Genomic DNA, 229071 nt, shown 5'->3' on the forward strand with positions numbered 1-229071 from the left:
GTTCATGCTCGCGCTCGGCATCGGTGGCGCGGTCGCCACCGGCGGTTCGACCAGCCTGATCCTGTCGCTGCTGGCTGTCGCCGGTGCGGCTATCGTCGGCTTCGCAGGCCTTGCGACCATGCGTGCTATTCAGGGACCGATGCGGCAGCTCAACGACACGCTGGTCAACCTCGTGCAGGACAAGCTTGACAATCGCATCGTGATCGAGCGCGACAACGAGATCGGCGAGGCGCTGCGCAACCTTCAGACCGTGCAGACCATCGTCCGTTTCAGCCGCGACGAGGTGCAGGCGGTGCAGCGCCGCGCCGAGGCGCAGCGCAAGGCCGACATGACCAAGCTTGCCGACGGTTTCGAGGCGGCGATCGGGGAAATCGTCGAGACCGTATCGGCCGCCGCGACTGAGCTTGAGGCATCGGCCTCGACCCTGTCCTCGACCGCGGGCCGGGCGCAGGAGCTGGCCACGGTAGTTGCGTCCGGCTCGGAGGCCGCCTCCAGCAATGTCCATTCGGTGGCTTCGGCTGCCGAGGAGATGTCGTCCTCGGTGCGCGAGATCGGGCGGCAGGTGCAGGATTCCTCCCGGATCGCGAGCGAGGCGGTCAGCCAGGCGCATGCCACCACCGAGCGTGTTAGCGAGCTGTCGCGGGCTGCGGCGCGGATCGGCGATGTCGTCGAGCTCATCAATGCGATTGCCGGCCAGACCAACCTGCTGGCACTCAACGCTACCATCGAGGCGGCGCGGGCTGGCGAAGCCGGCCGCGGCTTCGCGGTGGTGGCCTCCGAGGTCAAGGCGCTCGCCGAGCAGACGGCCAAGGCCACCGGCGAGATCGGCCAGCAGGTCGGCGGCATCCAGGCGGCGACGCAGGATTCGGTCAGCGCCATCGGGGAGATCAGCGGCACCATCGCGCGTCTGTCGGAGATCGCTTCGGCCATCGCGACGGCCGTGCAGCAGCAGGGCGCAGCGACCCAGGAGATCGCCCGCAACGTGCAGCAGGCCGCCCTGGGCACCCAGCAGGTCTCGTCCAACGTCGGCGACGTGCAGCGCGGCGCCTCGGAGACGGGATCAGCGTCCACGCAGGTGCTGTCGGCGGCCCAGATGCTGTCCCGCGATTCCAACCGCCTCAAGCTCGAGGTCGGCAAGTTCCTGAACTCGGTTCGCGCCGCCTGACTCTCGACCGCGTCGGAAAAACAGGCGCCGAAGGGCTGAGATCTCGTAGGGTGGGCAAAGGCGCTCTTGCGCCGTGCCCACCATTCTTTCCGGATCACACGAAGGCCGTGGGAACGCTTCGCTTTGCCCACCCTACGAGATCACGCCACCCGCCACTCGGGCACGTTATCTTCTGCCATAGCGATTTCGCCGAGCGAGCCGACCGGGGTGCGATCCATGGCGAGCAGATGCGCCAGCGTCGCGCCGTCGCTCGCCGGGACCCGCGCCAGCGTGCGGCGATCGTCCTCTGTCCGCAGCATCACGACGCCATGCTCGATATTGCCGCCGCGGCCGTAAAGCACGGTGAAGCTCTCGACCGTGCCCTTGCCAGTGGCCTCCGCGACGAACTCCGGCACTGCGCGATTGTTGCGGTCCGCATCGGCCTGCACGCTCGTTTCCTGCACCAGCACCTCGCGCGGCGCCGTCTTCGACACCACCAGCGCGTGGTGCTTGGTGACGAAGCCGCCCTGGCCATAGAGCAGGCCGAGCTTGGCGCCGTCGCGCAGTCGCCGCACCATCGCGCAGGCCGCATGCGTCATGTAGGTGTTGAGCGGCGCGCCGAAGAAGGTGAGGCCACCGGTCACGGTCGGCTGCACGTCGGGGCCCAAGCCCAGCGTCCGCCGCGCCATCTTGGGCACGCAGGGGAAGCAGCTGTAGAGCTCGATCGCGTCGAAGGTCTTGCGGTCGCCGCCGGCGAGGTCCATCACGCTCTTGAGCACGGCATTCTGCGGGTGGCTCTCGTAAAACTGGTCGCGCATCAGATAGTCGCGCGGCTCTTCCGCCGAGGCACCGCCGAGCGGGTAGACCAGTTTGTCTTCGGCGATCCCGGCCGCGCGTGCCTTGGCGAGACTGGTGAGCAGCAGCGCACCGCCCATGTTGACGCTGGGATTGGCCACCATCAGCTTGTTGTAGGGCCAGGCGATCAGCCGGTTGTCTGCGGTCGGCGTCGTGATCTCCTCCGGCGCATAACGCCGCTTCAGCCAGGCGTATGGATTCTCCGCGGCGGCTTCCGAATAGCGCGACCACAGCGTGCCTGATTCCGCCATGGCTTCGCGCGGCGTCTGCCCCCAATGCGCCGAGGAGGCCGCCTCATAGAACGGATAGACGGTCACAGGCCGAAATACGCCGAGCTTCACTGCTAAGGGCTTCTGGAACGCCGCGCCGCGCTTGGGTTCCTCGACGTCATGGGCGAACGGCGTCCACGGCAGCTTGACGCCGGCGCGCTCCGCCTTGGTCGCGCTCGATTGCGCTTCCGCGCCGCACACCGCCGCCACGCTGCACTCGCCGCGCGCGATGCGCTTGGCCGCCTCGTGGATGTAGCGGATCGGGCTCTCGCCGCCGACTGGGCCGTAATAGCAATGCGCGGGCGAGATGCCGAGGCGCTGCGCCAGGAGCTGCTCCGGATCGCGATAGCGCCAGCTCAGGAAATTGACGACGTCGAGCGATTGCACCTCGCCGAGCAGCTTTGCGCCGGCGTCTTGTTCAGCCCGCCGCAGCGCCTGTTCGAGCAGGTCGAGCGGTTCGAGACCCTCGGCGATCTCCTTCGGGCGATCGACGATCTCGCCGATGCCGACGATGACGGGGATGCGGTCTTCGGGGATATTGGTCATTTCTTCTTGCTTCAGTTCACGATGTCAGTTGTTCGTCATTGCGAGCGCAGCGAAGAAATCCAGGATCTTTCCGCGGAGGCAGTCTGGATTGCTTCGCTGCGCTCGCAATGACAAGTGGGATCGTCACTCCGCCACCAGCGCATTCATGTGCTCGACGGCTTCGGCGAAATCCTGCTTGAACTCCTGTACCACCGCACCCGCCGATTTCACGCTGTCGATCAGGCCGACGCCCTGGCCGACGAAATAGCTGACGAGATCGCGCGCCTTGGCGTTGCCGCTTGCGGCGGCTCGGTCGATCGAATGGAAGGCGTCGCGGCTAATGATGCTTTGCAACGGCATCGGAAGCGCGCCCGGGCTATCCGGCGCGCGGTCCCAGGCGTCGGTCCAGACTGAGCGGAGCTGCCGGGCCGGCTTGCCGGTGCGGCCCTTCGAACGCACCGCATCGCGCGAGGATGCCGCGATCATCTTCTCGCGAAAGATCTCGCTTGTCTCGGACTCGACCGTGGCCAGCCACACCGAGCCGGTCCAGGCGCCGGCCGCGCCCATCGCCATGCAGGCCGCCATCTGCTGCCCCGTCATGATGCCGCCGGCCGCCAGCACCGGCACGTCGCGGATCGGCTTGATCGCCTTGATCACCTCCGGCACCAGCACCATGGTCGAAACCTCGCCGCAATGGCCGCCGGCCTCGGTGCCCTGCACCACGAGGATGTCGACGCCGGCGGCGACCTGGCGCAGCGCGTGCTCCTTGGCGCCGACCAGCGCTGCAACCGGCACCCCGTGCTTCTTGCCCATCTCGATCATCGCCTTCGGCGGCACGCCCAGCGCATTGGCGATCAGGCGGATCGGATGATTGAAGGAGACCTCGAGCAGCTGAAGCGCGGTCTTGCCGTCGAACGGCTGCGGCTGGTTGTCCGCGACCTCGGTGGTGGTCAGCTCGATGTCGTACTTCTTCAGGAGATCGCGCGTGTAGTTGCGGTGCTCCTGCGGCACGCGCGCTTCCAGGCTCTTCCAGGTGACGTCCTTCTCGCCGGCCGTCGAGATGTTTTCCGGGATCAGCACGTCGATGCCGTAGGGCTTGCCGTCGACGTGATCGTCGATCCATTTCAGCTCACGCTCGAGCGTATCCGGCGTATGCACGGTCGCGCCCAGCACGCCGAAGCCGCCGGCGCGGCTGACGGCGGCAACGACGTCGCGACAATGGCTGAAGGCGAGCAGCGGGAATTCGATCCCCAGCATGTCGCAGATCGGCGATTTCATGGCTCTCTCCCGGCGGCAGGCTTCGCATTCTCGTTGCTTTCGCGGGCAAAGCAAAGTGACGCTAGCGGATCGATGACATGCCGGATCTGGCGAGGCATCTTGTGTATAGACGTCGCTCTATCCGCGCGCCGCAGGCCCTGCGGGCACCCCGGAATGACGGAGGGGAGGGGCTGCCATGACAAAACGCAGAGTTGTCCCATCCGGCAATGCATTGCGGCGCCCTTGTCATCGGCCGTTTGCGGGCTAATTAATGCAGACGCATCTTTTTGCCCGGAGCCCCGCATGACCGATGCCCCTTACGTGCCGCCCAAAGTCTGGACCTGGAACAAGGAGAACGGCGGGCAATTCGCCAACATCAACCGACCCATTGCCGGCCCCACCCACGACAAGGAGCTGCCGGTCGGCAAGCACCCGCTTCAGCTCTACTCGCTGGCGACGCCGAACGGGGTCAAGGTCACTGTGATGCTGGAGGAGCTCCTGGCGCTCGGCCACAAGGGCGCCGAATATGACGCCTGGCTGATCAGGATCGGCAATGGCGACCAGTTCGGCAGCGGCTTCGTCGACATCAATCCCAATTCCAAGATCCCGGCGCTGATGGACCGTTCCGGCCCCGAGCCTGTCCGGGTGTTCGAGTCAGGCTCGATCCTGTTCTACCTCGCCGAGAAGTTCGGCGCCTTCCTGCCGAAGGACGTCAAGGCCCGCACCGAGGCGATGTCCTGGCTGTTCTGGCAAATGGGCAGCGCGCCCTATCTCGGCGGCGGCTTCGGCCATTTCTATGCCTATGCGCCGACCAAGATCGAATACGCCATCGACCGTTTCGCAATGGAGACCAAGCGCCAGCTCGACGTGCTCGACCGGCGTCTCGCCGACAACGAATATCTCGCGGGCAAGGACTACACCATCGCCGACATCGCGGTGTGGCCCTGGTATGGCGCGCTCGCCAAGGGGCTCGTCTATGGCGCCGGCGAATTTCTGTCGGTGCAGGACTACAAGAACGTGCAGCGCTGGACCGACCAGATTGCGCAGCGCCCCGCCGTGAAGCGCGGCCGCATGGTCAACCGGGTCTCCGGCGATCCCGCCAGCCAGCTCCACGAGCGCCACGACGCGAGCGACTTCGAGACCAAGACCCAGGACAAGCTCGTGCCCGCAACGTAGCTGACGGGTTCATCACCTCTCCCCGCAAGTGGGGAGAAGTCGAATTCGATTGCAGATCGAATTCGGGTGAGGGGGTACAGGTCCCTCGACAGTCTCGCGCGTGGAGAAAGGCCCCTCACCCCAACCCTCTCAGCGCGAGCCGAGCTCGTCGCGGCCCCGTAGGAATGGGGCGAGGGAGCGCACCGTTGCTGCGGCCTATTTCTTCATGCCCTCCGCCGCCGGAAACACCACGCGGTCATCGGTGCGGCAGTAACGGTCGGCGAACATGCGGCCGATCGGGTGATAGCGGTCCATGTGCACCCGCATCGCCTTGTCGTCCCAGAGCTCGTCGCGGATGTGGAAGTGGAGGCCTTCGCCCATGATCAGCCGGCGATCGTCGTTGACGTCGATCAGCTTCCAGAGCTTGCACTCCATCGCCCAGGGCGTGTCAGCTAGCCGTGGCACCCCGATCTTCGTCGAGGGCGCAAGCTTCAGCCCGAGATAATCGGGCTCGCTGATCTCAGGCGGAAAATCGCCGCTGCTCTCGTGCATCGCCCGCGCCAGCGGCTCGTCCGTGAGGTTGACCACGAATTCACCGGTGCGCTGGATGTTGAGAAACGTGTCCTTGTCCTCGCCGTTCGGCTTGCGGTTGGCCGCGAACATGCAGAGCGGCGGATCCTCGCAGAAGGCGTTGAAGAAGCTGAACGGGGCGGCGTTGACCACGCCGGTCGGCCCGAGCGTGGTCACCCACGCGATCGGCCGCGGCAGAATGAACGACGTCAGCACCTTGTAGCGCTCGCGTGGCGTCAGCTCGCTGGCGGCGTAGTCCATTGGGGCTCCTCGGCTTTCTTCGCCTCTCCCCGCCTGCGGGAAGAGGCCGATGCGCGGAATGCGCGGCGGGTGAGGGGGCTCTCCGCGAGTCCGACTGTCACCGTCCTCGCGGAGAATCCCCCTCACCCTCTCCCCGCAAGCGGGGAGAGGGGAAAGAGATAAGGCGCCTTACGCCATGCTCAGCTCGTGGCGGCCCACCACCATCCAGTGCACCTCGTCCGGACCGTCGGCGAAGCGCAGGTGCCGCACGTCCTGGTACATCTCGGCGAGCGGGGTCCAGTGCGAGATGCCGGTGGCGCCGTGCATCTGGATGGCCTGATCGATGATCCTGCAGGCGCGCTCGGGCACCATGGCCTTGACCATGGAGACCCAGACGCGGGCCTCCTTGTTGCCGAGCACGTCCATTGCCTTCGCCGCTTTCAGCACCATCAGCCGCATCGCCTCGATCTCGCAGCGCGCCTGCGCGATGATCTGCATGTTGCCGCCGAGATGGGCGATCTTCTTGCCAAAGGCCTCACGGGTGAGGCCACGCTGCACCATCAGGTCGAGCGCCTTCTCGGCCTTGCCGATGGTGCGCATGCAGTGATGGATGCGGCCGGGGCCGAGGCGGAGCTGCGAGATCTCGAAGCCACGGCCTTCGCCGAGCAGGATGTTCTCCTTCGGCACGCGCACATTGTTGAAGCGCATGTGCATGTGGCCGCGCGGGGCGTGGTCCTGGCCGAACACGTACATGGGACCGAGCACCTCGACGCCGGGCGTGTCGCGCGGCACCAGGATCTGCGACTGCTGCTTGCTCGGCGCCGCGTCCGGATTGGTCTTCACCATCACGATGAGGATCTTGCAGCGGGGATCGCCGAGACCCGAGATGTAGTACTTCTCGCCGTTTATCACCCATTCGTCGCCGACCAGTTTCGCGGTGGTCGAGATGTTCTTGGCGTCGGAGGAGGCGACGTTCGGCTCGGTCATGACATAGGCCGAGCGGATTTCGCCGTTGAGCAGCGGCTTCAGCCATTTCTCCTTCTGCTCCTTGGTGCCGACGCGTTCCAGCACCTCCATGTTGCCGGTGTCGGGCGCCGAGCAGTTCATGGTCTCCGAGGCCAGCGGACTCTTGCCGAGCTCGGCCGCGATATAGGCGTAGTCGAGATTCTTCAGGCCCTGGCCGGTCTCGTCATCGGGCAGGAAGAAATTCCAAAGGCCTTCCTGCTTGGCCTTGTTCTTGGCCTTCTCCAGCACCTCGAGCTGCTTCGGCGTAAAGCTCCAGCGATCTTCCTTGCCCTCGCCGGCCTTGGCGAACTCGATCGACATCGGCTCGACGGTATCGCGGATGAACTTCTTGACGTGATCGTAAAGCGGCCGGACCTGGTCCGACATCCGCAAGTCGTTGAGCTCGTCGCCGGGATTGAGCGTGTAGTTGGTGGTGCGGGGAATGTAGGTGTGTTTTGTCATTGGTCCTCCCGGGATCGCTAGAATGTGTTGTGCGCAAGAATAGTCGCAGCGTCGGCAAAGTGCGAGGGCGCATTTTCACGCGTGAGGCCATGCCATGCGATGGAATATCGCAAGGCCGTTTGAAATGTTGTTTGAATGGGCGCGGCGCACTGGGCACGCCCGCGCCACGCTCTCCGCCGTCATCGCCCGCCTTGTGCGCACTTGCGCACTGGGGCGGGCGATCCAGTACTCCGAGACGGCAGTGATTGAACAGAGTAGCTGCGGCGTACTGGATTCCCCGCCTGCCGCCTACGCTAAAGCTTCGGCGCCCCTGGACCTCAACCCTGGCGAAGCCTTGGCGTAGCCGGGTCGCGGGGAATGACAGCAGTGGATGTGGCTAGTTCGCCATCCGATGCATCGCGCAGATCTTGTTGCCATCGAGATCGCGCAGGTAGGCCAGATAGAGCTTGCCGCCCGGGCCCTGGCGAATGCCGGGCGGATCCTCGATCGATTTTGCGCCGGCTGCAACGCCCGCCGCGTGCCACGCATCGACCTGTTCCGGCGAATTGGCGGCAAAGCCGATCGTGCCGCCGTTGGCGCAGGTCGCCGGCTCGCCGTTGATCGGCTTCGATACCGAGAACACTCCGGTCTTGGTGATGTAGAAGATGCGGTGGCCGTCGACCCTGGCCGGCCGCACCTCGAGCGTGCCGAGCAGTTGGTCGTAGAACGCCTTGGCCTTGTCCAGGTCGTTGGTGCCGATCATGACGTGTGAAAACATTTGCCCGTTCCCTCAGTGTTGTAGCCCGGATGGAGCAGAGCGAAATCCGGGTCTGCTTGCTTTTGGCCGTCCCGGATTCGCTGCGCTCCATCCGGGCTACGAGAATCAAAACGCGGTATAGCCGCCGTCGATCACGAACGTATCCGCGGTGTGATACGACGACGCCTTGCTCATCAGATAAACCGCGATGCCGCCGAAATCGGAGGCTTCGCCGAAGCGCCGCATCGGAATCCGCGGCATCACGTTGGCTACGAACTTGTCGTTCGCCATGAGCCCTGCGGTCATGTCGCTCTTGATCCAGCCCGGCAGGATTGCATTGGCGGTGACGCCGTGACGTGCCAGCTCGACGCCGAGCGCGCGCACCAGCGCGTTGATGGCGGCCTTGGTCGCGGCATAATGCTCGTTGCGCGCCGTGCCGAAGATCGAGGCGAGGCTCGAGGTCGCGACCAGCCGGCCAAAGGGATCGCCGGCATTGGCGCGATCCGTCATGTGCTTGGCGGCGGCCTGGAACGCGTGGAACACGCCGTCGAGATTGGTCGCGAACATCGTGCGCCATTCCTCCTCGGTGCGCTCGATGAAGGCGCGCCGGCCACCGCCGCCGATGCCCGCATTGGCGAAGCAGCCATCGACCCGGCCGAAGGTGTCGAGCGTCGCCTTCATCGCTGAAGCGACCGAGGCCGGATCGGTGACGTCGCAGACCCGGCTGTCGACCTTGCCGGACAGGCCCTCCATGCTCGCGGCAGCGGCCTTGTTCTTGTCAGCATTGCGGCCCCAGATCGAGACGTTGCAGCCCTGGCCCGCGAGCGCCTGCGCGATACCGAGCCCGATGCCGCCATTGCCACCGGTGATCACGGCCACGCGGCCGGAAAGGTCGAAGAGGTTCATGGCGCGTTTCCTGTTTTTTGACTGCGGCGCATCAGCCGCTGCGCACAAGATTGCTTGCTATGCTCCGATCACCATGGACAAGACCGCGCCAAAAATCAAATATGCGCCCCGGCAAAACGAATTCCGGCCTGCGAAACTGGTGCGGGCCGCAACTGATGAGGAAACCATGCAGTTCAAACACGTCACGCTCGACTTCGATGGCTCGGTCGCGATCCTCAAGCTCGACCATCAGGAGGTGATGAACGCGGTCTCCGTCGACATGCTGGGCGGTCTTTCCGAGGCGCTCGATGCGATCGAGGAGAAGAAGGACGAGGTGCGCTGCGTGGTGCTGACCGGTGCGGGGCGGGCGTTCTGCACGGGCGCCAATCTGCAAGGCCGCAACAACCAGGCGAAGAAGACCAAGGCCGGCCTTACGCTGGAGACCGGCTTTCATCCCTTCCTGCGCCGCATCCGCAACCTGCACTGCCCGATCGTCACCGCGGTCAATGGCCCGGCCGCCGGCGCCGGCATGAGCTTCGCGCTGCTCGGCGACATGATCCTATGCGCGCGCTCGTCCTATTTCCTGCAGGCCTTCCGCCGCATCGGCCTCGTGCCGGATTGCGGCTCGACCTGGCTGTTGCCGCGCCTCGTCGGCCGCGCGCGCTCGATCGAATTGTCGTTGATGGGCGAGCGCCTGCCGGCCGAGAAGGCGCTGGAATGGGGCCTTGTCAACCGCGTCTATGATGACGGCGTCTTGATGGAGGAAGCGATGAAGCTGGCGCGCGATCTCGCCAGCGGGCCGACCGTGGCGCTGTCGCTGATCCGCAAGCTCTATTGGGACAGCCCGGAAAATTCCTTCGAGGATCAGCTCAATCTGGAATTCCAGTGCCAGCTCCGCGCCGGCGACACCGAGGATTTCCGCGAGGGCGTCGGCGCCTTCCTCGAGAAGCGGCCCGCGCAGTTCAAGGGCAAATGATCGAGGCGGCGCTTTCACGCAGCGTCCAGCGCTGGTGCAAAGGGGCGACCGGCGCGACCTGTGCGGCAAAGCTCTCCGGCGGCGCCAGCCAGGAAACCTGGCGCTTCGACATCTCCCATCCCGACGGGCCGATCGGCGCGATCCTGCGGCGCTCACCAAAGGGCTATGGCGCCGCGCCGACCCGCGCGGCCGGTCTTGCCGCGGAAGCGCAGTTGATGCAGCTCGCCTATGAGGCCGGCGTGCCGTCGCCCCGCGTCCTGCATGTGCTGGTGCCGGAGGACGATCTCGGCACCGGCTTCATCATGCAGCGCGTCGAGGGCGAGACCATCGCGCGCAAGATTCTTCGCGATCAAGAGTATGCGGCGGCGCGGCCGCGTCTGGCGCGGCAGATCGGCGGCATTCTCGCAGGTCTGCATCGGCTGCCGCAGGACAAATTGCCTGCGTTGCGCAGCAGGGGCGCGACCCAGGAGATCGCCGAGTTCGAGCGCGACTATCGCAGCCTGAACTGGCCCAAGCCCGTGTTCGAGCTGGCGCTGCGCTGGCTCCGCGACCACGATCCCGGCCCTTCGGCCGAGACCACGCTCGTGCACGGCGACTTCCGCAACGGCAATCTTATCATCGGCGCCGACGGCGTTCGCGCCGTGCTCGACTGGGAGCTCGCCCATCTCGGCGATCCCATGGAGGACCTCGGCTGGGTCTGCGTGAACTCCTGGCGCTTCGGCGAGATCGACAAGCCCGTCGGCGGCTTTGGCTCGCGCGAGGAATTGTTCGCCGGTTACGAGGCTTCGGGCCGCAAGGTCGACCCTGAGCGCGTCAAGTTCTGGGAAGTGATGGGCACGCTGCGCTGGGGCATCATGTGCGGCGGCATGATGCAGCGCTTTCGCGAGGGGCCCGACCATTCCATGGAGCGCGCCATGATCGGCCGCCGCGCCAGCGAGACCGAGATCGATCTGTTGCGGCTTCTGGCGCCGCGCGGGAGCTGACACATGCAGGACGAGCCGACCCCGATCGAGCTGACCAAGGCAGTCGCCGATTTCCTCCGCAGCGACATCACGCCGCTGATCTCCGGCCACCAAGCCTTCAAGCTGCGCGTCGCCATCAACATCCTCGACCTCGTCACGCGGCAGCTGACGCGGGAGGAGGGAAGCGATGCGAAGGAGGTGGAGCGCCTGCGCGCGCTGCTCGGCATCGACGGCTCGGTCATGGAGCTCAACCGTGTTCTCGCACATCGCATCGCGAGCGGGGAGATGGATCTCGCGACCCCAGGCCTCGCCGAGCACCTGTGGGCAACCACGATGGACAAGCTGGCGGTCGATCAGCCGAATTATGCCTCGTACAAGCGCGAACTAGGGCGAAGCGGGTAGGTCTCTCCCCGTCATTGCGAGGAGCCCTTGCGACGAAGCAATCCAGACTGTCTCTGCTGGGCAGCCTGGATTGCTTCGCTACGCTCGCAATGACAGTGTTGAGAGAGGGGGCGCTCCTCTCTCCGCTCATTCCGGGGCGTCGCGAAGCGACGAACCCGGAATCCATTCATCCGCACGTTCTGTCGCTCAATGGATTCCGGGCTCGCGCCTGTCGGCGCGCTCCGGAATGACGAGTGGGGAGACCCGTTTCCTACTTTCCCACCCATTTCGGCGGCCGCTTCTCGGAAAACGCCTTCGGGCCCTCGATATAATCCTGCGAGGCGACCATCGCCTGCACGGCCGGATAGTCCCGTTGCTCCGCGATCGCCTGCTCCAGCGACACGCCAAGCCCCTTCTGAATCGCCTGCTTCGAGGCCCGGATCGACATCGGCGAATTCTTGGCGATCATCTCGGCCCAGCGCAGCGCGGCCGCGAGCGCCTCGCCCTGCGGCACCACCTCGTTGACGAAACCGAGCTCGAGCCCTTCCTTGGCGCTGACATGGCGCGCGGTGAGGATCATGCCCATGGCGCGCTTCAGCCCGATCTGGCGCGGCAGCCGGTGCAAGCCGCCGGCGAGCGCGGCAAGGCCGACGCGCGGCTCGGGCAGGGCGAAGGTCGCGTTCTCCGCGGCGATGATGAGGTCGCAGGCGAGCGCGATCTCGAAGCCGCCGCCCATCGCGACGCCGTTCACCGCGGCGATGATCGGCTTGTCGCAGTCGAAGCGTGAGGTGAGGCCGGCGAAGCCGCCCTTGTCCCAGCCGCGTTTTCCCCCCGCTGCCTGCCACTTCAGATCGTTGCCGGCGCAGAACGCCTTATCGCCGCTGCCCGTGACGATCGCGATCCACTGCTCGGGATCGGCGGAGAAATCGTCAAACACCTTCTGAAGCTCGAAATGCGCATCGGTGTGCAGCGCGTTGTAGACCTCGGGCCGCGACAGCGTCACGATCGTGATCGGCCCCTTGCGTTCCACCTTTGAGAATTTCAGCTCCATCGCGCGCTCCCGGATTTTCTTTCGAAGGAATAGTGGCCCCATACTACCGTGCGGGTGCGCCAGAGCACCATCGAATTGCGCGGGCGCGCCTTGCGCTCCTCACATCTCGGCTTGCTTGACTTGCACGCGCTCTTCTCACCTTAATCGCACCAAGCAAGAATGCGCCCAGCGCCTTAACGCAAAACGATAAAATCAATCCGGGAGAGAACCTGTGGATTTCTCATTGCCTGCCGATCTCGTCGCCTATCTCGGAGAGCTCGACCGTTTCATCGAACGCGAGATCAAGCCGCTGGAACGGGCCGACGACAACATCCGCTTCTTCGACCATCGCCGCGAATGGGCGCGGACCGATTTCGAGAATGGCGGCCTGCCGCGCCACGAATGGGAGGCGCTGTTGCGCAAGGCCAAGGACCTCGCGGATGCCGCCGGGCATTTGCGCTTTCCTGTGCCGAAGCAATATGGCGGCAAGGACGGCTCCAACCTCTGGATGGCCGTGATCCGCGAGCATTTTGCCGCAAAGGGTCTCGGCCTGCACAACGACCTCCAGAACGAGCATTCGATCGTCGGCAACTTCCCCGTCGTCACCATGCTCGACCGCTACGGCCGCGACGACCAGAAGGCGATGATCGACGGCTCGATCAGGGGCAAGTACCGCATCACCTTTGGCCTGACCGAGCCGCATCACGGATCGGATGCCACCCACATGGAGACGCGCGCGGTGGCAGCCACCCGCGACAACGTCAAGGGCTGGATCATCAACGGCGAGAAGATGTGGACGACCGGCATGCACGTCGCCACGCACTGCGCGCTGTTCGCGCGCACCAGCGGCAACGATGGCGACGCCCGCGGCATCACCTGCTTCCTGGTGCCGGCGAAGACCAATGGTGTGAAGGTCGAGGAGTACATGTGGACCTTCAACATGCCGACCGATCATCCGCGCGTCAGCTTCACCGACGTGTTCGTGCCGGAGGATGCGCTGTTTGGCGAGGTCGGCCGCGGCCTGTCGCTGGCGCAATGCTTCGTGCACCAGAACCGCATTCGCCAGGCGGCAAGCTCGCTCGGCGCCGCGGTCTACTGCATCAACGAGAGTGTGAAATACGCGCGTGAGCGCAAACCGTTCGGCAAGGCGCTGGCCGAGAACCAGGCGATCCAGTTCCCGCTGGTCGAGCTTGCGACCCAAGCCGAGATGCTGCGCCTCTTGATCCGCAAGACCGCCTGGGAGATGGACCAGCTCAATGAGGAGCAAATCGAGCGCACCCTGTCCGACCGGGTCTCGATGTGCAATTATTGGGCAAACCGCCTCTGCTGCGAGGCCGCCGACCGCGCTATGCAGGTCCATGGCGGCATGGGCTATTCACGCCACAAGCCGTTCGAGCACATCTATCGCCACCACCGCCGCTACCGCATCACCGAAGGCAGTGAGGAGATCCAGATGCGGAAAGTGGCGGGGTTCCTGTTCGGGTATATGGGGCCGGGGAAGCATTAGACGCTCGCACTGCTATCGTAGGGTGGGCAAAGCGGAGCGTGCCCACCACTCCGTCGCATCGTAAGAACGGTGGGCACGGCGCGCGAAGGGCGCGCCTTTGCCCACCCTACGGAATCAATTCACCCGCCGATCCTTCCCCGCCCAATACGGCTCGCGCAGCTGCCGCCGCAGGATCTTGCCAGACGGATTCCGCGGCAGCGCAGGCAGGAATTCCACGCTCTTCGGCGTCTTGTAGCCGGCGATGCGCGTCCGGGTGAAGTTGATGATCTCGGTGGCAGTCGCCTGCTTGCCCGGCTTCATCACCACGATCGCCTTCACGGCTTCGCCCCATTTGTCGTCAGGCACGCCGATCACGGCGGCTTCCGCGACATCGGGGTGGTCGCACAGAGCGCTCTCGACCTCGGCCGGATAGATGTTCTCGCCGCCGGAGATGATCATGTCCTTGATGCGGTCATGGATGTAGAGATAGCCGTCCTCGTCCATGTAGCCGGCATCGCCGGTGCGCAGCCAGCCGTCGCTGCGCAGCGTGGATGCGGTCGCCTCCGGCAGGTTCCAGTAGCCGGCCATGTTGGAGCCCGAGCGCGTTGCGATTTCGCCGACCTGCCGCGGCGGCAGCGGCTTGCCGTCCGGATCCAGGATCGCGATCTCGACGCCCGGCAGCGCCTTGCCGGCCGAGCGCATCCGCTCCAGCCCCTCGACGTGATCCTCCGGCGGCAGCGCGACGATGGTGCCGGTGGTCTCGGTCATGCCGTAGAGCTGCACGAAGCCGCATTTGAAGACCTCGATGCATTCCTTCAGCAGCGCTGCGGGAATCGGCGAGGCGCCGTACAGCATGTATTTCAGCCGCGAGAAGTCGACCGTCCTGGCGCGTGGCTGCCGCACCACGAACTGCATCGCCGCCGGCACCATGAACAGTTTTGTGATGCCCGACTGCTCGAAGAAATCCAAAACCTTGGTCGGGTCGAACTCGCGCGCGATCACGCCGCGGGCGCCGTGATAGAGCCCCATGACGCCCCACCCCGAACCGCCGATGTGAAAGATCGGCATCGCCACCAGCGAGACATCGTCGGTCGACCACCGGTTCCACTCCGGCTTGTCCTCGGCATTGCCGGATTGCACCAGGTTGAGGAAGTTGGCATGCGACAACATCGCGCCCTTCGGCTTGCCCGTCGTGCCCGACGTGTAGAGCTGGATCGCGATGTCCGTGGTGTCGATCGGCACCTTCGGATCATCGCCGCTCTGCGCATCGCGCCATGCCGTAAAATCCGGCCATTCCGGCGCGCCGCCCTCGGTGGTGATGACGGTGCGCACGCTTGGTATCTGCTCCCGGATCTGGCGCACTTGAGTGATGAACTCCGGCCCGACGAACAGCACCGGCGCCCTGCAATCCGAGACGATGAAGGCGACCTCGGGCCCTGCCAGCCGCCAGTTCACCGGCGCCATCACGACGCCAGCCTTCATCGCACCCATCAGGAGCTCGAAATAGATGTCGCTGTTCTTGCCGAGATAGGCGATGCGGTCGCCCTTCTTCACGCCCATCGCGAGGAGCGCGTTCGCGACCTTGTTGGACTTGGCGTCGAACTCGGCGAAGCTGGTGGTGCGGCCCTCGAATTCATAGGCGATGGCGCTGCCGCGGCTCTTTGCACGCTCGCGCACCATGTCGGCGAGGTTCGCCAGTTTCTGTGTGGACATGTTTCTCCCGCAGGCGTTTGTTTTTATGCCCGGGAGTGTGGCGTCATCCGCCGGTGAAGACAAGATGGGCTCCGCTGTCGTCCCGGACAACCGCGCGCCTCAAGCGCGCGCAGATCCGGACCCATAGCCACAGGAAGTTGTTTGGCGAAGACACGCAGTTACCTGTCTCGCGCCACGACTGCTCCCTGTGGTTATGGGTCCCCGCCCTCGTGCGCTTTGCGCACTAGGCGGGGACGACAACTGGGGGCGTGGTGAAAACGTCAGCCCCTTACATGTCCGCGCATTTGCAATGCGCCGTCATCCCCGCTTCGCGCGGTCCTTCTCGTTCTGCGCCATGATGCTCTCGCGCGCGGTCTTCCAGTCGTCGTCGCTCCAGTCGCGGAGCTGGTAGAAGTTGCCGCCCATGGCGAGCGCCTGGGCGCCGTCCATGGCGATGGTCTCGCCGTTGATCCAGTCGCAGCCGCCGGAGATCAGGAACACGGCCACGTTCTGCAGTTCCTCCATGGTGCCGACGCGGCCCATCGGGTTCATCGCCTTGGTGCGCGCGCCGGCTTCGTCACCGGGCTTTATGCGCTTGCTCATGCCCTCGGTCGGGATCTCGCCCGGGGCGATGGTGTTGAGGCGGATGCCGTGTCGTCCCCATTCGGTGGCAAGCGACATCGTCATGGCGTGGATCGCCGACTTGCTCATCGCCGAGGGCACCACGTAAGGCGAGCCGTTGCGCACCCAGGTTGTGGTGATCGAGACGACGTTGCCGGGCTGCTTCAAGGCGATCCAGCGCTTGCCGACCGCATGTGTCACGTAGAACGTGCCATGCATGACGATGTTGGCGACCGCATCGAAGCCGCGCGGCGAGAGCTCCTCGGTCCGCGAGATGAAATTGCCGGCGGCATTGTTGATGAGATCGGTGAGGGGGCCATCGCGGAAGATGCTCTCGATCATCTCCTCGACTGCGAGCGCGTTGCGGATGTCGACGCCGTGGCTGGTGACGCGGCCGCCGTAGAGATCCATCAGCTCGGTTGCGGTCTCGTCGCACACGATCTTGCGCCGACCGCAAATGTGCACCTCGGCGCCGAGCTGGAGAAAACGCGCCGCCATCGATTTGCCGAGACCGGTGCCGCCGCCGGTCACGAGAATGCGCCGGCCGGCCAGAAGATTTTCCTTGAACATGGCTGTTTCCCCCGTAGGGATTGTCAGTTAATTGGTCGATTGACTAAATCCGGCCGCCGGCGTCCTGTAAAGCGGCACTGACAAGAACAGGCAGGAACTAGGGGAGAATTCGTCCATGGAAGATCGCGTCTCGATCTCGATCTCGGAAGGCGTCGCCGATGTGCGCCTGGTGCGCGCCGACAAGATGAACGCGCTGGATCAGCCCATGTTCGAGGCCCTCGTCGCCGCAACCGACCGGCTGTCGAAGGAGAAGGGCGTGCGCGCCGTCGTGCTCTCGGGCGAAGGCCGCGCCTTCTGCGCCGGGCTGGACATGGGGCGTTTTGCCGCCATGAAGGAGAAGGGTGGCAACGGAATTCCGGGTGGCGAAAATCGCGATCTCACGGTGCGCACCTATGGCAAGGCCAACTTCGCGCAACAGGCGGTGTGGGGCTGGCGCCAGCTACCGATGCCTGTGATCGCGGCCGTGCACGGCGTCGCCTTCGGTGGCGGCTTCCAGCTCTCGCTCGGCGCCGACATGCGCTTTCTCAGCTCGGATGCGCGCATGTCGATCATGGAGATCAAATGGGGCCTCGTCCCCGACATGGCGGGCACGCCGATCCTGGCCTCGCTGGTACGCGATGACATCCTGCGCGATCTCACCTACACCGGGCGCATCTTCTCCGCGCAGGAGGCGCTGGCTTACGGCCTCGCCACGCGCATCTGCGACGATCCGCGCGCTGCGGCGCTTGATGTCGCGCGCGAGATCGCAGGAAAAAGCCCCGATGCGATCCGCGCGGCCAAGCGGATGCTGAACAATCTCTCGGTCGATCCGGGCCCGGCGCTGCTCGCCGAATCCGTCGAGCAGCAGAAGCTGATTGGCAGCCCCAACCAGACCGAGGCCGTGCGCGCCAACCTGGAGAAGCGCGCGCCGAATTTTGCGGATTAGCTTTGGGTCATTCCGGGATGCGCCGTAGGCGCAGGCCCGGAATCCATCGAGCCGCATCGTTCGCTGTGAAATGGATTCCGGGTTCGATGCTGCGCATCGACCCGGAATGACGGCACAAACAACAACAAAGAAAAACAACAATGAGCCAAACGCCCCCCTTCCTCGGCATCGTCTCCGGCGAGCGCCGCCGCTCTCACGCCGAGGTCACTGAGCGCGCCGACCGCATCGCCTCCGGCCTCGCCAAGATCGGCGTCCGCCAAGGCGATTGCGTCTGCATGCTGATGCGCAACGACATCGCCTTCCTGGAAGCCGCCTACGCCGCGATGCGGCTGGGCGCCTATGGCGTGCCGATCAACTGGCACTTCAAACCGGAGGAGATCACCTACATCCTGAAGGATTCCGGCACCGCCGTCCTGATCGCTCATGCCGACATGCTGCACGGTTTGCGCGATGCGATTCCTGAGGGAGTCACCGTGCTCAGTGTGCCGACGCCGCCGGAAATCCGCTCCAACTACAAGATCGATCCGGATCATCTGAAGACGCCGGACTTCGCGATCGACTTCGAAGCCTGGCTCGCGCAACACCCGCCCTATGACGGCCCGATCGTGCCGCAGCCCATGAACATGATCTACACGTCGGGCACGACAGGCCATCCCAAGGGCGTCCGCCGCAACGCGCCGACGCCGGAACAGCAGGCTGCCGGTGAGCGCATGCGTGCGATGATCTATGGGCTCAAGCCCGGCGCCCGCGCATTGCTGCCGGGGCCGCTCTATCATTCCGCGCCGAACTCGTTCGGCATCCGCGCCGGCAAGCTCGGCGGGGTGCTGGTGCTGATGCCGCGCTTCGAGGCGGAGGAATTCCTGCAAGCGATCGAGCGCTACAAGATCGACACCATCTTCATGGTGCCGACCATGTTCATCCGCCTGATGAAGCTGCCCGAGGAGGTGCGCAGGACGTACGACGTCTCCTCGCTCCGCCACGTCATCCACGCCGCCGCGCCGTGCCCGGCCGACGTCAAGCGCGCCATGATCGAATGGTGGGGGCCGGTGATCTACGAGTTCTACGGCTCGACCGAATCCAGCGCCGTGACCTTCGCGACCTCCGAGGATGCGCTGAAGAAGCCCGGCACCGTCGGCAAGATCTCGCCGGGCGCCGAGCTGCGCTTCGTCGGCGACGACGGACGCGTGCTCGGCGTCGGCGAGATCGGCGAGATCTATTCGCGCATGGCCGAGATGGCCGATTTCACCTATCACAACAAGCCGGAGAAGCGCGCCGAGATCGACCGCGACGGCTTCATCACCTCCGGCGACGTCGGCTATATCGATGAAGACGGCTACGTCTTCATCTGCGACCGCAAGCGCGACATGGTGATATCAGGCGGCGTCAACATCTACCCGGCTGAGATCGAATCCGTGCTGCATGCGGTGCCCGGCGTGCATGATTGCGCCGTGTTCGGCATCCCCGACGCCGAGTTCGGCGAGGCGCTGATGGCGGTGGTGGAGCCGCAACCCGGGGTCACGCTCGCTGCTTCCGATGTCCGCGCCGCGCTGAAGGCGCATCTGGCCGACTACAAGGTGCCCAAGCACATCGAGATCCGCACCGGCCTGCCGCGCGAAGATTCCGGAAAAATCTTCAAGCGCCGCCTGCGCGATCCCTATTGGGAGCAGGCGGGGCGGAAGATCTAGCTACTTCGTAGCCCGGATGGAGCGAAGCGTAATCCGGGATCTCTCGCCGTGGAAAGATCATCCCGGATTACGCTTCGCTCCATCCGGGCTACGCCCTGCGCGCTGGAAGCGTCCTAGCACGGACAAATTCCGAGCCTATATGGATGGGATCATCCACCTCCGGATCATCCCATGGCCCCCGTTTCCATCCTGCTCAACATCCTCTGGATCCTCATCGGCGGCGCCTGGATGGCGTTCGGCTGGCTGATCGCGGCCGTTGTCATGGCGATCACCATCATCGGCCTGCCCTGGGCGCGGGCGGCGTTCAACATCGCCGTCTACACGCTGCTGCCGTTCGGCTCCCGGGCGGTCAACCGCTACGATGTCACCGGCGTCGAGGATATCGGCACCGGCCCGCTCGGGGTGATCGGCAATATCATCTGGTTCGTGCTCGCCGGCTGGTGGCTCGCACTCGGTCACCTCCTGACCGCGCTCGTCCTCGCCGTCACCATCATCGGTATCCCGTTCGCCTGGGCCCATCTGAAGCTCGCCGGCATCGCGCTCTGGCCGATCGGCAAGGTGATCGTGCCGGCTTAGGACGTTGCCTCAACATCGGCGCTCGGCGGCAGAGCGGAGCCGTGTGGCGCCGTCGCGGACTCAATCGCGCGGGCTACTTCTTTTTTGGTGTCAACCAGTCCTCGTCTTCCAGGGACGGTGCTTGTTTCTGCTGTTCCAGGATTTTTCTGTACTCCTCCGGGATCACCTGGCTGCGAGATGCTTCATGCAGCGTGTGCGGGAACCAGGTCGCAATGCCGGGGAAGGCAATCATCAGGCCAACGCAGATCACCTGCAGCACCATGAACTGGAACATGCCAGCGTAGATCGTTCCGAGACTCCAGCCCTTGACCACCTGCTTGAGATAGTACGCTGACATGGCGACGGGCGGCGACAGGAAGGCGGTCTGCAGCACCACCGCAACCAACGCTCCGAACCATATGAGGTCGATGCCCATGCCTTTCACGACAGGATAGAAGATCGGCAGAAACACCAGGATGATGGCCGGCCACTCAAACGGCCACCCCAGCAGGAAAATGAGAAGGAGCACGACAATCAGCATGAGGCTCGGCGGCAACTGCAGGCCGAGCATCGTCTCGGTGATCCAGTTCGCTGAGCCAAGGCGGGCGAACACCGCACCGAAAATGTTCGACGTGACCGCCAGCAGGAGGACCATGCTCGACGTCGCCATCGTCGAGATCAGCGCCCGTTGCAGTCCGCTGAGCGAGAACCTGCGATATGCGATGGCCAGGATCAGCGCGCCGACGCTGCCGATGCCGGCGGCCTCCGTCGGCGTCGCAAGCCCCCCGATGATCGAGCCAAGCGTCGCCGTGATGAGCCCGAGCAGCGGCAGCGTTCCGACGGCCACCTCGCGTGCAATGTATCCAGCGGAGTAGATCCGCTCATCCTTTGGCACTGGCGGCCCGAGCTTGGGATTGATGAAGGAGCGGCCCATCAGATAGATGATGTAGACGCCGGCCAGCAGAAAGCCCGGTCCGAAGGCTGCAGCATAGAGATCGGCGACCGAAACCCCGAGCACCGGCCCCATCACGATCAGCATGACCGACGGGGGAATGAGAATACCGAGCGTGCCGCCCGCCGTGATGGTGCCCGCTGAAAGCTTGGCATCATAGCCCGCCTTCGTCATGATCGGCGATGCCATGATGCCAAGAACGGTGACGGCTGCGCCGACGATGCCTGTCGCCATCGCGAACACGGTCGAGGTCAGGATGACGACGAGGAAGAGTGCGCCGCGCACCGGCGCAAGCAGCATGCGGAACGCCGTAAAAAGGCGCTCCATGAGTCCCGCCTGCTCGGTGATGAAGCCCATGAAGATGAACAGCGGTACGGCGGCGAGAAGTTCTTCCTTCATCATGCCGATGGTCTGGAAGTAACCAAGCTCGAAGACCGTCCCGCCCATGCCCCAGTAGCCGAACGAGAAGGCGAGAAACAGCAACGTGAACGAGATCGGCACACCGATGAAGATCGCGCCCAGCAGCACCAGCAGCATGATGAGGCCGATGAGCGCTTCTGCGGTCATATCTCGACTTTCTCCTTATGCTCCAGCTCGACGCCGGTGCGCGCCATGTAGATGCTCTTGATCAACTCGGACACGCCCTGGACCAGCAGCAGGAGGCAGGCGAGCGGCACGACGAATTTGAACGGCCACAGCACGGGCCGCCAGGGAGTCTGGTCCGAAGTCTCGTTGATCAGCCAGGCGTAGTGAAATTCGTTCCAGCTGATCAGGAACAGCATGATCAGGCTCGGGAAGAAGAAGACGACATAGGAGATCGTATCGATCCAGCCCTTCCTACGGATCGAGAACTTCTCCCAGAAGAAGTCGGTACGGATATGAGCACCCTTGTGCAGCGCGTAAGCGGCGCCAAGCATGAAGAGCGAGCCGTAGAGCATGTAGGTTGCGTCGTAGGCCCATATGGTCGGCGCGTTGAACAGGTAACGCGCCCCAACCTCATAGGCGACGGCGAGAACCAGCGGCACCGAGAGCCACGAGATGATCGTGCCGGTCCGGTCGGTGAAGCCGTCGATCATCCTGATGATAGCCAGAAGCGCCGGTGGCTGCCCGCCTGTTATCTCAGCCATGCCTCGCCCCTTTCGCCGATCATTCGTGCGGCGCAAAGCAGGCCGCCTGCGTGCGAATTGAGGGCGGTCAAATCGGCCGCCCTCGGAGGAAGTCCTATTTCTCGGTTGGGAAGTAGTAGTTCGCCATGAAGGAGTATGGCGGGAAGTAAGACCTCTTGTACGGGACCACAGCGCTGGCATACGCCTTCTGCGAGTCGTGCACCTTCTTGAAGAACGGGTTCCTGGCGCCCTCGGCGGCCGCGATCTCGTCCCACTTCTTGATGAAGGCCAGCAGGATCTCCGTCGGCGTGCGGAGAATCTGTACGCCGTGCTTCTGCTGCATCTCAATCAGCGCATCGGCGTTCTGGCGCTGCCACTTGGTCCACCAGACGAGGAATGTCTCGTTGGCCGCCGACTTGATGATCTCCTGATGTTGCGGGCTGAGCTCCTTCCACACATCGCCGTTGATGACGAGCTCGCCGACCGTCACGTTCTCATGCAAGCCGGGTGAATAGTGATACTTCCAGACGTTGTGGAAGCCGAGTTGCATGTCCTCGATGCCGCCGACCCATTCGGCGCAATCGATCACGCCGCGTTGCGCGGAGGGAATGATTTCTCCGCCCGGCATGTTGACCACCGTGAAGCCGAGCGCCTGCCACACTTCGCCGGCCATGCCGGTCTGGCGGCATTTCATGCCCTTCATGTCCTCGACCGTCTGGATCGGCTTCTTGAACCAGCCGAACGCCTGCGGCCCTGCAGGCAGGATTGGAAACACGACGAGGTTGAGCTTGAGCTCCTTCTGATAAAACTCGTTGTAAAGCTCGAGGCCGCCGCCGTGATAGAGCCAACCCATCACGTCCATGAAGTCCATGCCGAAGGTGCCGCCGGGACCGCCGGTGAACAGGATCGCGGTCTTGTTCTTGCCGGTCCAGTAGCCGGCCCACGCATGCGCTCCGTCGAGCACCTTCTTGTTGGTTGCGTCCAGCACCTCGAACGCCGGCACGACCTGGCCGGCGGGCATCGCCTCGATCTTCAGCGCGCCGGCTGACAGCTTGTTCACTCGATCGACGAAATAGGTGAAGTTGTCATAGAGCGTGAGCGACGCCGGCCATGTGGCCTGCATCTTCAACACCTTCGTCTGCGCCATGACTGTTGTGGTGGATACGACAAACGCCGAAGCGATCAGGGCAACGGCGACCAGTCCCAGAAACATGCGTTTCATGAGCCATCTCCTCCCTTGGACAACGTGACCGCGGCGAACTATTCTCTTCGTTGTTCTTGGTCGCCAAGTCTTCAAACCACGTCTGTCATCATTCTGCCACCATCGCCGCAAGTTGTCATCTTGCTTTCTGGCGGTAGCAAGCGCTGGAATTGGACATGGTCGAGACGTCAGCTCTTTGACCCTTCGGCGACGAACCTCCATTCGTTTGTTGCGCTGGCTGTCGGTGGCAAACCAGACGCCGGGGGCGCCTTTGGCTGCGGCGGGACGCGGCCAGGCGATGCGGCGCACACCATGCCTCGCGTTGCCCGACGGGCAAAACACGCCAATGCAGGTCAAGTGGCGGGAGTGCAAATATTCTGATTGACCGAATTCGCTGTTTCGGGTAAACCGCAGCACATCCCGGCTCGTCAAAGGGACGTTTCGCGATCGTCACGATACGTAGGCCAGGATACGATGGACGCGGCAGCGCCGGCGCGTGACGGGAGGGCAGGGCGGGCAAACCCGTGAGCCATCGCAATCCGCGGCACGACACGGTGTGGTCACAACGTTGCTTTTCGGCATTGGGAGCGAGCACGCGCGAGCTTCCGACAGTCCGGGAGAGACGTCCGCGGACGGCAAAAGCGTGTGGTCCTGACGCCCGGGGTCTGTGCGTCAAGGCTTGCGGTGGTGAAGCGGCCCGACCGGGTGCGCGCATCAGTGATCCGCAAGGCGACGGGGGCAATAGTGCATCGCTCCCCGGGGAGAGCGCGCCATAAGCCGTAAAACCATTGCGCAGGGAAGGCCGGGATGTTCCGGCATCACCTGTGGTCACCCCGCGTGCGTCTTGTCGCGTGCGGACCTTGGGTGCCGGCTGGCGCCCGGCCTTCCCTGCGCCCTTGCTTCTCGATGAGGGCGAAACGGAAAGCAAAACTTCGGGCGCCTGCGCCGCGAGACCGCGAAGGCATGCTTATTATACGACTAGTATTTTCTCGTGCCCCGGACGCAGCGCAGTGCGCCGCGCCTTTGCGGCGTGGTGCGCTGCAGAGCCGTGGCCCATTGCGGCGATGTGCTCTGAGGCTCCTGGGTCCCCGGTCGGCGCAGCAACGCTCGAAGGCGTTGCTGCTTGTCCGGGACACGAGGTCGTCGCACTCCGATCCACGGTGCGTCGCCCCAACTTCATCTTGCACTGCGGTAGAAAAGTATCGCACACTCCGCCGGACCGGGCCGCCAAGGGCGCGAGCAGGGGAGCGAGCCATGTCCCTCCAGACCGTACCATCCGACAGCACTGAGCAGCGCCCCAACCGCCCTGAGGATGTCCAGGCGATGGAGGCCGATGCCCGGCTGCGGGACGATATCCGCCTGCTCGGGCGCATTCTGGGCGACACCGTGCGCGACCAGGAGGGCGCCGACGTGTTCGACCTGGTCGAGCGCATCAGGCAGACCTCGATCAGGTTCCACCGCGACGAGGACCGGCTCGCCCGCCGCGAGCTCGAGCAGATCCTCGACAGCATGTCGACCTCCGAGACGGTGCGGATCGTCCGCGCCTTCAGCTATTTCTCGCACCTTGCCAACATCGCCGAGGACCAGAACAACATCCGTCAGATGCGCGCGCGCGCGGCGGCCAAGAATGGCGGCTCCGGCGTGCTGGCGGAGACACTGGCGCACGCCAAGGCGGCGGGCATTGGTCCCGACCAGCTCCGCAACTTCTTCAAGACCGCGCTGGTCAGCCCGGTGTTGACCGCGCATCCGACCGAGGTCCGCCGCAAGAGCACCATGGACCGCGAGATGGAGATCGCAGCCCTGCTCGATCGCCGCGAGCGGGTTGCACTGACCGCGGAGGAGGCGGCTGCCAGCGACGAGCAGCTCCGCCGCGAGGTGCTGACGCTGTGGCAGACCAACCTCTTGCGCCGGACCAAGCTCACCGTGCTGGATGAGGTCGCCAACGGCCTGTCGTTCTACGACTACACCTTCCTGCGCGAGGTGCCGCGGCTCATCAACGCGCTGGAGGATCGGCTGGAGGAGAGCGGCGAGCAGGCGGCCGGCGACCTCGCCTCGTTCCTGCGCATGGGCAGCTGGATCGGCGGCGACCGCGACGGCAATCCCTTCGTCACCGCCGACGTGATGCGCGGCACGCTGCGGCTGCAGTCGAGCCGGGTGATGCAGTTCTATCTGAACGAGCTGCACGTGCTCGGCGCGGAGCTGTCGATCGCAGCCCATCTCGCCGACGTCTCCGAGGAGCTGCGCACCCTGGCGGAGCGCTCCCCGGACACCTCGCCGCATCGGAGCGGCGAGCCCTATCGCCTGGCCGTCTCAGGCATCTATGCCCGCCTCACCGCGACGGCCGAAAAGCTCGAAGTCGAGATCACGCGCCGGCCTGTCGGCAAAGCGGCGCCTTACGAGAGCGTCAGGGAGCTGCTGGCCGATCTCGACGTGCTGCATCGCTCGCTGATCTCCAACAACGCCCGCGTCATCGCCCGCGGCCGGCTGCGGCTCTTGCGCCGCGCGGTGGATTGCTTCGGCTTTCACCTGGCCCGGCTCGACATTCGCCAGAACTCGGCCGTCCACGAGCGCACCATCGCCGAGTTGATCGACGCCGCCAATCCCGGCATGTCCTATCTCGCGCTTGGCGAGGACGCTCGCATCTCGCTGCTGACCAACGAATTGCGCTCGACGCGCGCGCTGGTCTCGCCCTTCGTCAAATACAGCGACGAGACGATGGGCGAGCTCAACGTGTTCCATGCCGCCGCGGAAGCGCATGCGAAATTCGGCTCGGACGCCATTCCTCAATGCATCATCTCGATGTGCAAGGGCATGTCGGACATGCTCGAGGTCGCCGTGCTCCTGAAGGAGGTCGGCCTCGTCCATCCCTCCGGCCGCAGCGCCATCAACATCGTGCCGCTGTTCGAGACCATCGAGGATTTGCAGGCTTCGAGCAGCATCATGGACCGCATGCTGTCGTTGCACGATTACCGCCGGCTCGTCGACAGCCGCGGCAGCGTGCAGGAGGTCATGCTTGGGTACTCCGACAGCAATAAGGACGGCGGCTTCGTCACCTCGGGCTGGGAGCTCTACAAGGCCGAGATCGGCCTCGTCGAAGTGTTCGAGCGGCACCACGTGCGCTTACGCCTGTTCCACGGCCGCGGCGGCTCGGTGGGGCGCGGCGGCGGGCCGAGCTATGACGCCATCATCGCGCAGCCCGGCGGCGCGGTGAACGGCCAGATCCGCATCACCGAGCAGGGCGAGATCATCTCGTCGAAATATTCCAACACCGAGGTCGGCCGCAACAATCTGGAAATCCTCGCCGCGGCGACGCTGGAGGCAAGTCTGCTGCATCCGCGCCAGAGCGCGCCGCGCCGCGAATATCTGACCGCGATGGACGAACTCTCGAACCTCGCCTTCAAGGCCTATCGCGGCCTCGTCTACGAGACCGAAGGCTTCGTCGAGTACTTCTGGTCGTCCACCGTCATCAACGAGATCGCCACGCTCAACATCGGCAGCCGTCCGGCTTCGCGCAAAAAGACCCGCGCGATCGAGGATCTGCGCGCGATTCCCTGGGTGTTCTCGTGGGCGCAATGTCGCCTGATGCTGCCGGGCTGGTACGGCTTCGGCAGCGCGGTCGAGCAGTGGATCGCGGAGCATCCAGAGCAGGGCATGCCGTTCCTGAAAGAGCTCTACCAGGAATGGCCGTTCTTCCGCATGCTGCTGTCGAACATGGACATGGTGCTAGCCAAGAGCTCGATCGCGATCGCGTCGCGCTATGCCGAGCTGGTGCCGGACGAGGCCTTGCGCGAAAAAATCTTTGGCCGCATCCGCCGCGAATGGCATTCCTGCATCGAGACGCTGCTCGACATCATGGGTCAGGACCGTCTGCTCCAGGGCAACCCGCTGCTGGAGCGCTCCGTGCGCCACCGCTTCCCCTATCTCGATCCGCTCAACCACGTGCAGGTCGAGCTCTTGAGAGAGCACCGCGCGCAGAACCCCGACGAGCAGGTGCTGCGCGGGATCCAGCTGACCATCAACGGCATCTCGGCGGGGTTGAGGAATACGGGGTAGGGCGAATTGCGAATTGCGAGTAGCGAATAGAAACCCTATTCGCCATTCGCCACCCCCTATTCGCGCAATCTCACACCGGATCCCAGGTGAAGATGTCGGCCGAACGATCGAGCTTGTAGAACGAGCCCTTCAGCGCCGGCATGCCGTGTTCCGCGATCGACTGCGGAGTCCAGCCTTCGTTCCGCTGCACCGAGCGGATCGGACGGTTCTGGCTGAACAGGAAGATCTCGTTCATGCGCACGCCAAAGATCTGGCCGGTGACGTCCTTGGCGGAATCGCCGAGCAGGTAGCCGCAGAGCGGGGCGATCTTCTCCGGGCCCATCTGCTTGATCTTCTCGACACGCGCCTTTTCGGCGTCGGTCTCGGTCGGGATGGTGCCGATCATGCGGGTCCAGGCGAACGGCGAGACGCAGTTGGAGCGGACGTTGAAGCGGCCCATGTCGAGCGCGATCGACTTCGACAGCCCGACGATGCCGAGCTTGGCCGCCGCGTAATTGGCTTGTCCGAAATTGCCGATCAGGCCGGAGGTCGAGGTGAAGTGCACGAACGAGCCCGACTCCTGCTCGCGGAAGATGCGCGCCGCGGCGTGGCTGACGTAGAACGAGCCCATCAGATGTACCTTGATGACGGCTTCGAACGCTTCCACGCTCATCTTGTGGAAGATCATGTCGCGCAGGATGCCGGCATTGTTGACGACGCCGTCGAGCCGGCCGAAATGATCGGTCGCGGTCTTCACGATCTTGCTGGCGGGAATGGCTTCCGCGACGCTCTCGAAATTGGCGACCGCCGTGCCGCCGCGCTTCTTGATCTCCTCGACCACCTCCTCGGCAGGCGCCGCGTTCGAACCCGCGCCGTCGGCGGCTCCGCCGGGATCGTTGACGACGACCTTGGCGCCCTCGGCGGCGCACAGAAGCGCAATCTCGCGCCCGATGCCACGGCCTGCGCCGGTGACGATGATGACCTTGTCTTGCAGTGATTTGCTCATGTGGGTTCTCCGCTATGCGTTCCGGCGTTTCTTACCTCGCCCCGCTTGCGGGGAGAGGTCGGATCGCATCGAAGATGCGATCCGGGTGAGGGGGTACAGGTCTCGCGGCCATCTCATCCGTGGAGAGAGGCCCCTCACCCCAACCCTCTCCCCGTAAGAACGGGGAGAAGGAGAGGCGAGCGGCGCATTACCTCTCGTTCGTAAACACGATCGTGCCACTCGCCGCGAACATGCCGCCGACGCCGTGGCACACCGAAATCTTCGCGTTCGGCACCTGGGCCGGCGCGATCCCGCGCATCTGGCGCACGCTCTCCTGCAGCGCGTACATGCCGTACATGCCCGAATGCATGTAGGACAGGCCGCCGCCATTGGTGTTGAGCGGCAGCTTGCCGCCCGGCCGCGTGTTGCCGTCGGCGATGAACTGGCCGGTCTCTTCATAGGGCATGAAGCCGAGATCGCCGAGGCCGAACAGCGGCAGATGTGCGAACGCGTCGTAGATCATGAGATGATCGACATCCCCGTGCGCGATGCCGGCCTCCTTGAACGCCAGCGGCCCGGCGGTCTTGAACGCACGCGAGGAGTTGAACGTCTCCATCTGGCTGACCATCGGCGTCTCGACGCTCTCGCCGGTGCCCATGATGTAGACCGGCTTGCGCGGAAAATCCCTGGCGCGGTCGGCCGAGGTCAGGATCAGCGCGCCGCCGCCGTCGGTGACGAGGCAGCACTGCAGAAGCCGGAACGGATAGGCGATCATGCGCGAGTTGAGGACATCGTTGACCGTGATCGGCTCCTTCATCATCGCGCGCGGATTCTTCGCCGCCCATTCCCGCTGCACCACCGCCACTGAGGCAAGCTGCTCGTGGGTGATGCCGTAGGTCTTCATGAAGCGCAGCACGGGAATCGGGAACATGCTTGGCGGGCCGTAGACGCCGTAGGGCGCCTCGAACTGGCCGTTGAGGCTGTCGGCCGGCGTCGAGCGCGGCAGTTTGCCGATCATCGACTTGCCGCTCTCGGCGTGGGTGATCAGCACCGTCTTGCACAGACCCGCCTCGATCGCCGCCGCGGCGTGGCGGACATGCAGCATGAAGGAGCAGCCGCCGACCGAGGTGCCGTCCACCCAGGTCGGCTTGATGCCGAGATAGTGGCAGACCTGCTGCGGCGTTTCGACCGCGGTGGCAAAGCCGTCGATGTCGGACAGCTTCAGCCCGGCGTCGGCAATGGCGTTGAGCGCGGCATCCGCGTGCAGCTGGAGCTGCGAGGCGTTGGGAATGACACCGAGCTCAGTGGTCTCGGCCGCGCCGACGACGGCAACCTGGTTCTTGCGCATGAGCCTTACCCCTTCGCCGGGCGGAAGACGGGGAGGGTGATCTTGTCGTCGAGCTCCTGGAACGCGACCTCGAGCTTCATGTCGAGTTCGAGCGCCTCGGGTGTCTGCGGGCAGTCGATGATGTTGCTCATCATCCGCGGGCCCTCGTCGAGCTCGACCACCGCGATGGCGTAAGGCGGCGTGAAGCCCGGCGCGGCCGGACGATGGTTGATCACGTAGCTGTAGAGAAAGCCCTTGCCGCTGGCCTTGAAGATGCTGACCTTGCGCGAGGCGCAGGAGGGGCAGAACGGGCGCGGCGGGAAGTAGACATGGGCGCAGGCATCGCAGCGCTGCAGGCGCAATTCGCCGGCCTTGGTGCCGTCCCAGAAATGCTGGGTCTCCGGCGTCGGTTTCGGTCGCGCGCGCTGCGGTTCGGCCATGTGGGCGGCTCCTCCCAAAAGCAGGCCTCGCGCCCGCCGGTTTCGAACTTGATGCGACAATCGACCATGGCGCGTCAACGGTCCAGCAATGCGCATGCATGCCATCATGCGCACAATGCTTGTGTCGAGCTGAGCCAGCGCTATAGATTGCGCGCGAAATATTCCGTGAGACAGACATGCCTGATTTTCCGACACTGGCGCAGCTTGCCGAAGACCTCGAAAGCGGCCGCACCACCTCCCGCAAATTGGTCGAGGCCTGCCTCGCCAGGATCGCCGACCCCGCGGGCGAGGGCCAGCGCGCCTTCATCCATGTCGACAAGGACGCCGCGCTCGCGGCGGCGGATGCGATGGATGGCTTGCGCAAGGCCAAGGCGGCGCCGTCGCGCTATGCGGGCATCCCGGTCTCGATCAAGGATCTGTTCGACATCAAGGGCCAGGTGACGCGCGCCGGCTCGCGCGCGCTGGATGACTCAGCCCCTGCCGAGCACGATGCCGCGACGGTGGCGCGGCTGCGCAAGGCCGGCTTCGTCGTGATTGGCCGCACCAACATGACCGAGTTCGCCTATTCCGGCATCGGCATCAATCCGCACTATGGCACTCCGAAGGGCGTCTGGAACCGGTCCGTAGGCCACGTGCCCGGCGGCTCGTCCGCCGGCGCGGCGGTGTCCGTGCTCGACGGCATGGCGCATGGCGCGCTCGGCACCGACACCGGCGGCTCCTGCCGGATTCCGGCCGCCTTCAACGGCATCGTCGGCTACAAGCCGACGCAGCGCCGCGTGCCGCTCGACGGCTCGGTGCCGCTGTCGTTCTCGCTCGACAGCATCGGGCCGCTGGCGCGATCGGTCAGCTGCTGTGCCATACTCGATGCCGTGCTCGCGGGCGAGCCGATCGTCGCCTTGAGGCCGCGGCCGATCCAGGGCATGCGCCTCGCGGTGCCCACCACGATCGCGCTCGATGACCTCGACGCCGAGGTGGCCAAGACCTTCGAGCGCGCGCTGAAGACGCTGTCCGATCACGGCGCCATCGTCGAGCGTGTCGAGATGGCGGAGTTCCATGACGTCGGTCCGATGAACGCCAAGGGCGGTTTTGCGGCCTCCGAGAGCTATGCCTGGCACCGCTATCTCATCACGGCCAAGGGCGACGTCTACGATCCCAGGGTCGCGGTGCGCATCATGCGCGGCGAGGCGCAGAGCGCGGCCGACTACATCGACCTGCTCAACGAACGCCGCTCGCTGATCGCGCGCGTCAATGCGCGCATCGCGCCCTATGATGCGCTGGTGCTGCCGACCACGCCCAACACACCGCCGAAGATCGCCGACCTCGCCGACGATCAGGCGTTCACCCGCGAGAACATCCGCGCCTTGCGCAATTGCAGCCTGATCAACCTGATCGACGGGTGCGCCATCTCGCTGCCCTGTCATCGCGAGGGCGACGTTCCCGTCGGCCTGATGCTGGCGGGCGCAGGAGGCTCGGACCGCCGTATCTTCGAGCTTGCTGCCGGCATGGAGGCCGTCATCCGTGTTTGATCTCACTTTCACCGTCGATGCCCAGGACACCACCACGCCGCTGACGCTGGCGATCGACCAGCTGGTAATCGCCGGCTGGACCGGCCGCGACACGGTCGCGCGCGACAAGCACATCGCCGAGCTGGAGGAGATGGGCATCGCCCGCCCGGCCTCGACTCCGATCTACTATCGCGCCTCGGCGCGGCGGCTGACCCAGGAGGACAGCATCGAATGCACCGGTGGCGATTCCTCCGGCGAGGTCGAGTTCGTGCTGATCGGCTGGCAGGGCCGCATCTTCGTCGGCTGCGGGTCCGATCACACCGACCGCAAGGTCGAGGCCTACAACGTCACGGTGTCCAAGCAGATGTGCGACAAGCCGATCGCCTCGACGCTCTGGGAGCTCGAGGACGTCATTGGCCATTGGGACAAGATGATCCTGCGCTCCTACGCCACCATCAAGGGCGAGCGCGTACTCTACCAGGAGGGCACGCTGGATGCGATGCTGCCGGTTACGGACCTCATCGCGCGCGGCTTTGGCGGCGGCAAGTTCCCCGACGGCTGCGCCATGTTCGGCGGCACGTTCGCCGCCAAGGGCGGCATCCGCCCGGCGGATCGGTTCGACTTCGAGCTGGAAGACCCCGTGCTGAAGCGGACGATCAGGCACGGCTACGACGTGACGACGCTACCGGTGCGGGGCTGATCTCTCTCCGCGTCATTGCGAGCGAAGCGAAGCAATCCAGGGTCTCTCCGCGGAACCAGTCTGGATTGCTTCGTCGCAAAGGGCTCCTCGCGATGACGGGGAGACGATCATCGGAAATCGGGTGGTTGTGGCGCCCGGGATCTGCGACACCCGCTCCCGTCATTCCGGGGCGCGCCCACTTGGGCGCGAGCCCGGAATCCATACTCCCGATCGTGGTTATGGATTCCGGGCTCGCGACTTCGTCGCGCCCCGGAATGACGGATGTGAATGGGATGATTGCTATGGCCATCGCGAAACGCGTTTCCGCACCAGACTCCGTTCCCAACCTCGCCGCCCATGTCGACGCCCTCGACTGGCCTCAGATCACCGCCGAGCTCGACTCCCAGGGCTGCGCTATCCTGAAGAACCTGCTGACGCCCGACCAGTGCCGCGCCATCGCCGCGCTCTACCCGGACGAGGCGCACTTCCGCAGCCGCGTCGTCATGGGCCGCCACGGCTTTGGCCGCGGCGAGTACAAGTACTTCGCCTATCCGCTGCCCGATCTGATCGCGCAGCTCCGCCCGGCGCTCTACGCGCATCTTCAAGCCGTCGCCAACCGCTGGAACGAGGCGATGGGCATCGACATCCGCTATCCCGCCGCACACGCGGCGTTCCTGAAGCGCTGCCACGATGCCGGGCAGGCGCGGCCGACGCCCCTGCTGCTGCAATATGAGGCCGGTGATTACAATTGCCTGCACCAGGACCTCTATGGCGAGCACGTGTTCCCGCTCCAGGTCGCGATCCTGCTCTCCGAGCCCGGACGCGATTTCACCGGTGGCGAGTTCGTGCTGACCGAGCAGCGCCCGCGCATGCAGTCCCGCGCCGAGGTGGTGCCGCTGGCACAGGGCGATGCGGTCGCCTTCGCTGTGCATCATCGTCCGGTGCAGGGGACACGCGGCACCTACCGCGTTAATCTCCGCCACGGCGTCAGCCGGATCAGGTCCGGCCAGCGCCATACGCTGGGTGTGATTTTTCACGATGCCAAATGAGCGGAGCCGTTGACGGCTGATTTGTTCGATAGCGTCGCAGAAGCCCAACCGTCGCGCGAAAACATCGCCGATGGGGCCGTGCTGCTGCGCGGCTTCGTCAAGCCGATCGAGAGCGGGCTGATCGACGCCGTGCGCGCCGTCGTCGCGCAATCGCCGTTCCGGCGGATGACGACGCCGGGCGGCCATCTAATGTCGGTGGCGATGACCAATTGCGGCGAGCGCGGCTGGATCACCGATCACACCGGCTATCGCTACGACCCGATCGATCCGCGCACCGGTGCGCCATGGCCGGCGATGCCGCCGCTGTTGGCCGATCTCGCCCGCCGCGCCGCGGAGCAGGGCGGCTTTGAAGGCTTTGCGCCCGATGCTTGCCTCGTCAACCGCTACGAGCCGGGCACGCGGCTGTCGCTGCATCAGGACAAGGACGAGCTGGACTATTCCGCGCCGATCGTCTCGGTCTCGCTCGGCCTGCCCGCGACCTTCCTGTTCGGCGGCCTTGCGCGCGCCGACAAGCCGCGCCGCTTCCGCCTCGTCCATGGCGACGTCGTGGTCTGGGGCGGGGCCAGCAGGCTCGTCTATCACGGCGTCGCACCGCTCGCCGACGGCGAGCATCCGCTGCTCGGCCGAAAGCGGATCAATCTGACCTTCCGCAGGACGCGCTAACGCGTTTCCTCGCCGCCTTCGCTCGTCTAAGCTTCGGGCGGGGAGGCGGCGACATGACCACCACACAGAACTCGGCCGGCATGGGCACGGCGAACCGCACTGGGCTTTATCTCGCAGGCCTGCAATTGGTGTTCACGCTGGGCTGGACGACCTATGTCGTCTACCTGCCAAAGCTGGCCGCAGAGGTCGGCATCGCGCCGTCCGCCGTGATCCTCATCCTGATGCTGGATCAGGCGATTTTCACCATTGCCGACACCGCGATGGGAGTAGCCGCCGACAGGCTCGCGCCCCATGTCGGCAGGCTCGGCCTGTTCGTCGCCCTCGTGACCGCAATCTCCTGCGGCGCCTTCGTCGCGCTGCCCTTCGTTGCCGGAGCCGGCGCGGCGGCGCAGGGCTGGTTCATCGCGCTGATCGTGATCTGGTCGATCACGTCCTCCGCGCTGCGGGCACCGCCGCTGACCTTGCTCGGCAAATACCGCGCCAAGCCGCAGGTGCCGTTCCTCGCAGCGCTCGCCATGCTCGGCTACGGTGTCGCCGGCGCGGTCTCGCCCTATCTCGGCGTGGTGCTGCGCGAGCACGATGCGCGGTTGCCGTTCGTGATCTCCAGCGTAGTGCTGCTCCTGACCGCGCTCGGGCTGTCCAGGATCGAGCATGACGTGGCGCGCGACACCGTGCCGCCCACACCGGACGAAGCGGCAAAGCCGCTCGGTCTCGTCCCAATCGCCTTCATCGTCGCGATGATCGCGCTCGCCCTCGGCTACCAGCTGCACTTTGCCATGAACAGCGCGCCGTTCTATCTGCGCTTTGCAGCTCCCGGCGACCTGCAATGGCTGATGCCGGTATTCTGGATCGGCTTCAACATCGCGATGTTTCCGGCAAGCCTCGTCGTCAAGCATCGTGGCGGCCTCGTCGTGATGGGTGCCGCGGGCTTGTTCGGTGCGGTGGCGATTGCGGCGGCCGAGTTCGCCGGCAATCTCAACATGCTGATCGCCGCGCAATTTCTCGCCGGAGCCGCGTGGGGTTGCATGCTGATGAGCGCGGTCTCGGCTGCGCTCGCGATCGGCTCGACCGGCGCTGAAGGCAAGGTCACGGGCCTCGTCTTCTCCGCGCTCGCCCTCGGCACCTTCGCGCGGATGGCGGCGGTTGCCGGCGGCCTGCAGAAGATGCCGGAATACGCGCCGCTGCTGCACTGGGCGCCGGTCGCCTGCTGGTCGGTCGCAGGCGCCGGTCTGCTGGTGATTGCAGCCGCGCGGCTACAGGGAGCGTCCGGCCTCAAGGCTTCGGCGGGTGAATGAAAGCCCACGGGCTGACTTCGGAATCCCTGGGCACCTCGACTGAAATCAGCACCGGCCCGCCGTGGCCGAGCGCCTTCTCCATCGCCGCCTTGAACTGCTCCGGCGCGGTGACGCGCGCCGCAGTCACGCCAAAGGACTCCGCGAGCTTGACGAAATCCGGATTGACGAGGTCGGACGCCACCACGCGGCCATCGAAATGCTGGCGTTGGTCGCGGCGGACATTGCCGTAGGCGTTGTTGTTGAACACCAGCGTCACCACGCCGATGTTGAACTGCACGGCGGTGGCAAGCTCCTGCACGCCGAACATGAAGCCGCCGTCCCCGGTGATGGCCACCACCGGCTTGTCGGGATTGGCGACCTTGGCGCCGAGCGCGGTCGGGAAACCCGAGCCGAGCGTGCCCTGGTAGCCCGAGGTGATGAAGGTGCGCGGCTGGTACACCGGAAAGCCGTACCAGGAGGCGAAGCCGACCTGCGATAGTTCGTCGGTGACGATCGCGTTCGCCGGCAGTACCTCGCGCAGGATGTTGAGATAGGCCATCTGCGGCTGGACCCGCTGGATCTCGGCTTGCGCGGCCGCGGTGGCCTCGCGGATCGTGCCGCGACGTCCGGAGGTCTTGCTGTAGCCGGCCTTGCCCACGGCGGCAGCGAGATCGCGGGTCGCGGCCCTGGCGTCGGCGACGATCGCAGTGTCGGACGAGAACCGCCGCATCTCGACCGGATCGATGTCGATGCGGATGCACTTCAGGCCAGCGGGCCGGTACGGCCAGCGCGACATGGTCGGCAGCTCCAGCCGCGTGCCGATGCCGATCATGAGATCGGTGTTCGGCCACAGCCTGTAGGCTGCGGCCATGGTGAGCCCGAGCTCGTGTGCATTGGAGACGATGCCGCGGCCGCTGCGGAAGGCGACCACGGGCGCATCGATCATCTCGGCGAGTTCGAGGATCTCCTCACCCGCTTCGATCGCGCCGCTGCCGACGAAGATCATCGGCGCCTTGCTGGTCCTGATGAGCGCGGCGGCCTGCTTGATCATATCAGGATCGGGCTGCGGCGCCGGCAGCGGCTCCAGCACCTGCGCAGGCACTGTTGCCGCGCGCTGCGTGAAGACGTCCCAGGGCATCTCGACCGAGGCGGGGCCGCGCCGTCCCGACATCATCTCCTGGAACGCGCGCGCGACGATCGTCGGCGAATTCCCGGGATATTCGATGCGCTCGGCCCATTTCACGTAGGTGCGCAACGTCGCGAGCTGGTCCGGCATCTCATGCAGATGGCCGCGACCCTTGCCCAGGAACGAAGTCGGCACCTGGCCGGTGACGCACAGCACCGGCTCGTTGCAGCCGAACGCGGTGAGCAGCGCCGCGCTGGCATTGAGCACGCCCGGGCCGGGTACCACGCTGAACACGCCGGGCCGGCCGCTGGAGCGCGCATAGCCGAATGCCATGTAGCCGCAGGCCTGCTCGTGCCGCGCGCCGATCACCTTGAGCTGGGCCTGGTGGAAGGCGTCGAACAGGCCGTAGACCTGCGCGCCGGGCAGGCCGAACACGGTGTCGACGCCGTGGGCGACAAGCCCGCTTACGATCGCTTCGCCGCCGGTGAGGCTGGTCATTTGGCTATTCCATTTCGCTTGTTGTTCAGGCTTCGTCGACCACGCCGTTGCGCAAGCGTCCGATCCCCTCGGCCTCGACCTCGACGATGTCGCCGGGCTTCAGATATCGCGGCGGATCGAACCGCGCACCCGCGCCGGTCGGCGTGCCCGTGACGATGATATCGCCGGGGACGAGGGTTGCGAAGGTCGAGATATAGTTCAGGAGATAGCGGAACGAAAACATCAGCCGGTTGGTGCGATCATCCTGTCTGAGCTCGCCGTTGACATGCGTGGTGAGCCTGATGTCGGCGACCTGCGATTCCCGCGTGTAGGGCACGAGCCACGGGCCGAGGCTGCCGCTGGAATCGAAGTTCTTGCCTTGCGTCACGTTGAACTTGGCGTGGCGCAGCCAGTCGCGCACCGAGCCCTCGTTGCACAGTGTCAGCGCCGCGATGTGATCGAGCGCTGTGCTTTCGGGGATATGCCGGCCTGGCTTGCCGATCACCAGCACGATCTCGCCCTCATAGTCGAGCTGCGCGGAGGCGCGCGGGCGCACCAGCGGCGTGTCGTGGCCGACGAAGGAGCGGGGCGAGCGCATGAACATGCTCGGATATTTCGGCGCCTCCTGGCCGTCCTTGTACTCGGCATTGCGGTCGGGATAGTTGACGCCGATGCAGATGATCTTCTCCGGCGCCGGGACCGGCGGCAGCCAGGTGATCTCAGTGAGCGCGTGATCCGGTTTGCGGCCGGCGGCCTCTTCGGCAAAGCTGATCAGCTTGCCCGCAGCGATCACCTCGCGCAGCGTGGGATAGTCTCTGGCGTGACGCGCGGAGAGATTGACGATGCCGCCCTCCAGGACGGCGCCATAGCTGACATCACCCTTGACGGAATAGGTGGCGAGACGAGGCAGCTTCATCAATCCGCCACCAGCACATCGGCCACGAATTTCGGCTCGCGCACGGCCTGCCCCGTGAACGGCGAGCCCTGCTCGAACCAGGAACGCGGGGCAGGGGCGCCCCACAGCGTCTGACGGCGCGGATCGCGCAGCGACCAGCGCAGCGGCTCGTGGTCGTGATCCCCGGTGAAATAGTCGCTGGTGTAGAGCTCGAGGCGGTGTCCGTCGGGATCGCGCACATAGAGGAAGAACGCGTTCGAGATACCGTGGCGTCCGGGCCCGCGTTCGATGTTCTTCACAAAACCTTGCGAGGCCATGACGTCGCAGAGATGGATGATGTTCATTGCCGTCGGCGTCCAATAGGCGAAATGGTGCAGCCGCGGGCCCTTACCGTTGGTGATCGCAAAATCGTGGACGTTGCCCTTGCGGTGCATCCAGGCTGCGGCGATGCGCCCGTTCGGCCCGTCCTCCTCGGCATATTCGGTGAGGCGAAAGCCGAGCCGGGCATAGAATTCCATCGTGTCCTGCACTTCGGCCGCGAACACGTTGAAGTGGTCTAGCCGCTGCGGGTGGCAGCCCCGATAGAGGTCGTAGCGGCGCAAGAGATGCGGCCGCCGCTCCATCGCCGCGTAAAGCTCGATTCTAAAGCCGAAGGGGTCGGTGAATTGCAGCGTGCGGCCCTGGAACGGCTGATCGATGAAGGTGTAGGACAGGCCGTTCTCGGACAGGAACGCGGCGGCCTTGTCGAGATCCCCGTCGTTGCCGACCTTGAAGCCGAGCCGGGCGCATGCCGGCACCGCGGCCTTGCGCAGCACCAGGGAGTGATGCTGGTGCTCCTCGGCCGCGCGCAGGTACACGACCTCGTCGTCCGCGTCCTCGACATGCAGGCCGACCATGCTTTCGTAGAACTCGCGGCTCAGCTTCAAATCGGTGACGTCGAGCACGACGTGGCTCGAGCGGATGATGTTGAACGGCGGCTCGAAGACGTGTTGCGGTACCGGCATGTGCGTTTCCCCTCTCTCGGCTTCGTCATTCCGGGGCGTGCGAAGCACGAACCCGGAATCCATTCATCCACCAACTCTGCTGCTCGATGGATTCCGGGTTCGGCTCTTCGAGCCGCCCCGGAATGACACCGCCGCTAAATTCCCAGCTTCTGAATCTTGTGCGTGCCCCGCGCCAGCGAGACGTGCTTGGTTTCCATGTAGAAGTCGAACGAATAATCGCCGCCGTCGCGCCCGATGCCTGAAGCCTTCATGCCGCCGAACGGCGTCGGCAGGTGGCGGACATTCTCCGAGTTCAGCCAGATCATGCCGGCCTCCAGCGCATCGGCAACGCGCAGCGCGCGTCCCATGTCATTGGTCCAGACATAGCCGGTCAGACCGTAACGGATGTCGTTGGCGATCTCGACCGCGTCCGCCTCGTCGCGGAACGGCAGCACGGTGAGGAACGGCCCGAACACCTCCTCCTGCGCCACCCGCATCTTGCCGTGCGCTCCGGTCACCAGTGTCGGCTCGACATAATGCCCGCCGCCGGGCCCGTCATAGGCCTTGCCGCCGACCGCGATCGTCGCGCCGTCCTGGCGCGCCACGTCGAAATACGAGCAGACCTTTGCCAAGTGCCGCTCGTGGATCAGCGGGCCGATCTCGGTGGCGGGATCGAGGGGATGGCCGACCTTGAGCGCCTTCACCCGCGCCGTCAGCTTCTCCACGAATTCTTTCGCGATGCTCTGCTGGATCAGCAGGCGGCTGGAAGAGGTGCAGCGCTCGCCGTTGAGCGAGTAGATCATGAACACGACGGCATCGAGCGCGCGGTCGAGATCGGCATCGTCGAACACGATCACCGGATTCTTGCCGCCGAGTTCGAAATGCACGCGTTTCAGCGTGGGCGCGCCCTGCATCATGATGGCCGAGCCGGTCGCGCTCTCGCCGACGAAGCCGATTGCCTTGATGGCGGGATGCTCGGTCAGCGCCTTGCCCGCTTCCTCGCCGAAACCGTGCACGGTGTTGAGCACGCCGTCGGGGACGCCGGCTTCCTTGACGAGCCTGGCGAGAATGGAGGCCGTCACCGGCGACCACTCGGCTGGCTTGTGCACCACGGTGCAGCCGGCCGCCAGCGCTGGCGCTATCTTCCAGGTCGAGAGCATGAATGGCGTATTCCATGGCGTGATCACGCCGACCGGGCCGATCGGCACCCGCGTCGAGACGTTCCAATGCTCGTCGCTCGGCGTGTTGAGGCCGTCGCGCGCCTCAGCGCATTTGTCGGCGAAGAAGCGGAAATTCTCGGCGGCGCGGATCGCGGCCTTGGCCATGAAGCGATAGGCCTGGCCGGTGTCGATGCATTCGAGCACGGCGATGTCGTCGGCGTTGTCCTCGATGGCGTCGGCCACCCGATGCAGCAGCTTCTTCCGCATGGCCGGACCCATGTCGCGCCAGGACTTGAAGGCGAGCGCAGCCGCAGTCGCCGCCGCGTCGATATCCTCGGCCTTGCCCCGCGCGACACTGGCGAGCACGGCACCATCGACCGGCGACCTGGTCTGGAACGTCTCGCCGGAGATCGAGGCGACGGTCTTGCCGTCGATCATGTGACCGATGCCGTCCGCGCGTAGAGTCTTCAAAAGCGGCGCGAGGCGGTCACGGTTGGCCTGGAACAGATCGGCTTTCGGCGTGGGCTTATCCATGAGCGGCCTCCGCTTTCAGGGCGTCGTGAATGTTGTTGCGCTTCCAGCTGGTGTCCTTGTCGTTGATCTGCATGTCGAACGACAGGGCGAACTTGCTGGCGGCGAAGACGGGATCGAGATGTCTCGAGAGCGCCTGGAAGACGTGCTCGCCGGCCTTCTGGCGGGTGGGCAGGTCGCGGCCCGCGCCGATGCGCAGCACCATGTCCAGGAATCCGTAGTCCTGCCGCGCGTCCGCAATCGCATAGTGCTCGCACCTGACAGCACGAACGCGGATGCCGCCGAGCGGGAAGATACCGGTCTCGCTAGCTGCCTTGCGCACGACCTCGCACACCGCGGCGATGTCGAGGCGGCCGTCGAGATTGGCCGAATATTCGATGGTGAAATGCGGCATCGCGGTTTCACTCCCTGTCTTCGTTCGTTCTACGCGAAGTAGCAGCTCACCGAGCCATAGGCGCCATAATCGGCCTGGATTGTGTCGCCCTTGCGGGTCTCGATCGGACGGATGAACGAGCCGGCGAGCACGACCTGGCCCGGCTCGAGCGCCAGCCCAAGCGGGGCGATCTTGTTGGCGAGCCAGGCGACGGCAGTCGCGGGATGGTTGAGCACGCCGGCGGCAAGGCCGGTCTCTTCCAGCTGGCCGTTCTTGAAGCACAGCGCTCCGATCCAGCGCAGGTCAGCATCCAGCGGGCGGATCGGCCGCCCCCCGAGCACGATGCCGGCGTTCGCCGCATTGTCGGCGATGGTGTCGAAGATCTTTCGCGTCGCCTTGGTCTTGGGATCGACGCGCTCGATCCGTGTATCCAAAATCTCCAGCGCCGGCACCACGAAGTCGGTGGCGTTGAGCACGTCGAATAGCGTGCAGTCGGGCCCAGAAAGGCGCTTGCTCATGACGAAGGCGAGCTCGGCCTCGACGCGCGTCGCGATGAAGCGCTCGGTCGGCACCAAACCTCCATCGGCGAAGAACATGTCGTCGAGCAGCACGCCGGAATCCGGCTCGTCGATGCCAAGCGCGCTCTGCATCGCCTTCGAGGTCAGGCCGATCTTGTGGCCTTTGACCACGCGCCCCTCGGCGATCTTGACGTCGACCCAGGCCTTCTGAATCGCGTAGGCCTCCGCGATGCTGATGTCCGGGAAGTCCTGCGAGAGCTGCCGGATCTGCGTGCGGGTCTTCTCCGCCTGGTGCAGACGCCTCGCACAAGCTTGGATATCGTCGTTGGAAAGCGCCATTTGTGATCTTACAAATCGTGGTGCCGCGAGATACTTAACATGTTAAGTGAATGCGTCAAACACAAATTCGGCTTGCTGCACTGCAAACGTTTTGCGGCTTGAAAGGGCGTCATGACCAAGAAATCCGCCGATCCCGCCAATGGTCACCCGCCGGCTGCGCGCCAGGTGCCGATGCGCGATTTCTCTCGCTCGCTGCCGATGTCGCTGCTGCGGGCCCGGGAAGCGGTGATGCGGCAGTTTCGTCCCTCGCTGCGCGAGCACGGCCTGACCGAGCAGCAATGGCGCATCCTGCGGGCGCTGGCGGCGATCGAGGCGGTCGAGGTCACGGAACTCGCGCGCACCGCGTTCCTGCTCGGGCCGAGCCTGTCGCGCATCCTGCGAGACCTCGAGGCGCGCAACCTGATCGAGCGCAAGACGGCGAAAGCCGACCAGCGCCGCAGCATGGTCTCGATCTCGAAGGAGGGGCTCAAGCTGATGGCGTCGGTCGCGCCGACGTCGGAAGCGATCTATGCCGAAATCACGCGGCGCTTCGGCGCACGCAAGCTCGCCGAATTGCAGGAGATGCTCGGCGAGCTCGAACGGAGCCTTGCGGGGCTCGGAGGCACAGATGATACCCTCGCGGAGGGATGAACCCTGATATGCGTGCGTGCGCGGCGAGAGCCATGGACATTCACGCTTTTTTTCGCTCAAAGTGCGGCCCAACCGATCCGCGGCGAAGTGAGAGCAACAGGGAAGGAAAGGCAACGTGGCCAATAAAGTCAAAGAGATCTGGAAGTCGGGCAAGGCGGTCGTCAACGCGTGGCTTGCCATTCCCTCCGGCTTCTCGGCCGAGATGATCGCGCAATGCGGCTTCGACAGCGTCACGGTCGACATGCAGCATGGCGTGCAGGACTATCTCTCGATGGTGCAGTGCTTCCAGGCCATGGACAAGCATCCGGTCACCCCGATGGTCCGCGTGCCCTGGAACGAGCCCGGCATCATCGGCAAGGTGCTCGACGGCGGCGCCTATGGCGTGATCTGCCCGATGGTCAACACGCCGCAGGAAGCCAGGAACCTGGTCTCCTATTCGAAATATCCGCCCAAGGGCGTGCGCTCCAACGGTCCGATCCGCGCCGGCATGTACGGCACCGCCGGCTCCTATCAGAAGACGGCCAACGACGAGATCGTGCTGCTGCCGATGATGGAGACGCGGACCGCGGTCGAGAACATGGAAGCGATCCTCGACGTCGAAGGCATCGACGGCGTCTATATCGGCCCGTCCGATCTCGGCTTCTCCTACGGCCTCGAGCCCAAGCTCGACCGCAGCGAGCCCGAGATCCTCGCGATCTACGAGAAGATCATCAAGGAATGCGGCAAGCGCGGCCTCAACCCGGGCATCCATTGCAGCGGCGCCGAAGGCGCAGCGCGCGCCATCAACATGGGCTTCAAGCTGGTGACGCTGTCCAATGAAGTCGGCCTGATGACGACCTACGCCAAGATGCAGGTGAACGCCACCCGCAAGGAATCGGGCGGCAAGGCCTGAGAAACTCGCGAATGGCGAATGGGGAGTAGCGAATAGGGCTACTCCCTTTTCCATTCGCCACTCGCCATTCGCTATTCGCTATTCGCCTCCGAAGGAGACTCCCATGACCATCAGCCCCGTCATCCGCCTGCATCCCGATGATGGCGTGGTGATCGCGCGCGCGAGCTTGCCGCCGGGCACATTGGTGGCCGACGGCGTGACCGCGGTCGATCGCATTCCCTCCGGCCACAAGGTCGCGATCAAGCCGATCGCCGAAGGTGAGCCGATCAGGCGCTACGGTCAGATCATCGGCTTTGCCACGCAAGCGATCGCGCCGGGCCAGCACGTGCACGTGCAGAATTGCGGCATGGGTGATTTCGCCAAGGACTATGCCTATTGCGCCGACGTCAAGCCGACGCCGAACTTCGACCTGCCGGCGACGTTCGAAGGCATCCGCCGTTCGGACGGCCGCGTCGCCACGCGCAATTATATCGGCATCCTCACCTCGGTGAATTGCAGTGCGCATGTCGCGAGCCTCGTCGCCGACGTCTTCAAGAAGAATCCCTTCACCGGCGACAATCCGCTCGCCGATTTCCCCAACGTCGACGGCGTGGTCGCGCTGACCCACAAGACCGGCTGCGGCATGACGCAGAACGAGCCGCTTGCATTGCTCCGCCGCACGCTCGGCGGCTATGCGAGGCACGTCAATTTCTCCCATGTCATCGTGCTCGGCCTCGGCTGCGAGGTGAACCAGATCGGCGGCCTGATGGAAGAGCAGAAGCTCGCCGGCCGCCTGCGCGCGATGGATATCCAAGAGGTCGGCGGCACCCGCAAGACGGTCGAAGCCGGCATCGCCTTCGTGCGCGAGGCGCTCGCCGATGCCAACAAGGTCAAGCGCGAGACGGTGCCGGCGAGCGAGCTCACCGTGGCGCTGCAATGCGGCGGCTCGGACGGCTATTCCGGGGTGTCGGCCAATCCTGCGCTCGGCGCGGCCAGCGACCTCATCGTGCGTCACGGCGGCACCGTGATCCTGTCGGAGACGCCGGAGACCTACGGTGCCGAGCATCTGTTGACGCGCCGCGCCGTCAGCCGCGAGGTCGGCGAGAAGCTGGTCGACCTGATGCGCTGGTGGGACGAGTACACCGCGCGCGAAGGCGCCGAGATGAACGCCAATCCGAGCCCCGGCAACAAGGCCGGCGGCCTCACCACCATTCTGGAGAAGTCGCTCGGTGCGATGGCGAAGGCCGGCACCACCAACCTCGTCGAGGTGCTGCGCTACGCCGAGCCCGTCACCAAGAAGGGGTTCGTGTTCATGGACACGCCCGGCTACGACCCCGTGGCCGCGACCGGGCAGGTCGCAGGAGGTGCCAACCTCGTCTGCTTCACCACGGGCCGCGGCAGTGTGTTCGGCTGCAAGCCGGCGCCGTCGATCAAGCTCGCCACCAACACGCCCATGTACAGGCGCATGGAAGAGGACATGGACGTCAATTGCGGCACCATCCTCGAAGGCGAGGAGAGCGTCGAACAATGCGGCCAGCGCATCTTCGATCTCATCCTCAAGACCGCCTCGGGCCAGCCGACCAAGAGCGAGAGCTTCGATTTCGGCGGCGCCGAGTTCGCGCCCTGGGTGCTCGGCGCGACGATGTAGTCTCGCGTCGCGCGAGAATCGCCACGCGGCGCGATCAAGAGCCGCCGGTATCCGATGATGGCAACCGGAATCGGAGCGCGTGTGGCGATCCGAAATGCAACGGCCGTTCGCTACGTAATGATACGTAGGTGAGCGCCTGCCGTAAAAAGTTCCCGGCTTACACCTGGTTAACATAGTTGCCCTAGACAGGAGTGTGATGCGGCTTCACAGCGTGGTGGGGCCGGCGTGACTTGAGGATCGAGCCGATGCAAGCGATACGTCCCACTGGGGTGGAAAATCTCCTCGGTGAGGAGGAGCTGATCGTATCGAAGACCGATCTCAAAGGCCGCATCACCTACGCCAACGACGTCTTCATCCGCATGGCGAAGTACTCGCGGAAGGAGCTGATGGGCGCGCCCCACAGCCTGATCCGCCATCCCGACATGCCGCGCGCCGTCTTCAAGCTGCTCTGGGATACGCTGCAGTCGAAGCAGGAGATCTTCGCCTACGTCGTCAACCTGGCGAAGGACGGCAGTCACTATTGGGTATTCGCCCACGTCACGCCGACATTCGACGAGCGCGGCAACATCGTCGGCTATCACTCCAACCGTCGCAAGCCGGATCCCGCGCAGATCGAGCGGATCAAGCCGATCTACAAGACGCTGTGCACTGAGGAGGCGCGGCATGCCAATGCCAAGGAGGGCATGCAGGCGAGCTTCGAGGCGATGGTCGGGCTGCTCAAGCAACAGGGTGTCGGTTACGATGAATTTGTGCTCTCTCTCTAAGGCGCAGGGAGCAACCGCGCTCGCGTGTGGTCTTGCCGTCCTTGCGTTCGTTCTCTCGCTGCTCGGCATGACCGGGATCGCGAGTGCCGCTTCTCTCGGCGCGACGATCGCGCTCTCCGGCTATGCCGTCTGGTGCCAGCACCGCACCGCGATTGCCGTCGACGAGGTCGCCGATGTGTGCCGCAAGGCGGCGCGCGGCGATCTCGAGGCTCGGATCATGAGCGCCCGGCAGGCGGGACGCATCGGTGCGATCCAGAAATCCGTCAACGACATGCTCGACATCGCCGACGCCTTCGTACGCGAGGCCTCGGCCTCGATGGACTACGCCAGCCGCGGCAAGTATTTCCGCAAGATCCTCGCGCGCGGTCTGCCCGGCTCGTTCCGCCGCTCGGCGGTCGTGATCAATGCCGGCACCGACAGCCTCGGCCGCCGCGTCGAGGAGATCGCCGGCCTCGCGCGACAGTTCGGCACGCATCTCGATGCAGTTGCAGGCGGCCTCATGGGTGCCGCGACCGATCTCGAATCCGATGCCGGCCAGATGGCGGCCGCGGCCGAGAAGACCAGCCGGCAGACCTCGGGTGTGCTCAGTGCCTCCGACCAGGCCTCGCGCAACGTCTCCACCGTCGCCAGCGCCGCGGAGCAGCTCGCATCGTCGATCGCCGAGATCACCCGCCAGGTGGCCGGCTCGACCGCGAGCACGGGACGGGCGGTGAACGAAGCCAATCGCGCCGGCAGCGAGATCCGTAACCTTGCGGACGCCGCGATGCAGATCGGCGACGTCGTCAAGCTGATCAGCGAGATCGCCTCGCAGACCAACCTGCTCGCGCTCAACGCCACGATCGAGGCGGCCCGTGCGGGCGACGCCGGCCGCGGCTTCGCCGTGGTGGCTTCCGAGGTCAAGAGCCTCGCCAACCAGACCGCGAAAGCGACCGAGGAGATCAGCGCCAAGGTCGGCGAGATGCAGCAATCGACCACCACTTCGGTCGCGGCCGTCGAGGCGATCGCGCAGACCATCGCCGAGATCGACGGCATTACGGCGAGCATTGCCGCCTCGATCGAGCAGCAGGGTGCCGCGACGCGCGAGATCGCCCGCAACGTTCAAGAAGCCTCCGCCGGCACCTCGCAGGTCTCCTCCAACGTGACGGGCATCAGCGAAGCCGCCGCCGACACCGGCCGTGTGGCTGCCCGCGTCAACAGCGCCTCCGAACGCGTCCACGGCGAAGTCGAGACGCTCCGCCGCGAAGTGACCCAATTCCTGCAAAGGCTGACCTCGGCGGCGTAGGGCTTTCAAACCCTCTCCCCTTGTGGGAGAGGGTGGCTTCGCTGAAAGCGAAGCCGGGTGAGGGGTCTCTATCCTCACGAGCGGTTTTGCGGGTTGAGAGAGACCCCTCATCCGGCGCTTCGCGCCACCTTCTCCCACAAGGGGAGAAGGGAAGAGCCTCGCCGGCGCGGCCCAATAACAACCACCATCACCCGCCCCGCACCTTACCTAGGCACCCCGTGCCCGTTGTTAGTGCTTGATCGCGTTCACCTCAGGTGTTCTGCTCAAAAAAGCTGCTGGAGCACCGCAACCCGTGTCGATCTACGTCGCGCTACACCACGTCACGCACTACAAATACGACCGTCCGATCGACCTTGGCCCGCAGACCATCCGGCTGCGGCCGGCCCCACATACACGCACGCCGATCCTGAGCTATTCGCTCAAGGTCACGCCTTCCAATCATTTCGTGAACTGGCAGCAGGACCCGCAGGGCAACTGGCTGGCGCGCTACGTCTTTCCGGAGAAGACCACCGAGCTGAAATTCGAGGTCGACTTCACGGCGCAGATGACGGTGGTCAACCCGTTCGACTTCTTCGTCGAGCCCTATGCCGACAGCTTCCCGTTCGACTATCCCAAGGATCTGAAGACGGAGCTCGCGCCTTATCTCGAGACCATCAAGCCCGACCGCTTGTTCGCCAAGTTCCTCGATTCGATCCCGCACGAGGCCCCGAACACGGTCAATTTCCTGGTCGACCTCAATCGCGAGATCCAAAAGAAGGTCCGCTACATCATCCGCATGGAGCCGGGCGTGCAGACGCCGGAGGAGACGCTTGTCTCCGGCGCGGGCTCATGCCGCGACTCCGCCTGGCTCTTGATCCAGACCTTGCGCCATCTCGGGCTCGCCGCCCGCTTCGTCTCGGGCTATCTGGTCCAGATCCGTCCCGACATCGATCCGATCGAGGGGCCACCGGAAGTCGAGAACGATTTTACCGATCTGCACGCCTGGGCCGAGGTCTATCTGCCGGGTGCAGGCTGGATCGGGTTCGACGCGACCTCGGGCATGCTCGCAGGCGAGGGGCACATCCCGGTCGCAGCCACGCCGCACTACCGTTCGGCGGCGCCGATCTCCGGCGGGGCCGGCTTTGCCGAGGTCGAGTTTTCCTTCGACATGAGCGTGAGGCGCATCCGCGAGGCGCCGCGCATCACAAAGCCGTTCTCCGACGAATCCTGGGCGCGCCTCGACGATCTCGGCGAGCAGGTCGATGGCGATCTCGCCAGCGCCGACGTGCGCCTCACCATGGGCGGCGAGCCGACCTTCGTCTCGGTCGACGATCTCGAGGCGGGCGAGTGGAATACGGAGGCCGTCGGCCCGACCAAGCGCGCGCTCGGCGACGATCTGATCCGCCGCCTGCGCACGCGCTTCGCGCCGGGCGGGCTGCTGCATTACGGCCAGGGCAAATGGTATCCGGGCGAGAGCCTGCCGCGCTGGGCCTTCGGCCTGTACTGGCGCAAGGACGGCGTGCCGATCTGGAAGAACGCCAACCTCATTGCCAGAATCGAGAAGCCCAGGAGACCGGAGGTCAAGGATGCCGAGGCCTTCATGGAAGGCACGGCGGCGCGGCTCGGCGTCGACCTCGGCTACATCATGCCGGCCTATGAGGATCCCGCCTATTGGCTGCAGAAGGAAGCGGAGCTTCCGGTCAACGTCGATCCCGCCGATTCCAAGCTGTCCGATCCCGAAGCGCGCGCACGCATGGCGCGGGTGTTCGACCAGGGCCTGAATACGCCCCGCGGCTTCGTGCTGCCGGTGCAGCGCTGGAACGCGCCGCCGCGCTGGCGTAGCGAGCGATGGCAACTCCGGCGCAATCATCTGTTCCTGACGCCGGGCGATTCGCCTCTCGGTTTGCGCCTGCCGATCGGCTCGCTCGGCTACGTCCCGCCCAACCAATATCCCTACATCGTCGAGCAGGACCCGATGGAGGCGCGGGACAAGCTGCCGGTGTTCACGCTCGCCGCGCGTCCGGAATCCCCGCCGCGGGCGGCGCCCGAGCAGCTCAACACCTCCGTTCCGGTGCGCACCGCGATGTCGGTCGAAGTCCGCGACGGCGTGATCTGCGCCTTCATGCCGCCGGTCGAGCGCATCGAGGATTATCTCGAACTGGTTGCCGCGCTCGAAGCCACCGCGGAGGAGATGCAGCTTCCGGTTCATGTCGAGGGTTATCCGCCGCCGTTCGATCCGCGGATCGAGGTGATCAAGGTGACGCCCGACCCCGGTGTCATCGAGATCAACATCCAGCCGGCCAAGAGCTGGCGCGATGCGGTCGAGATCACCACCGGCCTCTACGAGGATGCGGCCAAGGTCCGCCTCGGCGCCAACCGTTTCTTGGTCGACGGCCGTCACACCGGCACCGGGGGCGGCAATCACGTCGTGGTCGGCGGCTCCTCACCGCAGGACTCGCCGTTCCTGCGCCGGCCCGATCTTCTGAAGAGCCTGGTGCTGTATTGGCAGCGCCATCCGGCGCTGTCCTATTTCTTCTCCGGTCTTTTTATCGGCCCGACCAGCCAGGCGCCGCGCATCGACGAGGCGCGCCACGACAGCATCTACGAGCTCGAGATCGCGCTCTCGCACGTGCCGCCGCCCAGCTACCAGACGCCGCTCTGGCTGGTGGACCGGCTGTTCCGGCATCTATTGGTCGACATCACCGGCAACACCCACCGCGCCGAGATCTGCATCGACAAGCTCTATTCGCCGGAAGGAACGACGGGCCGGCTCGGCCTCGTCGAATTCCGCGCGCTCGAAATGCCGCCGGATCCACGCATGTCGCTGGCGCAGCAGCTCCTGATCCGCGCGCTGATCGCAAAGTTCTGGCGTGAGCCGCTGAGCGGCAAGTTCGTGCGCTGGGGCACCGCGCTGCACGACCGCTTCATGCTGCCGCATTTCATCTGGGAAGATTTTCTCGATGTGCTCGGCGAGCTCAAGCAATCGGGCTATCCGTTCGAGCCGGAATGGTATCTGGCCCAGCTCGAATTCCGCTTTCCCGCTTTCGGCCGCATCCACCATGGCGGCGTGACGCTGGAGCTGCGGCAGGCGCTGGAGCCCTGGCACGTGCTCGGTGAGGAGGGCTCGGCCGGCGGCACCGTGCGCTATGTCGATAGCTCGGTCGAGCGGCTCCAGGTCAAGGCCGAAGGCTTCGTCGAGGGCCGCCACGTCGTCACCTGCAACGGCCGCCGCCTGCCGATGACCCCGACCGGCCGCTCCGGCGAGGCTGTGGCTGCCGTCCGCTTCAAGGCCTGGCAGCCGGCCTCCGGCCTGCACCCGACCATCCCCGTGCACGCGCCGCTGACCTTTGACCTGATCGATACCTGGAACGGCCGCTCGCTCGGCGGCTGCGTCTACCACGTCGCCCATCCTGGCGGGCGCAACTACGACACCAAGCCGGTCAATACCTACGAGGCCGAGGCCCGGCGGCTGGCGCGCTTCCAGGACCACGGCCACACCCCGGGTCCGATGCAGCCGCCGCCTGAGGAACGCACAAATGAATTTCCGCTGACCCTCGACTTGCGGACCCCGCTCCTGCAATGAGTATGATGGTGGGGGAGGGAAAGGCCCATGGGCGAGGGCGCAGCCGAAGACAACGACCAGGCGGGCAGGGCAAATGCCCAGCAGCGGATTGCGCAGTGGGTCCGCGACTATAGCCGCCTGCCCGGCATCCCCGACGAGTTCCTGGGGCCCGACGGTGCGCCGCGCGCGGTCTGGAGCCGCTTCTTCGACGCCTTCGGCGCGCTGGCGCCCGACGAGATCGAGCGCCGCTTCGGCATGGCCGATCGCCATCTCCGCGAGGCCGGCGTCACCTACCGCGCGCCCGGCGATAGCGCCGACCGGCCCTGGTCGATCAGCCATCTGCCGCTTTTGATCGACGAGGCCGACTGGCAGCAGCTTTGCGCCGGCATCACCCAGCGCGCCGAGCTGCTCGAGCGCGTGCTGCGCGACATTTATGGCGAGGGGCGCCTCGTGGCCGAAGGCGCGCTCCCGGCCGCGGCGATCGCCGGCAGTCCCGAATATCTCCGTCCGGTCTGCGGCGTGCCGCCGCCCGGCGGACGTTATCTCTCGATCTATGCCGCCGATGTCGGCCGCGGGCCCGACGGCCGCTGGTGGGTGCTCGGCGACCGCACCCAGGCGCCATCAGGTGCGGGCTACGCGCTGGAGAACCGCCTGGTGCTGTCGCGCGCCTTCTCCGATCTCTACAAGTCGATGAACGTGCCGCGCGTCGCGCCGTTCTTCGAGGCGTTCCGCGACAGCTTGCGCGCGCGCGCCGATCGCGACGAGCCCAGGATCGGCGTGCTCACCCCCGGCAGCTTCAGCGAGACCTATTTCGAGCACGCGACGCTGGCGCGCTATCTCGGCTTCCTGCTGGTCGAGGGCGACGATCTCGCGGTCAGCGACGACCGCGTCCACATCCGCACCGTCGCCGGCCTGAAGCGGCTGGATGTGCTGTTGCGCCGGGTCGATTCCAACTCGCTCGACCCGCTCGAGCTCGATGCCTCCTCCCGGCTCGGTGTGCCCGGCCTGATCGACGTGCTGCGCAAGGACGGCGTCGTCGTCGCCAACATGCCGGGCTCGGGCGTTTTGGAGGCGCGGGCGCTGCTCGGCTTCCTGCCGGCGCTGAGCCGCCGCCTGCTCGGCGAAGACCTGAAGATGCCGCACATCGCGACCTGGTGGTGCGGCCAGCGCGTGGCGCGCGACGAGGTGCTGGCGCGGCTCGACGAGGTCGCGATCGAAGGCGCCTATCGGCGCGGCGTTCCCGGTTTCGACAGCAATGGTCCGGTGCTCGCGAGCGAGCTCGACGCCAGCGGACGGCAGCGCCTGATCGATGCGATCAGCGCGCGCGGCATGGACTATGTCGGCCAGGAGGTGGTGCGGCTCTCGACCATGCCGGTGTGGGAGCACGGGCAGCTCACGCCGCGTCCCTTCGTGCTGCGCGTGTTCGCGGCCGCCACGCCGGACGGCTGGGCCATCATGCCCGGCGGCTTCTGCCGGATCGCCGAGCAGCCGGACGCGCGCGCGGTGTCGATGGGCGACGGCGCGCGCGCCGCCGACGTCTGGGTCGTCTCCGACAAGCAGGTCGCGACCGCGACGCTGCTGCCGGCGACCGACAAGGTGCGCATCCGCCGCATCGCTGGCGTGCTGCCGAGCCGCGCCGCCGACAATCTGTTCTGGCTCGGCCGCTATCTCGAGCGCGCCGAGGCGACGCTGCGGCTGGTGCGCGCTTTGGGCTCGCCGAGCGGGCCGAACAAGGGCACGGCGGCCTCGGTGCAATCGGCCGAACGCATCCAGCGCCTCCTTGTCGCCTGGGGCGCGGTCTCGCAATCCTCGCGCACGGCCGCGGGGCGTATCGTCGCCGAAGCGCTGCAGGGCGCGGAGCGTTTCGGCTCGGCCCTGTCGCTGGTGAGGGCGGCGCAGCGCACGGCGACCTCCTTGCGCGAGCGGCTGTCGCCCGATGCCTGGCAGGTGATCACCGAGATGGCCGAGCGCCTCGCCATCGAGGTGGAGGACGACGACAGCGTGCTGAGCGCCGCCGAGCTGACCCTGCAGGAGCTGGCGAGCTTCGCAGGCCTCGCGCAGGAGAACATGAACCGCGCCGCCGGCTGGCGCTTTCTCGATATCGGCCGCCGCATCGAGCGCGCCATCAACACCACGCGCTTCACCCGCCAGTTCGCCTATGACGAGGCCGGCGACGAGGATCTCGACATCCTGCTGACGCTGGTGGATTGCCAGATCACCTACCGCTCGCGTTATCTGCTGGCGCCCATTCTGGCCCCGGTGCGCGACCTCGCGGTGCTCGACGGCTACAATCCGCGTTCGGTGGCGTTTCAGGTGACGACGCTGAACGAGCACATTGCGGCGCTGCCGAGCCTGAAGGAGCATGGCCTGATCGAGAAACCGCAGCGTCTCGCCGTGGCGATGCAGGCGATGCTCGCGACCGCCGAGGCCGAGAAGCTCGAGGTCAAGACGCTGTTCGCCCTGGAGCAGGATCTGCTCAGCCTCGGCGAGGCGATCGGGCAGCACTACTTCCCGCACGGTCCCAATGCCAGCCGGCCGGAAAAGCTGACGGGGCTGGCGTGATCTACGACATCCGTCACGTCACCACCTACGAGTACGAGAATCCCGTCAGCTTCGCCCGCTGCACGCTGCGGCTGGAGCCCAGAAGCGGCGGCGGCCAGGAACTGATCTCGCACGAGGTCGAGATCCATCCGCGCCCGGCCGAGCGCAATGTGCGGCGCGACTTCTTCGGCACGTTGACCGAGAGCGTGACGATCGAAGCCGCGCATCGCAATCTGCGCATCGACTCGCGCTCGCGTGTCTCGGTGTCGCGCAAACCGCCGGCGCGAGATGCGGTCAGCCCGCCCTGGGAGAGCGTCCGCGACACCGCGTTCGAAGCCACCAGCCTCGGGCCGTCCTCGCCGGTCGGTTATGTCTTTGCCAGCCCCCTGGTGCCGGTGCTGCGCCCGGTCAGCGCCTATGCGGGGATGAGCTTTCCGCCCGGCGCGGGCATCCTCGCCGGCGCCGTCGACCTGATGCGACGCATCCGCGGCGAATTCCGCTACGATCCGAAGGCGACCGTGATCTCGACGCCGCTCGACGAGGTCTTCGACAAGCGTCACGGCGTCTGCCAGGACTTTGCCCATGTCATGATTGCCGGGCTGCGCGGGCTCGGCCTGCCGGCGGCCTATGTCAGCGGCTATCTGCGCACCATTCCGCCGCCGGGCCAGCCGCGGCTGCAAGGTGCCGACGCCACCCATGCCTGGGTGTCGCTCTGGTGCGGGGCCGAGCTTGGCTGGATCGATCTCGATCCGACCAACGATCTCCTCATCGGCAACGATCACATCGTGCTCGCAATGGGACGCGATTTTTCCGACGTCTCGCCGGTCGACGGCATCATCGTCGGCTCGCCCAAGCAGAAGCTCGGCGTCGCCGTCGACGTGCAGCTGGTGGAGTAGGGTGGGTACGTCAGCCTCTTCGATGCAGCACAACCACATGCCCAGGAGTGGCGTATGCCACCCTCTTTACAGCGCTAAGCGGTCAGCACGTCTTCGATCCGGATCGGCAGGGTGCGGACGCGCTTGCCGGTCGCATGAAAGACGGCGTTTGCGATCGCGGGGGCGATACCGACCAGGGCGATTTCGCCGAGACCCTTGACCCCGAGTTCATTGACGTGCGGATCAGCCTCCTCGACGAAGTGCGCTTCGATCTGGGGAATGTCCAGGTTGACGGGCATCAGGTAGTCGGCCATGTGAGCGTTGACCGGCCGGCCGTCGCGCGCGTCGAGAACGGTGCGCTCCATCAGCGCCATACCGATGCCGCCGACCATGCCGCCGGTGCATTGGCTGTGGGCGAGACGCGGGTTGACGACGCGGCCGATGCCATAGGCGCCGACCGCGCGGCGAACGCGGATCGTGCCGACGTCGGGATCGACGGCGACCTCGACGAAGACGGCGCCGAACGAGTGCATCGAGAACCTGGCGGCAGCCTCGGGATCCCGTTGAGACGACGCCGTGGCTTCGATCGGCCGATCGTTCCGGCTCTTCGCGGCCTGTTCTCGCACGGCGATGCAGGCAGCGCGGATCGCGGAGCCCACCGAGGCCATGGTCCAAGAGCCGCCGTGGGATGGGGCAGGCGGATAATCGGAGCGACCAAGGCTGAAGCGCACCTTTTCGACAGGGAGCCCGAGAGTCTCGGCGGCGACCTGCGTCATCGACGTATAGGTGCCCGGACCCATGTCGCTGGCCGCGATCTCGACCTCGGCTGTCCCGTCCCGAAGCAGCCGCGCCCGCGCGGTGGCCGGCGCGTGAAAGGCCGGATAGCTTGCCGAGGCTACTCCCATCCCGATCAGCAGGCGGCCGTCGCGCATCGAGCGCGGTTCGGGCGTACGGCGCGACCAGCCGAACCGTTCGGCCCCGAGATCGTAGCATTTCATCAGCGATCGGCTGGAGAAGGGCTTGTTTTCTCCCTCGTCGATCTCCGGCTCGTTCCGGCGCCGCAGATCGATCGGATCCAGGCGGAGCTTATAAGCCAACTCGTCCATGGCGCATTCGAGCGCGAAAACGCCGCTGGCCTCGCCAGGGCCACGCATGTGGTTTGGCGTTCCGGTATCGAGCGGGACCAGACGGTAGCGCGTCCGCACGTTGGGCGAGGAGTAGAGGAACGTCGTGACCGAGGTCAGAGCTTCCATGAATTCTTCGTAGCGACTGGTCTCGCCCGTGCCTTCGTGCACCACGCTGATGAGCGTTCCGTCCGCCGTGGCGCCGAGAGCGATCCTCTGCACCGTGCGCGGCCGATGTCCGGTGGTGAAGAACATCTGCTTACGCGTCAGGACGAGCTTCACCGGGCGCCCCACGTGCCGGGCGGCCATGGCCGCGAGCGTCACATGGGGCCAGGTTCTGAGCGAGGTCCCGAAGGCCCCGCCGATGAACGGGCAGATGACCGTCACTTTTTCGGGCGACAGACCGAAGATCGCCGCGATCTCGGCCTGCTCGTTGACGACGAACTGGCTCTTGCTCCAAAGCGTCAGGCGGTCGCCGTTCCAGCTGGCGATCGTCGCATGCGGCTCCATCGGATTGTGGTTCTCGCGCGCGATGTCATAGGTCTCATCGACCTTCACCGGCGCGTCGGCCAGGGCCTTATCCGCACTTCCGCGCGCCTTGTCGGCGGGCAGCCGGGCGTCCGGCTGTTTGCCAGCCTCGGGCACGATGGGACGGGCTTCGGGACCTGCGGAATCGATGATTGGCCGCTCGGCCTTGTAGGTGAGGCGCAGCGCCGCGGCGGCGCGCTCCGCCTGCGCAATGGTTGCGGCAACGACGAGCGCCACCGGCTGTCCGTGGAAACGCACATGGTCGTCCTGCAGCACATGCAGCCGCTCGCCCGTCGCCGGATCGATGTAGCTCTTGTGCGGGCGGTACGCCAGGCGTGGCGCGTTGAGATGCGAGAGGACGGCGAGAACGCCCGGCATCTTCTCGACCGCCGCGCTGTCCACGCCGGTCACTCGTCCAAGCCCTATTGTGGCGCTGACGATCACGGCATAGGCCTGGCCGGGCTGATTAAAATCGGCCGCGTACCGCGCGGAGCCCGTGACCTTGGCACGGCCATCCACGCGGGGCAGCGGCTGTCCGATGACGCTGATGGTCATGCAATTCCTCCCGTCATTTCGAAGGCGCGGACGATCGTCCGCGGCAGGAGTTCGAGTTTGTAATGATTGCCGGACAGCGGGCGGGCCCCTTCCAACGCCGATCGGGCGGCCGCCTCAAACACCTGCCGGCCCGGTACCTTGCCGATCAGCGCCGCTTCCACCGCGCGCATGCGCCAAGGTCGGGTGCCAACCCCGCCAACCGCGAGCCGCGCGCCGCGGATCACGCCGTCCACGACGTCGAGCGCCGCTGCCGCGGAGACCAGCGCAAATTCGTAGGACGCGCGGTCGCGCACCTTGAGATAGCGCGCCCGGCGGCTATCAGGCCCCCCGGGGACCCGCACTTCAACGATGAGCTCGCCCGGCAGCAGCGTGTGTTCGAGATGGGGAGTGTCGCCGGGCAAGCGAAACAGCTCCTCGACCGGGAAAGTGCGCTCGCCCTTCGGCCCCCTGACCCGCATAGTGGCATCGAGCGCGACCAGCGCGACCGCAACGTCCGAGGGGTGCGTCGCCACGCAGTGATCGCTGGTGCCGAGAATGGCGTGACCGGCATTCAGGCCGTCGCGTGCGGCGCAACCCGAGCCAGGGCTGCGCTTGTTGCAGGATGCGTCGAGCATCCGAAAGTAGGGGCAGCGCACGCGCTGGAGCAGGTTGCCGCCGATCGAGGCCATGTTGCGCAGTTGCGGCGAGGCGCCCTCGATCAGGCTCTCGGAGATCAGCGGGTAAAGACGCTGAACATCGGAATGGGCGGCGATGTCGGCCATCCGCGCGAGCGCGCCGATGACGAGGTCGGACCGGTCGACGCGAATACCGGACAGCGGAAGCGCGTTGATGTCGACGAGCTGCTGTGGCTGCTCCACCTCGTCGCGCATGAGATCGACCAATGTCGTGCCGCCGGCGATGAGGCGGCCTCCGGAGGATGCGGCGGCGACGGCGGCCTCGATGGAGGTCACCTTCTCGATCGTGAACGGGAGCATGGTCAGATCCTCTTGGCGGCGTCGGCAACGGCGGCGACGATCCCGGGATACGCCCCGCAGCGACAGATATTGCCGCTCATCCAGAACCGAATGTCCTCCGGCGAGCCCGCATGGCCTTCGGCGATGCAGCCGACGGCCGACATGATCTGCCCGGGGGTACAGAAGCCGCACTGCAAGCCGTCGTGCTCGACGAATGCGCTCTGGAGCGGATGAAGCTCACCATTCTTCTCGAGACCCTCGATCGTCTCGACAATGGCCCCGTCATGCATCGCAGCCAGCGTCAGACACGACACGACCCGCCTGCCGTTGAGAAGGATGGTGCAAGCGCCGCAGGCGCCCTGATTGCAGCCCTTCTTCGTACCGGTGAGACCGAGATCTTCGCGCAGAAGGTCGAGCAGGGATTGCCGCGTATCCAAGTCGAGCTCCTGTCTCGTTCCGTTCACGTTCAGACGAACCCGTGCCGTCGATGCAGCGGGCTTGCTTTCGGATGCGGGTTGCGCGGTAACCTGGGGCACCACCGCCATGGCCGCTCCGCCGACAGTCAGCAGGAGCGAACGGCGCGATACTCCGCCCCGCGTGCTTTCGGTCTCAGCAGCGCCGGCGGCGAACGGTTCTTGGTTTGTCATGGTGGTCGGGATCCCCTCGGATGATCCGGCCCAGTAGGCCATGATCCCGACGGACGCACCGTTCCGATATTGCGGCGACTATCGCAATCTTGCGACGAAGTGGCGCCCGCGCCTGTGGACTCTGCTTCTCGCCCATCGCGGCCAAGGCAGCCCAGCTGTGAGTGGTAGACCGGGCGCAATGAGATCAAGCCCAACCCACGTGCCACTTGCCATCGGAGTTGTCTCGATACCGCGAAGTCAATCATGCGCACTATTTGTGCAATCAGCCAGACATTGCGACATTTCGACCGCAGCTTCCATTCCCGCCATGTCGTGAAACATGGTATGTCGATGAAGCGCCTGTCGCGGGTGCGGCCAAATATGACATAACCAAAGCGATGCCTGATCGAAATCCTTTTCAGACGATGGTCCGGCTGCTATCGGAAGCCCCGCCGCCTTTGGCACCCATCCAGTTAAACTGCGGCACACAACTTACTCATCGTTTTGTTCGCGGCACGCGTTATGGCTATGCCCCAGGCATGCCCGGACACCTTGTCGGCACCTACTATGGAGAGCCTCAGCACAGTGCGTGGACGGTTGAGCGACGGCGGCTCTCTGCCCCGCTGCGGCCGAATTCTATCACTGTGATTCCCGACCGGCATGATGGAGATTGGGAAGTTGAAGGACCGCTCCACGTGTCCCATGTCTATCTCACCAACGAACGACTGGAGCATTGCCGAACACTCATCGGTGGGCGAGGCAAGGTAGAGCTGGCGCCACGCGTCGGCAGCGAAGACGCTGTGACCTCACAGCTTCTTGCAATCCTCAGCGACCCCGACGTCATTGTCGATCCTTCGGCAAAGTTGCTGGTCGATCGCGCGGTTGACCTACTCTGCATCCAGCTATTGCGTTCGCACAGCATAGTGCAGCTGCCGCAGAGCCTCGCTTATACTCGCGGCGGGCTCGCGCGCTGGCAGCTCAGGCGTGTGACCGAATACATGCTGGCGCATCTCGACAAGCCGATCGGCCTTGACGAACTAGCGTCCCTGGTCGGCCGCAGCCGCTATCATTTTTGCTCGGCGTTCCGTCTCTCGACAGGATTGACGCCGCATGTCTGGCTAACTCGGCAACGCATGTTGCTTGCACAACGCCTGCTGAATGATCCAAATCTATCGATCAGTGAAGTTGCGCTCGCAGTCGGATATTCAACGCCGTCGGCTTTCGCCCAGACTTTCCGCAGAATTGTCGGCACGACGCCGCGAAATTTCCGCCGATCCTTGTAGCCTCACATCGGATGTCAGCTTCTGGCCCATCTCCGACCCGGGCGAGGACGCCAGCGCGCTGCTATCGAGGTGGAGCGGACTCTCCAAGGAGTGCAGCGCGGGCTTATGAATACGCGCCCCTGGAAAGGGTCGGCGCTCGCCGTCACCGCACCATGGTCTCGCGATCCCAGGCCTTGTAGTCGGGCGAACCTTGGATGCGGATCGGACCGTCGTAGCCGTATTCCACCATGTGCACGGTCACATAGTCCTCCCCGAAAAATGCGACGCCGTAGGATTGCGGCAGGTCGCAGGCGCTCAGCAGCTGCGTCTCGGAGAACAGCGGAAAGCTCGCATGGTTGGTGCCGCGCAGCGACGAGACGGGGACGCCTGCAATCGAGCCTGCGAGAGGCAAGTGGCAATGCCCGAAGAAGACGTGGCGGATCTTCGCACGATGACGGCTGACGAGATGGCGGAAAGGAGCTTCGTCGAGCAGGCCGATCTGGTCGAACGGGACGAGATGCACAGGCATCGGGTTATGGTGCATGAAAAGCAGGAACGGCCCGTCATGCTCGGTAAGCCGGGCCTCGAGCCAGCCGAGACGATCGTCGCAATAGCGGCCGGCGTGCGTTTCCGGATGGGCGGTGTCGAGGAACAGGCAGCGGCCGGCAGCCGTATCGTGGATGCCCTGGACGAAGCCGTTCTCGTCGGCGAGGTCGGGGAACACGCTCAGGAAGGCGGCGCGCCGGTCGTGGTTGCCGATGCACAGCCGCACCGGCAGCGGATATGCGTCGAGGCGCTGCTTGAGCCATTGATAATCGGCGAGATCGCCCCAATCCGAGAGGTCGCCGGTGATCACCATCAATTCGGCGTCGTGATGATCGTGCAGCGCATGCGCCAGCGCCCGCTCGAAATTGACGCGCGGATCGCGGCCGCCGATGGTCGCACCGGGCGCCGTCAGGTGAATGTCGCTCAGATGCAGCAGTTTCATCGCCAGCTCCGGTCATCGAGGCGGCACGGGGCGCCGAGGGCGTCCCGTGCCGGGGGATGTGAGGATGGTCAGCGCGCCGCGCCTGTGGTCTTCGGCAGCAGCTTCTGCACGTCAGCCGTCATGTCGGCGAGGACGGCCTCCGGCTCCTTTGCGCGGGCGCCCGAGATGATCGAATTGAGATGATCCTTGATCACGTCGGTGATCTTCAGGCCGTTGTCGCCGGGGAAGGCGTACCATTTGGTGAGCAGCGCGAGCTGGCTGACCGCGGTGTAGTTGTTGGGGTTCTTGACGTAGAAGTCCTTCAGATAGACCTCGTTGGCAACCTTGTTCGGCGGCATGTAACCGGTGGTCTCCGCCATGATCGCGGCGCCCTTGGGGCCGGTCCAGAATTTCACCGCTTCCCAGGCGGCATCGCGCTTGGCCTTGTCCTTGGCGAGGATCAGCACGACGTTGCCGCCGGCCGGCAGCCTGCCCTTGGTGGAGGCGACGTCCGGGAACGGAATCGTCTTCAGCGCGAACTTGCCGCCGGTCATCTGCGTGACCTTGTTGAGGTCCGAGGTCGAGGTGACGTGGAAGCCGGTCTTGCCGGCCGCGAACGCCGCGCGCATCGACGGCTGGTCGAGATTGGGCATGCCGGCCTCGTTGACGAGCCGCGCGATCGTATTGATGGCGAACTTGCCTTCCGCTCCGTCGAACGCGACCTTGGTCTCGTCGGCATTGAGCATGGTGCCGCCGCGCGCGAACACCGGCGCCTGCCACAGCCAGTTGCCGGTGATGTCCCAGGCATAGGTGACGCCGTTGGTGTCGTTGCCGAGCGCCTTGATCTTCTTGGCCAGCGCGATCAGCTCGTCCCAGCTCTTCGGCAGATTGTTCACGTCGCCGCCGGCCTGCTTGACCAGGTCGAGGTTGACGTAGACGATCGGCAGCGAGATCGCGAAGGGCAGGGCGTAGACCTTGCCGCTGGCGGTGCCGATGTCGAACATCGCCTGGTGGAAGCCCTGCTTGTCGAAATCCTTCTCCGCGGCGATGTAGCCGTCGAGCTCGGCCGGGATGTTCTTCTCGACTAGGACGCGGATGCGGTTCAAGCCCTGGAACGAGACGTCAGGCATCTGATTGGTCACGGCCTCGCGCAGCACCTTCTGGGTGCCGTCCTCGTAGGATTCGTAAGGCGCCCGCATCGTGACCTTGATCTCCGGGCGCACCTTGGCGAATTCCTCGGCGATGCGCTTGTGCGTCTCGGTGAACAGCTCCGGATAGGGATATTGCATCACGATCTCGGTCTTTGTCTGCGCGAGCGCAGATCCGGCCGCAAGCGACAGAGCCGCCGCGGCGATGATGGTCTTCAGCATGATAGACTCCTTGTTTGAGGTGACGTGGCTACTTGATCCCGGTGAGGGTGATGCCCTCGATGAAACGGCGCTGGGCAAAGAGGAAAGCGATGACGAGCGGCGCGATGATCACGATCGCCGCCGCCATCAGCGGGCCGTAGCTGGTGCCGGCCTCGCTGTTGCGGAAATGGGCGACCGCGAGCGGCGGCGTGCGCAAGTGCTCGCTGTTGAGCACGATCAGTGGCCAGAAATAGTCGTTCCAATGCGCGACCACGGAGAAGATGCCGAAGGCGGTCACTGCGGGAATCGCGGCCGGCAGCATCACCCGCCAGACGATGCCGAATTCGGAGATGCCGTCCATGCGCGCGGCGTCGACGAGATCGTCGGGCACCGTCTTGAAGAACTGGCGCATCAGGAAGATGCCGAACACCGAGATGGTGAAGGGCAGGACCAGCGCGGCATAGCTGTCCAGCAGCCCGGCCTTGTGCAGCAGCAGGAAGACCGGGACCGCGGTCGCCTGTGGCGGGATCAGGATCCCGAACAGCACGAGCTCGAACATCGTCTCACGGCCGAGGAAGCGAAGCTTTGCGAGCGCGTACGCCGCGGGCAGCGCCACCATCACCTGCAGCACGAAGATCGAGACCGTGACGATGATTCCGTTGAGGAGGAAGCGCAGCAGATTGGCCTTGGCGAAGGCCTCGCGCAGGTTCTCCATCAGCGCGAACCGGTAGGGGATCAGGTGCAACTCGCTGGAGAAGATCTCGGTCTGCGGCTTGGACGCGGTCGAGATCATCCAGATGAACGGCGCCAGCATCACCGCGGCGCCCGCGATCAGGAGCACGTGGCGGAGGATCGCCCGGAATGGGCTGGGATGCGCGTTGCTCATGTGTAGTGCACGCCGCGATCGGCGAGCCTCGATTTGATCAGCGTGAGCAGGAGGACGAAGACGAGGAAGACGACGGTGATGGCCGCGGCATAGCCCGAGCGGAAGAACTCGAAGCCTTCCGTGTACATCGTGTGGATCAGAACCTCGGTGGATTTCGACGGGCCGCCCTTGGTCAAGACGTGCACGGTGTCGAACACCTGGAACGAGCGGATGCCGGAGATCACGACGACAAAGGTCGTGACCGGCCCCAGCATCGGCCAGGTCACGAGGCGGAAGCGCGCCCAGCCGCTCGAGGCGCCGTCGATCTCGGCCGCCTCGTAGAGCTGCTTGGGAATGGAGACGAGGCCGGCGAGGAACAGCACCATGTTGAAGCCGACGGCCTGCCAGATGCCGATCGCGCACAGCGCATAGAGGGCGGTGCTGCGGTCCTGGAGCCATGCGAAGGCCGGCAGGCCCGCGCCGCGGAGAAGCCCGTTCACCAGGCCGAATTGCGGATGCAGCATGAATTCCCACACCACCGCCATCGCGATCAGGGTCGCCATCACGGGGAGGAAATAGATCGTCCGGTAGAGGCTGCGCAGGCTGGTGCCGCTCTGGATCAAAAGCGCGATCGCAAGGCCGGCGATCACGGCGCCGGGCACCACGATCACGACGTAAGTCAGCGTGTTGCGCAGCGCGGTCCAGAACACCTTGTCGGCGAACAGGTCCTGGTAGTTGGCGAGCCCGATCCAGGAGAAATGCGGCGCGCCGAGCTGATAGTCGGTGAAGGAGAGGGCGATCACGCCGGCGAGCGGACCGAGCAGCATGACCAGCATGAGCGCGGCGGCCGGCGTCACCAGCGCGTAGGCGGCATGGCTCCGCCTGCTGCCATGGGCCGGCAGCGTGCGCCTCGTCGTGCCCGCGGGAGCAACAGTCGCCCCGATGGTGATGGAGCCGTCAGACATGGGCGGGCTCACGGATGCGCTCGGCCTGCTCCATTCTGAGCTCGATCCGTTTCCCGGCCGGATCGAACATCCGCACCGCGTCAGGTGCGAAGCCGAAGGCGACGGAGCTTGCCATCGCCGGTAAATGCTTGACGTCCGCGAGCCGCGCGATCTGGCGCGACCCGGTGCCTTCGACCGCGAGATGCACGAAGGCCTCGGCGCCGAGATTCTCCAGATGGACGACGGTTCCGGAGAACGGCCCGGTGCCGAGCTCGATCCGCTCCGGACGGACCCCAATGCGGCAATCGCCGGCCGCCGCATTGCACGTAAGTTTCAAGGCGGTCCCCAGCACATCGACGCCGCCGTCCTTGCGGATCCGGCCGGGGAGAACGTTGATCTTGGGGCTGCCGATGAATTCGGCAACGCGGATGTCGCCGGGCTCGTTGTAGATCTCGGCCGGCGTGCCGGCCTGGATCAGCTCACCGCCCATCATGACGGCGATCCGGCTCGACATCGTCATCGCCTCGGCCTGGTCGTGCGTGACGTAGACGAACGTTGCCTTGAGGCGGCGATGCAGCTCGGCGAGCTCTGCGCGCATGTGGACGCGCAGCTTGGCGTCGAGATTGGAGAGCGGTTCGTCGAACAGGAAGGCGACCGGCTCTCGCACCATGGCGCGTCCGACCGCGACGCGTTGCCGCTGTCCGCCGGACAATTGTCCGGGCTTGCGCCGCAGCAATGGGGTGATGTCGAGCTGCTCGGCGATGCCTTCGATGTCGGCGCGAATGTGCCGTTCCTTGGCGCGCCGGCCCGGCAGCAGCGCACCCAGTAGCGGCAGTCGCTCGATCGCGGAGAGGCGCCGCATCCGCAGCGGCACCGCGATGTTGTCGAAGGCGCTCAAATGCGGATAAAGCGCATAGGATTGGAACACCATCGCGAGGTTGCGCGCGCTCGGGCGAATGCCGTCCACGGCGCGGCCGTCGATGTGGACCTCGCCGGAATTTTGCGGCTCGAGCCCGGCAATGATGCGAAGCAGGGTCGACTTGCCGCAGCCGGACGGGCCGACCAGCGAGATGAACTCGCCGTCGGCGATGCGGAAATCGATGCCTTTCAGGACGTCGGTGCCGTCAAAGGACTTGCGGATTGCGGATAGTTCGATTTGCGCCATGCGCGCTGATCCCCTGCTGGTCCGTTTGCGGCGCACGAGGAGTAGGAAGCGCGTCTGACATTCACATAACGGTCAATGGCCCGGCTTATGGTCGTCCCAAGTTTTGCTTTCAGGTCCGGAAGACGGGGAAGAACGATCTTGGGTTGCTTGTTGTGGCGTTGACGTCGTCGCGTGTCCGGGCGGTCAATGCGGTGTTCGAGACCGGCAGCTTTGCCGCTGCGGCAAGGCGGCTCGGGGTGTCGCAGCCGGCCGTTGCGCAGCTGGTGCGGGATCTGGAGGCCGAGTTCGGGGTGGCGCTGTTCGACCGACACGGCCAGACCCTGATCGCGACGTCGCTGTGCCGGCGGCTCTATGCCGCAACGAGCCGCATGCAGGCGGTCGAGGCGGATGCGCTCGCCATCCTGCAGCAGCGCGACGAGCTCACGGGGGGTGAGCTTCGCATCGGGCTCGGCAACGCCATGCCCGGCATGGCGTTGATCGCGGCGTTCCGCAATCTCTATCCGAAGATCCAGATCAACATCGAGATCGGCAGCTGGTCGGCGATCATGGCCGCGGTGGTCGACCAGCGCGTCGACGTCGCCGTACTGCCGGAGGTGCCGCAGGACAACCGCTTCCGGCGCGAGCCCTGCGTGCAGCAACGCGTCGTTGCGATCTGCCATCCCGTTCACGACCTCAGCCGCCAGTCGCGCGTGTCCATCGCCGGCCTCATGCAATATCCGCTGGTGTTCCGGACCCGGGATTCCGCGACCCAGCGCGCCGTCGACCGGGCGTTTCGCGCCCTCAACCTGCGCGCCAGTCCGGCGATCATCGTCAATACGCGCGAGGGGATGCTGGAGGCGGTGGCCAACCGGCTTGGCGTCGGCTTCGTCTGGGAGCACGGCTCGAGCCGCATCGACCGGATCGCGAAGGTGGCGATCGCGGAAATCGAGGCGGAGACGCCCGAATACATCTTCTCGCTGGCGGGCAAGCGCGGCAAGCTGGTCGAGCTGTTCTACCTGGCCCGAAGCCTTTCGCGCCCGGCCGACGGCGCCGATATCCTGGCCGCGCCCTGAGCGGCGGCCGCCTTCCCGCCGCTTTGGGTTGTGCTGAACTGTGACGGCAACCGTGATGTTGCGCAGCGGGACGGTAAGGTATTTGCGTATTTTCCGTCCCCGAAGTTTGGTTACCCGGCCCAAGATGGGCTATGCTCCCCGCTGCGTCGACGACAAGAATGAGACGTCGGGAGATGGCATGGGATACCAGCGGCGGACGGGGCTGCGTCCATGATAACCTTACCCAGATTGGCAGCTGAATCGCTGGAGCAGTTCCTCGGCAACTTCATGCGCCGCCGGTACGATGAGACTTCCGCAAGCATCGTTGCCAGCGCAACCCGTACCGCGATGGAATGCATCGGCAACAGCGATGCGCTCTACCACAATATCGAGCATACGATGCTGGTGACCCTGGCCGCCCAGGCGATCCTCCGCGGCCGAAGCCTTCATACCCATCTTTCGGCGGAAGATTACGTTCATGTCTTGATCGCCTGCCTCGCCCACGACATCGGCTATGTCCGCGGGCTGTTCGAGGAGGACGACGCCGACGGTTTCGTCATCGATGCGGCCGAAACCAAGATCTCGTTGCCGCGCGGCGCGTCGGACGCGAGCCTGATGATGTACCACGTCGACCGTTCGAAGCTGTATGTGACGCGGCGGCTCCGCCATATCCCGGGAGTCGATCCGGAGCGCGTTGCCCGCGCCATCGAGGGGACGCGCTTTCCCGCCCGTGAAGGCCAGGAATACGACGACGAAGCCTCGATCCTGCGTGCGGCCGACTTCATCGGCCAGCTCGGCGATCCCAACTATCTGCGCAAGGCCAACGCGCTCTATTACGAGTTCGAGGAGGTCGGCATCAACCGCCAGCTCGGCTACGACTCGCCCGCCGACATCGTGAACCGCTACCCGCAATTCTATTGGAACAGCGTTGCTCCGCACATCCAGACCGAGATCGGCTATCTCAACAAGACCGAGATCGGCCGGCAATGGATCGCCAACCTCTACAGCAACGTGTTCCGCGCCGAACGTGACATCTCGCTGTCCGGTCCGCAGAAATAGGCGCCTTGTAGCCTCGTAGCCCGGACGGAGCGTAAGCGAAATCCGGGATTCGCGGATACAGGCGTCCCCGCATTGCGCTTCGCTCCATGCGGGTTACAAGAGCTCTGCGCAACGAGATCATCCGTGAGCAAATCATGCAACAAAAAACCATCACCACTGATATCCTCGACATCGCTTATCGCGAATACGGTGCGCCGGACGGCTGGCCCTGCGTCATGGGGCATGGCTTTCCCTATGACGCGAACGCCTATGCCGAGACCGCGCCGATCCTCGCCGAGGCCGGCGCACGCGTGCTGGTGCCCTGGCTGCGCGGGTACGGGCCGACGCGGTTTCGCTTCGCTGAGACGCTGCGCTCCGGCGAGCAGGCGGCGTTAGGTGCCGATCTCCTGGCCTTCATGGATGCGCTCGGTATCAGGCGCGCCGTCGTCGGCGGCTACGATTGGGGCGGGCGTGCCGCCTGTGTGGTCTCGGCGCTCTATCCGGAGCGCGTGGTCGGTCTCGTCTCCGGCAATTCCTACAATATCCAGAACATCGCCCTCGCCATGGAGCCGGCTTCGCCGCCGGAGGAGGCGGCGTTCTGGTATCAATATTTATTCCACAACGAGCGCGGCCGCCGCGCGCTGCAGCGCAACCGCCGCGGCTTTGCCCGTCAGCTCTGGACGATGTGGTCGCCGAAATGGGCCTTCGACGACGCGACGTTCGAGACAAGCGCCGTGTCCTTCGACAATCCCGATTTCGTCGATGTCGTGATCCATTCCTACCGCCATCGCTACGCGCTCGTGGCCGGCGATCCCGCCTATGCGGGGATCGAGGCAAAGCTCGCCGCGCAGCCGACGATCCGCGTCCCGACGATCGCGATCGACGGCGACAGCGACGGCGTCAATTCCGGCACCGCCCACCACGCGCGCAAGTTCGAGGGATTTTTCGAGCGGCGCGTCTTCACCGATGCCGGTCACAATTTGCCGCAGGAGCGGCCCGCCGAATGGGCGCAGGCCGTGATCGACGTGCGGAAAGCGGCTGCGTCATAGGCGGCCTCGAGGCGCCCTCGGCGCACCTCATCGTGAGGGGATTGGCGGGTCGGCACTAGGCCATCCATCCGTTCCCCAAATTTCCCCGACTTTCAGGAACCTTTTCCGATTGCGGCGGTCCAAGCTGTGGGCCCGCTTCCATATGCGGGCTCGTTGCAGGGGAGAAGCTTGATGAAGTCACAAGTGCGCAAGCTGGAACGTGTCGCCGTGGCGCAGACGCCGTCCGATCGGCCTGACAGGGCGGAGGTCGAACAGGCGATCCGGACCATGATCCGCTGGGCCGGCGATGATCCCGCGCGCGACGGTTTGCGCGAGACACCTGCTCGCGTTGCACGCGCGTTCGCAGAGTATTTTTCCGGATACGCGCAGGATCCAACCGAGATCCTGCAAAAGACCTTCGAGGAGATCGAGGGCTATGACGAGATGATCGTCCTGCGCGGCGTTCGCTTCGAGAGTCATTGCGAGCACCACATGGCGCCGATCGTCGGTCGCGCCTGGGTCGCCTATATTCCGCAGGGGCGCGTCGTCGGCATCTCCAAGCTCGCACGCGTGGTGGACGTCTACGCAAAACGGCTCCAGATCCAGGAGAAGATGACCGCACAGATCGCCAACACCATCAACGACGTGCTCAAGCCCGAAGGCGTCGGCGTCATCATCAAGGCGACGCATCACTGCATGACCACGCGCGGCGCGCACAAGCCCGGGACCGATCTCGTCACCAGCCGTATGCTGGGTGTGTTCCGCGACAATGCGCTGACGCGCCAGGAACTGCTGGGGCTCGCCAGTTCGGACGATTGACCTGCGCTCGGCGCTGACCCGCCGCATTCGATCTTGATTTGCGTCAAGGTTGCGGCAGGCGAGGTCTGCTCTGCTGGGTGTTGTCTCGGTCGGGTGCGTGCTATCATGGCGTGTGCCCGGGGGCTTCGCATGCAGGAGTGGCCCATGACAACTGCGTCAGATACGTCTCATCCGTCCGGTCTCGGCTCGGGAATGGCTGCGCTACACGCCAAATGGGGCTGGATCGTCGCGCTCGGCGTCGTCTACCTGATTGCCGGCTTCGTCGCGCTCGGCAGCATGGTGATGGCAACGGTGGCGAGCGTGATCGTGGTCGGCGCAATGATGATCGTCGCCGGCGTCACCGAGGTGATCGGCGCATTCCAGATGAAGAGCTGGGGAAAGTTCCTGATCTGGGCCTTGCTCGGTGTGCTCTACATCGTTGCCGGCTTCCTCACCTTCGCGAACCCGCTCTTCGCCGCGGTTCTGCTCACGCTGTTCCTCGGCGCCTCGCTGCTGGCCTCCGGCGCGGTCAGGCTGTTTCTCGCCTTCAGCATGAAGCGCGAAAGCCCGTGGGGCTGGGTGGCGGTGTCGGCCGTCGTCACGCTGCTGCTCGGGCTGCTGATCCTGGTGCGCTGGCCGGTGAACAGCGTCTACATCCTCGGCCTGTTCCTCGGCATCGACCTGATCATGGCCGGTGCCGGATGGGTCAGCTTGGGCTTCGCCTTGAAGCGGCGCGGCTAAAGCATGATCCGGAAAAGTGCCGAAGCGGTTTTCCGGAAAGCTCATGCGTCAAGAACAACCTGACGCACGATGACGATTCATCAAAATCTCGTCGCGCTTCAGGCGATGCCATCAGCAACTCGACGCAAGACCATCTTGATGAACTCCGCTGATCTGACGCGCTGACAAGAAGCAGCGCGCCGCGCGGTCGTTTCGCCGCGGCGACAATCATTGGGGAGAAACCATGAAAGCCGCTTTGGCCCTGGCCGCAGCGCTGGCTGCCGCCTGCTTGTCCGCTCCTGTCTCCGCGCAAAAATCCTACGGTCCTGGAGTTAGCGACACCGAGATCAAGATCGGCAACACTATGCCCTATAGCGGCCCGGCATCGCCGCTCAGCATCACGGGACGGGTGATCTCCGCCTATTTCGACGAGATCAACGAGAAGGGCGGCGTTGGCGGCCGCAAGCTCAACCTGATCTCGCTCGACGATGCCTTCTCGCCGCCCAAGACCATGGAAGCCGCGCGGCGCCTCGTCGAAGGCGACGGCGTCGCCTTCATCTTCGCCACCATGGGCACGGCGCCGAGCTCGGCGATCGCAAAATATCTCAACAGCAACAAGGTGCCGCAGATCTTCCTGATCAGCTCGGCCTCGAAGTGGAACGATCCCGCCAACATGCCTTGGTCGATCGCGCTGCCCTGGGCGCCGAACTACACCAGCGAGGCTGCGATCGACGTCGCCTATGCCCGCGCCAGGAACCCGAATGCGCGCTTTGCGGTGCTCTACCAGAACGACGACGCCGGCAAGGAATATCTTCGCGGCGTCAAGGAGGCGCTCGGTGCCGACGCCGACAAGGCGATCGCGATGGCCTCGAGCTTCGAGGTCGCCGATCCCACCGTCGATTCCCAGGTCCTGACGCTCGCCAATACCAAGGCCGACGTCTTCATGATCTATTCGGTGACGCCGCGCGCCTGCGCGCAGGCGATCCGCAAGGCGCACGAGGTCGGCTGGCAGCCGACGCGCTTTCTGGCCTCCGGCTGCGCCAACAAGGCCACCGTGATGGCGCCCGCTGGCCTGGAGGCCGGCAAGGGCGTGCTGTCGCTCGGCGCGCTCAAGCCGTTCGTCGAGGCGCCGAAGGACGATCCGGCGATGACGGCCTATATCGACTTCATGAAGAAGCGCCTGCCCAATGCCGACATCAACAACGTCGCCGGCCTCTACGGCTACACCGTCGCCGAGGCGCTGGTGGCGCTGCTGAAGCAGTGCAAGGACAACCTGACGCGCGAGAACATCATGGCGCAGGCCGCGAATCTGAAGAACGTGCCGCTGTCGCTCCTGATGCCCGGCATCACCCTCAACACCACGCCGCAGGATTTCCGCCCGATCAAGGACGGCTACATGCTCCAGTTCGACGGCAACGACTGGGTGGTGGCAAGCGAGCTGTTGCGCGGGACGTGAGAGGCGGGTTCTCGCGGCGGATGCGAAATCGTAGGGTGGGCAAAGGCGCACTTGCGCCGTGCCCACGATCTATCAATGATGACCGAGAAAGAGCGTGGGCACGCTTCGCTTTGCCCACCCTACGAGACTGATGTCTCCATCACGTCATGGCCGGGCTTGTCCCGGCCATCCACGCATTTCCCCGCGGCACGAAGAACGTGGATGCCCGGGCCTTCGCCTCGCCGAAGCGGCTTCGGCCGCGCAGGCGGGATAAGCCCGGCATGACGACCTCAAATGTAGCGAACAGGAGACCACCATGGACTTTCACCACTCCGCCCGTTCGCTGGAGCTCCAGGACCGCGTTCGCCAGTTCATGCAGGCCCATGTCGAGCCGGTCGAGGAGCTCTACTACGAGCAGGTCAAGCCGGAAGCTTCACGCTACAAGACTCCGCAAATCCTTCAGGACCTGAAGCGGCTGGCGCGCGAGCAGGGGCTCTGGAACCTGTTCCTGTCCGGCGAGCACGGGCCGGGTCTGACCAACCTCGAATACGCGCCGGTGAAGGAGATCATGGGCCGCATCCTCTGGGCGCCCGAGGTCTTCAACTGCTCCGCGCCCGATGTCGGCAACATGGAGGTGCTCGCAAACTACGGCACCAAGCCGCAGCAGGAGCGCTGGCTGAAGCCGCTCCTCGAGGGGCGCATCCGCTCCGGCTTCTCGATGACGGAGCCGCAGGTCGCCTCCAGCGACGCCACCAACATCCAGTGCGAGATCCGGCGTGACGGCGACGACTACGTGATCAACGGCCGCAAATGGTTCACCTCGGGCGCGATGAACGAGGATTGCGAGATCCTGATCGTGATGGGCAAGACCGCGCCCGACCATCTCGACCGCCATCGCCAGCAATCCATGATCCTGGTGCCGAAGAATACGCGTGGGGTGCGCATCGTCCGCGACATGCTCACCTACGGCTATGACGATGCGCCGGTCGGCCATCCCGAGATCGTCTACGACAACGTCCGCGTCCCCGCGGAGAACATTTTGCTCGGCGAGGGTCGCGGCTTCGAGATCGCGCAAGGCCGGCTCGGCCCCGGCCGCATCCACCACTGCATGCGCCTGATCGGCTGCGCCCAGCGGGCGCTGGAATTGATGTGCCAGCGCGCGGTCTCGCGCGTCGCCTTCGGCAAGCCGCTCGCAGAGCAGGGCTCGGTACGCGAGGACATCGCGCACTCCTTCTGCGAGATCGCGCAGGCGCGCCTGCTCACCTTGCAAGCCGCCGACAAGATGGACCGCGAGGGCAACAAGGCCGCGCGCGACCTGATCGCCGCGGCCAAGATCGTGGTCCCCAGCATGGCCGCCCGCGTCATCGACCGCGCCATCCAGATCCACGGCGCCGCCGGCGTCTCGCAGGACACGTTTCTCGCGCGCGCTTACGTCTACGCCCGCTTCATCCGCATTGGCGACGGGCCGGACCAGGTGCATCTCGCGGCCGTCGGGAAGGAGCTGATCAGGCGCGGCGGGGTGATGGGGTAGCGCCGTGGTCCGTGGCCGGATTGCGCATCGGCGGCGCTTCGAAGCGCCGCGACGGGCAAGTCCTTTGGCCGCGATCCAGTATGGCCTCAGATCACTGTAGTACATAGTAACTACTGCTGACCGAGAGTGACCCTGCACGCCATGGCGGGTTCACCCGGGTGAAAGAGCACAGATCGCTTTCGCGCGAGAAAACGTCCGATGCCGAAGGCGAGCGCGCAAGACTGGACAGCATCATCGATGCCGAGCGGCGGCACTTGCTCGCGGACCTGCGCGCCGGTCGTCCGGATGTGATCCTCGTGGATACCCGGCTGCTCAGCGCGGTCCCGTTCGACTGGCTGGCCTGGGCAAGGTCCGATCCGGAGCTCCAGGCCGAACTAAGTCGTTACCGCGAGCTCGAGGATGCCGGCGGCCGCGTCCGGATCTTGGTCGCTCGATCGGGTTCGGAGCGGTAACCCCGTTCGGTTGCCAGCCGCGGCACAGGCGCCACGCTCGGCATGCTGACATCATGCCCCTGTTTTGCCCGACGAGTCAAAATCGGTCCGTAAAAACAGCAGGGCTTCGCGCCGGGCCGCCAAGCCATTGAAAAAGCTGACCCCCGTCTACTGTGCATGGGGTTGTTTTTCCGTTTTTGCTGGAGCGACCGTTTTCGCGGCGCCAGGCGGGCCGCTACCCCGCCTTGGCGATGCGACTGTCCGCCGACCCCGCGCGCAGATTCTGGAAGAACGTCTCCACCTCCCGCGACAGCGTCTGCGCCGTCTCGGTCAGGCTGCTGGCGGCGGTGAACACCGAAGCCGCCGCAGTATCGGTCTCGCCGATGGCATCGCGCAGCGAGGTGATGTTCGCCACCAGCGTCTCGTTGCCTTGGGCAGCGCTTTGCGCGTTGGAGGAGATCTCGCGCGTGGCCTGGTCCTGCTGACTGACGGCGCCGGCAATCGCGGACGTGACCTCGTTGATCTCGCGCACCGCCCCGCCGATCTCGCGCACGGCGTCGACGGCGTTCCGCGTCGAGGCCTGGATCATCGCGACGTTCTCGCTGATCTCGGCCGTGGCCTTGGCGGTCTGGCCCGCGAGCGCCTTCACCTCGTGGGCGACGACGGCAAAGCCGCGGCCGGCATCGCCGGCGCGCGCCGCCTCGATGGTGGCGTTCAGCGCGAGCAGGTTGGTCTGCTCGGCGATCGCCTGGATCAGGTTGAGCACGCCGTCGATGCGTTGCGTGGCTGCAGCGAGGCTCTCGATCTCGGAGATCGACTTCTCGGTGCGCTGGCCGGTCTGCTCGACCGCGCCGGCGCTCTGCCGCACCTGGCGGCCGATCTCCACCACCGAGGCCGAAAGCTCCTCGGCCGCGCCCGCCACCGCGGTGACGTTGTGCGAGGCCTGCTCGGTGGCGTTCGCCGCGGTGCCGGCGCGGCTGCTCGCATCCGCAGTGACACGCGTGATGGTCTGCGCGGTCTCGCGCATGACGGAGGCGTTGTCGCTGAGGCCGCGCATGATCGCGCCGATCGCCTCGCGAAATTGCTCGACGGACCGCTCGACGTGACGGGCGCGCTCCTCGCGCGCGGCGGCGTCTTGCGACACTTGCGAGGCGAGGTTGCGGTTGCGCCCCATCGAGTCCTGGAACACCTGGATGGCGCGGGCCAGCGCGCCTATCTCGTCGGCGCGGTCGGAGTGCGGCACCACGACGTCGTCGGCGCCGTCGGCGACCTGCTTGATGGTGGCGGTGATCGCGGCGAGCGGCCGGGCGATCGAGCGGGCAATGATGACGATGCCAGCGACGACGAGGGCCAGCGCCACGCCGCCGAGGCAGGTGAGGATGAACGACAATGTGCGGGCGGTCTCGGTCTGCTGCGCGATCTGCCTGCCGCGCTCGGCATAGACCTTGGACAGCGCCTCGAGGTCCTTGTTCAGCGCCGAGCGGACGCTGCGGTTGGCGTCGTTGTCGCCCCATTCGCGGCCCGCTGCCGCGTTGATCTCGACGCCGCGCCGCACCAGCTCCTTGCGGAACTCGACGAACTGCTCAATGCGCTTCTTGAAGGTCGCGAACTGCTCGGCATCGTCGGCCTTGACGATGGTCTCCCAGCGCTTCACGACGTCGAGGATCTGGGCGTTGAACTTGAGCAGACCGTCGCCGTATTTCCTCACCACGGCCGGCTCGGTCGACATGTAGATGCCGCGCGATTCCATCACCACCGCATAGACGAGGGAGTTGACCCGCTCGACGTTCAGCGCGGCGGCATTGGCCGTCTCAATCGCGACTGCGAGGTCCGCGCTGCGGCGGCTGTTGTAGTCGGACAAGATCGCGATCGCTGCCGTGAGCAGCGCGAACAGCGCGAAGATCGCATAGAGCTTGCTGGCAAGCGTGAAGCGGCCTGCCGGCTTGGCGGCATTCCCAGATCGGTCGGATGTCATGATGTTCAAGGAGCCCGGATTGGCCTGACCGGCCGGTGAACGGGGTCAGGCAAATTGTTGCAAAACTATGCAGAACGAAGATGGACGCCTCGTTAACGCGCGGCCTGGCCGCCTCCGTCCTTGGTCGAAGGAAAGGCAAGTCATTTCAGCGTCTTGATCCGAAGGTTTAGTTTCAGGATAGTCTTTTGGGATAGTCTTGGAGTCGGCCGTTGGCCGAGCAACCCCGGAGAGACCCTTGGTCTACCGCCACAGCATCGACGCCACGACCTACAGCTTCCCTGACCTGCGCGACCTGCTCGCCAAGGCGACACCCCCGCGCTCCGGCGACCGGCTGGCCGGCATTGCCGCTGCCAGCTCCGAGCAGATGATCGCCGCGCGGATGGCGCTCGCCGATGTGCCGCTCGGCCAGTTCCTGCAGGAAGCCGTCGTTCCCTACGAGGCCGACGAGGTCACCCGCCTCGTCATCGACAGCCATGACGCCAAGGCGTTCGCGCCGGTGGCATCGCTGACGGTCGGCGCCTTCCGCGACTGGCTGCTGTCGGACGCCGCAACGCCCGAGATCCTGCCCAAGCTGGCGCCCGGCATCACGCCGGAGATGGCGGCCGCGGTGTCGAAGCTGATGCGCAACCAGGATCTGATCCTGGCGGCGCGGAAATGCGAGGTCACCACCGCCTTTCGCAACACTATCGGCCTGAGGGGGCGGATGAGCACACGCCTGCAGCCGAACCATCCCTTCGACGATGCAAGGGGCATCACCGCCTCGATCCTCGACGGCATCCTGCTGGGGGCGGGCGATGCCTGCATCGGCATCAATCCCGCCAGCGATGACCCCGCCGTCATCGCGCAATTGCTGCGGCTGCTCGACGAGATCATCGCGCGGCTGCAGATCCCGACGCAAGGCTGCGTCCTGACCCATGTCACGACGACGCTGTCGCTGATCGGGCAGGGCGTGCCGGTCGACCTCGTCTTCCAGTCGGTCGCGGGCACCGAGGCCGCCAACCGCAGCTTCGGCATCGACCTCGCACTGTTGAAGGAGGCGCAAGAGGCCGGGCTGTCGCAGTCGCGCGGCACGGTCGGGCGGAACCTGATGTATTTCGAGACCGGCCAGGGCTCGGCGCTGTCAGCGGGCGCCCATCACGGCGTCGACCAGCAGACCTGCGAGGCGCGCGCCTATGCGGTCGCCCGCGCCTTCGCTCCGCTGCTGGTCAACAGCGTGGTCGGCTTCATCGGCCCGGAATATCTCTACGACGGCAAGGAAATCATCCGCGCCGGGCTGGAGGATCATTTCTGTGGCAAGCTGCTCGGCCTGCCGCTCGGGGTCGACATCTGCTACACCAACCACGCCGAGGCAGATCAGGACGACATGGACAATCTCCTGACGCTGCTCGCCGCCGCCGGCGTCACCTTCATCATGGGTGTTCCCGGTGCCGACGACGTCATGCTGAACTACCAGTCGACGTCTTTTCACGACGCGCTCTATGTCAGGGACGTCTTCGCGCTGCGCCGCGCGCCGGAATTCGACGACTGGCTGGCGCGCTCGGGCATTGCAGGTGCCGATTTCCGGATTGCCGGCGATGCAGGCCTGCTGCCCGATTTTGCCGCGCGGCTGATCGCATGAGGCGGAAGGTCAACTCGGTTGGGAAACCATCGGCGCCTCTCGGAATTATGCTTACGCCACAATATTGAGAAATTCCGGCGACAGCATTACGCTATGTGTCGGGCTGGCAATTTCCGCACCATCGGTTGAGTGTGGCGGGGGAGCTTTGATGCGAGCTGAAAGTAACGGAACGTCCCGGCGGATTCTCTGCGTGTTTCCGCGCTACACCTCGTCCTTCGGCACGTTCGAGCATTCCTATCCCCTGACCGATGGCGTCCGCGCCTTCATGCCGCCGCAAGGGCTGCTGCTGATCTCCGCCTATCTTCCGAAGGAATGGCAGGTCAAATTCGTCGACGAGAACCTGCGCCGCACGACGAGGGAGGAGTTCGAATGGGCGGAAGCCGTCTTCGTCAGCGGCATGCACATCCAGCGCCAGCAGATGAACGACATCTGCCGCCGCGCCCATGAGTTCGATCTGCCGGTCGCGCTCGGCGGGCCTTCTGTCAGCGCCTGTCCCGACTATTACCCGTCCTTCGATTATCTGCATGTCGGCGAGCTCGGCGATGCCACCAACCAGCTGATCGAGATCCTGTCGCGCGGCACCTCGCGGCCCGAACAGCAGGTCGTGCTCACGACCAAGGACCGCGTGCCGATGACGGAGTTTCCGATCCCGGCCTACGAGCTCGCCGACGTGAAGAAGTACTTCCTCGGCAGCATCCAATATTCCAGCGGCTGTCCCTACCAGTGCGAGTTCTGCGACATCCCCGGCCTTTACGGCCGCAATCCGCGCATCAAGACGCCGCAGCAGATCATCGCCGAGCTCGACCGCCTGCGCGAATGCGGCATGACCGACACGGTCTATTTCGTCGACGACAATTTCATCGGCAACCGCAAGGCGGCCATGGACCTGCTGCCGCACCTGATCGAGTGGCAGAAGCGGACCGGCTACGTGGTGCGGCTCGCTTGCGAGGCGACGCTCAACATCGCCAAGCGCCCCGAGATCCTCGAGAAGATGCGCGAGGCCTATTTCATCACCATCTTCTGCGGCATCGAGACGCCGGATCCCGACGCGTTGAAGGCGATGCAGAAGGACCACAACATGATGGTCCCGATCCTGGAGGGCGTGCGCACCATTAACTCCTATGGCATGGAGGTGGTCTCGGGCATCATCATGGGGCTCGACACCGACAAGCCGAACACCTCGGAGGCGCTGCTCGCCTTCGTCGAGGAGTCCCGGATTCCGCTGCTCACCATCAATCTGCTGCAGGCGCTGCCGAAGACGCCGCTATGGGACCGGCTTGAGCGCGAGGGGCGGCTGGTCGAGGACGATGGCCGCGATTCCAACGTCGACTTCCTGCTGCCCTATGACGAGGTCGTCGCGTCCTGGAAGCACGCCATGGCAGTCGCTTACGCGCCCGACAAGGTCTACGCGCGCTATCAGCACCAATGCGACCACGTCTATGTGAACCGGCTCAAGGTACCGGTGCCGGACGAGATGAAGACCTGGCGCAGCATCCGGCGCGGCCTCGTCATACTGCGCAACATCTTCTGGAAGGTCGGCGTGCTCGGCGACTATAGGCGCGTGTTCTGGAAGTTCGCGCTGGGCCGCATCAAGCGCGGCGACATCGAAGGCCTGATCGGCTGCACGCTGGTCGCGCACCATCTCATCACCTTTGCGCGCGCGGCCTCCAGCGGCAAGCAGAACGCCTCGAACTATTCGATCCGGCTGCGCGAGGCCTCCGTGCCCGCCGAATGATGCCACATGTCTGACCCGGCCCTGCCGCGCCGTCCGACCCTCGATTTGCGCTCGTTTACGCCTGCGCGCGTCGCGCTGGGGCGCAGCGGCGCGAGCCTGCCGACGAGAGCGTTGCTCGATTTCACGCTGGACCATGCCCGCGCGCGCGATGCTGTGCATGCGGCCTTCGACACGCCGCGTCTCATCGCCGATCTCGACGCACTCGGTGTTGCGGTGACCGAGGTCAGGAGCCGGGCGGTCGATCGCGGCGACTATCTGCGGCGGCCGGATCTGGGACGACAGCTCGACCCCGGCTCGGCTCAGCGTCTGGCACGAAGCATCTCGGCGCCGTGCCAGCTCGCGGTCGTGATCGGAGACGGCCTGTCCGCGGCGGCGGTCCATAGCCATGCGGCGATCGTGGCAAGGCGCCTGTTGCATTCGCTTGCACAGGGGGATGCTGTCGCGGTTCGCCATGTCGTCGTCGCCTCGGGCGCGCGCGTCGCGCTCGGCGACGAGATCGGCGCCATTCTCGGTGCGCGCATGGTCGCGATGCTGATCGGCGAGCGGCCCGGCCTGTCCGCGCCCGACAGCCTCGGCGCCTATTTGACCTTTGCGCCGAGGCCCGGCCGCACCGATGCCGAGCGCAATTGCGTCTCCAACATCCACCACGCCGGGTTGAGCCACGAGGAGGCGGCGTTCAAGATCGCCTGGCTGGTCCGCGAGGGGCTGGCCCGGGAGATCACCGGCGTGGCGCTGAAGGACGAGAGTGCGGACCGCGCGCCGCGCCAGATTGGCACATCCTCGCCGGGATGACGGTCATTCCAGGCTCGGATCGCCACTTTTCTGATCGATTCGGCCGCGCCGGGCCTGCTTGCGAAAAGACCTGTCGACCTGCTAAACCCCTGCCGGCGATTTTCCGCGCATTTTCAAAGGGCAAGCCTCCCATTGGTATGGCGTTTTCAAGCCGTTCGCGGCGCGCGATAAGCTCACAGGCCGAGCCGATTTAGGAACTGGATAAGGCATGCTCGAAAAGCACAGCGAGAGTGAGGTTCATGTCGACAAGGTCGAGCAGGGATCTACGTCCTCCATCGCCTTCGGGCTGGAGCGTCTCGGGCTGATCGCCGTTCGGGCCCCGATCGTCTCCTGCATCGTCCTGCTCGCGCTGATCGTCGGCGCGGTGTTCGGCATCTACCGGATCAAGATCGACGATTCGCTGTCGCAGCTGTTCCGCTCCGACACCCGCGAGTTTCGCCAGTACGAAGAGGTCACCAAGAAATTCCCGGCGGAGGAGTTCGACGTCCTCGTCGTGGTCGAGGGCAAGACCCTCCTGGAACGCAGCAACCTCGAGAAGCTGCGCGACTTCGTCACCGACCTGCAGCTGGTCGAAGGCACGCGCGGGCTGGTCTCGCTGTTCTCGGCGCGCCAGGCGCCGGCCCCCGGCAAGCTGCCGGCGGCCCTGTTCCCGCCCGAGCTACCGGAGGGCGCGGCCTATGACAAGTTCATCGAGACCGTCAAGAACAACGAGATCATCCGCGGCAAGCTGCTGTCGGAGGACGGCACATTGGCGCTGGTCGTGCTGTCGCTCGATCCGGAGGTGGTCGCTTCCAACAAGTTGACCAAGACCGTCGCCGACATCCGTGCGCTGATGAAGGAGACGCTCGGGGACACCGGCCTCAACGTGCAGCTCTCCGGCGTCCCGGTGATGCAGCTCGAGATCCGCAACGCGGTTGAGCGCGACGGGCTGACCTACAACATCCTCGGCATCCTCGCCGGCTGCATCATCGCCATCATCTTCTTCCGCAAGATCTCGTTCATGATCGCGGCGGCATTCCCGCCGATGATCGCTATCCTGCTGGCGCTAGGCGCGCTCGGCTGGGCCAATTTCAACCTCAACATGTTCCTGAACGTGATGACGCCGCTCATCATGGTGATCAGCTTCTCCGACTCGATGCAGCTGACCTTCGCCGCGCGCGACAGGCTGATCGCGGGCCAGGACAAGTTCACCGCGTTCAAGAACGCGGTGCTGGTGGTGGGCCCGGCCTGCGTGCTGACGCATGGCACCGCCGGCATCTCCTTCATCGCGCTGCAATTCTCCGATTCCGACCTGATCCGCAAGTTCGGCGAGGCGGGCCTTGCCGCCACCATCATCGCGCTGGTCGCGGTGCTGTCGCTGGTGCCTGTCTTCGGCGTGCTGTTCGTGCGCAACGAGAAGATCTTTGCAGTCAAGTTCCAGGGCGCTGATGCCGGCGTACAGGCGCTGCGCAATTTCTGCTACTGGATTGCGGTGCGCATGGTCGGCCGGCCCGGCCTGTTCAGCCTGCTGGCGGTGCTGTTCGTCGGCGGCCTCGGCGTCATCTATGCCAATCTGGAGCCGCGCTACCGGCTCGCCGACCAGGTGCCGGACAAGCGCCAGGCGGTTGCCGCCAGCGACCGGTTAGACGCCAAGCTGACCGGCGCCAATCCCGTCAACGTGCTGATCGTGTTCCCGAAGGGTGAATCGCTTTATTCGCCGCAGACGCTCCAGACGATCGCCGAGGTGCACGCGACAGTCGAGAAGTCCGCAGGGGTCGGTAACGTGTGGTCGCTGGAGACGCTGCGCCGCTGGCTGGCGGAGAAGGCCGGCAGTGCCGACGTCGCGACGCTGAAGGAATATGTCAGCGTCATCCCCGAGCACCTGGTGCGCCGCTTCATCGACGCCGAGCAGGACGCTGTCGTGGTAGCCGGCCGCGTGCCGGACAAGGATTCCAGCCAGCTCCTGCCGATCGTCGACAAGCTCGATTCGGAGCTCGACGCCGTTCGCAAGAAGCATCCGGGCTATGAGATCGCCGTGACGGGTCTCGCCGCCATCGCCGCGCGTAACTCGGCCAACATGATCGAGAAGCTGAACCACGGCCTCACGATCGAATTCGCGCTGGTCGCGATCTTCATCGGCCTCGCCTTCCGCTCCTGGGTGGTGACACTCGCCTGCATCCTGCCGGGCATCTTCCCGGTGGTGATGTCGGGCACGGTGCTGTGGGCCATGGGCGAGGGACTGCAATTCGCCAGCGTCGTCGCGCTGACCGTCTCGTTCGGACTTGGCCTCTCCGCCACCATCCACTTCCTCAACCGCCTGCGGCTGGAGAACAAGCCGGGTGTCGGCTCGGCGCTCGCGGTGGAGCGGGCCACCGTGCTGGTGGGACCTGCGCTGATCCTGACCACGGTGGTGCTCGCCTGCGGCCTTGTCGTCACCGTGTTCTCCGACCTGCCATCGCTGCGTCTGTTCGGCTGGCTCAGCGCCTTCTCGATGGTGATGGCATTGGTCGCTGATCTCTTCATCCTCCGGCCGACGGCGATGTGGCTAATCAATCTGCACGCCAAGCTGCATGGCGCGGACAAGCAGGCGATCTGAGGGGCCGGCGCCGGACCGCCCTCACGCGCCGATACGAACGATTCCGTAAGGATTGAACTTGAAGTCGCCCTCGGCGTAGTCCTGCTCCCGCGACAGCGCGAGCTTGCGGTCGCGCAGCGTTGCCTCGATGCCGCGCTCGGCCATTGCGTCCGCGATTTCGTCCATCAGATTCGCTGCGTTACGGTCGCTGCCGCGCGATCGCGCGACATAGATTTCCGGCAGTCCGACGAGGTGGAAGCCGACGCTTTCGTTGTAGGTGTCGCCGGCAAGCGGACGCTTGGCGAAGGCGAGGCGACAGGATCGGCCCATCGCTGGCGTGACGGTAAGGCCCTGGTTCGTGTTTGCGGCGGCCTTGCACTCGCGGGCCAGTTGCCGCCATCGCGTGAGTCCGTGGGCAACGCCCGCGCTTTCTCCTTTCACGGCCGTGGCGCCGGCCTCGATCATCTCCTCGACAATTCGCAAGGCGGCAGCTGAATAGGCGACCGTCTTGTGCTGCTCCATCGGCGGGCTCAGCACGTAGAGGACCGCTTTGTGATTGAGTACGGCCATTTCGTCCGCCTCGGACCACGCTTTCGGAAAGACGCGGTCCCAGCACACACCGAAAGAGCGCTCCATGTGCGGATCGGGTTTGGCTTGCGAATAGGTGCGGTCGATCTCGAAGCCGAAATCGGCGATCGTCTTCGCCACCGCCTTGGGCGGATGCAGCAGGCTTTCATTCTTGCCGAGGAAGCAGAGTACGTGACGCGGCTTCACGGACGAAGGCTGCATGTTCGCTCCCTGCTGATCGCTGGCGAAGGCGCGGCTGGCCACGAAGAGCCCGGCGGCCTTCAGCAGATGTCTGCGGATCGGGTCCATCTCAGCAAATCCAGCCGGTCAGTTCGTGTCAGCAAAAAGCCCCCGGCTCGCGAGAACCGGGGGCATGTTCCTCATTGCGTGCGAAAGGCCTTCAGCCCTTCGTCATCGTGATGTTGACGCCACGGATCTCGCCCTTGGACGAGATCTGCACCGTCTGCTTGGTGCCGTTGGTGCGCAGCGACAGGTTGGCGGCAAAGCCGTTGGCCTCGACGAAGACCTCGATCTGGCCGCCGCCGGCGGTGCCCTGGAGATTGCCGAAGATGTTGCGGCTGGACTCGCTCCAGTTGCCGGAGATGCGGTCGCCCTGGCTCGTCACGTCGCTGGTGAGGTTGAACTTGTAGCTGTCGGAGGCGCAGCTCAGCGCCTGCTTCAAGTTGAGGCCGCTGCCGGCGACCTTATAGTCCGCTTTGCAGCGAATGCGCTCGGTGGAGCCGTCGGACAGCGACACCGTGCCGGTTCCGGTCCACGCGCCGTCGAAGCCGGCAAACGGTCCGGACGACTGTGCGTGGCTTGCCGATGCCGAGAAGAGCAGCGCCACCCCGATGCCGGCCGCCCTGATTGCCAGTCCAGATCGCCAAAAGAATGTCATCTCGAATATCCCGCTTTGGAACGACGTTCGCTTCGATCGAGAACGTCTCGCCACATCGAAAGTTTAGTGCTCCGAGCAAGTCGCAGGTTCAAAGCCCGGCGGCCAGAGACGGCGGTTCACGCGGCCGCGCCGTGCTTCCAGGGGCCGCGATTTGCCGCGCTTCGTCATGTTTCCGGCAGCCGAGGACGGGCGAAGAGATGCAGCGCGGCAACAGGTCTGCATTAAAACGCAATGCTCCCGAATTATGATGTAGTATCAATCCCTTACATCTGTCAATGAAGGCGCGGGGAAGACCTGATTCGGCGGGGGCGGCGCCAATTTGGCCGCATTTGCCAGTGCTTGTGCCTTCCCTGAGGCCGCTACAAGCGGCGACTTGCCATCAGAACCAATCCGTTCCGGCCATCCGCCCTGCGCAGTCCGGGATCGGTGCGATTCTGCCGTCAGAATGAAGGAATACAATGCGCAATCTTCTCGTCGCTCTCACCCTGCTGTCGGCCTCCCTTTCGACGGCAGCGTTCGCCCAACAAGGGCGTGGCACGGACGCCGAGCAGAAGGCCTGCACCCGCGATGTGCAGAAGTTCTGCCGCCCGGTCATCGACCAGGGCGATTTCACCATCCTGGCCTGCCTCAAGGAGAACCGGGCCAAGATCTCGCAGGCCTGCGACCAGGTGCTGAAGAACCACAATCAATAAACTCGGCCATTGGCCTAGAAAGGCGGCCCTCGGCCGCTTTTCCGGGCCCAATTCGAAGGGGCAGCCATCGACGGACAGGATTGGTTTTGCGGCCGTATTCCCCTATATGGGGGCCGCGGCGGCGTCGCCGGCGTGAGCCCGCCCGAGCGAAAAAGCCCTTCCTGTCCAAACGATTGTAAACCAGCCCTCGATGACCTCTGCGAGCGAATTGCGATCCGGCAAGGGTGACCGCGACGAGAATTTTCCCGTCGCGTCCTGGATCATTCATCCGCGTCATCGCGCCCTGATCCTGGCCTATTACAATTTCGTCCGCACCGCGGACGACATCGCCGATCACGCCACGCTCCCCCCCGACCAGAAGCTCGCTTATCTCGATCTGCTCGAGGCGGAACTGCTCGGCAAGGGTGACACCCAGCCTGAGGCCGTCAGCTTGCGCCGCGCGCTGGCCGAGCGCGGCATGGCGCCACGTCATGCGCTCGACGTGCTGATCGCCTTCCGCATGGACGTGACCAAGCTGCGCTATGAGACCTGGGACGAGGTCATCCATTATTGCCGCTACTCGGCGATGCCGGTCGGCCGCTTCATGCTCGACGTTCACGGCGAGAGCACCTCGACATGGGCCGCCTCGGACGCGCTCTGCGCGGGCCTTCAGATCAACAATCACTTGCAGGATTGCGGCAAGGATTATCGCGAGCTCAACCGCGTCTATCTGCCGCGCGATGCGCTGGCAGCGCACGGCGCCTCCGTCGAGCAACTCGGTCTCGCGCAGTCGCCGCCGGCGATGCTGGCCTGCCTGCAGTCGCTCGCCGCACGCAACGAGGTGCTGCTCGGAGAGGGCAGGTCGCTCGCAGCCGAGATCCGGGATTTCCGTCTCGGCGTCGACGTCTCCGTCATCCAGGCCTATGCCGACCGCATCGTGCGCTTGCTCAAGGTACGCGATCCCTTGCGGGAGCGCGTGCATCTGAACAAATTCGAGCTGCTCGCCTTCAGCCTCGCCGGGATCATCGGCGAAGTTGGCCGCCGTGCGATCCGTCGCAAGGCCATTTCCAGACCGGGGACTGCCCATGACGCTTGAGGCGACCACGCCCGGCGCCAATTACGGCTCGACCGCATCCGGCAGCTCGTTCTATGCCGCGATGCGCATCCTGCCGCGTGATCAGCGCGAAGCGATGTTTCAGATCTACAGCTTCTGCCGCCAGGTCGACGACATCGCCGATTCCGACGGCCCGCGCGACGAGCGGCTCGCCGCACTTCAGGAATGGCGCAACGATATTGACGCGCTCTATCAGGGCCATCCGCCGCCGCGGCTGAAGGACTACGTCGCCTCGGTGAAGACCTTCGGGCTCAAGCGCGAGGATTTCCTCGCCATCGTCGACGGCATGGAGATGGACGTGCCGCAGGACATCCGTGCGCCCGACATGGCGACGCTGGATCTGTATTGCGACCGCGTCGCCAGCGCCGTGGGGCGGCTGTCGGTGCGCGTGTTCGGCATGCCCGAGGAAGACGGCATCCTGCTCGCGCACCACCTCGGCCGCGCGCTGCAGCTCACCAACATCCTGCGCGACATCGACGAGGACGCCGGCCTTGGCCGGCTCTATCTGCCGCGCGAGGCGCTGCTGCATGCCGGCATCACCTCTGATGATCCGAACCGCGTGATCGCCGAGCGCGCGCTGCCGAAGGTCTGCATGCCGCTGGCGCAGCGCGCCAAGGTGCACTTCGAGAAGTCGGACGAGATCATGAACCGCAACAGGCGCCGCGCCGTGCGCGCGCCGCGGATCATGTCGAAATACTACCATTCCATTCTGGACCTCCTGATCGCGCGCGGCTTCACCGCGCCGCGCGAGCCGGTCCGTGTGTCGAAGATCACGCGCATCCTGATCCTGCTCCGTTACGCTTTCATCTGATGCAAAACACAGCTCACATCATCGGCGCTGGAATTTCCGGCCTCTCCGCCGCCGTGCGGCTCGCCAATGCCGGCTTCAAGGTCGCCGTGCACGAGGCGACGCACCAGGCCGGCGGCCGCTGCCGGTCCTATTTCGACGGCGCCACCAATCTCACCATCGACAACGGCAATCATCTGCTGCTGTCGGGCAACAGCCATGCGCGCGCCTATGCGCGCGCGATCGGCACCGAGGCGGGCCTGGTCGGCCCCGAGCGGGCGCAATTTCCGTTCGTCGATGTCAAAACCGGGCAGCGCTGGCAGATCGATCTCGGCGATGGCCGGTGGCCGACCTGGGTGCTCGACGAAAGCCGCCGCGTGCCCGACACCGGCCTTTCCGATTATCTCAAGCTGGCGCCACTGATCTGGGCGTCGGAGGAGACGCTGGTCGGCAAGTCGATTCCGACCGAGGGCATCCTCTATCAGCGCCTGGTGCAGCCGCTGCTGCTGGCAGCTCTCAACGTCGATCCGCCCGAGGGCTCGGCCGGGCTCGCCGGCGCGATCGTGCGGGAGACGCTGCTTGCGGGCGGGCAGGCCTGTCGTCCGCTGATCGCGCGCGACGGTCTCAGCGCGGTTCTGATCGAACCCGCCGTGAAGTTTCTGCAGGAGCGTGGTCACAGCGTTCAGCTCGGCCACGAGCTGCGCTCGTTCGTCAGCACGGACGGCAAGGTGACCGCGCTGAATTTCGGCGGCGAGGATTTGATCCAGCTCGGTGCGGGCGATGTCGTCGTGATGGCGGTGCCGCCGCGCGCGGCCGCTAGCCTGCTCCCGGGGCTGAAGACGCCGACCGAATTCCGCGCCATTGTGAACGCGCATTTCCGCTTTGAGCCGCCGCCGGGCTCGGCGCCCATCCTCGGCGTGATCGGCGGCGTGGTGGAATGGCTGTTCGCGTTCCCGAACCGGCTCTCGGTGACCATCAGCAATGGCGACCGCCTGGTCGACATGCCGCGCGAGGAACTGGCGCAGACGATCTGGAACGAGGTCTGCGAGGCGGGCGGTGTCTCCGGTGAGCTGCCTCCTTGGCAGATCGTGCGCGAGCGCCGCGCCACATTTGCGGCGACGCCGGCCCAGAACGCCCTGCGTCCCGGGCCGGTCACTGCGCTGAAAAACCTGTTCCTCGCCGGCGACTGGACTGCTACGGGATTGCCAGCAACCATCGAGGGATCGGTCCGGTCGGGTGACCGCGCCGCCGATCTGGTTCTGGCCGCCAAAGGATCCTGAAAGGCGGCCCGACGGGCAATTCTCCCGGTCAACTTTCAATCGACTATCGGAGCAATCGAGCGACATGGATTCCGTGACCGCGACCAGCCGCGAAGCTTTGGAATCGAGCATTGCGTCGGCCACCCAGGGCCTCCTCGGCTTCCAGCAAGCCGACGGCCATTGGGTGTTCGAGCTCGAGGCCGACTGCACGATTCCGGCCGAATACGTTCTGCTGCGCCATTATCTCGCCGAGCCCGTCGACACCGTGCTCGAGGCCAAGATCGGCAACTATCTGCGCCGCATCCAGGGTACCCATGGCGGCTGGCCGCTGGTGCATGACGGCGAGTTCGACATGAGCGCCAGCGTGAAGGCGTACTTCGCGCTGAAGATGATCGGCGACTCCATCGACGCGCCGCATATGGTGCGGGCGCGCGAGGCAATCCATGCCCGCGGCGGCGCGATCAACAGCAACGTCTTCACCCGCTTCCTTCTCGCGACCTTCGGTGTCGTGACCTGGCGCGCGGTGCCGGTGCTGCCGATCGAGATCGTATTGCTGCCGTTCTGGTCGCCGTTCCACCTCAACAAGATCTCCTACTGGGCGCGCACCACGATGGTGCCGCTGATGGTGATCGCCGCGCTGAAGCCGCGCGCGAGGAATCCGAAGGGCGTCGGCATCGACGAATTGTTCCTGCAGGATCCGCGCTCGATCGGCATGACCGCCAAGGCGCCGCACCAGAGCATGGCCTGGTTTCTGTTGTTTCGTTTGCTCGATGCGATCCTGCGCGTGATCGAGCCGCTGTTTCCGAAGAGTCTGCGCAAGCGCGCGATCGACGCCGCGCTCGCCTTCACCGAGGAACGGCTCAACGGCGAGGACGGCATGGGCGCGATCTACCCGCCCATGGCCAACATCGTCATGATGTACGACGCCCTCGGCAAGGACGAGAACTTCCCGCCACGCGCGATCACGCGCCGGGGCATCGACAAGTTGCTCGTCATCAAGGACGACGAAGCTTATTGCCAGCCCTGCGTCTCTCCGGTGTGGGACACGACGCTCACCGCGCATGCGCTGCTGGAGGCCGGCGGTGACAAGGCGGTGCCGGCCGCCAAGCAGGGCCTCGACTGGCTGATCCCGAGGCAGGAGCTCGAGGTGAAGGGCGACTGGGCGGTGAAGCGGCCCGACGTGCGCCCGGGCGGCTGGGCCTTCCAATACAACAATGCCCATTACCCCGATCTCGACGACACCGCCGTCGTGGTGATGTCGATGGACCGCATGCGCCGGGAGCACGGTGCGGCCGGCTATGACGACGCGATCGCCCGCGGCCGGGAGTGGATCGAGGGCATGCAGAGCGACGACGGTGGCTGGGCCGCCTTCGACGTCAACAACCTCGAATATTACCTCAACAACATCCCGTTCTCGGACCATGGCGCGCTGCTCGATCCGCCGACTGAGGACGTCACGGCGCGATGCATCTCGATGCTGGCCCAGCTCGGTGAGACCGCCAAGACCAGCAAGCAGGTGGCCGCCGGGGTCGCCTATCTGCGGAAGACCCAGCACCCGGAGGGGTCCTGGTACGGCCGCTGGGGTATGAACTTCATCTATGGAACCTGGTCGGTGCTGTGCGCCCTCAACATGGCCGGGGTCGACCACAAGGACCCCATGATCCGCAAGGCGGCGGCCTGGCTGACCTCGATCCAGAACGACGACGGCGGCTGGGGCGAGGACGCCGTCAGCTACCGCCTCGACTACAAGGGCTGGGAGGCCGCTCCCTCGACCGCCTCGCAAACGGCATGGGCCTTGCTTGCCCTGATGGCGGCAGGCGAGGTTGATCACCCGGCCGTTGCCCGCGGGGTGGAGTACCTGATTGCAACACAAGACAAAAAAGGACTGTGGGACGAGCAGCGGTACACCGCCACAGGCTTCCCCCGCGTGTTCTATCTACGTTATCACGGTTACCCAAAGTTCTTTCCGCTGTGGGCGTTGGCGCGGTATCGGAACTTACGGAACACCAACAGCAGGGTGGTAGGGGTCGGAATGTGACTTTGGGGACGGGGGACTATGTTACCGCGGGTCAGGCCATCGACCCGCGGCCGATACTGATCGTGACCGGATTGGTTCAGGAGGCCCGCATCGCGGCTGGGCCCGGAATGGCGGTCATCTGTTCATCCAGCAGCCCGACCCAGTTGCGGGCGCTTCTGACGGTGGTGGATCCTGAGACGATTCGCGGTGTGATCTCGTTCGGCGTGGCCGGCGGGCTCGACCCGAGCTTGCGCTCCGGCGACGTCGTGCTGGCGACCGAGGTGCTCTCCGGCGACACCCGCTGGGCCGCCGGCCTGTCGCTCGGCGACGATCTGATCGATCGCCTGACGTCCGGCCGCCGCCGCGTCGTGCGCGGTAGTCTCGCCGGTGCCGAGGAAGTGGTCACGAAGCGCTCCTGCAAGGCGGCCCTGCACTCCGAGACGGGGGCCGCCGCGGTCGACATGGAAAGCCACATCGCCGCGGCCTACGCCGCCGACGCCGGGCTGCCCTTCGCCGCCGTCCGCGTCATCAGCGACCCCGCCCACCGCGCGCTGCCGGCGCTGGCCCGCGCCGCGATCAAGCCGAACGGCCAGATCGACCTCGGAGCCGTGCTGCGCGGCATCGTGCGCAATCCGGCAACGCTGCATGCCCTGGTCTCGACCGGCATCGACTTCAACCGCGCCCTGCGGTCGTTGCGCGGCTGCCGCGATTATCTGATCGGGACGGAGTTCGTCGAGAGCGAGGCCTTGGTGTCGAAGGCGGCGTGAGCGGGGGCTTCGATCTGAGAATAAAGAAAGGGCCCGGTCGCCATTGGCGTCCGGGCCTTTTTGTTTCGACGTTCGTAGCCCGGACGGAGCGAAGCGTAATCCGGGGCCTTGGAGAGACCATCCCGGATTTCGCTTGCGCTCCATCCGGGCTACGGGCTCTGCGCTTTACGCCGCCGTCGACGCCTTCTGCGCTGCTTTCGCCTGCGCAGCCGCAGCTTCGTCCTTGCGGATCTCCGAGAGCTTCTTCTGGACCTGCTCGGAGAAGATGTACTGCGCCGGGCGCTGCTTGGAGAGGTCGATCTCCGGCGCCATCGGGCCGCTCGTCCGCACGCCGCGCAGCGCCACCCACATCGCCTTCAGCGGGTTGTTGAGCGCTGCGGTCGCAGCCGTGGGCTCGTAGCCGCAATGGGCCATGCAGTCGGCACACTTCTCGTACTTGCCGGTGCCGTAGGAATCCCAGTCGGTGGTCTCCATCAGCTCCTTGAAGGTCTTCGCGTAGCCTTCACCGAGCAGGTAGCAGGGCTTCTGCCAGCCGAAGATGTTGCGCGCGGGCATGCCCCACGGGGTGCATTCGTATTCCTGGTTGCCGGCGAGGAAGTCCAGGAACAGTCCGGAATGCATGAAATTCCACTTCTTGCCCTTGCCCATCGCAAAGACGTCGCGGAATAGCTTCTTGGTCTTGGTGCGGTTGAGGAAGTGCTCCTGGTCCGGCGCGCGCTCATAGGCGTAGCCCGGGGACATCGAGACGCCGACGCCGAGCTCGGTGGTGAGGTCGAGGAATTTGGCGATCTCCTCGGCCGGGTGGCCGTCGAAGATGGTGGCGTTGACGTTGACGGTGAAGCCGCGCGCCTTGGCCGCCTTGATCGCCGACACCGCGCGGTCGAACACGCCCTTCTGCGACACGGCCTTGTCGTGGTGGTCGCGCAGGCCGTCGAGATGCACCGAGAAGAACAGATAGGGCGAGGGCTCGAACAGATCGAGCTTCTTCTCCAGCAGCAGCGCGTTGGTGCAGAGCGAGACGAACTTCTTGCGCGCGACGAGGCCGCGCACGATCTCGCCGATCTCCTTGTGGATCAGCGGCTCGCCGCCGGGAATGGCGACCATCGGCGCGCCGCACTCGTCGGCGGCGTCCCAGCACTCCTGCGCCGTCATGCGGCGGTTGAGGATCGCATCGGGATAATCGATCTTGCCGCAGCCGACGCAGGCGAGGTTGCAGCGGAACAGCGGCTCCAGCATCAGCACGAGCGGATAGCGCTTGCGGCCAAGCAGTTTCTGCTTGAGCAAATAGCCGCCGATACGCATTTCCTTGAAGAACGGGATAGCCATTACAGGTTTCTTTCTGGGCTTTTCAATTCGGGTGGGTCAGCTCGCGGCCAGTTGGGCCGGAAGCCGGAATTCGATGTTTTCCTCGCGGCCCGGCAACACCGAGACCTTTACCGGTCCGATCCGCCGCATCGCTTCGATCACGTCATCCACGAGTACCTCGGGCGCCGAAGCGCCGGCCGTGACGCCGACGGTCCTGGCATCCTTCAACCACTCCGGATTGAGCTCGCTGCCGTCGGCAATCAAATAACTCGCGACGCCGGCCTCAGTGCCGATTTCGCGGAGCCGGTTCGAGTTCGAGCTGTTGGCAGCGCCCACCACCAAGATCACGTCGACCAGCTTGCTCAAGTCCCTTACCGCAGATTGGCGGTTCTGTGTCGCATAGCAGATATCCCGGATATCCGGACCTTGAATGTCTGTAAAGCGGGCCTGAAGGGCCGCGATGATGTCCTTGGTGTCGTCGACCGACAGGGTGGTCTGGGTGATGTAGGCCACTGGCGTATCCGCCGGCAGGGTCAGCGCCTTAACCTCTTCAACGCTCTGGACAAGCTGCACCGGCCCCGGGACCTGGCCCATCGTGCCCTCGACCTCGGGATGGCCGGCGTGGCCGATCAGGATCAGGGTGCGGCCCTTGCCGATGTAGCGCTTCCCCTGATTGTGAACTTTCGTGACCAGCGGGCAGGTGGCATTGAGCACCGGAAGGTCGCGCGCGACGGCCTCTTCCTCGACGCTGCGGGCGACGCCATGCGCGCTGAACACCGTCACCGCCTTCGGCGGTACCTCGGAGAGTTCCTCGACGAAGATGGCTCCTTTGGCCTTCAGGCTCTCGACGACGTATTTGTTGTGCACGATCTCATGGCGCACGTAGACGGGCGGGCCGTACTTCTCCAGCGCCCGCTCCACGATTTCGATTGCTCGTACCACCCCCGCGCAGAAGCCGCGCGGTTGCGCCAGATAAACTTCCATTGGACGCCCATCACGCAAGTTGCACCAATCCGCTCTTTGCAGTCCCCAAGCGGCACTCCGATACTGACCAATGAGTTGCAATATCCGCACCATTGGTTCGCGCCTGCGGTAGCCACCCACCCGTGTGGACGGCTCCGGCGCATGGAGGCGCAATACTTTGTGTCAAAAAATCGGCGGTAGGGGAAGGTGGAACCGCTGAGGGAGGCGTCTGTGAGGTATTTTAGTAGGGATTGCGGTGTGCCTGCGTGCGCGACATTCCTGCATAGTCCTTCGTCACGTTCCCGCCTCAACTCCCTGCCTATACCGGCCGCCCCGCATGATTTTGCCACGGTCTCCCGCCGTTTACCTCGAACCTTCTGGCGGCGAGAACCACCCAAAACAGCAATAGGTTTCGGCCGGGAACTCCGATAAACAGCGGGCGTTTCCGGCAAGCTGTTAACCGCAGAAAGAAAAGAAGTGCTGCAAAGCGTCGTCGTTGCCATCGTCAGGGCCTGCACCCGGTTTGCCTCCCTCGTCGTCGTTCTCGGGCTCCTGCTGTCGGTAGGGGCGGGCTATTACGCTGCGCGCCACTTTGCCATCAACACCGATATCAACTCGCTGATTGCCCAGAATCTGGACTGGCGGCAGCGTGACCAGCAATTCGACAAGGCGTTCGATCAGAACGAAATGATCCTCGCTGTGGTCGAGGCCAGGACGCCGGAAATGGCGAGCGCCGCGGCAGACGCGCTCTATGCCAGGCTGAAGGACGACAGGACCAACTTCCACTCGATGCAGCAGCTCGGCAGCGGCGCGTTCTTCGAGCGGAACGGCCTGTTGTTCCTGCCGACCGAGGAGGTCGGCAAGATCACCGGCCAGTTCGAAGCCGCCGCGCCGCTGATCGAGATCATGGCCGGCGATCCCTCGATCCGCGGCCTGACCGGGGCGCTGGAGACCGGCCTTGCCGGCGTCAAGCGGGGCCAGGTCAAGCTCGACAGCACCGAGCGGCCCTTCAACCTGATCGCGCAGACAGTCGAGACCGTGCTCAACAAGGGCAACGCCAGCTTCTCCTGGCGCGAACTCGTCAGCGACGAGCCGCTCAAGGATTCCGACAAGCGCACCTTCATCGAGTTCAAGCCGATTCTCGACTACAACGCGCTGGAGCCCGGCAAGGATGCGACCGACGCGATCCGGAAAGCGGCGGCGGATCTGGATTTTACCGGCAAATACCAGGCGCGGGTGCGGCTGACCGGTCCGGTGCCGATCGCCAATGAGGAATACGCCACCGTTCAGGAGGGCGCGGTCGTCAACGCCGTCGGCACGATTCTCGTCGTGCTGGTCATCCTTTGGCTCGCACTGCATTCGTCGAAGATCATCTTCGCGGTGTTCGTCAATCTGTTCGTCGGCCTGGCGATCACGACAGCGGCCGGCCTGATGATGGTCGGATCGTTCAACCTGCTGTCGATTGCGTTCGCGGTGCTGTTCGTCGGCTTAGGGGTCGACTTCGGCATCCAGTACAGCGTCCGCTACCGCTCGGAGCGCTACAAGCACGATGATCTCGCGGGCGCGCTGGTGCTGGCAGCCAAGCGCTCGGCGGTGCCGCTGTCGCTGGCGGCGATGGCGACGGCCGCGGGCTTCCTTTGCTTCATGCCGACCGACTACAAGGGCATCGCAGAGCTCGGCCAGATCGCCGGCGTCGGCATGCTGGTGGCGTTCATCTCGTCGATCACCGTTCTGCCGGCACTGCTCAAGCTTCTGAACCCGCCCGGCGAGCCGGAGCCTGTCGGGTACGCCTTCCTGGCGCCGCTCGATCACTTCCTGGAAAAGCATCGGGTGCTGATCGTCGGCGGCACGCTGCTGCTCGCGCTCGGCGGCCTGCCGCTGCTCTACTTCATGAAGTTCGACTTCAACCCGATGAACCTGCGCAATCCGCACGCCGAGTCGATCGCCACCTTCCTCGATCTGCGCAAGGACCCCAATACTGGTGCCAATGCCATCAACGTGATGACCACTTCCGAGGAGCAGGCAAGGCAGGTCGAGGCGAAGCTGGAGAAGGTGCCCGAGGTGCTCAGGGTGATGTCGCTCGACAGCTTTGTGCCGCAGGACCAGCCGCCGAAGCTGAAGCTCATCGCGCAGGGCGCCAAGGTGTTGAATCCGGCGCTCAACCCCGATCAGATCGACGCGGCGCCGACGGACCAGGAGAATGTCGAATCGCTGAAATCGTCGGTCGACAATCTGCGCCGGACCGCGGGCGACGCGAAGGGCCCGGGCGCTGTTGCCTCGCGCCGTCTTGCCGACGCGCTCGAGAAGCTCGCCAACGGCGACGAGGCCACGCGCAACAAGGCGCAGGACGTGTTCGTCGCGCCATTGAAGATCGTGTTCGACCAGCTCAGGAACGCGATGCAGGCAGGTCCCGTCACCCTGAGCTCGCTGCCGCCCGATCTCGTCAGCGCCTGGAAGAGCAAGGACGGCATCATCCGCGTCGAGGCGCTGCCCAAGGGCGATCCCAACGACAACGATACGCTGCGCAAATTCGCGGCGGCGGTTCTCCAGGCCGAGCCGACTGCGATCGGCGGTCCGGTCTCGATCCTGAAATCCGGTGACACCGTTGTGAAGGCGTTCATCCACGCCGGCATCTATGCGCTGCTGGTGATCGGGCTGCTGCTGTGGATCACGCTGCGCCGCTTCGTCGACGTGCTGATGACGCTGGTGCCGCTGCTGGTTGCCGGCGCGGTGACGCTCGAGATCTGCGTGTTGATCGGCCTGCCGCTCAACTTCGCCAACATCGTCGCGCTTCCGCTGCTGCTCGGCGTCGGCGTCGCCTTCAAGATCTATTATGTCGTGGCCTGGCGCTCGGGCAGGACGAACCTGCTCCAGACCAGCCTGACGCGCGCGATCTTTTTCAGCGCGCTGACGACCGCGACCGCGTTCGGCAGCCTGTGGCTGTCGAGCCATCCCGGCACGTCCAGCATGGGCAAGCTGCTGGCACTGTCGCTGGTGACGACGCTCGCCGCCGTGCTGCTGTTCCAGCCGGCCCTAATGGGCAAACCCCGCAATCTCAGCGAGTAGGCAGATGTCGCCGACCGGGTCGGCGGCGCCCTTCTGACCGGGCTTGGCTGCGCCGGCGGCCTTGGGAGCTGCGGGCGCAGGCGTGGTGGTGCCGCTCCCGGCTTGGGCTGCTTGGGCCCCTTGCCCCGCTTGCCCCCCTTGGGGCTTCGGCGCAGTGCCGCTGGATTTCGCTGCGCCCTTGGCCATGGCGTTGGCAGGGCTCGAAGGGATCGGCGGGCCGACCCGGGTCCAGGTTTCGCCGCCGCAGAGGAAGCCCATGACGCAGCCCTTGATCTCGAGCTGGTCGGGACCGGCCGGCGTGATGGTCGCGCTGTAGAGCTGGCCGTCCTTGGCGTTGTAGACCTGTCCTTCCCACTGATCGACGCCGGGCTTCTTCTTCATGTCGATCAGGGTTGCCATGCCGAGCGTCGGCCTGTTCTTTTTCGAGGCGTCCGGATTGTTCTCGTCGCGTCCGCCGGGCTGTTTTTCCCAGGAAACCGCGCCCCACATGCTGCCATAGCATTGGGCGACGCGAATGTTGGCAACGCCGTCGGCGACCCGCCAGTCGCCGGTCGGATCCGCGGCGAGCGCGGGCGTCAGGCCGGCGTAACCGCCAGCCAGTATTAGTCCGGTGTAAAGGGCCAAACGCATGTGTGTTCCTTGGCAGTGCAACATGGTCTAAAGCTGTGCTTGCGAAGATGGTCCGAAAAAGGGCAAAAGGCCGCACAGACCGTTTTCAGTAACGGTCCGTTTTCAGTTGACGAGACGGCCCTCAACCGAAGTATGTAGCGGATGCACAGCCCAAATCCAGACATGTCTCAGCTATTCGCGGACCGTCAGGCCCAGCGCAGCACCCTGCATAACCGGTATCTGAACGAGCAGTTCGTCCGGGTTCTCAAGACCATCGGCTACGATGTCGGCTTTCAGAAGGGGCATGGGCAGTATCTCTACGACCGTGAGGGCGCGCGCTATCTCGACCTGTTGTCCGGCTTCGGCGTGTTTGCGATCGGGCGCAATCATCCGGTCATGCGCGAGGCGCTCAAGAGCGTGCTCGATGCCGACCTGCCCAACCTCGTCCAATTCGACGTCTCGACGCTCGCAGGTGTGCTGGCTGAGCGCCTCCTGAAATACGTTCCCTATCTCGACAAGGCGTTCTTCGCCAATTCCGGCGCCGAATGCGTCGAGGCCGCGATCAAGTTCGCGCGCGGCGCGACGGGGCGTCCCGGCATCGTCTATTGCGCGCACGGCTATCACGGACTGACCTACGGCGCGCTGTCGCTGACCGGCGATGCCAATTTCCGCACCGGCTTCGAGCCGCTGCTGCCGGGCTGCACCGCGATCCCGTTCAACGACCTGGCGGCGCTGGAAAAGGCGCTGGCCTCGCGCGAGGTCGCAGCCTTCGTGGTCGAGCCGATCCAGGGCAAGGGCGTCAACATGCCCACTGACGAGTTCCTGCCCGGCGCGGCCGCGCTCTGCAAGAAATACGGCACGCTGTTCGTCGCCGACGAGATCCAGACCGGCATGGGCCGCACCGGCCGCTTCCTCGCGGTCGAGCACTGGAACGTCGAGCCCGACATGGTGCTGCTGTCGAAGTCGCTGTCGGGCGGCCACGTGCCGGTCGGCGCCGTGCTGACGCGCAAGAGCATCTTCGACAAGATCTTCAACCAGATGGACCGCGCGGTGGTGCACGGCTCCACCTTCTCCAAGAACGACCTCGCGATGGCCGCGGGCATAGCCACGCTCGACGTCATGGAATCGGAGAAGCTGATCGATGCGGCCGCCAAGCGCGGCGCCGAGCTGCGCCTCGCGCTGACGCGCATGGTGCCAGGCTACGAGCTGCTCAAGGAAGTCCGCGGCAAGGGCTTGATGATCGGTATCGAATTCGGCCCCCCGAAGTCGCTGCGCCTGCGGGCCTCCTGGAACGTGCTGGAGACCGCCAACAAGGGCTTGTTCTGCCAGCTCATCACCGTGCCGCTGTTCAAGGATCACAAGATCCTCACGCAAGTCGCCGGCCACGGCAGCCACACCATCAAGCTCTTGCCGCCGCTCACGATCACCGAGGAAGACTGCGCCTGGATCGAGCGCGCCTTCGACGACGTCATCGCCGGCAGCCACAAGGTCCCCGGTGCGATCTGGTCGCTCGGCAAGACGCTGGTGGACAACGCGGTGCGCAGGTCGGCTTAGAGACGTTCGCTCAGGCCGCCTCGGTCCGCGGCCGAACCTTATTTGGCAAACTCGCGCACGGCTTCCACCACGTGCTCCGGCACTTCCTGCGCGACGCAGTGGCCGGCATTCTCGAAAATCCGTGTGGTCACACCCGGGATCAGCGACACAGCGCGTCGCGCCATCTCCTTGTAGATTGGACCCGACTTCGCCGCTGTCGTGACGCGCACCGGGCAGTCGATTTCGCTGAGCATCGCGAACGGATTGCCGCGGGCATCCCCAATGTAGACCTGCTCCATCGCCTCGTAGATGGGAAGCAAGATCGCGGCTTCGATTTTGGGCGTGCAGCAGAGCCGGACGCGGCCGTCATCCAGGGGCGCGAAGCCGTGGCGCACATACGTCCGTAGCGAGGTTTCGGTCCAATCCGCAAACGCCGGTGCTGCGCGGTAACGTTCGAACACTGCGTCGGGACTGTCGAACTCGGCGCGTCGGCGTAGCGTGCCCTGCACGCGGGCGAGCGATTCTTCGCTCAATCCTCCGGAGCGCGCCGCGCGCGGGTCCATGACGGTCGGCTCCATCACGAACAGGCGTGCGAAGCGACCGGGCAGGAGTTTCGCCGCGAGAAGGAGATCGGTCGCACCCGCGCTGTGGCCGATCCCGTAGATGTCGCGGAGATCGAGCGTATCGACCACCCGGCAGATGTCGTCGGCGTAATCAAGGAAGTGATAGGCGCCGGGTTTGTGGCTTGCGCCATGACCGCGTCGGTCGAGGGCATAGACGGTGTAGGTCGATGCGAGCTCGCGCGCGACCTCGTGCCAGACGTCGGCGACGAAGCCGGTGCCGTGTACGAGCAGGGCAGGCGGCTTGCCGCTGTCGCCCCATTGCAGCATGGCGATCTCTGCGTCGGCGGGACCGATTGAGAAACGGTGCGGATCGATCATGAGCGATGGGATGCTACTTCGCATCCTCCAGAATCATCGTGGCGCCCTTCTCAGCGATCATCGCGGTCGGCGTGTTGGTGTTGCCCGAGGTGATCGTCGGCATGATCGAGGCATCGACGATGCGCAGGCCGTCGAGGCCGTAGAATCGCAACCGCTCGTCCACCACCGCCATTGGATCGTTCGCCGTGCCCATCTTCGCGGTGCCGACGGGATGGAAGATGGTGGTGCCGATGTCGCCGGCGGCTTTTGCGAGGGAGGCATCGTCGTCGCCGACGGAGGGGCCGGGCAGATATTCGCTGGGGCGATATTTGGCCAGCGCTTTCTGCTGCATCAGGCGCCGCGTGGTGCGAATGGCGTCGGCGGCGACCTGGCGGTCGTCGTCGGTCGACAGGTAATTTGGCGCGATGATCGGCTTCTCGTCAGGCGTTGTCGCGCGCAACCGCACAGTGCCGCGCGAGGTCGGTTGCAGATTGCACGCGCTCACCGTGATCGCAGGGAAACGGTGCAGGGGATCGCCGAACTTGTCGAGCGAGAGCGGCTGCACGTGGAATTGGATGTTGGCGCGGGCGCGCGTCGCATCGGAGCGCGTGAAGATGCCGAGCTGCGACGGCGCCATGGTGAGCGGGCCGCGGCGGCGGACAGCGTAGTCGAGCCCCATCAGGCCGCGGCGCAACAGATTGTAATAGGTCTCGTTCAGCGTGCGCACGCCCTCGACCTTGTAGATCGCGCGCTGCTGCAGGTGATCCTGCAGATTGCGCCCGACGCCGGGCTTGTCCATGACGATGTCGATGCCGAGCGGCGACAGCCAGTCGGCCGGTCCAATGCCGGAGCGATGCAGCACCTGCACCGAGCCGATCGAGCCTGCCGAGAGCACCACCTCGCGCTTTGCGCGCGCCTCGATGATCTCGCCGTTCTGGATGAAGCGCACGCCGACGGCGCGGCCCTGCTCGATGATGAGGCGGTCGACCAGCACGTGCTTCTCGAGCCGCAGATTGGGGCGCCTCAAGGCCGGCTTGAGGAAGCCGCGCGCCGAGGACCAGCGCCGGCCGCGCTTCTGGTTGACGTGGAAATAGCTGGTGCCTTCGTTGTCGCCGGTGTTGAAATCCGGGATGCGCTTGATGCCCATCTCCTCGGCGGCGTCACCGACCGCGTCGAGAATGGCCCATGACAGCCGCGGCGCTTCGATACGCCAGCCACCGCCGGCGCCGTGATGCTCGCTGGCGCCGAGGAAGTGGTCCTCGAGGCGCTTGAACAACGGCAGCACGTCGTCATAGCCCCAGCCGGTCAGGCCAAGCTGGCGCCAATGATCGTAGTCGGCAGCCTGTCCGCGCATCGAGATCATGGCGTTGATCGCCGAGCAGCCGCCGATCACCTTGCCGCGCGGATAGGCCAGCGAGCGGCCGTTCAGGCCGGGCTCGGCCTCGGTCTTGAACATCCAGTCCGAACGCGGATTGCCGATGGCGAAGAGATAGCCGACCGGGATATGGAACCAGATCCAGTTGTCGTCGCCACCAGCTTCAAGGATGAGAACGCGGTTGCCTGGGACAGCCGACAGCCGGTTGGCGACGATGCAGCCCGCGGTGCCGGCTCCGACGACAATGTAGTCAAACTCACCTTCAAGTCGCCTCGGCATTCTGCTTCCACCCGGATGGTCTCTTTGCTTTCCGTTAATAGGCAGACGCAGCCGACCGGGACAAGCCCGGCCATGCCGGGTGAACAGGGCTAGACCCCGATTGCCGGCGGTTGGGTGGACCGACGCTTGCATGGTAGACAGACCTGCATTTCCAACAGTTCGAGACCTTCCATGCCCATCGTGAACCGCGTCGCCGACCTTCAACCCGATATCCAGGCCTGGCGGCGGGACATCCATCAGCACCCCGAGCTGTTGTACGATGTCCACCGCACCGCAGCATTCGTTGCTGACCGGTTGCGGGAGTTCGGCTGCGACGAAGTCGTGACCGGTCTCGGCCAGACCGGCGTCGTCGGCGTAATCAAGGGCAACAAGCCAACCGGCGAGGGGCTCAAGGTGATCGGCATGCGTGCCGACATGGACGCGCTGCCGGTCGAGGAGCAGACCAATCTGCCTTACGCCTCCAAGATCCCCGGCAAGATGCACGCCTGCGGCCATGACGGCCACACCGCGATGCTGCTCGGCGCGGCCCGCTATCTCGCCGAGACGCGCAATTTCGCCGGCGATGCCGTGGTGATCTTCCAGCCCGCCGAGGAGGGTGGCGCCGGCGGCGCGGCCATGGTCAAGGACGGCCTGATGGAGCGGTTCGGCATCGAACAGGTCTATGGCATGCACAACGGCCCGGGCATCCCGGTCGGCTCGTTCGCGATCAGGCCAGGCCCCATCATGGCGGCGACCGACGAGGTCGACATCATGATCGAGGGCGTCGGCGGCCACGCCGCGCGTCCACACAAATGCATCGATTCCGTGCTGGTCGGCGCGCAGGTGATCACGGCCCTGCAGTCGATCGTCTCGCGCAGCGTCGATCCCCTGGAATCGGCGGTCGTATCGATTTGCGAATTCCACGCCGGCAACGCCCGCAACGTCATTCCGCAGACCGCGACCCTGAGAGGCACTATCCGCACGCTGTCGCCTGAGGTGCGCAAGCTGGTCGAGAAGCGCGTGCATGAGGTCGTGGCGGGCATGGCGCAGATCACGGGCGCCAAGATCGACCTGCACTACAAGCGCAATTACCCGGTCGTGAACAATCATGCGGCGGAGACCGAAGTGGCACGGCGCGTCGCCACGCAAGTCGCGGGCGAGGCCCATGTCCACGAGATGGCGCCGCTGATGGGCGGCGAGGATTTCGCCTACATGCTGGAAGCGCGGCCCGGGGCCTTCATCTTCTGCGGCAACGGCGACAGCGCCGGCCTGCATCACCCCGCCTACAATTTCAACGACGAGGCGATCGTCTACGGCACGTCCTATTGGGTGAAGCTGGTCGAGGAGCAGCTCGCGGCGTCGTAGGACCGGGTCCGAAGCACAGGTGAAAGGGCCCGTGCATTCCGCGGGCCCTTGTCTATTTGAGAAATCGGATCGTCAACAACGGCGTGAGGCCATTCCCGCTGTATTCACGCAGCCCGTGCGGCCTTCTTCTGCAGGCCGGCGGCGATCTTCAGATCTTCGACGAAGCGCCGATATTCCAGAACCTTGGCTTCGGGATCAGGTAGTCGCAGCAGATAGGACGGGTGCACCGTCACCAGCGCCTTGCGCCCGTCGGGAAGCTCGATCAACCGGCCGCGGTTCTTGCCGATGGGGGTGATCTTGCCGAACACGCTCTGCGCGGCAGTGGCGCCCATTGCCACGATGAGATCGGGCTGGATTGTCGAAACTTCCCGCTCATACCATAGCCGGCACGCCCGGATCTCAGGTGTGTTCGGCTTCTGGTGCAGGCGGATCTTTCCGCGCGGCACGAATTTGAAGTGCTTCACCGCGTTGGTGACATAGACCTTCTTGCGGTCGACGCCGGCCTCCTCCAGTGCGCGATCGAGCATTTGCCCGGCCGGGCCGACGAAGGGATGGCCGGCGAGGTCTTCCTTGTCGCCGGGCTGCTCGCCGACCAGCATGATGTTGGCATTCTTCGGCCCTTCGCCGAACACGGTCTGTGTCGCGTCCTTGTAGAGATGGCAGGCGCGGCAATGCGCGGCCTCCTCGCGGAGCGTTTCGAGATCGTCGGCAGCTGACTTGCGTTTCATCGGAGCCTCCGGCCGCTTCTGAGGCTTGTGCGGATCGGTTGCGGCATTGGCGATCATGGCGCCGGTCATGCGCTCGGCGTCCTCGATCAAGGGCTTAATGATCGAAGCCTCGGGCAGGTTCCTCCAATATTTCTTCGGCATCTCGGCCTGCATCGCCTTCACCTTGAGCCGGGCCGGATTGAAGATGCTGGCATAGTAGCGCCGCCAGGTTTCCTCCAGCCGGTCTTCGCCCGGCGCCTCGCTCTTGCTGACGCCCGGCGTGAACGAGAGCGCATGGCCGTCCCAATGCGCGCAGAGGTCCGGCGTCAGGATCGACCAGGGCATGTCGGCAAAGCGCTTGGCGAAGAACGGCGCGGCGAGCTCGACGACGTGATGCTCCGGCTCGAACCAGGCGACGTAGTGCGCCTGGCGTTCCCGGCCGATCTCGCGGAAGCGCACGAAGGCATGCATCTTGTGCTCGTCGCGATAGACCGCTTTCGCCATGGCCGTGACAAGCGCGACATCGGGGTCGGTCGCGACCTCAATGAGATCGTGATTGTCCTTCAGCCGGAACAGCAGGCGATATAGGATCGCAAACCGCTCGCCGTCGCGATGCAGGATCGCCGCCTTGGCAAGCTCGACGAATTTTGCCGAGACGGTGAACGTGCCGTCGTTCACCTCGAGGATCGGAGACGGCGAGGACGGTGCGAACAGCTCGGCTTCGTGGCCCTGCACGGTCCAGGTGACCGCGCCGGGCGGCACGTGATGGAGCACGAGGCTGCGCGCGGCTTTGCGCCAGCCGTCGTAATCGGTTTCGGTGTCGAGCATGATGTACTGCATCAGAAGCCAAATCCCAGTTGCGTTGCTTTCGGCTTGAACCGTTCGATCAACCCGGCGGCATCGAGACGATGCGGTGAGGGGCGGTGATCGCTGAGGACGATGAACGGCAGCGCCTTGTTGCGGGGCACATGCAGCCGCGCGAGATCGGCGAGGCGGATCGTGGTGGTGCGCCGCGTCGCGATGATGCGTTCGACCGTCCTGGTGCCGAAGCCCGGAACGCGCAGCAGCTCCTCGCGGCTGGCGCGGTTGACGTCGAGCGGGAAGCGGTCGCGGTGGCGCAGCGCCCAGGCCAGCTTGGGATCGATGTCGAGCGGCAGCATCGCGCTGTCGTCGACGATTTCGCCAACGTCGAAGCCGTAGAACCGCATCAGCCAGTCGGCCTGGTAGAGCCGGTGCTCGCGCAGCAGCGGCGGCGCGCGCAGGGGCAGCGCGCGGCTGGCATCGGGGATCGGGCTGAAGGCGGAGTAATAGACGCGCCGCAGCCGGTAGGCGCCGTAGAGATTGGCGCTGGTGTGGAGAATGGTGTGATCGGAGGCGCTATCTGCGCCGACGATCATCTGCGTGCTTTGTCCGGCGGGCGCGAAGCGCTGCGGTTTGGCCTTCGTCTTGGCGCTGCGGCTCTCCTCGGCCTCGTCCAGCTTCAGCCGCAGCCGGCCCATGGTGCGGCGGATCGCGCGCACGTCCTTCTCCGGCGCGAATTGCTGCAGGCTCGTCTCCTCAGGCATCTCGATGTTGATCGAAAGGCGGTCGGCATATTTGCCGGCCTCGGCGATCAGCGCGTCGTCGGCCTCGGGAATGGTCTTCAGATGGATGTAGCCGCGGAAATGATGCTCCTCGCGCAGTTTTCGCGCGACGCTCACCACTTGCTCCATCGTGTAATCAGGGCTGCGGATGATGCCGGAGGAGAGAAACAGGCCCTCGATGTAATTGCGCCGGTAGAAGTCGAGCGTGAGCCTGACCAATTCGTCGATGGTGAAGCGGGCGCGTGGGACATTCGAGGAGGCGCGGTTGACGCAATAAAGGCAATCGTAATTGCAGGCGTTGGTCAGCAGCACCTTGAGCAGGGAGATGCAGCGTCCGTCCGGCGCGTAGGAATGGCAGATGCCCATGCCCGGCGCGGTCGAGCCCATGCCCTTGCCGTCGCTGGAATCCCGCTTCTCGGTACCGCTGGAGGCGCAGGATGCGTCGTATTTGGCGGCATCCGCCAGAATCTCCAGCTTGCGTTGTACGTCCATGTTTGAATCTCTTTGATTCCGCTCATGAATCTTTGGATGCGCCAATTCGATTGACTCTGCCGGCGCCGTTAGCTTTATATTAGAACATATCATGAACAAATGAGCCAGCCGCTGGTTCTTTTTTTGAGAGCCATCGGCAATCACCTCTGAGGAGCGGCGAGCATGAGCGGCGCACGTATGAGCGCGCTTGCGATCCTGCGCGGCCAGATCGAGCGCATCGAGACGGCGGAAGTCGTGCATCCGCGCGATCGCATCGCGCTCGGCCATGGCGCGGCCGACGCCGCGCTGAAGGGCGGGCTCGCGCGCGCGGCGATCCACGAGGTGTTTTGCGAGGGGCGACAGGGCGCGGCCGCGACGGGGTTCGTCATGGGCCTTGCGGGACGCGTGAGCGCGCGCCGGCCGCTATTGTGGGTGCGGCAGGATTTTTCGGAGCTCGAAACCGGCGCGCTGTCGATGAGCGGGCTATCCGAGCTCGGCCTCGATCCGCGCTGTGTGGTGATGGTGCGCGCCGCCGATGTCGAGAGCGCGCTACGCACCTCGGCCGATGCGCTTGCCTGCGATGCGCTCGGCGCCGTCGTGCTCGAGCTCTGGGGCGAGACCAGGCAGTTCGATCTGGTGGCGAGCCGCAAGCTGACGCTGGCCGCGCAAGGCTCGGGCGTGACCGGCCTCTTGCTGCGGATGGCCGCGCAGCCGCTGCCCTCGACCGCGGAGACACGATGGATGCTGCGTGCGGCGCCTTCGCCGCCGGGCTCGGTGTGGAGTGCCTGGGGCGCGCCGGTGTTCGATGCCGAGCTCTTGCGCAATCGTCATGGCCCCTGCGGCCGGTGGATCATGGAATGGAATTGTGATGAGTGCCAGTTCAGTGAACCGTCGACGTATCCTCAGCCTGTGGCTGCCGCGCCTGCCCATCGACAGGATCCAGCGGTTCCTTGGCAGCGCCGGGCTGGGTAAAACCAACCATGAGCCGAGCATTGTCGTCATCAAGGACAACAATGCGCTGGTGATCCATGCGCTGGACGAGGCCGCCGAGCGCCTCGGCCTGTATATCGGCCAACCGCTGGCCAATGCGCGGGCGATGTGCCCGGATTTGCGTGTGTTCGACGCCGATACCGTGGCCGATGCGAAGACGCTCAGCGATATCGCCGATTGGTGTGACCGCTTCACGCCGCTGGTGGCGCTCGATCCACCGCACGGGCTGTTCCTGGACATCACCGGTTGCGCGCATCTGTTCGGCGGCGAGGCCGCGCTGCTCAAGACGCTGGTCCGTGCGCTCGGCCGGCAAGGCTTTGCCGTCAGCGCGGCGATCGCGGGCACCTCGATCTGCGCCCGCACGCTGACGCGGCAGGTATCCGGCACCATCGTGGCCGATGGCGGCGAGGCGGAGGCGATCAGGTCGTTTCCAGTCTCCGCGCTCGGTGCGGGTGAAGCCATCACCACCGGCCTGCGCCGCGCCGGGCTGAAGACCATCGGCGATGTCGCTTCCCGCAGCTCCCATGAGATCACGGCGCGGTTCGGTGCGCGGTTCTCCACGCTGCTCGCCCATGCGCTGGGGCAGGGCGATGCGCCGATCAGCCCGCGCAAACCGCCGCCCGACTACATCGTGGAAAAACGCTTTGCCGAGCCGATCGCGACCGACACCATGATCGCGATGACGCTGTCGCGGCTCGCCGACACGTTGATCGCGTCCATGGAGAAGCAGGGCAAAGGCGCGCGGCGGCTTGAAGCCGCGTTCTTCCGCACCGACGGCGTGGTGCGCACGATCACGGTCGAGACCGGACGTCCCGTGACCAGAAGCGCCGTGGTCGACCGCTTGTTCCGCGAGCGGCTCGATGCACTCGCTGATCCCCTCGATCCCGGCTTCGGCTTCGACATGGTGCGGTTGTCGGCGAGCCGCACCGAAATCGTGGTGCAGGAGCAGCGCGATCTCGATGCCCATGTCCACGACAATGACGAGCTCGCGGCGCTGATCGACCGCATCGCCGCGCGGATCGGCGGCAGGCGTGTCGTCGTGCACCTGCCGCAGGATACCCACATCCCCGAAAGCGCGGTGCGGGCCGCATCGGCGCAGCATCATCTCGCTGCTGCCATGCAGGCCGAATGGCCGACGCGCGTCGCGAGCGAGCCGCCGCTGCGTCCCTTGCGGCTGTTCGACAAGCCGGAGCCGATCAAGGTGCCGTTCGCGACCGTGCCCGATGGCCCGCCGCATCAATTCACCTGGCGGCGCGCGCTGCATGCGGTGGTGCGGGTAGAGGGGCCCGAGCGCATCGCGATGGAATGGTGGCGGCAGGACGGCAAGCAGCTGACGCGGGATTATTTCCGCATCGAGGATGCCGAAGGCCTGCGCTTCTGGATCTTTCGCGACGGTCTCTATGAAGGCGAGGTGTTCGACGGTGACGGCAAGCCTGCGTCTCCCGGCTGGTATGTGCACGGTCTCTTCGCATGAATACGCTTAGCTATGCCGAGATCGGCATCACCACCAATTTCTCCTTCCTGCGCGGCGGCTCGGATCCGCGCGCCTATGTGCATCAGGCGAGCGCTTTAGGAATTCCGGTGATCGGCATTGCCGATCACAACACGCTCGCCGGCGTGGTGCGCGCCTGGAACGAGCTCGACAATGACGAGGTGCTGCACAAGCCGAAACTGTTGATCGGCGCCCGCATCGTCTTCATCGACGGCACGCCCGACATCCTGGTCTATCCACGCGATCGCGCCGCCTATGGCCGGCTGTGCCAGCTCCTCACGAGGGGCAAGCGCGGCGACGACATCACGCGGATCGAAAAGGGCGAGTGTCATCTCAGGCTTGACGATCTCCTGGAATTCTCGGAAGGCCAGCTCCTGGTGTTGACGCTGCCGCATCGTTTCGAGCTGGCGCGGGCGCTGGATGTCCTCGCAAAGCTGAAGGCGAGCCGTGCCGAGGGCGTGTGGCTGGCGGCGAGCCTGCTCTATCGCGGCGACGACAAGCGTCGCCTCTTGCGGCTCGATGATCTCGCCGCAAAGGCCAAGGTGCCGCTGCTCGCAACCAATGAGGTGCTGTATCACGATCCCCGCCGCCGTCCGCTCCAGGACGTGCTGACCTGCATCCGGGAAAAGACCACGATCGAGGCGATTGGGCGGAAATTAGAGGCCAATGCCGAGCGCTTCCTGAAGACGCCGCGCGAAATGGCGCGGCTGTTCCGCGATTTTCCCGAGGCGATTGCGCAGACCATGCGCTTTGCGGACGCAATCGAGTTCTCGCTCGATCAGCTGAAGTATCAATATCCCGACGAGCCGGTACCGCCGGGCAAGACCGCGCAGGGGCATCTGGAGGACCTGACCTGGGCGGGCGTCGACAAATATTTCGGCGGCAAGATCGACGACAAGCTGCGCGCGACCCTGAAGAAGGAGCTCGCGCTGATCGCCGAGCTGAAATACGCGCATTACTTTCTCACCGTGCACGATATCGTCCACTACGCGCGCAGCCAGAACATTTTGTGCCAGGGCCGCGGCTCGGCGGCGAACTCGGCCGTGTGCTACGTGCTCGGCATCACCTCGGTCGATCCGACCAAGGTGGACCTCTTGTTCGAGCGCTTCATCTCCAAGGAGCGGCTGGAGCCGCCCGATATCGACGTCGATTTCGAGCATTCGCGCCGTGAGGAGGTGATGCAATATGTCTATCGCCGCTACGGCCGCCACCGCGCCGCGATCATCGCCACCGTCATCCACTACCGCCCGCGCAGCGCCATCCGCGACGTCGGCAAGGCGCTCGGCCTGACCGAGGACGTCACTGCCGCGCTCGCCGACACCGTTTGGGGCAGCTGGGGCAAGGGCCTCAACGACATGCAGGTCCGGCAGGCCGGGCTCGATCCGAACAATCCCATGATCAACCTCGCGGTCGAGCTTGCGACCGAGTTGATCGAATTCCCGCGCCATCTGTCCCAGCATGTCGGCGGCTATGTGCTGACCCAGGACCGGCTCGACACCTATGTGCCGATCGGCAATGCCGCGATGGACGACCGCACCTTCATCGAATGGGACAAAGATGACGTCGATGCACTGAGCATGATGAAGGTCGACGTGCTGGCGCTGGGCATGCTGACCTGCATCAGGAAATGTTTCGATCTGATCGACCAGCACAAGGGCGAGCGTTTTATGCTGGCGAGCGTCCCGCAGGACGACCCCAGGGTTTACGACATGCTGTGCCGCGGGGAATCGCTCGGCGTGTTCCAGGTCGAGAGCCGCGCCCAGATGAACATGCTGCCGCGGCTGAAGCCGCGCACCTTCTACGATCTCGTCATCGAGGTCGCGATCGTGCGCCCCGGGCCGATCCAGGGCGACATGGTGCATCCTTATTTGCGGCGGCGGAACGGGCTGGAAAAGGTGAGCTATCCGTCTCCGTCGCCGGAGCATGGCGACAAGGACGAACTCTACAAGGTGCTGCACAAGACGCTCGGTGTCCCGCTGTTCCAGGAGCAGGCGATGCGCATTGCGATCCAGGCCGCGCATTTCACCTCCGAGGAAGCCAACGGCCTGCGCCGCTCGATGGCGACCTTCCGCAATGTCGGCACCATCGGCCAATATGAGGAGAAGCTGATCGGCAACATGGTGGCGCGCGGCTACGATCCCAACTTCGCCAAAAGCTGCTTTGACCAGATCAAGGGATTTGGATCCTACGGCTTTCCGGAGAGCCATGCCGCGAGCTTTGCACAGCTGGTCTACATTTCGTCGTGGCTGAAGCACTATCATCCCGACGCCTTCTGCTGCGGTCTGTTGAATTCGCAGCCGATGGGCTTTTATGCGCCGGCGCAGATCGTCAGCGACGCCCGCAAGAACGGCGTCGAGGTGCGCGACATCGACGTGTCCTACAGCTTTGCACAGAACACGCTGGAGGAGGGGAGCGGTCAGTATTGCGCCGTGCGCCTCGGCTTTCGCCAGATCGATGGATTCCACTGGCTGGACGAGGATGAGGAGCGCCTGAAGCGCTCTCAGTCGTCATTCCGGGGCGCGCGTAGCGCGAACCCGGAATCCATCGCGCCGCATACGCCTGGCGGAGGAATGGATTCCGGGCTCGACGCTGACGCGTCGCCCCGGAATGACGGTGTCGAGAAAGCCCAGGACTGGGCCGACCGCATCATTGCCGCGCGCAACCGCCGTCCCTTCACCTCGCTGGAGGATTTCGCCCGCGACACCGGTCTGCCCAAGCGCGCGCTGATCCTCTTGGCGGATGCCGATGCGTTCCGCTCGCTCGGGCTCGACCGCCGCGAAGCGCTGTGGCAGGTGCGGCGGCTGCCCGACGACGTGCCGCTACCGCTGTTCGAGGCGGCGACCGCGCGCGAGCAGCCGGACGAAGGCGCAAAACCGCTGCCGGCGATGCCGCGCGCCGAGCAGGTGGTCGCGGACTACCAGACCATCCGCCTGTCGCTGAAGGGCCATCCGATGGAATTCCTGCGCGAGATGTTTACGCGCGAGCGCATCGTGGCCTGCAAGGAGATCAGCCATGAGAACGAGCGGCGCCGCGTCCGTTGCGCCGGTGTGGTCCTGGTGCGGCAGCGGCCGGGCAGCGCCAGCGGCGTCGTGTTCATGACGCTGGAGGACGAAACCGGCATCGCCAATGTCGTGGTCTGGCCCAAGATCATGGAGCAGTACCGGAAAGAAGTGATGGGCGCGCGCCTCATCCTGGTCGAAGGCTACATCCAGAGCAGCCCGGAGAAGGTGACGCATCTCATCGCCCAGCGCATGATCGATCGCTCGCACGATCTGGTCGGATTGGCCAACGATGCGCTCGGCCGCAAGCATCCGCTGCCCGCAGGCGCCACCGTGGTCGAACCGCTGAACGAAGACCCTCGCGCGCTTACGGACATGCCCGCGCAAAAAATCCGTCACCCCCGCAACGTCCGTATCCTGCCGCCGTCGCGGGATTTTCATTGAGCGAGCGCGGGCTACTGCCGACGTTTGTTGCGATGATTGCGCCTCATTCTCAGTCGTCATGCCCGGGCTTGACCCGGGCATCCACGTCTTTCGGAGTGCGCAGCAGTGCGTGGATGGCCGGGTCAAGCCTGGCCATGACGGAGGAGAGAGCTCGGCAAGCTGCCCTCAAAAATTCACCCGGTTCGAGATGGCGCCATCCACGACCAGATTCGATCCCGTGGTGAACCCCGACACCGGGCTCGCCAGAAACACCGCCGCGCTCGCGATCTCCTGCGGCGTCGCCATGCGGCCGGTCGGGTTGCGCTTCATCGCGTCCTGGTACCGCTCCGGCATGTTCTTCTCGATCATCTCCCAGACGCCGCCCTTGAAATAGACGGTGCCGGGCGAGACCACGTTGATCCGGATCTTCTTCTTCGCGTATTGCCGCGCCAGTCCCTTGGCCATGTGGATCAGTGCGGCCTTGATCGGGCCGTAGGAGCTGGCCGTGTCCGCCTGCGCCGCGGAGATCGACGAGATGATCACGAAAGCCGCATCGCCGCTGCCGGCGCCGCTTGTCTCGAGGAATGGCCGGGCGGCGTCGAAGGCATGCACGGCGCCGAGCAGGTCGAGGCGGAAATTCTGCTCCCAGGACGCCGGATCGTGCCCTTGCGCCATTGCGCCGGCATTGGAGAATAGCAGGTCGATGCCGCCGAGCTCTTTTGCTGCAGCCTCGATCCAGCTTTTGAGCGCCGCGCCGTCGGTGACGTCGACCGCGCCGCCGGTGGCGCGGATGCCGCTCGCCTTCAACTCCCCGACCGTGGCCGCAACCTGATCGGCGTTGCGCGCGCACACCGCGACATTGGCACCTTCGCCGGCCAGCGTCGCCGCAATCGCCCGCCCGATGCCGCGCGTGCCGCCGAGCACGACGGCGTTCTTGCCTTTGAGACCGAGATCCATTGTTGCTCCTTTTTGTTGGTGCTGCGAGTGTAGCTGTTTCGCGAGGCGCCCAGAAGCCTCCACGTCGTCGTTGCGAGCCACCGGGTCCGCGCAAAGCGCGGCCCGATGACAGGCTCCGCGAAGCAATCCAGAAATGCATCCGCGGAAGGATCCTGGATTGCTTCGTCGCAAGGGCTCCTCGCAATGACGCGGAGAGACTTCACTCCGGCGCCGCTCCCACCGGCGGGCCGCCGGGCGGGCGGTGCAGAAAGGTCAACGAGGCATAGGCGCCGGCCCAGGAGCCGATTGCGGCAAAGGCAACGTAGAAGACGTTCTCGGTGTAGCTGATCACGGCGTAAGAGGAGAGCAGGTACCAGACCGCGCTCCAGTTCGCCGCCGGGATGCGCTTGCGCGCGATCACGGCCGAGGTGAACATGACATAGACGGCGTCGGTGGCCGCCGTCGCGATGAACACGGCACCTGCGATGAGGGGATCGATGGCGGCCATTGCAATCCTTTCTGCGATCATGACACGGTCGCGAAAAGTACAGCAAATGAGCGGGGAGAGAAGCAGCGATGCAGAGCACCGCCGACATTCTGGCTCGAATCTCGGTCGGCTCGAGGGCGGATTGAATACCCCGATGTCCCGGGACAGGCCGTACATGCTGCGTTCATAGAGCACATGCAATCTGGCTTCGGCACGTTGAAGGCGGTGCAGCATTCCGCTCGGCTGTCGAAGACGCCGGCGCATTGGAGCCGTCCGGCGATGCCGCTCGGCAGTCATTCGGCACAATGGCCAGGCCGAAGCTGACATGAAGCTGACAAGTCCCAGAATTTTAACGCAAACGGAAAGGGCCGACGCGTTTTTTAGGTTGTTTGAACTCCCAATTCGGCACTATTAGCGCGACCGATGAGGCAATCATTTGCCGAGATCGTCGCAGACACGACCGGGCCCCATGGCAGTTGAGAATACCAAGCGATTGCACGTGATTGCAAAACAACGGGTGATCGCATTCGTAGTCTTACTAGCTGTCGCCGGCGCCGGTGTCGGAGCGTACGGCTTGTTCTCTTCGGGCCCGAAGGCAAAGAAGCACTCCGACATCTCCAGCCAGTCGCGCAGAAACGCGCAGACCTTCACGCCGACACCGTCCGAATGGGCGACGTTGACGATCGAGCCGGTCGCCGCCAGGAGCTTCCGGGCCGAGTATGTCACCGAGGGTAAGGTCGCGGTCGACGAGGATCGTTCGACGCCGGTGTTCTCGCCCTATGCAGGCCGTGTCACCAAGCTGCTCGCCAAGCCCGGCGAGACGCTGAAGCAAGGTCAACCGCTGTTTACGATCGAGGCCGCCGACACCGTGCAGGCCCAGAACGATTTCATCGCGGCGATGACCTCGCAGAACAAGGCGAAGTCGGCGCTCGAGCTTTCCGACATCCAGTTCAAGCGCGCCAAGGACCTCTACGAGGGCCATGCCATTCCGCTCAAGGATTACCAGCAGGCGGAAGCGGCCCAGGTGCAGGCGCAAAACGACATGCGCTCCTCGGTGGCGGCGCTGGAAGCCGCGCGCAACAAGCTGCGCATCCTCGGCTTCACCGACGAAGCCACCAAGACGTTCCAGGAAAAGGGCGTCATCGATCGGGAGATCACGATCTACTCGCCGATCTCCGGCACGGTCGTGCAACGCAAGATCGGCCCGGGCCAATACGTCAATTCCGGCGCCAGCGATCCGGTCTTCGTGGTCGGCGACCTCTCCACGGTCTGGCTCACCGCCTTCGTGCGCGAGAGCGATGCGGCCGCGGTGTGCATCGGGCAGGACATCACCGTCAATGTGATGGCGCTGCCGGGCCGTCCGTTCAGCGCCAAGATCAACTACGTTGCTGCCGCGATCGACCCCGCCACCCGCCGCCTGCAGGTCCGCGCCACGATCGACAACAAGGACGGGCTGCTCAAGCCGGAAATGTTCGCGAACGTCACGATCTATTCGGCCGGCGACCGCGCCGCGCCGGCGGTGCCGAAGCATGCGCTGATCTACGAGGCCGACAAGGTCCGCCTCTGGGTCGCGCGCGAGGACAAGTCGGTCGAGCTGCGCCAGATCAAGATCGGTCTCATCAACGGCAACCTCGTCGAGGTCACCAGCAATCTGAAACCCGGCGAGCAGATCGTCACCAAAGGCAGTTTGTTCATCGACCGCGCGGCGTCCGGCAGCTGATCGACGACCCAAGAAAATTGAAGACCTGAATGGATCGTCTCGTTGCCCTTGCCGTCAACCGGCGTTTCCTGATGGTCGGCATGTTCGTCGCCGTGCTGATCGGCGGCTTGATCGCGTTCAACCGGCTCAACATCGAAGCCTATCCCGATCCGACTCCGCCGATGGTCGACATCGTGACGCAGAGCCCGGGCCTGTCGGCGGAAGAGATCGAGCGCTACATCACGATCTCGATCGAGACCCAGGTTGCCGGTCTGAAGAACGTCACGACCATCCGTACCATCTCGCTCTACGGCCTCTCCGACGTCAAGATCCAGTTCTCCTTCGCCTACACCTATGACGAGGCGTTGCAGCAGGTCTTGAACCGCCTGGCTCAGCTTGCGCCGCTGCCCGGCAACGTGCAGCCGCAGATCTCGCCGCTCAGCCCGATCGGCGAGATATTCCGCTACCGTCTCGTCGGGCCGCCGAACTACAGCGTGCTCGACCTCAAGACCATTCAGGACTGGATCCTGCAGCGCCGCTTCCGCGCGGTGCCCGGCGTGATCGACGTCACCGGCTGGGGCGGTAGGAGCAAGACCTACGAGATCCAGGTCGATTTCAACAAGCTGGTCGCCAACGGCCTGACGCTGCCGCAACTGCTCCAGGCGGTCGGCAATTCCAACGTCAATGTCGGCGGCAACACTGTCGATATCGGCCAGCAATCCGCCGTGGTGCGCGGCGTCGGCCTGATCCGCTCGATCGACGACCTCGCCAACACCATGGTGGCGCAGGCGGGCGGCAATCCGGTGCTGGTCAAGGACGTCGCCACCGTTACCGTCGGCCAGAAGCCGCGCCTCGGCATCGCCGGCCTCGACGATTCCGACGACATCGTGCAGGGCATCGTCCTGATGCGGCGCGGCGAGCAGAGCTCGCCGACCATCAAGCGCGTCCATGAGCTCGTTCAAGCCATCAACAATTCCAGCATCCTGCCGCCTGGCGTGCGCATCGAGCGCATCTACGACCGCGGCGACCTGATCGAGCTCACCACTCACACCGTGCTGCACAACATGGTGGTGGGCATTCTCCTGATCGTGCTATTGCAGTGGATCTTCCTTGGCGACCTCCGCAGCGCGCTGATCGTCGGCGCCACCATTCCGTTCGCGCTGTTCTTCGCCGTCATCATCCTGGTGCTGCGCGGGGAATCGGCCAACCTCCTGTCGGTCGGTGCGATCGATTTCGGTCTCATCGTCGATGCCACCGTGATCATGGTGGAGGCGATCTTCCGCCGCCTGACGCAAACGACACCGATGTCGGAATCCGAGCATATGTCGCCCGAGACGCTGTTTGGTATGAAGAGCCATGCCATCCTCAGCGCGGCGGCCGACGTCTCGCGATCGATCTTCTTTGCCGCGGCGATCATCATCGCGGCGTTCCTGCCGCTGTTCACGCTCTCTGGCGTCGAGGGCAACATCTTCGGACCGATGGCGCGGACCTATGCCTACGCACTGGCCGGCGGCCTGCTTGCCACCTTCACCGTGACTCCCGCGCTGTCCGCGATCATCCTGCCGGCGCATGTCGAGGAGACCGAGACGAAGGTGATGCTGATCCTGCACCGGCTCTACATGCCCGTGCTGAACTGGGCGGTCGCCAACCGCAACATCGTCCTCGGCGCCGCGGTCGGTCTGGTGTTGATGACGGTCGCGCTCGCCCGGCTGCTCGGCCTCGAATTCCTGCCGAAGCTGGAGGAGGGCAACCTCTGGATCCGCGCCACGCTGCCGCCGACCATCTCGCTGCAGGAAGGCAACAGCTACGTCAACGAGATGCGCAAGGTGATCCGCGCCCGGCCCGAGGTCGAATCCGTCGTGTCGCAACACGGCCGTCCCGACGACGGTACCGACGCCGCCGGCTTCTTCAACGCCGAGTTCTTCGCGCCGCTGAAGCCCGTGAGCCAGTGGCCCGGTACCCGCGACAAGGAAGAGCTGACCGCGCAGCTGCTCAAGCAGCTCGACGATCGCTTCCCCGGCGTCGAGTTCAACTTCTCGCAATATCTCCAGGACAACGTCTCCGAAGCCGTCTCCGGCGTGAAGGGCGAGAACTCGATCAAGCTGTTCGGCAGCGACCTTCAGGCGCTCACCGACACCGCCAACAAGATCAAGCAGGTGCTGTCGACCGTGCAGGGCGTCACCGACCTTGCGGTGTTCACCTCGCTGGGCCAACCGACCGTCCAGATCGACATCGACCGTGCCAAGGCTGCGCGCTACGGCCTAGCCCCTGGCGACATCAACGCGACCATCAAGGTCGCGATCGGCGGCGACAGCGCCGGAGATCTTTACGAGCCCGGCAGCGACCGCCACTTCCCGATTATCGTGCGCCTCGCGCCGGAATACCGCCGCAGCGCCGAGGCGATCCAGAATTTGCGGATCGGCGCGCCCGGGCCGAACGGCACCGTCACGCAGATCCCCTTAAGCGAGGTCGCGACCATCAGCCTCGTCTCCGGTGCGGCCTACATCTATCGCGAGCAGCAGGAGCGTTATCTGCCGATCAAGTTCTCGGTGCGCGAACGCGATCTCGGCAGCGCGATCCGCGAGGCGCAGGACAAAATCGCCGCGCAGGTGCAGCTGCCGCCGGGCTCGCACATGGAATGGGTCGGCGAGTTCGGCAACCTCCAGGACGCGATCCGGCGGCTCTCGATCGTGGTGCCGATCTCGCTGGCGCTGATCGGCGTGCTGCTCTGGTTTAATTTCGGCTCGATGACCGACACACTGCTCGCGATGAGCGTGATCCCAATGGCGATCTTCGGCGGCGTGCTCGGCCTCCTGATCTCGGGCACCGCGTTCAGCGTCTCCGCGGCGATCGGCTTCATCGCGCTGTTCGGCATCGCGGTGATGGACGGCATCATCATCCTGTCGCAGTTCAACCAGCTGATCGAAGAGGGCATGGACCGCAGGAGCGCGGTGGTACGCACCGGCGAGCTGCAGCTCCGGCCGGTGCTGATGACCTGTGTCGTCGCAGGCGTCGGCCTCCTGCCGGCAGCGCTGTCCGAAGGCATCGGCTCGCAGGTGCAGAAGCCGCTCGCGGTTGTCGTCGTCACCGGCATGATGCTGGCGCCGGTCGTGATTCTGGTGACCTTGCCGGTGCTGATCTCCTTCTTCTCCCGCCGCGCGCGCTGACCCTCAGAACCCGTAGAGCCGCGCCGGATTGTCGACCAGGATCTTCTTGCGCACCTCGGCATCCGGCGCCCACACCGGAAGCTGGTTGAGCAGGCGGCCGTCGTCGATCTGATAGAGCGGCGCGATGTCGGTGGGCTTGCGGCCCTCGACGCGGCTCGAATCCGGATGCGGCCAGTCGGTGCCCCAGACGATGCGGTCAACATTGGCCGCGATCAGCGCGCGGGCATAGGGCACCATGTCCTGATAGTCGGGCGCCAGCTTCGACGAGCGATAGGCGCCCGAGATCTTCACATAGGCCTTGCCGGACTTCACCAGCGCGACGAGGTCGGAGAAGCCCGGCTGCTCCAGCCCGAGCGAAGCGTGAAGGCCGCCGAAATGGTCGAACACGACCGGCACCGGCGCCGTCTCGACGAGGTCCTTGATCGCGGAGATCATGGCCAGCGTGGTGTAGAGCTGTACGTGCCAGCCGCGCGCCTTCATGCGCTCGACGGCGGCGGTGAAGCGCGGCCGGCCGACATTGGGGTCGTTGACGCCGCCGGTCGCCAGATTGAGGCGGATGCCGCGGAAGCCGTCCTGGTGCATCGTATCGAGCGCGCTCTCCGGCGTCTTGTCGTCGATCACGGCGACGCCGCGCGCGGTCGCGCCGCGCGCCTTCATGCCGAACAGCGTGGAGGAATTGTCGGTGCCGTAGACGCTCGGCGTCACGATCACCACGCGCTCGATATGCAGCGCCTTGTGCAGCGCCGCCATTTCTTCCGGCGAAGCCGGCTCCGGCGTATAGACGCGGCCAGTGAAGAACGGAAATTTTTCGACATCGCCGTGAATGTGGGTGTGGCAGTCACAGGCATGCGCCGGCACATCGAAATTGATCGGCGTCGCAGGCTGCGCCGCGCGGGCATGGGCTTTGCTGGTCATGGCTACTCCGGCCGCAAGGGAGGCAAGCAGGACGCTGCGTCGGCTGAGCACGATTTCTCTCCGGGTCTGTTTTTTTATCGGCGAGTGGGAGGAGAATATCACATCAGCCGGGTAACCGCTCCGCTTCGCTGCATAGCTGCTCGACAAGCTCCGCAAGCGGACGTGCGCCGTCCACGCGTACGACCGGGCAGGGCAGGCCGGCGAGCCAGGCTTCGTGCTTGGCGAGACTGCGGCCTTCGCGATCGCCGGCTTCGTAATGGGAGGCCCATTCGACGAAGTCTTCGGTCTCGCCATGGCGCCAGCCGCCCGGCGCGACGGCATCAGCGCCGAAATGGGCGGCTTCGCGGGCGCGCAATCGCTTCATACGAATCTCGCGCGGCGCGGTCACGAAGACGACCAGGTCGAAGTACGAAACGAGCTCTTCGCCCCAGCCGGTGACGGACCCGCTCAGCACCCAGTCGAGACGCGGCAAGAACATCTCGTGCATCAGGCGCAGGCGGTCGGCGGCCGGGCGGGTCGTCCGATAGGGCGGCACGGTGGGCAGCCAGAAATAGTCGTCGCTGTCGTGATGCGGCAGCGCAAGCTGCCCCGCGAGCGCACGACCGATCGTGGTCACGCCGCAGCCCGAGGCTCCCATCAGATGGATGCGGCGGCTTTTCATCGGCATCCACCAGAGAGATTTGAGGCTACTGCCCCGACGGCGTGCGCAGGCCGTGCCAAGCGTCGCGGACCTGGTGGTAGTGCACCTCGGGCAGATAATCCGGCGTGTTCAGGTTCAGCGTCTTGACGTCGAGATGGCCGATGGCGCTGAGCAGCGTGTAGGAGGCGATCACGCGGTCGCGTTGCGCGCCGATCAGGCGGGCCTTGGCCTGGATCAGGTCGGCCTGCGAGTTCAAGACGTCCACCGTCGTGCGCTGGCCGCCGGCGGCCTCGCGCTGCACGCCCTGCAGCGCGACGGTGGCCGCCTTCACCTCGGACTCCGAGGCCGAGACCGTGATCTTGGCGCCTTCGTTGGCAACCCAGGCGCTGACCGCCGCCGTACGCGCTTGATTGCGCACCTGGTCGAGCACGAGGCGGCTCTGCGCCGTGATCTCCTTGGCCTGCCGGGTCTGCGCCGCGGCCTGGCCGCCGTCGTAGATCGGCGCGGTGACGTTGGCGACGATCGAAGCCTGGTCCTCGGCGAAGGTGCCGAGCGTCGGGTCGTTGTTGCGGCTTTTGCTGGCGCTGCCCTGGATGGTCGCGCTCGGCAGCAGCGTGCCTTCGGCGATGCGGATGTTGGTGGAGGCGACATCGACGTCGAAGCTGGCGGCCATCACCGCCGGATGCTGGCGGATCGCCATCGTCATGGCGTCCTCGCGGCTCTTCGGCAGATAGCGGTCGACGGCCTCGGCAGGCCTGAGCTGCGAGGGCGCATTGCCGATCACTTGCGCATAAGTGGCCTGGCTGACCGCAAGCGCGACCTCGGCCGCGTTGAGATCGGCAAGGCCACGATTGAGGCGGGCCTCGGCCTGCGCGGTGTCGGTCGGCGTGACGTCGCCGGCGTTGAGCCGACGCTGGGTGACGGAGAGCGTCTCGCGCAGGAAGGCGACATTGGAGCGCTGCGCCTCGACCAGCGACTGGTTGGCGAGAACATTGGTGTAGGCGGTGACCGCATCGAGCAGCACGCCCTGGCCGACGTTGCGGAGCGCTTCGCGGCCCGACTGCACCTGGAGCTCGGCGGCCCGCACGCCGTTGGCGGTGCGGAAGCCGTTGAACAGGCTCTGCGTCACGGTGACGCCGATGATCCAGGGCTTCAGATTGCCGGTCTGGATGGTGTTGTCCGGCAACAGATTGCGCACCGATTGCAGGCCGGCGCTGAGGCTCGCCACGATCTGCGGCCGGTAGCCGGCCAGCGCCTGCGGCACGTTCTCATCGGTGGCGCGCTGGCGCGCACGCTCGGCATTGAGTTGCGGATTGGTCTGATAGGCTTTTGCCAATGCGTCCGGCAGGGCTTCGGCCCATGCCGCGGAGGGAAGGGCGCACGAGAACGCCAGCGTGGTCCATGTCGCAAGCGCATGACCCGCGCTCGATCGACGTCGCGTCACCCCGCGACCAGCTCTGGCGGTACGCCCAATCATGTAATCTCGCTTAACCCCGGCTGTCCGCCCCCGCCGACGATGGCCTCTTAGCTGTTTAGCCAGCCGAGGTCCCGCAGGCAAACTGCCGCGGGCAAAACTCCCATGTATTCCGTGCTTGTTGCAGGCGCGTCACAGGCTGTGCGCGGGAAAGCGCCAGAGCCTTACACCGGCCTGACCGGCTCGTGCGCTACCGGTTCTTGTTCACAGGCTTGCGCTTCTCGATGAACGCCGCCATGCCCTCCGAGCGGTCCTCGAGCGCGAAGGTCGAATGGAACAGGTTGCGTTCGACGCTCATGCCTTCGGAGAGCGTGGTCTCGAAGGCGCGGTTCACCGCTTCCTTGGCCATCGCGGCCGCAGGGCGCGACATCGCGGCGATCTTCTCGGCGGCCGCCATGACCTCGTCCATCAGCTTGTCGGCGGGTACGATACGGCTGACCAGGCCGGAGCGCTCGGCTTCGGCGGCGTCCATCATCCGGCCGGTGAGGCAGAGGTCCATGGCCTTGGACTTGCCGATCGCGCGCGTCAGCCGCTGGGTGCCGCCGATGCCGGGAATGGTGCCGAGCGTGATCTCGGGCTGGCCGAACTTCGCGGTGTCGGCGGCGATGATGAAATCGCACATCATGGCGAGCTCGCAGCCGCCGCCGAGCGCGTAGCCGGCCACCGCGGCGATGGTTGGCTTGCGACAGCGCGCGATGCGGTCGCCCCCGATCGCGGCGAAATCCTCGGAGAACATGTCGATGAAGCCCTTGGGCTGCATCTCCTTGATGTCGGCGCCGGCGGCAAAGGCCTTCTCGTTGCCGGTCACGACGATGCAGCCGATGGCGTCATCGGCCTCGAGATCGTCGACCGCAGCTGCGATCTCGCGGAAGACGCCGAACGAGAGCGCGTTGAGCATCTTCGGCCGGTTCAGCTTGACGATGCCGACCGCGCCGACGCTCTCGACGATGATGTGTTCGAACGTGCTCATGCTCCACCCACGCTTTCGATTGAGCGGGCAATGTGCCCGCTGGCGCGGATGCCTTCAAGGGGGACCGACGCGGGACGCGCGCGGGGGCGCGTCCCGGCGGAACCGGCCATCAGGCCATTAACATGCGCGCGGCGGAGGCCAGGGTCAGCAATGTGCCGACGCCGATGAAGATCTTGCCGATCAGGGAGCTCTGGTCCCAGGCCGAGCTCTGCTGGCTGCTGGCCATCACCGGCGCCGGCCGCGGCTGCGCCTCGGTTGCGGCGATCACCGCCTTCTGGGGCGGCGGGGTCTCCTGCAAGGCCCGATCGATGTCGTTGAGTTGATCGGGCGCGACGACCTGGCTTTCGGGGCTCTCGGCGCTGGTATTATCGGCGGCTGCCTGGACGTTGTCGTTGGCGCGGTTCGTCATCGCGGAGGCTGCCGCGGCAGTCGGCGTGTCGGCGGCGAGCTGCGCATTGGCGTTGGCGACCTCCGGAGCCAGCTGGCTCGAGGCCGGGACCTGACTGTCGGCCTTGTCGTTCTTGGCTTCGTCTGGCTTGGCCGCCGTGTCCTTCTTGTCGGCCTTGTCCTCGGATTTCTGCCCCGTCTTCCTGCTGTCGGTGCGGCGAGAGTCTTGGCGCCGGTGCTTGGCCGTATCGGCCCCTTTGTCGGCGCTCTCCGATTTGTTGCCTGCGGCCGAGTTCGGCGCCGCCTGTGCGAGGCCCCCGGATAGCAAGACAAGCCCGGCCAAAACGATCAGGGCCGCGCGCGCGCTGGTTTTCATCATGTCGACGATCTCCCCAATTCCGCCCGTCCCGGCAGCGAACAGAGACCCCGGGGCGTGACGACAGCGGGGCAGAAAATGGGAATCTTCGGGCTACACCGGGCAAAAACGCGGCAGACCCCTCCCGCAGCCGCCCGCCCGATGCAGGACGCACCGATCGGTGTTAAGAGCCGTCGCAGATGTTTGCGGCCGCATCGGTCGCGCGGCCCGGATCTTGATCACGAATTCGTGATATGTTTGGCGCCCGCGTAACAAATTGAAAGAGCGGCCGAATTGCATGGTGAGGGGCGCGCGTGCGCGGACGTGAGGACGAATGGACCGGCCTGATGCGGTCGGCCATGGCTGGCGATGATGCGGCGTATCATCGTCTGTTGAAGGCAGTCACGCCGGTGCTGCGGGCCGCCGCGAGGCGTGGCTTGGCGCGGGCGGGTCAGCCGCCCGACCAGGCCGAGGATATCGTGCAGGAGATTCTGTTGGCGGTACATCTGAAGCGGCATACCTGGGACAGCGAAGCCCCCTTCGCGCCCTGGCTGTTTGCGATCGGCCGCAACAAGCTGATCGATGCGCTCCGGCGGCGCGGCAGGCGCGTGTTCGTCAACATCGACCATTTCGCCGAGACGCTGCCGGGCGAGGCGCCGCAGGACACCGCTTCAGCCGGCGAGGTCGCCGCCCAGCTCGGAACCCTGCCGCAGCGTCAGCGTGACGTGCTGCAATCGATCGCGGTCGAGGCCGCCTCGATCAAGGATACGGCGGCAAGGTTGTCGATGAGCGAGGGTGCGGTCCGGGTCGCGCTGCATCGCGGACTTGCGGCGCTGACCGCCAAATTGCGGGACCATTGATCATGGACACCGATCAACTCATTCGCTCGCTCGCCGCCGACAATCCGCACCGCGCGCCCCGCGTCGGCGCCGTGCTGAGCATGGCGCTGCTGGTGGCTGCGCCGCTGTCGATCCTGATCTTTGTGACGTTCTTCGGCGTGCGCGCCGACGTCATGAGCGCCATGCGCAACCCGTTCTTCGACATGAAGTTCGCGGTGACGTTGTCGCTCGCGATCCCCGCCATCATCGTCAGCCTTCATTTGTCGCGTCCCGAAGCCCTGCTGCGCGGCTGGGGCTGGCTGCTGCTGCTTCCCGTCGCCCTGCTCGCCGTGGCGATTGGCAGCGAGGCGATGATGGCGCCGGCGATGCCGATGACGATGCGCCTGGTGGGTAAGAACTCCAGGGTCTGCATGGTCGCGATCCCCGCAATGGCGCTGCCGCTGCTTGCGGGGGCGCTGTTCGGCCTGCGCCACGGCGCGCCGTCTCGTCCCGCGCTCGCCGGAGCGCTCGCAGGGCTGGTGTCGGCGGGACTTGCGGCGACCCTCTATGCCTCGCACTGCACCGACGATTCCCCGCTGTTCGTCGCGACCTGGTACACGCTCGCGACCGCGCTGGTGACGGCGATCGGCGCGGCGGTCGGATCGAGGGTGTTGCGGTATTAAAGCATGATCCGGAAAAGTGCGAAGCGGTTTTCCGGAAAGATCATGCGCAACCAACAACCTAAAGCGCGATGACGATTCAAAATCTCATCGCGCTTTAGCGCGCACGGCTTCATGCCGCCGGCGTCGCGTGCAACTGCATGCGGTGGAAGCGCAGCACCTGTTGCGCGGTCGATGAGCGCAGCGCCTCATAGGTGTCGCGCAGCTTCAGCATGTCGGTCTGCGACCCGCCGGAGAGCTTCTCGCGCAAGGCGATGATGGCGCGCACGCTCGACCATTGCATGCCCGCGGCCTTGGCGAGGATCATCACGCCTTCGGTGCGGCTCTCGATCATCATGGTCTCCGCCGTCTCGACCGCGATCCCCGCGAGCGCGGCCAGCGCCGCGTTCGTCTCGTCGAACTTGCCCTGCTCGGCGAAGGTGGCGACCTGGAGCTCGTTGAGGCGGCCGTCCTCGTGCAGCGACTTCACCAGCGCGCGAGCCATCTCCGTCTGTTTCGTCCTGGCGACGGCGCGAACCCGTTGGGCCGCTTCCTCGACGGCCCTCGACACCTCGTCCGCGAGCTTGGGATGCGCAGCCGCGAGCTTCCTGCGCACGCTCGAGGATGCCTTGGCGACCAGCCTCAGATAGTGATGGCGCGGCAGGTCGGGCCGCAGGCCGATGCAGCCGGCGAGGTCGTCGTCGCGCTCGGCGCGGATGACGAGGTCGGCGAGACACTCCTCCGAGAACCGCGCGCCCGGATTGCCGGCCGTCGACTGCACCACGTCCTCATTGCCCCGCGCCACCAGCACGTCGGTCAGCGCTTCCGACAGCGTCCGCCGCAGCGAGATCGCCTTGAGATGCGCCTGGTCCCTGGTGCGCGCAATCTCGACCAATGTTGCCTCATCCAGCCGCTCCGACTTCGACAGCACGGGGCCGGAGACTTCGATCACCTCGTCGAGCGCGAGCGTGCGGATGATCTGCGGCGGCGCAGCCGCGATCGGCGCGAGCCGCTCGGCGAGCAGCGCCTTGGCCGACGTCTCGATCTGCTCGATCAGGCACTGGAACACGTCGTCGAACACGCGGATATGGTCGTCGGAATAGTCGACCGCGTTGCCCACGAAGAGATCGGTGACGCGGCGGAGCGTCTCCACCCGGCGCGCGACGGTGCCGTGCGAGAGGGCAGCCTGCAATTCCTCGAGCAGGCTTTCGGATGGTCGTGCGGAATTGGATCTCATTGCTCTGTCCTGGAGCGGTCGGTCCGGCAGCGGCTTCTGTCGCGCCGGAGCAAAAAGGATCGGTCAGCTCGCTGCAATGCAGTTGCGCCCTTGCGCCTTGGCGGAATAGAGCGCGCTGTCGGCGCGCGCGAGAAACGTGTCGGCAGTATCGACGTCGCGCAGCGTCACGACGCCCGCGGAAATGGTCACCCGCATGCTGGGGGAGAACGCGCCCCAGTTGAGATCGGCGACGATGCCGCGCAAGCGCTCGAGCGTGCGGAGCGCGACGTCACCCGACGTATCCGGCAGCAGCAGCAGGAATTCCTCGCCGCCGTAGCGGCCGAAACTGTCGGCCGGGCGGATGTTGGCGAAAATGGTGATCGCGAAGGTGCGCAACACCTCATCGCCAATGGGATGGCCGTAAGCGTCGTTGATGCGCTTGAACCAGTCGAGATCGATCAGCGCGATCGCGAAGGGCGTGGATGCCCGCCGCGACTTTTCGATCTCGGTGTCGAGAAGCCGCATGATGCAGCGGCGGTTGTAGGAGCCGGTGAGCTCGTCGAGCTCGGCCAGTTCCTCGATGCGCCGATAGGCGGCCTTCAATTCGATGCTGCGCTTGTACAGGATCTTGCGTAACGTGGCGCCGAACAGGCCGAGGAAGGCGCACTGCCCCATCACCAGCACGAAGCAGAGCATCGAGGCGGTCCGCTGCAGCCGGGTCGCGACCGGCAGTCCGATCGGCAGGTCCGATCCCAGGAAAACCACGGTGAGCCCGCAGGTGGCGAGGCCCCAGGTGAGCATGGCCTGGCTCGACGTCATCCGCAGCGTGCCGAACGCGAAGATCAGAAACAATACGGCAAGGAACGCGACCCCGATGGTGGGCACCGCGAGCAGGAACACCAGTTGCAGCGCCATATGCAGCGAGATCTCATAGACGGTGAGGTAATGATCGTCGAAACGGTCGCCGAAACCTGCCTCCGACAGCACCGTGAAAGTCCCGATGATCAGAAGGCCGCCGAGCCAGAACAGCGTCGGAACGGCCATGGAGACCGCGCCGTCATAGGCGTAGAGCAGCAGGACCGCGCCGCCCAGCGAGTAGCTCGCGACCTGGCCGATATACATCTGGCGACGCTGCCAGACGCGGCGCGCCCTGACCTCGGGCGCCGTCGTCTCGGGCGCAAGGACGAGATCCGCGACCTCTGCGGCATTCCTCTCTGGAAAGGACGTCGCGGCCGTACCCATGGTCCCGCCAATGGTGGATGTCAGCGTAAAAACCTACGTGGCAAGCCTTTAGGTTTGGTATCCTTTGAAATCGAATCCGAACCGTGCAGCAGGGAACAAGGCGATCATCTAGCGTGAGAATTTTACCGATGATCACGCATCGTGTGCGCTGCGGTCGAGCCGAAGCGAGGCTTGGCGCGACAAAGGTGGTGCGGGGCTGCTATGGAACCGGATGAGGCCGGGCTGCCTATGTCGGGCAGGCATTCCGCAGGGAATATCGCAGTATTATGGTACCGATTCGGATGAGCGACGCTGACCACCACGGGTGGGACAAGAAAAATGCCCGGATGTGGGGTAGCTCACACAAGCCCCCGTATGACTGCGGTAGGTTCAACAATTTTGCCCCCCACATCGAACCGGCCACCGCATCGACCCGACCAACCTTGCGAGACGGCCATTGAGCGCGACACAGGCGGCTTCAGACGAGATCCTGATCGCCAGGATCGCTCAAGGTGACCGGCTCGCCATGCAGGTGCTGTACGGGCGGCACCATGTCAGGGTTTACCGGTTCGGGCTGAGGCTCGTGCGGGACGAGCAGGCGGCGGAAGACCTCATCAGCGAGGTGTTTCTCGACGTCTGGCGTCAAGCGGGCAAATTCGAGGGCCGATCTGCCGTTTCCACCTGGCTGCTGGCAATCACCCGATTCAAGGCCCTGTCTGCGCTCCGGCGCAGGAAGGATTTCGAGCTGGACGAAGACGCCGCCAACGCGATCGAGGATACGTCCGACGATCCGGAAACGGTGGTGCAGAAGAAGGATACCAGTGAGGCGTTGCGGGAGTGTCTGACGGGCCTCTCGCCGGATCATCGGGAAATCGTCGATCTCGTCTACTACCACGAGAAATCCGTGGAAGAGGTGGCCGAAATCGTCGGGATACCGGAGAACACTGTGAAGACGCGCTTGTTCTATGCGCGCAAGAAACTGGCCGAACTGCTGAAGGCAGCCGGCGTCGAGCGAGGCTGGCCATGATGGCTTTGAGCAAGAAGATGCTGGAGCAAGAGCCCAGTGAAATTGAACTGCTGCTGCCCTGGCACGCTGCCGGCACGCTGAACGCGCGCGATGCGCGCCGTGTCGAGGAAGCGCTGGCGCGCGATCCGGACCTGGCGAAGCAATATGCGGCGATCCGCGGCGAGTACGAAGAGACCATTCATCTGAACGAGAGCCTGGGCGCTCCGTCGGCGCGCGCGATGCAGAAGCTGTTCGCCGCGATCGATGCCGAGCCGGCGAGGGCGAGCGGCTCGCTGCCGCTGTCGGCGCGTATCTCGACCTTCTTCGCGAGCTTGTCGCCGCGCACGCTGGCGTGGTCGGCGAGCCTCGGTGCCGTCGCGCTCGTGCTGCAGGCCGGCATCATCGGCGCCGTGCTGATGAAGAACCAGCCGGCGACCTTCCAGACCGCTTCGCTCTCGACCAGCGCACCGATCACGCGCGAGCTTGGTAGCGCCGCCGCGCCGGCGCGCGCGCTGGTGCGCTTCACCCCCGAGGCGCGCGTCGCCGACATCACCGCGCTGCTCGACAGCTACCAGGCTTCGATCATCGGCGATGCCAAGGGCGGCATGTTCCGCCTCCAGTTCGACAAGGCGATGAGCCAGGACGAGCTCGCTTCGCTGCTCGGCAGGATGCAGCGCGAGAAGTTCGTCAACCTCGCCGTCGCGGCGCCCTAGGCGCGCCGCCGAGCCAATGACGGGCAAATCCGAGAGCAGGGTGCGCACTGGGGCCCGCGCTTCATCCGTCGGCGTTGCGCTTCTGGTCGCCTTCTGTTTCGGCGTGGAGCTTGCGCAGGCGCAGGCGATCATGCGCACGCCGACGATCAGCGTTCCCTCGCGCACGCCGACCGTCTCTCCAAACATCACCCCGCGGGTCAGCCCGAACATCGCTGCGCGCGCGGTGAGCGTTGGCCGCGGCCCGCGGACGATGGCGAACATTCCCACGACGGCGCGCATCCGGCCGACGACGCCGGTGCTGCCCCATGCGCGTTACTCGCCGAATCTCTATCCGGCCTGCACCGCAGCCTATCGCGGTGCCGACGGCGAATGTCTGGCGCAGCCGAACGCGGGCGGCGAGGGCACCGGAAAATCCGGCAAGAAGAGCGCCGGCAAAGGGCGTGGGAACAACACGCCGGTGGTGCTCACCTCGCGCAGCTTCGCAGGCGAATTCGTCGCCGAGATCGACGGCGCGCTGTCGACGGCCGAGGCCGACGAGCTGGCGCGTCGCCACGGCCTGACCCGCCTCGCTTCCGAGAATTTCCCGCTGATCGGAGCCACGTTCGGCCTGTTCCGCATCGCCGACGGCCGGCCCTATGAGACCGTGCGGCGCGAATTCGCGGCCGACGGCAGCGTGCGCTCGCTGCAGCCGAACTTCCGCTACGTGCTCCAGGACCAGAAATCGTCGGCCGCCACCGAGGGCGACCCTGCGCAATACGCGCTGACAAAGCTGCGCCTGCCCCAGGCGCATACGTTGGCGCACGGGGCCAACGTCACGATCGCCGTAATCGATTCCGGCATCGACGCCCGGCATCCCGAGCTCGCCAATTCCGTCGCCGACAATTTCGACGCGCTCGGCAGTGCCGAAGGGCCGCACGTCCATGGCACCGGCATCGCCGGGGCGATCGCGGCCCATGCCCGTCTGATGGGAAGCGCCCCCGAGGCCCGTATCATCGCCATCCGCGCCTTCGGCGGTGCCAATGGCGGTGCGGAGAGCTCGTCCTATATCATCCTGCGTTCCCTGAATTACGCCGCCGAGCACGGCGCGCAGATCATCAATATGAGCTTTGCCGGTCCGAAGGACGCGGTGATCGAGCGCGCGATCGCGGCGACGGCCGCGCGTGGTCTCATTCTGATCGCGGCCGCCGGCAATGCCGGGGCGAAATCGCCGCCGCTCTATCCGGCGGCCAACCCCAACGTGATTGCGGTCAGCGCGACGGATCGGCAGGACAGGCTGTTCTCCGCCTCCAACCGCGGCAACTACATCGCCGTCGCGGCCCCCGGCGTCGACATCTTCCTGCCGGCACCCGACGGCAAATACCAGGTGACGTCGGGAACCTCGTTCTCGGCCGCCTATGTCTCAGGCGTCGCGGCGCTGCTGCTCGAGCGCAACCACACACTCAAGCCGGAAGCGCTGCGCATGACGCTGGTCAAGACCGCACGCGACCTCGGCTCGCCCGGGCGTGACGACCTCTTCGGTGACGGCCAGGCCGACGCGTTTGCCGCCGTCATGGCTGTTCCTGCCGACAGCGCGACGCCGGTCGCTGCTGCCCCCGGTACAACAAAACGTGAAGATGCTCCGAAGCGTCGCGACGAGCCGGGCATACGCGCGATCGAGCAGCCTTCGTTGTCGAGCGCGGAGGATAAATCCGCGGTTTCTCAGGCAGATAGGCCGGCGGCGCGATAGCGGCCGCGACAAAGCTGCGCGACGGGACGGCGTCAAAAAAGCGAACCCCCGGATTGAACGTTCAGCCCGCTGCCCCGACCAACTGATGTGGGAGCGGTCATCCCTCCCCATCAGTCATATCAGGCGCGAGCGCCCATCCACCCCAAGCGCCCATATGGCTCGACCCGTCCGGTTGTCCCCCCGGACGGGTCTCTTCTTTTCAGAGCGTTTTCGAGCGAAGCGGGTGCCGGTTCGCGTGAAGAAAACGCGTCAAGACAAGATTCTGGCGTCCGATTTTTCGAAGCTTCGCATCCGTTCAGCTTGCAGTTGAAGGTCGCCGTGGCCTCGGTCGCCGTCGCGAGCGAGTCCCGCCGCAACTCCGTCATGCTTGTGCGAAGCTTGACTCGAAAACACGGAAAATCACCGCACGACTACGGTGTTTGACGACGAATGCCGCGTCGTTGCTGGACAAGTCAAAACTTTTCCACAAAATATTCATGTCGCGTCTAAATTGATTCGTGTGCGTTGCGTCCCCCGCGTCCGTGTTTTCTCCTGACGGGCTGGTTCATGACACATCGCCAAGAATTTGCTCGCGAAGAGTTCGTTCGCGACGCGGCCGGCAGCCGCCAAATCGCGGCACGCTGGTGCGCTCTCGCCGAGCAGCGCCTGCAACATCTCTCCGAGATGTTTGAGACCGGCCGCTGGCGCCGCTATCATTCCGAGATCGCCTTCCTCGAAAACATCCAGGAAGCCAAGCGCGCCGTCCAGACTTGGCGCGCCCTTGCGACGGGGGCGGACGTCGCCGAGGCGGCTGCGAGCGTGACGCCGGCATTCGGTTGGTCGCCGGCGACGATGCCTCGCATGGCGCCGCGCGAGCAGCAGGCGCAAACGATGCAGCCCAAGGCCGTTCACATCGCTCCCGAGACCGTCATGCCGGTGAGGCTCGATCCGAAGCCCGACGTGCTCGCGGAGATCACCGAAGCCCCGATCGCGCCGCTTGCTATGCCCGTAGCTTGGCCGTCGTTCACCGCGCCTGCCGAGATGCCGCCGCTGAGGGCACCCGCTGCGAAGGCACCGTTCACTGCGCCTGCCGTGAGATCGCCGCTCGCGGAGCCGGCCGCAACACGGCCATTCGCCGCGCCGGAAGTGAGGCCGCCGGTGCCTGCCGCGAAGCCGCCGAAGACCGCGCCCGCAGCGATGGCGGCGCTCCTGCCGCAGTTCGCCCCGCCCGCCGAGGAAATCGTCGCCGCCCCCGAGCGCGTCGTCGAATTCACTTTCAGCCTCGACGGCCTGGAAGCGAAGTACCCGCTGCTGCGGAACGCCTTCTAGCGCCGCACCGCATTGCCGCCGACCACCAGCTGCGCAAAACGTTGTGCGCCGTCGGCGGATAGATCCGACGTCACCGCGCGGGCGTGATCGAGGCCGACCACGGCGCCGCGCGGCGTCTCGGAGATCATGTTGTTGTTGACGAGCGCGGTGCCGGCGCCCGGCAGCACGGAGACGCCGACGCCGGCCAGCGCCTTGCGGATCACGTTGCCCGTGATCGCGACGTCGCGCAGATATCTGCCCCAGCCGGCGACGATGCCGTAGGACGGCGCGTTCTCGATCACGTTGCCGGTCACCGAAGAATCCGCCTCGATGTAGATGCCGACGCCGGCATCATCGTCGGGCGCGGTGCCGATCGGCCGCTTCGGGATCAGGTTGCGGATGATGTTGCCCTGGACCACCGCGATGCGGCCGCCCTCGTTGAAATTGCAGACCGAGACGCCGACGGCCGCGCCGTCCACGATGTTGTTGGCGATCACCGCGGCCTCGAATGCGAACTCGGAATAGAGCGCGACCTCGCGCACGTCGCTGACGCTGTTGCCACTGATGTGGATGTTCGAAGCCGAGTTGCCGCGCACCGCCGAATAGTCGCAATTCCTGATACGGTTGCCGCGCACGATCACGTTGCTGGCGCGAAAGGCGTTGATGGCATTGCCGAACTGGCCCGAGCCGCCGGGGCCGGCCTTGATGTTCTCGATGCGGTTGTCGGCGACCAGCGTGCCGTCATCGCCGATCGCGGTGCGCAGGATCTCGATCCCGTTGTCGTTGGTGCCGAGAATCGTGTTGCGGCAGACGCTGAGGCCCCTGGCGTCGAACGACACGACCGCTGTCACCGCGATGTCGGTGAAGATATTGCCGGAGATGTCGCCCGCGACCTGCTCGAGCCAGATGCCGCTGCCGCCCGAGCTCGTGATAGCGCATTCGCTGATGCGCACGTCGCGCCCGCCGAGGACGTGGATCAGGCCGCGCCGTGTCGGCAGCGGGATGCCGCCGCCGTCGAAGGTGATGCCGGTGAGGCCGATCGCATCGGAGCCGTCGCTTTGGATCGCCGAGGCGCCGCCGGTGAAGACGAGCTTGGTCGCGCCGCGCACGCCGATCAGCTGCGCGCCGTTCGGCAGCCGCAACAGACCGGTCCGGTACACGCCGGGTGGCAAGGCGAGCGGCAGTTGCGCCCGAGCGGCCTCGTCGATGGCACGCTGCAGCGCGCGGGTCTGGTCCTCGCTGCTGCCGGGCCGCACACCATATTGCGTGGCATCGCGGCCGAGCAGCGACGTCAGCGGCGCGGCGCGCGCGGCATCGGCCGGCATGGCCAGCGCACCGGCAATGCCCGCGGTCGAAGCCCCGATGAGATGACGGCGATTGAGGTTCATGACGCGTCCTCCGGCGGACGCGGGAGGTGTCCGCAGCGGTTTCGTAGCGCAGCAGGGCGAGGACCGTGAGGATTGTTCGCGGTAGGGTTAAATGTTTACGCAAAAGACGGTGCCGTAGGGTGGGTTAGCCTTAGGCCTAACCCACCATGTCACCGCGAGTACGGAACCGTTGATGGAGATGAGGTGGATTACGCTTTGCTAATCCACCCTACGAAGCGCGCGCCCTCCGTGCCAACTGCACCATCTCCATCAGCATCGCTTCCCCCGCATCGACCAGCTCCTCCAGCGTGATGCGGGCTGCGCCCTTGCGGCGCGCACCGCCGCTGCGCGCGAGCAGGGGAATGTGGATGAACGCCGCAAGCCTGGGTCCGCCCGCCTTCACGCGCTCGATCGCGCGCCAGCTTAAGTAGTTGCAGAGATAGGCGCCGGCGTCGCGCGAGGGACGCGCGTCGATGCCGGTGAGGCGCGCGGCGCGCAGCAGCCTTGCGGTGTGCGGGCCGAACATCATCGCGTCGGCATGGCCGGCGATGCCGCGCTTGGTCGAGCGGGTGTTGGCGGCGTCGGGCCAGAGCATGGTGACGGCGTTGCGCGCCCGCGTCTCGATGCGCAGATAAGGCGTGCGGGCGGCGAGGCCGAACATCAGCAGCGCGTCGGGCTTTTGCGCGGCGAGCACGTCGGGCAGTTGGCGGTCAACCGCGGCATAGGTGACCGGAAAAATGTGGCTCGAGAGCACGACATCGTCGAGCGCGGGCCGGCGCAACTGCGCCAGCCGCGCCACCAGCGGCTGGGTCGGATTATGGGGCGCGCCGGGAAACGGACCGAAGCCGGTGAGGAGAATGCGGAGCTTGTCGCTCATTGCAGCAACTCCAGCATCTGCTCGGCGGCGAGCGCCGGCGTGAGATGGCCATCGGCGACCTCGGCCTCGATCTTTCGAACCTTGCTCCGCACCGAGGCCTCGCTGCGCAGCCGCGCCAGCATGCGCTGCTCCAGCATCGACCACATCCACTTCACCTGCTGCTCGCGCCGCCGCGCGGCGAAATCGCCGGAGGCGTTCATCGCCTTACGGTGATCCAGGATCTTTTGCCAGATCTTTGCGATGCCATCGCCGGTCAGCGCCGAATAGGTCTCTACCGGCGGATGCCAATGCTCGGACCGCGGCGCCAGAATATGCAGCGCGCCGCGATAATCGGCCGCGGTGATCTTGGCGCGCTTCAAATTGTCGCCGTCGGCCTTGTTGATCGCGATCATGTCGGCGAGCTCGACCAAGCCCTTTTTGATGCCCTGCAGCTCGTCGCCGCCGCCCGGCAGCATCAGGGCAAGGAAGAAGTCGGTCATGTCGCAGACGGCGGTCTCGGACTGACCGATGCCGACCGTTTCCACCAGCACGACGCCGAAGCCGGCGGCCTCGCACAGCAGCATCGCCTCGCGCGTCTTCGCCGCGACACCGCCGAGCGTGCCCGAGGACGGCGAGGGACGGATGAAGGCTGCATCGGAAGCTGACAGCCGCGCCATCCGCGTTTTGTCACCGAGAATCGAGCCGCCGCTGCGCGCCGAGGACGGATCGACCGCGAGCACCGCGACCTTGTGGCCCTGCTCGATGAGATACGTACCCAACGCATCGATCGTGGTGGATTTGCCGACGCCGGGCGAGCCGGTGATGCCGACGCGATATGCCTTGCCGGTGTCCGGCAGCAGCATCTGCACCAGCTCCCGGGCCAGTGCCTGATGGTCGCCGCGCCGGCTCTCCACCAGCGTGATGGCCCGCGCCAGCGCCGCGCGGCTGCCGGAGCGAAGGTCACGGGCGAGGGATCTGATGTCGGTGGATTTGGGAACAGTCATCATTGCTTATGGGCGCGCGAGTCCACGTCAACTCGACGGTCGCACGCGCCCTTCGACGAAAGATTTCAATGGAGAGAGATGATCTTGAACGATCGCCCATACAATCCCAACATCCGTTGCATGATAGGCGTGACGCAAACGATTGCCGAAATTCACCATTGCTTGCCAATCTATGCTCGACGCATCTTTCTTCATCTCGTCGGGCAACCGCCGTGCGGCCTCGCAAATGACTTCCAAATAGCGTTCAGTGGCCATACGGCTGGTCTTGTCGGCGGTGAATCGCGCGAAGTCATAGCCCGCAAGCAACGCCTCGATCTCGACAATGGCCTCGAGAATGTCTCGCAACCGGTCCTCGACGGTGGGCGGCATTCAGAAGACCTCGACCAAATCGTCGGCGATGCGTTCTGCCATGCGGGGCTTCAGTAAGTTTCGCATCGATATTTGAGTTTCGAGGCCGATGTGATCCTCGATCAGTTTTACAGCCTTGAAGTAATCGAAACGTGGCTCTTGCCCATGCGGGGTCGTCTCGACCAGAACATCGAGGTCGCTGTCGGGGCGCGCGTCTCCGCGCGCTCGGGACCCAAACAGGAACAGGCGATTGATGCCCGCAGCCCTCAAGGCGGGAGCAAGCTCTCGGAGCTTCCCGACAATCGTCTGGAGTGGAATGTCTGCGACCTCGGTCATGGCCGGACATTAGCACAGGGCGAGGGCCCGGCCCAGCGATAGCGGGCCTGCTCGGCCTGCCCCGGCGGGTCAGGCGAGGGCCGCCCGCCCGATATCACCGGGTCGTTGCCGCGGCGGTCTGCGGCTGTTTCACCTTGCGCCAGATCCACACCATGACCGGCCAGAGCAGCGCGCCGATCGCCATCGCGGCGAGGATGGCCGCGACCGGACGCTCGAAGAACGGCAAGATGCTGCCGTCCGACTTGATCAGCGAGGTGACGAAGGCCTGCTCCACCATGGTGCCCATGACGATGCCGAGCACCATGGCGGCGACGGGATAGCCGTTCGTCTCCATGACATAGCCGATCACGCCGAAGGCGGCGACGGTGACGACGCCGAACATGTTGTTGCCGATCGCGAACGAGCCAACCGCGCAGCACAGCATGATGATCGGCATGATCGCCGAGCGCGGTGCCAGCAGGATGTAGGTGGCGACGCGGATCATCGCGATGCCGAGCGGGATCATCAGGATATTCGCGATGATGAACATCAGGTAGATCGCATACATGCTCGACGCCTTCTCGGTGAACAGCGTCGGGCCGGGATTGAGGCCCTTCATGTAGAGCACGCCGATCGCGATCGCGGCGATGGTGTCGCCGGGGATGCCGAACAGCAGCGAAGGCACCCAGCCGGAGGCGATGCTGGCATTGTTGCTGGCGCCGGCCTCGACCAGGCCCTCGACATGGCCGGTGCCGAACTTTTCCGGCTCCTTGGAGAAACGCTTCGACATCGCATAGGAGACCCAGGCGGCCATGTCGGCGCCGGCGCCGGGCAGCACGCCGATGATGATGCCGACGATGTTCCCGCGCGTCATCTGCCAGCGATAGAGCTTGGTCAGCTTCCATTGGCCGGCCATGATGCTTCCGAATTTGCGCCGCGGCAGCGGCGGCGGCTCGGGCGTCAGCATCGCGCGCATCACCTGCGCCACCGCGAACACGCCAACGAGGGCCGGGATCGGCTCGATGCCGCCGAACAGGTCCGTAAGCCCAAAGGTGAAGCGCGGGACGCCGCCGGGATTCTCGATGCCGATGCAGGCGACGAGCAGGCCGATGAACATGCCGGCGATCGCCTTCACCGGGGAGGAACGCGCCACCAGGGTGGCGCACATCAGGCCGAGCAGCGCCAGCCAGAAATACTCGAAGGTCGAGAACGACAGCGCGATCTCGGCCAGCGGCGGCGCCAGGATCATCAGCGACAGCACGCCGGCGATGCCGCCGACCGCGGAGAACCAGACGCCGGCCCCTAGCGCCAGCTCGGCCTGGCCCTTGCGCGTCATGGCGTAGGCTTCATCCGCGTAAGCCGCGGAGGCGGGCGTGCCCGGGATACGCAGCAGCGCGCCGGGAATGTCGCCGGAGAAGATCGCCATCGAGGACGCCGCCACGATGGTCGCGATCGCCGCGATCGGTGACAGATAGAAGGTGACAGGGACGAGCAGGGCGGTCGCCATCGTCGCCGACAGGCCCGGCAGCGAGCCGATCACCAGCCCATACACGGAGGCTGCGAACATGGAGATGATGACCTCCCAGGTGGAGATCAGCGCGAACGCATCAATCAGGGTCTTCAACATCGATCACCAGGGCGTCGGCAGCAGGCCGACGGGCAGCGGCACGCGCAGCAGCTTGCCGAAAATGAGGTGGATGGCGAAGGGCGAGAGTGCCGCGAGCGGCAGCGCCAGCTTCCACTTCGCCCCGAGCGCGGTCGAGGTCACGTAGACCATGATCGCCGCGGTGATGATGAACCCGAGCCGGTCGGCGGCAACGACGTAGAACAGCAGCAGCGCCGGCGGCAGCAGCGCGCGCAGGCCGTAGAGCCTGCTCTGCGGTGGCGGGCTAGCTGCCTGGCCGTCCTCGAACGGGACCAGGTCTTCCTCCTCCTCGAAGGAATGGCCGATGCCGAACACGATCGCCAGCCCGCACAGCGCAAGGCCGCAGCCGATCACCAGCGGAAATACGTTGGGGCCGACCGGCTGCCCCGGCACCGGCGGCAGGATGTAGCCGCCATAGGCGGCAGCCGCGCCGAGCACGACGAGAAACGATCCCGTGACGGAGTCGGGAAGACGCATAGGAGAGTCCTACAGGAGGTGCGCTCCCTCTCCCCGCTTGCGGGGAGAGGGTTGGGGTGAGGGGGAGTCTCCGCGGAGGAGGTGAGAGATGGACTTGCGGAGAGTTCCTCGCACCCCGATCAAGGCGTCGCAGGTGCGGATCACGCCTTGCTCAGGCCCGCGGCCTTCATCGCCTCGCCCATCTGGGCGTCGCCCTTGTCCATGAAGCCCGCGAAATGGGCCGCATCGCCCCACACGGTGCCGAAGCCGCGATTGCTCATGAAGTCCTTGAACTCGGCGGAGTCGTAGACCTTCTTCAGTGCCGCAGTGAGCTTGGTTGCGATCTCCGGCGGCAGATTTTTCGGCCCCGCAATGCCGCGCCAGGCGCCGGTTGCGTAGTCGATGCCCATGGCCTCCTTCAGCGTCGGCACGTCCTTGAACACCGGATTGCGCGCGGGCGCCATGATGGCAAGGCTCCTGGCCTTGCCGGCCTCGATGATGGCGCGCGCCTCCGGCACCGAGCAGGTGGTGAGGTCGACACCGCCGGCCGCGAGATCCTGCATTGCGGGTGCCGCGCCATTCGACGGCACCCAGGCGACCTGGTTGGCAGGCAGGCCCATCGCCTGCATCCAGCCGACCAGCGCGAGATGCCAGATGCCGCCCTGGCCGGTGCCGGAAGCCTTGAACTTGCCGGGAGGCGCCGCCTTGATCGCGTCGGCGAGCTCCTTGACCGTCTTGTAGGGCGAGGAGGAGGAGACCTGGATGCCGGGCGGATCCTCGTTCATCAGCGCCAGCGGCGTGTAGCTCTTCGGCGTCAGGTCGGTGAGGCCCTGCCAGTGCATCATCGAGATTTCGACCGTGAGCATGCCGATAGTGTAGCCGTCGGGTTGCGCGGTCGCGATCGCGCTATGGCCGACCACGCCGGAGCCGCCGGTGCGGTTGACCACGTTGAAGGGCTGGCCGAGGTCCTTCTCCAGCAGCGCCGCGACGATGCGCGCGGTGGCATCGGTGCCGCCGCCGGCACCCCAGGGCACGATCACGGTGACGGGCCGCGCCGGATAGGCTTGTGCGAGCGCGGGCTTGAAGCCGAAAGCGGCGGAGGCCGCGAGAGCGGCGGTGGAAGCCGCAAAGCTGCGGCGCGAAATCTTGGACATTGAATGCCTCCCAGCGGCGCCCGTGATGCCGGGCGCTCTTGTCAACGCCGGCATTCTAGTCGGCTTTGCGCCGCCGCCGCAAGGTAGCGCTACCAACTGGAATCGCCATGTTGTGTGAAAGCAGGCGGCTCGTCGAATGGGCGGTCGGAAATCGGGTGGGTTTTGTCCGCGCGCCTAGCCAACCTCTGCGCGCAACGAAACCAAAGGCAAGCCACCGATGACCCAAGCCTATTACAGCGCCGTGCTGGACCACCCGCTCGACGACGTCTGGTCGCTGATCCGCGATTTCAACAACTACCCCGCTTATATCGACGGGGTGAGCGAGAGCGAGATCGAAGACAACAAGCGCGGCGATGAAGTCGGCGCCGTCAGGCGCTTCTGCTATCTCGGAAACTGGATCCGCCAGCGCCTGGTCGATCACTCGGACCTGCAGCACAGCCTGACCTATGCCGGTCTCGAAGCGATACCCTATCCGCAAGACGACGGTAGCCCGAGTCCGGCGCCGGCGCGATACCAAGGCACCATGCATCTGCGGCCGATCATCGAAGGCGACCGCACCTTCATCGAATGGTCGGTTGCGCTCGAAACTGAACCTGCGGACGCCGAGCGCTGGAAAGCGCTGTTTGCCTCCTGGATTCCCGATTGGACGGATTCCCTCGCGCGGACATTGGCCCGGACCCGTTTGCGATCCCGTTAGCCTCAGCTCACGGCTCGTCCGCGTCGCCCTTGGGCCGCGCGCCGCCGAAGATGCGGGCGCCCTCGGCCGTGAGGTAAGGCTTCAGCGTCTCCCACGGCACGAAAGCGACATACTCGCCCTCAGCGTAGGGGCCGACGGCATAGGGCGGATAGTGGAAGTTGAGGCCGGAACTCCTGCCGGCCTCGGTGGAGGGCGCGAGCGTCACCGCGCCGATCTTGAGGAGGCGCGGCTCCACGGACTTGAACCACTCGTCGGTCGCGGTCTCTCCGGCGCCGCGCTTCTTCTTCTCGTCCGTCAGCGAAGCGATGATGGCCTTCACCATCGCCTTCATGGTGGGGCCGCCATCGGCGGTCTCGGTGAAGAATGGACGGATCGAGATGCGCTTGTTGGCGGCCTTGTCCCACAGGATCGTGTTCACGTCCGAATTAGGATGGGCGCCGCGTGTGTTCATGTAGTCGTTGCGCAGGACGCTGACATAGCGGTCGGTAGCCACGGAGCGGATTTCATATTTGCGCTCGAACTCCCAGCCGCCCTCCTTGAAGAACTGCGGGTCCGCTTTGCGCGCGGCAGCGGCTTCCGCGGCATTCTTGTCGAGCCACTTCTTGCCCTCCGCGAGGCAGTCCGCCGCCAGCGCCGCATCCGCCTTGATCCTGTCGCCGAGGAAGACGCGCGCTTCGATGCTCTTGGTCTTGACGATCGCATCGGGTTTGGGATCGGCGGCGTGGGCGGAAAACGCACATGTTGCGCTCAGCGCCAGGGCGACGCTCAAACCGGCGATGAACTTCAAGGTTAGTGCTCCTGCGTGAGCGTCAGAATATTTCGACAATATCGTCTGCGATCCGCTCCGCAAAGCGGGGAGAGATGGAGCGGCGAACAGTTGCCTGTGCTTGCAAGCCAGTCGCATCCTCGATGATGTGCTCGACATCGATCAAGTTGAGCAGGGAAAACGAGGTGTCCGGCTCGATCTCGACGAGCACGTCGATATCGCTATCAGGCCGATAATCGTTGCCGGCTCGCGAGCCGAAGATGGCAAGCTTTGCTACGCCCTTGCCTCGGATGGCATCCGCGTTCTTGCGTATCGCAGCGACGATTTCGTCACGCGTCATGGACACACCTGGCCGTCACACGGCCAGTCTATCATCTACTCCGCCGCCTCGCTATGCCCCAGCCGGGCGTTCAGCTTGCGGATCAGCTCCTCGGCGGCGTCCGCGATCACCGTGCCGGGCGGGAAGATCGCCTCGGCGCCGGCGGCATAGAGCGCATCGTAATCCTGCGGCGGCACCACGCCGCCGACGATGATCATGATGTCGTCGCGGCCCTGCTTCTTCAGTGCGGCTTTCAGCTCCGGCACAGCGGTCAGATGGGCGGCGGCCAGCGAGGAGACGCCGAGAATGTGCACGTCATTCTCGACCGCCTGCCGCGCGGCTTCGTCGGCGGTGGCAAACAGCGGCCCGATGTCGACGTCGAAGCCGATATCGGCGAACGCCGAGGCGATCACCTTCTGGCCGCGGTCATGGCCGTCCTGGCCGATCTTGGCGACCAGGATGCGCGGGCGGCGGCCCTCGGCCTCCTCGAAGGCGTCGATCAGCGCCTGAACCTTTTCGACCTGGGTGCCCATGCTGGACGCCTCCCGCTTATAGACGCCGGTGATGGATTTGATCTCGGCGCGATGTCGGCCGAACACTTTCTCCATTGCGTCAGAAATTTCGCCAACGGTCGCCTTGGCGCGGGCCGCATCGATCGCGAGCGCCAGCAGATTGCCGTTGCCTTCGCCGGCCGAGCGCGTCAGCGCGGCGAGGGCGGCATCGACCTCCTGCTGGTTGCGCTCGGCTTTCAGTCGCTTGAGCTTGTCGATCTGAAGCCGGCGGACATTGGTATTGTCGACCTTCAGGATATCGATTTTGTCCTCGTCGGTCGGCTTGTACTTGTTGACGCCGATCACCGCCTGCTTGCCGGCGTCGATCCGCGCCTGCGTTTTGGCTGAGGCCTCCTCGATGCGCAGCTTCGGCACGCCCGCTTCGATCGCCTTCGCCATGCCGCCGAGCTCCTCGACCTCCTGGATGTGGCCCCAGGCCTTGGCGGCGAGGTCGCGCGTGAGCCGCTCCACATAATACGAGCCGCCCCAGGGATCGATGATGCGGGTGGTGCCGCTCTCCTGCTGCAGGAACAGCTGGGTGTTGCGGGCGATGCGCGCCGAGAAATCGGTCGGCAGCGCCAAGGCCTCGTCGAGCGCGTTGGTGTGGAGCGATTGGGTGTGGCCTTGGGTGGCCGCCATCGCCTCCACCGTAGTGCGCATCACGTTGTTGAAGACGTCCTGCGCGGTCAGCGACCAGCCCGAGGTCTGGCTGTGCGTGCGCAGCGACAGTGAGCGCGTGTCTTTCGGATTGAACGGCTTGAGCAGCTTCGCCCAAAGCAGGCGCGCCGCGCGCAGCTTGGCAACCTCCATGAAGAAGTTCATCCCGATCGCCCAGAAGAACGACAGCCGCGGCGCGAAGCGGTCGACGTCGAGCCCTGCGGCAAGGCCGGCGCGCAAATATTCGACGCCGTCAGCCAGCGTATAGGCGAGCTCGAGATCCTGCGTCGCACCGGCCTCCTGCATGTGATAGCCGGAGATCGAGATCGAATTGTACTTCGGCATCTTTTGAGAGGTGTAGGCGAAGATGTCCGAGATGATCCGCATCGAGGGCGCCGGCGGATAGATGTAGGTGTTGCGCACCATGAACTCTTTCAGAATGTCGTTCTGAATGGTGCCCGACAGCTTCTCCGGCGGCACGCCCTGTTCCTCGGCGGCGGCGACATAGAGCGCGAGGATCGGCAGCACCGCGCCGTTCATGGTCATGGACACGCTCATCTGGTCGAGCGGAATCCCTGCAAACAGCGTGCGCATGTCGTAGATGGAATCGATGGCAACGCCGGCCATGCCGACATCGCCGCCGACGCGCGGATGATCCGAGTCATAGCCGCGATGGGTGGCAAGATCGAATGCGACCGAGAGGCCCTTTTGCCCCGCCGCGAGATTGCGGCGATAGAACGCGTTGGAATCCTCCGCCGTGGAGAAGCCGGCATATTGCCTGACCGTCCAGGGCTGGTTGACATACATGGTCGGGTAGGGGCCGCGCAGATACGGCGCGATGCCCGGATAGGTCTCGAGGAAATCGAGCCCGGCCAGATCAGCCTCGCCATAAGCGGGCTTCACCAGGATGCCCTCCGGTGTCAACCACGGCTCGGCGCTGCCGGCAGGGGTGGCAGTTGCAGCTCGCTCGAAAGCGACCTCGGCGAAATTGGGAACGCGGGTCATTCCTTGGAATCCTCAAACCTGCGATTGCGCTCGATCAGCTTTTGCACATTCTTCTTGTAAACGGGATCGTCCAGGCGGCTCTGAGTCATGCGGCCAGTCCCGTCCCAGAGCAGCCATGCGAGCAGCTTTTCAGTCTTCCATTCTGCCAGACCGAGCAACGTTTGTCCGAGCAGCTGAAACATGGACCGCCTCAATCATGATCCGGATGCTGATGGCTGACGATGGTCGCCATCTTCTCCGGTCCGTAGTTCTGTTGCGTGGTCTGGCTCGGCAGATTGGCGATGCCGACCACCCAGCCGAGGCGGGATTCGATGCCGAACTGACGCGTCGGCACCACCCGGTCCGGGCGGTCGAAGGTGCCGGTCATGATCTCGATGCGGTCGCCGTCGATGCGGCCGAAACTCAGCGGCGTGCCGCAGGCGGCGCAAAAGCCGCGATCGGCGATCGAGGAGGAGCGGAAGAACGACGGCTCGCCCTTGGTCCAGGCGAAATCGGTCTTGTTGATGTCGGCCAAAGAGGCGAACGGCGCGCCGCTCGCCTTCTGGCACATCCGGCAGTGGCAGATCGAAATCCTGGTCGGCGCCGTCATGACCGCAAATCGCACGGCGCCGCATTGGCAGCCGCCGGTGAGAACGGGTTTGCTGGTGTCGGTCATCGCTGTTCCATCCGTCGGTAGGCGTCCTGCAATGCCGCAAGCGCATCGCCTCCGGCGAAGACAAAGCCCGTGACGCCGGCGGCTCGCAGCGCCGCCTCGGCCTCGGCCGGCCGGCCCGCCAGGTAGATATGTCGCCCGCCGGCCAATTGCAGGGCCTTTGCCGCGGCTTCGGCGTGTTCCGCATAGACCTTGTCGCTGGAACACAGACAGGCCAGCTCGGCGCCGGAGGCCTTGAAGGCCGCGGCCAGCTTGGCCGGATCGGCAAAGCCCTCGCTGTAGACGGCCTCAATGCCGCCCGCCTCGAAGAAGCTCTTCGCGAACGTCGCGCGCGCGGTGAAATCGGCGGGCGTGCCGAGATTGGCCAGGAACACCTTTGGCCGTGCGCCCCGTGCCTTCAACATCGTGTCGGATTTGTCGCGCAGCGCCTCGAACGGTTCCGCGAGACGGATCGGCGGCAGCGCCTCGAACTTGTAGGTCTGTTCGCCGTAGGGCGGAAGCGCGATCGGCGCTGCCTTCAGGACAGTGGCTTCGCTCTCGTGCAGGTTCGGAAACTCGCTGGCGCCGGTCAGTATGTCCCGGCGCTTCGCGATATTGGCCTCGCGCGCCTTGCGCGTGGCCGCGACCTTGCTTTGGAACACACCCTGCTGAAGCGCCGCGAACGCGCCACCGGCGCTCTCGCTCTCCTGGAACAAGGCCCACGCGGCATCGCACAGCTGCGCCGTCAGCGTCTCGATGCCGCCAGCCCCCGCCGCGGGATCGCTGACCTTGGCGAGGTTGCATTCTTCCAGCAGCAGAAGCTGCGTGTTGCGCGCCACGCGCCGCGCGAACGGATCGGGCAGGCCGAGCGCCAGCGTATGCGGCAGCACGTTGATGGCGTTGGCACCGGCCAGTCCCGCGGCGAACGCCGCCATCGTCGCGCGCAGCATGTTCACGTAGGGATCGCGTTGCGTCAGCATGCGCCAGGCGGTATCGGCCGCGATGAACAGCGGTTTCGGCGTCAGTCCGCAAGCGGTCTCGATGCGCGCCCATAGCAGCCGCAGGGCGCGGAACTTGGCCATGGTCAGGAATTGGTCGGCATCGGCGGCGAGCCGCGCATAGACCATGTCCTGCGCGGCTTCCAGCGGAATGCCCGCGCCTTCGATCGCGCGCAGGTAAGCGACGCCGCAGGCGAGCACGAAAGCGAGCTCCTGCACCTCCGAGCCGCCGGCATCATGGACCACGCGGCCGTCGGCGGAGGCGAACGGCCCCTTGAAGCCGAGCCCGGCGAGGCCCTTGATGGCGCCCGTAATCACGGGGGCAATTTCGTCCCAGGTATAGGGGCTGTGGCCCCACACCGCGCCCGCCGCGAGCGGATCCAGCCCGAAGCGGATGTTGCAGGTGCCGGGATCGAGGCCGTTGCTCTTCACATATTCCGCGACATGGATCGCGGCCATCCGCGATTGCGGTCCGATCTCGAGCTCGATGCCGATGCCGGCGTCGAGGTGAATGTCTTTCAGGATCTTTGCCACCGCCTCGGCCGACGGTTCCAGGCCGAAACCGCGCGCGCCATTGGCGCCGGCGAACACCAGCGCGAGCCCGGTCGCACCGTTCTCCAGATCCTGCAGTGCCTGCGCATTCGCGAGCGCCGCATCGGGATGGTCGATCCGCTGCACGACCTGCCACGGTGCGGCCGGCGGCCGACCCATCACCGGCGCAACGCCCTTCGCGCGCGGATAGAGCGGTTCGATCTTGATGCCGTCATAGGTCTTGCCGACCAGCTTCTCGAACGGCGCGCCCTTCAGCACGCCGTCGACCAGCTTGCGCCAGTCCTCAGGCGTGGCCTTGGGAAAATCCGCCGCCAGCGGCAGGTCGTCAGTCACGGAGGTCATGCGGCGCGGGGCTCCCGAAACGTCTTGTTATTCGCAGGCGAAATTGCCACGGCGGACCGTTCCTGCAAACGGTTGTTTTTGGTTAACCGGTATCCGGAAGCCGCTCAATGCCTTGCGCCGAGACGCTGGCGAGCCCGTCACGCACACGAATGCCCGAGATCACGCGGTCGGGTGCGATTTCGGCCAGCGGCACCAGCACGAAGGCGCGTTCGAACAGGCGCGGATGCGGCAGCGTCAGGTCGGGCTTCTGCAAGGAGACATCGTCATAGGCGATCATGTCGAGATCGAGCGTGCGTGGACCCCAGCGCCGCGCCTTGGTTCGCATGCGGCCGAACTTCTGCTCGACTTTCTGCAGCACGAACAATAGCGCATGCGGATCGAGGCTGGTCTCGATCTCGATGCAGGCATTGATGAAGGGATCCTGGTCCTCGTCGCCCCAGGGCGGGGTCGTATAGTCGGACGAGCGCGCGATCAGCGCCGCCTGTGCCATGCCGCAGATATGAGCGATCGCCTTCTTGAACGTCGCGCGGACATCGCCGACATTGCCGCCGAGTGCGATCAGCACGCTCGCCATGCTAGGGATGCCGCGAGCGCGTCAGCACGATGCCGACATCGTCGAAGATCGCGGCGATCGGCGCGTGCGGCTTGTGCACGGTGACCTTCACGGCGCGGATGCGCGGAAAGTGCGACAGGATGGCATCGGCCACCGCGCCGGCCGCGCGCTCCAGGAGTTTGTAATTGGTGTTCTTGAACGCCGCCGTCGTCGTCGCCACGACGTCGGCGTAGGACACCGTGTCCGCGAGCCGGTCGCTGCGCGCAGGCTCGGACAGGTCGGTATAGAGCTCGAGATCGATGACGAAACGCTGGCCGACCTCGGTTTCGTGATCCATCACGCCGTGGCGGGCATGGATCGACAGGCCGGTGACGAAGATCGTGTCGGTCATTGCTTGCTCTCGATGGCCTGCGCCACCCGCAGGGCCTGCAGGGTTTCGGCGACGTCGTGGGTCCGGATGATCTTGGCGCCGCGCTGCGCGGCGATCAGATGCGCGGCGATCGAGCCGGCGAGCCGCTCCGATGGTTCCGACGGCGACACCGAGGCGATGAAGCGTTTTCGCGAGGCGCCGACCAGGATCGGCAGGCCGAACATGTCGAGCTCGCGCAAGCGCGCCAGCGCGGTCATGCTCTGCTCGGCGGTCTTGCCGAAGCCGATCCCGGGATCGAGCACGATTTTTTCGCGCGCGATACCTGCCTTCGCGGCAATATCGAGCGAGCGCAGGAAGAATGTCTTGATGTCAGCGACGATGTCGATGGCGGGATCGACGCTGTCGCGGTTGTGCATGACGATGACGGGCACGCCCCTCGCGGCGATCAGCGGCGCCATGGCGGTGTCGTTTTGCAGGCCCCAGACGTCGTTGGCGATCCCCGCGCCCTGGTCGAGCGCGAAGGCCACCACCTCCGCCTTCATGCTGTCGATCGAGACGGGCACACCGAGCGCCACGACGTCCGAGAGCACCGGCTTCAGCCGCGCGAGCTCTTCCGCCGCCGTGACTGGCCGGGCGCCCTTGTAGGGCCGGGTGGATTCGGCGCCGATATCGATGATGTCGACGCCGGCGGCGATCATCGCCCGCGCCCGCTCCAGCGCGCGCGCTGGCGCGATGAACTCGCCGCCGTCGGAGAAGGAATCCGGGGTGATGTTGAGCACGCCCATCACCGCAGGAAGCCGCCGGCCCACGAGCGTCCGCAGTGCGCCGATCCCGGCCGAGCCGGCCGGCGGGACGGAAGGGGAGGGCGAGGCATTCATGCGCGTGGCATTGCGCTGTCGGGCAGGGGGAGTCAAGACGGGATTGGGGCCATTCGCGGCCATTCCGATGCGTGCAGACGGCCGAGAGGATGCGATGTTCTTGCTCACCCTCCGTCATTGCGAGCGCAGCGAAGCAATCCAGACTGTCACCGCGGCAAGATTCTGGATTGCTTCGCTGCGCTCGCAATGACGATCTGGGAGCAGTGGTACCCCAACCTCTCCAGCTTGGTCCGCAGCGCTAATACGTAATCTTCGGCGGCAGCTTCTTGGCCTTGGCGATGATGTCGCCGACCGACTTCTCGGAAGGCAGGACGCGGACCAGCTTCTTCTTCTCGTTGGCCTCGCGCATGCTCTGCGCCAACCTTGCCGGATTTCGATAGGCGAGCTCCCGCACCGTCGTGACGCCGGCGGCGCGGACGAGCCCGACCTTGGCCCTGCCCATGCCGGGGATGCGCATGTAGTCGGAGACGTTGGCCCATTCCAGCAATTGCTGCTCGCTGATGCCGGTCTTGGCCGAAAGCGCCTTGCGGCCCTTCACGGTGGACGCCGCCTCGAGCAGCGCGTCGGTGGTGCGGATTCCTTGCGCCTTCAACTTGTTGGCGGCAAAGGCCGGCAGGCCCTCAATCTCGGAAATCGGATATGTCATGATGCTCGATATGAAAAGCGTCGCTCAGGCGAACTGGCTGAGGCCCGGCGTCCCCGCGATGATCTTGCCCATCTGATCCGCTCCGATTTTGTCTCGCCCGTAGCGGAAAAGTTCACGGGCGACGTTTTGAATCTCGGACATGCCGAGCCCCAGGCTCATCAGGCGGGTGCCGACGGCCATCAAGCCGCCGCCCATCAGCCGCGACAGACCGCCACCGCTCTTGGAGGCTTCGATCGCAGCTTCCGCTCCGGGGATCTGGTCGATCAGGGCCTGCACACTGTCGGAAGGGCCCTCGTTGCGAAGGAAGGCCAGGATAATGCCGACGGTCTTTTCAGCGACAGCACCATCTATGCTGGCGTTTGTCGCCAGCCGTCCGATCAGCTCGTCCATAAGACCCCGCCCCTCAGCCGGTTTGCATGCCGGAATATTGCTTTCGAGAATGATCTTGAGCCGGTGTGACGTGAAATACAAGCGATGAACGCAGGCGCCGTCGCGAACGCGCGAAAAGTGTTGCCGCCGTGCAAGAGCCTAGAGCGAATCGGCGAAAAATTGCCGCTATGCGAACGCCTCGTTGCTACTTTGGGCTGATCGCGTCCGTCCGGTCCGACAATGTCGCATGCGCAGGAGCCGCTGAACCGATTTAATCGGCGCACGAGATGCGTTAAACTGCGGAGTGCATTCGGGTTTCGCGACGCGAAACTCGGCAGAAAGATCAGAGAGAATAATGACCGCACAGGACAGCAAGCTCGGCGATACCGACGACAAGATCTTCGTCGGCAAGGGAGACGAGCAGGCTTGGCTGACGCTTGCGCTGGCCAATCGCCACGGCCTCGTCACGGGTGCAACCGGAACCGGCAAGACCGTGTCGCTGCAAGTGATGGCGGAAGGATTTGCGCGCGCCGGTGTTCCGGTCTTCGCGGCCGACATCAAGGGCGACCTCTCCGGCATCTCGGAAGTCGGCGAGGCCAAAGACTTCATCCTCAAGCGCGCCGGCGAAATGGGTCTCAAGTTTCAGCCGGACCAGTTCTCGACCGTGTTCTGGGACGTGTTCGGCGAGCAGGGACATCCGGTCCGCGCCACCGTCACCGAAATGGGGCCGCTATTGCTGGCGCGGATGCTCGACCTGAACGAGGTGCAGGAAGGGGTTCTCAACGTCGCATTCCGCGTCGCGGACGAGAACGGCCTGCCATTGTTGGACATGAAGGATCTGCGATCGCTGTTGGATGCGATCGTGCCCGCCAGCGGCAAGAAGGGACCGGATGCTGAGGAAGATCCGTTAGCCGAGATCCGGAAGGCCGCGCAGAGCTTCGGCAATGTGAGCAAGGCGACGGTTGGAACCATTCAACGCCAGCTGCTGGTGCTGGAAAACCAGGGCGGAACGAAATTCTTCGGTGAGCCTGCACTGGAGCTGAAGGATTTCATGAAGACCGATAGCGACGGTCGCGGCATCGTCAACATCCTGGTTGCCGACAAGCTGATGGAGAGCCCCAGGCTTTACGCTACCTTTCTGTTGTGGTTGCTGTCGGAGTTGTTTGAGGAATTGCCGGAAGCCGGCGACCTGCCGAAGCCAAAACTGGTGTTCTTTTTCGACGAGGCGCATCTGCTGTTCAACGATGCGCCGAAGGCGTTGATGGACAAGATCGAGCAGGTGGTTCGTCTGATCCGCTCCAAGGGCGTCGGTGTCTATTTCGTCACCCAGAATCCGATCGACGTGCCGGACAAGGTGTTGGCCCAATTGGGCGGTCGCGTGCAGCATGCGCTGCGCGCCTTCACGCCGCGCGACCAGAAGGCGGTCGCCGCTGCGGCGCAGACCTTCCGGCCCAACCCGAAGCTCGACACCGCCAAGGTGATCACGGAGCTCGGCAAGGGCGAGGCGCTGGTGTCCTTCCTCGAGGGCAACGGCACGCCTTCGATGGTGGAGCGGGTGATGATCCGGCCGCCGACGGCGCGGATCGGGCCGATCACGCCCGAGGAGCGCAAGGCGATCATGAGCAGGAGCCCGGTGAAGGGCAAATACGATACCGCGGTGGATCGTGAGTCCGCCAATGAGATGCTGCAGAAGCGCGTAGCCGGCACGGCTGCGCCTGCCGACGCACAAGATGGTGGAGCCGGCGCAGGCGGCGGCGTTCTCGGCCAGATCGGCTCGATCGTCGGCACCATCTTCGGCACCAACGTCAAGCGAGGTCGTCTGTCGACCGGCCAGGTCATTGCCCGCGACGTGACGCGATCGGTCACCAACCAGGTGATCGGCGGGATGGCCGCCAATATCGGCAAGTCGCTCGGCGGCCAGCTCGGCGGCTCGATCGGCCGTACGCTGGTCCGCGGCGCGCTCGGCGGATTGCTACGGCGTTAGGCAGAGCGCCCGGTTTGAGGCAGTCGTCGTATCCGGTGAAGCTCTAGAACGTTGACCGTCGCCTGATATCTGCTCGTCCGAGCTACCACGGCGCACAAATTCAGGTGAAGGGCTCTGCAAGCCTTCGCCGGTCTGCTAGGTCCTGTGTCGTCGCCGCTCAGGACTACATCGTGACCCCGCCCGCCCCGTTGGCCAAGCCTGACGCACCCAGACGCCCGTCGCTGGTTGCGCCGCTGGATCTGCTTTTTCTGCTCTGCTGCGTCCTCCTGATCGCCGACGTGCTTGTCCCCGAGATTTTCGGCCGCGGCAAGACCAAGGACTACTCGCTCTGGTACTGGGCCGGACAGCAGGTCCTGGAGGGTGGGCCGCTGTATCCTGCCACGGCCGTCGAGCATTTCGATTTCATCTATCCACCGCTGCCGGCAATCCTGCTGGCGATCCCGAGCTGGTTCGGCAAGATCCCGCTCTATGTCGTCCTGTCGATCTTGAACGCCGTGGCGTGGTGGTACACCGCGGCGTTCTCCCAGGTCATGACCGGCTCGGACCGCGCGCCGGGTCGTTGGCTCGAGGCGCTGCCGGTCGTCGCCACCGTGACCTTCGTGTTCGACATGTTCGACCTCGGCCAGCCGAACCTCCTCCTGCTGGCGATGATGCTCTACGGCTTCTGGAGCTTGCGGCATCAGCGATCGTGGCTGGCCGGCTTCATGTTCGCGCTCGCCGCCGCCATCAAGGTGTTCCCGATCGCCGTGCTGCCCTATCTGGCCTGGCGGCGCAAATGGGCGGCCCTGGTCAGCGCGATCGTCTTCACCGGCATTCTTCTCTATGTCGTGCCGGCACCGATCCGCGGCTTCGAGCGCAACGCGGCCGAGCTGGCGACCTGGTACCAGGGCATGGTCGGGACCAGCTCGGAAAAGGGCTTTGGCCAGCGTGACGAGCAGAACTGGTCGTGGGTCAACCAGTCCCTCATTGCCGTCACGCATCGGCTGGTCCGGCCGATCAACTACAATCAGGACGATCCCAGCAAGCCGCCGCGCACCATGAATCTGATCGAGGTCAACTACAGGACGGCGAACTGGATCGTGCTCGCGCTGTCGGCGCTGCTCGGGCTCGGCTTCGTTGCGGTCATGCCGCGGCAAGCGCGGCGGACGGCGCGCTCGGATGCCGAAGAGCTCGGCATCTTGTTCTGTCTCATGACGGTCGCCTCGCCTCTGGCCCGGCAATACTATTTCATGTGGCTGTACTTCCCGGTGACGGTGTTGATGCATCGGGCCGCCTTCGACGAGCGAGCGCATGTGCGCCTGGGAACCTGGCTTGCCCTCAGTGCGGCCGGCATCCTCATGCTGTTGTCGCTGCCGTGGTTTCCGCTCGCCTTCCAGGCTTGGGGCAACAACCTCGCTGCGACCGCCATCCTCGCAGGGTGTCTCGTCTGGCACATCCGGCATCCGCCGCTTGCGGCTAGCCCTAAGGCTGCACCGGCGCTAAAACCCGGACCTCTTGAGACTTAACAATCAGGATAGCAATCATGGCCAACGCGCAGCTCCAATCCGTGCTCGACCACATCGACAAGGATTTCGATAACAGCCTGCAGCGCCTGTTCTCGTTGTTGCGGATCAAGTCGATCTCGGCCGATCCCGCCTTCGCCGATGATTGCAAGGCTGCCGCCGAGCATCTCGCCAGGGACATCGCCAGCCTCGGTGTTGCCACCGAGGTGAGGCCGACCGCGGGTCATCCCGCCGTCGTCGGCAAGACCGGCGCGGGCGGCCGGCCGCACGTGCTGTTCTACGGCCATTACGATGTGCAGCCGGTCGACCCGCTTGATCTCTGGCACCGTCCGCCGTTCGAGCCCGTCGTCACCGATCATGCCGACGGCCGCAAGATCATCGTCGCGCGCGGCGCCGAGGACGACAAAGGGCAGGTGATGACGTTCGTCGAGGCCTGCCGCGCCTGGAAGAAGGTGACGGGCTCGCTGCCGGTCGACGTCACCTTCCTGATCGAGGGCGAGGAGGAGGTCGGCTCGAAGAACTTCGTGCCCTTCATCGAGGCCAACAAGGACGAGTTCAAGGCCGATTACGTGCTGGTGTGCGACACCAGCATGTGGGACCGCAAAACGCCGGCGATCACGACCTCGCTGCGCGGCCTGCTCTATGAAGAGCTCAAGATCACCGCCGCCAATCGCGATCTGCATTCCGGCGTGTTCGGCGGCACCGCGATGAACCCGATCCGCCTGCTCACGAAGATCCTGGGTGGCCTGTTCGACGACGACAACCGCATCACCATCCCCGGCTTCTATGACGGCGTGAAGGACACGCCGCCCGATATCCTGGAGCAGTGGAAGCAGCTCGATTTCACGCCCGAGACCTTTCTCAAGCCGGTCGGGCTGTCGCTCCCGGCTGGCGAGAAGGGCAGGCTGCTGGTCGAGCAGGCCTCGACGCGCCCGACCTGCGATGTCAACGGCATCTGGGGCGGCTATATCGGCGAGGGCTCCAAGACCGTGATCCCCTCGCATGCTTCGGCCAAGGTCTCGTTCCGCCTGGTTCAGGGCCAGGACCCGCAAAAGATCCGCAAGGCCTTCCGTGATTACGTGACGGCGCGCATTCCCGGCGACTGCAAGGTCGAGTTCGGCGACCATTCCGCCGCGCCCGCAGTCGCGCTCGACTGGACCATGAAGCCGCTCGCCGCCGCCAGCAAGGCGCTCGCGGAGGAATGGGGCAAGGAGACCGTGCTGATGGGCTCGGGCGCCTCGATCCCGATCGTCGCCGACTTCAAGCGCACGCTCGGCCTCGACTCGCTGCTGGTGGGGTTTGGCCTCGACGACGACAACATCCACTCGCCGAACGAGAAATACGACCTGCAGAGCTTCCAGAAGGGCATCCGCTCCTGGGCAAGGATCCTCGCCGCGCTGGCGGAGGTGAAATAGGCACGGTGCGGTAGGGTGGATTAGCCGAAGGCGTAATCCACCAACTCTTGCGGGCTGCACCAAGAGAAGAGGTGGATTACGCTTCGCTAATCCACCCTACGAAGTTCACGAAACAAAAACGCCGCCCGGAATTGGGCGGCGTTTCATTCCAATACGTGCAGAGGTAGTTCGACGGAAACACTACCTCAATTTCGTGAATATCTCAAGACCGGTAGCCGGGATTGACGCGGTCGAGCTTGCGCAGCAAGGGCGGCCACACGAGGTTGTTTGCGCGCAGCTCGGCGCGGTCGCGGTTGGCGAGCAGCTCGGTGTTCTTCTCGATCGCGATCTCCTCGACCGGATAGACCGGCGTGCCGAGCGCGCGCGTGCGCACCTGCATCGAGCAGGCGCGCTCGAGATGGTACATGCGCTCGAACGCGGAGGCGACCGAGCGGCCGACCGTCAGCGTGCCGTGATTGCGCAGCAGCATGTGGTTGTGGTCGCCGAGATCCTTCTGCAGCCGCGGCCGCTCCTCGTGGTCGAGCGCGATGCCTTCATAGTCGTGATAGGCGAGGTCGTGGGTGACGAGCTGGGCGGTCTGGTTCAGGGGCAAGAGCCCTTCCGCGCTGCTCGACACCGCGGTTCCGTCGAGGGTGTGGAGATGCAGCACGCAGATCGCGTCCTCGCGCACCTCGTGGATCGCCGAATGGATGGTGAAGCCGGCAGGATTGATGCTGTACTCGCTCTCGGAGAGCTGATTGCCGTGCAGGTCGACCTTGACGAGGCTGGAGGCCGTGATTTCCTCGAACATCAGCCCGTAGGGATTGATCAGGAAGTGATGGTCGGGACCGGGCACGCGCGCGGAGATGTGGGTGTCGACCAGATCGTCCCAGCCGTACAGCGCGACCAGGCGATAGCATGCGGCGAGATTGACCCGTTGCTGCCACTCCGCCTCCGTCATGTTGGAGGGGACTTCCCTCAGGCGGGCTTCTGCTGGCGACATGGCTGATCTCTCCGAACCTCGTTGTTGCGGAGGAGGAGCGTAGTCGCGGGAGAGGCTTGCGGCAAGGCGCGAGGAGCGTGGCTGTCAAGCGTGGCCCGCATGGAGCGCGTAGCCCGCATGGAGCGAAGCGGAATGCGGGGCAGCTCGCACGATGCCACAGGTCCCGGATTACGCTTCGCTCCATCCGGGCTACGGATACGGAGAAATCCTACGGTGCCGGGATCGACAGCAGGCTGGAAATGCCGCGCCCCCGGATGTCGTAGACGCGGGCGAACACCACGTCGTCGCGCTTGATCTCGACCATGACCGGGGCGGTGAGGCCCTTGCAGTAGAACTCGCCGAGCGTCATGGCGAAATCGGCCGCGTTGGAATCCCAGCCGATGGTGAAGTCGGGCCCGAGCGCCACCTGGGCCGGGCGCTGCGGACCGCACACCGCCACCTTCCATTTGCGGTTGCCGGGCGGCACTTCCTGGCGCTCGACGAGCTGCTCGCGCAATCCGTCGGAGGCCTGCTTCAAGGCGAGGCCCCAATAGTCCAGCATGAAGCGGTCGTCGGCGCCGCGCACGGTGCCGGCAATGTGGTTGAAGTGCGTGTATTGATAGGGGTGCAGCCGGATCATCTCGGCGAGCGACAGCGCAAGGCCGAAGCAGAAGGTGGCGAGCACGACCGGCTGCCAGGTGCGGTGATTGGCCCGCAGGCGCTCCATGGTCCAGGCGAAGGCGACGCCGCCGAGCACCGCCATCGGCGGGATCACGAAGACGAAATGGCGGATGCCGTTGTAGAGCGCCGGGCGCTTCACCATCGCGATCGCGAGCGGCAGGGTAGCAGCCAGCGTCAGCATCAGGAGGATGGTCTTGCGGCGTGCCGGAACCTCGCGCCGCGGCAGCATGGCGAAGGTGCTGACGATCGCACCGCCCATCAGAACCAGCATCACCTCGGGCAGCTGCAGGGCGAACAGCGTCGGCAGATACGACCAGGGCATGTCGGGCACCGATACGATCGCACCGTCGAACATCTCCTTCCACGGCTTCTCGAAGAAATGCGAGAAGTAGGTCAGCGCCGCCAAGGGATTGCCTGGCTCCATGATCGACCACGGCCAGATCAGGCCCATCACGAGGTAGCCGAGCACGAGGCCTGGCAGCAACACATAGACGACATGGGCGAAGCGGCGAACGGATTCGCGCGGACCTTCGGTGCGCAATTCCTCCAGGAACAGCGGCACGAAGCCGACCACGGCGTAGACGAGCGCGAGTCCGCCGAGAACACGGCAGCCGAGCGAAAGGCCGGCCCCCAAGCCGACGATCAGGATCGTGCGCGGCGATGGCTGCGGATATTCCTCGGCGAGGCGGACGAGGCCGAGCATCAGGACGACCATGGCGACCGCGAAGGGTGCATCCTTCGGGTTCATGAACATGTGGCCGTAAAAGGTCGGGCAGAGCGCAAGCAGGAGGAGGGAAGCCAGACCGGCAAGCGGTCCGCCGATGCGGCGGCCGAGCCGCCATGTCACGGCAAGCCCGATTACGCCGACGATGGCGCCGACCAGACGGCGGGTCTCGAACAGCTCGAGCGGAATGACCTTGTGCAGCAGGGCCGCGACCATGTCGAAGCCGCCGCCATACATGTAGAGATTGGCGAAGGAGAGCGCCGCGGTGTCCTTGAAGCCGGAACCGAACATGCGCAGCAGCAGGTCGGCATATTCGGCGTGGGTGTAGTCGTCCCAGCCGAGCCCGTAGTCGCGGAAGGTCAAGCCTGCAATGACGGCGACCGCGGCCAGCACCAGCATGGCGAGATCGTCGCAAGTCCGTTCGATCGAGCGCCGCTGAGGCGTGTCGATCGCCGAAGTCGTGATGGATGTCATGGCTATCGGTGCCCCGGAATCCCCTTTTGGCCCTGCTGGCGCGCGCGGGCCTCAACCCCGGACTCCCTATAGCGCAGTTCCATTACCAAGTAATTGGGCATTATGGCTAAATTCCTGATGCGACGCAGCAATTCCGGTTGGCACCCATTCAGATGACGTTGCGAGCAGCTTTAGCAGTAGCGAGCCCCGGCTGAAGGGAATGTGAATAAGTCCCTGATTTCCTTCCCTTTAGGAACACCGCCCAGAATTGGCCGTTGGCGTGGAACAGCGTATGACGGTATCGTGGCGTAGCGGTTCTCGCGCGTGATGCGCGGCCGGGGGTGAGTTCGATGAATTTGGCATTGCTGATCGTGGGGATTTGCGCCGTGCTGGCGGGTCTCCTCGCGGTGATTTTCGGCATGACGATCAGGGAATTCAGCCTCGGTGGGACTCTCATAGTCTCCGGCACCATTGGCGTCTGCTCCGGAATGTTACTGGTCGGCCTGCATCTGGTGCTGCTCGAGCTCAGGGGCATCGCACGCCGGCTGGCCGGTGCGGTCGCGCCATCCGAGGTTCGGGTCAGGCCCGCGCTGCCGGGCCTCGCTGTGCCTGGCGTAGTCGCGCCCGAGCCGGTGCCCGCTGCGGCGGTGAGAGCCGAGCCGGCGCCGCCGCCACCGCCCGCAAGTCCGCCGCCGTGGCAGAGCGAAGCTGCAGCGCGCGAGCGGCCGCGTGCCGAGGCACCGCAGCAGGAGCCGGAAGCCCCGACACCGCCTCCCGCTCCGGAAGCGTCGCGCCGGCGCAACCTGCTGTTCGCCTCGACCTCGCGCAAGGAGCGCGAGCGCGCGGAAGCAAAATCCACTGAAACTGCCCCGCCGTCCAAGGAGCCCAGCGAGGCCCCGAACCTTTCGCCCCCTGCGAGCTTTGACGTCGCCTGGCCGAAGCCGGACCGTGCGCGCCCGCCGGAGCCGCCGGCCGCCCAACGCCGTCCGCCGCCGCCGCGCTCGCCGTCGACCTTGGCAGAGACCGCTCCTGAGCCGGCGCCCGAGCCGCCGCCGCCCGTGGAGCCCCCGCCGGTGACGGTGCTCAAGTCCGGCGTCGTCGATGGCATGGCGTATTCGCTCTATTCCGATGGCTCCATCGAGGCGCAGATGCCGGAGGGCATGATGCGCTTTGCCTCGATCGACGAGCTCCGTGCCCATCTCGACCAGCGCGGTTGAAGCGACCGCGCGCTCAAGTAGACGGGCGCTTTTCACCAGTAATCAGTGCCTCGCCGTCAGTCATCGTGTTTCAGCCGAATGTATTCTTGACAGGGAATACTTCGGTGTCGTCAATCCTGTAAGCCACAAGCGGACAAGGGAGGGCGCATGTCGGATGCGGGGGCGAAGAATTTCATCGAGCTGACCGCGAGCATCGTGTCGGCCTATCTCAGCAACAATCCGACGCCGGCGGCCGAGATTCCGAACCTGATCAGTCAGGTGCATGGCGCCTTGGTGCGGGTCTCGTCAGGCCGCACCGAGACCGCGCCGCTGGAGCCGGCCAAGCCCGCCGTCTCGCTCAAGAAGTCGATCGCGCCCGATTATCTCGTGTGCCTCGAAGACGGCAAGCGCTTCAAGTCGCTGAAGCGCCATCTGCGCACGCAGTACAACATGACGCCGGAGCAGTACCGCGAGAAGTGGGGCTTGCCGGCCGACTATCCCATGGTCGCCCCGAACTATGCGGTGGCGCGCTCGCAACTGGCCAAGCAGATGGGCCTCGGGCAGCAGCAGCGGAAGCGGAAGTAGTCGGGGTCTTGTAGGGTGGGCAAAGGCGCAAAGCGCCGTGCCCACGCGTTTACGTTGATTGCACACAGAAGGTGGGCACGCTCCGCTTTGCCCACCCTACGAGAGCATCTTACGACGCTTCCGCGAGCGCCTCTCTCGCATCGGTCTTGATGCGCTCGACCATCGAGCGCAGGCCATTGGAGCGCTGCGGCGTCAGATGATCGCGAAAGCCGAACTCGTTGAACACGGCGATCGCGTCGGTATTGAGGATCTCCCGCGGCGTGCGGCCCGAATACAGCGCGAGCACGATCGCGACCAGCCCGCGCACGATATGGGCGTCACTGTCGCCGCGATATTTCAGGACCGGCTCGCCATTGCTGCGATCGACCGTCTTCTGCAGCCAGACCTGGCTGACGCAGCCCTGCACCTTGTTCTCGGCCGAGTGTTCCGCCTCCGGCAGCGGTTCCAGAGTGCGGCCGAGCTCGATGACGTACCGGTAGCGGTCGTCCCACTCGTCCAGAAGCTCGAAATTGTCCCTGATGTCGTCAATCGTCGTCATATCGGCCCGCAGTTCCCGCCTACCGCCAATATAGAGACGCGAAGCCCTGAAATCGATAGGGCCTGGACGCTTAATTCGCCGGCCCCGGTCCGCGCCATTCGAGCGCAAGGTCGTCCTGGGTCAGGGTATCGCGCGGCGCCTCGCTCGCTGCAAAATCGCCTTCGCCGGCCAGCGCGATCGAGCCGGTATGGTCGGGCGCCTTCTTGCTGTCGGTCTTGCTGCCGTCGTTCCTGCCGCCGTCGATCTTGTCGTTGGTGATCTGCTCCTTCTTGTCGTTGATGATCTGATAGAGCTTCTTCGCGCCGTCCTGGGCGCGCTGGCCGATGATGGTCGCGGCCTGGCCGCCGACCTCGCAGGCCGCCGGCTGGCGCTTGCAGAACTGGGTCACGTCGGAAACGGCCGCGGTCGCGGCCTGCACCGCATCGGCGGCGCCGATCTGCGGCAGCTTGTCCGATTCGGGCGTCTTGTCCCGCGGCAGGAGCACCAGCACCAGCCCGAGCCAGAATGTGATGCGGAGCAGAAAGCGCATCTTATCGACCTGTCCGTTAGACTCCGCCCGCGGCGATCTCCGCGGATGTCGGACCTAGCGATCCTCGATAAATCGCAAGTGATTGCCTTGAGCTTAATTCGCGGAAAATTGACGCAAAATTCTTCCGCAGCGACGTTCCGGTAAATTTTCGATTGACGCCCGTACCCATGGTTCTGCCGGCCGCCCGCATCCACCAATTCGAAACCATGCGGAGCAGGGCGAAACCCCGCGTTCACCATTCGCAGCGAAGACGTCGCCAAATCGTCTAAAAAGCTCCGCGATAACGCGGTGTCCGGCCACACGCTGTGCCGCCTTAGCACTCGTTTAAGGTCGCTCTGACACGGTGGCTCAACGACAAGGAGGCGTTCCGGCGCGTCTTCCAAGAGACGATTGAGCCGAAGCGCGAGACCCGTGACAGTTTTGAGTATCATCCGCGATTGTCTCGATGCACTGCTGCATCCCTCCGCGCGCTACGATGCGCTGATGCGCGCGCGCCATCGCGCCTTCATGGCACCGCGGCTGCTCGGCAGCCTCGCCGCCTTCGCTGCATTTCCGGTCTATCTCGCCATGCGCGGCGCGCCGAGCGCGATCGAGGTCGCGGCCTTTGCCTGGCTGATCGCGCCGATCATGTTGTCCTGGTTCCTGTCGCGCACCGGCCGTTACGAGGGCGCACACGTGCTGTCGTCGCTGGCGCTCGCCGGCCTGATCATGGCTGTCGCGATCACGACAGGCGGCATCGAATCCTTCGCCGCGGTCTGGCTGATCGTGGTTCCGCTCGAAGCTGCGCTGTCGGCCTCGCGCCGCGTCGCGGCGTTTGCCTCGCTGCTTGCGCTGTCCTGCGCCGGAATGCTGATTCTGGTCAGCCAGCTCGGCTGGCTGCCGGTGGTTGAGCCGAGTGCCGCCGAGCGCGGCGTGCTGATGGCTTTCGGGGTCACGTCTGCCACTCTTTATGCCGCCGGCCTCGCCTTCGGCGCGGAATCGCTCGCGCGCACCAGCGTCGCGCTGTTGTCGCGCGAGGAGGAGCGTTACCGCCTGCTGGCGCGCAACATGAGCGATGTCATCTCGCGGCATCAGCGCAACGGTGCGGTGCAATTCATCTCGCCGGCGGTGGAGGCCATGCTCGGAGCGCAGGTGGCGCAACTGCTCGGCCACGGCCTGTTCGACCGTGTCCATGTCGCCGATCGGCCGGCCTATCTCACGGCACTGTCCGACGCGGCGCGCGGCGAGGTGCGCAGCGTCGAGTTCAGGCTGCGGCGCGAGCCCGCCGCCGAGCGCGGCCAGGTCGATTTCATCTGGGTCGAGATGCGCTGCCGTCCGCTCGATCAGGACAGCGGGCGTGACGTCACGTGCGAAGCCGAAGTCGTCGCGGTGATGCGCGACGTCACCGACCGCAAGCTTTTCGAGCAGGCGCTGGACCAGGCGCGCAGCGCCGCCGAGGCGGCCGATGCCGCCAAGACGCGCTTCCTCGCCACCATGAGCCACGAGCTGCGCACGCCGCTCAACGCCATCATCGGCTTCTCCGAGATGATCGCGCAGGAGCAGGCCTTGATGCTGGGTGCTGCGCAGCGCAAGGAATACGCCCAGCTGATCAACGATTCCGGCCAGCACCTGCTGTCGGTCGTCAACGGCATCCTGGACATGTCGAAGATGGAATCGGGCAATTTCGAGATCGCGTCCGAGCCGTTCGCGCCGCGCGCTTCGCTATTGCATTGCTGCAATCTGCTGGCGCTGAAGGCGCGGGAGAACGGCATCGACCTGATCACCGACGCGCCGCAGGACCTGCCCGTCATGACCGGCGATCCCAGGGCCTTCAAGCAGATCGTGCTCAACCTCGTCGCCAACGCCATCAAGTTCACAGAGCGCGGCGGTCAGGTCTGCGTATCGGCCGCGGTGTCCGGCTCGCAGCTGACGCTGCGCATCAGCGACACCGGCGTCGGCATCGCGTCCGACGATCTCAAGCGCATCGGCGCGCCGTTCTTCCAGGCCGGCACGACCTATCAGCGCCGTCACGAGGGCACCGGCCTTGGACTTTCGATCGTGAAGAGTCTCGTGGCGTTGCATCTCGGCGAATTGACGGTACAAAGCAGGTTGGGCGAGGGCACGGCGGTCACCGTCAAGCTGCCGCTCGTCTACACGCCGCCGCAAGCCAAGCCGGCCGAGCGCAAGATTGCGACGCTGACGCCTGTGCTGCGCCAAGAACTTCAAGGTCAGGATCTTCAAGACCAAGCTCACGACCAGTCTCAGGACCAACCCGCTCTGGTGAAGAAAAGTGCCTAAGAAGTCTGCCAAGGACGAAGCCGCTCCGCGCCGCCGTGGCGCCAAAGCTGCGGTTGTCGACGTCGAGACCGAGCGCAACCTCGTGATGCGCGTGCTGCTGCACAGCCCCAAGGACACGCTGGCCGGCCTCGTCGCCGTCGCCGCGATCGCCGCGATCGTTGCCAATGCGCTGTTCCTCCAGACCGGCCGGCATCCCGCGCCGATGTTCGGCACGGTGATCAATCTTCCCGCGCCGTCGTCCGTGCCGCTGTCGAATCCCATGCCGCGTCCGCGCCCCGTCGGCGCCGATACCTCGCCGCTCGAGCCGCGCGCGACCGAGTTCCGTGTCGAGCCTAAGCCTGCCGAGCCCAAGCCCGCCGAGCGTGCTGCCGAAAAGCCGGTCGAGGCGACCGCCTCGACGCGCTCGAATGATCCGATGACCAATCTGGTCAAGGCGACCACCTCGACGCCGCCCGCGGCCCTGCGTCCGCCGGCGCCGATCCCGGCGCAAAGCCCGGCCGCACGCCGCATCGCCGGCGTGCAGCGCGCGCTGTCCGAATACGGCTACGGCAATCTGAAGATCACGGGCACCATGAGCGGCGAGACCCAGGCCGCGATCCAGAAGTTCGAGCGCGAGCACAAGATGCAGGTCACCGGCCAGGTCTCGGACCGGCTGCTGCGCGAGCTCGCCGCTGCGATCGGCCGCCCGGTCGAATAGCCGCACGTCGAGTGTCGTTGACGCAGGTCAATTGCCGGCGCCGGCACGATGGACCGGATCCGATACGATTGCGATTTGAGTGGGATCAATGACGGCCGGCGGCCGCAGGAACAAGATGGCTCATCTCATCAAGGAAGAGAGGTCGTCATGTTCAAGGTCTCGATTCTCGTCTGGATCATGCTCGGCACGACGCTGGCGGGCATCAGCCTCATCGTGGTGCTGATGGTCCCGAGTTTTGCCGCCGACGCCATCAGGAACATCCCCTATGCCGTGGCGGTAGGATTTGCACTCGCTATGCCGCTGTCATACTTCATCGCAACGCAGATTCGCGGTGGTCAGGACGGCACGCGCAAGGCGTGAGACGTAAAGCTGGCGTGAGGCCTCGCGCTGGCCTATCGTCGAATTCATGCGTTTGAAATCCAATATTTGGGTGGCGGCTTACTTGCGCCGGTGCCAGACCGAGGGCGTATTCGGCGCCGTGCGGCGTCGCGGTGCCGAGGAGGCGGGCGCGGTGTTCGTCAAGGTGTCGCTGCTCGACGGCCATGCCATGCTGTATGCGCCGGCGCCGCAGACCGTCTATGACGACGGCCGGCCGGTCGACCGCTTTTTCGTCCCTGTCGCGCCGCAGCCTCTGCCGGATCACACGATCGAGGAGCGGCTGACCAAGGAAATCCGCTTCGATCCGGATGCCTGGATCGTCGAGACCGAGGATCGCGCGGGCCGGCATTTTCTGGAATTGGCCAAGGCGTAGCTTCAACCGTCATTGCTCGCAATGACGGGGTTGGAGTTCGTTGCGTGCCTCACCGCTGCCGCTCGCTGCGGCGGCGTAAGCAAATCAGCGATCCGACGGATTAGTCCCCGTCCGCACCGCCGGGCTCGAGCCGGGCTGCACGCCCGGCCGCGTCTGGCTCGCGCCGGCGCGTGCGCGCTGGCGCTCCCCGTCATGCAGCGAGGACTGATACTTCGCGCGGGTGACCGCGAGCGTCGAGCCGCGCCAGGCCGCCAGCATCACCAGCGCCGATCGCTCGGCGAGACGGTCATAGAGCCGCGACAGGCGGTACACGGCGTTCACGGACGTTCCGATCTCCGGCTTGAAGAACAAGAGAATGCGCTGGAACACCGGGCTCGGCATGTCGAGCGCGCGTGCGGCAACGGCAAGCGCCTCGCCGCCGGCATCGTCGACGATCTGGGCTGCGACGCGCGAGGGCAGGATCAGGCTGTCGCCGAGCTCGAAGGTGAAGCTTTCGATATCGCCCGCGATCGCCGCCATCTCCAGGATCTGGATCGCGCGCTTGGCGCGCACGGTCGGAATACGGGGGGCGGCTTTCAGCGGGGTCTGCGCCAGATTGTGCAGGATCAGCGCGCGCTCGGAGGCGCCGGCGCGGAAGAACATGTCGTGGATCTCGGCCGCCTCTTTCGGCTGCATCGCCAAGTTGGCGGCCATGCGTTGCTCGGCCTCGGTCGGCACGCGCGCCGGAGCAGACGCGCGCGGCGGGGCGGGGATCTCCCGGGCCAGTGGAACCCTGCGGCCTTCCTGGGTGGCGACCAGGCCGAGCTTCTGCAGGATCGGGACGGGCGTCTGCGGATAGACCGCGAGGCGGGCCTTGACGGCCGCGCGCGTCGCATCGTCGACCTGGTCGATCAGCCGCGTGGCGAGCTCGACGAATTGCCGCTGCTCGTCGTCGCTGTGGGTGCTCGTCTGGACATAGAGGTCGGTCAGCACGCGCAGCAGCGTCGGACGGACATCGACACCTTCGCGACGGGACAGGGTCATCAGCCCGTCGAATCCGGGAAACAGCGACTTGGTCATGGAGGCGTACGCAACTCGGGAAAGATACTTGGGGGCGAGCCTAGCGCAGCTTCGTTTAAAGCCTCGTTAAGGAAAACGAGGCGTGAAGCCGGCCCTGCAATTTGAGGCGTTGTCGTGCCGCAACGGGACGGCGCGGCGCGGTCCGTGCGGCTACGGTTGAAGCGGCCCGTTTACACCCCGTTAACCATGAGCTGATCTTAATGAATGCATGTTGCTGGGGCGCGTTCGGTCGCGCGGCAATTGAAGAGAGCTGACATGGGGACCATCATCGAATTTCCGGCCGGTCGCCGGGTGGGCTCGTCCGGGGATGTCGCTCCGCGCGCGGACATGGGAACGGTTCTGATCCTTCCCGTGATTCGAATCGAGCGCGAGGCGGACGAAACCAGCGGCGATCGCGGACCGGAGCAGGGCACAGCGCCGGGGCGCCGTCGTCGCCGCCGCTGACATTCGGCTTCATGCAATGCCGGACGTCATCCGCCAGATCCGGCCTGTCCTATCGGCCGTCCTGCTCACGCTGCTAGGCGCGTTGCTCGCGGCGTGTAGCGGCGGCGACTTCGGCCGCACCCGCGAGAGCATGCGCAGCGACGACATGCATCGCTGGCTCGGTGCGGAGGTCACCTCCAGCGTCGGCCTGAGACCATCGCAATTCCAGCTCACCGACGAAGAGCGCCAGCTTCGCGATCTCGCCTATCCCATGATCGAGCCGCCGCTGTCGCGCCCCGCATGGAAGAGCGTGTTCGGCGACTACAAGGCGCTGCCCTCGCCGTGGCTGCAGAAGGTCGTGTTCGACCGCACCATGTACGGGCGCACCCTGATCGACGAGCCGCACCGCTCGCATTCCTCGCGCTATGCGCAGCTGATCGAGGACGTGCGCAACGACATCACCCGCTTCGAGCCGTTCTTCGCATCCGCGATCCGCGTCATCGATCTCGACAGGAAGCGCGATGCCAGCATGGCGCGTGTCTCCGCGCTGTCGCCGAGGGAGAGGGACGACGCGGTCGCGCGCATGCAGGAGAACTCGCTGATCATCCAGTGGGTGCAGCAATGCCTGGAGCAGCGCATCTCGTCCTATCGCTGGGCGCTGGAGCGCCTGGTGATCCAGGCCCCCGACGGCATGGCCGCCGATGCCGACCGCCTGATCGGCGAGCTCGCCGCCCAGACCGCCAATCCGCCGGTCCAGGGGCAACCGCCCTATGCTCGCGCGGTGGTCTCGAAGGGCTAAGCACGGGTCCTCAGCCCTTTGAGCGCGGCCGCCCCGCGGCCGATCGGCCCGATTCCCCGGGCCGCCTGACCGGTTCCACGGGAGTGCGCCGCCTGCCGCCGCCCACCTGGTTGAGGTTCTCCGGGAACCGCATTGATGGCCCTTGTCCTTCCGCGCCGGCCGGATAGGATCGCATCGTTTCTTCGAATTCATTTTATCCAAAGGTCCTTCGAGATGAGCTTAAACGCCGCGCATCCGCGCAAGAGCCGTCTGGACATTTCCTCGGGCCGCCTGTTGGCAGTTGCCATTCTGCTCGGATCGACTGGCTCCGCGGCCGCGCTGACCAAGGAAGCAGCGCTCGAGAATTGCCGGATGAGGGTCGGCAAGCCGATCGTGCAGGCCTGCATGCGCGCCGGCGGCGGACCTGCCGGAGGCGCAAATCTCGAAGCCTGCCGGGCAAAAGCAACGCCGCAGGTCAGGGCCTGTGTCATGGCGGCGCTCAATGCCGCCAATGGCCGCGCCAATGTCGCCGTCGAGCTTCCCAAGGAAACGGCGCCCAAGCTCGAGGCAGGCACGGCACTGCCGAAGGATTTCGTCGCCCCGCCGCGCAGCATCTCCGACATCACGGCGATCCTCGACGGCGACAAGCCCAACGAGAAGATGATCGCGGAATTGAAGTCGGAGGCCGACGCCGTGCCCACGGGCAAGGAGTCCCGCCAGGACCTCGCGCAGCTCTATTTCGATCGCGCCAATGCACGCGCGCAGCTCGGCCGGCTCGCCGAAGCGATGGCTGACGCCGACAAGGCCGTGGAGGTCGGGCGCGGCGCAGTCGGCCCGAATTTGCTGGGGCGCATGTTGCAGCTCCAGTCCCTGCAACACTCGCTCGCGGGCGATCCGAAGCGCGCGCTCGAGATCATGCAGAGACTTTTGCGCGAATCGGCCAGCATGCCGGGCGCCAAGGGATTTCAGTTCGTGACAAACCGCGGGATCGCGGTCGTTCTCATCCAGATGGGCGACCTCGCACAGGCCGAAGCCTATCTCCGCCGCACCCAGACCGCGATCCAGGAGGCCCGCACCAGCGGCCATCCCAATTGGCGTGCGGCCTATGCGAAGTTCGGCCAGAGCTGGGAAGGCGAGCTGGAGCTCACTCGCGCCGCGATCTTCGAGGCACGCGGACAGTTCGCCGATGCCGAGGCCGCCTATCGCACCGCCGAGCTGCGCAAGCGCGCAAGCACGAAGGCCATCATGGCGTCGGACAGTGCGCCGGCCGAGACCCTTCTGCTGCAGGCGATCGATGGCACCGTGTTGAGCCAGGCGCGCATGAAGGCGAAGCAGGGCAAGCTGGCCGAGGCCGAGGTGGATGCGCGCCGCGCGCTGCTGTCGCGCCTGAAGGATACCGGCAAGTACAATCCGGTCACGCCGCGCTTCGTCATGGGGCTGGCGGGCATTTTGGTCGACCAGGGCCGCTACGAAGAGGCCGAGAAGCTCGGCCGTGTCGCCCTCGACATCAACAAGACGGTGGGTGTGCCCGAGGATTCGCAGGCGACGGTGCAGTTGCTGTCGCAGCTTGCGGGCATCCTGACGCTTCGCCGCCAGAACGCCGAAGCGGGCGAAATGTTTGCGAGGATAGAAAAGGCCGTCGCCGGCTGGGACCCGCAGCGCCGCCAGGTGTTCGAGCTCAATCCCTCTCGCATCCTGTCCCTCTATGATTCCGGGCAGCTGGACGCCGGCATTGCCGCCGCGGAGCAGCTCGTGAAGAGGCAGATCGCGCGGGTGGGGGAGAATCATTTCGACGCCGCCTCGGCACGCGGCACGCTGGCGGTCGGATTGATGCGCGCCCGCCGCGATGCCGACGCGATCAGGGAGTTCAAGGCCGCCATTCCGGTGATGATGGCGAGCGCCAACGATAACGCCGACGACGAGAACACGACCGTGGTGGCCGCGCGCAGCCAGCGGCTGCAGACCATCGTCGAGAGCTATCTGCTGCTGCTCGGCAGGGTGGAAGGAGGCGGCACCAATGTCGGCGAAGAGACATTCAGCCTGGCCGATGCCGTCCGCGGCCGCTCGGTGCAGCAGGCGCTGGCTGCCTCGAGTGCGCGTGCGGCGGCAAAGGATCCCGCGCTCGCCGAGCTCGTGCGGAAAGAGCAGGATCTGAGCAAGCAGGTCAACGCCCAGCTCGGTACGCTTAACAACGTGCTCGCGCTTCCCGCAGCGGAACGCGACGAGAAAGGCGTGCAGCAGATACAGGCCTCGATCGCAGCGTTGCGCGGCCAGCGCGACAAGGCGCGCCAGGAGATCAAGCAGAAATTCCCGATCTATGCCGATCTCGTCTCGCCCAGGCCGCCGAGCGTCGCCGAGATCCGCGCGACGCTGACCGACGGCGAGGCCATGCTGTCGTTCTATTTCGGCCAGAACGGCAGCTTCGTCTGGGCCGTGCCGAAGTCGGGGCCGGTGGCATTCGCCGCCGTCCAGGCCAGGATCGGCGACATCGAGAGCAAGATACGCAAGCTGCGTGAAGCGCTCGAGCCGCAGGCCGCGATGATCTCGGACATTCCGCCCTTCGATCTCAAGCTCGGCCATGAGTTGTACGAGCTGCTGCTCAAGCCGGTCGAGAGCGGCTGGAAGCCGGCCAAGAACCTGATCGTTGTCACCAACGGTGCGCTGGGCCTGCTGCCGCTCGCCTTGTTGCCGACGGCACCGGCGGAGGTGGCCGCCGACGAAGACCCGCTCTTCGTCGGTTATCGCAACGTGCCGTGGCTGGCGCGAACCCATGCCGTGTCGACGGTGCCGTCGGCGGCGGCGCTGCGCACGCTGCGGCAGTTGCCGCCCGGCAAGCCCGGCCGCGGCGACCTCGTCGCGTTCGGCGATCCCTATTTCAACAGCGATCAGCACGCCGAGGCGGAAGGCACAGGTGAGAAGATTCAGCTGGCCGATGCCGGCGGCAACATCACGCGCGGCGGGCCGCTGAAGCGGCGCAACAGTCCCAAGCTCGACGGCGTCGATAGCGCCGAACTCGGTCTGTTGCCCCGTTTGCCCGACACCGCGGACGAGTTGAAGTCGATCGCGCTGGCCTTGCAGGCGGATCCCTCGAAGGTGCTGTTCCTCGGCAAGAGCGCGACCGAGAGCGCGGTGAAGACGATGAATCTCTCCGGCTTCAGGATCCTGGCCTTTGCGACCCACGGTCTAGTCCCGGGCGAACTCAACGGGCTGACGCAGCCGGCGCTCGCTCTGTCGTCGCCGGTGGTGACGGGCGAGGGCGGCGACGGACTGCTGACGATGGAAGAGATTCTCGGTCTCAAGCTCGATGCGGACTGGGTCGTCCTGTCGGCCTGCAATACCGGCGCCGGCGCCGGCGCAGGGGCCGAGGCGGCCTCCGGGCTGGGCCGCGCGTTCTTCTACGCCGGCACGCGCGCCCTGCTGGTGACGAACTGGTCGGTGCACTCCCAGTCGGCGCGGCAATTGGTGACGGACCTGTTCAAGCGACAGGCCGACGATCCCAAGCTGTCGCGCAGCGAAGCGCTGCGCCAGGCGACGATGGCTCTTGTCGATGGTCCCGGCTATCTCAACAGCGAGGGCAAGACCGAGTTTGCCTATGCGCATCCGCTGTTCTGGGCGCCTTACACGATCATCGGCGATGGCGGCTTGCGTTGACGAATGGGAAAGGGGGCAAGGAAAATGAAGCGGAATGCTCTACTGGCTCTGGTGGCTGCAGGTCTGTTGGCCGCGGGATCCTCGCTCGCCGCGCCATTGATCACGGAAGAGGAGGCCAAGCTGCCGCCTCCCAAGGGCGCGGTCGCCGTCGATCAGCGCGGCATCATGCGCGGCCCGAAGATCGAGTTCGTCTCGCCGGGCGCTCCCGCGAATTCTCCTCTGCGGCTGGTGTTGAAATTCCAGTCCTATGGCGGGGCCAAGATCGATCCGGACTCGGTCAAGGTGATCTTCCTCCGAACGCCGAACGTCGACCTGACGCCTCGGGTCAAGCCCTTCGTGCAGCCAGATGGCATCAACATGCAAGATGCGGAGTTGCCGCCGGGCGAGTACACGATGCGTGTCGACATCAAGGACAGCGATGGCCGGCCGGGCACGACCGTCTTCACCCTGAAGGTTGCGCCCAAGTGAGCTCGCAGGTGAACTCGCAAGTGGCGTGCCTCTACTGCCGGTCGGAAAATGCCGAGGGTGCGCTGGTCTGCGCCTCGTGCGGGCGCGACATCGCCGTTCCCGCCACGTTGCTTGCCGAGCGCGACGATCTCTTGCGCAAGCGCGAGGATCTGCGCGATGAACTGAAGCGGGCCAGAGGCGAGATCGAAGCCATTATGAGGCGAGGGAAGTCGCGCTAGCGATGGAATGTCCGTTCTGCGCCGAGACGATCAAGGACGAAGCCATCGCGTGCAAGCATTGTTCGCGCGACTTGCGCGTCGTGCGACCGACGCTCCTCGAGATCGACGAGATCGTTGCCGAGCTGGACAAGCTCAGGCGGGATCTCGATCGCGTCAACGTCCGTCTCGAGCGCTACAACAATCCGCTGCGCTATTACGGAACGCATGCGGTGCTCTATGTGGTCATTCCAGCCCTGCTGCTGGTGATCGCGCACGTGCTCGTGACCATCACCTTCAACGTGTCCCCGATCCCGCTCCGGATTGCATCGATCGCCATACCGCTGCTGTTCGGCTTCGTGGCTTATCCGTTGCACCGGGTATCCGCCCTGACGGCGTTCGTGCTGGCGTTCCTGGCAGCGGCCGTCAGCGTCCTATCGATGCTGACGGTTACGGGGATCCATGACCATGTTCCGATCCTTCCGACGATCTGGATCGAATGGCGTGAAGTGTTCGAATATGGCGCGAGCATCCTGCTCGCCTTCGTCTCCGGCAACATTCTCAGCGTCGTGATCTTCCAGATCCTGCCGCGTGTGCTGACGCAGGGAGGCAAGCCGAACGCGTTCGCCTTCAGGGTGGCGCGGCTGCTCGGGCAGCATGTCGGCGAGGAACAGCTGCGCCGTCGTGCCCGCTTGATACAGGATCTCATGCAGACCGTCGGGCCGCTCGCGGGCGTTGCTGCGACCGGTATCGGCTCGATCTATGCGGGGTTGAAGGGCTTGCTGGGCTAGCTCGACTGCATCTGTCTCACGGCGCGCCTTCAGGCCTAGCGCGCTTCCACCACCTCGCCGTCCTCTTTCACGAACCGGCCAACCGGATTGTCCAGGAGATCGACCACGGCTTCCGACGGCCGGCACAAGCGCGTGCCCTTTGGCGTCACCACGATCGGCCGGTTGATGAGGATAGGGTGGGCGATCATGACATCGAGGAGCTGCTCATCGCTCCATTTGGGGTCGTCCAGGCCGAGCTCCTTGTAAGGCGTTCCCTTCTCGCGCAGCAGCGCGCGGACCGGAATGCCCATGCTCGCGATCAGTTCCTTGAGCTTGTCCCGCGAGGGTGGAGTCTTCAGATATTCGATGACATCAGGCTCAACGCCGCTCTGCCGGATCATCGCCAGCGTGTTGCGCGAGGTGCCACAGGCGGGATTGTGATAGATCGTGACGGTCATCGAACTGTCTCCGTGATTGCGACCGAGGCGGACGCGCGTGAGCGGCCGAGCAACCAGTTCATCAGCAGCATGCCCGCGAAGGCGCCGCAGAGTTCCGCGAGGATGAATCCGGGCAGGTCAGCGGGGCGAATGCCGGCGAACGTGTTCGTCAGCGACCTTGCGATGGCCACCGCAGGGTTGGCAAACGACGTGGAAGCCGTGAACCAATAGGCGGCCGTGATGTAAAGGCCGACCAGCCAGGGGATGGCCGTCCGCTGAAACCGGATGCCGGCCAGGATCGTCGCGACCAGCCCGAACGCAGCGACCGCTTCGGCGAACCATTGCGGCCCTCCGGTTCGGACCTTGGTCGAGAGGTCGAGCAGCGGCAGGCCGAACATCAGATGCGCCGCCAGCGTTCCCGCGATGCCGCCAGCGATCTGCGCGATCACGTAAAGCGCGGCCTCGTTGACCGGCAGCTCGCGCTTGCCTGTGAAGACGAGCGTCACTGCGGGATTGAAATGTGCGCCGGAGATCGGACCGAGCACCGTGATCAGGACAACCAGGATGGCCCCGGTCGGCAAGGTGTTGCAGAGCAGCGCAAGGGCGACGTCCTTGGTCAGCGTTTCCGCCATGATGCCGGAGCCGACCACGGTGGCGACGAGAATACCCGTGCCGAGCGCTTCAGCCGCGAGGCGCCGCGGGAGATCGAAACTGTCCATCAGCCGGCTCGCTCCTTTCGTTTTGGCGAGCAGCACGATTGCAAGGTCTCGACGACGGGCTCGCAAACCTCCGGCCGTCCGCCGCAGCAATCGCGCAGCAGGAAGAGCGCGACGTCGCGGAATTCGCCGAGATTGGCGCGGTAGACGATCGAGCGACTGTGCCGCTCGGAGGACACGAGGCGGGCGCGGCTCAGAATCGACAGATGCGCCGACAGCGTGTTTTGCGGGACTTCCAACAGGCGGGCGAGATCGCCGGCCGCAAGACCGTCAGGCTCGTGCCTGACCAGCGTCCGGAACGCCTCCAGACGGGTCGGTTGAGACAGCGCGGCGAGCGCCAGGACGGCTTGCTCTGTTTCCATATATCCAGATTTATGGAATTATAGGGGGCAAGTCAATCTGGAAACCTCCGGTCCATGGAGTGAGCGGTAATTTCCAATATTCTAGAAATATGGTTTGACGATTGATGCGCACGGGCGCATCATGTCGCGCATGAAGATCGACGACGCAGCAGCACGCCTGGAAGCCCTGGGGAATCGGACCCGCCTGCAGATTTATCGCGCGCTGGTCCGGGCCGGGCACGCGGGCATGCCGGTCGGCCGGTTGCAAGACAAGCTGAAGATTCCGGCGTCGACGTTGTCGCACCACATCAAGACGCTGGTCTCGGTCGGATTGGTCAGTCAGATCAGGGAATCGACGACCCTGATCTGCCGCGCCAATTTCGATGCCATGCGCGGGCTGGTCGATTTCCTGGCCGCGGAGTGCTGTGCGGAAGAAGCGGGATGCAAGGCTGCGCAGACCGCAGCCTAACTCATTTGGCCAGTTATTCCATAATTCTAGAAGGATGGAGAGTTCGGAATGGACAAGACGGTAGCCATCATCGGGGCGGGGCCGGTCGGCCTCGCGGCCGCCGCTCATGTGCGCGAACGCGGCATGTCCCCTGTCGTGCTCGAAGCCGGACCCGAGGCCGGGCATGCGGTGCGGCAATGGCAGCACGTCCAGCTCTTCTCGCCCTGGGAATACAACGTCGACAAGGCCGCGGCGCGCCTGCTTGCGCCGACGGGATGGAATTCGCCGGACCCGAGCTCCTATCCGACCGGCGGCGAACTGATCGAGCGCTATCTTGCGCCGCTGGCAACGCGAACGCCGCTGCGCGAGACGATCCGGACCTCGAGCCGAGTCACCGCGATCAGCCGCGCCGGCTTCGACAAGGCCAAGACGAAGGGGCGGGACCAGGCGCCGTTCGAAATCCGCTACCAGAACGGCAAAGGCGATGAGGTGCTGCGCGCCGATGCCGTCATCGACGTCTCCGGCACGTGGTTCTCGCCCAATCCCGCCGGCAGCAACGGTCTGCCGGCGCTCGGCGAACGCGAATGCGCCGGTCGCATCGCCTATGGCATGCCGGCGGTGCGCGGCTCCGCTCGCAGCAGATATGCGGGCAAGGCCGTGGCTGTGCTCGGTGCCGGCCATTCCGCGCTGGGCACGCTGATCGATCTCGCGCGGCTCGCCGAGGAGGCGCCCGGCACCAGGCCCGTTTGGCTGCTGCGCGGCGACGATCCGGCAAAGGCCTTTGGCGGCGGCCGCAACGACAAGCTTGCCGCGCGCGGCGAGCTGGGGTCAGCCTTCGCCGCGCTGGTGACTGCCGGAAAGATTGCGGTCGAGACCGGCTTCGCTGTCACTCACATTTCGGAGATCGAAGGCCGCCTCAGGATTTCGGCAGGCGCCGGCGTGGCTGCGCGGACTGTGGTTGCCGATGAGCTGGTGGTGTCGACCGGCTTCCGGCCCGATCTCTCGCTTCTTTCCGAGCTGCGGCTGCGGCTCGATCCGGCGATCGAGGCGCCCCTCGCGCTCGCGCCGCTCATCGACCCCAACGAGCATAGCTGCGGAACGGTGCGGCCTCACGGCGCGCGCGAGCTGGCGCATGATGAGCCGGGCTTTTATCTCGCCGGCATGAAATCCTACGGACGTGCGCCGACCTTCCTGATGATGACCGGATACGAGCAGGTCCGATCGATCGTCGCCGACATCGCCGGCGACAAGAAGGCCGCGGCACGGGTCGAGCTCGTGCTCCCGGAGACCGGCGTCTGCACACGCGCCGGCGTGGAGTCCTCCGCCGCAGCGGGATGTTGCGGCGGCCCGGCCAAGGCCGAACCTTCGGCCTGCTGTGCCGCCGATGAATCCGCCAGGAAGGCGGGCGGTGCGGGGTGCGGCTGCTCATGAGCCGAGGCACTGCGGGCCCGCTCACCGTCGTCATCGCGCTCGGCACCGCGCAGACCATCGCGTGGGCGTCGAGCTACTATCTTCCTGCGATCCTGGCCGCGCCGATCGCGAGCGATCTCGGACTAGCGCCGACTTACGTGTTCGGCGCGCTGTCGGGAGCGCTCGTCATCTCCGGCCTGCTTGGTCCGCGCGTTGGGCACGCCATCGATACGTTCGGTGGGCGCGGCCTGCTTGCCGTCTCGAACCTCGTTTTCGCGGCGGGCTTGCTGCTGCTGTCCGTGGCCTATGGCGTAGCGGTGCTTATCGCAGCCTGGATCCTGCTCGGGATCGGCATGGGCATGGGCCTCTATGAAGCCGCGTTCGCGACGCTTGCGCGCATTTACGGCGCCAATGCGCGACGAACGATCACCGGCATCACCCTGATCGCCGGTTTCGCCAGCACACTCGGCTGGCCGCTCACGACATGGCTCGCCACGGAGTACGGCTGGCGCGCGGCCTGCCAGCTTTGGGCGGTGATCCACATCGGCCTTGCCTTGCCGCTCAACCTTGCGCTGCCCCGTGCCGCTCCGTTGCATCAGGAGGCCGGACCGAGCACGGGCGCAAGCCAGCAATCCGGCCGCCAGAGCGAAACCTTTGCAATGATATTGCTGGCGTACATGTTTGCGGCCGCGAGTTTTGTCAGCTCCGGAGTCTCGGCCATTCTGCCCACCATGCTGGTCGCGTTCGGTGCCACGCCGGCACAGGCGTTGCTGGCGGGAGCACTGGTCGGACCGGCGCAGGTCGGCGCCCGCCTTCTGGAAGCAGGATGGCTTGGCCGGTTTCATCCGCTGCTGTCGGCGCGGCTCGCCATGCTCATGAATCCGATCGGGGTGCTTGCGCTGGTTGCGGGCGGCCCTTTGCTCGCACCGCTCTTCACGGTGCTGTATGGCGCGGGCAACGGCATCATCACCATTGCCCGTGGTACGCTGCCGTTGGCGCTGTTTGGGCCGGTCGGGTTCGGCAGACGGGTCGGGATGATTTCGCTGCCTTCCAGGGCAACGGGCGCCTTCGCGCCGCTTGCGCTGGGACTGATGGTGGAGCATCTCGGCAGCAGCGCGCTCTGGATCGGCGCGCTGGCCTCGGTCTCTGCGTTCTTCGCGCTTCTGCTGCTCCGTGGGGATCACACGACATGAGTCGCTGTCCGATGGGAGGGGAACATTCGTAGCTTGCGCGGCTGGCCGCTGATTGCGGTGATGTGTATCGGCCAGCTCGGCAATCTGCTGCCGCACGTGACGTTGTCCGCGAATTTGGCCCAGCATCTGATGCCGGTGTGGGGATTGTCCGCCGCCGAAGGCGGGATGATGGCGAGCGGCTACGCGTTTGGCTACATGCTGGCGGTGCCCGTGCTGACGACACTGACCGATCGCATCGACGCACGGCTCGTGCTCCTCGGCGGCTCTGTCGTCAGCGGACTTGCGACCGTCGCGTTTGGCATCTTCGCGCAAGGCTTCTGGTCGGGGACCATCATCTGGTCGCTCGCCGGCCTTGGTTTTGCCGGTGCCTACATGCCGGGGCTCAAGGCACTGACGGACCGGCTGCCCGCCGGCGACACCTCGCGGGCGGTCACGCTCTACACGTCGAGCTTCTCGGTGGGCGTCGGCCTGTCGTTCCTGATCGCCCAAGTCCTCGCCGACGGCTGGGGATGGCGGACCGCGTTCTACGTGACCGGCATCGGTCCCATCGCGATGGTGGTCGCGTGTCTCTTGATCGAGAGCCGCAGTCCCGCTCCAAGATCAGGACGCCTTTTGAACTTTGCGCCCGTCTTGGCCAACCGCAAGGCGCTCGGTTACATCTTCGGCTACGGCGCGCACTGCTTCGAGCTCTACGGCATTCGCACCTGGCTGGTCGGGTTCTGGACCTACGTCGTCGCGCATCAGGGTGCGCCCTCATGGCTGAGCCCGGTCCTGATGAGCTTCTGCTTTGCAGTGATCTCCATGCCGGCCAGCATCCTCGGCAACGAGGCCGCACTGAAATTCGGGCGACATCGGGCGATCACGGTCGTGATGATCGCCTCGGCTTGCGTTGCCCTCGTCATCGGCCTGAATGCGACGGCTCCAGCATGGGTGCTGGCGCTGCTGCTGATGATCTATGGCCTGACAGTGCCAGCGGATTCCGGTGCATTGACAGCCGGGATGTCGGCCGCGGCTGTCTCGGAGCATCGCGGGGCGACTCTCGCCCTGCATTCGACCGTCGGGTTCGGCCTATCGGCGATCGGAGCCTGGGGAACCGGGGTTGCCCTCGATGCCGCTGGCGGCCCCCAGAGTGCAGAGGGCTGGTTGCTGGCCTTCATCGTGCTCGCGGCGGGATCGCGCTCGGCCCGCTCGCCTTGCTATGGTCGCGGACGGCGCGGTCCGGCGAGCTGGTATCGAAGTCGCAATAGGCGAGGCAGGATGCGGGCGGTCGGCCTGACAGGCCTCGGAGCCTCGGTCACGAATGCTTGACTTTGATCAAAGAATGCATTCGGCCGCAGACTATGGTACTCAGGCAACGTTGCGGTTCCCAAAGGTATCCAAAAGGTTAAAAGCACGTTTCATGCGGATCGTTCGGACCATCCTGGCATTCGCCATCGCCATCTCCCTGGCGATGCTGCCGGCTGGCGCGTCCGCTTCCGGCGTCGCGATGTCGTCGGGTGACATGAAGGCGGCCATGCAGGTCGGCGGCGACGACGATATGTCGGTGCACGATTGTTGTCCCGACATGAAGGGAACGGGCTCCGACACCGGCTACCAATGCGGGATGGGCTTCTGCTGTGTCGGCGGCACCGTCGCACTGGCAGACATTCGTCCCCTGGCGTTCGAATTCCTTGCCGTCGCGGCAGCGGAAACCGCTATTCCTGCCGATCAGGTCGTCGACTCGCGCGGCGGCAGTCCTCCCTTCCGGCCTCCTCGAATCTGATCTCTCAAGACGCGCGCGGGCACGCCCCGCGCGGCGATGACTGATGTGCGCATTCAAGCGTCGCGGTCGAGATCAATTCATGAGGACAGGACAATGCTTTCCAAGTTCAGCACCGCGGCTGTTGCCGCCACCCTTTCGCTCGCCGCTTCAGTCGCCTTGGCGGGTGCCGGCGATTACGCTTTCGAGCCGGTCAATCCCGAGATGAAGAAGGGCGACGACGTCACGCTCGCCGTTCGCCTGACCAACAAGCAGACCGGCAAGCCGGTGCCCGACGCCGTCATCTTCAAGACGCGCGTCGACATGGCTCCGGACGGCATGGCCGAGATGGAATCGGCGGTCGCGCCACTGCCCTCCAAGGAGCCGGGCGTCTACGCCTTCAGGACGGACCTGCCGATGGCCGGCCGCTATCAGGTCACGCTCTCGGCGAAGGTGCAGGGCGAGCCTGAGACGGTCACCGGCAAGGTCATCGTCAAGGCGATCAAGTGAGCTTTCGGGCGCCGTCGGACGGCGCCCGAACTTCTCTTTCCCATTCACATGGACGCGCGCTCCGAGCGCGCGAAACAACCATGAAGACGTTGCGTCTCTTGACGACTCTCGCTCTCGGCAGTGGCCTCGCCCTTGGCGCGTACTGGTTCTCGAACGAGGGGCGCTGGTCGGTCCATGCCGAGGTGACCCCGGCTGCGGCGCCAGCGGACCGGACTCCGCTCTACTATCGCGATCCGAGCGGCGCGCCGCTTTGGTCCGCCGGGCCAAAGAAGGACGACCGCGGGCGGGACTATCTGCCGGTCTACGATGACGACAAGGCCGCCCAGGCAGAGCCGAAGCCACCGCAGGCGGCTTCATCGCGAAAAATCCTCTACTACCGCAATCCGATGGGGTTGCCCGACACCTCGCCGGTGCCGAAGAAGGATCCGATGGGGATGAACTATGTCCCCGTCTACGAAGGCGACGACGCCGATGACGGCACGGTGAAACTGTCGCCCGGCAAGATCCAGCGCAGCGGCGTGAAGTCCGAGCCGGTGGCGCGGCGATCGGTCCAAGTCCTGGTCAAGGCGCCCGGTACGATCCAATTGGACGAGCGCCGCGTCTCGGTGATCGCGATGCGGGCCGAGAGCTTCGTGCAGAAGATCGCGGACGTCACCACCGGCTCCCGCGTCAAGGCGGGCCAGCCGCTGATGGAGATCTACAGCTCGGCGGTCGCCTCCGCGGCGGCCGACTATCTCGCGACCATCACCTCCAAGACCGTCGGCGGGGTCGAGATCTACGGCCGCGGCTCGCGGCAACGGCTGATCAATCTCGACGTCCCCGAGCGGGTGATCGCCGAGATGGAGAGAACGCGTGTCGCGCCCGTCACCATCCATTGGTCGGCGCCGCGCGACGGGATCGTGCTCGAGCGCAACGCGATCGAAGGCATGCGCGCCAATCCCGGCGACGTGCTGTTCCGCATCGCCGACACCTCGCTGGTCTGGGCGCTGGTCGACGTCGCCGAGCGCGATCTCGGCAACATCGCGGTCGGGCAGTCCGTCGCGGTGCGCGTGCGCAGCTTCCCCGGCCGAAGCTTCACCGGCAAGATCGCGGTGATCTATCCGCAGGTGAACCGCGAAACCCGGACGGTTCGCGTCCGCATCGAGCTCGCCAATCCCGAAGCGTTGCTGCTGCCGGACATGTATGTCGATGCCGACGTCGACACGGCCGATAGCGCGCTTGTCCTGACGATCCAGGACAGCGCGGTGCTCGACACCGGCACGCGGCAGGCCGTCCTCGTCGACAAGGGGGACGGGCGCTTCGAGCCGCGGGAAGTGAAGCTCGGCCGGCGCGGCGGCGGCTTTATCGAGGTGCGCGACGGCCTTGCCGAAGGCGAAGCGGTGGTCACATCAGCCAACTTCCTGATCGATGCGGAAAGCAATTTGAAGGCCGCGCTCAAAGGCTTTGCCGAGGCTGCGCCTCAAGCCTCCGACGCCGGCCATGCGACGGGAGAGCACAAATGATCGCCCGCATCATCGCCTGGTCGGCGCGCAACCTGCTGCTGGTGCTGTTCGGCACCGGCTTTGCGGCGGCCGCCGGCTTCTACGCGCTGCTGCATCTGCCGCTGGATGCGATCCCCGACCTCTCGGACACCCAGGTCATCGTCTACACCGAATATCCTGGCCAGGCGCCGCAGGTGATCGAGGACCAGGTCACCTATCCCTTGACGACGGCGATGCTGACCGTGCCGAAATCGAAGGTGGTGCGCGGCTTCTCCTTCTTCGGCGTGTCGTTCGTCTACGTGATCTTCGAGGACGGCACCGACATCTATTGGGCGCGCTCGCGCGTGATGGAGTTCCTGAACGGCGCCACGTCGCGGCTTCCCGTCGGCGTCACCCCGACCATCGGGCCCGATGCGACCGGCGTCGGCTGGGTCTACCAATACGCCGTGATGTCGAAAGAATTGAACCTCGCCGACACGCGCACGATCCAGGACTGGAATCTGAAATTCGCGCTCGCCAAGGCCGAAGGCGTGGCCGAGGTCGCCAGCATCGGCGGCTTCGTCAAGCAGTACAACGTGGTGCTCGACCCGCAGCGCATGCGCGACCGCGGCATCAGCATGCAGAAGATCCGGGAGGCGATCCGTGCCAGCAATGCCGACGTCGGCGGCCGCACGGTCGAGCTGTCGGAGTTCGAATACGTCATTCGCGGCAAGGGCTACATCAAGAGCATCAACGATCTCAGCAACATCGTCCTGAAGACCAGCAACGGCACGCCGGTGCTGCTGCGGGACGTCGCCAATGTCGAGCTCGGACCCGACGAGCGGCGCGGCATTGCGGAGCTGAACGGCGAGGGCGAGGTCGCAAGCGGCATCGTGCTGCAGCGCTTCGGCGTCAACGCGCTCGACGTCATCGAAAACGTCAGGAAGCGTTTCAAGGATATCGCGAGCAGCCTGCCGAAATCGGTCGAGATCGTCCCGGTCTACGACCGCTCGGGCCTGATCTATTCGGCGATCGACACGCTCAAGCACACGCTGTTCGAGGAGAGTATCGTCGTCGCGCTCGTCTGCATCGTGTTCCTGCTCCATGTCCGCAGCGCGCTGGTCGCGATCTTGATGCTGCCGGTCGGCGTGCTGATGGCGTTCGGCGCCATGAAGCTGCTGGGCCTGGGATCCAACATCATGAGCCTCGGCGGTATCGCGATCGCGATCGGCGCCATGGTGGATGCCGCGATCGTCATGATCGAGAACGCGCACAAGCATCTCGAGCGCGCCGAGCCCGGTCAGTCGCGTGTCCAGATCCTGATCGACGCGGCATCCGAGGTCGGGCCGGCGCTGTTCTTCAGCCTGCTCATCATCACCGTCTCGTTCATGCCGATCTTCACGCTGGAATCGCAGGAGGGGCGGCTGTTCAGCCCGCTGGCGTTCACGAAGACCTTCGCGATGGCGGCCGCGGCCCTGTTGTCCGTCACGCTGGTGCCGGCGCTGATGGTGATCTTCGTCCGCGGCAGGATCGTGCCGGAGAGGAAAAACGTCATCAACCGCTTCCTGATCTTTATCTACCGCCCGGTCATCAAGGGCGTGCTGCGCGCCAAGACGCCGGTGATCCTGGCTTCGCTGGTCGTGCTCGCCGTTACGATCTGGCCGGCGCGGCAGCTCGGCACCGAGTTCATGCCGACGCTGAATGAGGGCACGCTGCTCTACATGCCGACGACGCTGCCTGGCATCTCCGTGACCAAGGCGGCCGAGCTGATGCAGACGCAGGACCGCATCATCAAGTCGTTCCCGGAGGTCGAATCGGTCTACGGCAAGGCGGGGCGGGCGGCGACCGCGACCGATCCGGCGCCGACCGAGATGTTCGAGACGGTGGTCAGTCTGAAGCCCAAGGAGCTTTGGCGGGAAGGCGTCACCATCGACGGCCTGATCGCGGAGATGGACAAGGCGCTGCAGTTTCCGGGCGTCTCCAACGCCTGGACCATGCCGATCAAGGCGCGCATCGACATGCTGTCCACCGGCATCCGCACCCCCGTTGGCGTCAAGGTGATGGGCACCGACCTCGTCGAGATCGACCGGCTGGCGAAGCAGGTCGAACGGGTGATCAAGACGGTGCCGGGCACCTCATCGGCCTATGCCGAGCGCGGCATCGGCGGCTACTATCTCGAGATCGTCCCGGATCGCGAGGCGCTCGCCCGCTATGGCATCCTGATCCAGGATGTTCAGGACACCATCGCGGCGGCGCTCGGCGGCCAGACCGTCACGACGACGGTGGAGGGGCGGCAGCGGTTCACGGTGAACATGCGCTATCCGCGCGACCTGCGCGACAATCCCAAGGCGATCGCCAGCGATATCCTGGTGCCGATGCCCGCAGGCGGCGCGGTGCCGCTCGGCGAGGTCGCGAAGGTCGAGCCGGCGCGGGGGCCGACCTCGATCCGGACCGAGAACGGCCAGCTCGCGACCTACGTCTACGTCGACATCCGCGATCGCGACATCGGCAGCTACGTCGCCGATGCGCAACGCGCCGTGACTGACAGCATCCAGTTCCCATCAGGATATTACGTGGTCTGGAGCGGTCAGTACGAATATCTCCAGCGCGCCGCGGCGCGCCTGAAGATCGTGGTGCCGGTGACGCTGACGATCATTTTCCTGCTGCTGTACCTGAATTTCAGGGCCATGACCGAAACCCTGATCGTGATGCTGTCGCTGCCCTTCGCGCTGGTCGGCGGCATCTGGATGATGTGGTGGCTCGGCTTCAGCATGTCGGTCGCCGTCGCCGTTGGCTTCATCGCGCTTGCCGGCGTCGCCGCCGAGACCGGCGTCGTGATGCTGATCTATCTCGAGCATGCCCTGGCCGAGATCAAGGCGACGTGCAGCGCCGAGGGCAGGGGCCTCACCCGGCAGGATCTCCACGAGGCGATCATGGTGGGCGCGGTCGAGCGCGTCCGTCCCAAGATGATGACGGTCGTCGCCATCATGGCGGGCCTGCTGCCGATCATGTGGAGCACCGGAACCGGGTCGGAGATCATGCAACGAATCGCGGTGCCGATGATTGGCGGCATGATATCGTCGACGCTGCTGACGCTGATCGTGATCCCGGCGATCTTCGGGTTGGTGAAGGGTGTCCGCCTGCCGCCCACGCGCGACGACAGAGAACAACCGGCTGAGATGCACAAGCCGATCGGCGCCAGATTGCGCGTCGTGGAGCCGGCCGGATGAGGCGAGCCGTGACGCACGATCATATGTCAGGGCGACGGAGTGACAGAAGAGGAAGCCGAAGATGAAGCAACGCGCATACCTGATGACCCGCCGGTCCCTTGTCGGGCTGATGGCCGCGGCAGCTTTTGCAAGGCCCGCCGCGGCAGCATCCGACGCAGCCGCGCTCACGGTGCACCGGGATCCGAGCTGCGGCTGCTGCGCCGGCTGGGTGCAGCATCTGCGGGACGCAGGATTTACCGCCCAGGTGGAGGAGACTCCCGACCTCGAGCCGATCCGGGCGCGTCTCGGCGTCCCCTCGAACCTGGTCGCGTGTCACACGGCAGAGGTCGCCGGTTATGTCGTCGAGGGGCACGTGCCGGCCGCGGCCGTGCGACGCCTCCTCGCGGAGCGTCCAAACGCGAAGGGAATAGCCGTGCCGGGCATGCCGGTCGGATCGCCGGGCATGGAAGGCGGCAAGCCGCAGCGTTACGAGGTCGTGCTGTTCGGTGCCGACGGTCAGAAGCCGTTCATGCGCTTCATCGGCGCGCAGGAAATTGATTGATAAAGGAGCGGACGGTGCTGCGCGATGCCTAAAGCGGAATGGCTTTAGCTGCGGGCTCGGTGCAACCTCTCCCGCTTGCGGGAGAGGTCGCGCCGAAGGCGCGGGTGAGGGCTTTCTCCTCTTGGGGACTATCCCATTGCGGAAGCACCCTCTCCCCAGCCCTCTCCCGCAAGCGGGAGAGGGGGCGCACTTACGTTGTAGCAATCAAACTACTCATTCCGCCTAGCCACCACTACGGCTGCGGCGGATAGCGCTCGAATGCCGGCAGTTCGTGCGCATGCTCCATCCAGCGCAGGCGCTCGGCGACCTGGATCTGTATCGTGGCAGGCACGGCCTCGGGATCGTCGTAGGTCGCGCTCTGGATGTCGATGATCCCCGGCAGGATGCTGGCATTGACGTAGAACAGTCCGGTTCCGCACGCGCTGCAAAAGTGCCGCCGCCCGTGTTCCCAGGAGCGGTAAACCTTCGGCTCGCCCTTCGTCACCTTAACCGCGCCCTCCGGGTACATCGTCCAGCCGACGACAGGAGCGCCGGCGTGTAGCCGGCAATCGCGGCAGTGGCAAAGCGCGTGTACGATCGGCTCGCCTTCGACCTCGTAACGGATTGCGCCACAATGACAGCCGCCGGTGATGGTGCTCATGCGTTCCTCCGATCGAAGATGACGTTTCAGATCGATAGCCCTCGCGCCTTTTGGCTTCAACAACGCAACCAAATCGGGATTGCGTCGTACTGTCGCCTGACAGCTGCTGCCATTTCCGACGAGCGCGACCAGGCTAAGTTCGCGCCAGTGTGCGCTCGGTCCGCATCAGCCGTTGCTTCACCGTCCGGGCGATCGCAGCCGGCGCCTCCTCGGGGATCGCAAAGCACGAGCTCGCGTTGATCTCGCAGAGCACGTAGGTGTCTGCGCCGGCCGCATCTTTCGGCCCGTACAGGAAGTCCGCATCCCAGATCACCGGCAATGACGACTCATCGATGCCGAGCGTTGCCATCATCTGCGGCGTCCATTCGTCCTCCATCGCTCCTCGCAGCGCCTGGAATGGCGGAGCATCAGGCCCGTGCATGATCCGCGGCCCGGGCTGCGCCTCAGGCGCCTCCGGTCCCTCCGGCGGCGGCGGGATCAGCGCCTTGATCTTCTGGTGTCCGAAGCCTGCGACTTTGGCGCCGCTCATGTAGCAGCGGATCATGCCGTCGGGCAGGCGCGGTTGAAACGCCTGGTCGATGATGCAGCCGCCCCAACCGAAATAGGGCTCGCACCGTGCGAGCAGCGCATCGATCGGCATGTCCTCCGGCGTGCTGCCGCGCTGCGCATGCAGCACGCGGACCATGTCTTGGCTGTCGGGCAGGGCCTCCACCTTCCAGACGCCCTGGCCGCCATTGCCGCGGTTCTGCTTCAGCACGCGCGGGCCGCCGGCACGAAGGCGCGCCGGAAACTGGCTGCGGAAGCTTGCGGCGGTGTCATAGCGGTGCGTGTCGGCGCCCCAGCCCAGATGCCGTGTCCGGTAGAGCACCTCCTTGACGCCCATCTTCAGAATGATGTCCGGATGCGCGCTCACCCATGGCCCTTGCGCCGCGACGTCGCGCAGCAGGCCGTCGAGCTCGGCGCGGGTCTTGCCCTGGTGGATCGGATCGACCCAGACCAGCACGCCGTCGGCTGCAAGCAATTGGTCGCGGACCACGCCCGCAAAGCTCTCGTCATAGATCACTGGGAAGGCGTCGATGCCCGCGGCGGCGAGCGCCTCGAAGACGCGGACGAAGCGGCTGTTCTGCGCCGTCGCCTCGCGCCGCGCGGCCGCGTCGCCGCGCGAGAGGATGGCGATGGTTCGGAGGGGAGAGGGGTGACGGTCGGTGTCCATGCGCAAGCTCCACGTAGTTGCGTGCTGCGCAGAGCTTGGACCTGGGTCTCACGGGGAGTCTGCATCGTCCCCACGCCGACAATGTATGTGAAACCGCCTCGTCGTTTCAAGATGGCGGCTGGCGGGTTCCTTCAAAGGGTGAACTCTTCGTGACGTGGCGCGGCCGTGCGCCGGTTGACAGTTCTGTCCTGCGGGTTTTTAGTCAGCGCGACGGGGATGTGCGATCTCCCCGTGAGGCGACATGCCCAAGCATCGCGTCCTGATCACCAAGGGCGCAGCATGTCATCACACATCGCAACTCCATTCCACGACCCTCCCGGCATCCGAACCACCATGGCATGCGCCTCCGCGGCGAGTCCGCTGTGTGTGGCGGAACAGCCAGAGCGGCCTCACATATCCGACGTCACCTGGGGCCGGGACACACCCAGAGCTCAAGGGAGCTGATCCATGCATAGGACTGTTTCGGCACTGATCGGCGTCGCTGCCTGCTTCATCACGAACGCTCACGCGCAGAGCATCGACTGGCAAAAGGTCGATGAGACGCTGGGCCGCAAGCCCACCGTTGCGGACGATGTCCATCGCTACGGCTTCCCGCGCACCGATCTCACCGTGACGTTGGATGGCGTCACGATCAAACCGGCGCTGGCGCTTGGCGGCTGGCTGGCGTTCAAGCCTGCGCATGGCGGAACGATGGTCATGGGTGACCTCGTGCTGCTTGAGACCGAGATCAATCCAGTGATGGCGAAGATGATTACGAGCGGTCTCGAGATTACTGCCGTGCACAACCATCTGCTGCGCGCAAGCCCGGCGACATTCTACATGCACGTCGCCGGACACGGCGACCCTATCAAGCTGGCGTCGGCAATCCGTGATGCGCTCGCCGAAAGCAAGACGCCCCTGACGGTCGCCGCAGCCGGGAATCCGCCCTCTATCGATCTCGACACCGCAAAGCTCGATCAGATCATCGGCGTCAAGGGGCAGGGCAATGGCGGCGTCTACCAGTTCAATGTGAAACGGCGCGACCCGATCACGGAGAACGGCATGCTGCTAACCCCCGTCGGTCCAATGGGCGTCGCGACCGCCATCAATTTCCAGCCGACCGGCGGCGGCAAGGCCGCCATCACCGGCGATTTCGTGCTGACCAGCGACGAGGTGAATCCAGTCATCGCGGCGCTGCGGACGCATGGCATCGAGGTGACGGCGCTGCACAGCCATATGCTGAACGAACAGCCGCGACTCTTCTTCATGCACTTCTGGGCCAATGACGACGCGATCAAGCTTGCTGAAGGCTTGCGCGCGGCGATCGACAAGACCGCCAGCACCAAGAGCTGATCCAAGGCACAGAAAATGCACCGTGAGGCGTTTCAATGATTGAATGTCTGACGTGTTGGGGCAGCCGACGATGCGCGCCGCTTTGGCCTTTGCGTCGCGGGCGTCGGCACGGGCCGGTCTCGTCCTGGCGCCTATGCTTGGCTGTGCTGATGGGAGGGAACGCCATGGCCGAGAGCCTGAATATTTGACGACGCTCCTGCAGGAACAGCGCCGGCAGGGTCCGAAATTTCCGGCCTTCTGTCGATGGCGGGACTCATGGAGAGCCAGCCGGCGATACAGAAGCTGCGCGCCATCCTGCCGCCGCAAGAGCCCATCGCACATGCCCGCGAGTGGGCGAAGTCGCACCGCCCGAGATATTGACCAAGGCCTGATCCGGCTTGCAGGGCGAGGACAATCTCGGTGACTGTGGACGACGTTCGAGCAGCATCAGCTTGCCGACACGGCTTCGCTTACGCCGTCCTCATTGTCCGCGAGGATCGTCTCCGATAGCAGCGCAGCGGCCTTCTGCAGGGGAGCTATGAACCGATCCAGCTCGGTGAAGCTCACCCGTGCCACGGGAACAGACACACCCAGGCACGCGATCAGCTCGCGATCCGGTGAGAGGATGGGAACGGCACAGCCGACCACGCCTCGCACATATTCTTCATTGGTCTTGGCCCAGCCGCGCTTGCGGGTCTCATCGAGCACCTTCATCAGGTGCTCGACGTCCACGATCGTGGTTTCGGTGTATCGCGTCAGCGTGAGCGCGTGGCACAGCTTCTCGCGCGCGCGTTCCGGCAGCCGGCTCATGTAGATCTTGCCGGTCGACGTGCAGTGGAGCGGGGCCGCTTCGCCGGGATTGAATTGCAGGCCTTGAGGTTGCGATACGCGGACGCTGTCGACGTAAGCAACGACGTTGTCCCGCACGACGCCGATCTCGCATTGCTCGCCGATTTCGGCGGCGACGGCGCGGAGCACCGCGTGCCGGCGGGCGGTACGGAAAGCTGCGCCGATGACGCGGGCCGACAGCGTGACCATTTGATTGCCGACCACGTACCGCTTCGTTCCCACGGCTTTCTGAAGCAGCCCGCGCTGCTCCAGATTTCCGATGAGCCGATGCGCAGTCGGCAGCGGCAGGGACAGCGCAGCGGCGATGTCCGCGACCGAGGCTGCTCTGGTCTGGCTGGCGACATAGCCAATGATCGCGAAGGCGCGGTCCAATGGCCCGTCGGTACTCGGCTGCTGCATTTCACCAGTCTCCACCCGAAGTACAAATTATCATTTTTCGGAATGAAATATACTAGAATATGAAAATTTGTATAGGAACTTTTGTGTCGTGCCCATATCGTTGGCGCTGCTCGGTGGTGAACAGGATTTGTGCAGTGCGAGCCACCGGGGAAGTGCTTCAGGAGATCGGGATGTCAGGCCATTACGACGTCGATGCCGTGCGGAGGGAGTTTCCGGCTGCCGAGCGGATCACCTATCTCGATTCCGGCTTCCAGACGCCGCTTGCGCGCCCCGTCAAAGCGGCGATCGATCGTTTTCTGAGCGAAGGTCTCGAGACCGCCGGCCCGAAGAGCGTCTGGCTCGATCGCGTCGAGCAGACGCGCGAAAAGCTGGCGCGGTTTCTCGGCGTATCGGGCGACGGGATCGCCTTCACCAAGAACACCTCGGAAAGCATGAACATCGCCGCGAATGCGCTGCCGCTGCGCGCCGGTGACAAGGTCCTGATGATCCACGGCGATCATCCGAACAACGCCTACGCGTTCCTCAATCTGCGGCGCAAGGGTGTGACCGTCGCATTCGTGCCGATGACGGAGATCGTGAACGCCGACAGTCTTCGTCCCTACATCGATGCGAGCACGAGGGCGATCTCGATCTCGCAGGTGACATTCCATGCCGGCCATCGTTTCGACATCGAAAGCATCGGCGCCCTCTGCGCGGAGAAGGGGCTCCATTTCGTCGTCGACGTGATGCAGGCGATCGGTGTTGTGCCAATCGATGCGAAAGCCATGCGCGCGACCTTCATCGGTTCGGGCAGCCATAAGGGGCTGCTCGTGCCGCAAGGACTGGGCCTGCTCTATTGGGACAAGTCGAGGGCTGAGATCGAGCCGACCTATCTTGCGGCCGCGAGCCTCGCTGAAGTCCCGGCCGATCTGATCGCCCGGCCTGACAGGCTCGATCCGGCCCCGAGCGCGCGCCGCTTCGAGCTCGGCAATTTCAATCTTCCGGCGATCCATGCCCTCGATGCCTCGCTCGACATGATCGAAGCGCTGGGCGTCGAGAACATCCAGAACCATTGTTTCGATCTCGGCGATCATCTCATCGCCCGGCTCGATGTGCTGGGCGTTCGCCTGGTCGGCCCTCGCGCGCGGCAGCATCGCGCGCCGCACATCTACGTCATTGCGCTGCCCGCGGCCGAATGGCTCGGCCATTTCGAGGAGAATAACGTCCGCGTGTCGCCGGAGCGGGACGGCATTCGCGTGTCGTTCGGGATGTTCAACACGATTGCCGACGTAGACCGCCTGATCGAGGTCATCCAGCGGCGCGGCGTGAAGCCATCATCGAGAGCCGCATAGGCTGTCCAGCAAGGAGACGTACATGACGAAGTTTGCATGTGTCTTGAGCATTCTGTCGGTCATTGGCGGCCTCGGCAGCGCCGCTTCTGCCGCCGACAGCCCCACGCTGGCCAGGATCAAGTCGAACGGCGCCATCACCATCGGTCATCGCGAGGCCTCGATCCCGTTCTCCTATCTCGGTCCCGACCAGAAGCCGATCGGGTTCTCGCTCGACCTCTGCGCGGCCATCGTCGAGCGCATCAAGGCGGAGACCGCCTTACCCAATCTCAAAGTCAATTACGTTCCGGTGAACTCGTCCAATCGCATCCCGCTGATCCAGAGCGGCACCGTCGACATCGAGTGCGGCGGCACGGCCAACGACAGGAAGCGGCAGGAGCAGGTCTCGTTTTCCGTCACCACCTTCGTCAGTCAGCCGCGCTGGCTGGTCAAAGCGGACAGCGGCCTGAAGACGGCCGGCGATCTCAAGGGCAAAACCATCGTCGTCACCCAGGGCTCGAATGCCGTCGGCTTCGCGCAAGGCGTGAATGCGAAGGAGCAGCTCGGCTTCAACATCGTCCAGGCAAAGGACCATGCCGAATCCTTCCTGATGTTGAACACCGGCCGCGCGGCCGCCTTCATGGAAGACGATATTCTGCTCGCCGGCCTCAAGGCCGCAGCTCCGAAGCCGGATGCGCTGATATTTCTCCCCGAGGGTTACGCCAAGATCTATTATGGCCTGATGTTCACGAAGGGCGATACTGGCTTCAAGGCGCTCGTCGACGACGTTCTGTCGAAGCAGATGGCGTCGGGCCAGTTCGAAAAGACCTACGCCAAATGGTTCACGAGGCCAATTCCGCCCAAGAATGAGAACCTGGCGTTTCCGCTGACGGTCGAGCTCACGGAACGGATCGCGCGTCCCAGCGACGCGGTGGACTAATTGCGACGTCGGCGGAGAGTGTCCCGCAAACCGAGCCCTGAGGTTCGCCATGTTTGCAGTGCTTTTTGAACAGACCGCAGACGGCCAGCGCTATATCGACTGGCTCGTCTCGGGCCTCGGCTGGACCCTCACGCTGGCGTTTTTCGGCTGGTGGATCGCCTTCGCGGTGGGGGTCATCGTCGGCATCGGCCGCACCGTGCAGAACCGAGCCGTCGCGGCGCTTGCCCGCCTCTATGTGGAGATCTTCCGCAACATCCCCGTGCTGGTGCAGATGTTTCTCTGGTACTTCGTCCTGCCGGAGATTCTTCCCGCCTCGCTCGGGAACGCCATCAAGCAGATTCCGCCGCCCTGGGGATCGTTCTTTCCGGCGCTGGTGTGCCTCGGTCTCTACACCGCCGCCCGGATCGCCGAACAGGTGCGTGCCGGGATCGAGGCCCTGCCGAAAGGTCAGGTCGAAGCGGCAAGCGCGCTCGGGCTCAGCGGGTATCCGACCTATCGCTACGTCATCGTGCCGCAGGCGCTGCGCCTGATCATTCCGAGCCTGACCAGCGAGGTGATGGGCATCTACAAGAACACCTCGGTCGCGCTCACGATCGGGCTGATGGAGCTGACGGCGCAGGCCCGCCAGATCAGCGAAGCGACATTCCAGACCTTCACCGCTTTCGGCGCCGCGACGCTTGTCTACCTCGCGCTGGCGCTCATCGCCTATCAGGGGATGGCGTTGATCGACAGGGCCGTGCGCATTCCGGGGACGAGCCCTGCGGACGACGCAGTCAAGCCGGGCGCGACGCACGCCATCCAACCGCTTGATTCCCTGCCTGACGCGATGGAGGTCGTGAAGTGACCAGCCTCGATTTCTCCGTTGTGCTTCAGGCGTGGCCTTACCTCTGGTCGGGCCTGCTGTTTTCCCTGGCGCTGACCGCCGTTGCTTTCGTGGTCGGCCTCGTCCTCGGCACCTGCCTGGCCCTCGTGCAGCACTTCGAAGTGCCCGTGCTCGGCAAGCTCGTGCGCGGCTATGTCGCCCTGATGCGCTCGATCCCGCTGATCCTGGTCCTGTTCTGGTTCTTCTTCCTGGTGCCGATCGTGCTCGGTCATCTCGGCGGAAGCGGGCGACCGGTCCCGATCGGCGCCACCTGGACCGCCTTCATCACCTTCGGCCTTTTCGAGGCGGCCTATTACTCGGAGATCATCCGCGTCGGATTGCGCGCCGTGAACCGGGGTCAGTTCGAGGCCTGTCAGGCCCTCGCATTGTCGACCTTCGATACCTATCGCGCCGTGATCCTGCCGCAGGTGCTTCGCGTCGCCAGCCCGATCATCCTGAGCCAGACCATCATCCTGTTCCAGGATACCTCGCTGGTCTACGTGCTCTCGCTCACCGATCTGCTTGGCGCAGCCTCGAAGCTGGCGCAGCTCAATGGCCGTCTGGTCGAGATGTATCTGGTGATTGCGGTGGTCTACCTCGCGATCAGTTCGGCGGCATCGCAATGCGTGGCGTCCTTGCGCAAGCGATATGCGATCGCGGGACTACGCCGCTAGCGCTGCGCACGGTCATCCCAGTCTTTGGAGAGGAAAAATGCTTGAGTTCGCTGAGGGGAATCGGGCGTCCATCGTCACCGTTGAAAATTTGGTGAAGCGGTTCGGCCATTTCACGGCCCTGAACGACGTCAATCTCACGGTCGCGGTCGGCGAGAAGATCGTGCTGTGCGGCCCCTCCGGCTCGGGCAAGTCGACCTTGATCCGCTGCATCAACCACATCGAAAAGCACGATGCGGGGCGCATCGTCGTCGACGGCATCGAGCTGTCGGACCGGATGACCGACGTCAACGGCATACGTCGCGAGGTCGGCATGGTGTTCCAAAGCTTCAACCTGTTTCCGCACCTCTCCGTCGTCGAGAACTGCATGCTGGCGCCGATGAAGGTGCGGGGCCTGTCCCGCACTGATGCGCATGAGCGCGCGATCGGTCTGCTCCGCAAGGTGCGCATCCACGACCAGGCGAACAAATATCCGGGGCAGCTCTCCGGCGGCCAGCAGCAGCGCGTCGCCATCGCGCGGGCGCTGTGCATGCAGCCGAAGATCATGCTGTTCGACGAGCCGACCTCGGCGCTCGACCCGGAGATGGTCAAGGAGGTGCTCGACACCATGGTGGAGCTCGCGAAAGACGGCATGACCATGGTCTGCGTCACGCACGAGATGGGCTTTGCCCGCGAGATCGCGGACCGGGTGGTGTTCATGGATCGCGGCTCGATCGTCGAGGAAGCCGATCCCGAAACCTTCTTCCGCGCGCCGAGGACGGAGCGGGCGAGGGATTTCCCTCGGCCAGATCATCCATTAAAGCGCGATGCGATTAGGATGAATCGTCATCGCGCTTTAGGTTATTGTTTGAAGCATGATCTTTTCGGAAAACCGCTTCACACTTTTCCGGATCATGCTCTAGCGATCCGTCTCGATCTGCGAACCGATCGAGGGCGCATCGCCGGTTGCGGCATTGTTTCGAACCAGCCTACTCATGCCGCCAGATTCTCACCGCCGAAATGACCAGGATCACGGCCAATCCCGGCAGAAGAATCGAATTCGGGACGACGCCGAGAAGCAGGCCGCCTATGAATGTCCCGACGACCGACCCGATGGCCATTGCAAGCATGAACTGCCAATTCGCGCGGAGCACCGAAAAGCTCTGGTCGCGACTATAGCGCGCAAATCCCACCAGCATGGTCGGCAGGCTCACCGCGAGCGAGAGGCTGCCCGCGAGCTTCACGTCCGCGCCGAACAACAAGATCAGGGTGGGGATCAGGAATTCCCCTCCGGCGACGCCGAGCAACGATGCCACGATCCCGATCGCAAAGCCCGCTGCTATGCCCGCGACGATCAGGCTCACGCCTGTCAGCGCCGGTGGGGTTGCCGCCTCGTTGCCATGTGCGAACAGAAGCATGCCGGCGATCAGGAGCAGCAGGACGGCAATGATCCTGTAGAGCGTCCCGGACTCCAGACGCGTCGCCCAGGATGCCCCCGCATAGGCGCCGACGAGGCTGCCCGCCAGCAGGTTCAGGATGATCGGCCAATGGGCATGTATCTCCGCGAACGGAACGGCGCGTGCGCGAAACGGCAGTGCGCTCGCCACCACGATCAGGCTCGTCGCCTTGTTCAGAATCACGGCCTCGAGGCCGCGAAATCCGAACAGGCTGATGAGCAGGGGCAGCCGAAATTCTGCACCGCCGAGACCGATCAAGCCGCCCAGAGTGCCGATGATTGTGCCCGAGCCGAACGCGGCAGGATTGTTTCGCATGGACACGGAAAGATGCGCCAAAGACAACACCCGCGACGGACGGCTCCGTGCGGGTGTGATCAACTCTCGATGATGCCAGTATGCCCCTGTTTTGCCCGACGAGTCAAAGGTACGCACGCGTCCCCGGCGGTATCGTTGCGGTCGGCGGAAGAGCGTAATGATTTCAACGCCCCGCTACTGTGCATGGGGTTGTTTTCGCACTTTTTGTTGGCGGCCGCGCTCACCGCCGGCTGCGCGGTGCCTCGGCCTTGGCCGGCGGCTCGGTCTGCGGGGCGCAGGTCGCAGCCTGGAGCGAGCCTTGCGCCTGCTGCATCAAGCCGGGCTCGGGCGCGAGCGCCTTCATCAGGATCAGGCCGGTCGTGGTCGGGGAATCGATGATCAGGCGGTCGGCCGCGGTGACCTCTTCGTCCTCCGGCAGCTCGCTATGCTGCGCTTCCGTCATCAGGTCGAGCTCGATCACCTTGCGGCCCGCGGAGCGGTCGTTGATGGCGTAATAGGCGATCTCGTTGCGGGTGTAGAACGACACCGAGGTGTAGGCCTGGCTCACCGGCACGGTGAGCTTGATCGGCCCGCCAGACAGATCATAACGACAGATCGCCAGCGCGAAGGCCGGATCCATGAACGGCATCGGCGAATTGTTGGGATCGGCGAGGGGAAGCTGGGTGACGGCGTTCACCCTGGTCATCGGCGTCAGCCGCGAATAGGCATCCTGTGTGGCAATCCGCGGCAGCGCCAGCACGCTGACGAGATGGACCACGAGGCCCAGCACCACGCCGGCGACGACGGTGAAGACGAGCCGGATCATGAGCAGCCCACCGTGGTGATGCTCGGCATCGGCGCATCGCGCTGGGTGCGCGTTCCAACGCCGACCGGCGTGTCGTAGAGACGCAGCATCAAGGCGTAGCGCTCGATGCCGCCGGTCGGCAGCCAATTGCCGGCGCGCGAGCGCGAGGCGATCCGGATCTCGAACGAGCCGTCGGAGGAGCGCACGATCTCCTGGCTGGTGAAGCCGTAGCGCTGCAGCGAATTGGCGACGAGATGGCCCTTGCGGTCGTAGAGCGTCAGCGTCCAGAACCGCGCCGGCGGCGTCACGCCGGAGACGACCACGTCGCAGCGGCCGTCGAGCGCCTTCTTCCTGTCGTCGGTGGTGGCGGTGAAGGCGACACCGTCGCCGGTGCCGATCGGCAGCTCACCGTTGCGGACGATGGTGGCGCGCGAATAGGGATCGACGTCGGCGGTGCCGGTGCGCGGCCGTGCCGTCCAGGGGCCGATGGTCAGCGCGCCGATCTCGGTGCCGCGCGTCGTGGTCATCCACGTCGCGCCGACGCCGACGACCGTCGCGAGAAGAAGCGCCGTCAATGTGGTCAGGATCAGCCGCACTTGCTTCCGATCAGTTCTTGCGCGGGGCAGAGGCGTTGTCTTCCGCATAGTTCTGCGGGAAGGCGAGCGCGCTCGTCGACGAGGACGGCCTGGCCGGCTTGCTGTCATTCGCCGTCGATTTGTTCGCGGCCTTGGCCGCATCATCCAGCAGCTTCTCGACCCGCACCAGGATGTCCGCGCCGCGCTTGGTCAGCACCGGCGGCGGACCGGGCTTGGTCTCCAGCACCTTCGGCGCCGCGTTGGCCTGCGCGTTGCTCACATGCTGCGGCGGCAGCTTCTGGCCCATGCCGATGCCGGGAATCTCCCGGACCTCCACGCCCTGATGCGCCACGAGCATGATGTCGTGCCAGGTCTGCGCCGGCAGCGAGCCGCCGGTCATGCGGTTGGTCGGCGAGTAATCGTCGTTGCCGTACCACACCGCGCAGGTGAAATTGCCGGTGAAGCCGACGAACCAGGCGTCGCGATAGGCATTGGTCGTGCCGGTCTTGCCCGCGGTCGGAATGCCGTCCAGCGCGGCGCGCCGTGCGGTGCCTTCGCTGACGACGTGGCTCATCATGCCGGACATGTCGGCGGCGACGGAAGCCGGGATCGCCTGCCGCGGCTTCGGGCCGTCGCGGTCCCAGCGCCAGACCAGGTCGCCCGCGCCGGTGCGCACTTCCAGCACCGCATGCGGCGTCACCGCCTTGCCGCGATTGGGGAAGGTCGCGTATGCGACCGCGTGCTCGAGCACGTTGACCTCGTCCGAGCCGATCGGCAGCGACGGCGTGTCGGGCAGCGGCGCCTTGATGCCGAAGCGGCGCGCGACCTCGACGATCTTGGCGCGGCCGACCTTGGCGGGGTTCTGCGTCTTTGGCTCGTTCTTCCGGCCGATCTCGATCGACAGCTTCACCGGCACGACGTTGATCGAACGCGTGATCGCCTGCGTCAGCGTCACCGAGCCGGAATAGGAATGGCCATAATTCTGCGGGCACCAATTGCCGATGCAGACCGGGCCGTCGACCACGATCGAGTTGGGCGTGTAGCCGTTCAGCAGCGCGGTGGTGTAGACGTAGGGCTTGAACGAGGAGCCGGGCTGGCGATAGGCGTCGGTGGCGCGGTTGAACTGGCTGGCGCCGTAGTCGCGGCCGCCGACCATGGCGCGGATGCCGCCGTCGAGATCGGCGACGACGGTCGCGGCCTGCGTCGCGTGATAGTCGCGGCCGAACTGGCGCAGCTGGTTCTCGACAGCGTCTTCGGCCGCCTTCTGCACGTTGGCATCGATGGCGGTGCGCACCACGAAGACGCGCTCGGTGTAGGACTTCGGGAAGGTATCGACCAGCTTGCGCATCTCGTCGAAGGCGTAGTCGAGATAATAGTTCGGCGAGGCCTCGTCGCGGCGGTCGACCGCGAAGGCCGGGTTGCGGCGGGCGCCGAACACCTGGCCCTCGGTCATGAAGCCGGCATCGACGAGGTTGTCCAGCACGACGTTGGCGCGCGCGCGGGCGGCGGGCAGGTTGATGTGCGGGGCGTACTTTGTCGGCGCCTTGAACAGGCCGGCGAGCATCGCCGCTTCCGCCAGCGTCACGTCGCGCGCGGACTTGTTGAAGTAGAAATGCGCCGCGCCGTCGACGCCGAAGGTGCCGCCGCCCATATAGGCGCGGTCGAGATAGAGCTTGAGGATCTCGTTCTTGGTCAGGCGCCATTCCAGCCAGATCGCGAGGAAGGCCTCGTTGACCTTGCGCTCGATGGTGCGCTCGTTGCTCAGGAACAGGTTCTTGGCGAGCTGCTGGGTGATCGAGGAGCCGCCCTGGCGCACGCCGCCCGCTTGCGCGTTGGTGACGAGCGCGCGCGCAGTGCCGGCGATGTCGATGCCGAAATGCTCGTAGAAGCGGCGGTCCTCGGTCGCCAGCGTCGCCTTGATCAGCACGTCCGGAAAGTCTTCCAGCGGAATGGAGTCGTTGTGCTTGATGCCGCGGCTGCCGATCGGGTTGCCGTAGCGGTCGAGGAAGCTCACCGCGAGGTCGGACTTCTTCAGCCAGTCCTCGTCCGCGGTCTCGCGGAAGGCCGGGATGGCGAGGGCGAGCATCACGACGAGGCCGCCGAGCCCGAGGGTTGCGGCCTCCGAGAACGGCTCGATGAACACCCAGCGCTTCCACCGCCCGACATAGAAGCGGTCCATGAAGGTCGAGTAGCGCTCGTAGAGCTCGCGGATGCCCTTGGCCGAGGAGAACAGCGAGGAGTCGATGCGCGCATCGAGATCCAGGAAGAAATTCCGGATCCTCTGCTTCCAATGCGGTGGTATGATCTGGCGCACCTAGAACCCTTGCGGCTTGCTTCGAAAGCGTTCAAGCACCCGGCCGGGGCGGCATCGAGACGTCTTGCGGGTATGTTGCGGCAAACCCAAGGCGCCCGGCCAGCATCCGAGGGACTTGCTGTTCCTTCTAGCCGAGCGGGGCTCATAAACCAATGGCCACGCTCGCTATTTTGAACAACAGGCCTAATTGACCCCCGGTTCATTACGGGCCTCAAAGGGGCCTCGCTTGCACCATTGCCGCCGCGCGCCCTAGATGGCGTTGCCGTAGCTCTTTCGAACTGTTGTTGAGGCGCATGACCGCAGCTCCCAAACGATCTCAAGGCCAGGAAGGATTCTTCTGGAAAACCAAGACGTTGGAACAGATGTCGGAGCGCGAGTGGGAAAGCCTGTGCGATGGCTGCGGCCGCTGCTGCCTGAACAAGCTCGAAGACGAGGATACCGGGCAGATCTACTTCACCCATATCGGCTGCAAGCTGCTCGACGGGACGAGCTGCGCCTGCAAGGACTATCCGAATCGTTCCGACAAGGTTCCGGACTGCGTCCGCCTGACCCCGGCCAATGTCCGCACCCTGAACTGGCTGCCGCCGAGCTGCGGCTACAAGCTCGTCGCCGAAGGGCGCGACCTCTATTGGTGGCATCCGCTGGTTTCGGGTGACCCCAACACCGTGCACGAAGCCGGCGTCTCCGTGCGCGGCCGCGTGGAGGGCAGCGAGGAGGAGGTCCCGGACGAGGAGCTCGAGGACCACATCGTGCAATGGCCGGCGACCTTGCCGAAGCGGGCGCGTCTGAAGAAGCGACCTTGAACAGCTGTGCGCAGCGGTCGCATGCAGATGCGCTTCACATTCAGGGGTTGAGGTGCTAAGCTGGTTGTAGATTCTGCTATGGCTATATTCAGGTTGTTTTGAATTGCTGAAGGTACCCTAGGATTTTTGGGGGCCCCATGATTTCCGATCCGGTTCACCCGATACCGACCGACGACGAGAACAAGCCGCTGGAACCAACCACTGCGCTCTGCCTTTCCGGCGGAGGATATCGCGCGATGGTGTTTCATGTCGGCGTCCTGTGGCGCCTATATGAAACAGGACTGCTGAAGAACGTCAGGCGCATATCGAGCGTTTCCGGCGGGTCGATCACTGCCGGCATGTTGGCGCTGGCGTGGCCGGGCCTCAGCTTCACACCCGACAGCGTCGACAGCGATTTCATTCCGAAATTCGTCGCGCCGTTGCGCGCCTTCGCCGGCATCACAATCGATGCCGAGTCGGTCATCCTGGGCGCGCTGTTACCAGGCAGCATCGGCGACCGGATTGCCGAGTCGTATGACGATCACCTGTTTCGCGGCAAGACTCTGCAGGATATGCCTGACGAGCCGCGCTTCGTGATCAATGCGACGAACGTGCAGTCAGGCGCGCTCTGGCGCTTCATGAAGCCCTATATGCGCGACTACCGCGTCGGCGAGGTGAAGAATCCAGAAATTCTGCTGGCGCAAGCCGTGGCGGCGTCCTCCGCTTTTCCTCCGGTCCTCTCTCCCTTCGAATTGCGCCTCAAGGACAGCGATTTCGTGCCCGGTACCGGGCTCGACCTGCAGCGGCCTCCATTTACAACGCGCGTCGTTCTCAGCGATGGCGGCGTCTACGACAATCTCGGCCTCGAGACCGCATGGAAGCGCCACCAGACCGTTCTGGTCAGCGACGCCGGCGGCAAGATCGAGGCTGAGGAGGAGCCGGAGACGGATTGGCCGCGGCATTCCTACCGGATCCTCAATCTGATCGACAATCAGGTGCGTTCGCTGCGCAAGCGCCAGGTCATCGACTCCTTCAAATCGGGAACGCGCAAGGGCGCCTATTGGGGCATCCGCACCGACATCGCGAATTTCGGGCTGGCCGATGCTCTGCCGTGTCCTTTCGAGCGTACATTGCAACTTGCGGAAGTGCCGACACGTCTGAAGCGGTTGGACGCGACGACGCAGGAAAGACTGATCAACTGGGGCTACGCCGTGTGTGATGCAGCCCTGCGCAAGCATCTCGCGGCGGTCGGGCCGCCGCCCACCTTTCCCTATCCGGAGTCTGGTGTCTGAGGAAGACGACAATGGCGGACGACAAGGGGCGTAAGCGGCGTGCAAAACCGCAAAGCGGCACACCCAAGAGCCGCGGGCCGACTTGGCCGGTCTCGGCCGACGGAAGACCCAAGCAGTTCTCCGTTCCGCCCGAAGTGGTCGAACATATCCTCCTGGGTCCCCGCGACGACAGGCGCGTGCTGCAGGACTCGCCGCTGCTCGGCGATGTCTGGGCGGCTTACGCTCTCGATCCGGGCATCGCCCAGGACGTTCTGATTACGCCGCACAAGAATGCGACCGCGGTGAGCGTGGCCCGTACCATCGCAGGCGCGCTGAAAGTGCCGGTCGAATCTGCGCCGCCTGGCCGGCCTCCAACAAAGGCCAAGGTCGCCTATTTGCAGGGGCTCGTCGGTGCGCGGCTCTATTTCGACCAAGTGCTGCGCATCCTGGTGCCGCGGACACAATGGTGGCGCGAGCCGAAGGTGGCCGAAAGGATCGAAGGCGTGGATGCCGGCGATAATCAGGGGACGATCAAAAAGTTGCTCCAGCAAGGGCCGAAGAGATCCAACGCGCTGCGCGAACGCACATTGGACAATGCCACGTCGCTCCAAAGGTATATCGCGCTCGCCGGATTGATTTACTGGATTTGCAAGCTGGAACGTCCCGTCGGTTGGGACGAACCACTGGAGCCACTGACCTTTGAGCAGGCATTGGAACGATACCGGGACTATGCTGACGAGATTCTCTCCGGCATGTTCGCACTTTATGAAGTAGTCAAAGCGGGCGAGAATGCTCGGCAGCAGAACGACGGCGTCGATACCAGGAGCGAGCCGGCGGAAGAGAGACCAACTTGTATTTTCCAGGTATCGCTCAACCGATCGGCCGTTCCCGCGCTCGATCGGTCGGTGCCAGCGGTCAAGGCCGACGCTGCGAGGTCGCTGTTCAACGTCCAGTGCAAGAACATCGTTTGGGCAGTTCTTGATTCCGGTATTCAAAACAATCACGACGCGTTCATGACGTCCGGCGAGAAGCCGACGTCGCGTGTCAGGAAAATCTTCGACTTCACGAATATTCGCGAGATCGTTAGCAGTGAGACGGGTGACGTCGATGCTCAAACCCGCGAAAAGCTGATCCGAACGTCCGGGCTCGCTGAAGCCGAGGTGGACGTCAATCTAGAGAAGATTGCCGAAGACTTCGAGAAGGAGCGCCCCATCAACTGGGCGACCGTCGAAAGGCTAATCACGGTCAAGAGGCCGGATCCAAACGACAAGTCTGAAAAGCTGCCCAGTTCGCACGGGACCCACGTTGCCGGAATCATCGGAGCGGACCAGAAGGACGGCAAATACGCTGGCGGCATGTGCCCGGACATCGGACTGTACGATTTCCGCGTGCTGGGTGCGAGCCTGGAGGAGACCGAGTTCGCCGTTATCGCTGCCATGCAGTACATCCGTTACGTCAACGAGCGGCACAACTACATCATGATTCACGGCGCGAATCTCAGCCTCTCAATTCCCCATAACGTGCGCAATTTTGCATGTGGGCGGACGCCGATTTGCAACGAATGCGAGCGTTTGGTCGAAAGCGGAGTGGTGGTCGTGGCCGCGGCGGGCAATCGCGGCTTTCAGAAATTCGAAACGAAGGACGGTCCGTTCGAAAATTACGCCGCCTTCAGTATTACCGATCCAGGAAACGCCGAGGGCGTCATCACGGTTGGATCGACCCACGGGAATTGGCCGCATACATACGGAATCAGCTTCTTCTCGAGCCGCGGTCCAACTGGCGATGGCCGCGCGAAGCCGGATCTCGTCGCGCCCGGTGAGCGAATTCTATCGACCGTTCCGAATGATGATTGGGCTCCGGAATCGGGCACCAGCATGGCGGCTCCCATGGTCAGTGGAGCCGCGGCCATGCTGCTCGCCCGATACGAAGAGCTGATCGGGCAGCCGCGTCGGGTCAAACGCATCCTGTGCGAGAGCGCGACGGATCTTGGCCGCGAGCGCAGCTTTCAGGGGCACGGCATGCTCGACGTGTTGCGGGCTCTTCAATCGATCTGAGGAGGAATGCGATGCATTTTAGCCTTGACGTCTTGCGTGCCCGCAAGGGCGATTGCCTGATCCTTCATTTCGGAACAGCTGACGATCCGCATCTGATGCTGATCGATGGAGGACCTGCCAAGGTCTATAAGCCACATCTGGCGCCGAGAATCGCGCAGATTCACCGTTCGCGCGAATTGGAGCCGAATGATCCCTTGCCCATAGACGTTGTGATGATCAGTCATATCGACGACGATCACATCAGGGGCATTCTCGAACTAACGGCGGATCAGCTGGGCAACAGTCCCGATCTCCGTCTCAAGGTCGCCAGCCTGTGGCACAACAGCTTTGACGATCTGCTTACGACTGCGCCTGAAGAACTGTTGTCCGGATTTGGGCCGGCGTCATTCGAGGCAGGCACTGCGCGCAGGCCGGATTTTGACGCAATCGAGCCCGACGAAGAATCTGACGAGGAAGAGGTGCATCAGACGGTGGATGTTCTCGCAGGCATTTCGCAAGGCCGTCAATTGCGTGATGATCGCGAAGTGTTGCAACGGCGCTCGCCAGCGCGTCGGCAATGGAAACTGAACCACAAATTCGACGGCGAGCTGATCGTCGCAACCGAGGATACGGAAGCGGTGACGTTGGATGGCGGTCTCAAGATGACCGTGGCAGGACCGATGCAGCCGGAATTGCTGGCCCTTCAGGAGGCCCATGACAAATGGCTGAGGGAGCAAAAGCAGGGGAAGAAAAACCCGGAAGCAATGCTGGCGGCATTCGTCGACAAGTCGGTGCCCAATCTCTCCAGCATCGTCGTTCTGGCTGAAATGGGCGGCAAGAGCATGCTGCTGACCGGCGACGCGCGCGGGGACAAGATTTTGGAAGGAATGGAGCTGGCGGGGCTCTTGGACGCGGACAAGAAGAAGGAGAACTGGAAACGGCATGTCCACGTCCTGAAAGTTCCTCACCACGGCAGCGACAACAATATGGAGACGATCTTCTTCGAACGTGTGCCTGCCGATCACTACGTCTTCTCAGGCGATGGCGAGCACGGTAACCCCGAACGAGCGACCTTGGAAATGCTGCTGAAAGCACGGGGCGTCGACGCCGAATACACGATCCACCTAACTTACCCGATTGACGAGATCGATATCGAGCGCCAAGCCGACTGGGAAAAGGAGCAGGCGAAGGAGAAGGCGCGCAAGAAAAAAAATCCGGCAACCAAGAAGCCGGTTCGAGAAAATTGGTCGCCGGAAAAGCACAGCCTCGGCGCTCTGTTCCGGACCAATCCCAAGTTCGGCAAGAAAGTGGTCATCGTTGATCCCGGCAAACCGCATCTGATCAACTTGCTGGACCCGATCGAGCTTTAGTGGGCTGGGGGCGCTCAGGCTCCAAGTAGTACCTCAATACGGCGTCGCTCCGCCTGTCGATCACGGAGCCGCGAGGATGCGTCGGTGGGATGCACCCATGCGCCGCGGTGCCTGCCCGGGAAGAAATTTCCCCTCTATGTTGGGCTGCATAGAACGAATCCTTGGCGGTGTTGCACCGCGTCACGACGTCCGATCGAGATGAACAAGTTCGACCGGCAGAGCAATTCTGCCGATACCCAGACATTGCCTGACGATATTGCCGAAGAGCTGTCCCGCCTGCCGAGCGAGGTCATCAGCGTCGACGATGCGCCCTCGATCGCCCCGCCGGCACCGCTGAGCTCGGATGAGGTCCGCACCATCGTCATCAGCCTGATGGTGACGATGTTCCTGGCCGCGCTCGACCAGACCATCGTGGCGACGGCGCTGCCGACGATCGGACGCCAGTTCCAGGACGTCTCCAATCTCTCCTGGGTGATCACCGCCTATCTGCTCGCCTCGACAGCGGTCGCGCCGGTGTTCGGCACGCTCAGCGACATCTACGGCCGCCGCGTCATGATCATCATCTCGCTCAGCCTGTTCGTCGCGGGCTCGGTGCTGTGCGCGATCGCGCCGAACATGCCGATGCTGATCCTGGCACGCGGGCTTCAGGGCCTCGGCGGCGGCGGCATCATGCCGGTGGTGCAGACCGTGATCTCCGACGTGGTGAGCCCGCGCGAGCGCGGGCAGTACCAGGCCTATTTCTCGAGCGTCTGGATGGTCGGCGGCATCCTCGGCCCGGTCATCGGCGGCGTGTTCGCCGAGCATCTGCACTGGTCGATGATCTTCTGGATCAACCTGCCGCTTGCGGCCGCAGCACTCGCATTGCTGCTGCCGAAGATGAAGAAGATCCCGGTGTTCCACCGCAAGCGCAAGGTCGACTGGCTCGGCGGCCTCTTGCTGATGGCGTCCGCCGTGGTCTTCATGCTGGTGCTGACCTGGGGCGGGACGCGCTATGCTTGGCTTTCGCCGACGGTGCTGGCGATGGTGGGCGGTGCCGTCGCGCTCGCGGTGACCTTCGTGTGGCACGCCCGGCGGGCCGACGAGCCGTTCCTGCCGCTGCCCTTGTTGACGGGATCGGTGGCGCCGTTCGCGCTGACCGCGGGCGGCTGCGGCCTCGGGGCGATCACCGGCCTGACCGTGCAGCTGCCGCTCTATTACGAGCAGGTCTATCATCTCACCGCCAGCGAGGCGGGGCTTGCGCTGATCCCGCTCGCGGCGGTCTCGACCGTCGGCGCGGCCGTCGCCGGCCGCACCATGGCTCGGGCCAAGCACTACAAGCGCGTCGCCATCATTGGCACGTCATGGGCCGCGCTGTGCGGTCTCGTTCTCACGGTCACCACCTTGCCGCTCTGGGGCCTGCTGCTGCTGATGGCCGCGTTCGCGCTGGGACTCGGCACGACTTTTCCGGTGTGCGTGGTCTCGCTGCAGAATTCGGTGGCGCGTCCGCAAGTCGGCACCATTACCGGCGCGATGAACTTCTTCCGCTCGCTGATGTCCTCGTTCACGGTGGCGGCCTTCGCCGCGATCCTGCTCATCGCGCTCGGCACCGACGTCCCGCTCGCCGGCGAGCATCACGCCGCGGGCGCCGTCGCGATACCCGCCGACGACATGCGGCACGCCTTCCGCTACGTGTTCGGCGCCGCCACCGCGCTGATGACGATCGCTGCGCTGTGCCTGATCGCGATGGAGGAGCGGCCGCTGGCCGGACCGTCGGCCAAGCAGCCCGTGGAGATGGCCGAGTAGGCTAGCCGCCTCGATCGGCGTAAGGCTCGTTTGCGACATTGCCCTCGGCGGCCTTTCGCGCCGCCGCTGCAAGATGGGTCTTGAGCTGCGCCAGCGCGTCGGGGGACCAATCATGGACATCGGTGACGGCGACCCAGGCATCGACGTAATGTTCGGGCGCATAGACATGGCCAAAGCCCATCGGCGTATTGGTCGCGACCGCCATGTCGAGGGCGAGCTGCAGCATCGTCACGACTGGATACCATCGCAGCTCCGGTGACACATCCGGCCCGCGCGGCGCCGTCATCCAGTCAGGGGCCCGATAGGCGTCGTGATAGGCGAAGAAGGTGATCGCGTCGCTCGCATATTGCAGATAGACGACGCGCATCGGACCCCAGGGTGCATCTGCCGGCACCGACGGTCCATTCTGGTTCATGAAGCGCACGAAGCGGCCGTCGCGGAATTCCGGCAGCCAGGCCGGCGTGCCCGGATTGCGGTTTGCCGTGATCGAGCGCCAGATGGGACTTTCGAACGGCGCGCCGCTCAAAAGTGCGCCCGCAATCGGATCGCCGATCATCTCAAACAGCTCTGCGGATTTTTCCGAGTTCATCGCGCCGAGGCTCAGTCCGTGCAGGTACAGCTTCGGTCGCCGGTTCTTCGGCAGCGTCGCCCAGTAGCCGTAAATTTCCGAAAACAGGGCGCGCGCCGCTTCTGCACCGGATTCGGGCTGAAACAGCAGCGTCAGCGGACTGTTGAGATAGGAATACTGCATCGCGACACTGGCGACGTCGCCATGGTGGAGATATTCGACGGTGTCCATCGCGGCAGGGTCGATCCAGCCGGTTCCGGTCGGTGTAACGACGATGAGTGTGTCGCGTTCAAACCCGTGCTGCCGCTTGAGCTCGTCGAGCGCAAGCCTGGCGCGCGCTTGTGCCGTCTCGGCGCCGCCAAGGCCGACATAGACCCGCACGGGCTCCAGCGCGGGCCTTCCTGTAACGGCGCTGATCTCCGTTGCGGTCGGCCCCGAGGCAATAAATCTGCGCCCCATGCGTCCAAGCTGCGTCCACTTCACCAGCGAGGCGGCACTTCCCGTTCGTTCGGGCGCGGTCGGCTGCGGCCGCTCGGGCTCGAGCAAGGCGTCGACTTCGCGAAAGGACACATCGAGCGCGTTGAACGCCGTGCGGATCAGGACATTGCTGGCGATTGACCAAAACAACAGGCCCGCGGCGAGCACGCCGATGACGTTCGCGATCCTCCGCGGAATGACGCGCCTCGCACGCGCGGCGATGAGGCGCACGGCAAGCGCGAACAGCCGCGCCAGCACCAGCAGCACGACGAACGTCATCACGGCGATGGCGCAGACCTTGAGCGGATGGGCGGTCTCGACTGGCGCCATCTTCATCACGGTGCGGATCGAGTTCTGCCATCCGGCCGCCTGCCACAGAAAAACAATGACGACGAGCAGGCAGGCGGCCGCCACCAGCGCGTTTGCGGTCGATCTCAGGCGCGCCGGCGGCTCGGGCAATTCCAGATAGTGCCACAGCCAGCGCCAGACGTTGCCGGCGAGATAGCCGATCCCGAAGCAGGCGCCGGCGATGGCGCCCTGCGTGAGATAGCTCCGCGGGATCAGCGTCGGCGTCAGCGCGGCTGCGAAGAACAGGGCACCGAGCATGAGGCCGACGCCGGAGAACGACAGCAATTGCCGCCGAATGAGCCACGCCAGTTTGCCGAAAGCACCCACCGCGCGATTCAACCTCAGCTATTGCCTGACAGACCACTCTTGCGCGGCAGCACGATCGTGAATTCAGTAAACTTGCCCGGCTCGGTCGCGACGTCGATCGTGCCGCCGTGCTGCTTCACGACGATGTCGTGGGTCATCGACAGCCCGAGGCCGGTGCCTTCGCCGGCTGGCTTGGTGGTGAAGAACGGATTGAACATTTTCTCCTTCACATCGTCGGCAATGCCGGTGCCGTTGTCGCGGATCGTGATCTCGACGTCATCGCCGCGATCGCGCGTCGCGGCGGTCACAATCGGCTCGTAACCGGCGGCACCGTCGGCCTTGCGCCTGATGACCGCGTGGAAGCCGTTCGAGATCAGGTTCAGGAGCACGCGGGTGATTTCCTGCGGAAACACTTCGGCCTGTCCGGCCGCTGGATCGAGCGCGCGCTTCAGCGTCACGTGGAATCCGGGCTTCTCGGCGCGTGCGCCGTGATAGGCGAGATTCAGGCTCTCCTCGACCAATGCATTGATGTCGCTCAGCCCATGCTCGCCGCCGCCTTCGCGCGAATGCAGCAGCATGTTCTTGACGATGGAATCGGCGCGGCGGCCGTGCTGCACGATCTTGCCGAGGTTGTCCTGCAGAAGCCCCGTCAGCTCGTCGACCTCGCTGCGGACATTCTCGGGGAGCGGGACCGGCGCGAGCACCCCGTTCAGCTCCTCGGTCAGCTCGGCAGACAGCGAGGCGAAATTGTTGACGAAGTTGAGCGGGTTCTTGATCTCGTGCGCGATGCCGGCCGTGAGCTGGCCTAGTGACGCCAGCTTCTCGGTCTGGATCAGGCGGTCCTGCGCGGCGCGGAGATCATCGAGCGATCTGGCGAGCTCGCTGGTGCGGTCCTGAACCTCGTTGAACAGGCGCGTGTTCTCGACCGCGATCACGGCCTGGTCGGCAAAGGTCTTGAGCAGGTTGATGGCTTTGTCCGGAAAATGACCGGGCTCCCGCCGCGTGACGGCGATGGTGCCGATCGCAAGGCCATCGCGCAGCATCGGCACCACGAGGATGCTGCGATAACCGCGTGTTCGCGCCAGCTCCTTCATGGCCTCGGTAAGATCAGGCTCGTTCTGCATGTCGCTGCGGAAGGCATACTCGCCGCTGCTCGCCACCCGGCTGTGAATGCCCGACGAGGACAGCGGCGTCGGAAACGAGCTCAGCAGATCCGCATTGCCGGCCTCATTGTCGGTCGTGAAGGCGGCCAGATGCAGCGTCCCGTCGACGACGCGGGTGACGGTGGAGGAGTGCGCTCCGATCAGCGCCTTGGCGCTGTCGGAAATGGCCTGGAACACCGGCGTGACATCGGACGGTGAAGCCGCGATCACCTTGAGAATGTCGGCAGTCGCAGTCTGACGTTCCAGTGCTTCCTTGGTCGCGTTGAACAGGCTGACATTCTTGATCGCGATCACGGCCTGGTCGGCGAAGGTCTGCAGCAGGCGCACATGATGCTCGGCGAAGTTGCCGGTCGCGCGGCGCGTCGCGATGATGATGCCGATGGCTTCGCCTTCGCTCATCAGCGGCGCGAACAGCATGCTGCGATAGCCGCGGGCCCGCGCGATGTCGCGCGCGGCCGGCTCGAGCTCGGTGTCGGGCAGTTGAGCGGCGGCACCATTGGCCACCAGCTGGTAGGGCGGAAATTGTGCGAACGGCACCGGAAAGGACGCTTGGAGCACGCGATCGCCGGCCGGATCGGTCGGCGTGAATGCCGCAAGGTGCGCGGCACCGTCGATATAGCGGAGCACCGCGGTGGAGAAGCCGCCGATCAGCCGGTTGGCGTTGGTGGCGATGGCCGCGAATACCGGCTGCACGTCGGACGGGGATGCCGCCATCACCTTCAGGATGTCGGCCGTCGCGGTCTGGCGCTCCAGCGCCTCCTTCGTCTCGTTGAACAGGCGCGCGTTCTCAATCGCGATCACGGCCTGGTCGGCGAAGGTCTGCAGCAGCTGGACGAGGTCGGGCGCGAATGATCCTGGCTCGGCGCGGGTGACGCTGATCATGCCGACCGGCGCGCCCCGGTTCATCAGCGGCATGAATAGCACACTGCGGAAGCCGCGCAGCCGCGCCAGCTCCCGGTTCAGTTCAGGGACGTCGGCCGCCTCGCTGTCGGGAAACTGGATCGTCTGGCCCTCCCGCACGAGGCCAAAAGTCGGGAAGTCCGCGATCTTGCGCGGGAACGACGCCTTGAGCCCCGCGTCCGCCTCCGGATTGGTCGGCGTGAACGCCACGAGGTGAAGCTCGTCGCCGATGAACTGAAGCACGGTGGCGGAGAAGCCGCCGAGCAGGCGCTTTGCGCTGGCGGCGACCGCCGTAAAGACCGGCCGCGCATCGGACGGCGAGGCCGCGATGGTACGCAGGATCTCGGCGCTGGCGCTCTGGCGATCCCGAGCCGTCGCAAGCTCGGCCCGCAGCTGCGCAATCTCGGCGGCGGCCGACCCCAATCGGCGCTCGAGTTCCTCGATTTCCTGCAAAACGGTCGTCATTCCCGGTCCAGCTTGATGCCGCGGCGTGCGCGGCACCGGGCCGGATTATCACAACTTCTGCGGCCGGAGCCAGCGCCTCGCAGCCGTGCCCGCACCGGCTCCGCTCACGTGCCGGGCCGCGACACCTCGGTCTCCTTGGCTGTGATGAACTCCAGCAGCACCGGCACGCCTTCCCTCGTCTTCGCGATGCCGCGCTTGATCGCGGGCACGATGTCCTCCGGCCGCGTCACCCGCTCTCCGTAGCCGCCGAAGGCGCGGGCCATCGCGGCGTAGTCGCCGGAAATGTCGGTCGAGCGATATTTTTCGGTCGAGATCGGCATCACCTTCAGCTCGATCGCCATCGAGAAATTGTTGAGCAGGATCGACATGATCGGGATGCGCTCGCGCACCGCGGTCTCGAAATCCATGCCGGTGAAGCCGATCGCAGCATCGCCCCAGACGTTGATGCAGAGCTTGTCGGGCTTTGCCAGCTTGGCGCCCATCGCAAGACCGAGGCCGTAACCAAGCTGCGTGGTTTTGCCCCAGCCGAGATAGGTGAGGGGCTCGACCGATCGCCAGAACGGCGAGAGCTGGTCGCGCGGGCTGCCGGCATCGTGGGTGATGATCGTATTCGCGATGTCCACGGTGTGCTGGAGATCCCACAGCACGCGATAGGGGCTCAAGGGCGCGTCATTGCTGGTCAGCTTCGGCATCCATTTCGCCAGCCATTCGTTGTGCGAGGCTGCGATCTCGGCCGCGACGGCGGATGCATCGCGATCCGCGGTGACCGTCTTGCCGATCTCCTCCAGCAGCGCGTCGAGCACGAGGCCGGCATCCCCGACCAGGCCGATCTTCGCTTCGACGTCCTTGTTGAGATGGTTGGGATCGAGCGTCGAATGAATGATGGTCTTCCCTTTCGGCATCGCGATGCCGAAATTGGTCTCGGTGAAGGAGCAGCCGATGCCGAAGATGACGTCGGCCTCGGCCAGAAACTTCGGCACTGCGCGCGGCACTGCGAGGCCGCCGGAGCCGAGCGACAGCGGATGCGTCTCCGGAAACGATGATTTGCCGCCCAAGCTGGTGGTGACGGGGATCGCCAGCCGCTCAGCGAGTCGTTTCAACTGCGGCCAGGCCTGGGCGTAATGCACGCCCTGGCCGGCATAGATCACCGGCCGCTTTGCATTCACGAGCAGGCTGGCGGCTTCCTTGACGTGAACGGGGTCGGCGCCGTAGCGGGTGCGCAACACCGGCGTATAGTTCAGTGGCTCCGACACCTCCTCGTTCCACATGTCCGAGGGGATCTCGACGATGACGGGTCCGCCGCGGCCGTTCTTCAGCCTGGTGAAGGCGCGGCGGAAGATGTTGACGACTTCGCTCGCGAGGATAATCGGCTCGGACGATTTCGCGAACGGCTTCATCGCCTCGCTGGAATTGAAGTTCGGCTCGATATGCGCCAGCCTGCGCTGATAGCCCATCGGCAGCACCAGCACGGGAACGGATTCGCCGAAGCACTGCGCCACGCCGCCCATCGCATTCTCCGCGCCCGGCCCGTGCTGCATGCAGAAGGCGCCGATGCTGCGCCCCGACGTCACCCGCGAGATCGCATCCGCCATGTGGATGCCGACGCGCTCCTGCCGCACCATCACGGGGCGGATCTCGGCCTTGGCTGCGTGCTCGATGAGATGGTTGACCGGATAGCCGCAGAGGATCTCGATCCCCTCGCGCCTCATGATTTCCGCAATGGCGGTGCCGAGCTTCATGGCGTCTCTCTCCCTGGCAAGGCCGGTTGATCCGGCTTGTTGGGAGGAGAGGATCAGGAATTTCCGGGAGCGTAAAGCGCGGGCAGCGAGCGCGGCGGTAGGCCAGCTATGCGTCGCGAGCGTGCACCGGCTCCATCCTGCGATGGTCGCTGCAGCCGCTCGCGGTCGGCTGCAGCAGGCGCTGGGCCGCAAGCAGATCCGGTGTCCCGAACCCCTCGGTGAACTCGTGATAGATCGGCGAGAGCAGCCGGACAGCCTTGGATCTGCGGTCGGTGGCGATCCAGTATGCCGCGAGATCGGTCGCGATCCGCAACTGGAACGTCAGCGCGCCTATCCTGCGCGCTTCCGCGAGCGCTTGCTGAAACCGCTTTTCGGCGCGCAGCGGCTCGCCGGTGTGGAGAAGGATCGCGGCGTCAACTCTCTGGAGCTCCGGACGGCACCAGCGCTCGCCTTGGCGTTCCTGATGCTCGATCGCCCGCGTGATGGCTTCTTGCGCCTCCGCGATCCGCCCTTGCCTCAGATAGGCGCGGGCGAGGACCGCGAGATAGCCGCCGATCCGCATCAAGAACCGGCATTCTGTCAGTTCGTCGATCGCGGCTCGAATATCCTCCACCGCGCGTGGATCGCCCCGCAGGTCGCGAAGGCATGCGGAGAAATAGCGCTCGACCGGAACCCAGCGTGAGATGCGCTCGCGTTCAAGGTTGCGACGCAATCGCTCAGTGTAGCTCGCGAGCGCGTCAAGATTGCCGGTTTCGAGCGCAACGGGAAGGGCGGCGAGCCCAAATGCGTTCGACTGTGACACCCAATGGCCGCTGCGGTCCGCGGCATCGATGGCGTCCTTGGCGAGCCTCGCCGCGTAGTCCGCTTGCCCTTGCATCCACGCGACGAAGGGCAGATTGAAGCGGACGGTGATGAACCGATAGACTTCGTTCGCGTCCTTGCGCGAACGCCCTTCGGCCAGCGAGTAGGTCGCTGCAAGACGGTCGAGAACAGGGCGGCTCCTGCTCAATTCGCCGGCAAAAGCGCGAGCCCAGGCCAGCGCGCGATCGGCTTCGGACGTCGCCGTCAGATCGCGATCGCGGTCGGCGAGCTCAGTGGCCTCTTCAAGATAAGATATGGCGCGCTCGACCTGGCCGATCTGCAGCAGGTAGAAGCCGAACCCGACCAGCGCCCGCTGCTGATATTCGACGTTGCCGGCCCGCTTTGCAAAGAGGATGGCATCGAGCCAGGCAATCTCGTTCTCATTCGACATCTTGCGGGCGTAGAAGAGGCTCCACCCAAGGGCGCAGGCGAGTTTTGTCTTCGACAGATCGTCGCACGGGACGGTCTTGGCCAATGCGAGCGCGTCCGCATACCGCGCCTGCGCTTCCGACAGGATCGACGTCTCCGACCACAAGGTGATCGCCGCAACCGTGAGCCTGATCCCGAGTACGGCATCGCCGTGCTCGCCGAACGCCCATGAAAGAGCGGCGCGCAAGTCGGCGATGCGGCCAAGGTAACGCTGGGTCCAATCGGCCGGCTCGCGCCAGTTCCACTCCTCCTCGGACTGCTCGAACAGCGTGAGGACACGTTGCGCATGACGGCGCAGCGCCTGGTCGCAGGCAGGATCGGCCCGGCGCCGCTCGCTCGCATAGCGGCATGTGCTGTCGAGCAGGCGATAGCGCAGGCTCGCGCCATGTGCCTGCGCGCTCAGGAGCGATTTGGCAACGAGACTGCCGAGGCCGGTGACGACGTCGACCGGCGTGAGCCCTGCCGCTTCGGCGACGAAGACCGCGTCCTCGACCTCGAATGCGTCGCTGAACACCGAGAGCAGGCCGAACAGTCTGGCTTCCCGCTGCGACAGCAGTCTGAAGCTCCAGTCGATCGTCGCCATCAGCGTTTCATGACGCGGCGGCGCGCCATCGGCGGCGGGGGCACGAAAACCCAAATTCTGGTCGAGCAACTCCACCAATTGGTGAGGATTGAACCTGCCGATCTGGGCTGCCGCCAATTCGATGGCCAGCGGGAGGCCGTCGAGCGAGTGGCAGATTGCGGCAACGGCCTCGCAATCATCATCGACGAATTGGTAGTCCGCCCATTCGGCGGCGCGGCTGACGAACAATTGCACTGCCGGAAACCTGACGGCTTGATCTGGGGTCAGGGCGTGGCCGGGTTTGGGTGAGACCAGGGAGCCGAGCCGGACGACGTGCTCGGTGGCGGTGCCGAGCGGTTCGCGGCTCGTCGCAAGCAGCTTGGACGGCGATGCCTCCGCCATGAACCTGCCGGCGAAGATCGTTGCGGCTGGCAGGACGTGCTCGCAATTGTCCAGAATGACCAGCATCTGCCGCGGTTTCAGATAGTCGATGGCCGCAGCCAGGCTGTTGTCCGGATTGCCCCTGATGCCCAATGCCGTCACCAGTGCGGCGCCGAACAGCGTCGGGTCGGAGATCGTTGCGAGATCGACGAAGCACACGCCGTCGCGGCACTGTGGCGCAAACGCCTGGGCTACAGCCAAGGCAACCGTCGTCTTGCCGATTCCTCCGGCGCCCGCCAGGGTCACGTGCCTGTTGCCGGTCAACAGACCGGTAATTTCGTCGATTTCCGCTTCACGACCAACGATGCCGCGCAGCAATGGCGGACTAGACGAGGGAAGCGGTTCGGCGAGCGCAAGATCGTCCTCGACCTCGCCGATGCTGATCTGCACCTCGGCGATGAACTTGTATCCGCGTCGCGCCACGGTCGCGATGTAGACGGGCTCGATCTGGGTATCTCCCAGCGAACGCCGCAAGCTCCACATGTTGACCTTGAGATTGCTGTCGTGGAGGAAGGTGCCGGGCCAGGCGGCCGCCATCAGGTCGTTCTTGCTGACCAGCTCGCCGCAGCGCTGCACCAGCAGCTGCAAAAGCTCGAATGCGCGTCCGCCCAGCTTGACGGGGCGCCCTTTGAGAAGGAGCAACTGGCGGCTGGGTATCAGTCGAAAGGAGCCGAAGCTGTAGGTTAGCTCCCGGCGGCCTGTGCCCCGTTGTCGTGTCTCCGTGGCAGCCCGCATTGATCATTGCCAATCGATCGAATAGATCGACTGGTATTATCATGCACTGCAATATTTTTGAAGGGAACCCTTCCGGGTCGTACGATTTGCCGCAGGACAATTGACACACGCGCGCGCCGGACGGCTCGGCTATTTTTTGGGCTTGCCAAGAACGGCCATGCGCATGACTTCGACGCCGCCGTCGGCAAGTTCCGGAAGCTTGGCGAACCAATCCTTCACATAAGGCATCGCGTTGTGTGCGTCGAAATCGGCCTGGCTGGCGAACACTTCGTAGAAGATGAAGTGGCCCGGCTTGGCGCGGTCTTCCTGAAGGAAATAGATCAGGTTCTTGGGATCGCCGCGGACCAAGTCGATCAGCGGCAAGGTGACGGCACGCAGCATGTCTTCCTTTCCAGGCTTGGCGCGCACCTGGGCCACCACGGAATATGCCCCCTCCGGGATCTCCCCATAGTGCATGCGCGGCGCCTCCTGAGCCATGGCCGGAAGCGTCGCCGGCGCCACGGAGGCGATCAGCAGGGCGGCAAGCGAGTTGCGGACGAGAGTTTGCATGGTGAAGTCCTCGACATGTGATTGGATCGCAGAGTGACCAGCCAGGACACCTGACAGCCGCCCCGCACGAGAATCTAGCGCAGGATCTTCTGTTGCCGTTTTGCCAAGGCCTCGCTGAAGCGCTTCTTGACCGGACCGAGCGCCTTGACGAATTCGAGCTGCTCGCCTTCGGGTCCTTTGCAATAGATCAACTCCCAGCCGTTCGAGGGTTCGGCGGTCACCCGGTTCGTGTTGGTGCTGCGGGGCGCGGCCTTGCGATCCGCTTCCGTCATGACGCGGATGGTGCGGTTCGCCCTCACCTGCGTCATGCCGCGGCGCGCCGATTCCGCTTCGAGATCCGCAATGAACTTGTTGAAGTCGACATCGTCGCGAACATAGAAACAGATGTGCATCATGCGCGGAAAGGCCGGGCTCATGTGCTCCAGCGGTTCGGCGAAACTCTTGGCGCTGCCCATGGGCTGATCAGCCTCGCGATATTGCAGCAGCTCCAGCACCATGTTGTCGAACTGGATGAACCGGACATCGAGCCGCTGTGCCCCGCTTCGCAAGTCGGGCACGCCAATTGTTCGCGGATTGATCCCGCGTGCGTTCGCCTCGATCTCCTGGTCGGCCAGCAGCGTATTCTGCACCCCGTCCCCCTGGAAGTCGCCGTGCCGGAACACCTCGGTGCCGCCAAGCACCTCCGTGTAGAACTGGTACGCCCGCTCCATGTTCTGGACCGTCAGCCCGAAATGCTGGACGCCCTGGAGCCGCGCGCCGAGCGGTGCCTCGTCGCGCTCCGCATCCTGTGTCGCGGCCCGTGCGTCGATTGCCGTGCCGGCTATGATGCCGGTGACGACGGCGGCGCCGGCGGTTTGAAGCAGGGCGCGGCGACCCATCTCGGTGGTGTTGTCGGTTTCATCTGTCATGTTGCTCTCCTTGGTCGTTCGGTGGATTGGTTAATCAGCGGCGGGAAGCGGAGCTGCGGGGCTGACCAGCCCCTCGGAGCGCAGCTCGCGCCAGAACTCCGCCGGGATGGCTTCCTCGAGCGCCGCGCGATCCTCGGCGATGCGGCTTGGGCGGCTCGCACCGGGAATGACGGCGGCAACCACGGGATTGGCGAGCGCGAACTGCAGGCCGGCCGCCTTCATGCTGATCCGATAGCGGTCTGCGATCGCCTTGATCCGCGCCACCTTCTTGAGGATTTCGGGAGGCGCCGGCGCATATTCGAAGTTCGGGCCGCCGACGAGCGCGCCGGAACTGTAGGGGCCGCCGACCACGATCGCGAGCTCGTGCTCGGCGGCCATCGGCATCACCCGCTGCAGCGCCCTTGCATGGTCGAGCAGCGTGTATCGGCCCGCGAGCAGGAAGCCGTCGGGGCGCGGCTCTTCGAGCGCGAGCAGCAGCTCGATCGGCTCGACCCGGTTGACACCTAGTCCCCACGCCTTGACCACGCCTTCGTCGCGCAGCCGGTCGAGCGCCCTGAAGGCGCCCTTGCGGGCGCTTTCGAACACCGAGAGCCACTCGTCGCCGTAGAAATCCTGCGCAACGTCGTGCACAAAAGCGACGTCGATGTGGGAAGTCGCGAGCCGCTTCAGGCTGTCCTCGATCGAGCGCAACGTTCCGTCCCGGGAATAATCGTTCACGATCCGGTTCGGGCGGCCGTACCTGAATACGCCGCCCTTCTCGCCGAGGTCGCGGGCATCGACGTCCTCGATCTCGTCCAGGATTAGGCGGCCCACCTTGGTGCTGAGCACGTAGTCGCTCCGCGGCCGGCCGGCGAGTGCGGCGCCGATGCGGATCTCCGCAAGCCCCGCGCCATAGAACGGCGCGGTGTCGAAATAGCGAATGCCGTCGTCCCAGGCTGCGTTCACCGTCGCGAGCGCTTCCCGCTCCGGGATGTCGCGGAACATGTTGCCGAGCGGCGCCGCGCCGAACCCTAGTCGTCCCGGCAGAATATCCTTGAGGGCCATGTTGCTAGTCCTTGTCTGCGAGGGCCAAGTCCGTCGGTGTGCGGCGCAGCCGATCTCAGTCGGTCGCTGACGTGTCTGCGCTTCTGATGAACGCCGCGACCTCGCGCGGATGCGACAGCATGACGGCGTGGCTGCTCTTCATCTCCGTCACCTTCGCGCCGGAACGCTTGGCCATGGTGCGCTGTGCCGTCGGCGGGATCATGCGATCCTCGCTCGTCACCATGTAATAGGTCGGCTTCGTCTTCCACGCCACGCGATCGACCTTGGTCTGCACCGCCTGCAATCCCCAGGGCAGCTGCGCGGCGCCCATGAAGCGGGTCGTGGCCGGGTCGACATCGGCCGCGAAAGAGGTGGGGAATTTTGCGCGGTCGACGAGCAGATAATTGCCCTCGGTGACCAGCGGAGCTTTGTGCTCGCCGGCGGGCACCGGGGCTTCCGCCAGCGTGCTGACGGACTCTCCGGCGTCAGGAGCAAAGGCAGCGAGATAGACCAGGCTGCGAACCTTGGGATTGTCGCCGGCTTCCGTGATGACCATCCCACCATAGGAATGCCCGACCAGAATGACGGGATGCCGCGCCTTGGCGATCACGCGCTCGGTCTCGGCGACATCGTCGCGAAGCGTGATCGTCGGCTGCTGAACGACGAGCACCTCATAGCCCGCCTCCGAGAGGATGCCGTAGGTGTCCTTCCAGCCCGAGCCATCGACGAAGGCGCCGTGCACGAGAACAATCGAAACATTCCTGTCGGCCGCGGCCGCGGGGGCGGCGGTTGCGATCGACAACGCGGCAAGCGCGGAGGTAAGCGGCTTCATGTCAGGCTCCTGTCCTCTATACGGCGACATCACCGTTGGTGCGCCTTCACTAGCGCACGCCCGCATTGCGATATTTCCGATTCCTGCGCGATGACGCACGCATCTTGCTGAGGTGCGAGGAGATCAAGCTTGCGAAGCCGAACACGTCTGGCGCCAAGCCTTTGCCTTGGCTGGCTTTTACCTCTTTTAACCGTGCCGCCTCTGGACTTCGCTGGCGCAGCTTGTGAGTAATTCGCGATCGGCGTGGCAGTGACCGGGGCTGCAACTCACCACCGGATGGAATGATCGCTCGCGCGATACGGGGCCGGGAATCGCCGCAACGAAGCGGAGGTCGTAATGGCGCTCGTGACGCATGGAGATCACAAGTACAAGAACAGCGAGAAGCTCGCGGGGGTCAATGATTGGCCGGGGCTGAGCATCGAGCATCGCAAGTTCGAGGCAGGCTGTCAGGCAACGCCCGTTCCCATCTGCACCGAGCTCGTCATGCTGCTGTCGGGCGGGGGCATGGTGTGCCGTGCCGGCAACGGCGAAATCCAGAAAAGTCTTGCGCGTCCGGGCATGACTTATCTCGTGCCCGTGGGGACGCAGGAGAGCCATCTCGAGCTTTCGGACCGGATGGAATGCCTTCATCTCTATCTGCCGTCGACACTGCTTGACCACAGCGCGCTTGCGGATTTCGGCATCGATCCGGCCAAGGTCGAGATCGCCTATGCTCACGGCCTGGCGGACCAGGTGCTCTTCCACATCTGCTCGCCGCTTCGCGATCTGCTCCATCGCCCGCGCCACCCGACCGACGCGCTGTTCGTGGAGGGGATCCAGGTCACCCTCGCGGCGCATCTCCTGGGCAATTACACGATCGACCGCTGGCGCGCGCCCGACAAGTCGCCGGCGCTCGACGCGCGACGCCTGCAGCGCGTGCTGGACTATATCGAGGCGTCTCTCGGCAGCGATATCAGGTTGGAGGATCTGGCGACCCAAGCCTGCCTCAGCCCCTATCATTTTTCCCGGCTGTTTCGCGAGGCGACCGGACTGTCACCGCACCGTTATGTCACCGATCGCCGCGTCCACGCCGCGCGAGAGGAGCTCGCGCGCGACCACCTGTCGCTGGTCGAGATTGCCCTGGAGTTCGGTTTCGGCTCGCAGGCCAATTTCACGCGCGTATTCCGCAAGGCCGCAAATCTCACCCCGGGGCAGTATCGCGAATTGTGCTGTGGCCAGGCCGAGGTGAAAGCCGATTGGCTCGAAAGCCATTCCGCAGGGATTGCGCATGATCCAGCAGGATTCGGAAATACGGCGCAATGGGCGTCGAGCATTGCTGTTGCAGCGACCAGGTAGGCGAGAGGACATATCGGCATGATCGAGCTCAAGGTGAACGGGATCAAGCGCCAGGTCGACGTCGTGCCCGAGATGCCCCTGTTGTGGGTGCTGCGTGACGAACTGGGCATCACCAGCGCCAAATACGGCTGCGGGGTCGCGCAATGCGGGGCCTGCACCGTTCACATCGACGGCAAGGCGGTGCGGTCCTGCCAGGCCCATATCGGCGAGGTCGCGGGCAAATCGGTCGTCACGCTCGAAGGCCTGCACAACAAGGACCAAAATCCGGTCTTGCAGGCCTGGATCGCGCATCAGGTGCCGCAATGCGGCTACTGCCAGACCGGTCAGATCATGCAGGCCATCTCGCTTCTTGCATCGATCCCAAAACCGACTGACGAGCAGATCAACCAGGTGATGTCCGGCAATCTCTGCCGCTGCGGCACCTATCCGCGCATTCGTGCGGCGATCCATGCGGCCGCCGCAAACAAGATGGCGGAGAAGTGAGATGGGCGACATGCAAACCCTTTCGCGTCGGGCTTTCGTGTTCGGCTCTGCCGCGGTCGCCGGTGGCATCGTTTTCGGTGCCTATGGTCCGGCCGAAGCGGCCGCGCCGAGTGCCGATGGCAATCCGCTGGCCGCCGGCCTCGGCCCGAATTCCGTCACCTTCAATCCATGGGTCGAGATCAGCCCCGACAAGATCACGCTGATCGCGCAACACGCCGACATCGGTCAGGGTGTCGGCTCGGTGCAGCCGATCATGATCGCCGAAGAGATGGACCTCGACCCCGGCCAGTTCGAAGTCCGCTTCGCCGGCCCGAGTCCCGCTTACTTCAACACCGGATTCAAGGAGGAACTGGCGCCGTTCCTGGCCGCGGACCAGAGCCCTGCGGCCGAAGCAGCACGTGCTGCGGCGCTGGAAAGTCTTCGCAAATCCGGCCTGCAGATGACGGGCGGCTCGAGCACGATCCCGGACACCTATGAGAAGCTGCGCGTGGCAGGGGCAGTTGCGCGCGAGACGTTGAAGGCAGCTGCGGCCAAACGTTCGGGCGTCGCAATCGCCGACATCCGCACGCAATCCGGCCACGTGATCCTGCCCGACGGAAGCAAAATTCCGTACGTCTCACTGGCGGCCGAGGCCGCAAGAATTCCGCCGGTGCTCGATGCGCAGCCGCGCGATCCCTCGACCTGGCGCATGCTGGGCAAGCCGATGACGCGCCTCGACGTGCGCGCCAAAGTTATGGGCGAATTGCAATTCGGCATCGATCAGAAGATGGAGGGCATGCTCTACGCCTCAGTCAAGCTGAACCCCGGCAAGGGCCAGCCGCTGAAATCCTACGACGCCAGCAAGGCGCGCGCGATGCCGGGCGTGAAGAAGATCCTCGAGATCAAGAACGGCGTTGCGGTGATCGCCACCAACAGCTGGTACGCCATGAAGGCGGTCGACGCGATCGCTTGCGAGTGGGCGCCGTCGGCCTATCCCGCCGAGCAGGCCGATCACTGGAAGGTGCTGGAATCCTCGTTCAAGCCCGAATTCCTCGGCAAGGAGTGGCGGACGATCGGCGACGTCGAAGCGGGCCTGAAGAGGGGCAAGCTCGTCGAAGCCGAATATCGCGCTCCTTACGTGGCACATCAGCCGCTCGAGCCCTTGAACGGGGTCGGTCTCGTCACCGACAAGGGCCTGGAAATCTGGGTTGGTCATCAGAGCCCGCAGGCGGTGCAAGCGATTGCGGCGAACGCTATCGGCCTCAAGCCGGAGCAGGTCATCTTCCACAATCAATGGACCGGCGGAAGCTTCGGCCATCGTCTCGAGTTCGAGAACGTCCGCGTGCTCGCGGAGATCGCCGACCAGATGCGCGGGACGCCGATCAAGCTCGTCTTCTCGCGCGAGGAGGATTTCCTTCAGGATATTCCGCGGCAGATTGCGATCGCGCGTCACAGGGGAAGCGTCGCCAACGGCAAGATCGTTGCGACCGACCTGCAATTGGCATCGACGGCGCCGTTCAAGGGACTGCTCGAGCGCATGGGTGCACCCTCGAAGGATCCCGATCCTCAATTGGCCGCCGGCACGTGGAACGTCTATTACGACATCCCCAACTTCCGCGCCATCAGCTACGAGGCGCAAGGGCTGTCGCCGTGCACCACGTGGCGCTCCGTGGGAGCGTCCACAGCCGGCTTCTTCACCGAAAGCTTCATTGACGAATTGATCCACGCAGCCGGCCTCGATCCCATGAAGGCGCGCATCGCGATGTGCAATGTGCCGCATTATCGCAAGCTGCTGGAGACGGTCGCGGAGATGTCGACCTGGAAGGGGCCGCTCGGCAACGGCAGGGGCCGCGGCGTCGCCTTCGTCGAGTCGTTCGGGACACCGGTTGCCGAGGTCGTCGAGGTGACGGCGACGGACCGTGGCATCCGGATCGACAAGGTCTGGGTCGCGGTCGACGTCGGCAAGGTGATCGATCCCGTCAATTTCGAGAACCAGGTCCAGGGCGGCGTCGTCTGGGGCCTAGGCCACGCGATCAATTGCGAAATCACCTACTCAAAAGGCGCGGCGCAGCAGACGAATTACAATCACCATGAGGCGATGCGGATCCACCAATGCCCGGTCATCGAAGTTCGCGGGCTCGAGAACGATCCGAAGGTGAGGGGCCTCGGAGAGCCGCCGGTGCCACCCGCCGCGCCTGCGCTTGCCAATGCGATCTTCGCGGCGACCGGAAAGCGCATCCGCGAAATGCCCTTCAACAAGTTCATCGATTTCGTGTGAGACACGCCATGCAGAGATCTCTGATCGCGTTGGTCTTGGCAGCGTCGGCCGTCGCCGCCCTGACCGGGATCGTCGCCGCGAAGGACGAGGCCGCCAAGGACCTGCTGCCGCCCGGTAGCGTCAGCCGCGCCGAGGGGCTGGAGGCGTGGAAGCGGATCGAAGCCGTCGTGACCCATCCACGGTGTGCCAACTGCCATGTCGATGCCAAGGCGATACCGATCTGGACGCCGGCCGGCGAAACCAAGCCTCGCCCGCATGGCATGAACATCCATGGCGGCGAGAGCCGCATCGGAGCGGAAGCGATCCCGTGCTCGACCTGCCACATGACCTCGACCCAGGCGAACGAGCCGGCGCCCTCGCCGCCGCGCGCCGGCATCGATTGGCAGCTCGCCCCGGTGGCTTTCATCTGGTTCGGCAAGAGCGGCGCCGAGATCTGTGCCCAGATGAAAGATCCCAAGCGCAACGGCGGTCGCGACGCCGCTGGTCTCGTCGGGCATTTGCGGCACGATGCCTCGCTGAGCGGCTTCATCCCGCGCGGCTGGGCGCCCGGAGCCGGCCGCTCAACGCCGCCCGGCACCTTCGAGGATCACGTCAAGGACATGGCGAAGTGGGGCGCGGCCGGACAGCCCTGTCCGAATTGAGGCGGTCTCCGCACCGCGGCAAGGCGATCCCAGATAGCATTATCGAAAGGAGAAAACCATGACCCAACACGTCCTCTTCATTGTCACCAACGCAGCCGTGATCGGACCGCATAGTCGCAAGACCGGCTTCTTTTTCGCCGAGGTTGCCCATCCTTTCGAGGTGCTCGACAAGGCTGGGATCGCGGTGGAGTTCGCGTCGCCGGCCGGGGGGTGGACGCCTTACGATGCATATGACGAGAAAGATCCTGCTCAGAAGGATTTCCTCGCCAGCAAAGCCTTTCGCCGCCTGAATCACAGCCGTAAATTATCCGAGGTGGATGCCGCCGACTACGACGCCATCCTGATACCCGGCGGTCTTGGTCCCATGGTGGACATCCAGCGCAATGCGGCGGTCCAAAGTGCCGTTGTGCGAGCCTGGAGCACCGGCAAGCTCGTCGCCGCTGTCTGTCACGGGCCGTGCGCGCTGCTTGGCGTCGACCTCGGCGATGGCGTCCCGTTCGTGCGCGGCAAGAAGCTGACATCCTTTTCGAAGAAGGAAGAGTACGACTATGCGCGCGATGACGTACCTTACGAGCTCGAGGATGCGTTGAGGGCAGAGGGTGCCGAGTACTCGTCCGCGGCCAATTGGCAACCTCACGTCGTCGTCGATGGCCGGCTCATCACGGGCCAGAACCCCGCCTCTGCCGGAGCGCTCGGAAAAGAGTTGCTGGCCGCCCTCAAGGATAGGAGCAGCGGCGCGAAAACCTGAAGATTCGCAAGGACGAATTCGAGCGGGATGGGCGCGGCATCTGAAGCTGTGCTTACATCCCTCTTTGCAGCAGGGCTATCGCATTTGGGAGTTTCCCCGGCGGCCATCCTTCGAGACGCCCGCTATGGGCGGGCTCCTCAGGATGAGGGCGGAGTGCGCGGCAGCCATTTCAACGAGCACTGAGTGCTGACTAGCCTCATCCTGAGGAGGCGCGTCAGCGCCGTCTCGAAGGACGAGGCGTGCGCGCAGGCCGCCGCCACAAGTCATATCCGATTGCTCTGCTATTTGCAGCTCTGGCAGATCATCAGCTTTCGCTTCAACGCCTCATCTTCTTGATCGAGACCATCCGGATTGGACCTGGCGTCCCTTGCTGCGCGTGAACGCACGGCCGGCGTCACGCGGCTCGGCGTGTCGACGTCATCGACGGTGCCGACGCTGAAGCCATCGTAGTCGGCGGCCGGATTCGGTTGAGGCCGGCCAATCACGGAAGGCTCCCTGCTGGACGTCGCTGCTGGAGTTCCGTTCGTCGTTACCCGGGCGGGCTTGGTGGCACCCGGGCGTGGCGGCGCTGCATCGGGCCGAGCAAGCGAAACCGGCGGCGCGGCCGAAGTTTGGCCTCTGGCGCTGTCGTGCGGCCAGGCGACGACAGACATGAGGCCGATCGTCAGGAGCATCACGCGTCTCATCCGCATTCTCTCGGCAGCGCTGGTTGATCGATTGACGGCATGGCTCGTCGAGCCCGTTCCGCCGGAGAATATCAGCACCCAGAGGGCCGTCAAAGCGCCGTAACCTGGATGAAGCGAGGCGCAATCCGGATTATTGTTTCCGCCAGCGCTATGCCGTTTCCTGCAGCGCCCGCCGCAGCCTTCGGATGATGACGCCGCGGGCGCGGTCGTCGGCGGCGGCTGCGACGCGATCGTTGATGTCGAGCATCAGCTCGGACATCTCGTTGTGCCAGTCGAGACGCGTCACGGCCTCCGGCGACAGTCGCCGGCGATGATCGGCGTCGAGCACGCGCGGTTCGGGTGCCGCGAGCTCGAAAGTGTCGTCCAGCATCGGCTGGTAGATCCTGGCCGCGGGAATGATGCGCTCGGCGACGCGCTCGGCCAGGCCCGCAACCGCCGCTTCCTCGCCGTGGACCAGGAACAGCCCGCGCGCGATGGGACGACGCGCCGCGATCCAGCTGGCCATGCCGGCTCCGTCGGCATGGCCCGAATATTCGTCGATCATGCGGATGCGGGCAGCGACCTTGATCTCGTCGCCCTGGATGCGGACGGCCTTGGCCCCGTTCTGAAGGAAGCGGCCGAGCGTGCCGTTGGCCTGGAAGCCGGCCAGAAGCACGGTCGCGCGCTCGTTCCACAGCCAGCGCTTCAGATGATGGCGGATCCGGCCCGCATCGCACATGCCGCTCGCGGCGATGATGATGTGAAATCCGGACAGACGCATGATCGCCTTGCTCTCGTCCGCGGTCTCGGTGAATTTCAGATGCGGCGAGTTGAGCAGGCGCGTGGCGTCAACCGACGGATCGAGGCTCTCGGAATGGCGGCGGAACACTTCGGTCGCGCGGATCGCGAGCGGTGAATCAAGGAAAATCGGCGCCGTCGGAATCTCGCGGTGCTCCATCAGGTCGACGAGATCGACGATCAGCTCCTGGGTGCGCTCGACCGCGAAGGCGGGCAGCAGCAGCGCGCCGCCGGCCGCCGCGGCATCGCGCACCTCGGCCGCGAGGTGCTTGCGGCGAAGCGCAGGTGTCGTGGCCTCGCGCACGCGGTCGCCATAGGTCGATTCCGAGATGACGTAGTCGAAATCGCTCGGCGCTTCGGGATCGGGCTGGAGCAGCTTGGCCTCCGGCCCGACGTCGCCGGAGACGAGCACGCGCAGCGGCCGCGCCGCGCCTTGCTCGGCGATTTCCAGCTCGATCGAGGCGGAGCCGAGCAAATGGCCGGCGTTCCAGTAGCGTGCGCGGACGCCGGGGATCACGTCGGTCCAGCGTTCGTAGTCGACGGCGCGGAACGATCGCAGCGATGCGATCGCATCGGCCTGCGTGTAGATCGGCTCGACCTCCTTGCGCCCGCGCGAGGCGTTGCGCCGGTTGAGCTGCTTGACCTCCGATTCCTGGATGTTGCCGGCATCGGGCAGCATGTAGGAGCAGAGGTCGATCGTGCCGCGCGTCGCCAGGATCGGCCCCTCGAAGCCCGCGCGCACGAGCTTCGGCAAGAGACCGCTATGGTCGATGTGAGCGTGCGTGAGCAGCACCGCATCGATGTCGGCGGGGCGAAACGGAAAGGCGCGATAATTGAGCTCCTTCAGCGTCTTCTGGCCCTGGAACAATCCACAATCGACCAGGAAACAGCCGCTTGCGGTCTGGAACAGATAGCTCGAGCCGGTCACGGTGCGGGTGGCACCGCAAAATCGAACGGTGATGCTCATCTGTCATTCTCCGAGAGACTTGCCGTTGATCGCATAGCCGTTGTCGGCCGCAGTCGCGCTGGCCGCCAAATCGTGCTCCGACCGGCCGAACGTGTAGACGCGATAGAGTGGCTCGCCCTGCTCGACGCGGTCGCCGATCTTCTTGAACAGGCGGATGCCTGCGCCCTTGTCGAGCGGCGCGCCGGCGGTGCGGGCGAGGCGGTTCAGACGCAGGCAGTCGATCGCGGACACGATGCCATCATGCCTCGCCTCGACGTCGAAGCTGAGCGGTCCGAGCTCGTTGCTGCATGTCGAGGGGCCCTGTGCGTCGATGATCTTCTGCATCTGCTGCAGTGCCGCGCCGCTATCCAGCAGTTCGCGCGCCCGGGCATAGCCGGCCCCGCCGCGCAGCTTGGGATCGTATTCCAAGAGATGGGCGGCGAGCCGGAGCGACTTCTCGCGCAGATCGCGCGGCGCATCCTTGTCATTGCCGAGCACCGCCATGACGTCGTTGGCCTCCAGCACCGGCCCGATGCCGTTGCCGATCGGCTGGCTGCCGTCGGTCGTGATCACCTCGACCGTCCGGCCGAAGCGGTCGCCGACGAATTCGAACAGCTTTCGCAGCCGCATGGCCTCGACGCCGCCGGTGACCTTCGCGGTCGGCCCGACCGGAATGTCGATCAGCAGATGGGTCGAGCCTGCCGCGATCTTCTTGGACATGATGGACGCGACCATCTGCTCGCGAGTATCCAGGCTCAGCGGGCGCTCGACCGAGATCAGGACGTCGTCGGCCGGCGACAGGTTCACGTGCCCGCCCCAGATCAGGCAGCCGTTGCAGGAGGAGACGATCGCCTTCATCTCCTCGACGGAGATATTCACCCGCGCCAGCACCTCCATCGTGTCGGCGGTGCCGGCCGGCGAGGTGATCGCGCGCGAGGAGGTCTTCGGGATCGGCAGGCCATGCGCGGCGACGATCGGCACCACCACCATCGAGGTGCGGTTGCCGGGGATGCCGCCGATGCAATGCTTGTCGACGACGACAGGGGTCGGCCAGACCAATTGCGTGCCGGCCTGCGCCATGGCCCCCGTGAGGGCGAGCAGCTCGTCGCTGGTGATGAAGCTCGCCGACCCGATCAGGAAGGCGGCGATCTCCATGTCGGAGTAACGATAATGGGCAAGGTCGCTGATGATCGCGCCGATCTCGGCCTGGCTCAGAGTTCGTCCGCGGATCTTCGCACGCACCGCTTCCAGGCTCTCCGGAGGCGAGGCGGGCCTGACCGTGACCTCCGTTCCGACCGCTTCGGCGAAGCGCCGGAACGCAGGCTCGGAGAGGCCGATCTCGTCGGGAGCCGCGAGCGTATCGTCGTCCGTGATCAGCAGGGTCGCCAGCAGAACCTTGCCGCCCTGACGAAGCTCGACGCGGCTGAAACCGCGGAAGATCTCCGCGCGCAGCGCCTTGGAGCGCCTCGAGACGACGACGACGTTCTCACGGCCGGTGTCGAGGCGGACGCGGCGGATCTTCAGTTGGGAATGCGGAAGGTCTGGATGCATGGACGGGCCGGCAGCAGGGAGTCGGACCTCCATGCTTAGACGTCGCCGTCCCGATGCTGTTGACCCAGATCATGGCCCGCCGCTCCGGCGGGCAGCCGCTGCGCAGGCCGTTGGCCGGCGGTTACTTCATCGCCGTGCTGACCGAGTTGAACTTGTTGTTGAGCAGCGCAGCGCCCGTGCTGTTGACGATGGTCACGATTGCCAGAGCGATCCCTGCGGCGATCAGGCCGTACTCGATTGCGGTTGCGCCATTCTCATCGGCAAGGAAGGACCTAAGCAGACGCATTGCCAACTCCTGTTCATCCGATCCGATGGATGGTCGCGTCGTTATCGGACTTGCAAATCGATCGAATAAATCTTCGAGCGCGCCAAAACGCGGCGATCGCACCTTACCTCGTACGACGGCATTCATTAAATTAGGGTTCCGTCGATCCGTTCAAATGAAGTCAAACCGACAGCCTGTTGCATTGCCCCCATTGGCTTGGCCGCTTAACCGATTGTTGAGCCTGTTCGTCAACGAATAGGCAAGGATGTCTCGATCGCGCTCATCCGCGCCGGCCGTCCGCATTCAGCGCCCGCAACATCGCGATGCGGGCGAACATCACCCAGCCGCCGCCGGTCTCGGCCGCATTGATCAAGGTCTCGATCGCGGTCTGCCAATGCGCCTCGTGCTGGGCGTCCTCGGGCAGCTCCATGATGTAGTCGGCGGCTTCTTGAAGCGTGAACAACTTGCGCTTGTTGCTCACGCGGACGGGATCGTCGAACGTCGTCGACCAGGGCATGTCAGGCCGGCCGATCGGCGAGGAGAGACATCACGGCGTGATCGCGGGGCGTGGTGCTGTCAGCCGGCCTTCTTTGCCCGCGCCGGCGCGCGCACCGGCTTGTCGGCGGCCTTCTTCGGCGTGGTCGCAGCCTTCGCCGCAGCGTCCTTGCCGCCCTTGCCTGATATCGGCAGCAGCATCTCGCGCTGGCCCTCGACGCGCTTCTTCGGCTTCTTGGCCTTGGTGTCCTTGGCGGTCTCCTTGTCCGTGTCCCTGGCGACCTTCGCCGCGGGGGCCGCGTCCTTCTCGTTCGCGATGCTCTTCTTCAGCGCGTCCATCAAGCTGATGACGTTGCCGCCGGTCTTCGGTGCGGCCTTGGCGGTGATCGGCATGCCGCTGCGCTTCTTGTTGATGAGATCGATCAGAGCGGTCTCGTAATGATCCTCGAACAGCTCGGGCTCGAACGCGCCGGACTTCTTCTCGACGATGTGCTTGGCGAGGTCGAGCATGTCCCTCGTCAGCTTCACGTCCTGGATGTCGTCGAAATATTCCTTCTCGCTGCGGACCTCGTAGGGGTAGCGCAGCAGCGTGCCCATCAGCCCGTTCTCGAGCGGCTCCAGCGCGATGATGTGCTCGCGGTTGGTCAGCACCACGCGGCCGATCGCGACCTTGTCCATGCTGCGGATGGTCTCGCGGATCACCGCATAGGCGTCGTGGCCGACCTTGCCGTCCGGCACGAGGTAGTAGGGGCGGATCAGATAGCGGTTGTCGATGTCGGCCTTGGGCACGAACTCGTCGATCTCGATCGTGTGGGTGGAATCGAGCGCGATGTCGTCCAGCTCGTCCTTGGTGACCTCGATATAAGTGTCGGTGTCGACCTTGTAGCCCTTGACGATGTCCTCGGACGTCACCTCGTCGCCGGTCTCGGCATCGACCTTGAGATACTTGATGCGGTGGCCGGTCTTGCGGTTGATCTGGTTGAACGAAACCTTCTCCGTATCCGAAGTGGCCGGATAGAGCGCGACCGGGCAGGTCACGAGCGACAGACGCAGAAAACCCTTCCAATTGGCGCGGGGGGCCATGGGCTACTCCAGACGCAACAGCGGACAAGCTTTGAGGATACCATCGCCCAGTTGCGAATCATAGCAACCGCCGGCGCGGAATCTTGCAACGGCGTTAATCGCCGCCTGCGCCGTGTTTGCTGGACCGGAACATCGCCCGAGATGACGCGTTGCCCCGGCAATTCATCGCCGAGGAGGTCGCGGCCATCCGACGCGACAGCCACAGATCGAGGTCACCATGGCAACCAGGCGAGAGCAGAACCGGATCGTCGAAACTCCGACCGAGGCACGCCAGGGCGAGCCCGGACCATCGGTGGCGGCGCTGCTCGCCATCTCGACCGGGCTTGCGATCCTGATCCTCGCCGTCGTCTGGTTCGTGTTCTTCCGGACCTGACGGCCGGATCAGCACGCCGGCACCTTCCGGCTCGCCGCGCGATGCGGCACGTTGCGCCCACCATGCCACCGGCTCCTCCGGCGGCATGGTGGGCGCAGTCGCATTTGCGCGCGCCGGGTCGTATATGACCAAAAAGTAACGTAGCCCGGTTCCCTGCGTTCATATTCAGTTCACGCCGGAATTGCTCATCTGTGGCGGTGTTCATGTCGCCTGTTCTTGCAGCCTATCCTTGGAGAGAAGCGTGCGCCTGCTCGTTGTTGAGGACGACCCCGATCTCAATCGCCAGCTCACCAAGGCGCTGACCGACGCCGGCTATGTCGTCGATCGGGCTTTCGACGGGGAGGAGGGGCACTATCTCGGCGACAACGAGCCGTATGACGCCGTGGTGCTCGATATCGGCCTGCCGAAGAAGGACGGCATCTCGGTGCTGGAAGCCTGGCGCCGCAACGGCCGCACCATGCCGGTCCTGATCCTCACTGCACGCGACCGCTGGAGCGACAAGGTGCAGGGCTTCGATGCCGGCGCCGACGACTACGTCGCAAAGCCGTTCCACCTCGAGGAGGTGCTGGCGCGCATCCGCGCCCTGCTGCGCCGCTCCACCGGCCATGCCCAGAGCGAATTGACCTGCGGCCCGGTTACGCTCGACACCCGAACCGGCCGGGTCAGCGTGTCGGGCAATCCCATCAAGATGACCTCGCACGAATATCGGCTTCTGGCCTACTTGATGCACCATTCCGGGCGGGTGGTCTCGCGCACCGAGCTGGTCGAGCATCTCTACGACCAGGATTTCGACCGCGACTCCAACACCATCGAGGTCTTCGTCGGCCGCATCCGCAAGAAGCTCGACGTCGACATCATCCAGACCGTCCGCGGCCTGGGCTATCTCCTGACCCCGCCGCCGGCCCCGGGCGCCTGAGGCGTTCCGGCCTTTGAAGTATCTTGGCTTGACGGGAGGCCGAACAGGGCCCTTGGTCCGGTCATGACGTCCGACCACCTGCCATCCTGCGCCGCCCGGGATCATTCCGATGGCCGCTAGCTCGCTTGCGAACCGACTGTTCCTGTCGGCGACCGCCTGGCTCGTGGTGATCCTGGCCATCACAGGCGTGGTGCTGTCGTCGGTCTACAAGAACGCCACCGAGCGCGCCTTCGACCGCCGGCTCAATCTCTACCTGCGCACCCTCATCGCCGAGGTCGCAACGCCCGACGAGCCGCCGGATCGCCAGTTCCAGTCGCTTGGCGAGCCCCTGTTCGACCTGCCGCTGTCCGGCTGGTACTGGCAGATCACGCGGACCGACACCGAAAAGCCGGAAGTGCGCTCCTCGCGCTCGCTTTGGGACAAGAAGCTACCGAAGCTCGAAGAGCAGGGTGCCGAGCTCACCGCCGCCGGCATCCGCCTCGGCTATGTCGACGGGCCGGAAGGGCAGAATCTGCGCATGGTGGAACGGCCGGTCGATCTCGGTGCCGACGGCAAATTTCTGGTCAGCGTCGCCGGGGACGATACCGAGATTTTCGACGAGACACGCAGCTTCGACTACTATCTCGGCGGCACCTTCACGGCGCTCGGCATCGTGCTGCTGCTGACGACCGTGTTCCAGGTCCGTTTCGGCCTTGCACCGCTCAAGCGCATCTCGGACGCGATCGCCGACATCCGCTCCGGGCGGGCGGAACGGCTCGAGGGTGAATTCCCGGTCGAGATCGCGCCGCTGGCGCGCGAGACCAACGCGCTGATCGACGCCAATCGCGAGATCGTCGAGCGGGCGCGCACCCATGTCGGCAATCTCGCTCATGCGATCAAGACGCCGCTTTCGGTCATCGTCAACGAAGCCAGCGCGCATGCCGCCGATCCGTTCGCGGAGAAGGTGATGGAGCAGGCGGATGTGATGCGTGATCAGGTCGCCCATCATCTGGAGCGCGCCCGCATCGCGGCACGGGTCTCGGTGGTCGCGACCGTGACGGAGGTGGCGCCTGCCATCGAGGGACTGCGGCGGACCATGGAGAAGATCCATCGCGACCGCGGCATCGTGGTCGAGGCCAAGGCCGATCCATCCGCCAAGTTCCGGGGCGAGCGGCAGGATCTCGAGGAGATGGTCGGCAATCTCGTTGACAATGCCTGCAAATGGGCGGCCTCGCGCGTCCTCATTGATGTCCTCGTCGAGCCGCCACAGCGGGCCGGCGCCGGCCCGCGTTTGCGGGTCATCGTCGACGACGACGGCCGTGGCCTGTCGGAAGCCGAGCGCGCCCAGGTCGCCCGGCGCGGCAAGCGCCTCGACGAGTCCAAGCCCGGGTCGGGACTGGGGCTGTCGATCGTGACCGACCTCGCGGCCCTCTATGGTGGCAGCCTTTCGCTCGGCAGCGCCCCGACTGGGGGTCTGCGCGCCGAGCTGGTTCTTCCCGGGCTATAATCCCTTGTTTCGACGACAATTTCCGGCGCAGCTGAGGCTCCTCGAGCGAAGCATGGGAGGCATTCGAGGCAGCTTCCTAAACGGCTTCTTAAGTGGGGACCCCCTATGATCACGCCGGACCCATCCCATGTCCGCCATTTTACCGTGCATTACCCGGGCGCATGAGCCAGACATCGATCGAGCGGCTGAGGGAATATCTCGCGCAGCTCCCGCCGCAGTCGCAGGCACTGCTGATGCGGGAGTTCGAGCGTGCGCTGGAGCGCGGCCAGGACACGGCGGTGGCCACCCTCGTGCTCGAGCAGCTGCGCAAGATCGTCCGCAAGAGCGAGGCCGACGAGGCTTTGCCGCCGCGCACGGACGATCTGTCGCGGCTCCTATTCCAGGTGTTGGAACCGTTCCTCATCGAAGCGGGCACTCCTGTCAGGGCCGGCCAGATTCGCCGCTCCTCGCTGCAGCCGATCTGGCAGTGGCTTGGCCGTGACGGCGCACCGGACAAGGTGAACGAATTCGAGGCGGCGCTGGCGCGCATGCCGGCGGACAGTGCTGGGCAGGTCGAAGCCCTGGCGCAGAAGCTTCAGGCGGTGGCCGCGGACGCCATCTTCGAGCTGACGGGGCCGGGCGGCGGCGACAAGTCGCGAGCGCTGGCCCGGGTCGGACCGCCCAACGTGATCGAGGATCTCTATTCGATCGGTGCGGTGCTCCAGGTCCGGGACGCCATTGCGACATTGAACGAGAAATTGCCGCGCACCTTGCGGGCCTTCGGGGATTCCCAGATCGCCTCGGTGACGTCGGCGCTCAACATTCCGGCACTTCAGACGCCGCAGATGCTGCCTTTCGCCTTGTCGATCGTCGTGCAGCGGATGACCGCGCCCTGGCAGATCATCCGCCTTGCGGTCAAGATAGCGGCGTCCGATGACGAGATCCGCGTCGCGGCGACGCCCTACGGTATGGCCGTCACGATGGCCCTGCACGATTTGTCCTGCGTCGCCGCGGTCCTGCGCATGGACATCAAGCGCGGCCATTTCGACAATGTCGCCGGCAACCTCAAGACGCTGCACGACGGCGTGCGCGGACTGCGCACCGAGCTCGACCTGCGCAACGATTCGACCTGGGGCAAGCAACTGACGTCGATCCGGGCCGACATCTCCAATGCGCTGCAGTCCGAGATCGACAGCGTTCCCGGCCGCGTCCGCCGCATCCTGCGCCAGCGCCCCGAAAAGGACATTCCGCCGGGCGCGCGGATCGACAGCACCGAAGTCGAGGAAACGGTGGCACTGATCGACTTCGTCGCGACGTGCCGCAACTATGCGAGCGAGCTTGCGATCAACGAGGTGACGCTGCGTACCTTCTCCGATCTCCAGCAATATGTGGAACGGTCGACCGAGCAGCTGGTGCAGTCGCTGCGTGCCGCCGATCACAAGGTCCGCACCTATCGGCAGCAGCAGGTGCAGGCCGCGATCCGCTTCTGCCAGGTGCTATTCGGCGACGATTACGCCTCATTGATGAGCCGGGCCGCCGAAAATGCACTCACGGGCGAGCGCAAATCGTCGCGCGCAGGCTGATCGGCGCGCATTTTTCCTGATCACAATTTTAAGTTGACGACGCCGATGGCGCACCGTACTTTCGCGGTGCAAGTCTGGAAATTTCCATCTGTAGGCGCATGAAACCGGTCATCAGCTCGATTGAAATTGAGAACCGCGTCATCGTTGCCAAGTATCAACGGCTGATGGTTGGAGCCAAGGTGGTGCTGGTCGAGAAGGCCAGCGATCGGCAGCTGCCTGAGACCGCCACCAGGGTTGCATCTCGGGTTCCGGTCGGAGCGCTGCGCATCAGATTGCCGGATGCAATCAAGCCCGGAACATACTTCCTGAAGGCCTTCGACGGGCACGGCGAGCAGGCCGCGCAAAGTATCGACTTCGAGATCGGCTAAGCCGTTGGATTTTCACCTTTTCGGCACTACATGCGGTTGCGCCGCCTTGACAATTGTCAATTGCCGCATCGTCCGGCCGTGGTGTAAAGGCACCTACAGGCGCGGTTCGGGCGCCGCCGGAAGCTTGCCAGATGACGCTATGGTTCGTGTTCGCGCTGATGACGGTCGCGGCGATTTTCGCCGTGCTATTGCCGCTTGGCCGCACCAGCCGCGCGCAGGATCAGGGCAGCGAGGTCGCGGTCTACAAGGACCAGCTGGCCGAAATTGAGCGTGATCTCGCCGCAGGGTTGATCTTGGCGCCGGAGGCGGAGGCTGCGCGCGTCGAGGTCAGCCGCAGGCTGCTCGCGGCGGCGGCCAGCGAGCCGGCAACGGCGCCGAAGTCGAACCTCAAATGGCGCCGTGCGGCGGCCGTGCTGGCGCTTGCCGGACTGCCGCTCATCGCGGCCGGCGTCTACATGCCACTCGGCTCGCCCCGGCTGCAGGACTTTCCCCTTGCGCAGCGGGAGCGCGGGGGTGGCATGGCGCAGTCGCTCGAGAACCTCGTCGTGCAGGTCGAGCAGCATCTTGAGAAGAATCCGACGGACGGGCGCGGCTGGAACGTGCTCGCGCCGGTTCTGGAGCGGCTCGGCCGCTTCGACGACGCGGTGCGCGCCTATCGCAACTCGCTCACCTACAATGGCGAAAGCGCGGAGCGCAGGTCCGATCTCGGCGAAGCGATCTCGGCTGCCGCCGGCGGCGTGGTGACCGCCGAGGCCAAGGCCGAATTCGAGCGCGCACACGCCTTGAACGCCGACGATCCCAAGGCGAATTACTTTCTGGGCCTTGCCGCCGAGCAGGACGGCCGCAAGGACGACGCGGCCAATATCTGGCGCGCGCTGCTTGCGAAAGCGCCTGCGGATGCGCCGTGGCGTGCCCTGGTGCAGTCCTCGCTGGCGCGGGTCGGTGGGGGCGGCACGCTGCCGGCGCTGTCCGACGAGACGATTGCTGCCTCCAAGGACATGGCCGAAACCGATCGCAACGCCATGGTGCGCGGCATGGTCGATCGTCTGGCGACGCGGCTGAAACAGAACGGCGACGATGTCGAGGGCTGGCTGCGTCTGGTGCGCGCCTATCTGGTGATGGGCGAGCGGGACAAGGCAATGGGCGCTTCGGCCGATGCCCGGCAGGCGGTTGCCAGCAACGCCGAGCGGCTGCGCCAGCTCAACGAA

197 protein-coding genes and 3 pseudogenes (2 of these 200 cut by a window edge) are annotated in these 229071 nt (G+C 65.1%); 104 read left to right on the forward strand and 96 right to left on the reverse strand.

Translation table 11 applies throughout. The annotated features are described in order from the left end of the window. Window positions 1-1165 carry the 3' portion of a methyl-accepting chemotaxis protein gene (locus tag I6F37_RS22300; RefSeq protein WP_036016234.1) on the forward strand. 530 nt of this gene lie to the left of the window's left edge, so only the last 1165 of its 1695 coding nucleotides appear in the window; its start codon lies off the left edge, out of view; its stop codon occupies window positions 1163-1165. Between the two features lie 140 nt (window positions 1166-1305). Here I6F37_RS22300 and I6F37_RS22305 read toward each other — a convergent pair whose 3' ends face one another. Together I6F37_RS22305 and I6F37_RS22310 are read right to left on the reverse strand one after the other, a co-directional pair. Continuing rightward, complete coding sequence (locus tag I6F37_RS22305; protein ID WP_036016236.1) at window positions 1306-2814, reverse strand: acetyl-CoA acetyltransferase; 1509 nt, start codon at window positions 2812-2814, stop codon at window positions 1306-1308. 123 nt (window positions 2815-2937) lie between these two features. Further along, window positions 2938-4071 carry a nitronate monooxygenase gene (locus I6F37_RS22310; protein WP_225152707.1) on the reverse strand — a complete coding sequence of 378 codons (1134 nt, stop codon included), beginning with the start codon at window positions 4069-4071 and terminating at the stop codon, window positions 2938-2940. Between the two features lie 282 nt (window positions 4072-4353). Here I6F37_RS22310 and yghU point away from each other — a divergent pair, with 282 nt between their 5' ends. Continuing rightward, complete coding sequence (gene yghU / locus I6F37_RS22315; protein WP_036016242.1) at window positions 4354-5226, forward strand: glutathione-dependent disulfide-bond oxidoreductase; 873 nt, start codon at window positions 4354-4356, stop codon at window positions 5224-5226. A gap of 195 nt (window positions 5227-5421) precedes the next feature. On the opposite strand, the gene I6F37_RS22320 is transcribed toward yghU, so the two are convergent. From I6F37_RS22320 to I6F37_RS22335, 4 genes are all read right to left on the reverse strand, one after another. Beyond that, the gene (locus tag I6F37_RS22320; protein WP_036016244.1) at window positions 5422-6036 is read right to left on the reverse strand and encodes a flavin reductase family protein; all 615 of its coding nucleotides are present in this window, start codon (window positions 6034-6036) and stop codon (window positions 5422-5424) included. Between the two features lie 168 nt (window positions 6037-6204). Then, a complete protein-coding gene (locus tag I6F37_RS22325; protein ID WP_036016245.1) occupies window positions 6205-7482 on the reverse strand; it encodes an acyl-CoA dehydrogenase family protein in 1278 nt (425 codons plus the stop codon). Between the two features lie 376 nt (window positions 7483-7858). After that, window positions 7859-8239, reverse strand: a complete 381-nt coding sequence (locus tag I6F37_RS22330) for a VOC family protein (RefSeq protein ID WP_036023004.1) — start codon at window positions 8237-8239, stop codon at window positions 7859-7861. A gap of 105 nt (window positions 8240-8344) precedes the next feature. Beyond that, entirely contained in the window at window positions 8345-9124 is a 780-nt protein-coding gene (locus I6F37_RS22335) for an SDR family NAD(P)-dependent oxidoreductase (protein ID WP_036044683.1), read from the reverse strand. Between the two features lie 166 nt (window positions 9125-9290). Between I6F37_RS22335 and I6F37_RS22340 the strand changes: the two genes are divergently transcribed. The 3 genes from I6F37_RS22340 to I6F37_RS22350 are packed head-to-tail and all read left to right on the forward strand — an operon-like array spanning window position 9291 to window position 11443. Then, complete coding sequence (locus tag I6F37_RS22340; RefSeq protein WP_036044702.1) at window positions 9291-10079, forward strand: enoyl-CoA hydratase/isomerase; 789 nt, start codon at window positions 9291-9293, stop codon at window positions 10077-10079. Then, window positions 10076-11062, forward strand: a complete 987-nt coding sequence (locus tag I6F37_RS22345; RefSeq protein ID WP_225152708.1) for a phosphotransferase family protein — start codon at window positions 10076-10078, stop codon at window positions 11060-11062. The genes I6F37_RS22340 and I6F37_RS22345 overlap by 4 nt, the downstream gene beginning before the upstream one ends. A gap of 3 nt (window positions 11063-11065) precedes the next feature. Then, a complete protein-coding gene (locus I6F37_RS22350; RefSeq protein ID WP_036016253.1) occupies window positions 11066-11443 on the forward strand; it encodes a DUF6285 domain-containing protein in 378 nt (125 codons plus the stop codon). A 250-nt stretch (window positions 11444-11693) separates the two neighbouring features. Here I6F37_RS22350 and I6F37_RS22355 read toward each other — a convergent pair whose 3' ends face one another. Then, window positions 11694-12473 carry an enoyl-CoA hydratase-related protein gene (locus tag I6F37_RS22355; protein ID WP_036016254.1) on the reverse strand — a complete coding sequence of 260 codons (780 nt, stop codon included), beginning with the start codon at window positions 12471-12473 and terminating at the stop codon, window positions 11694-11696. A 211-nt stretch (window positions 12474-12684) separates the two neighbouring features. Here I6F37_RS22355 and I6F37_RS22360 point away from each other — a divergent pair, with 211 nt between their 5' ends. Beyond that, a complete protein-coding gene (locus tag I6F37_RS22360; RefSeq protein ID WP_225152710.1) occupies window positions 12685-13959 on the forward strand; it encodes an acyl-CoA dehydrogenase family protein in 1275 nt (424 codons plus the stop codon). 114 nt (window positions 13960-14073) lie between these two features. Here the strand turns inward: I6F37_RS22360 and I6F37_RS22365 are convergent, their stop codons facing one another. Then, the gene (locus tag I6F37_RS22365; RefSeq protein ID WP_225113543.1) at window positions 14074-15651 is read right to left on the reverse strand and encodes a fatty acid--CoA ligase; all 1578 of its coding nucleotides are present in this window, start codon (window positions 15649-15651) and stop codon (window positions 14074-14076) included. A 297-nt stretch (window positions 15652-15948) separates the two neighbouring features. Continuing rightward, window positions 15949-16821, reverse strand: a complete 873-nt coding sequence (locus tag I6F37_RS22370) for an SDR family oxidoreductase (protein ID WP_109144463.1) — start codon at window positions 16819-16821, stop codon at window positions 15949-15951. Between the two features lie 115 nt (window positions 16822-16936). Here I6F37_RS22370 and I6F37_RS22375 point away from each other — a divergent pair, with 115 nt between their 5' ends. The 3 genes from I6F37_RS22375 (at window position 16937) to I6F37_RS22385 (ending at window position 20007) form a co-directional block, all read left to right on the forward strand. After that, entirely contained in the window at window positions 16937-17746 is an 810-nt protein-coding gene (locus I6F37_RS22375) for a crotonase/enoyl-CoA hydratase family protein (RefSeq protein WP_109144462.1), read from the forward strand. A gap of 140 nt (window positions 17747-17886) precedes the next feature. Next, the gene (locus tag I6F37_RS22380; RefSeq protein WP_225152712.1) at window positions 17887-19431 is read left to right on the forward strand and encodes an acyl-CoA synthetase; all 1545 of its coding nucleotides are present in this window, start codon (window positions 17887-17889) and stop codon (window positions 19429-19431) included. A 171-nt stretch (window positions 19432-19602) separates the two neighbouring features. Further along, window positions 19603-20007: a YccF domain-containing protein gene (locus I6F37_RS22385; protein WP_036023017.1), complete on the forward strand. Its 405-nt coding sequence runs from the start codon at window positions 19603-19605 to the stop codon at window positions 20005-20007. A 73-nt stretch (window positions 20008-20080) separates the two neighbouring features. Here I6F37_RS22385 and I6F37_RS22390 read toward each other — a convergent pair whose 3' ends face one another. The 3 genes from I6F37_RS22390 to I6F37_RS22400 form a co-directional block, all read right to left on the reverse strand. Continuing rightward, window positions 20081-21475, reverse strand: a complete 1395-nt coding sequence (locus I6F37_RS22390) for a TRAP transporter large permease subunit (protein ID WP_225127319.1) — start codon at window positions 21473-21475, stop codon at window positions 20081-20083. Window positions 21476-21501: 26 nt separating this feature from the next. Then, window positions 21502-22065 (reverse strand): TRAP transporter small permease subunit, encoded by a 564-nt coding sequence (locus tag I6F37_RS22395; protein ID WP_085968941.1) that lies wholly within the window; start codon window positions 22063-22065, stop codon window positions 21502-21504. A gap of 94 nt (window positions 22066-22159) precedes the next feature. After that, window positions 22160-23266, reverse strand: a complete 1107-nt coding sequence (locus I6F37_RS22400; RefSeq protein WP_036006206.1) for a TRAP transporter substrate-binding protein — start codon at window positions 23264-23266, stop codon at window positions 22160-22162. Window positions 23267-24499: 1233 nt separating this feature from the next. On the opposite strand from I6F37_RS22400, the gene ppc reads away from it, so the two are divergent. Then, window positions 24500-27298: a phosphoenolpyruvate carboxylase gene (gene ppc / locus I6F37_RS22405; protein ID WP_074447500.1), complete on the forward strand. Its 2799-nt coding sequence runs from the start codon at window positions 24500-24502 to the stop codon at window positions 27296-27298. Window positions 27299-27368: 70 nt separating this feature from the next. On the opposite strand, the gene I6F37_RS22410 is transcribed toward ppc, so the two are convergent. The 3 genes from I6F37_RS22410 to I6F37_RS22420 form a co-directional block, all read right to left on the reverse strand. Beyond that, window positions 27369-28283 (reverse strand): SDR family NAD(P)-dependent oxidoreductase, encoded by a 915-nt coding sequence (locus I6F37_RS22410; RefSeq protein ID WP_225152714.1) that lies wholly within the window; start codon window positions 28281-28283, stop codon window positions 27369-27371. A gap of 187 nt (window positions 28284-28470) precedes the next feature. Further along, complete coding sequence (locus I6F37_RS22415; protein WP_057027105.1) at window positions 28471-29610, reverse strand: thiolase; 1140 nt, start codon at window positions 29608-29610, stop codon at window positions 28471-28473. A 5-nt stretch (window positions 29611-29615) separates the two neighbouring features. Further along, a complete protein-coding gene (locus I6F37_RS22420; RefSeq protein ID WP_027558650.1) occupies window positions 29616-30029 on the reverse strand; it encodes a Zn-ribbon domain-containing OB-fold protein in 414 nt (137 codons plus the stop codon). A 176-nt stretch (window positions 30030-30205) separates the two neighbouring features. Between I6F37_RS22420 and I6F37_RS22425 the strand changes: the two genes are divergently transcribed. The 5 genes from I6F37_RS22425 to I6F37_RS22445 all read left to right on the forward strand — a co-directional run bounded on the left by I6F37_RS22425 (window position 30206) and on the right by I6F37_RS22445 (window position 35220). Beyond that, entirely contained in the window at window positions 30206-31555 is a 1350-nt protein-coding gene (locus I6F37_RS22425; RefSeq protein ID WP_225152716.1) for an amidase, read from the forward strand. Next, window positions 31548-32234 carry a DUF2848 domain-containing protein gene (locus I6F37_RS22430; protein WP_225149906.1) on the forward strand — a complete coding sequence of 229 codons (687 nt, stop codon included), beginning with the start codon at window positions 31548-31550 and terminating at the stop codon, window positions 32232-32234. The genes I6F37_RS22425 and I6F37_RS22430 overlap by 8 nt, the downstream gene beginning before the upstream one ends. A gap of 281 nt (window positions 32235-32515) precedes the next feature. Beyond that, the gene (locus I6F37_RS22435) at window positions 32516-33262 is read left to right on the forward strand and encodes a 2OG-Fe(II) oxygenase (RefSeq protein ID WP_225152719.1); all 747 of its coding nucleotides are present in this window, start codon (window positions 32516-32518) and stop codon (window positions 33260-33262) included. Window positions 33263-33271: 9 nt separating this feature from the next. Next, window positions 33272-33925, forward strand: a complete 654-nt coding sequence (gene alkB / locus I6F37_RS22440; RefSeq protein WP_109144453.1) for a DNA oxidative demethylase AlkB — start codon at window positions 33272-33274, stop codon at window positions 33923-33925. 53 nt (window positions 33926-33978) lie between these two features. Next, window positions 33979-35220: an MFS transporter gene (locus tag I6F37_RS22445; protein ID WP_225152721.1), complete on the forward strand. Its 1242-nt coding sequence runs from the start codon at window positions 33979-33981 to the stop codon at window positions 35218-35220. On the opposite strand, the gene I6F37_RS22450 is transcribed toward I6F37_RS22445, so the two are convergent. The 6 genes from I6F37_RS22450 to hpaH all read right to left on the reverse strand — a co-directional run bounded on the left by I6F37_RS22450 (window position 35198) and on the right by hpaH (window position 41601). After that, window positions 35198-36823: a thiamine pyrophosphate-dependent enzyme gene (locus I6F37_RS22450; protein WP_225152723.1), complete on the reverse strand. Its 1626-nt coding sequence runs from the start codon at window positions 36821-36823 to the stop codon at window positions 35198-35200. The two genes, I6F37_RS22445 and I6F37_RS22450, sit on opposite strands and share 23 nt — an antisense overlap. Window positions 36824-36848: 25 nt before the next feature. Then, window positions 36849-37718, reverse strand: a complete 870-nt coding sequence (locus I6F37_RS22455) for a fumarylacetoacetate hydrolase family protein (RefSeq protein ID WP_225152725.1) — start codon at window positions 37716-37718, stop codon at window positions 36849-36851. Next, window positions 37718-38701: a 3,4-dihydroxyphenylacetate 2,3-dioxygenase gene (gene hpaD, locus I6F37_RS22460; RefSeq protein ID WP_225152726.1), complete on the reverse strand. Its 984-nt coding sequence runs from the start codon at window positions 38699-38701 to the stop codon at window positions 37718-37720. Before hpaD ends, I6F37_RS22455 begins: the two co-directional genes overlap by 1 nt. A gap of 134 nt (window positions 38702-38835) precedes the next feature. After that, window positions 38836-40374 carry a 5-carboxymethyl-2-hydroxymuconate semialdehyde dehydrogenase gene (hpaE, locus tag I6F37_RS22465; RefSeq protein WP_225152727.1) on the reverse strand — a complete coding sequence of 513 codons (1539 nt, stop codon included), beginning with the start codon at window positions 40372-40374 and terminating at the stop codon, window positions 38836-38838. Beyond that, window positions 40367-40765: a 5-carboxymethyl-2-hydroxymuconate Delta-isomerase gene (locus I6F37_RS22470; RefSeq protein ID WP_225134065.1), complete on the reverse strand. Its 399-nt coding sequence runs from the start codon at window positions 40763-40765 to the stop codon at window positions 40367-40369. The genes hpaE and I6F37_RS22470 overlap by 8 nt, the downstream gene beginning before the upstream one ends. 29 nt (window positions 40766-40794) lie before the next feature. Beyond that, window positions 40795-41601: a 2-oxo-hept-4-ene-1,7-dioate hydratase gene (gene hpaH / locus I6F37_RS22475; RefSeq protein WP_036006171.1), complete on the reverse strand. Its 807-nt coding sequence runs from the start codon at window positions 41599-41601 to the stop codon at window positions 40795-40797. A gap of 111 nt (window positions 41602-41712) precedes the next feature. Here hpaH and hpaR point away from each other — a divergent pair, with 111 nt between their 5' ends. The 8 genes from hpaR to I6F37_RS22515 all read left to right on the forward strand — a co-directional run bounded on the left by hpaR (window position 41713) and on the right by I6F37_RS22515 (window position 53774). After that, window positions 41713-42231, forward strand: a complete 519-nt coding sequence (gene hpaR / locus I6F37_RS22480) for a homoprotocatechuate degradation operon regulator HpaR (RefSeq protein WP_036006169.1) — start codon at window positions 41713-41715, stop codon at window positions 42229-42231. 115 nt (window positions 42232-42346) lie between these two features. After that, on the forward strand, window positions 42347-43123 hold the full coding sequence (locus tag I6F37_RS22485) for an HpcH/HpaI aldolase/citrate lyase family protein (protein WP_100230151.1): 777 nt from the start codon (window positions 42347-42349) through the stop codon (window positions 43121-43123). Window positions 43124-43226: 103 nt separating this feature from the next. After that, window positions 43227-44750 carry a UxaA family hydrolase gene (locus I6F37_RS22490; protein ID WP_225152728.1) on the forward strand — a complete coding sequence of 508 codons (1524 nt, stop codon included), beginning with the start codon at window positions 43227-43229 and terminating at the stop codon, window positions 44748-44750. A gap of 245 nt (window positions 44751-44995) precedes the next feature. After that, on the forward strand, window positions 44996-45514 hold the full coding sequence (locus I6F37_RS22495; RefSeq protein ID WP_225152729.1) for a PAS domain-containing protein: 519 nt from the start codon (window positions 44996-44998) through the stop codon (window positions 45512-45514). Continuing rightward, window positions 45492-46796, forward strand: coding sequence for a methyl-accepting chemotaxis protein (locus I6F37_RS22500; RefSeq protein ID WP_225152730.1), 1305 nt, complete (start codon window positions 45492-45494; stop codon window positions 46794-46796). Before I6F37_RS22495 ends, I6F37_RS22500 begins: the two co-directional genes overlap by 23 nt. A gap of 292 nt (window positions 46797-47088) precedes the next feature. Next, the gene (locus I6F37_RS22505) at window positions 47089-50358 is read left to right on the forward strand and encodes a transglutaminase family protein (protein WP_225152731.1); all 3270 of its coding nucleotides are present in this window, start codon (window positions 47089-47091) and stop codon (window positions 50356-50358) included. Between the two features lie 27 nt (window positions 50359-50385). Then, the gene (locus tag I6F37_RS22510) at window positions 50386-52899 is read left to right on the forward strand and encodes a circularly permuted type 2 ATP-grasp protein (RefSeq protein ID WP_109144443.1); all 2514 of its coding nucleotides are present in this window, start codon (window positions 50386-50388) and stop codon (window positions 52897-52899) included. After that, window positions 52896-53774 (forward strand): transglutaminase family protein, encoded by an 879-nt coding sequence (locus tag I6F37_RS22515; protein ID WP_225152732.1) that lies wholly within the window; start codon window positions 52896-52898, stop codon window positions 53772-53774. Before I6F37_RS22510 ends, I6F37_RS22515 begins: the two co-directional genes overlap by 4 nt. Before the next feature lie 74 nt (window positions 53775-53848). Here the strand turns inward: I6F37_RS22515 and I6F37_RS22520 are convergent, their stop codons facing one another. The 3 genes from I6F37_RS22520 to I6F37_RS22530 are packed head-to-tail and all read right to left on the reverse strand — an operon-like array spanning window position 53849 to window position 57458. Further along, window positions 53849-55960, reverse strand: coding sequence for a xanthine dehydrogenase family protein molybdopterin-binding subunit (locus I6F37_RS22520; RefSeq protein WP_036006150.1), 2112 nt, complete (start codon window positions 55958-55960; stop codon window positions 53849-53851). Beyond that, window positions 55957-56934, reverse strand: a complete 978-nt coding sequence (locus I6F37_RS22525; RefSeq protein ID WP_036006148.1) for a xanthine dehydrogenase family protein subunit M — start codon at window positions 56932-56934, stop codon at window positions 55957-55959. Before I6F37_RS22525 ends, I6F37_RS22520 begins: the two co-directional genes overlap by 4 nt. A 2-nt stretch (window positions 56935-56936) precedes the next feature. Continuing rightward, entirely contained in the window at window positions 56937-57458 is a 522-nt protein-coding gene (locus tag I6F37_RS22530) for a (2Fe-2S)-binding protein (protein WP_225152818.1), read from the reverse strand. A 776-nt stretch (window positions 57459-58234) separates the two neighbouring features. On the opposite strand from I6F37_RS22530, the gene I6F37_RS45945 reads away from it, so the two are divergent. Next, the gene (locus I6F37_RS45945; RefSeq protein WP_051056896.1) at window positions 58235-58822 is read left to right on the forward strand and encodes a helix-turn-helix domain-containing protein; all 588 of its coding nucleotides are present in this window, start codon (window positions 58235-58237) and stop codon (window positions 58820-58822) included. A gap of 142 nt (window positions 58823-58964) precedes the next feature. On the opposite strand, the gene I6F37_RS22540 is transcribed toward I6F37_RS45945, so the two are convergent. From I6F37_RS22540 to I6F37_RS22560, 5 genes are all read right to left on the reverse strand, one after another. Then, on the reverse strand, window positions 58965-59789 hold the full coding sequence (locus I6F37_RS22540) for a phosphodiesterase (RefSeq protein ID WP_225152733.1): 825 nt from the start codon (window positions 59787-59789) through the stop codon (window positions 58965-58967). 68 nt (window positions 59790-59857) lie between these two features. Further along, window positions 59858-61138, reverse strand: coding sequence for an ABC transporter substrate-binding protein (locus I6F37_RS22545; protein WP_225152734.1), 1281 nt, complete (start codon window positions 61136-61138; stop codon window positions 59858-59860). 28 nt (window positions 61139-61166) lie between these two features. Further along, window positions 61167-62003 (reverse strand): carbohydrate ABC transporter permease, encoded by an 837-nt coding sequence (locus tag I6F37_RS22550; RefSeq protein WP_225152735.1) that lies wholly within the window; start codon window positions 62001-62003, stop codon window positions 61167-61169. Then, window positions 62000-62947: a carbohydrate ABC transporter permease gene (locus I6F37_RS22555; RefSeq protein WP_225152736.1), complete on the reverse strand. Its 948-nt coding sequence runs from the start codon at window positions 62945-62947 to the stop codon at window positions 62000-62002. The genes I6F37_RS22550 and I6F37_RS22555 overlap by 4 nt, the downstream gene beginning before the upstream one ends. Continuing rightward, window positions 62940-64091 carry an ABC transporter ATP-binding protein gene (locus I6F37_RS22560; protein ID WP_036006137.1) on the reverse strand — a complete coding sequence of 384 codons (1152 nt, stop codon included), beginning with the start codon at window positions 64089-64091 and terminating at the stop codon, window positions 62940-62942. Before I6F37_RS22560 ends, I6F37_RS22555 begins: the two co-directional genes overlap by 8 nt. A 152-nt stretch (window positions 64092-64243) precedes the next feature. On the opposite strand from I6F37_RS22560, the gene I6F37_RS22565 reads away from it, so the two are divergent. The 8 genes from I6F37_RS22565 (at window position 64244) to I6F37_RS22600 (ending at window position 72124) form a co-directional block, all read left to right on the forward strand. Further along, window positions 64244-65143, forward strand: a complete 900-nt coding sequence (locus tag I6F37_RS22565) for a LysR family transcriptional regulator (protein ID WP_225152737.1) — start codon at window positions 64244-64246, stop codon at window positions 65141-65143. A gap of 210 nt (window positions 65144-65353) precedes the next feature. Further along, complete coding sequence (locus tag I6F37_RS22570; RefSeq protein ID WP_036006127.1) at window positions 65354-66181, forward strand: HD domain-containing protein; 828 nt, start codon at window positions 65354-65356, stop codon at window positions 66179-66181. A gap of 134 nt (window positions 66182-66315) precedes the next feature. Continuing rightward, entirely contained in the window at window positions 66316-67209 is an 894-nt protein-coding gene (locus I6F37_RS22575; RefSeq protein ID WP_036006132.1) for an alpha/beta fold hydrolase, read from the forward strand. Between the two features lie 171 nt (window positions 67210-67380). Then, the gene (gene folE, locus I6F37_RS22580; protein ID WP_036006126.1) at window positions 67381-68007 is read left to right on the forward strand and encodes a GTP cyclohydrolase I FolE; all 627 of its coding nucleotides are present in this window, start codon (window positions 67381-67383) and stop codon (window positions 68005-68007) included. A 144-nt stretch (window positions 68008-68151) separates the two neighbouring features. Continuing rightward, window positions 68152-68727: an HdeD family acid-resistance protein gene (locus I6F37_RS22585; RefSeq protein ID WP_036006124.1), complete on the forward strand. Its 576-nt coding sequence runs from the start codon at window positions 68152-68154 to the stop codon at window positions 68725-68727. A gap of 223 nt (window positions 68728-68950) precedes the next feature. Beyond that, complete coding sequence (locus I6F37_RS22590) at window positions 68951-70162, forward strand: ABC transporter substrate-binding protein (protein WP_036006122.1); 1212 nt, start codon at window positions 68951-68953, stop codon at window positions 70160-70162. 295 nt (window positions 70163-70457) lie between these two features. Next, window positions 70458-71672, forward strand: a complete 1215-nt coding sequence (locus I6F37_RS22595; RefSeq protein ID WP_036006121.1) for an acyl-CoA dehydrogenase family protein — start codon at window positions 70458-70460, stop codon at window positions 71670-71672. Between the two features lie 158 nt (window positions 71673-71830). Beyond that, complete coding sequence (locus I6F37_RS22600; RefSeq protein WP_036006118.1) at window positions 71831-72124, forward strand: hypothetical protein; 294 nt, start codon at window positions 71831-71833, stop codon at window positions 72122-72124. Between the two features lie 214 nt (window positions 72125-72338). Here the strand turns inward: I6F37_RS22600 and I6F37_RS22605 are convergent, their stop codons facing one another. Further along, on the reverse strand, window positions 72339-74078 hold the full coding sequence (locus I6F37_RS22605; RefSeq protein WP_225152738.1) for a methyl-accepting chemotaxis protein: 1740 nt from the start codon (window positions 74076-74078) through the stop codon (window positions 72339-72341). Between the two features lie 235 nt (window positions 74079-74313). Here I6F37_RS22605 and I6F37_RS22610 point away from each other — a divergent pair, with 235 nt between their 5' ends. From I6F37_RS22610 to I6F37_RS22625, 4 genes are all read left to right on the forward strand, one after another. Continuing rightward, window positions 74314-75696: an ethanolamine ammonia-lyase subunit EutB gene (locus I6F37_RS22610; protein ID WP_225152739.1), complete on the forward strand. Its 1383-nt coding sequence runs from the start codon at window positions 74314-74316 to the stop codon at window positions 75694-75696. Window positions 75697-75844: 148 nt separating this feature from the next. Further along, window positions 75845-77431: a B12-binding domain-containing radical SAM protein gene (locus I6F37_RS22615; RefSeq protein ID WP_225152740.1), complete on the forward strand. Its 1587-nt coding sequence runs from the start codon at window positions 75845-75847 to the stop codon at window positions 77429-77431. A gap of 6 nt (window positions 77432-77437) precedes the next feature. After that, window positions 77438-78223: an ethanolamine ammonia-lyase subunit EutC gene (eutC, locus tag I6F37_RS22620; RefSeq protein WP_225152741.1), complete on the forward strand. Its 786-nt coding sequence runs from the start codon at window positions 77438-77440 to the stop codon at window positions 78221-78223. A gap of 208 nt (window positions 78224-78431) precedes the next feature. Then, on the forward strand, window positions 78432-80798 hold the full coding sequence (locus I6F37_RS22625) for an RND family transporter (RefSeq protein ID WP_225113511.1): 2367 nt from the start codon (window positions 78432-78434) through the stop codon (window positions 80796-80798). Between the two features lie 21 nt (window positions 80799-80819). On the opposite strand, the gene I6F37_RS22630 is transcribed toward I6F37_RS22625, so the two are convergent. Beyond that, entirely contained in the window at window positions 80820-81653 is an 834-nt protein-coding gene (locus tag I6F37_RS22630; protein ID WP_036006100.1) for a hypothetical protein, read from the reverse strand. A 91-nt stretch (window positions 81654-81744) separates the two neighbouring features. Continuing rightward, window positions 81745-82242 carry a hypothetical protein gene (locus I6F37_RS22635; RefSeq protein WP_036006098.1) on the reverse strand — a complete coding sequence of 166 codons (498 nt, stop codon included), beginning with the start codon at window positions 82240-82242 and terminating at the stop codon, window positions 81745-81747. A 458-nt stretch (window positions 82243-82700) separates the two neighbouring features. Between I6F37_RS22635 and I6F37_RS22640 the strand changes: the two genes are divergently transcribed. From I6F37_RS22640 to I6F37_RS22665, 6 genes are all read left to right on the forward strand, one after another. Further along, window positions 82701-82934 carry a hypothetical protein gene (locus tag I6F37_RS22640; protein WP_025035011.1) on the forward strand — a complete coding sequence of 78 codons (234 nt, stop codon included), beginning with the start codon at window positions 82701-82703 and terminating at the stop codon, window positions 82932-82934. Between the two features lie 190 nt (window positions 82935-83124). After that, window positions 83125-84009 (forward strand): squalene synthase HpnC, encoded by an 885-nt coding sequence (gene hpnC / locus I6F37_RS22645; RefSeq protein WP_109144429.1) that lies wholly within the window; start codon window positions 83125-83127, stop codon window positions 84007-84009. After that, window positions 83999-84838 carry a presqualene diphosphate synthase HpnD gene (hpnD, locus tag I6F37_RS22650; RefSeq protein ID WP_057027142.1) on the forward strand — a complete coding sequence of 280 codons (840 nt, stop codon included), beginning with the start codon at window positions 83999-84001 and terminating at the stop codon, window positions 84836-84838. Before hpnC ends, hpnD begins: the two co-directional genes overlap by 11 nt. Next, window positions 84838-86094, forward strand: a complete 1257-nt coding sequence (gene hpnE / locus I6F37_RS22655; protein WP_225113510.1) for a hydroxysqualene dehydroxylase HpnE — start codon at window positions 84838-84840, stop codon at window positions 86092-86094. The genes hpnD and hpnE overlap by 1 nt, the downstream gene beginning before the upstream one ends. 64 nt (window positions 86095-86158) lie before the next feature. Then, window positions 86159-88111: a squalene--hopene cyclase gene (gene shc, locus I6F37_RS22660; protein ID WP_225152742.1), complete on the forward strand. Its 1953-nt coding sequence runs from the start codon at window positions 86159-86161 to the stop codon at window positions 88109-88111. After that, a complete protein-coding gene (locus I6F37_RS22665) occupies window positions 88108-88857 on the forward strand; it encodes a phosphorylase (RefSeq protein ID WP_036006088.1) in 750 nt (249 codons plus the stop codon). Before shc ends, I6F37_RS22665 begins: the two co-directional genes overlap by 4 nt. A 165-nt stretch (window positions 88858-89022) precedes the next feature. Here the strand turns inward: I6F37_RS22665 and hpnH are convergent, their stop codons facing one another. Next, window positions 89023-90183, reverse strand: coding sequence for an adenosyl-hopene transferase HpnH (gene hpnH, locus I6F37_RS22670; RefSeq protein WP_036006086.1), 1161 nt, complete (start codon window positions 90181-90183; stop codon window positions 89023-89025). 36 nt (window positions 90184-90219) lie between these two features. After that, on the reverse strand, window positions 90220-91146 hold the full coding sequence (gene ispH, locus I6F37_RS22675; protein WP_036006084.1) for a 4-hydroxy-3-methylbut-2-enyl diphosphate reductase: 927 nt from the start codon (window positions 91144-91146) through the stop codon (window positions 90220-90222). A 456-nt stretch (window positions 91147-91602) separates the two neighbouring features. On the opposite strand from ispH, the gene I6F37_RS22680 reads away from it, so the two are divergent. After that, a complete protein-coding gene (locus I6F37_RS22680) occupies window positions 91603-94191 on the forward strand; it encodes an MMPL family transporter (RefSeq protein ID WP_036006082.1) in 2589 nt (862 codons plus the stop codon). Here I6F37_RS22680 and I6F37_RS22685 read toward each other — a convergent pair. Beyond that, entirely contained in the window at window positions 94159-94821 is a 663-nt protein-coding gene (locus tag I6F37_RS22685) for a DUF2147 domain-containing protein (protein ID WP_036006080.1), read from the reverse strand. The genes I6F37_RS22680 and I6F37_RS22685 overlap by 33 nt on opposite strands. A 141-nt stretch (window positions 94822-94962) precedes the next feature. Here I6F37_RS22685 and hpnO point away from each other — a divergent pair, with 141 nt between their 5' ends. Then, a complete protein-coding gene (gene hpnO / locus I6F37_RS22690) occupies window positions 94963-96354 on the forward strand; it encodes an aminobacteriohopanetriol synthase HpnO (protein WP_036006078.1) in 1392 nt (463 codons plus the stop codon). Between the two features lie 38 nt (window positions 96355-96392). On the opposite strand, the gene I6F37_RS22695 is transcribed toward hpnO, so the two are convergent. Both I6F37_RS22695 and I6F37_RS22700 read right to left on the reverse strand, forming a co-directional pair. Further along, window positions 96393-97274, reverse strand: coding sequence for an alpha/beta fold hydrolase (locus tag I6F37_RS22695; protein WP_036006076.1), 882 nt, complete (start codon window positions 97272-97274; stop codon window positions 96393-96395). 13 nt (window positions 97275-97287) lie between these two features. Beyond that, window positions 97288-98907, reverse strand: a complete 1620-nt coding sequence (locus tag I6F37_RS22700) for a GMC family oxidoreductase (RefSeq protein WP_036006074.1) — start codon at window positions 98905-98907, stop codon at window positions 97288-97290. A 171-nt stretch (window positions 98908-99078) separates the two neighbouring features. On the opposite strand from I6F37_RS22700, the gene I6F37_RS22705 reads away from it, so the two are divergent. Beyond that, the gene (locus tag I6F37_RS22705; RefSeq protein ID WP_036006072.1) at window positions 99079-100251 is read left to right on the forward strand and encodes a M20 aminoacylase family protein; all 1173 of its coding nucleotides are present in this window, start codon (window positions 99079-99081) and stop codon (window positions 100249-100251) included. A 104-nt stretch (window positions 100252-100355) separates the two neighbouring features. On the opposite strand, the gene I6F37_RS22710 is transcribed toward I6F37_RS22705, so the two are convergent. Both I6F37_RS22710 and I6F37_RS22715 read right to left on the reverse strand, forming a co-directional pair. Next, on the reverse strand, window positions 100356-101798 hold the full coding sequence (locus I6F37_RS22710; RefSeq protein ID WP_036006070.1) for a UdgX family uracil-DNA binding protein: 1443 nt from the start codon (window positions 101796-101798) through the stop codon (window positions 100356-100358). Beyond that, window positions 101798-103033, reverse strand: coding sequence for a putative DNA modification/repair radical SAM protein (locus tag I6F37_RS22715; RefSeq protein WP_036006068.1), 1236 nt, complete (start codon window positions 103031-103033; stop codon window positions 101798-101800). The genes I6F37_RS22710 and I6F37_RS22715 overlap by 1 nt, the downstream gene beginning before the upstream one ends. Window positions 103034-103195: 162 nt before the next feature. Here I6F37_RS22715 and I6F37_RS22720 point away from each other — a divergent pair, with 162 nt between their 5' ends. From I6F37_RS22720 to I6F37_RS22730, 3 genes are read left to right on the forward strand one after another with little or no spacing between them, the layout of a single operon-like run. After that, the gene (locus tag I6F37_RS22720; protein ID WP_225152743.1) at window positions 103196-103984 is read left to right on the forward strand and encodes an ImuA family protein; all 789 of its coding nucleotides are present in this window, start codon (window positions 103196-103198) and stop codon (window positions 103982-103984) included. After that, window positions 103881-105476 (forward strand): DNA polymerase Y family protein, encoded by a 1596-nt coding sequence (locus tag I6F37_RS22725; RefSeq protein WP_225152744.1) that lies wholly within the window; start codon window positions 103881-103883, stop codon window positions 105474-105476. The genes I6F37_RS22720 and I6F37_RS22725 overlap by 104 nt, the downstream gene beginning before the upstream one ends. After that, a complete protein-coding gene (locus I6F37_RS22730; protein WP_036006059.1) occupies window positions 105473-108937 on the forward strand; it encodes an error-prone DNA polymerase in 3465 nt (1154 codons plus the stop codon). Before I6F37_RS22725 ends, I6F37_RS22730 begins: the two co-directional genes overlap by 4 nt. Before the next feature lie 165 nt (window positions 108938-109102). Here the strand turns inward: I6F37_RS22730 and I6F37_RS22735 are convergent, their stop codons facing one another. Beyond that, on the reverse strand, window positions 109103-109873 hold the full coding sequence (locus I6F37_RS22735) for an SDR family NAD(P)-dependent oxidoreductase (RefSeq protein WP_036006057.1): 771 nt from the start codon (window positions 109871-109873) through the stop codon (window positions 109103-109105). A 199-nt stretch (window positions 109874-110072) separates the two neighbouring features. Next, complete coding sequence (locus tag I6F37_RS22740) at window positions 110073-110360, reverse strand: hypothetical protein (RefSeq protein WP_036006055.1); 288 nt, start codon at window positions 110358-110360, stop codon at window positions 110073-110075. A gap of 97 nt (window positions 110361-110457) precedes the next feature. On the opposite strand from I6F37_RS22740, the pseudogene I6F37_RS22745 reads away from it, so the two are divergent. The 3 genes and pseudogenes from I6F37_RS22745 to I6F37_RS22755 all read left to right on the forward strand — a co-directional run. Further along, a pseudogene (locus tag I6F37_RS22745) lies at window positions 110458-110663 on the forward strand (CoA transferase); the annotation flags it as partial. Between the two features lie 145 nt (window positions 110664-110808). Further along, window positions 110809-112059, forward strand: coding sequence for an efflux RND transporter periplasmic adaptor subunit (locus tag I6F37_RS22750; protein WP_036006053.1), 1251 nt, complete (start codon window positions 110809-110811; stop codon window positions 112057-112059). A 29-nt stretch (window positions 112060-112088) separates the two neighbouring features. After that, complete coding sequence (locus I6F37_RS22755) at window positions 112089-115205, forward strand: efflux RND transporter permease subunit (protein WP_225152745.1); 3117 nt, start codon at window positions 112089-112091, stop codon at window positions 115203-115205. 3 nt (window positions 115206-115208) lie between these two features. On the opposite strand, the gene I6F37_RS22760 is transcribed toward I6F37_RS22755, so the two are convergent. The 5 genes from I6F37_RS22760 to I6F37_RS22780 form a co-directional block, all read right to left on the reverse strand. Beyond that, the gene (locus I6F37_RS22760; protein WP_036006044.1) at window positions 115209-116171 is read right to left on the reverse strand and encodes an amidohydrolase family protein; all 963 of its coding nucleotides are present in this window, start codon (window positions 116169-116171) and stop codon (window positions 115209-115211) included. Window positions 116172-116223: 52 nt separating this feature from the next. Further along, window positions 116224-116781: a hypothetical protein gene (locus I6F37_RS22765; protein ID WP_036006042.1), complete on the reverse strand. Its 558-nt coding sequence runs from the start codon at window positions 116779-116781 to the stop codon at window positions 116224-116226. Between the two features lie 25 nt (window positions 116782-116806). After that, on the reverse strand, window positions 116807-118237 hold the full coding sequence (locus I6F37_RS22770; RefSeq protein ID WP_085968932.1) for a TolC family outer membrane protein: 1431 nt from the start codon (window positions 118235-118237) through the stop codon (window positions 116807-116809). Window positions 118238-118424: 187 nt separating this feature from the next. Beyond that, complete coding sequence (locus I6F37_RS22775) at window positions 118425-119204, reverse strand: enoyl-CoA hydratase (RefSeq protein WP_036006037.1); 780 nt, start codon at window positions 119202-119204, stop codon at window positions 118425-118427. 109 nt (window positions 119205-119313) lie between these two features. Further along, window positions 119314-119970 carry a hypothetical protein gene (locus tag I6F37_RS22780; RefSeq protein ID WP_225152746.1) on the reverse strand — a complete coding sequence of 219 codons (657 nt, stop codon included), beginning with the start codon at window positions 119968-119970 and terminating at the stop codon, window positions 119314-119316. 290 nt (window positions 119971-120260) lie between these two features. On the opposite strand from I6F37_RS22780, the gene I6F37_RS22785 reads away from it, so the two are divergent. Beyond that, window positions 120261-120806, forward strand: coding sequence for a sigma-70 family RNA polymerase sigma factor (locus I6F37_RS22785; protein WP_225152747.1), 546 nt, complete (start codon window positions 120261-120263; stop codon window positions 120804-120806). A gap of 2 nt (window positions 120807-120808) precedes the next feature. Beyond that, window positions 120809-121447, forward strand: a complete 639-nt coding sequence (locus tag I6F37_RS22790; protein ID WP_225152748.1) for an NrsF family protein — start codon at window positions 120809-120811, stop codon at window positions 121445-121447. A 109-nt stretch (window positions 121448-121556) separates the two neighbouring features. On the opposite strand, the gene I6F37_RS22795 is transcribed toward I6F37_RS22790, so the two are convergent. After that, window positions 121557-122660, reverse strand: a complete 1104-nt coding sequence (locus I6F37_RS22795; RefSeq protein WP_225152750.1) for a DUF2336 domain-containing protein — start codon at window positions 122658-122660, stop codon at window positions 121557-121559. Between the two features lie 63 nt (window positions 122661-122723). After that, entirely contained in the window at window positions 122724-123881 is a 1158-nt protein-coding gene (locus tag I6F37_RS22800; protein ID WP_225152752.1) for a GGDEF domain-containing protein, read from the reverse strand. A gap of 436 nt (window positions 123882-124317) precedes the next feature. Here I6F37_RS22800 and I6F37_RS22805 point away from each other — a divergent pair, with 436 nt between their 5' ends. The 4 genes from I6F37_RS22805 (at window position 124318) to I6F37_RS22820 (ending at window position 128613) form a co-directional block, all read left to right on the forward strand. Continuing rightward, window positions 124318-124887 carry a sigma-70 family RNA polymerase sigma factor gene (locus tag I6F37_RS22805; protein ID WP_036006024.1) on the forward strand — a complete coding sequence of 190 codons (570 nt, stop codon included), beginning with the start codon at window positions 124318-124320 and terminating at the stop codon, window positions 124885-124887. Continuing rightward, window positions 124884-125579 (forward strand): hypothetical protein, encoded by a 696-nt coding sequence (locus I6F37_RS22810; RefSeq protein ID WP_036006022.1) that lies wholly within the window; start codon window positions 124884-124886, stop codon window positions 125577-125579. Before I6F37_RS22805 ends, I6F37_RS22810 begins: the two co-directional genes overlap by 4 nt. Before the next feature lie 16 nt (window positions 125580-125595). Beyond that, window positions 125596-127305, forward strand: coding sequence for a S8 family serine peptidase (locus tag I6F37_RS22815; protein ID WP_225152754.1), 1710 nt, complete (start codon window positions 125596-125598; stop codon window positions 127303-127305). Between the two features lie 546 nt (window positions 127306-127851). Continuing rightward, window positions 127852-128613, forward strand: a complete 762-nt coding sequence (locus I6F37_RS22820) for a TIGR03809 family protein (protein WP_225152756.1) — start codon at window positions 127852-127854, stop codon at window positions 128611-128613. Here I6F37_RS22820 and I6F37_RS22825 read toward each other — a convergent pair. The 8 genes from I6F37_RS22825 to I6F37_RS22860 form a co-directional block, all read right to left on the reverse strand. Continuing rightward, on the reverse strand, window positions 128610-129980 hold the full coding sequence (locus I6F37_RS22825) for a TIGR03808 family TAT-translocated repetitive protein (RefSeq protein ID WP_225152758.1): 1371 nt from the start codon (window positions 129978-129980) through the stop codon (window positions 128610-128612). The genes I6F37_RS22820 and I6F37_RS22825 overlap by 4 nt on opposite strands. 208 nt (window positions 129981-130188) lie before the next feature. Further along, window positions 130189-130836, reverse strand: coding sequence for a pyroglutamyl-peptidase I (locus tag I6F37_RS22830; RefSeq protein WP_225152760.1), 648 nt, complete (start codon window positions 130834-130836; stop codon window positions 130189-130191). Beyond that, entirely contained in the window at window positions 130833-131819 is a 987-nt protein-coding gene (meaB, locus tag I6F37_RS22835) for a methylmalonyl Co-A mutase-associated GTPase MeaB (protein ID WP_225152820.1), read from the reverse strand. Before meaB ends, I6F37_RS22830 begins: the two co-directional genes overlap by 4 nt. A gap of 27 nt (window positions 131820-131846) precedes the next feature. Beyond that, entirely contained in the window at window positions 131847-132188 is a 342-nt protein-coding gene (locus tag I6F37_RS22840; protein ID WP_057027168.1) for a DUF86 domain-containing protein, read from the reverse strand. Then, on the reverse strand, window positions 132189-132503 hold the full coding sequence (locus tag I6F37_RS22845) for a nucleotidyltransferase family protein (RefSeq protein WP_036006010.1): 315 nt from the start codon (window positions 132501-132503) through the stop codon (window positions 132189-132191). Between the two features lie 94 nt (window positions 132504-132597). Continuing rightward, the gene (locus I6F37_RS22850) at window positions 132598-134109 is read right to left on the reverse strand and encodes a tripartite tricarboxylate transporter permease (protein ID WP_057027170.1); all 1512 of its coding nucleotides are present in this window, start codon (window positions 134107-134109) and stop codon (window positions 132598-132600) included. A gap of 3 nt (window positions 134110-134112) precedes the next feature. After that, window positions 134113-134604: a tripartite tricarboxylate transporter TctB family protein gene (locus I6F37_RS22855; RefSeq protein ID WP_225152762.1), complete on the reverse strand. Its 492-nt coding sequence runs from the start codon at window positions 134602-134604 to the stop codon at window positions 134113-134115. Window positions 134605-134744: 140 nt separating this feature from the next. Beyond that, window positions 134745-135737, reverse strand: coding sequence for a tripartite tricarboxylate transporter substrate binding protein (locus I6F37_RS22860; RefSeq protein ID WP_036006004.1), 993 nt, complete (start codon window positions 135735-135737; stop codon window positions 134745-134747). A 217-nt stretch (window positions 135738-135954) separates the two neighbouring features. Here I6F37_RS22860 and I6F37_RS22865 point away from each other — a divergent pair, with 217 nt between their 5' ends. Then, complete coding sequence (locus tag I6F37_RS22865) at window positions 135955-136434, forward strand: SRPBCC family protein (protein WP_225152763.1); 480 nt, start codon at window positions 135955-135957, stop codon at window positions 136432-136434. Window positions 136435-136441: 7 nt separating this feature from the next. On the opposite strand, the gene I6F37_RS22870 is transcribed toward I6F37_RS22865, so the two are convergent. The 11 genes from I6F37_RS22870 to I6F37_RS22920 all read right to left on the reverse strand — a co-directional run bounded on the left by I6F37_RS22870 (window position 136442) and on the right by I6F37_RS22920 (window position 145092). Next, complete coding sequence (locus I6F37_RS22870; RefSeq protein ID WP_225133448.1) at window positions 136442-137221, reverse strand: DUF3298 and DUF4163 domain-containing protein; 780 nt, start codon at window positions 137219-137221, stop codon at window positions 136442-136444. Between the two features lie 22 nt (window positions 137222-137243). Next, window positions 137244-137540, reverse strand: coding sequence for a nucleotidyltransferase family protein (locus tag I6F37_RS22875; protein WP_109144401.1), 297 nt, complete (start codon window positions 137538-137540; stop codon window positions 137244-137246). Window positions 137541-137575: 35 nt separating this feature from the next. Then, entirely contained in the window at window positions 137576-139732 is a 2157-nt protein-coding gene (gene scpA / locus I6F37_RS22880) for a methylmalonyl-CoA mutase (RefSeq protein ID WP_225152765.1), read from the reverse strand. Beyond that, the gene (locus I6F37_RS22885) at window positions 139729-139914 is read right to left on the reverse strand and encodes a hypothetical protein (protein ID WP_225149875.1); all 186 of its coding nucleotides are present in this window, start codon (window positions 139912-139914) and stop codon (window positions 139729-139731) included. The genes scpA and I6F37_RS22885 overlap by 4 nt, the downstream gene beginning before the upstream one ends. Before the next feature lie 8 nt (window positions 139915-139922). Continuing rightward, a complete protein-coding gene (locus tag I6F37_RS22890; RefSeq protein ID WP_225152767.1) occupies window positions 139923-140387 on the reverse strand; it encodes a GFA family protein in 465 nt (154 codons plus the stop codon). Then, entirely contained in the window at window positions 140384-142255 is a 1872-nt protein-coding gene (locus I6F37_RS22895; protein ID WP_225152769.1) for a methylmalonyl-CoA mutase family protein, read from the reverse strand. Before I6F37_RS22895 ends, I6F37_RS22890 begins: the two co-directional genes overlap by 4 nt. Before the next feature lie 82 nt (window positions 142256-142337). Further along, window positions 142338-142829 carry a 2-amino-4-hydroxy-6-hydroxymethyldihydropteridine diphosphokinase gene (gene folK, locus I6F37_RS22900; protein ID WP_057027176.1) on the reverse strand — a complete coding sequence of 164 codons (492 nt, stop codon included), beginning with the start codon at window positions 142827-142829 and terminating at the stop codon, window positions 142338-142340. A 1-nt stretch (window position 142830) separates the two neighbouring features. Next, window positions 142831-143199, reverse strand: a complete 369-nt coding sequence (folB, locus tag I6F37_RS22905; protein WP_036005989.1) for a dihydroneopterin aldolase — start codon at window positions 143197-143199, stop codon at window positions 142831-142833. Further along, entirely contained in the window at window positions 143196-144056 is an 861-nt protein-coding gene (folP, locus tag I6F37_RS22910; protein ID WP_225127230.1) for a dihydropteroate synthase, read from the reverse strand. The genes folB and folP overlap by 4 nt, the downstream gene beginning before the upstream one ends. 238 nt (window positions 144057-144294) lie before the next feature. Continuing rightward, complete coding sequence (locus I6F37_RS22915; RefSeq protein WP_036005985.1) at window positions 144295-144702, reverse strand: DUF4332 domain-containing protein; 408 nt, start codon at window positions 144700-144702, stop codon at window positions 144295-144297. 24 nt (window positions 144703-144726) lie between these two features. Further along, window positions 144727-145092 (reverse strand): hypothetical protein, encoded by a 366-nt coding sequence (locus I6F37_RS22920; RefSeq protein WP_036042934.1) that lies wholly within the window; start codon window positions 145090-145092, stop codon window positions 144727-144729. A gap of 334 nt (window positions 145093-145426) precedes the next feature. Here I6F37_RS22920 and I6F37_RS22925 point away from each other — a divergent pair, with 334 nt between their 5' ends. From I6F37_RS22925 to I6F37_RS22935, 3 genes are all read left to right on the forward strand, one after another. Continuing rightward, window positions 145427-147055, forward strand: a complete 1629-nt coding sequence (locus I6F37_RS22925; RefSeq protein ID WP_074447487.1) for a helicase HerA-like domain-containing protein — start codon at window positions 145427-145429, stop codon at window positions 147053-147055. A gap of 170 nt (window positions 147056-147225) precedes the next feature. Next, the gene (locus I6F37_RS22930; RefSeq protein WP_225152770.1) at window positions 147226-148560 is read left to right on the forward strand and encodes a glycosyltransferase family 87 protein; all 1335 of its coding nucleotides are present in this window, start codon (window positions 147226-147228) and stop codon (window positions 148558-148560) included. 17 nt (window positions 148561-148577) lie between these two features. Next, window positions 148578-149972 carry a M20/M25/M40 family metallo-hydrolase gene (locus I6F37_RS22935; RefSeq protein WP_036005975.1) on the forward strand — a complete coding sequence of 465 codons (1395 nt, stop codon included), beginning with the start codon at window positions 148578-148580 and terminating at the stop codon, window positions 149970-149972. A gap of 202 nt (window positions 149973-150174) precedes the next feature. Here I6F37_RS22935 and I6F37_RS22940 read toward each other — a convergent pair whose 3' ends face one another. Beyond that, window positions 150175-150954, reverse strand: coding sequence for a class II aldolase/adducin family protein (locus tag I6F37_RS22940; RefSeq protein WP_036005973.1), 780 nt, complete (start codon window positions 150952-150954; stop codon window positions 150175-150177). Between the two features lie 208 nt (window positions 150955-151162). After that, on the reverse strand, window positions 151163-152812 hold the full coding sequence (locus tag I6F37_RS22945) for a glycosyltransferase family 39 protein (RefSeq protein ID WP_074447486.1): 1650 nt from the start codon (window positions 152810-152812) through the stop codon (window positions 151163-151165). A 329-nt stretch (window positions 152813-153141) separates the two neighbouring features. On the opposite strand from I6F37_RS22945, the gene I6F37_RS22950 reads away from it, so the two are divergent. Both I6F37_RS22950 and I6F37_RS22955 read left to right on the forward strand, forming a co-directional pair. After that, window positions 153142-154008, forward strand: a complete 867-nt coding sequence (locus I6F37_RS22950; protein WP_225127224.1) for a DUF308 domain-containing protein — start codon at window positions 153142-153144, stop codon at window positions 154006-154008. 147 nt (window positions 154009-154155) lie between these two features. Further along, complete coding sequence (locus I6F37_RS22955) at window positions 154156-154572, forward strand: MucR family transcriptional regulator (RefSeq protein ID WP_036005917.1); 417 nt, start codon at window positions 154156-154158, stop codon at window positions 154570-154572. Window positions 154573-154681: 109 nt separating this feature from the next. Here I6F37_RS22955 and I6F37_RS22960 read toward each other — a convergent pair whose 3' ends face one another. Next, window positions 154682-155110 carry a SufE family protein gene (locus I6F37_RS22960; protein ID WP_036005915.1) on the reverse strand — a complete coding sequence of 143 codons (429 nt, stop codon included), beginning with the start codon at window positions 155108-155110 and terminating at the stop codon, window positions 154682-154684. Between the two features lie 70 nt (window positions 155111-155180). After that, the gene (locus tag I6F37_RS22965; RefSeq protein ID WP_036005913.1) at window positions 155181-155639 is read right to left on the reverse strand and encodes a DUF5330 domain-containing protein; all 459 of its coding nucleotides are present in this window, start codon (window positions 155637-155639) and stop codon (window positions 155181-155183) included. Between the two features lie 411 nt (window positions 155640-156050). Here I6F37_RS22965 and I6F37_RS22970 point away from each other — a divergent pair, with 411 nt between their 5' ends. The 4 genes from I6F37_RS22970 to I6F37_RS22985 all read left to right on the forward strand — a co-directional run bounded on the left by I6F37_RS22970 (window position 156051) and on the right by I6F37_RS22985 (window position 159364). Further along, complete coding sequence (locus I6F37_RS22970) at window positions 156051-157916, forward strand: HAMP domain-containing sensor histidine kinase (protein ID WP_036005911.1); 1866 nt, start codon at window positions 156051-156053, stop codon at window positions 157914-157916. Beyond that, window positions 157909-158613, forward strand: coding sequence for a peptidoglycan-binding domain-containing protein (locus I6F37_RS22975; RefSeq protein WP_036005910.1), 705 nt, complete (start codon window positions 157909-157911; stop codon window positions 158611-158613). Before I6F37_RS22970 ends, I6F37_RS22975 begins: the two co-directional genes overlap by 8 nt. A gap of 147 nt (window positions 158614-158760) precedes the next feature. Further along, window positions 158761-158973, forward strand: a complete 213-nt coding sequence (locus I6F37_RS22980; protein ID WP_024339804.1) for a hypothetical protein — start codon at window positions 158761-158763, stop codon at window positions 158971-158973. Between the two features lie 46 nt (window positions 158974-159019). Then, window positions 159020-159364, forward strand: coding sequence for a DUF1491 family protein (locus I6F37_RS22985; protein ID WP_036005907.1), 345 nt, complete (start codon window positions 159020-159022; stop codon window positions 159362-159364). 84 nt (window positions 159365-159448) lie between these two features. Here I6F37_RS22985 and I6F37_RS22990 read toward each other — a convergent pair whose 3' ends face one another. Then, entirely contained in the window at window positions 159449-160423 is a 975-nt protein-coding gene (locus I6F37_RS22990; protein ID WP_036005905.1) for a DUF2336 domain-containing protein, read from the reverse strand. 255 nt (window positions 160424-160678) lie between these two features. Here I6F37_RS22990 and I6F37_RS22995 point away from each other — a divergent pair, with 255 nt between their 5' ends. The 6 genes from I6F37_RS22995 to I6F37_RS23020 all read left to right on the forward strand — a co-directional run bounded on the left by I6F37_RS22995 (window position 160679) and on the right by I6F37_RS23020 (window position 166728). Beyond that, window positions 160679-160867: a hypothetical protein gene (locus tag I6F37_RS22995; protein ID WP_036005903.1), complete on the forward strand. Its 189-nt coding sequence runs from the start codon at window positions 160679-160681 to the stop codon at window positions 160865-160867. A 16-nt stretch (window positions 160868-160883) separates the two neighbouring features. Then, window positions 160884-161645 carry a hypothetical protein gene (locus I6F37_RS23000; protein WP_036005901.1) on the forward strand — a complete coding sequence of 254 codons (762 nt, stop codon included), beginning with the start codon at window positions 160884-160886 and terminating at the stop codon, window positions 161643-161645. A 213-nt stretch (window positions 161646-161858) separates the two neighbouring features. Continuing rightward, on the forward strand, window positions 161859-165275 hold the full coding sequence (locus I6F37_RS23005) for a CHAT domain-containing protein (RefSeq protein WP_036005899.1): 3417 nt from the start codon (window positions 161859-161861) through the stop codon (window positions 165273-165275). Between the two features lie 24 nt (window positions 165276-165299). Beyond that, a complete protein-coding gene (locus I6F37_RS23010) occupies window positions 165300-165743 on the forward strand; it encodes a hypothetical protein (RefSeq protein ID WP_036005897.1) in 444 nt (147 codons plus the stop codon). Between the two features lie 8 nt (window positions 165744-165751). Then, the gene (locus I6F37_RS23015; protein WP_036005954.1) at window positions 165752-165961 is read left to right on the forward strand and encodes a hypothetical protein; all 210 of its coding nucleotides are present in this window, start codon (window positions 165752-165754) and stop codon (window positions 165959-165961) included. A 2-nt stretch (window positions 165962-165963) separates the two neighbouring features. Next, window positions 165964-166728 (forward strand): hypothetical protein, encoded by a 765-nt coding sequence (locus tag I6F37_RS23020; protein WP_036005895.1) that lies wholly within the window; start codon window positions 165964-165966, stop codon window positions 166726-166728. A 35-nt stretch (window positions 166729-166763) separates the two neighbouring features. Here the strand turns inward: I6F37_RS23020 and arsC are convergent, their stop codons facing one another. The 3 genes from arsC to I6F37_RS23035 are packed head-to-tail and all read right to left on the reverse strand — an operon-like array spanning window position 166764 to window position 168222. Further along, window positions 166764-167165, reverse strand: coding sequence for an arsenate reductase (glutaredoxin) (gene arsC, locus I6F37_RS23025; protein WP_036005892.1), 402 nt, complete (start codon window positions 167163-167165; stop codon window positions 166764-166766). Beyond that, entirely contained in the window at window positions 167162-167863 is a 702-nt protein-coding gene (locus tag I6F37_RS23030; RefSeq protein WP_036005890.1) for an MIP/aquaporin family protein, read from the reverse strand. The genes arsC and I6F37_RS23030 overlap by 4 nt, the downstream gene beginning before the upstream one ends. Beyond that, window positions 167863-168222 (reverse strand): helix-turn-helix transcriptional regulator, encoded by a 360-nt coding sequence (locus I6F37_RS23035; protein WP_036005887.1) that lies wholly within the window; start codon window positions 168220-168222, stop codon window positions 167863-167865. The genes I6F37_RS23030 and I6F37_RS23035 overlap by 1 nt, the downstream gene beginning before the upstream one ends. Before the next feature lie 130 nt (window positions 168223-168352). Here I6F37_RS23035 and I6F37_RS23040 point away from each other — a divergent pair, with 130 nt between their 5' ends. From I6F37_RS23040 to I6F37_RS23080, 9 genes and pseudogenes are all read left to right on the forward strand, one after another. Beyond that, window positions 168353-168670 carry a helix-turn-helix transcriptional regulator gene (locus I6F37_RS23040; protein WP_036005951.1) on the forward strand — a complete coding sequence of 106 codons (318 nt, stop codon included), beginning with the start codon at window positions 168353-168355 and terminating at the stop codon, window positions 168668-168670. Window positions 168671-168718: 48 nt separating this feature from the next. Beyond that, on the forward strand, window positions 168719-170080 hold the full coding sequence (locus I6F37_RS23045) for an NAD(P)-binding domain-containing protein (RefSeq protein ID WP_036005885.1): 1362 nt from the start codon (window positions 168719-168721) through the stop codon (window positions 170078-170080). After that, a complete protein-coding gene (locus I6F37_RS23050; protein WP_085968926.1) occupies window positions 170065-171252 on the forward strand; it encodes an MFS transporter in 1188 nt (395 codons plus the stop codon). Before I6F37_RS23045 ends, I6F37_RS23050 begins: the two co-directional genes overlap by 16 nt. A gap of 60 nt (window positions 171253-171312) precedes the next feature. Beyond that, window positions 171313-172499 (forward strand): annotated as a pseudogene (locus I6F37_RS23055) (MFS transporter). Between the two features lie 53 nt (window positions 172500-172552). Continuing rightward, window positions 172553-173014 carry a hypothetical protein gene (locus I6F37_RS23060; protein WP_306469147.1) on the forward strand — a complete coding sequence of 154 codons (462 nt, stop codon included), beginning with the start codon at window positions 172553-172555 and terminating at the stop codon, window positions 173012-173014. A 93-nt stretch (window positions 173015-173107) separates the two neighbouring features. After that, window positions 173108-173500 (forward strand): FixH family protein, encoded by a 393-nt coding sequence (locus I6F37_RS23065; protein WP_036005880.1) that lies wholly within the window; start codon window positions 173108-173110, stop codon window positions 173498-173500. Between the two features lie 80 nt (window positions 173501-173580). Beyond that, complete coding sequence (locus I6F37_RS23070; protein ID WP_036005877.1) at window positions 173581-175002, forward strand: efflux RND transporter periplasmic adaptor subunit; 1422 nt, start codon at window positions 173581-173583, stop codon at window positions 175000-175002. Further along, window positions 174999-178190 (forward strand): efflux RND transporter permease subunit, encoded by a 3192-nt coding sequence (locus I6F37_RS23075; RefSeq protein ID WP_225152772.1) that lies wholly within the window; start codon window positions 174999-175001, stop codon window positions 178188-178190. The genes I6F37_RS23070 and I6F37_RS23075 overlap by 4 nt, the downstream gene beginning before the upstream one ends. A 61-nt stretch (window positions 178191-178251) precedes the next feature. Continuing rightward, window positions 178252-178731 carry a DUF411 domain-containing protein gene (locus I6F37_RS23080; protein WP_036005872.1) on the forward strand — a complete coding sequence of 160 codons (480 nt, stop codon included), beginning with the start codon at window positions 178252-178254 and terminating at the stop codon, window positions 178729-178731. Window positions 178732-178963: 232 nt separating this feature from the next. Here I6F37_RS23080 and I6F37_RS23085 read toward each other — a convergent pair whose 3' ends face one another. Next, on the reverse strand, window positions 178964-179371 hold the full coding sequence (locus tag I6F37_RS23085; protein ID WP_225152774.1) for a GFA family protein: 408 nt from the start codon (window positions 179369-179371) through the stop codon (window positions 178964-178966). A 133-nt stretch (window positions 179372-179504) separates the two neighbouring features. Further along, on the reverse strand, window positions 179505-180584 hold the full coding sequence (locus tag I6F37_RS23090) for a Cj0069 family protein (RefSeq protein ID WP_036005865.1): 1080 nt from the start codon (window positions 180582-180584) through the stop codon (window positions 179505-179507). 447 nt (window positions 180585-181031) lie between these two features. On the opposite strand from I6F37_RS23090, the gene I6F37_RS23095 reads away from it, so the two are divergent. Beyond that, window positions 181032-181916 carry a DUF1259 domain-containing protein gene (locus I6F37_RS23095; protein WP_036005862.1) on the forward strand — a complete coding sequence of 295 codons (885 nt, stop codon included), beginning with the start codon at window positions 181032-181034 and terminating at the stop codon, window positions 181914-181916. A gap of 426 nt (window positions 181917-182342) precedes the next feature. On the opposite strand, the gene I6F37_RS23100 is transcribed toward I6F37_RS23095, so the two are convergent. Beyond that, window positions 182343-183143: an IclR family transcriptional regulator gene (locus I6F37_RS23100; RefSeq protein WP_036005860.1), complete on the reverse strand. Its 801-nt coding sequence runs from the start codon at window positions 183141-183143 to the stop codon at window positions 182343-182345. 170 nt (window positions 183144-183313) lie between these two features. On the opposite strand from I6F37_RS23100, the gene I6F37_RS23105 reads away from it, so the two are divergent. From I6F37_RS23105 to I6F37_RS23125, 5 genes and pseudogenes are all read left to right on the forward strand, one after another. Further along, window positions 183314-184474: an aminotransferase class V-fold PLP-dependent enzyme gene (locus tag I6F37_RS23105; protein ID WP_225152776.1), complete on the forward strand. Its 1161-nt coding sequence runs from the start codon at window positions 183314-183316 to the stop codon at window positions 184472-184474. A 22-nt stretch (window positions 184475-184496) separates the two neighbouring features. After that, the gene (locus tag I6F37_RS23110; protein WP_036005856.1) at window positions 184497-185390 is read left to right on the forward strand and encodes an amino acid ABC transporter substrate-binding protein; all 894 of its coding nucleotides are present in this window, start codon (window positions 184497-184499) and stop codon (window positions 185388-185390) included. Between the two features lie 49 nt (window positions 185391-185439). Continuing rightward, a complete protein-coding gene (locus I6F37_RS23115) occupies window positions 185440-186234 on the forward strand; it encodes an amino acid ABC transporter permease (protein WP_036005854.1) in 795 nt (264 codons plus the stop codon). Further along, the gene (locus tag I6F37_RS23120) at window positions 186231-186926 is read left to right on the forward strand and encodes an amino acid ABC transporter permease (RefSeq protein WP_036005852.1); all 696 of its coding nucleotides are present in this window, start codon (window positions 186231-186233) and stop codon (window positions 186924-186926) included. The genes I6F37_RS23115 and I6F37_RS23120 overlap by 4 nt, the downstream gene beginning before the upstream one ends. Window positions 186927-186963: 37 nt before the next feature. Continuing rightward, window positions 186964-187723: pseudogene (locus I6F37_RS23125) on the forward strand (amino acid ABC transporter ATP-binding protein). Between the two features lie 168 nt (window positions 187724-187891). Here I6F37_RS23125 and I6F37_RS23130 read toward each other — a convergent pair. The 4 genes from I6F37_RS23130 to I6F37_RS23145 form a co-directional block, all read right to left on the reverse strand. Next, window positions 187892-188674 carry a sulfite exporter TauE/SafE family protein gene (locus tag I6F37_RS23130; protein WP_036005848.1) on the reverse strand — a complete coding sequence of 261 codons (783 nt, stop codon included), beginning with the start codon at window positions 188672-188674 and terminating at the stop codon, window positions 187892-187894. Window positions 188675-188894: 220 nt separating this feature from the next. Then, window positions 188895-189479 (reverse strand): DUF1254 domain-containing protein, encoded by a 585-nt coding sequence (locus tag I6F37_RS23135; protein ID WP_036005846.1) that lies wholly within the window; start codon window positions 189477-189479, stop codon window positions 188895-188897. Continuing rightward, on the reverse strand, window positions 189476-190054 hold the full coding sequence (locus tag I6F37_RS23140; protein WP_036005844.1) for a DUF1214 domain-containing protein: 579 nt from the start codon (window positions 190052-190054) through the stop codon (window positions 189476-189478). Before I6F37_RS23140 ends, I6F37_RS23135 begins: the two co-directional genes overlap by 4 nt. Window positions 190055-190064: 10 nt before the next feature. Further along, the gene (locus tag I6F37_RS23145) at window positions 190065-192347 is read right to left on the reverse strand and encodes a PBP1A family penicillin-binding protein (RefSeq protein ID WP_225152778.1); all 2283 of its coding nucleotides are present in this window, start codon (window positions 192345-192347) and stop codon (window positions 190065-190067) included. A gap of 293 nt (window positions 192348-192640) precedes the next feature. Between I6F37_RS23145 and I6F37_RS23150 the strand changes: the two genes are divergently transcribed. The 5 genes from I6F37_RS23150 (at window position 192641) to I6F37_RS23170 (ending at window position 199585) form a co-directional block, all read left to right on the forward strand. Then, window positions 192641-193150, forward strand: coding sequence for a YcgN family cysteine cluster protein (locus I6F37_RS23150; protein WP_036042979.1), 510 nt, complete (start codon window positions 192641-192643; stop codon window positions 193148-193150). Window positions 193151-193287: 137 nt separating this feature from the next. After that, a complete protein-coding gene (locus I6F37_RS23155) occupies window positions 193288-194421 on the forward strand; it encodes a patatin-like phospholipase family protein (protein ID WP_225152780.1) in 1134 nt (377 codons plus the stop codon). Window positions 194422-194432: 11 nt separating this feature from the next. After that, window positions 194433-196454 carry a S8 family peptidase gene (locus I6F37_RS23160; protein WP_225144035.1) on the forward strand — a complete coding sequence of 674 codons (2022 nt, stop codon included), beginning with the start codon at window positions 194433-194435 and terminating at the stop codon, window positions 196452-196454. Between the two features lie 11 nt (window positions 196455-196465). Further along, window positions 196466-197803, forward strand: a complete 1338-nt coding sequence (locus I6F37_RS23165) for a hypothetical protein (protein WP_225152782.1) — start codon at window positions 196466-196468, stop codon at window positions 197801-197803. 198 nt (window positions 197804-198001) lie between these two features. Beyond that, a complete protein-coding gene (locus I6F37_RS23170; protein ID WP_225149860.1) occupies window positions 198002-199585 on the forward strand; it encodes an MDR family MFS transporter in 1584 nt (527 codons plus the stop codon). 1 nt (window position 199586) lies between these two features. Here the strand turns inward: I6F37_RS23170 and I6F37_RS23175 are convergent, their stop codons facing one another. The 8 genes from I6F37_RS23175 to I6F37_RS23210 all read right to left on the reverse strand — a co-directional run bounded on the left by I6F37_RS23175 (window position 199587) and on the right by I6F37_RS23210 (window position 211891). After that, window positions 199587-201236, reverse strand: coding sequence for an alpha/beta-hydrolase family protein (locus I6F37_RS23175; protein ID WP_225152822.1), 1650 nt, complete (start codon window positions 201234-201236; stop codon window positions 199587-199589). 83 nt (window positions 201237-201319) lie between these two features. Further along, the gene (locus I6F37_RS23180; protein ID WP_225152784.1) at window positions 201320-203812 is read right to left on the reverse strand and encodes a GAF domain-containing protein; all 2493 of its coding nucleotides are present in this window, start codon (window positions 203810-203812) and stop codon (window positions 201320-201322) included. 104 nt (window positions 203813-203916) lie between these two features. Continuing rightward, window positions 203917-205605 (reverse strand): thiamine pyrophosphate-requiring protein, encoded by a 1689-nt coding sequence (locus I6F37_RS23185; RefSeq protein WP_225152824.1) that lies wholly within the window; start codon window positions 205603-205605, stop codon window positions 203917-203919. Between the two features lie 52 nt (window positions 205606-205657). Next, the gene (locus I6F37_RS23190) at window positions 205658-208486 is read right to left on the reverse strand and encodes a winged helix-turn-helix domain-containing protein (protein WP_051056891.1); all 2829 of its coding nucleotides are present in this window, start codon (window positions 208484-208486) and stop codon (window positions 205658-205660) included. Between the two features lie 222 nt (window positions 208487-208708). Next, entirely contained in the window at window positions 208709-209128 is a 420-nt protein-coding gene (locus I6F37_RS23195) for a putative quinol monooxygenase (RefSeq protein WP_036005829.1), read from the reverse strand. 74 nt (window positions 209129-209202) lie between these two features. Further along, window positions 209203-210036 carry a VOC family protein gene (locus tag I6F37_RS23200; RefSeq protein WP_036005827.1) on the reverse strand — a complete coding sequence of 278 codons (834 nt, stop codon included), beginning with the start codon at window positions 210034-210036 and terminating at the stop codon, window positions 209203-209205. Window positions 210037-210066: 30 nt separating this feature from the next. Then, window positions 210067-211080 carry an aldo/keto reductase gene (locus I6F37_RS23205; protein WP_225152786.1) on the reverse strand — a complete coding sequence of 338 codons (1014 nt, stop codon included), beginning with the start codon at window positions 211078-211080 and terminating at the stop codon, window positions 210067-210069. 55 nt (window positions 211081-211135) lie between these two features. Further along, window positions 211136-211891, reverse strand: coding sequence for an alpha/beta hydrolase (locus I6F37_RS23210; RefSeq protein WP_036005822.1), 756 nt, complete (start codon window positions 211889-211891; stop codon window positions 211136-211138). A gap of 336 nt (window positions 211892-212227) precedes the next feature. Here I6F37_RS23210 and I6F37_RS23215 point away from each other — a divergent pair, with 336 nt between their 5' ends. From I6F37_RS23215 to I6F37_RS23235, 5 genes are read left to right on the forward strand one after another with little or no spacing between them, the layout of a single operon-like run. Then, window positions 212228-213226, forward strand: a complete 999-nt coding sequence (locus I6F37_RS23215) for an AraC family transcriptional regulator (RefSeq protein ID WP_225152788.1) — start codon at window positions 212228-212230, stop codon at window positions 213224-213226. An 18-nt stretch (window positions 213227-213244) separates the two neighbouring features. Beyond that, on the forward strand, window positions 213245-213709 hold the full coding sequence (locus I6F37_RS23220; RefSeq protein WP_036023261.1) for a (2Fe-2S)-binding protein: 465 nt from the start codon (window positions 213245-213247) through the stop codon (window positions 213707-213709). Between the two features lies 1 nt (window position 213710). Continuing rightward, window positions 213711-215966: a xanthine dehydrogenase family protein molybdopterin-binding subunit gene (locus tag I6F37_RS23225; protein ID WP_036005819.1), complete on the forward strand. Its 2256-nt coding sequence runs from the start codon at window positions 213711-213713 to the stop codon at window positions 215964-215966. 8 nt (window positions 215967-215974) lie between these two features. Then, window positions 215975-216607 (forward strand): hypothetical protein, encoded by a 633-nt coding sequence (locus tag I6F37_RS23230; protein ID WP_036005817.1) that lies wholly within the window; start codon window positions 215975-215977, stop codon window positions 216605-216607. A 58-nt stretch (window positions 216608-216665) separates the two neighbouring features. Next, window positions 216666-217355 carry a type 1 glutamine amidotransferase domain-containing protein gene (locus tag I6F37_RS23235; protein ID WP_036005815.1) on the forward strand — a complete coding sequence of 230 codons (690 nt, stop codon included), beginning with the start codon at window positions 216666-216668 and terminating at the stop codon, window positions 217353-217355. A gap of 281 nt (window positions 217356-217636) precedes the next feature. Here the strand turns inward: I6F37_RS23235 and I6F37_RS23240 are convergent, their stop codons facing one another. The 6 genes from I6F37_RS23240 to I6F37_RS23265 all read right to left on the reverse strand — a co-directional run bounded on the left by I6F37_RS23240 (window position 217637) and on the right by I6F37_RS23265 (window position 223158). Further along, window positions 217637-218041: a hypothetical protein gene (locus tag I6F37_RS23240; RefSeq protein ID WP_225145989.1), complete on the reverse strand. Its 405-nt coding sequence runs from the start codon at window positions 218039-218041 to the stop codon at window positions 217637-217639. Window positions 218042-218189: 148 nt separating this feature from the next. Next, on the reverse strand, window positions 218190-219785 hold the full coding sequence (locus tag I6F37_RS23245; protein ID WP_036005813.1) for an MBL fold metallo-hydrolase: 1596 nt from the start codon (window positions 219783-219785) through the stop codon (window positions 218190-218192). 3 nt (window positions 219786-219788) lie between these two features. Continuing rightward, on the reverse strand, window positions 219789-221315 hold the full coding sequence (locus tag I6F37_RS23250; RefSeq protein ID WP_036005935.1) for a thymidine phosphorylase family protein: 1527 nt from the start codon (window positions 221313-221315) through the stop codon (window positions 219789-219791). 121 nt (window positions 221316-221436) lie between these two features. Continuing rightward, complete coding sequence (locus I6F37_RS23255) at window positions 221437-221601, reverse strand: Flp family type IVb pilin (RefSeq protein WP_036005811.1); 165 nt, start codon at window positions 221599-221601, stop codon at window positions 221437-221439. Between the two features lie 259 nt (window positions 221602-221860). Further along, window positions 221861-222097: a hypothetical protein gene (locus I6F37_RS23260; RefSeq protein WP_036005807.1), complete on the reverse strand. Its 237-nt coding sequence runs from the start codon at window positions 222095-222097 to the stop codon at window positions 221861-221863. Between the two features lie 59 nt (window positions 222098-222156). Beyond that, window positions 222157-223158 (reverse strand): Ku protein, encoded by a 1002-nt coding sequence (locus tag I6F37_RS23265; RefSeq protein WP_036005804.1) that lies wholly within the window; start codon window positions 223156-223158, stop codon window positions 222157-222159. A gap of 217 nt (window positions 223159-223375) precedes the next feature. Here I6F37_RS23265 and I6F37_RS23270 point away from each other — a divergent pair, with 217 nt between their 5' ends. The 6 genes from I6F37_RS23270 to ccmI all read left to right on the forward strand — a co-directional run. Beyond that, window positions 223376-223531 carry a hypothetical protein gene (locus tag I6F37_RS23270; protein ID WP_167361642.1) on the forward strand — a complete coding sequence of 52 codons (156 nt, stop codon included), beginning with the start codon at window positions 223376-223378 and terminating at the stop codon, window positions 223529-223531. A 241-nt stretch (window positions 223532-223772) separates the two neighbouring features. Continuing rightward, a complete protein-coding gene (locus I6F37_RS23275; RefSeq protein ID WP_036005801.1) occupies window positions 223773-224447 on the forward strand; it encodes a response regulator transcription factor in 675 nt (224 codons plus the stop codon). 109 nt (window positions 224448-224556) lie between these two features. After that, entirely contained in the window at window positions 224557-225933 is a 1377-nt protein-coding gene (locus I6F37_RS23280; RefSeq protein WP_036005798.1) for a sensor histidine kinase, read from the forward strand. Window positions 225934-226094: 161 nt separating this feature from the next. Beyond that, entirely contained in the window at window positions 226095-227495 is a 1401-nt protein-coding gene (locus I6F37_RS23285) for a hypothetical protein (protein ID WP_036005795.1), read from the forward strand. A 98-nt stretch (window positions 227496-227593) separates the two neighbouring features. Next, window positions 227594-227863, forward strand: a complete 270-nt coding sequence (locus I6F37_RS23290; RefSeq protein WP_036005792.1) for a hypothetical protein — start codon at window positions 227594-227596, stop codon at window positions 227861-227863. Window positions 227864-227994: 131 nt separating this feature from the next. Beyond that, window positions 227995-229071, forward strand: partial view of a c-type cytochrome biogenesis protein CcmI gene (gene ccmI / locus I6F37_RS23295; protein WP_036005789.1) — the 5' portion only. It continues 30 nt past the right edge of the window; only the first 1077 of its 1107 coding nucleotides appear in the window; its start codon is at window positions 227995-227997; its stop codon lies beyond the right edge, outside the window.

It is taken from the genome of Bradyrhizobium sp. NBAIM08 (assembly GCF_020193935.1).
Classification (GTDB): Bacteria; Pseudomonadota; Alphaproteobacteria; order Rhizobiales; family Xanthobacteraceae; genus Bradyrhizobium; species Bradyrhizobium yuanmingense.

Excerpts from the sequence above, each read along its gene's own strand:
- I6F37_RS22305 (WP_036016236.1), bottom strand. The coding sequence starts at position 2,814 with ATGACCAATATCCCCGAAGACCGCATCCCCGTCATCGTCGGCATCGGC.
- I6F37_RS22310 (WP_225152707.1), bottom strand. The coding sequence starts at position 4,071 with ATGAAATCGCCGATCTGCGACATGCTGGGGATCGAATTCCCGCTGCTC.
- yghU (WP_036016242.1), top strand. The coding sequence starts at position 4,354 with ATGACCGATGCCCCTTACGTGCCGCCCAAAGTCTGGACCTGGAACAAG.
- I6F37_RS22320 (WP_036016244.1), bottom strand. The coding sequence starts at position 6,036 with ATGGACTACGCCGCCAGCGAGCTGACGCCACGCGAGCGCTACAAGGTG.
- I6F37_RS22325 (WP_036016245.1), bottom strand. The coding sequence starts at position 7,482 with ATGACAAAACACACCTACATTCCCCGCACCACCAACTACACGCTCAAT.
- I6F37_RS22330 (WP_036023004.1), bottom strand. The coding sequence starts at position 8,239 with ATGTTTTCACACGTCATGATCGGCACCAACGACCTGGACAAGGCCAAG.
- I6F37_RS22335 (WP_036044683.1), bottom strand. The coding sequence starts at position 9,124 with ATGAACCTCTTCGACCTTTCCGGCCGCGTGGCCGTGATCACCGGTGGC.
- I6F37_RS22340 (WP_036044702.1), top strand. The coding sequence starts at position 9,291 with ATGCAGTTCAAACACGTCACGCTCGACTTCGATGGCTCGGTCGCGATC.
- I6F37_RS22345 (WP_225152708.1), top strand. The coding sequence starts at position 10,076 with ATGATCGAGGCGGCGCTTTCACGCAGCGTCCAGCGCTGGTGCAAAGGG.
- I6F37_RS22350 (WP_036016253.1), top strand. The coding sequence starts at position 11,066 with ATGCAGGACGAGCCGACCCCGATCGAGCTGACCAAGGCAGTCGCCGAT.
- I6F37_RS22355 (WP_036016254.1), bottom strand. The coding sequence starts at position 12,473 with ATGGAGCTGAAATTCTCAAAGGTGGAACGCAAGGGGCCGATCACGATC.
- I6F37_RS22365 (WP_225113543.1), bottom strand. The coding sequence starts at position 15,651 with ATGTCCACACAGAAACTGGCGAACCTCGCCGACATGGTGCGCGAGCGT.
- I6F37_RS22370 (WP_109144463.1), bottom strand. The coding sequence starts at position 16,821 with ATGTTCAAGGAAAATCTTCTGGCCGGCCGGCGCATTCTCGTGACCGGC.
- I6F37_RS22375 (WP_109144462.1), top strand. The coding sequence starts at position 16,937 with ATGGAAGATCGCGTCTCGATCTCGATCTCGGAAGGCGTCGCCGATGTG.
- I6F37_RS22380 (WP_225152712.1), top strand. The coding sequence starts at position 17,887 with ATGAGCCAAACGCCCCCCTTCCTCGGCATCGTCTCCGGCGAGCGCCGC.
- I6F37_RS22385 (WP_036023017.1), top strand. The coding sequence starts at position 19,603 with ATGGCCCCCGTTTCCATCCTGCTCAACATCCTCTGGATCCTCATCGGC.
- I6F37_RS22390 (WP_225127319.1), bottom strand. The coding sequence starts at position 21,475 with ATGCTGCTGGTGCTGCTGGGCGCGATCTTCATCGGTGTGCCGATCTCG.
- I6F37_RS22395 (WP_085968941.1), bottom strand. The coding sequence starts at position 22,065 with ATGGCTGAGATAACAGGCGGGCAGCCACCGGCGCTTCTGGCTATCATC.
- I6F37_RS22400 (WP_036006206.1), bottom strand. The coding sequence starts at position 23,266 with ATGAAACGCATGTTTCTGGGACTGGTCGCCGTTGCCCTGATCGCTTCG.
- ppc (WP_074447500.1), top strand. The coding sequence starts at position 24,500 with ATGTCCCTCCAGACCGTACCATCCGACAGCACTGAGCAGCGCCCCAAC.
- I6F37_RS22410 (WP_225152714.1), bottom strand. The coding sequence starts at position 28,283 with ATGAGCAAATCACTGCAAGACAAGGTCATCATCGTCACCGGCGCAGGC.
- I6F37_RS22415 (WP_057027105.1), bottom strand. The coding sequence starts at position 29,610 with ATGCGCAAGAACCAGGTTGCCGTCGTCGGCGCGGCCGAGACCACTGAG.
- I6F37_RS22420 (WP_027558650.1), bottom strand. The coding sequence starts at position 30,029 with ATGGCCGAACCGCAGCGCGCGCGACCGAAACCGACGCCGGAGACCCAG.
- I6F37_RS22425 (WP_225152716.1), top strand. The coding sequence starts at position 30,206 with ATGCCTGATTTTCCGACACTGGCGCAGCTTGCCGAAGACCTCGAAAGC.
- I6F37_RS22435 (WP_225152719.1), top strand. The coding sequence starts at position 32,516 with ATGGCCATCGCGAAACGCGTTTCCGCACCAGACTCCGTTCCCAACCTC.
- I6F37_RS22445 (WP_225152721.1), top strand. The coding sequence starts at position 33,979 with ATGACCACCACACAGAACTCGGCCGGCATGGGCACGGCGAACCGCACT.
- I6F37_RS22450 (WP_225152723.1), bottom strand. The coding sequence starts at position 36,823 with ATGACCAGCCTCACCGGCGGCGAAGCGATCGTAAGCGGGCTTGTCGCC.
- I6F37_RS22455 (WP_225152725.1), bottom strand. The coding sequence starts at position 37,718 with ATGAAGCTGCCTCGTCTCGCCACCTATTCCGTCAAGGGTGATGTCAGC.
- hpaD (WP_225152726.1), bottom strand. The coding sequence starts at position 38,701 with ATGCCGGTACCGCAACACGTCTTCGAGCCGCCGTTCAACATCATCCGC.
- hpaE (WP_225152727.1), bottom strand. The coding sequence starts at position 40,374 with ATGGATAAGCCCACGCCGAAAGCCGATCTGTTCCAGGCCAACCGTGAC.
- I6F37_RS22470 (WP_225134065.1), bottom strand. The coding sequence starts at position 40,765 with ATGCCGCATTTCACCATCGAATATTCGGCCAATCTCGACGGCCGCCTC.
- hpaH (WP_036006171.1), bottom strand. The coding sequence starts at position 41,601 with ATGGCGCTTTCCAACGACGATATCCAAGCTTGTGCGAGGCGTCTGCAC.
- hpaR (WP_036006169.1), top strand. The coding sequence starts at position 41,713 with ATGACCAAGAAATCCGCCGATCCCGCCAATGGTCACCCGCCGGCTGCG.
- I6F37_RS22490 (WP_225152728.1), top strand. The coding sequence starts at position 43,227 with ATGACCATCAGCCCCGTCATCCGCCTGCATCCCGATGATGGCGTGGTG.
- I6F37_RS22495 (WP_225152729.1), top strand. The coding sequence starts at position 44,996 with ATGCAAGCGATACGTCCCACTGGGGTGGAAAATCTCCTCGGTGAGGAG.
- I6F37_RS22500 (WP_225152730.1), top strand. The coding sequence starts at position 45,492 with ATGAATTTGTGCTCTCTCTCTAAGGCGCAGGGAGCAACCGCGCTCGCG.
- I6F37_RS22510 (WP_109144443.1), top strand. The coding sequence starts at position 50,386 with ATGGGCGAGGGCGCAGCCGAAGACAACGACCAGGCGGGCAGGGCAAAT.
- I6F37_RS22520 (WP_036006150.1), bottom strand. The coding sequence starts at position 55,960 with ATGACCATCAGCGTCATCGGACAGCCGCTGCCCCGCGTGGATGGCCGT.
- I6F37_RS22525 (WP_036006148.1), bottom strand. The coding sequence starts at position 56,934 with ATGCTCCCGTTCACGATCGAGAAGGTGACCTCCATCGAGGCCGCCGTC.
- I6F37_RS22530 (WP_225152818.1), bottom strand. The coding sequence starts at position 57,458 with ATGGCGGTGGTGCCCCAGGTTACCGCGCAACCCGCATCCGAAAGCAAG.
- I6F37_RS22540 (WP_225152733.1), bottom strand. The coding sequence starts at position 59,789 with ATGAAACTGCTGCATCTGAGCGACATTCACCTGACGGCGCCCGGTGCG.
- I6F37_RS22545 (WP_225152734.1), bottom strand. The coding sequence starts at position 61,138 with ATGCTGAAGACCATCATCGCCGCGGCGGCTCTGTCGCTTGCGGCCGGA.
- I6F37_RS22550 (WP_225152735.1), bottom strand. The coding sequence starts at position 62,003 with ATGAGCAACGCGCATCCCAGCCCATTCCGGGCGATCCTCCGCCACGTG.
- I6F37_RS22555 (WP_225152736.1), bottom strand. The coding sequence starts at position 62,947 with ATGTCTGACGGCTCCATCACCATCGGGGCGACTGTTGCTCCCGCGGGC.
- I6F37_RS22560 (WP_036006137.1), bottom strand. The coding sequence starts at position 64,091 with ATGGCGCAAATCGAACTATCCGCAATCCGCAAGTCCTTTGACGGCACC.
- I6F37_RS22570 (WP_036006127.1), top strand. The coding sequence starts at position 65,354 with ATGATAACCTTACCCAGATTGGCAGCTGAATCGCTGGAGCAGTTCCTC.
- I6F37_RS22575 (WP_036006132.1), top strand. The coding sequence starts at position 66,316 with ATGCAACAAAAAACCATCACCACTGATATCCTCGACATCGCTTATCGC.
- folE (WP_036006126.1), top strand. The coding sequence starts at position 67,381 with ATGAAGTCACAAGTGCGCAAGCTGGAACGTGTCGCCGTGGCGCAGACG.
- I6F37_RS22585 (WP_036006124.1), top strand. The coding sequence starts at position 68,152 with ATGACAACTGCGTCAGATACGTCTCATCCGTCCGGTCTCGGCTCGGGA.
- I6F37_RS22590 (WP_036006122.1), top strand. The coding sequence starts at position 68,951 with ATGAAAGCCGCTTTGGCCCTGGCCGCAGCGCTGGCTGCCGCCTGCTTG.
- I6F37_RS22595 (WP_036006121.1), top strand. The coding sequence starts at position 70,458 with ATGGACTTTCACCACTCCGCCCGTTCGCTGGAGCTCCAGGACCGCGTT.
- I6F37_RS22605 (WP_225152738.1), bottom strand. The coding sequence starts at position 74,078 with ATGACATCCGACCGATCTGGGAATGCCGCCAAGCCGGCAGGCCGCTTC.
- I6F37_RS22615 (WP_225152740.1), top strand. The coding sequence starts at position 75,845 with ATGCGAGCTGAAAGTAACGGAACGTCCCGGCGGATTCTCTGCGTGTTT.
- eutC (WP_225152741.1), top strand. The coding sequence starts at position 77,438 with ATGTCTGACCCGGCCCTGCCGCGCCGTCCGACCCTCGATTTGCGCTCG.
- I6F37_RS22625 (WP_225113511.1), top strand. The coding sequence starts at position 78,432 with ATGCTCGAAAAGCACAGCGAGAGTGAGGTTCATGTCGACAAGGTCGAG.
- I6F37_RS22630 (WP_036006100.1), bottom strand. The coding sequence starts at position 81,653 with ATGGACCCGATCCGCAGACATCTGCTGAAGGCCGCCGGGCTCTTCGTG.
- I6F37_RS22635 (WP_036006098.1), bottom strand. The coding sequence starts at position 82,242 with ATGACATTCTTTTGGCGATCTGGACTGGCAATCAGGGCGGCCGGCATC.
- I6F37_RS22640 (WP_025035011.1), top strand. The coding sequence starts at position 82,701 with ATGCGCAATCTTCTCGTCGCTCTCACCCTGCTGTCGGCCTCCCTTTCG.
- hpnC (WP_109144429.1), top strand. The coding sequence starts at position 83,125 with ATGACCTCTGCGAGCGAATTGCGATCCGGCAAGGGTGACCGCGACGAG.
- hpnD (WP_057027142.1), top strand. The coding sequence starts at position 83,999 with ATGACGCTTGAGGCGACCACGCCCGGCGCCAATTACGGCTCGACCGCA.
- hpnE (WP_225113510.1), top strand. The coding sequence starts at position 84,838 with ATGCAAAACACAGCTCACATCATCGGCGCTGGAATTTCCGGCCTCTCC.
- shc (WP_225152742.1), top strand. The coding sequence starts at position 86,159 with ATGGATTCCGTGACCGCGACCAGCCGCGAAGCTTTGGAATCGAGCATT.
- hpnH (WP_036006086.1), bottom strand. The coding sequence starts at position 90,183 with ATGGCTATCCCGTTCTTCAAGGAAATGCGTATCGGCGGCTATTTGCTC.
- ispH (WP_036006084.1), bottom strand. The coding sequence starts at position 91,146 with ATGGAAGTTTATCTGGCGCAACCGCGCGGCTTCTGCGCGGGGGTGGTA.
- I6F37_RS22685 (WP_036006080.1), bottom strand. The coding sequence starts at position 94,821 with ATGCGTTTGGCCCTTTACACCGGACTAATACTGGCTGGCGGTTACGCC.
- hpnO (WP_036006078.1), top strand. The coding sequence starts at position 94,963 with ATGCACAGCCCAAATCCAGACATGTCTCAGCTATTCGCGGACCGTCAG.
- I6F37_RS22695 (WP_036006076.1), bottom strand. The coding sequence starts at position 97,274 with ATGATCGATCCGCACCGTTTCTCAATCGGTCCCGCCGACGCAGAGATC.
- I6F37_RS22700 (WP_036006074.1), bottom strand. The coding sequence starts at position 98,907 with ATGCCGAGGCGACTTGAAGGTGAGTTTGACTACATTGTCGTCGGAGCC.
- I6F37_RS22705 (WP_036006072.1), top strand. The coding sequence starts at position 99,079 with ATGCCCATCGTGAACCGCGTCGCCGACCTTCAACCCGATATCCAGGCC.
- I6F37_RS22710 (WP_036006070.1), bottom strand. The coding sequence starts at position 101,798 with ATGCAGTACATCATGCTCGACACCGAAACCGATTACGACGGCTGGCGC.
- I6F37_RS22715 (WP_036006068.1), bottom strand. The coding sequence starts at position 103,033 with ATGGACGTACAACGCAAGCTGGAGATTCTGGCGGATGCCGCCAAATAC.
- I6F37_RS22720 (WP_225152743.1), top strand. The coding sequence starts at position 103,196 with ATGAGCGGCGCACGTATGAGCGCGCTTGCGATCCTGCGCGGCCAGATC.
- I6F37_RS22725 (WP_225152744.1), top strand. The coding sequence starts at position 103,881 with ATGAGTGCCAGTTCAGTGAACCGTCGACGTATCCTCAGCCTGTGGCTG.
- I6F37_RS22730 (WP_036006059.1), top strand. The coding sequence starts at position 105,473 with ATGAATACGCTTAGCTATGCCGAGATCGGCATCACCACCAATTTCTCC.
- I6F37_RS22735 (WP_036006057.1), bottom strand. The coding sequence starts at position 109,873 with ATGGATCTCGGTCTCAAAGGCAAGAACGCCGTCGTGCTCGGCGGCACG.
- I6F37_RS22740 (WP_036006055.1), bottom strand. The coding sequence starts at position 110,360 with ATGGCCGCCATCGATCCCCTCATCGCAGGTGCCGTGTTCATCGCGACG.
- I6F37_RS22750 (WP_036006053.1), top strand. The coding sequence starts at position 110,809 with ATGGCAGTTGAGAATACCAAGCGATTGCACGTGATTGCAAAACAACGG.
- I6F37_RS22755 (WP_225152745.1), top strand. The coding sequence starts at position 112,089 with ATGGATCGTCTCGTTGCCCTTGCCGTCAACCGGCGTTTCCTGATGGTC.
- I6F37_RS22765 (WP_036006042.1), bottom strand. The coding sequence starts at position 116,781 with ATGAAAAGCCGCCGCATCCATCTGATGGGAGCCTCGGGCTGCGGCGTG.
- I6F37_RS22770 (WP_085968932.1), bottom strand. The coding sequence starts at position 118,237 with ATGATTGGGCGTACCGCCAGAGCTGGTCGCGGGGTGACGCGACGTCGA.
- I6F37_RS22775 (WP_036006037.1), bottom strand. The coding sequence starts at position 119,204 with ATGAGCACGTTCGAACACATCATCGTCGAGAGCGTCGGCGCGGTCGGC.
- I6F37_RS22780 (WP_225152746.1), bottom strand. The coding sequence starts at position 119,970 with ATGATGAAAACCAGCGCGCGCGCGGCCCTGATCGTTTTGGCCGGGCTT.
- I6F37_RS22790 (WP_225152748.1), top strand. The coding sequence starts at position 120,809 with ATGGACACCGATCAACTCATTCGCTCGCTCGCCGCCGACAATCCGCAC.
- I6F37_RS22795 (WP_225152750.1), bottom strand. The coding sequence starts at position 122,660 with ATGAGATCCAATTCCGCACGACCATCCGAAAGCCTGCTCGAGGAATTG.
- I6F37_RS22800 (WP_225152752.1), bottom strand. The coding sequence starts at position 123,881 with ATGGGTACGGCCGCGACGTCCTTTCCAGAGAGGAATGCCGCAGAGGTC.
- I6F37_RS22810 (WP_036006022.1), top strand. The coding sequence starts at position 124,884 with ATGATGGCTTTGAGCAAGAAGATGCTGGAGCAAGAGCCCAGTGAAATT.
- I6F37_RS22815 (WP_225152754.1), top strand. The coding sequence starts at position 125,596 with ATGACGGGCAAATCCGAGAGCAGGGTGCGCACTGGGGCCCGCGCTTCA.
- I6F37_RS22820 (WP_225152756.1), top strand. The coding sequence starts at position 127,852 with ATGACACATCGCCAAGAATTTGCTCGCGAAGAGTTCGTTCGCGACGCG.
- I6F37_RS22825 (WP_225152758.1), bottom strand. The coding sequence starts at position 129,980 with ATGAACCTCAATCGCCGTCATCTCATCGGGGCTTCGACCGCGGGCATT.
- I6F37_RS22830 (WP_225152760.1), bottom strand. The coding sequence starts at position 130,836 with ATGAGCGACAAGCTCCGCATTCTCCTCACCGGCTTCGGTCCGTTTCCC.
- meaB (WP_225152820.1), bottom strand. The coding sequence starts at position 131,819 with ATGACTGTTCCCAAATCCACCGACATCAGATCCCTCGCCCGTGACCTT.
- I6F37_RS22840 (WP_057027168.1), bottom strand. The coding sequence starts at position 132,188 with ATGCCGCCCACCGTCGAGGACCGGTTGCGAGACATTCTCGAGGCCATT.
- I6F37_RS22845 (WP_036006010.1), bottom strand. The coding sequence starts at position 132,503 with ATGACCGAGGTCGCAGACATTCCACTCCAGACGATTGTCGGGAAGCTC.
- I6F37_RS22850 (WP_057027170.1), bottom strand. The coding sequence starts at position 134,109 with ATGTTGAAGACCCTGATTGATGCGTTCGCGCTGATCTCCACCTGGGAG.
- I6F37_RS22855 (WP_225152762.1), bottom strand. The coding sequence starts at position 134,604 with ATGCGTCTTCCCGACTCCGTCACGGGATCGTTTCTCGTCGTGCTCGGC.
- I6F37_RS22860 (WP_036006004.1), bottom strand. The coding sequence starts at position 135,737 with ATGTCCAAGATTTCGCGCCGCAGCTTTGCGGCTTCCACCGCCGCTCTC.
- I6F37_RS22865 (WP_225152763.1), top strand. The coding sequence starts at position 135,955 with ATGACCCAAGCCTATTACAGCGCCGTGCTGGACCACCCGCTCGACGAC.
- I6F37_RS22875 (WP_109144401.1), bottom strand. The coding sequence starts at position 137,540 with ATGACGCGTGACGAAATCGTCGCTGCGATACGCAAGAACGCGGATGCC.
- scpA (WP_225152765.1), bottom strand. The coding sequence starts at position 139,732 with ATGACCCGCGTTCCCAATTTCGCCGAGGTCGCTTTCGAGCGAGCTGCA.
- I6F37_RS22885 (WP_225149875.1), bottom strand. The coding sequence starts at position 139,914 with ATGTTTCAGCTGCTCGGACAAACGTTGCTCGGTCTGGCAGAATGGAAG.
- I6F37_RS22890 (WP_225152767.1), bottom strand. The coding sequence starts at position 140,387 with ATGACCGACACCAGCAAACCCGTTCTCACCGGCGGCTGCCAATGCGGC.
- I6F37_RS22895 (WP_225152769.1), bottom strand. The coding sequence starts at position 142,255 with ATGACCTCCGTGACTGACGACCTGCCGCTGGCGGCGGATTTTCCCAAG.
- folK (WP_057027176.1), bottom strand. The coding sequence starts at position 142,829 with ATGGCGAGCGTGCTGATCGCACTCGGCGGCAATGTCGGCGATGTCCGC.
- folB (WP_036005989.1), bottom strand. The coding sequence starts at position 143,199 with ATGACCGACACGATCTTCGTCACCGGCCTGTCGATCCATGCCCGCCAC.
- folP (WP_225127230.1), bottom strand. The coding sequence starts at position 144,056 with ATGAATGCCTCGCCCTCCCCTTCCGTCCCGCCGGCCGGCTCGGCCGGG.
- I6F37_RS22915 (WP_036005985.1), bottom strand. The coding sequence starts at position 144,702 with ATGACATATCCGATTTCCGAGATTGAGGGCCTGCCGGCCTTTGCCGCC.
- I6F37_RS22920 (WP_036042934.1), bottom strand. The coding sequence starts at position 145,092 with ATGGACGAGCTGATCGGACGGCTGGCGACAAACGCCAGCATAGATGGT.
- I6F37_RS22925 (WP_074447487.1), top strand. The coding sequence starts at position 145,427 with ATGACCGCACAGGACAGCAAGCTCGGCGATACCGACGACAAGATCTTC.
- I6F37_RS22935 (WP_036005975.1), top strand. The coding sequence starts at position 148,578 with ATGGCCAACGCGCAGCTCCAATCCGTGCTCGACCACATCGACAAGGAT.
- I6F37_RS22940 (WP_036005973.1), bottom strand. The coding sequence starts at position 150,954 with ATGTCGCCAGCAGAAGCCCGCCTGAGGGAAGTCCCCTCCAACATGACG.
- I6F37_RS22945 (WP_074447486.1), bottom strand. The coding sequence starts at position 152,812 with ATGACATCCATCACGACTTCGGCGATCGACACGCCTCAGCGGCGCTCG.
- I6F37_RS22950 (WP_225127224.1), top strand. The coding sequence starts at position 153,142 with ATGAATTTGGCATTGCTGATCGTGGGGATTTGCGCCGTGCTGGCGGGT.
- I6F37_RS22955 (WP_036005917.1), top strand. The coding sequence starts at position 154,156 with ATGTCGGATGCGGGGGCGAAGAATTTCATCGAGCTGACCGCGAGCATC.
- I6F37_RS22960 (WP_036005915.1), bottom strand. The coding sequence starts at position 155,110 with ATGACGACGATTGACGACATCAGGGACAATTTCGAGCTTCTGGACGAG.
- I6F37_RS22965 (WP_036005913.1), bottom strand. The coding sequence starts at position 155,639 with ATGCGCTTTCTGCTCCGCATCACATTCTGGCTCGGGCTGGTGCTGGTG.
- I6F37_RS22980 (WP_024339804.1), top strand. The coding sequence starts at position 158,761 with ATGTTCAAGGTCTCGATTCTCGTCTGGATCATGCTCGGCACGACGCTG.
- I6F37_RS22985 (WP_036005907.1), top strand. The coding sequence starts at position 159,020 with ATGCGTTTGAAATCCAATATTTGGGTGGCGGCTTACTTGCGCCGGTGC.
- I6F37_RS22990 (WP_036005905.1), bottom strand. The coding sequence starts at position 160,423 with ATGACCAAGTCGCTGTTTCCCGGATTCGACGGGCTGATGACCCTGTCC.
- I6F37_RS22995 (WP_036005903.1), top strand. The coding sequence starts at position 160,679 with ATGGGGACCATCATCGAATTTCCGGCCGGTCGCCGGGTGGGCTCGTCC.
- I6F37_RS23000 (WP_036005901.1), top strand. The coding sequence starts at position 160,884 with ATGCCGGACGTCATCCGCCAGATCCGGCCTGTCCTATCGGCCGTCCTG.
- I6F37_RS23005 (WP_036005899.1), top strand. The coding sequence starts at position 161,859 with ATGAGCTTAAACGCCGCGCATCCGCGCAAGAGCCGTCTGGACATTTCC.
- I6F37_RS23010 (WP_036005897.1), top strand. The coding sequence starts at position 165,300 with ATGAAGCGGAATGCTCTACTGGCTCTGGTGGCTGCAGGTCTGTTGGCC.
- I6F37_RS23020 (WP_036005895.1), top strand. The coding sequence starts at position 165,964 with ATGGAATGTCCGTTCTGCGCCGAGACGATCAAGGACGAAGCCATCGCG.
- arsC (WP_036005892.1), bottom strand. The coding sequence starts at position 167,165 with ATGACCGTCACGATCTATCACAATCCCGCCTGTGGCACCTCGCGCAAC.
- I6F37_RS23030 (WP_036005890.1), bottom strand. The coding sequence starts at position 167,863 with ATGGACAGTTTCGATCTCCCGCGGCGCCTCGCGGCTGAAGCGCTCGGC.
- I6F37_RS23035 (WP_036005887.1), bottom strand. The coding sequence starts at position 168,222 with ATGGAAACAGAGCAAGCCGTCCTGGCGCTCGCCGCGCTGTCTCAACCG.
- I6F37_RS23040 (WP_036005951.1), top strand. The coding sequence starts at position 168,353 with ATGAAGATCGACGACGCAGCAGCACGCCTGGAAGCCCTGGGGAATCGG.
- I6F37_RS23045 (WP_036005885.1), top strand. The coding sequence starts at position 168,719 with ATGGACAAGACGGTAGCCATCATCGGGGCGGGGCCGGTCGGCCTCGCG.
- I6F37_RS23060 (WP_306469147.1), top strand. The coding sequence starts at position 172,553 with ATGCTTGACTTTGATCAAAGAATGCATTCGGCCGCAGACTATGGTACT.
- I6F37_RS23065 (WP_036005880.1), top strand. The coding sequence starts at position 173,108 with ATGCTTTCCAAGTTCAGCACCGCGGCTGTTGCCGCCACCCTTTCGCTC.
- I6F37_RS23070 (WP_036005877.1), top strand. The coding sequence starts at position 173,581 with ATGAAGACGTTGCGTCTCTTGACGACTCTCGCTCTCGGCAGTGGCCTC.
- I6F37_RS23075 (WP_225152772.1), top strand. The coding sequence starts at position 174,999 with ATGATCGCCCGCATCATCGCCTGGTCGGCGCGCAACCTGCTGCTGGTG.
- I6F37_RS23080 (WP_036005872.1), top strand. The coding sequence starts at position 178,252 with ATGAAGCAACGCGCATACCTGATGACCCGCCGGTCCCTTGTCGGGCTG.
- I6F37_RS23085 (WP_225152774.1), bottom strand. The coding sequence starts at position 179,371 with ATGAGCACCATCACCGGCGGCTGTCATTGTGGCGCAATCCGTTACGAG.
- I6F37_RS23090 (WP_036005865.1), bottom strand. The coding sequence starts at position 180,584 with ATGGACACCGACCGTCACCCCTCTCCCCTCCGAACCATCGCCATCCTC.
- I6F37_RS23095 (WP_036005862.1), top strand. The coding sequence starts at position 181,032 with ATGCATAGGACTGTTTCGGCACTGATCGGCGTCGCTGCCTGCTTCATC.
- I6F37_RS23100 (WP_036005860.1), bottom strand. The coding sequence starts at position 183,143 with ATGCAGCAGCCGAGTACCGACGGGCCATTGGACCGCGCCTTCGCGATC.
- I6F37_RS23105 (WP_225152776.1), top strand. The coding sequence starts at position 183,314 with ATGTCAGGCCATTACGACGTCGATGCCGTGCGGAGGGAGTTTCCGGCT.
- I6F37_RS23110 (WP_036005856.1), top strand. The coding sequence starts at position 184,497 with ATGACGAAGTTTGCATGTGTCTTGAGCATTCTGTCGGTCATTGGCGGC.
- I6F37_RS23115 (WP_036005854.1), top strand. The coding sequence starts at position 185,440 with ATGTTTGCAGTGCTTTTTGAACAGACCGCAGACGGCCAGCGCTATATC.
- I6F37_RS23130 (WP_036005848.1), bottom strand. The coding sequence starts at position 188,674 with ATGCGAAACAATCCTGCCGCGTTCGGCTCGGGCACAATCATCGGCACT.
- I6F37_RS23135 (WP_036005846.1), bottom strand. The coding sequence starts at position 189,479 with ATGATCCGGCTCGTCTTCACCGTCGTCGCCGGCGTGGTGCTGGGCCTC.
- I6F37_RS23150 (WP_036042979.1), top strand. The coding sequence starts at position 192,641 with ATGACCGCAGCTCCCAAACGATCTCAAGGCCAGGAAGGATTCTTCTGG.
- I6F37_RS23155 (WP_225152780.1), top strand. The coding sequence starts at position 193,288 with ATGATTTCCGATCCGGTTCACCCGATACCGACCGACGACGAGAACAAG.
- I6F37_RS23160 (WP_225144035.1), top strand. The coding sequence starts at position 194,433 with ATGGCGGACGACAAGGGGCGTAAGCGGCGTGCAAAACCGCAAAGCGGC.
- I6F37_RS23165 (WP_225152782.1), top strand. The coding sequence starts at position 196,466 with ATGCATTTTAGCCTTGACGTCTTGCGTGCCCGCAAGGGCGATTGCCTG.
- I6F37_RS23170 (WP_225149860.1), top strand. The coding sequence starts at position 198,002 with ATGAACAAGTTCGACCGGCAGAGCAATTCTGCCGATACCCAGACATTG.
- I6F37_RS23175 (WP_225152822.1), bottom strand. The coding sequence starts at position 201,236 with ATGCTCGGTGCCCTGTTCTTCGCAGCCGCGCTGACGCCGACGCTGATC.
- I6F37_RS23180 (WP_225152784.1), bottom strand. The coding sequence starts at position 203,812 with ATGACGACCGTTTTGCAGGAAATCGAGGAACTCGAGCGCCGATTGGGG.
- I6F37_RS23195 (WP_036005829.1), bottom strand. The coding sequence starts at position 209,128 with ATGCAAACTCTCGTCCGCAACTCGCTTGCCGCCCTGCTGATCGCCTCC.
- I6F37_RS23200 (WP_036005827.1), bottom strand. The coding sequence starts at position 210,036 with ATGACAGATGAAACCGACAACACCACCGAGATGGGTCGCCGCGCCCTG.
- I6F37_RS23205 (WP_225152786.1), bottom strand. The coding sequence starts at position 211,080 with ATGGCCCTCAAGGATATTCTGCCGGGACGACTAGGGTTCGGCGCGGCG.
- I6F37_RS23210 (WP_036005822.1), bottom strand. The coding sequence starts at position 211,891 with ATGAAGCCGCTTACCTCCGCGCTTGCCGCGTTGTCGATCGCAACCGCC.
- I6F37_RS23215 (WP_225152788.1), top strand. The coding sequence starts at position 212,228 with ATGGCGCTCGTGACGCATGGAGATCACAAGTACAAGAACAGCGAGAAG.
- I6F37_RS23220 (WP_036023261.1), top strand. The coding sequence starts at position 213,245 with ATGATCGAGCTCAAGGTGAACGGGATCAAGCGCCAGGTCGACGTCGTG.
- I6F37_RS23225 (WP_036005819.1), top strand. The coding sequence starts at position 213,711 with ATGGGCGACATGCAAACCCTTTCGCGTCGGGCTTTCGTGTTCGGCTCT.
- I6F37_RS23230 (WP_036005817.1), top strand. The coding sequence starts at position 215,975 with ATGCAGAGATCTCTGATCGCGTTGGTCTTGGCAGCGTCGGCCGTCGCC.
- I6F37_RS23235 (WP_036005815.1), top strand. The coding sequence starts at position 216,666 with ATGACCCAACACGTCCTCTTCATTGTCACCAACGCAGCCGTGATCGGA.
- I6F37_RS23240 (WP_225145989.1), bottom strand. The coding sequence starts at position 218,041 with ATGAGACGCGTGATGCTCCTGACGATCGGCCTCATGTCTGTCGTCGCC.
- I6F37_RS23245 (WP_036005813.1), bottom strand. The coding sequence starts at position 219,785 with ATGAGCATCACCGTTCGATTTTGCGGTGCCACCCGCACCGTGACCGGC.
- I6F37_RS23250 (WP_036005935.1), bottom strand. The coding sequence starts at position 221,315 with ATGCATCCAGACCTTCCGCATTCCCAACTGAAGATCCGCCGCGTCCGC.
- I6F37_RS23255 (WP_036005811.1), bottom strand. The coding sequence starts at position 221,601 with ATGCGTCTGCTTAGGTCCTTCCTTGCCGATGAGAATGGCGCAACCGCA.
- I6F37_RS23260 (WP_036005807.1), bottom strand. The coding sequence starts at position 222,097 with ATGCCCTGGTCGACGACGTTCGACGATCCCGTCCGCGTGAGCAACAAG.
- I6F37_RS23265 (WP_036005804.1), bottom strand. The coding sequence starts at position 223,158 with ATGGCCCCCCGCGCCAATTGGAAGGGTTTTCTGCGTCTGTCGCTCGTG.
- I6F37_RS23270 (WP_167361642.1), top strand. The coding sequence starts at position 223,376 with ATGGCAACCAGGCGAGAGCAGAACCGGATCGTCGAAACTCCGACCGAG.
- I6F37_RS23280 (WP_036005798.1), top strand. The coding sequence starts at position 224,557 with ATGGCCGCTAGCTCGCTTGCGAACCGACTGTTCCTGTCGGCGACCGCC.
- I6F37_RS23285 (WP_036005795.1), top strand. The coding sequence starts at position 226,095 with ATGAGCCAGACATCGATCGAGCGGCTGAGGGAATATCTCGCGCAGCTC.
- I6F37_RS23290 (WP_036005792.1), top strand. The coding sequence starts at position 227,594 with ATGAAACCGGTCATCAGCTCGATTGAAATTGAGAACCGCGTCATCGTT.